The organism is Streptomyces sp. NPDC045778, assembly GCF_056431945.1.
Map to the genome: position 1 here is coordinate 1 of NZ_JBWKJZ010000013.1, position 226,370 is coordinate 226,370.

Annotated in this window: 198 protein-coding genes and 8 pseudogenes (1 of these 206 running past the window's edge); 79 read left to right on the forward strand and 127 right to left on the reverse strand. The window is 71.6% G+C overall.

Going from position 1 to position 226,370, the window contains the following annotated elements:
• The first annotated feature begins 162 nt into the window (after positions 1–162).
• Entirely contained in the window at positions 163–342 is a 180-nt protein-coding gene (locus AC07GB_RS18200; RefSeq protein ID WP_478846515.1) for a hypothetical protein, read from the forward strand.
• A 222-nt stretch (positions 343–564) separates the two neighbouring features.
• Here the strand turns inward: AC07GB_RS18200 and AC07GB_RS18205 are convergent, their stop codons facing one another.
• Complete coding sequence (locus AC07GB_RS18205) at positions 565–969, reverse strand: SgcJ/EcaC family oxidoreductase (RefSeq protein ID WP_478846517.1); 405 nt, start codon at positions 967–969, stop codon at positions 565–567.
• A 206-nt stretch (positions 970–1,175) separates the two neighbouring features.
• Between AC07GB_RS18205 and AC07GB_RS18210 the strand changes: the two genes are divergently transcribed.
• Positions 1,176–1,370: a hypothetical protein gene (locus AC07GB_RS18210; protein ID WP_478846519.1), complete on the forward strand. Its 195-nt coding sequence runs from the start codon at positions 1,176–1,178 to the stop codon at positions 1,368–1,370.
• An 87-nt stretch (positions 1,371–1,457) separates the two neighbouring features.
• Here the strand turns inward: AC07GB_RS18210 and AC07GB_RS18215 are convergent, their stop codons facing one another.
• Both AC07GB_RS18215 and AC07GB_RS18220 read right to left on the reverse strand, forming a co-directional pair.
• Positions 1,458–2,144 carry an HNH endonuclease family protein gene (locus tag AC07GB_RS18215; protein ID WP_478846521.1) on the reverse strand — a complete coding sequence of 229 codons (687 nt, stop codon included), beginning with the start codon at positions 2,142–2,144 and terminating at the stop codon, positions 1,458–1,460.
• A gap of 174 nt (positions 2,145–2,318) precedes the next feature.
• A complete protein-coding gene (locus AC07GB_RS18220) occupies positions 2,319–3,866 on the reverse strand; it encodes an alpha/beta hydrolase (RefSeq protein ID WP_478846524.1) in 1,548 nt (515 codons plus the stop codon).
• Positions 3,867–4,216: 350 nt separating this feature from the next.
• On the opposite strand from AC07GB_RS18220, the gene AC07GB_RS18225 reads away from it, so the two are divergent.
• Complete coding sequence (locus AC07GB_RS18225) at positions 4,217–4,621, forward strand: hypothetical protein (protein ID WP_478846526.1); 405 nt, start codon at positions 4,217–4,219, stop codon at positions 4,619–4,621.
• A 71-nt stretch (positions 4,622–4,692) separates the two neighbouring features.
• Here AC07GB_RS18225 and AC07GB_RS18230 read toward each other — a convergent pair whose 3' ends face one another.
• From AC07GB_RS18230 to AC07GB_RS18270, 9 genes are all read right to left on the reverse strand, one after another.
• Positions 4,693–5,361 carry a response regulator transcription factor gene (locus AC07GB_RS18230; RefSeq protein WP_478846528.1) on the reverse strand — a complete coding sequence of 223 codons (669 nt, stop codon included), beginning with the start codon at positions 5,359–5,361 and terminating at the stop codon, positions 4,693–4,695.
• A gap of 19 nt (positions 5,362–5,380) precedes the next feature.
• Positions 5,381–6,598 carry a sensor histidine kinase gene (locus tag AC07GB_RS18235; RefSeq protein WP_478846530.1) on the reverse strand — a complete coding sequence of 406 codons (1,218 nt, stop codon included), beginning with the start codon at positions 6,596–6,598 and terminating at the stop codon, positions 5,381–5,383.
• A gap of 286 nt (positions 6,599–6,884) precedes the next feature.
• Entirely contained in the window at positions 6,885–9,128 is a 2,244-nt protein-coding gene (locus AC07GB_RS18240; protein WP_478846532.1) for an FUSC family protein, read from the reverse strand.
• A gap of 39 nt (positions 9,129–9,167) precedes the next feature.
• Entirely contained in the window at positions 9,168–9,797 is a 630-nt protein-coding gene (locus AC07GB_RS18245; protein ID WP_478846534.1) for a cysteine hydrolase family protein, read from the reverse strand.
• Between the two features lie 72 nt (positions 9,798–9,869).
• Positions 9,870–11,201, reverse strand: coding sequence for a hypothetical protein (locus AC07GB_RS18250; protein WP_478846536.1), 1,332 nt, complete (start codon positions 11,199–11,201; stop codon positions 9,870–9,872).
• Positions 11,194–11,733 (reverse strand): OsmC family protein, encoded by a 540-nt coding sequence (locus tag AC07GB_RS18255; RefSeq protein ID WP_478846538.1) that lies wholly within the window; start codon positions 11,731–11,733, stop codon positions 11,194–11,196. Before AC07GB_RS18255 ends, AC07GB_RS18250 begins: the two co-directional genes overlap by 8 nt.
• Before the next feature lie 35 nt (positions 11,734–11,768).
• Positions 11,769–12,344 carry an NADPH-dependent FMN reductase gene (locus tag AC07GB_RS18260; RefSeq protein WP_478846540.1) on the reverse strand — a complete coding sequence of 192 codons (576 nt, stop codon included), beginning with the start codon at positions 12,342–12,344 and terminating at the stop codon, positions 11,769–11,771.
• 176 nt (positions 12,345–12,520) lie between these two features.
• Positions 12,521–13,978, reverse strand: coding sequence for a benzaldehyde dehydrogenase (locus AC07GB_RS18265; RefSeq protein ID WP_478846542.1), 1,458 nt, complete (start codon positions 13,976–13,978; stop codon positions 12,521–12,523).
• Positions 13,979–14,190: 212 nt separating this feature from the next.
• A complete protein-coding gene (locus AC07GB_RS18270) occupies positions 14,191–15,021 on the reverse strand; it encodes an alpha/beta fold hydrolase (RefSeq protein ID WP_478846544.1) in 831 nt (276 codons plus the stop codon).
• A gap of 227 nt (positions 15,022–15,248) precedes the next feature.
• On the opposite strand from AC07GB_RS18270, the gene AC07GB_RS18275 reads away from it, so the two are divergent.
• The 3 genes from AC07GB_RS18275 to AC07GB_RS18285 all read left to right on the forward strand — a co-directional run bounded on the left by AC07GB_RS18275 (position 15,249) and on the right by AC07GB_RS18285 (position 18,863).
• The gene (locus AC07GB_RS18275; protein WP_478846546.1) at positions 15,249–16,004 is read left to right on the forward strand and encodes a TetR/AcrR family transcriptional regulator; all 756 of its coding nucleotides are present in this window, start codon (positions 15,249–15,251) and stop codon (positions 16,002–16,004) included.
• A 745-nt stretch (positions 16,005–16,749) separates the two neighbouring features.
• Positions 16,750–17,412: an HAD-IA family hydrolase gene (locus AC07GB_RS18280; RefSeq protein WP_478846548.1), complete on the forward strand. Its 663-nt coding sequence runs from the start codon at positions 16,750–16,752 to the stop codon at positions 17,410–17,412.
• A gap of 896 nt (positions 17,413–18,308) precedes the next feature.
• Positions 18,309–18,863: a peptide deformylase gene (locus tag AC07GB_RS18285; RefSeq protein ID WP_478846550.1), complete on the forward strand. Its 555-nt coding sequence runs from the start codon at positions 18,309–18,311 to the stop codon at positions 18,861–18,863.
• 24 nt (positions 18,864–18,887) lie between these two features.
• Here AC07GB_RS18285 and AC07GB_RS18290 read toward each other — a convergent pair whose 3' ends face one another.
• Entirely contained in the window at positions 18,888–19,046 is a 159-nt protein-coding gene (locus AC07GB_RS18290) for a hypothetical protein (RefSeq protein ID WP_478846551.1), read from the reverse strand.
• A 352-nt stretch (positions 19,047–19,398) separates the two neighbouring features.
• Between AC07GB_RS18290 and AC07GB_RS18295 the strand changes: the two genes are divergently transcribed.
• Positions 19,399–20,034: a hypothetical protein gene (locus tag AC07GB_RS18295; protein ID WP_478846553.1), complete on the forward strand. Its 636-nt coding sequence runs from the start codon at positions 19,399–19,401 to the stop codon at positions 20,032–20,034.
• 220 nt (positions 20,035–20,254) lie between these two features.
• Here AC07GB_RS18295 and AC07GB_RS18300 read toward each other — a convergent pair whose 3' ends face one another.
• Positions 20,255–21,184 carry a glycoside hydrolase family 16 protein gene (locus tag AC07GB_RS18300; RefSeq protein ID WP_478846555.1) on the reverse strand — a complete coding sequence of 310 codons (930 nt, stop codon included), beginning with the start codon at positions 21,182–21,184 and terminating at the stop codon, positions 20,255–20,257.
• 491 nt (positions 21,185–21,675) lie between these two features.
• Between AC07GB_RS18300 and AC07GB_RS18305 the strand changes: the two genes are divergently transcribed.
• From AC07GB_RS18305 to AC07GB_RS18330, 6 genes are all read left to right on the forward strand, one after another.
• The gene (locus AC07GB_RS18305; RefSeq protein ID WP_478846896.1) at positions 21,676–22,644 is read left to right on the forward strand and encodes an ABC transporter permease; all 969 of its coding nucleotides are present in this window, start codon (positions 21,676–21,678) and stop codon (positions 22,642–22,644) included.
• 1 nt (position 22,645) lies between these two features.
• A complete protein-coding gene (locus AC07GB_RS18310) occupies positions 22,646–23,545 on the forward strand; it encodes an ABC transporter permease (RefSeq protein ID WP_478846556.1) in 900 nt (299 codons plus the stop codon).
• Positions 23,542–25,665 carry a dipeptide ABC transporter ATP-binding protein gene (locus tag AC07GB_RS18315; protein WP_478846558.1) on the forward strand — a complete coding sequence of 708 codons (2,124 nt, stop codon included), beginning with the start codon at positions 23,542–23,544 and terminating at the stop codon, positions 25,663–25,665. The genes AC07GB_RS18310 and AC07GB_RS18315 overlap by 4 nt, the downstream gene beginning before the upstream one ends.
• 81 nt (positions 25,666–25,746) lie before the next feature.
• Positions 25,747–27,420, forward strand: a complete 1,674-nt coding sequence (locus AC07GB_RS18320) for an ABC transporter family substrate-binding protein (RefSeq protein WP_478846560.1) — start codon at positions 25,747–25,749, stop codon at positions 27,418–27,420.
• Between the two features lie 196 nt (positions 27,421–27,616).
• On the forward strand, positions 27,617–28,363 hold the full coding sequence (locus tag AC07GB_RS18325; RefSeq protein WP_478846561.1) for a hypothetical protein: 747 nt from the start codon (positions 27,617–27,619) through the stop codon (positions 28,361–28,363).
• Positions 28,329–28,775: an N-acetyltransferase family protein gene (locus AC07GB_RS18330; protein ID WP_478846563.1), complete on the forward strand. Its 447-nt coding sequence runs from the start codon at positions 28,329–28,331 to the stop codon at positions 28,773–28,775. Before AC07GB_RS18325 ends, AC07GB_RS18330 begins: the two co-directional genes overlap by 35 nt.
• Before the next feature lie 104 nt (positions 28,776–28,879).
• Here the strand turns inward: AC07GB_RS18330 and AC07GB_RS18335 are convergent, their stop codons facing one another.
• The 25 genes from AC07GB_RS18335 to AC07GB_RS18455 all read right to left on the reverse strand — a co-directional run bounded on the left by AC07GB_RS18335 (position 28,880) and on the right by AC07GB_RS18455 (position 53,065).
• Positions 28,880–29,056 (reverse strand): DoxX family protein, encoded by a 177-nt coding sequence (locus AC07GB_RS18335; RefSeq protein ID WP_478846565.1) that lies wholly within the window; start codon positions 29,054–29,056, stop codon positions 28,880–28,882.
• A gap of 20 nt (positions 29,057–29,076) precedes the next feature.
• Complete coding sequence (locus AC07GB_RS18340) at positions 29,077–29,253, reverse strand: hypothetical protein (protein WP_478846567.1); 177 nt, start codon at positions 29,251–29,253, stop codon at positions 29,077–29,079.
• A 90-nt stretch (positions 29,254–29,343) separates the two neighbouring features.
• Complete coding sequence (locus AC07GB_RS18345; RefSeq protein ID WP_478846569.1) at positions 29,344–30,276, reverse strand: helix-turn-helix transcriptional regulator; 933 nt, start codon at positions 30,274–30,276, stop codon at positions 29,344–29,346.
• A 229-nt stretch (positions 30,277–30,505) separates the two neighbouring features.
• A complete protein-coding gene (locus AC07GB_RS18350; protein WP_478846571.1) occupies positions 30,506–30,760 on the reverse strand; it encodes an acyl carrier protein in 255 nt (84 codons plus the stop codon).
• Positions 30,761–30,826: 66 nt separating this feature from the next.
• Positions 30,827–31,735 carry an FAD-dependent oxidoreductase gene (locus tag AC07GB_RS18355; protein WP_478846573.1) on the reverse strand — a complete coding sequence of 303 codons (909 nt, stop codon included), beginning with the start codon at positions 31,733–31,735 and terminating at the stop codon, positions 30,827–30,829.
• A 22-nt stretch (positions 31,736–31,757) separates the two neighbouring features.
• Entirely contained in the window at positions 31,758–33,455 is a 1,698-nt protein-coding gene (locus AC07GB_RS18360) for an amino acid adenylation domain-containing protein (RefSeq protein WP_478846575.1), read from the reverse strand.
• A gap of 36 nt (positions 33,456–33,491) precedes the next feature.
• Entirely contained in the window at positions 33,492–34,349 is an 858-nt protein-coding gene (locus AC07GB_RS18365; protein WP_478846576.1) for a class I SAM-dependent methyltransferase, read from the reverse strand.
• Between the two features lie 61 nt (positions 34,350–34,410).
• Positions 34,411–35,445, reverse strand: coding sequence for a S66 family peptidase (locus AC07GB_RS18370; protein ID WP_478846578.1), 1,035 nt, complete (start codon positions 35,443–35,445; stop codon positions 34,411–34,413).
• Complete coding sequence (locus AC07GB_RS18375; protein ID WP_478846898.1) at positions 35,442–36,452, reverse strand: amino acid--tRNA ligase-related protein; 1,011 nt, start codon at positions 36,450–36,452, stop codon at positions 35,442–35,444. Before AC07GB_RS18375 ends, AC07GB_RS18370 begins: the two co-directional genes overlap by 4 nt.
• A gap of 73 nt (positions 36,453–36,525) precedes the next feature.
• Entirely contained in the window at positions 36,526–36,672 is a 147-nt protein-coding gene (locus AC07GB_RS18380) for a hypothetical protein (protein WP_478846580.1), read from the reverse strand.
• Between the two features lie 177 nt (positions 36,673–36,849).
• Positions 36,850–37,176, reverse strand: a complete 327-nt coding sequence (locus AC07GB_RS18385) for a hypothetical protein (RefSeq protein ID WP_478846582.1) — start codon at positions 37,174–37,176, stop codon at positions 36,850–36,852.
• A gap of 17 nt (positions 37,177–37,193) precedes the next feature.
• Positions 37,194–38,525, reverse strand: a complete 1,332-nt coding sequence (gene aspS, locus AC07GB_RS18390; protein WP_478846584.1) for an aspartate--tRNA(Asn) ligase — start codon at positions 38,523–38,525, stop codon at positions 37,194–37,196.
• 354 nt (positions 38,526–38,879) lie between these two features.
• A complete protein-coding gene (locus AC07GB_RS18395; RefSeq protein WP_478846586.1) occupies positions 38,880–40,169 on the reverse strand; it encodes an MFS transporter in 1,290 nt (429 codons plus the stop codon).
• Between the two features lie 48 nt (positions 40,170–40,217).
• On the reverse strand, positions 40,218–42,317 hold the full coding sequence (locus tag AC07GB_RS18400) for a hypothetical protein (protein WP_478846588.1): 2,100 nt from the start codon (positions 42,315–42,317) through the stop codon (positions 40,218–40,220).
• Between the two features lie 52 nt (positions 42,318–42,369).
• Positions 42,370–43,608 (reverse strand): amino acid--tRNA ligase-related protein, encoded by a 1,239-nt coding sequence (locus AC07GB_RS18405; protein WP_478846590.1) that lies wholly within the window; start codon positions 43,606–43,608, stop codon positions 42,370–42,372.
• Between the two features lie 9 nt (positions 43,609–43,617).
• Positions 43,618–44,595 (reverse strand): radical SAM protein, encoded by a 978-nt coding sequence (locus AC07GB_RS18410; RefSeq protein WP_478846592.1) that lies wholly within the window; start codon positions 44,593–44,595, stop codon positions 43,618–43,620.
• A 224-nt stretch (positions 44,596–44,819) separates the two neighbouring features.
• Positions 44,820–46,484, reverse strand: a complete 1,665-nt coding sequence (locus tag AC07GB_RS18415; protein ID WP_478846594.1) for a class I adenylate-forming enzyme family protein — start codon at positions 46,482–46,484, stop codon at positions 44,820–44,822.
• Positions 46,481–46,909 (reverse strand): hotdog domain-containing protein, encoded by a 429-nt coding sequence (locus AC07GB_RS18420; protein ID WP_478846596.1) that lies wholly within the window; start codon positions 46,907–46,909, stop codon positions 46,481–46,483. The genes AC07GB_RS18415 and AC07GB_RS18420 overlap by 4 nt, the downstream gene beginning before the upstream one ends.
• Positions 46,910–46,920: 11 nt before the next feature.
• The gene (acpS, locus tag AC07GB_RS18425; protein WP_478846598.1) at positions 46,921–47,328 is read right to left on the reverse strand and encodes a holo-ACP synthase; all 408 of its coding nucleotides are present in this window, start codon (positions 47,326–47,328) and stop codon (positions 46,921–46,923) included.
• A 3-nt stretch (positions 47,329–47,331) separates the two neighbouring features.
• The gene (locus tag AC07GB_RS18430) at positions 47,332–48,609 is read right to left on the reverse strand and encodes a type III PLP-dependent enzyme (RefSeq protein WP_478846599.1); all 1,278 of its coding nucleotides are present in this window, start codon (positions 48,607–48,609) and stop codon (positions 47,332–47,334) included.
• Entirely contained in the window at positions 48,606–49,481 is an 876-nt protein-coding gene (locus AC07GB_RS18435; RefSeq protein ID WP_478846601.1) for a hypothetical protein, read from the reverse strand. The genes AC07GB_RS18430 and AC07GB_RS18435 overlap by 4 nt, the downstream gene beginning before the upstream one ends.
• Positions 49,478–49,753, reverse strand: coding sequence for an acyl carrier protein (locus AC07GB_RS18440; protein ID WP_478846603.1), 276 nt, complete (start codon positions 49,751–49,753; stop codon positions 49,478–49,480). The genes AC07GB_RS18435 and AC07GB_RS18440 overlap by 4 nt, the downstream gene beginning before the upstream one ends.
• Entirely contained in the window at positions 49,750–50,475 is a 726-nt protein-coding gene (locus AC07GB_RS18445; protein ID WP_478846605.1) for a 3-oxoacyl-[acyl-carrier-protein] synthase III C-terminal domain-containing protein, read from the reverse strand. Before AC07GB_RS18445 ends, AC07GB_RS18440 begins: the two co-directional genes overlap by 4 nt.
• A gap of 492 nt (positions 50,476–50,967) precedes the next feature.
• Complete coding sequence (locus AC07GB_RS18450; RefSeq protein ID WP_478846607.1) at positions 50,968–51,705, reverse strand: thioesterase II family protein; 738 nt, start codon at positions 51,703–51,705, stop codon at positions 50,968–50,970.
• Positions 51,695–53,065, reverse strand: a complete 1,371-nt coding sequence (locus tag AC07GB_RS18455; protein WP_478846609.1) for an MATE family efflux transporter — start codon at positions 53,063–53,065, stop codon at positions 51,695–51,697. The genes AC07GB_RS18450 and AC07GB_RS18455 overlap by 11 nt, the downstream gene beginning before the upstream one ends.
• 148 nt (positions 53,066–53,213) lie before the next feature.
• Here AC07GB_RS18455 and fabD point away from each other — a divergent pair, with 148 nt between their 5' ends.
• Entirely contained in the window at positions 53,214–54,167 is a 954-nt protein-coding gene (fabD, locus tag AC07GB_RS18460) for an ACP S-malonyltransferase (protein ID WP_478846611.1), read from the forward strand.
• A 32-nt stretch (positions 54,168–54,199) separates the two neighbouring features.
• On the opposite strand, the gene AC07GB_RS18465 is transcribed toward fabD, so the two are convergent.
• The 6 genes from AC07GB_RS18465 to AC07GB_RS18490 are packed head-to-tail and all read right to left on the reverse strand — an operon-like array spanning position 54,200 to position 72,578.
• Positions 54,200–55,231, reverse strand: coding sequence for a MupA/Atu3671 family FMN-dependent luciferase-like monooxygenase (locus tag AC07GB_RS18465; RefSeq protein WP_478846613.1), 1,032 nt, complete (start codon positions 55,229–55,231; stop codon positions 54,200–54,202).
• Positions 55,228–62,427, reverse strand: coding sequence for an amino acid adenylation domain-containing protein (locus tag AC07GB_RS18470; protein ID WP_478846615.1), 7,200 nt, complete (start codon positions 62,425–62,427; stop codon positions 55,228–55,230). The genes AC07GB_RS18465 and AC07GB_RS18470 overlap by 4 nt, the downstream gene beginning before the upstream one ends.
• Positions 62,424–65,921 carry a non-ribosomal peptide synthetase gene (locus AC07GB_RS18475; RefSeq protein ID WP_478846617.1) on the reverse strand — a complete coding sequence of 1,166 codons (3,498 nt, stop codon included), beginning with the start codon at positions 65,919–65,921 and terminating at the stop codon, positions 62,424–62,426. Before AC07GB_RS18475 ends, AC07GB_RS18470 begins: the two co-directional genes overlap by 4 nt.
• Complete coding sequence (locus AC07GB_RS18480) at positions 65,918–68,461, reverse strand: beta-ketoacyl synthase N-terminal-like domain-containing protein (RefSeq protein ID WP_478846619.1); 2,544 nt, start codon at positions 68,459–68,461, stop codon at positions 65,918–65,920. The genes AC07GB_RS18475 and AC07GB_RS18480 overlap by 4 nt, the downstream gene beginning before the upstream one ends.
• Before the next feature lie 8 nt (positions 68,462–68,469).
• Positions 68,470–71,724 (reverse strand): non-ribosomal peptide synthetase, encoded by a 3,255-nt coding sequence (locus tag AC07GB_RS18485; protein ID WP_478846621.1) that lies wholly within the window; start codon positions 71,722–71,724, stop codon positions 68,470–68,472.
• Positions 71,721–72,578: a phytanoyl-CoA dioxygenase family protein gene (locus AC07GB_RS18490; protein WP_478846623.1), complete on the reverse strand. Its 858-nt coding sequence runs from the start codon at positions 72,576–72,578 to the stop codon at positions 71,721–71,723. Before AC07GB_RS18490 ends, AC07GB_RS18485 begins: the two co-directional genes overlap by 4 nt.
• A gap of 317 nt (positions 72,579–72,895) precedes the next feature.
• On the opposite strand from AC07GB_RS18490, the gene AC07GB_RS18495 reads away from it, so the two are divergent.
• Both AC07GB_RS18495 and AC07GB_RS18500 read left to right on the forward strand, forming a co-directional pair.
• Positions 72,896–73,060 carry a hypothetical protein gene (locus AC07GB_RS18495; protein WP_478846625.1) on the forward strand — a complete coding sequence of 55 codons (165 nt, stop codon included), beginning with the start codon at positions 72,896–72,898 and terminating at the stop codon, positions 73,058–73,060.
• Positions 73,061–73,073: 13 nt separating this feature from the next.
• Entirely contained in the window at positions 73,074–73,949 is an 876-nt protein-coding gene (locus AC07GB_RS18500; protein WP_478846627.1) for a methyltransferase domain-containing protein, read from the forward strand.
• A gap of 100 nt (positions 73,950–74,049) precedes the next feature.
• On the opposite strand, the pseudogene AC07GB_RS18505 reads toward AC07GB_RS18500, so the two are convergent.
• Both AC07GB_RS18505 and AC07GB_RS18510 read right to left on the reverse strand, forming a co-directional pair.
• Positions 74,050–74,289, reverse strand: a pseudogene (locus tag AC07GB_RS18505) (CPBP family intramembrane glutamate endopeptidase); the annotation flags it as partial.
• A gap of 477 nt (positions 74,290–74,766) precedes the next feature.
• A complete protein-coding gene (locus AC07GB_RS18510) occupies positions 74,767–75,840 on the reverse strand; it encodes an LUD domain-containing protein (protein WP_478846629.1) in 1,074 nt (357 codons plus the stop codon).
• A 315-nt stretch (positions 75,841–76,155) separates the two neighbouring features.
• On the opposite strand from AC07GB_RS18510, the gene sigJ reads away from it, so the two are divergent.
• From sigJ to AC07GB_RS18525, 3 genes and pseudogenes are all read left to right on the forward strand, one after another.
• Positions 76,156–77,094, forward strand: coding sequence for an RNA polymerase sigma factor SigJ (gene sigJ, locus AC07GB_RS18515; protein WP_478846900.1), 939 nt, complete (start codon positions 76,156–76,158; stop codon positions 77,092–77,094).
• A 171-nt stretch (positions 77,095–77,265) separates the two neighbouring features.
• Positions 77,266–80,379 (forward strand): annotated as a pseudogene (locus tag AC07GB_RS18520) (WD40 repeat domain-containing protein); the annotation flags it as partial.
• A gap of 425 nt (positions 80,380–80,804) precedes the next feature.
• Positions 80,805–81,011, forward strand: a complete 207-nt coding sequence (locus AC07GB_RS18525) for a hypothetical protein (protein WP_478846902.1) — start codon at positions 80,805–80,807, stop codon at positions 81,009–81,011.
• A 49-nt stretch (positions 81,012–81,060) separates the two neighbouring features.
• Here AC07GB_RS18525 and AC07GB_RS18530 read toward each other — a convergent pair whose 3' ends face one another.
• Positions 81,061–81,423: a hypothetical protein gene (locus AC07GB_RS18530; protein ID WP_478846631.1), complete on the reverse strand. Its 363-nt coding sequence runs from the start codon at positions 81,421–81,423 to the stop codon at positions 81,061–81,063.
• A gap of 104 nt (positions 81,424–81,527) precedes the next feature.
• Positions 81,528–81,902 carry a hypothetical protein gene (locus AC07GB_RS18535; RefSeq protein WP_478846633.1) on the reverse strand — a complete coding sequence of 125 codons (375 nt, stop codon included), beginning with the start codon at positions 81,900–81,902 and terminating at the stop codon, positions 81,528–81,530.
• A 515-nt stretch (positions 81,903–82,417) separates the two neighbouring features.
• On the opposite strand from AC07GB_RS18535, the gene AC07GB_RS18540 reads away from it, so the two are divergent.
• Complete coding sequence (locus AC07GB_RS18540; protein WP_478846635.1) at positions 82,418–85,495, forward strand: NACHT domain-containing protein; 3,078 nt, start codon at positions 82,418–82,420, stop codon at positions 85,493–85,495.
• Between the two features lie 145 nt (positions 85,496–85,640).
• The gene (locus AC07GB_RS18545; protein ID WP_478846637.1) at positions 85,641–87,017 is read left to right on the forward strand and encodes an MFS transporter; all 1,377 of its coding nucleotides are present in this window, start codon (positions 85,641–85,643) and stop codon (positions 87,015–87,017) included.
• 32 nt (positions 87,018–87,049) lie between these two features.
• Here AC07GB_RS18545 and AC07GB_RS18550 read toward each other — a convergent pair whose 3' ends face one another.
• From AC07GB_RS18550 to AC07GB_RS18570, 5 genes are all read right to left on the reverse strand, one after another.
• The gene (locus AC07GB_RS18550; RefSeq protein WP_478846639.1) at positions 87,050–87,355 is read right to left on the reverse strand and encodes a transcriptional regulator; all 306 of its coding nucleotides are present in this window, start codon (positions 87,353–87,355) and stop codon (positions 87,050–87,052) included.
• A complete protein-coding gene (locus AC07GB_RS18555) occupies positions 87,352–87,849 on the reverse strand; it encodes a hypothetical protein (protein WP_478846641.1) in 498 nt (165 codons plus the stop codon). The genes AC07GB_RS18550 and AC07GB_RS18555 overlap by 4 nt, the downstream gene beginning before the upstream one ends.
• 82 nt (positions 87,850–87,931) lie before the next feature.
• Complete coding sequence (locus tag AC07GB_RS18560) at positions 87,932–88,429, reverse strand: nucleoside deaminase (protein ID WP_478846643.1); 498 nt, start codon at positions 88,427–88,429, stop codon at positions 87,932–87,934.
• Positions 88,430–88,541: 112 nt separating this feature from the next.
• On the reverse strand, positions 88,542–89,012 hold the full coding sequence (gene cynS, locus AC07GB_RS18565) for a cyanase (RefSeq protein WP_478846645.1): 471 nt from the start codon (positions 89,010–89,012) through the stop codon (positions 88,542–88,544).
• 81 nt (positions 89,013–89,093) lie between these two features.
• The gene (locus AC07GB_RS18570) at positions 89,094–89,696 is read right to left on the reverse strand and encodes a carbonic anhydrase (protein WP_478846647.1); all 603 of its coding nucleotides are present in this window, start codon (positions 89,694–89,696) and stop codon (positions 89,094–89,096) included.
• A gap of 201 nt (positions 89,697–89,897) precedes the next feature.
• Between AC07GB_RS18570 and cynR the strand changes: the two genes are divergently transcribed.
• Together cynR and AC07GB_RS18580 are read left to right on the forward strand one after the other, a co-directional pair.
• Positions 89,898–90,791 carry a transcriptional regulator CynR gene (gene cynR / locus AC07GB_RS18575; protein WP_478846649.1) on the forward strand — a complete coding sequence of 298 codons (894 nt, stop codon included), beginning with the start codon at positions 89,898–89,900 and terminating at the stop codon, positions 90,789–90,791.
• A gap of 135 nt (positions 90,792–90,926) precedes the next feature.
• Positions 90,927–92,057 carry an FAD-dependent monooxygenase gene (locus AC07GB_RS18580; RefSeq protein ID WP_478846651.1) on the forward strand — a complete coding sequence of 377 codons (1,131 nt, stop codon included), beginning with the start codon at positions 90,927–90,929 and terminating at the stop codon, positions 92,055–92,057.
• A 97-nt stretch (positions 92,058–92,154) separates the two neighbouring features.
• Here AC07GB_RS18580 and AC07GB_RS18585 read toward each other — a convergent pair whose 3' ends face one another.
• Positions 92,155–93,108: a sigma-70 family RNA polymerase sigma factor gene (locus tag AC07GB_RS18585; RefSeq protein WP_478846653.1), complete on the reverse strand. Its 954-nt coding sequence runs from the start codon at positions 93,106–93,108 to the stop codon at positions 92,155–92,157.
• Between the two features lie 228 nt (positions 93,109–93,336).
• Between AC07GB_RS18585 and AC07GB_RS18590 the strand changes: the two genes are divergently transcribed.
• Positions 93,337–94,512 (forward strand): amidohydrolase family protein, encoded by a 1,176-nt coding sequence (locus AC07GB_RS18590; RefSeq protein ID WP_478846655.1) that lies wholly within the window; start codon positions 93,337–93,339, stop codon positions 94,510–94,512.
• 13 nt (positions 94,513–94,525) lie between these two features.
• Here AC07GB_RS18590 and AC07GB_RS18595 read toward each other — a convergent pair whose 3' ends face one another.
• Positions 94,526–95,194: a flavin reductase family protein gene (locus tag AC07GB_RS18595; protein ID WP_478846657.1), complete on the reverse strand. Its 669-nt coding sequence runs from the start codon at positions 95,192–95,194 to the stop codon at positions 94,526–94,528.
• 71 nt (positions 95,195–95,265) lie between these two features.
• Between AC07GB_RS18595 and AC07GB_RS18600 the strand changes: the two genes are divergently transcribed.
• Positions 95,266–95,967: an ArsR/SmtB family transcription factor gene (locus AC07GB_RS18600; protein ID WP_478846904.1), complete on the forward strand. Its 702-nt coding sequence runs from the start codon at positions 95,266–95,268 to the stop codon at positions 95,965–95,967.
• A 94-nt stretch (positions 95,968–96,061) separates the two neighbouring features.
• Here the strand turns inward: AC07GB_RS18600 and AC07GB_RS18605 are convergent, their stop codons facing one another.
• Positions 96,062–97,153, reverse strand: a complete 1,092-nt coding sequence (locus AC07GB_RS18605; RefSeq protein WP_478846906.1) for a hypothetical protein — start codon at positions 97,151–97,153, stop codon at positions 96,062–96,064.
• Between the two features lie 227 nt (positions 97,154–97,380).
• Here AC07GB_RS18605 and AC07GB_RS18610 point away from each other — a divergent pair, with 227 nt between their 5' ends.
• Positions 97,381–97,617: a hypothetical protein gene (locus tag AC07GB_RS18610; RefSeq protein ID WP_478846659.1), complete on the forward strand. Its 237-nt coding sequence runs from the start codon at positions 97,381–97,383 to the stop codon at positions 97,615–97,617.
• Between the two features lie 152 nt (positions 97,618–97,769).
• On the opposite strand, the gene AC07GB_RS18615 is transcribed toward AC07GB_RS18610, so the two are convergent.
• Together AC07GB_RS18615 and AC07GB_RS18620 are read right to left on the reverse strand one after the other, a co-directional pair.
• A complete protein-coding gene (locus AC07GB_RS18615; protein ID WP_478846661.1) occupies positions 97,770–98,543 on the reverse strand; it encodes a barstar family protein in 774 nt (257 codons plus the stop codon).
• A 410-nt stretch (positions 98,544–98,953) separates the two neighbouring features.
• Entirely contained in the window at positions 98,954–99,514 is a 561-nt protein-coding gene (locus AC07GB_RS18620) for a hypothetical protein (protein ID WP_478846663.1), read from the reverse strand.
• Between the two features lie 564 nt (positions 99,515–100,078).
• Here AC07GB_RS18620 and AC07GB_RS18625 point away from each other — a divergent pair.
• On the forward strand, positions 100,079–100,849 hold the full coding sequence (locus AC07GB_RS18625; protein WP_478846665.1) for a methyltransferase domain-containing protein: 771 nt from the start codon (positions 100,079–100,081) through the stop codon (positions 100,847–100,849).
• Positions 100,850–100,895: 46 nt separating this feature from the next.
• On the opposite strand, the gene AC07GB_RS18630 is transcribed toward AC07GB_RS18625, so the two are convergent.
• The 3 genes from AC07GB_RS18630 to AC07GB_RS18640 form a co-directional block, all read right to left on the reverse strand.
• Complete coding sequence (locus AC07GB_RS18630) at positions 100,896–101,873, reverse strand: GNAT family N-acetyltransferase (RefSeq protein WP_478846667.1); 978 nt, start codon at positions 101,871–101,873, stop codon at positions 100,896–100,898.
• A 262-nt stretch (positions 101,874–102,135) separates the two neighbouring features.
• Positions 102,136–102,549: a hypothetical protein gene (locus tag AC07GB_RS18635; RefSeq protein WP_478846669.1), complete on the reverse strand. Its 414-nt coding sequence runs from the start codon at positions 102,547–102,549 to the stop codon at positions 102,136–102,138.
• Positions 102,550–102,818: 269 nt separating this feature from the next.
• Positions 102,819–103,187 (reverse strand): VOC family protein, encoded by a 369-nt coding sequence (locus AC07GB_RS18640; protein WP_478846671.1) that lies wholly within the window; start codon positions 103,185–103,187, stop codon positions 102,819–102,821.
• Between the two features lie 62 nt (positions 103,188–103,249).
• On the opposite strand from AC07GB_RS18640, the gene AC07GB_RS18645 reads away from it, so the two are divergent.
• Together AC07GB_RS18645 and AC07GB_RS18650 are read left to right on the forward strand one after the other, a co-directional pair.
• Positions 103,250–103,708, forward strand: coding sequence for a MarR family winged helix-turn-helix transcriptional regulator (locus AC07GB_RS18645; RefSeq protein WP_478846673.1), 459 nt, complete (start codon positions 103,250–103,252; stop codon positions 103,706–103,708).
• 183 nt (positions 103,709–103,891) lie between these two features.
• On the forward strand, positions 103,892–105,361 hold the full coding sequence (locus tag AC07GB_RS18650; RefSeq protein ID WP_478846675.1) for an FG-GAP repeat protein: 1,470 nt from the start codon (positions 103,892–103,894) through the stop codon (positions 105,359–105,361).
• Between the two features lie 67 nt (positions 105,362–105,428).
• On the opposite strand, the gene AC07GB_RS18655 is transcribed toward AC07GB_RS18650, so the two are convergent.
• On the reverse strand, positions 105,429–105,662 hold the full coding sequence (locus AC07GB_RS18655) for a 4-oxalocrotonate tautomerase family protein (protein WP_478846677.1): 234 nt from the start codon (positions 105,660–105,662) through the stop codon (positions 105,429–105,431).
• Positions 105,663–105,823: 161 nt separating this feature from the next.
• Here AC07GB_RS18655 and AC07GB_RS18660 point away from each other — a divergent pair, with 161 nt between their 5' ends.
• Positions 105,824–106,687, forward strand: a complete 864-nt coding sequence (locus AC07GB_RS18660) for a helix-turn-helix transcriptional regulator (protein WP_478846679.1) — start codon at positions 105,824–105,826, stop codon at positions 106,685–106,687.
• A gap of 350 nt (positions 106,688–107,037) precedes the next feature.
• Here AC07GB_RS18660 and AC07GB_RS18665 read toward each other — a convergent pair.
• The 3 genes and pseudogenes from AC07GB_RS18665 to AC07GB_RS18675 all read right to left on the reverse strand — a co-directional run.
• Positions 107,038–107,154: pseudogene (locus tag AC07GB_RS18665) on the reverse strand (transcriptional regulator); the annotation flags it as partial.
• Between the two features lie 130 nt (positions 107,155–107,284).
• Complete coding sequence (locus AC07GB_RS18670; RefSeq protein WP_478846681.1) at positions 107,285–108,178, reverse strand: NADP-dependent oxidoreductase; 894 nt, start codon at positions 108,176–108,178, stop codon at positions 107,285–107,287.
• A gap of 337 nt (positions 108,179–108,515) precedes the next feature.
• The gene (locus tag AC07GB_RS18675; protein WP_478846683.1) at positions 108,516–109,568 is read right to left on the reverse strand and encodes a helix-turn-helix transcriptional regulator; all 1,053 of its coding nucleotides are present in this window, start codon (positions 109,566–109,568) and stop codon (positions 108,516–108,518) included.
• Between the two features lie 209 nt (positions 109,569–109,777).
• Between AC07GB_RS18675 and AC07GB_RS18680 the strand changes: the two genes are divergently transcribed.
• Positions 109,778–110,263 (forward strand): hypothetical protein, encoded by a 486-nt coding sequence (locus tag AC07GB_RS18680; protein WP_478846685.1) that lies wholly within the window; start codon positions 109,778–109,780, stop codon positions 110,261–110,263.
• 5 nt (positions 110,264–110,268) lie between these two features.
• Here the strand turns inward: AC07GB_RS18680 and AC07GB_RS18685 are convergent, their stop codons facing one another.
• The 3 genes from AC07GB_RS18685 to AC07GB_RS18695 all read right to left on the reverse strand — a co-directional run bounded on the left by AC07GB_RS18685 (position 110,269) and on the right by AC07GB_RS18695 (position 112,541).
• Entirely contained in the window at positions 110,269–110,529 is a 261-nt protein-coding gene (locus AC07GB_RS18685; RefSeq protein ID WP_478846687.1) for a hypothetical protein, read from the reverse strand.
• On the reverse strand, positions 110,526–110,831 hold the full coding sequence (locus tag AC07GB_RS18690; protein ID WP_478846689.1) for a hypothetical protein: 306 nt from the start codon (positions 110,829–110,831) through the stop codon (positions 110,526–110,528). Before AC07GB_RS18690 ends, AC07GB_RS18685 begins: the two co-directional genes overlap by 4 nt.
• A gap of 312 nt (positions 110,832–111,143) precedes the next feature.
• A complete protein-coding gene (locus tag AC07GB_RS18695; RefSeq protein WP_478846691.1) occupies positions 111,144–112,541 on the reverse strand; it encodes an MFS transporter in 1,398 nt (465 codons plus the stop codon).
• Positions 112,542–112,695: 154 nt separating this feature from the next.
• Between AC07GB_RS18695 and AC07GB_RS18700 the strand changes: the two genes are divergently transcribed.
• Positions 112,696–113,568 carry a helix-turn-helix transcriptional regulator gene (locus tag AC07GB_RS18700; RefSeq protein WP_478846693.1) on the forward strand — a complete coding sequence of 291 codons (873 nt, stop codon included), beginning with the start codon at positions 112,696–112,698 and terminating at the stop codon, positions 113,566–113,568.
• Positions 113,569–113,650: 82 nt separating this feature from the next.
• Here the strand turns inward: AC07GB_RS18700 and AC07GB_RS18705 are convergent, their stop codons facing one another.
• From AC07GB_RS18705 to AC07GB_RS18725, 5 genes are all read right to left on the reverse strand, one after another.
• Positions 113,651–113,962, reverse strand: a complete 312-nt coding sequence (locus AC07GB_RS18705; protein ID WP_478846695.1) for a cold-shock protein — start codon at positions 113,960–113,962, stop codon at positions 113,651–113,653.
• Positions 113,963–114,040: 78 nt separating this feature from the next.
• Positions 114,041–114,811 carry a phosphotransferase enzyme family protein gene (locus tag AC07GB_RS18710; RefSeq protein ID WP_478846697.1) on the reverse strand — a complete coding sequence of 257 codons (771 nt, stop codon included), beginning with the start codon at positions 114,809–114,811 and terminating at the stop codon, positions 114,041–114,043.
• Positions 114,812–114,877: 66 nt separating this feature from the next.
• Positions 114,878–115,648, reverse strand: coding sequence for a GbsR/MarR family transcriptional regulator (locus tag AC07GB_RS18715; protein ID WP_478846699.1), 771 nt, complete (start codon positions 115,646–115,648; stop codon positions 114,878–114,880).
• Positions 115,649–115,736: 88 nt separating this feature from the next.
• Complete coding sequence (locus tag AC07GB_RS18720; protein WP_478846701.1) at positions 115,737–116,813, reverse strand: TolB family protein; 1,077 nt, start codon at positions 116,811–116,813, stop codon at positions 115,737–115,739.
• Positions 116,814–117,216: 403 nt separating this feature from the next.
• Positions 117,217–117,408, reverse strand: coding sequence for a hypothetical protein (locus tag AC07GB_RS18725; protein WP_478846703.1), 192 nt, complete (start codon positions 117,406–117,408; stop codon positions 117,217–117,219).
• 232 nt (positions 117,409–117,640) lie between these two features.
• On the opposite strand from AC07GB_RS18725, the gene AC07GB_RS18730 reads away from it, so the two are divergent.
• On the forward strand, positions 117,641–118,231 hold the full coding sequence (locus tag AC07GB_RS18730; protein WP_478846908.1) for a transposase: 591 nt from the start codon (positions 117,641–117,643) through the stop codon (positions 118,229–118,231).
• 36 nt (positions 118,232–118,267) lie between these two features.
• Here the strand turns inward: AC07GB_RS18730 and AC07GB_RS18735 are convergent, their stop codons facing one another.
• Positions 118,268–119,137, reverse strand: a complete 870-nt coding sequence (locus tag AC07GB_RS18735; protein ID WP_478846705.1) for a sigma-70 family RNA polymerase sigma factor — start codon at positions 119,135–119,137, stop codon at positions 118,268–118,270.
• Positions 119,138–119,231: 94 nt separating this feature from the next.
• Here AC07GB_RS18735 and AC07GB_RS18740 point away from each other — a divergent pair, with 94 nt between their 5' ends.
• The gene (locus AC07GB_RS18740) at positions 119,232–119,435 is read left to right on the forward strand and encodes a hypothetical protein (protein ID WP_478846707.1); all 204 of its coding nucleotides are present in this window, start codon (positions 119,232–119,234) and stop codon (positions 119,433–119,435) included.
• On the forward strand, positions 119,432–119,785 hold the full coding sequence (locus tag AC07GB_RS18745) for a DoxX family protein (protein ID WP_478846709.1): 354 nt from the start codon (positions 119,432–119,434) through the stop codon (positions 119,783–119,785). The genes AC07GB_RS18740 and AC07GB_RS18745 overlap by 4 nt, the downstream gene beginning before the upstream one ends.
• A 28-nt stretch (positions 119,786–119,813) precedes the next feature.
• Here AC07GB_RS18745 and AC07GB_RS18750 read toward each other — a convergent pair whose 3' ends face one another.
• The gene (locus AC07GB_RS18750) at positions 119,814–120,491 is read right to left on the reverse strand and encodes a DUF4232 domain-containing protein (RefSeq protein WP_478846711.1); all 678 of its coding nucleotides are present in this window, start codon (positions 120,489–120,491) and stop codon (positions 119,814–119,816) included.
• A gap of 236 nt (positions 120,492–120,727) precedes the next feature.
• On the opposite strand from AC07GB_RS18750, the gene AC07GB_RS18755 reads away from it, so the two are divergent.
• A complete protein-coding gene (locus AC07GB_RS18755; protein ID WP_478846713.1) occupies positions 120,728–120,892 on the forward strand; it encodes a hypothetical protein in 165 nt (54 codons plus the stop codon).
• A gap of 217 nt (positions 120,893–121,109) precedes the next feature.
• Here AC07GB_RS18755 and AC07GB_RS18760 read toward each other — a convergent pair whose 3' ends face one another.
• The gene (locus AC07GB_RS18760; RefSeq protein ID WP_478846715.1) at positions 121,110–121,670 is read right to left on the reverse strand and encodes a GNAT family N-acetyltransferase; all 561 of its coding nucleotides are present in this window, start codon (positions 121,668–121,670) and stop codon (positions 121,110–121,112) included.
• Positions 121,671–121,822: 152 nt separating this feature from the next.
• On the opposite strand from AC07GB_RS18760, the gene AC07GB_RS18765 reads away from it, so the two are divergent.
• Entirely contained in the window at positions 121,823–122,767 is a 945-nt protein-coding gene (locus tag AC07GB_RS18765; protein WP_478846717.1) for an aldo/keto reductase, read from the forward strand.
• 31 nt (positions 122,768–122,798) lie between these two features.
• On the opposite strand, the gene AC07GB_RS18770 is transcribed toward AC07GB_RS18765, so the two are convergent.
• The 6 genes from AC07GB_RS18770 to AC07GB_RS18795 are packed head-to-tail and all read right to left on the reverse strand — an operon-like array spanning position 122,799 to position 130,721.
• A complete protein-coding gene (locus AC07GB_RS18770) occupies positions 122,799–124,028 on the reverse strand; it encodes an ABC transporter substrate-binding protein (protein ID WP_478846719.1) in 1,230 nt (409 codons plus the stop codon).
• Complete coding sequence (locus tag AC07GB_RS18775; protein ID WP_478846721.1) at positions 124,025–124,969, reverse strand: hypothetical protein; 945 nt, start codon at positions 124,967–124,969, stop codon at positions 124,025–124,027. Before AC07GB_RS18775 ends, AC07GB_RS18770 begins: the two co-directional genes overlap by 4 nt.
• A complete protein-coding gene (locus AC07GB_RS18780; protein ID WP_478846723.1) occupies positions 124,966–125,268 on the reverse strand; it encodes a hypothetical protein in 303 nt (100 codons plus the stop codon). Before AC07GB_RS18780 ends, AC07GB_RS18775 begins: the two co-directional genes overlap by 4 nt.
• Entirely contained in the window at positions 125,247–126,446 is a 1,200-nt protein-coding gene (locus tag AC07GB_RS18785; RefSeq protein WP_478846725.1) for a VWA domain-containing protein, read from the reverse strand. The genes AC07GB_RS18780 and AC07GB_RS18785 overlap by 22 nt, the downstream gene beginning before the upstream one ends.
• 58 nt (positions 126,447–126,504) lie before the next feature.
• Positions 126,505–128,898 (reverse strand): tetratricopeptide repeat protein, encoded by a 2,394-nt coding sequence (locus AC07GB_RS18790; RefSeq protein ID WP_478846727.1) that lies wholly within the window; start codon positions 128,896–128,898, stop codon positions 126,505–126,507.
• Positions 128,895–130,721, reverse strand: a complete 1,827-nt coding sequence (locus AC07GB_RS18795) for a trypsin-like serine peptidase (RefSeq protein ID WP_478846729.1) — start codon at positions 130,719–130,721, stop codon at positions 128,895–128,897. The genes AC07GB_RS18790 and AC07GB_RS18795 overlap by 4 nt, the downstream gene beginning before the upstream one ends.
• 78 nt (positions 130,722–130,799) lie before the next feature.
• On the opposite strand from AC07GB_RS18795, the gene AC07GB_RS18800 reads away from it, so the two are divergent.
• Both AC07GB_RS18800 and AC07GB_RS18805 read left to right on the forward strand, forming a co-directional pair.
• Positions 130,800–131,096, forward strand: coding sequence for a trypco2 family protein (locus AC07GB_RS18800; protein ID WP_478846731.1), 297 nt, complete (start codon positions 130,800–130,802; stop codon positions 131,094–131,096).
• Positions 131,097–131,197: 101 nt separating this feature from the next.
• On the forward strand, positions 131,198–131,416 hold the full coding sequence (locus AC07GB_RS18805; RefSeq protein ID WP_478846733.1) for a hypothetical protein: 219 nt from the start codon (positions 131,198–131,200) through the stop codon (positions 131,414–131,416).
• Between the two features lie 95 nt (positions 131,417–131,511).
• Here the strand turns inward: AC07GB_RS18805 and AC07GB_RS18810 are convergent, their stop codons facing one another.
• Entirely contained in the window at positions 131,512–132,315 is an 804-nt protein-coding gene (locus AC07GB_RS18810) for an SDR family oxidoreductase (protein ID WP_478846735.1), read from the reverse strand.
• Positions 132,316–132,488: 173 nt separating this feature from the next.
• On the opposite strand from AC07GB_RS18810, the gene AC07GB_RS18815 reads away from it, so the two are divergent.
• Complete coding sequence (locus AC07GB_RS18815) at positions 132,489–133,418, forward strand: NADP-dependent oxidoreductase (RefSeq protein ID WP_478846737.1); 930 nt, start codon at positions 132,489–132,491, stop codon at positions 133,416–133,418.
• Between the two features lie 19 nt (positions 133,419–133,437).
• Here the strand turns inward: AC07GB_RS18815 and AC07GB_RS18820 are convergent, their stop codons facing one another.
• From AC07GB_RS18820 to AC07GB_RS18830, 3 genes are read right to left on the reverse strand one after another with little or no spacing between them, the layout of a single operon-like run.
• Entirely contained in the window at positions 133,438–135,231 is a 1,794-nt protein-coding gene (locus tag AC07GB_RS18820) for an ABC transporter ATP-binding protein (protein ID WP_478846739.1), read from the reverse strand.
• Entirely contained in the window at positions 135,228–136,958 is a 1,731-nt protein-coding gene (locus AC07GB_RS18825) for an ABC transporter ATP-binding protein/permease (protein ID WP_478846741.1), read from the reverse strand. The genes AC07GB_RS18820 and AC07GB_RS18825 overlap by 4 nt, the downstream gene beginning before the upstream one ends.
• Entirely contained in the window at positions 136,958–139,249 is a 2,292-nt protein-coding gene (locus AC07GB_RS18830; protein ID WP_478846743.1) for a YcaO-like family protein, read from the reverse strand. The genes AC07GB_RS18825 and AC07GB_RS18830 overlap by 1 nt, the downstream gene beginning before the upstream one ends.
• Before the next feature lie 830 nt (positions 139,250–140,079).
• Between AC07GB_RS18830 and AC07GB_RS18835 the strand changes: the two genes are divergently transcribed.
• Positions 140,080–141,264 carry an SMI1/KNR4 family protein gene (locus AC07GB_RS18835; protein ID WP_478846745.1) on the forward strand — a complete coding sequence of 395 codons (1,185 nt, stop codon included), beginning with the start codon at positions 140,080–140,082 and terminating at the stop codon, positions 141,262–141,264.
• A 146-nt stretch (positions 141,265–141,410) separates the two neighbouring features.
• Here AC07GB_RS18835 and AC07GB_RS18840 read toward each other — a convergent pair whose 3' ends face one another.
• The 3 genes from AC07GB_RS18840 to AC07GB_RS18850 all read right to left on the reverse strand — a co-directional run bounded on the left by AC07GB_RS18840 (position 141,411) and on the right by AC07GB_RS18850 (position 145,668).
• Positions 141,411–142,946 carry an amino acid permease gene (locus tag AC07GB_RS18840; RefSeq protein WP_478846747.1) on the reverse strand — a complete coding sequence of 512 codons (1,536 nt, stop codon included), beginning with the start codon at positions 142,944–142,946 and terminating at the stop codon, positions 141,411–141,413.
• Between the two features lie 103 nt (positions 142,947–143,049).
• The gene (locus AC07GB_RS18845) at positions 143,050–144,066 is read right to left on the reverse strand and encodes a hypothetical protein (RefSeq protein ID WP_478846749.1); all 1,017 of its coding nucleotides are present in this window, start codon (positions 144,064–144,066) and stop codon (positions 143,050–143,052) included.
• A 1,110-nt stretch (positions 144,067–145,176) separates the two neighbouring features.
• Positions 145,177–145,668, reverse strand: coding sequence for a peptidylprolyl isomerase (locus AC07GB_RS18850; protein ID WP_478846751.1), 492 nt, complete (start codon positions 145,666–145,668; stop codon positions 145,177–145,179).
• A 330-nt stretch (positions 145,669–145,998) separates the two neighbouring features.
• On the opposite strand from AC07GB_RS18850, the gene AC07GB_RS18855 reads away from it, so the two are divergent.
• Complete coding sequence (locus AC07GB_RS18855) at positions 145,999–146,253, forward strand: hypothetical protein (protein WP_478846753.1); 255 nt, start codon at positions 145,999–146,001, stop codon at positions 146,251–146,253.
• A 45-nt stretch (positions 146,254–146,298) separates the two neighbouring features.
• Here the strand turns inward: AC07GB_RS18855 and AC07GB_RS18860 are convergent, their stop codons facing one another.
• The 7 genes from AC07GB_RS18860 to AC07GB_RS18890 all read right to left on the reverse strand — a co-directional run bounded on the left by AC07GB_RS18860 (position 146,299) and on the right by AC07GB_RS18890 (position 152,916).
• On the reverse strand, positions 146,299–147,036 hold the full coding sequence (locus tag AC07GB_RS18860) for a S1 family peptidase (protein WP_478846755.1): 738 nt from the start codon (positions 147,034–147,036) through the stop codon (positions 146,299–146,301).
• Between the two features lie 125 nt (positions 147,037–147,161).
• The gene (locus tag AC07GB_RS18865; protein ID WP_478846757.1) at positions 147,162–147,902 is read right to left on the reverse strand and encodes a Type 1 glutamine amidotransferase-like domain-containing protein; all 741 of its coding nucleotides are present in this window, start codon (positions 147,900–147,902) and stop codon (positions 147,162–147,164) included.
• A 196-nt stretch (positions 147,903–148,098) separates the two neighbouring features.
• Positions 148,099–148,806: a gamma carbonic anhydrase family protein gene (locus tag AC07GB_RS18870; RefSeq protein ID WP_478846759.1), complete on the reverse strand. Its 708-nt coding sequence runs from the start codon at positions 148,804–148,806 to the stop codon at positions 148,099–148,101.
• A gap of 125 nt (positions 148,807–148,931) precedes the next feature.
• Positions 148,932–149,996, reverse strand: a complete 1,065-nt coding sequence (locus AC07GB_RS18875) for a hypothetical protein (RefSeq protein WP_478846761.1) — start codon at positions 149,994–149,996, stop codon at positions 148,932–148,934.
• A 110-nt stretch (positions 149,997–150,106) separates the two neighbouring features.
• Complete coding sequence (locus AC07GB_RS18880; protein ID WP_478846763.1) at positions 150,107–150,691, reverse strand: TerD family protein; 585 nt, start codon at positions 150,689–150,691, stop codon at positions 150,107–150,109.
• Between the two features lie 342 nt (positions 150,692–151,033).
• A complete protein-coding gene (locus AC07GB_RS18885) occupies positions 151,034–151,267 on the reverse strand; it encodes a hypothetical protein (RefSeq protein ID WP_478846765.1) in 234 nt (77 codons plus the stop codon).
• A 1,088-nt stretch (positions 151,268–152,355) separates the two neighbouring features.
• On the reverse strand, positions 152,356–152,916 hold the full coding sequence (locus tag AC07GB_RS18890; RefSeq protein ID WP_478846767.1) for an RNA polymerase sigma factor: 561 nt from the start codon (positions 152,914–152,916) through the stop codon (positions 152,356–152,358).
• Between the two features lie 505 nt (positions 152,917–153,421).
• Here AC07GB_RS18890 and AC07GB_RS18895 point away from each other — a divergent pair.
• Positions 153,422–153,847, forward strand: coding sequence for a peptidoglycan-binding domain-containing protein (locus AC07GB_RS18895; protein ID WP_478846769.1), 426 nt, complete (start codon positions 153,422–153,424; stop codon positions 153,845–153,847).
• Positions 153,848–153,941: 94 nt separating this feature from the next.
• On the opposite strand, the gene AC07GB_RS18900 is transcribed toward AC07GB_RS18895, so the two are convergent.
• Entirely contained in the window at positions 153,942–155,066 is a 1,125-nt protein-coding gene (locus tag AC07GB_RS18900; protein WP_478846771.1) for a chymotrypsin family serine protease, read from the reverse strand.
• Positions 155,067–155,690: 624 nt separating this feature from the next.
• Between AC07GB_RS18900 and AC07GB_RS18905 the strand changes: the two genes are divergently transcribed.
• Complete coding sequence (locus AC07GB_RS18905; RefSeq protein WP_478846773.1) at positions 155,691–156,467, forward strand: pentapeptide repeat-containing protein; 777 nt, start codon at positions 155,691–155,693, stop codon at positions 156,465–156,467.
• A gap of 319 nt (positions 156,468–156,786) precedes the next feature.
• Positions 156,787–158,238, forward strand: a complete 1,452-nt coding sequence (locus AC07GB_RS18910) for an FG-GAP-like repeat-containing protein (RefSeq protein ID WP_478846774.1) — start codon at positions 156,787–156,789, stop codon at positions 158,236–158,238.
• A gap of 21 nt (positions 158,239–158,259) precedes the next feature.
• On the opposite strand, the gene AC07GB_RS18915 is transcribed toward AC07GB_RS18910, so the two are convergent.
• The 3 genes from AC07GB_RS18915 to AC07GB_RS18925 all read right to left on the reverse strand — a co-directional run bounded on the left by AC07GB_RS18915 (position 158,260) and on the right by AC07GB_RS18925 (position 160,676).
• Positions 158,260–158,610 carry a winged helix-turn-helix transcriptional regulator gene (locus AC07GB_RS18915; protein WP_478846776.1) on the reverse strand — a complete coding sequence of 117 codons (351 nt, stop codon included), beginning with the start codon at positions 158,608–158,610 and terminating at the stop codon, positions 158,260–158,262.
• Positions 158,611–158,763: 153 nt separating this feature from the next.
• Positions 158,764–159,750 carry an alpha/beta hydrolase family protein gene (locus AC07GB_RS18920; protein WP_478846910.1) on the reverse strand — a complete coding sequence of 329 codons (987 nt, stop codon included), beginning with the start codon at positions 159,748–159,750 and terminating at the stop codon, positions 158,764–158,766.
• Between the two features lie 5 nt (positions 159,751–159,755).
• The gene (locus AC07GB_RS18925) at positions 159,756–160,676 is read right to left on the reverse strand and encodes a zinc-binding dehydrogenase (protein ID WP_478846778.1); all 921 of its coding nucleotides are present in this window, start codon (positions 160,674–160,676) and stop codon (positions 159,756–159,758) included.
• An 89-nt stretch (positions 160,677–160,765) separates the two neighbouring features.
• Between AC07GB_RS18925 and AC07GB_RS18930 the strand changes: the two genes are divergently transcribed.
• Positions 160,766–161,728, forward strand: coding sequence for a LysR family transcriptional regulator (locus AC07GB_RS18930; protein ID WP_478846780.1), 963 nt, complete (start codon positions 160,766–160,768; stop codon positions 161,726–161,728).
• Between the two features lie 158 nt (positions 161,729–161,886).
• On the forward strand, positions 161,887–164,730 hold the full coding sequence (locus AC07GB_RS18935) for an AfsR/SARP family transcriptional regulator (protein WP_478846782.1): 2,844 nt from the start codon (positions 161,887–161,889) through the stop codon (positions 164,728–164,730).
• Positions 164,731–164,838: 108 nt separating this feature from the next.
• Here the strand turns inward: AC07GB_RS18935 and AC07GB_RS18940 are convergent, their stop codons facing one another.
• The 6 genes from AC07GB_RS18940 to AC07GB_RS18965 form a co-directional block, all read right to left on the reverse strand.
• Positions 164,839–165,240: a hypothetical protein gene (locus AC07GB_RS18940; protein WP_478846784.1), complete on the reverse strand. Its 402-nt coding sequence runs from the start codon at positions 165,238–165,240 to the stop codon at positions 164,839–164,841.
• Between the two features lie 1,600 nt (positions 165,241–166,840).
• Positions 166,841–167,410, reverse strand: a complete 570-nt coding sequence (locus AC07GB_RS18945; RefSeq protein WP_478846786.1) for a DinB family protein — start codon at positions 167,408–167,410, stop codon at positions 166,841–166,843.
• A gap of 214 nt (positions 167,411–167,624) precedes the next feature.
• Positions 167,625–168,227, reverse strand: coding sequence for a YrhB domain-containing protein (locus AC07GB_RS18950; protein WP_478846788.1), 603 nt, complete (start codon positions 168,225–168,227; stop codon positions 167,625–167,627).
• An 816-nt stretch (positions 168,228–169,043) separates the two neighbouring features.
• Positions 169,044–169,283 carry a hypothetical protein gene (locus AC07GB_RS18955; RefSeq protein ID WP_478846790.1) on the reverse strand — a complete coding sequence of 80 codons (240 nt, stop codon included), beginning with the start codon at positions 169,281–169,283 and terminating at the stop codon, positions 169,044–169,046.
• 214 nt (positions 169,284–169,497) lie between these two features.
• A complete protein-coding gene (locus tag AC07GB_RS18960; RefSeq protein WP_478846792.1) occupies positions 169,498–170,232 on the reverse strand; it encodes a dienelactone hydrolase family protein in 735 nt (244 codons plus the stop codon).
• A gap of 270 nt (positions 170,233–170,502) precedes the next feature.
• The gene (locus tag AC07GB_RS18965; protein WP_478846794.1) at positions 170,503–170,664 is read right to left on the reverse strand and encodes a hypothetical protein; all 162 of its coding nucleotides are present in this window, start codon (positions 170,662–170,664) and stop codon (positions 170,503–170,505) included.
• 212 nt (positions 170,665–170,876) lie between these two features.
• Between AC07GB_RS18965 and AC07GB_RS18970 the strand changes: the two genes are divergently transcribed.
• From AC07GB_RS18970 to AC07GB_RS18980, 3 genes are all read left to right on the forward strand, one after another.
• On the forward strand, positions 170,877–171,284 hold the full coding sequence (locus AC07GB_RS18970) for a hypothetical protein (RefSeq protein WP_478846796.1): 408 nt from the start codon (positions 170,877–170,879) through the stop codon (positions 171,282–171,284).
• Positions 171,285–171,615: 331 nt separating this feature from the next.
• Positions 171,616–172,668 carry an RICIN domain-containing protein gene (locus AC07GB_RS18975; protein ID WP_478846798.1) on the forward strand — a complete coding sequence of 351 codons (1,053 nt, stop codon included), beginning with the start codon at positions 171,616–171,618 and terminating at the stop codon, positions 172,666–172,668.
• The gene (locus AC07GB_RS18980) at positions 172,665–173,567 is read left to right on the forward strand and encodes a ribosome-inactivating family protein (protein ID WP_478846800.1); all 903 of its coding nucleotides are present in this window, start codon (positions 172,665–172,667) and stop codon (positions 173,565–173,567) included. Before AC07GB_RS18975 ends, AC07GB_RS18980 begins: the two co-directional genes overlap by 4 nt.
• A 312-nt stretch (positions 173,568–173,879) precedes the next feature.
• Here AC07GB_RS18980 and AC07GB_RS18985 read toward each other — a convergent pair whose 3' ends face one another.
• Positions 173,880–174,008, reverse strand: coding sequence for a hypothetical protein (locus tag AC07GB_RS18985; RefSeq protein WP_478846802.1), 129 nt, complete (start codon positions 174,006–174,008; stop codon positions 173,880–173,882).
• 747 nt (positions 174,009–174,755) lie between these two features.
• Between AC07GB_RS18985 and AC07GB_RS18990 the strand changes: the two genes are divergently transcribed.
• Positions 174,756–176,240: an alpha/beta hydrolase gene (locus tag AC07GB_RS18990; RefSeq protein WP_478846804.1), complete on the forward strand. Its 1,485-nt coding sequence runs from the start codon at positions 174,756–174,758 to the stop codon at positions 176,238–176,240.
• A 334-nt stretch (positions 176,241–176,574) separates the two neighbouring features.
• Here the strand turns inward: AC07GB_RS18990 and AC07GB_RS18995 are convergent, their stop codons facing one another.
• The 3 genes and pseudogenes from AC07GB_RS18995 to AC07GB_RS19005 all read right to left on the reverse strand — a co-directional run bounded on the left by AC07GB_RS18995 (position 176,575) and on the right by AC07GB_RS19005 (position 178,265).
• Positions 176,575–177,063: a hypothetical protein gene (locus tag AC07GB_RS18995; protein ID WP_478846806.1), complete on the reverse strand. Its 489-nt coding sequence runs from the start codon at positions 177,061–177,063 to the stop codon at positions 176,575–176,577.
• A 423-nt stretch (positions 177,064–177,486) separates the two neighbouring features.
• Positions 177,487–177,696, reverse strand: a pseudogene (locus tag AC07GB_RS19000) (metal-dependent transcriptional regulator); the annotation flags it as partial.
• 35 nt (positions 177,697–177,731) lie between these two features.
• The gene (locus tag AC07GB_RS19005) at positions 177,732–178,265 is read right to left on the reverse strand and encodes a YbhB/YbcL family Raf kinase inhibitor-like protein (protein ID WP_478846808.1); all 534 of its coding nucleotides are present in this window, start codon (positions 178,263–178,265) and stop codon (positions 177,732–177,734) included.
• A gap of 164 nt (positions 178,266–178,429) precedes the next feature.
• Between AC07GB_RS19005 and AC07GB_RS19010 the strand changes: the two genes are divergently transcribed.
• From AC07GB_RS19010 to AC07GB_RS19020, 3 genes are all read left to right on the forward strand, one after another.
• The gene (locus AC07GB_RS19010) at positions 178,430–179,134 is read left to right on the forward strand and encodes a GntR family transcriptional regulator (protein ID WP_478846810.1); all 705 of its coding nucleotides are present in this window, start codon (positions 178,430–178,432) and stop codon (positions 179,132–179,134) included.
• Between the two features lie 69 nt (positions 179,135–179,203).
• Entirely contained in the window at positions 179,204–180,013 is an 810-nt protein-coding gene (locus tag AC07GB_RS19015) for an alpha/beta fold hydrolase (protein ID WP_478846812.1), read from the forward strand.
• Positions 180,014–180,036: 23 nt separating this feature from the next.
• Complete coding sequence (locus AC07GB_RS19020; protein ID WP_478846814.1) at positions 180,037–180,927, forward strand: helix-turn-helix domain-containing protein; 891 nt, start codon at positions 180,037–180,039, stop codon at positions 180,925–180,927.
• A gap of 289 nt (positions 180,928–181,216) precedes the next feature.
• Here AC07GB_RS19020 and AC07GB_RS19025 read toward each other — a convergent pair.
• Positions 181,217–181,333 (reverse strand): annotated as a pseudogene (locus AC07GB_RS19025) (DUF6192 family protein); the annotation flags it as partial.
• 131 nt (positions 181,334–181,464) lie between these two features.
• Here AC07GB_RS19025 and AC07GB_RS19030 point away from each other — a divergent pair.
• The gene (locus AC07GB_RS19030) at positions 181,465–182,271 is read left to right on the forward strand and encodes an IS5 family transposase (protein WP_478846912.1); all 807 of its coding nucleotides are present in this window, start codon (positions 181,465–181,467) and stop codon (positions 182,269–182,271) included.
• A gap of 187 nt (positions 182,272–182,458) precedes the next feature.
• Here the strand turns inward: AC07GB_RS19030 and AC07GB_RS19035 are convergent, their stop codons facing one another.
• A complete protein-coding gene (locus AC07GB_RS19035) occupies positions 182,459–183,157 on the reverse strand; it encodes an alpha/beta fold hydrolase (protein WP_478846816.1) in 699 nt (232 codons plus the stop codon).
• A gap of 568 nt (positions 183,158–183,725) precedes the next feature.
• Between AC07GB_RS19035 and AC07GB_RS19040 the strand changes: the two genes are divergently transcribed.
• Positions 183,726–184,019: a hypothetical protein gene (locus AC07GB_RS19040; RefSeq protein WP_478846818.1), complete on the forward strand. Its 294-nt coding sequence runs from the start codon at positions 183,726–183,728 to the stop codon at positions 184,017–184,019.
• 53 nt (positions 184,020–184,072) lie between these two features.
• Here the strand turns inward: AC07GB_RS19040 and AC07GB_RS19045 are convergent, their stop codons facing one another.
• From AC07GB_RS19045 to AC07GB_RS19065, 5 genes are all read right to left on the reverse strand, one after another.
• The gene (locus tag AC07GB_RS19045; RefSeq protein WP_478846820.1) at positions 184,073–184,555 is read right to left on the reverse strand and encodes a hypothetical protein; all 483 of its coding nucleotides are present in this window, start codon (positions 184,553–184,555) and stop codon (positions 184,073–184,075) included.
• Positions 184,556–184,567: 12 nt separating this feature from the next.
• The gene (locus tag AC07GB_RS19050) at positions 184,568–184,807 is read right to left on the reverse strand and encodes a hypothetical protein (protein ID WP_478846822.1); all 240 of its coding nucleotides are present in this window, start codon (positions 184,805–184,807) and stop codon (positions 184,568–184,570) included.
• A gap of 123 nt (positions 184,808–184,930) precedes the next feature.
• Complete coding sequence (locus AC07GB_RS19055) at positions 184,931–185,878, reverse strand: MerR family transcriptional regulator (RefSeq protein ID WP_478846824.1); 948 nt, start codon at positions 185,876–185,878, stop codon at positions 184,931–184,933.
• Between the two features lie 805 nt (positions 185,879–186,683).
• Positions 186,684–187,034 (reverse strand): hypothetical protein, encoded by a 351-nt coding sequence (locus AC07GB_RS19060; RefSeq protein ID WP_478846914.1) that lies wholly within the window; start codon positions 187,032–187,034, stop codon positions 186,684–186,686.
• Between the two features lie 252 nt (positions 187,035–187,286).
• Positions 187,287–187,850, reverse strand: coding sequence for a GNAT family N-acetyltransferase (locus AC07GB_RS19065; protein WP_478846826.1), 564 nt, complete (start codon positions 187,848–187,850; stop codon positions 187,287–187,289).
• 751 nt (positions 187,851–188,601) lie between these two features.
• Here AC07GB_RS19065 and AC07GB_RS19070 point away from each other — a divergent pair.
• Complete coding sequence (locus AC07GB_RS19070; protein ID WP_478846828.1) at positions 188,602–189,597, forward strand: ParA family protein; 996 nt, start codon at positions 188,602–188,604, stop codon at positions 189,595–189,597.
• A complete protein-coding gene (locus AC07GB_RS19075; protein WP_478846830.1) occupies positions 189,594–190,544 on the forward strand; it encodes a hypothetical protein in 951 nt (316 codons plus the stop codon). The genes AC07GB_RS19070 and AC07GB_RS19075 overlap by 4 nt, the downstream gene beginning before the upstream one ends.
• 177 nt (positions 190,545–190,721) lie before the next feature.
• Here AC07GB_RS19075 and AC07GB_RS19080 read toward each other — a convergent pair whose 3' ends face one another.
• Together AC07GB_RS19080 and AC07GB_RS19085 are read right to left on the reverse strand one after the other, a co-directional pair.
• Positions 190,722–191,954: a ParB/RepB/Spo0J family partition protein gene (locus tag AC07GB_RS19080; RefSeq protein WP_478846832.1), complete on the reverse strand. Its 1,233-nt coding sequence runs from the start codon at positions 191,952–191,954 to the stop codon at positions 190,722–190,724.
• Positions 191,951–193,198, reverse strand: a complete 1,248-nt coding sequence (locus tag AC07GB_RS19085; protein WP_478846833.1) for a ParA family protein — start codon at positions 193,196–193,198, stop codon at positions 191,951–191,953. The genes AC07GB_RS19080 and AC07GB_RS19085 overlap by 4 nt, the downstream gene beginning before the upstream one ends.
• 607 nt (positions 193,199–193,805) lie before the next feature.
• On the opposite strand from AC07GB_RS19085, the gene AC07GB_RS19090 reads away from it, so the two are divergent.
• A complete protein-coding gene (locus tag AC07GB_RS19090) occupies positions 193,806–194,153 on the forward strand; it encodes a hypothetical protein (RefSeq protein ID WP_478846835.1) in 348 nt (115 codons plus the stop codon).
• 706 nt (positions 194,154–194,859) lie between these two features.
• Here AC07GB_RS19090 and AC07GB_RS19095 read toward each other — a convergent pair.
• Both AC07GB_RS19095 and AC07GB_RS19100 read right to left on the reverse strand, forming a co-directional pair.
• On the reverse strand, positions 194,860–195,357 hold the full coding sequence (locus AC07GB_RS19095) for a hypothetical protein (RefSeq protein WP_478846837.1): 498 nt from the start codon (positions 195,355–195,357) through the stop codon (positions 194,860–194,862).
• 427 nt (positions 195,358–195,784) lie between these two features.
• Entirely contained in the window at positions 195,785–196,069 is a 285-nt protein-coding gene (locus tag AC07GB_RS19100; protein WP_478846839.1) for a hypothetical protein, read from the reverse strand.
• Positions 196,070–196,740: 671 nt separating this feature from the next.
• On the opposite strand from AC07GB_RS19100, the gene AC07GB_RS19105 reads away from it, so the two are divergent.
• From AC07GB_RS19105 to AC07GB_RS19125, 5 genes are all read left to right on the forward strand, one after another.
• Positions 196,741–197,853, forward strand: a complete 1,113-nt coding sequence (locus AC07GB_RS19105) for a bifunctional DNA primase/polymerase (protein WP_478846841.1) — start codon at positions 196,741–196,743, stop codon at positions 197,851–197,853.
• Positions 197,850–199,385, forward strand: coding sequence for a DNA primase family protein (locus AC07GB_RS19110; RefSeq protein ID WP_478846843.1), 1,536 nt, complete (start codon positions 197,850–197,852; stop codon positions 199,383–199,385). Before AC07GB_RS19105 ends, AC07GB_RS19110 begins: the two co-directional genes overlap by 4 nt.
• On the forward strand, positions 199,382–199,783 hold the full coding sequence (locus tag AC07GB_RS19115) for a DUF6009 family protein (RefSeq protein WP_478846845.1): 402 nt from the start codon (positions 199,382–199,384) through the stop codon (positions 199,781–199,783). The genes AC07GB_RS19110 and AC07GB_RS19115 overlap by 4 nt, the downstream gene beginning before the upstream one ends.
• Before the next feature lie 360 nt (positions 199,784–200,143).
• Entirely contained in the window at positions 200,144–202,810 is a 2,667-nt protein-coding gene (locus AC07GB_RS19120) for a hypothetical protein (protein WP_478846847.1), read from the forward strand.
• A gap of 1 nt (position 202,811) precedes the next feature.
• On the forward strand, positions 202,812–204,647 hold the full coding sequence (locus AC07GB_RS19125; RefSeq protein WP_478846849.1) for a hypothetical protein: 1,836 nt from the start codon (positions 202,812–202,814) through the stop codon (positions 204,645–204,647).
• A 92-nt stretch (positions 204,648–204,739) separates the two neighbouring features.
• Here the strand turns inward: AC07GB_RS19125 and AC07GB_RS19130 are convergent, their stop codons facing one another.
• Positions 204,740–205,471, reverse strand: coding sequence for a 3-keto-5-aminohexanoate cleavage protein (locus tag AC07GB_RS19130; protein ID WP_478846851.1), 732 nt, complete (start codon positions 205,469–205,471; stop codon positions 204,740–204,742).
• 205 nt (positions 205,472–205,676) lie between these two features.
• Here AC07GB_RS19130 and AC07GB_RS19135 point away from each other — a divergent pair, with 205 nt between their 5' ends.
• From AC07GB_RS19135 to AC07GB_RS19145, 3 genes are read left to right on the forward strand one after another with little or no spacing between them, the layout of a single operon-like run.
• Positions 205,677–206,861: a tyrosine-type recombinase/integrase gene (locus AC07GB_RS19135; protein ID WP_478846852.1), complete on the forward strand. Its 1,185-nt coding sequence runs from the start codon at positions 205,677–205,679 to the stop codon at positions 206,859–206,861.
• Positions 206,858–207,199 carry a helix-turn-helix domain-containing protein gene (locus tag AC07GB_RS19140; protein ID WP_478846854.1) on the forward strand — a complete coding sequence of 114 codons (342 nt, stop codon included), beginning with the start codon at positions 206,858–206,860 and terminating at the stop codon, positions 207,197–207,199. Before AC07GB_RS19135 ends, AC07GB_RS19140 begins: the two co-directional genes overlap by 4 nt.
• A 54-nt stretch (positions 207,200–207,253) precedes the next feature.
• A complete protein-coding gene (locus tag AC07GB_RS19145; RefSeq protein WP_478846856.1) occupies positions 207,254–209,074 on the forward strand; it encodes a hypothetical protein in 1,821 nt (606 codons plus the stop codon).
• Here AC07GB_RS19145 and AC07GB_RS19150 read toward each other — a convergent pair.
• Positions 208,997–209,716, reverse strand: coding sequence for a TetR/AcrR family transcriptional regulator (locus AC07GB_RS19150; RefSeq protein ID WP_478846858.1), 720 nt, complete (start codon positions 209,714–209,716; stop codon positions 208,997–208,999). The two genes, AC07GB_RS19145 and AC07GB_RS19150, sit on opposite strands and share 78 nt — an antisense overlap.
• Positions 209,717–209,886: 170 nt before the next feature.
• On the opposite strand from AC07GB_RS19150, the gene AC07GB_RS19155 reads away from it, so the two are divergent.
• From AC07GB_RS19155 to AC07GB_RS19175, 5 genes and pseudogenes are all read left to right on the forward strand, one after another.
• A complete protein-coding gene (locus tag AC07GB_RS19155; RefSeq protein ID WP_478846860.1) occupies positions 209,887–211,338 on the forward strand; it encodes an aldehyde dehydrogenase in 1,452 nt (483 codons plus the stop codon).
• Between the two features lie 293 nt (positions 211,339–211,631).
• A pseudogene (locus AC07GB_RS19160) lies at positions 211,632–212,706 on the forward strand (aldo/keto reductase).
• Complete coding sequence (locus tag AC07GB_RS19165; RefSeq protein ID WP_478846862.1) at positions 212,706–213,308, forward strand: class I SAM-dependent methyltransferase; 603 nt, start codon at positions 212,706–212,708, stop codon at positions 213,306–213,308. Before AC07GB_RS19160 ends, AC07GB_RS19165 begins: the two are co-directional and overlap by 1 nt.
• Before the next feature lie 183 nt (positions 213,309–213,491).
• Positions 213,492–214,526: an SMP-30/gluconolactonase/LRE family protein gene (locus AC07GB_RS19170; protein ID WP_478846864.1), complete on the forward strand. Its 1,035-nt coding sequence runs from the start codon at positions 213,492–213,494 to the stop codon at positions 214,524–214,526.
• A gap of 1,366 nt (positions 214,527–215,892) precedes the next feature.
• Positions 215,893–216,255 (forward strand): hypothetical protein, encoded by a 363-nt coding sequence (locus AC07GB_RS19175; RefSeq protein WP_478846866.1) that lies wholly within the window; start codon positions 215,893–215,895, stop codon positions 216,253–216,255.
• A gap of 158 nt (positions 216,256–216,413) precedes the next feature.
• On the opposite strand, the gene AC07GB_RS19180 is transcribed toward AC07GB_RS19175, so the two are convergent.
• A complete protein-coding gene (locus AC07GB_RS19180) occupies positions 216,414–216,791 on the reverse strand; it encodes a toxin Doc (RefSeq protein ID WP_478846868.1) in 378 nt (125 codons plus the stop codon).
• The gene (locus AC07GB_RS19185) at positions 216,791–217,030 is read right to left on the reverse strand and encodes a hypothetical protein (RefSeq protein ID WP_478846870.1); all 240 of its coding nucleotides are present in this window, start codon (positions 217,028–217,030) and stop codon (positions 216,791–216,793) included. The genes AC07GB_RS19180 and AC07GB_RS19185 overlap by 1 nt, the downstream gene beginning before the upstream one ends.
• Before the next feature lie 512 nt (positions 217,031–217,542).
• Between AC07GB_RS19185 and AC07GB_RS19190 the strand changes: the two are divergent.
• The 3 genes and pseudogenes from AC07GB_RS19190 to AC07GB_RS19200 all read left to right on the forward strand — a co-directional run.
• Positions 217,543–219,992 (forward strand): annotated as a pseudogene (locus AC07GB_RS19190) (RHS repeat-associated core domain-containing protein); the annotation flags it as partial.
• A gap of 765 nt (positions 219,993–220,757) precedes the next feature.
• Entirely contained in the window at positions 220,758–220,961 is a 204-nt protein-coding gene (locus AC07GB_RS19195) for a hypothetical protein (protein ID WP_478846872.1), read from the forward strand.
• A gap of 526 nt (positions 220,962–221,487) precedes the next feature.
• Positions 221,488–221,748: pseudogene (locus tag AC07GB_RS19200) on the forward strand (transposase); the annotation flags it as partial.
• A 40-nt stretch (positions 221,749–221,788) separates the two neighbouring features.
• On the opposite strand, the gene AC07GB_RS19205 reads toward AC07GB_RS19200, so the two are convergent.
• Positions 221,789–222,691: a phytoene/squalene synthase family protein gene (locus AC07GB_RS19205; protein ID WP_478846874.1), complete on the reverse strand. Its 903-nt coding sequence runs from the start codon at positions 222,689–222,691 to the stop codon at positions 221,789–221,791.
• A 474-nt stretch (positions 222,692–223,165) separates the two neighbouring features.
• Here AC07GB_RS19205 and AC07GB_RS19210 point away from each other — a divergent pair, with 474 nt between their 5' ends.
• From AC07GB_RS19210 to AC07GB_RS19225, 4 genes are all read left to right on the forward strand, one after another.
• Positions 223,166–223,843, forward strand: coding sequence for a ScbR family autoregulator-binding transcription factor (locus AC07GB_RS19210; RefSeq protein ID WP_478846876.1), 678 nt, complete (start codon positions 223,166–223,168; stop codon positions 223,841–223,843).
• Between the two features lie 347 nt (positions 223,844–224,190).
• A complete protein-coding gene (locus AC07GB_RS19215) occupies positions 224,191–224,865 on the forward strand; it encodes a DedA family protein (protein WP_478846878.1) in 675 nt (224 codons plus the stop codon).
• Positions 224,866–226,251: a sensor histidine kinase gene (locus tag AC07GB_RS19220; protein WP_478846880.1), complete on the forward strand. Its 1,386-nt coding sequence runs from the start codon at positions 224,866–224,868 to the stop codon at positions 226,249–226,251.
• On the forward strand, positions 226,242–226,370 hold the 5' end (the start) of the coding sequence (locus tag AC07GB_RS19225; RefSeq protein WP_478846882.1) for a response regulator. It continues 516 nt past the right edge of the window; 129 of the gene's 645 nt are visible here — the first part of the coding sequence; it begins with the start codon at positions 226,242–226,244; the stop codon falls past the right edge of the window. Before AC07GB_RS19220 ends, AC07GB_RS19225 begins: the two co-directional genes overlap by 10 nt.

Here is a 226,370-nt window from a genome sequence, read left to right on the forward strand (position 1 = left end):
GTGCGGTGAAGATTCGACACCTCCACCACACACGGGGGCCTTCGCCATGATCAAGCCCGGCCAGTGTCAACAACGCTCGTGATCAATACACCTAGGGCGTTGCACGGGCGGTGTGCGGCTGCCCCGTAGCGGCTGTCAGTGCCACCGCCTACCCTGACAGGCATGTCCCCCAACCCTGGCCCCCGGGCCGGCGTGCGCCCTGCTGCGGCCGTGAACGAGGACATCCGCGCCCTCTGGCGCGATCCCCGCGTCGGACTCACCAGCGACCAACGTGCCGCGTACGAACGGCTCCTGAGGGAGTGGGCCCCCGCCGTTCGCGCGGAAGTCGTCGCGGCCGCCTGACTCGGAGCATGACGAAGCGGCCCCGTCCTCCCGGAGGTGGGCGGGGCCGCGGGGTCGGATTCCGGTGCCGTTGTATTCGTCGACGCGGTCGGGCGGTGCGGGCGGCTCGACACCGTGGCTGCGCATCTGTTGGGTCAGCTGCGCCACGTACCAGGAGGCTACCTCGGCGCCGCCACTGCGGCAGCCCTCGCGATCTGGCTCCGAACGTGATCGACAGGCAAGTCAGTCGGCGAGGACCCCCGTGTTCTGGCAGGCGGTCAGCAGCCAGCGGCCGTCGGCCTGCTTCGAGATCACGTACAGCGGGGCGCCCTCGCTCTCCTGGCCCGGGGCCAGGTATCGCTGACGGACCTTGACCGCCGCGACGTCGGGGCGGATGAAGAGCACGTGGACCACCTCGTAGGTGACCTTGCCGTCCCAGCTCGCCGCGGGGAGGACCTTGCGGGTGAACTCCGAGATCGCGTCGAGGCCGATGAGGACCTTGCCGTGGGCCGTGGTCCAGATCGCGTCCGGGTGGAAGAGGCTGAGGAATTCTTCGGGGTCCTTGTTCTGCTGGGAGTGCTCGACGGTCGCGACGAGCTGGTCAATCGCTTCGAGGTCTGCCGCGCGGGATGTGGATTCTGTGGTCATGCGGATCAGCGTCACACCTCAAGCGCGATTGAGGTCAAGCGTGTGTTCACACGGCGACCGAGCCCAGGACAACGAACCAGGCGCCAGACAAGGGGTACCGAGGCTTACCCGGCCGCGTAGCGAACACGCTGCGTAGTCCTTCGACATGCGCCCGCCGCCGCCCTGCCTGAACCTGGTCCGGGGGGCCGAACAGAAGGGAGCCCGCTGTGGGCAGCAAGGACCAGTTCCAGGACAAGGCCAACGAGCTCAAGGACAAGGCGCAGAAGGCGCGTGAAGGAGCCCAGGACGAGGCCTCGGAACGTCGCCAGCAGGCGCAGGAGCGAGCCCGTCAGCGGGGCCAGCAGGGCCGGGAGCAGGCTCAGGACGCAGCCGACGACGCGCGGGACCGTTTCCAGTCCTGACGCCGGCGGAGCCCCCGTCCCCCTTGGGGACGGGGGCTCCGCTGTGTCCGGCTCACGAGGGACAGGGCATCCGGTGCCGGTGCCGGGTCAGGGGTGCGTCGCCTGGTCCAGGGCGGGGGTGTAGGTGACGGGGGTGTCCTTGCACTGGCCGGAGGCGAAGACGGCGATGGCGTCCAGCTCGGCCGGGTCCGCGGCCAGGTCCCAGCGCAGCTTGGTGGCCACCCACTCCGCGACGTAGCGGCAGTGCGCGGTGGGCAGCGGCGGCAGCCACTCGGCCGGGTCCTGGTCCGCCTTGGCGCGGTGGGTGCGGGCGGTGACGGCCACCAGCGAGGCCGGGGCGCCCTGGTCGTTGGCGTAGGCCTCACGGCGTCCGGGGCTCCAGGTGGAGGCGCCGGAATCCCAGGCCTCGGCGAGCGGGACCGTGTGGCTGATGTCGAGCTTGCTCGCGTCCTCCACTTCCTGGTTGTCGTAGTACGAGAGCCATTCCCCGTCGGAGAGCGCGCACCGGGCGCCGACGTCGGGCGCCTCGGTGGCTTCGGCGATGAGCACTTCGGCTCGGGTGTTGCAGCCGTCGGATTTCACCGCCCCGGCGTTCCAGTGTTTGAACGCGGTGCGGGTGTACCCCTCCCGGTGTTCGCCGACTGCCGGGAGGCGGTGCACGGCGTCGGCCAGGGTCGTGGTCTCGGCCGGGGTGGCCTGCGCCGACGACGGGACGAGAAGAGGGGTCAGGGACAGGCTGAGCGCGGCCAGGCCGCGGGCGAAGTTCTGCGTCATCCCGCCAGGCTGAGTGGTGTGCGCGCCGGTGCGCCGGGGGCTCGACGAGCGCCTGCGCCGGGTGGAGGAAGAGGTTCACCGCAGTGCACGGGAGCCGACCCTTTCTCGCTCAAGCTCGGCTGACGGCGCGCCCGCACGGCCTCGCGGACGCGGCCCTCCGCCCCTCTCCGACAGCTACGGCCTGCGTGCGCCGGGGCAGGTGCCTTTGACGGAGGAGAGGCTGCCAGTGGTGAGGTAGCGGTTCACCGCGTCGGTGACGCACGTGCCGCCGAGGCTGATGACCGAGTGACCCGTGCCCTCGTACGTGAGCAGGTGGGAGCCGGGCAGTCGCGCGGCGACCCGGGCGGCCCAGGCGTGACTGGTGGCGGGGTCGTTGCGGGCGTTGAGCAGCAGAACGGGCGGGGTCTTCGTGGCGCGCAGCGGGTGCTGGGGGTGGGCGGCCGGGCGGGGCCAGCCCGCGCAGCGCGCCGACCACTCCTGGTACCAGGCGTTGCCGCGGGTGTGCGGTGCCGCCGTGCGGCTGGCCTGCCACAGGGCGGCAGCGTTCTTGTGGCCCTTCGGTCCGAAATTCCAGTCGGCGCAGATGAGGGCTGTGGGGCGGCCCTCGTAGACGGCCGCGCCAGGCTTCTTGGGCAGCTTGGGGCGGGGCGCGGGCTTCACCGGCGTCTTGCGGATGCGGTAGGAGGCCAGCCCCTCGAACCAGGAAGGCCAGTCCTGTTCCGTCTGATTGCCCAGGTAGGTCCGCTTCAGCAGGCTGCTGACGCCGACCGGTTCACCGCCGTCGGTCAGCTTGCCGCGCTCGGCGGCGGTGAAGAGCCGATCGAGGCGGGCGGCGGCGTCGCGGCCGTGCAGCGCGCAGGACTTCGTACGTGCGCACCAGCGTGCCGCCGCGCGGAAGGTCCCTTCCTGGGCGCGGGCGGCACCCGCGAGGAACGCGGGGGCCTTCTGGCTGTGGTCCACGACGCTGTCCAGGACCATCGTGCGCAACCGCTTGGGGTAGTGCTCGGCGTACGTCTGGCCGATGAGCGTGCCGTAGGAGATGCCGTAGTAATTGAGTTTCGGTTCCTTGAGGAAGCCCCGCAGGGCCTCCAGGTCCCGGGCGATGTCGACGGCGCTCACATGGTCGAAGAGGGGCCCGCTGGCCGTCCGGCAGCTCTTGGCGAGCGCCTGGTTGTAGCGCACCCGCTCGTCGTAGGCCGTGCGGCTGTCGAGCACGAGGGGCATCCGGTCGCCGTGGACGACGAGGTTCTCCCCGCACCTGAGCAGGGTGTCGCGGGTGTCGAAGGCGACCAGGTCGAAGCGCTTGCCGAAGCGGGCGAACTTCCCCGCGCCGGAGGCCAGTTCCTGGGCGTGCTGCTCTCCGGGGCCACCGTAGTTCACGACGAGCGTGCCGACGCGCCGCTTCGGATCGGAGGCCGGACGCTTGACGACCGGCAGCTTGACGCGGGGTCCCTTGGGCGCCGTCCAGTCGACGGGCACGGACAGCGAGGCACACCTCAGCTTGCGCTGACCGACGCACGGCCGCCACGTCGTCCCGGCCGCCACCTTGCTGGTCACGCTCACGCCGGTCCGGGCCGCGGCGACCCGCGCGGACGGCGCCGCGTGGGCCAGGGCGCCGCTCTGCGCGGTCACCGCGCTCGACAACATCAGCAGCGACACGACGAGCGCCGAGCGGCGCCACAGGGCGCGCCTCACCGGGCGGCTTCCGAGCACGTCAGACATACAGGGGGCTCCAGAGGGGGACGAACGAGGGGCTGCGCGAACCGCGCCGGAACGGACCTCCGTCGGCGCGTGACCGCGGCCCACGGCTGTGCGCGCTACGGATCCCGGCACCGACAATGCGTCTTTCTACCTCAAAGATCCTTATAAACGTAAATCGGGCATGACGAGTGTTCTTGATCGCTGTGTGGAGGCCCCTGGCCCGGCAAGCTCTCTTGCGTTCGCCCCGCGGGAGCCGCATGGCTGCTCGTCGCCGGTCCCTCTCCCGCAGGCCCTGGCGTGCGGAAAGCCCCGAGGTCACGGAAGGTTGCACCAAGGTCACTGGAGACTCGCAGAGGAGACGCGTTGTGCGGATGAAGAACGCTCTGGCCGTGACCGGCGTGACGACAGTGGTCGTCCTCGGCCTCGCCGCCGCTACGACCGGCAACCTGGTTTCGGCACCGGTTGTCCAGGAGAACCCGCCGGCCCGAGCAGAACCGGATCCTTCTACGCAGCCCTCCGTACCCGGCCTGGCTCCGCTGGAGCCGGTTCCGGTGGCTGATGCCGCGCCGGAGCCGCCTACGCCTGATCCCGTTCCACCGGAGCCGGAACCCCTTGCCGATGCCGCTCCCGTCGCTCCCCTGCCCCAGCTGCCCGAGCCGCCCGCCGTCCTGGAGCCGGACCCGGTGGCCGATGCCGCGCCGGTGCCGCCTACGCTCGATCCCGTATCGCCGGAGCCGGAACCGGAACCAGAACCGGACGCAGCTCCCGATCGATGAGCGCTGTTGCCACAGCGCAGGTCCAGCCCGCAGTCGCGGCCCCCACCACGCGGCTCCGGCGGCGACCGGGCTCACACCAGGCCGTGCTGCCAGGCGCGGGCGGCCACTTCGACGCGGTTGCGAGCGCCGAGTTTGCGCTGGACGCTGCCGAGATGGGTCTTCACCGTGGAGAGGGTGATGTAGAGGGCGGCGGCGACCTCCTCGTTGGTCAGACCTTGGGCGACCATGGCGACGACCTCCCGCTCGCGCGGGGTGAGGGGTTCGGGGAGCGGGGGCGTGTCGTGCCGGGACCGACCGCGGTGCGGTGCCGTCCGGGAGGACATGTGCTCCAGGAGTCTGACGGTGACGGAGGGGGAGATGAGTGAGTCGCCGACGGCGGCGGCACGGACGGCTTCGATGAGGAGGGCGGGAGAGCAGTCCTTGAGGACGAACCCGCAGGCCCCGTGCCGCAGGGCGGTGTAGACGTACTCGTCGAGGTCGAAGGTGGTGGCGATGACCACCTTCAGCGGCTGTTCGGCATCCGGGCCCGCCAGGAGGCGGGTGGCTTCGAGGCCGTCCATGCCGGGCATGCGGATGTCCAGCAGGCAGACGTCCGGGCGCAGCCGCCGCGCGTCGGCCACCGCTGCGGTTCCGTCCGCGGCCTCGGCGACGACCTCGATGTCCGGCTGGGAGTCGAGGATCATCCGGTACGCGGCGCGTACGGTGACCTGGTCGTCGGCGAGAAGGACGCGGATAGTCATGGTGTGATCGTGCCAGGCGTCAGAACGGGCGCCGCGCCGCGGTGCGGTGGACGGGGATCTCGGCGGCGACCTGCCAGCCACCGGCCGGTGAGGGGCCCGCGGTCAGGTGTCCGCCCAGCGCGTGGACTCGCTCGCGCAGCCCCGTGATGCCGAATCCCCCAGGGCCCGGATGTGTTGGCCTGGCGCCAGGGGGCCGGGCGGCGTCGTCGGTGACACAGACCGTGAGCGCGCCCGCGTCCGCGGTCCGGCGTACCTCGATGGTCACGGTCCCGGCCTGAGCGGCGTGCTTGCGGATGTTGGTCAGTGCTTCGCGGACGACGTGGTGCGCGGTGGAGGAGATGTGGTCCGCCGGGGGGACGGCGAGCAGCCGGGGGTCGATGGTGAGGCGGACGTCGGGGCCCGACGCGCGCAGGGAGTCGGCCAGGTCGTGCAGGCTGTGCAGGCCTTGGAGGGCGTGCAGGGGAGCTGAGCGGTCGGGCCGGCGCAGCAGGCCGACCATGGCCCGCATGGAGTCGGTCGCCTGGACGGCGGCGTCCTCGATGTTGGCCAGAGCCTCGTTCAGGGCCTGGGGCGTGGGTGGGTGTCCGGTGGCCGTGGTGAAGCGCACGGCTTTGACCTGGGCGGTGATGGCGGTGACGTGGTGGCCGACGAAGTCGTGCAGTTCGCGGGCGTACTCCAGGCGCTGGGCGTTCAGGCGGGCGTTCTTCTCCCGCTCCCGCGTGGCGTCGAGCAGGCGAAGGTACAGGCCGAGGACGATCACCACGGGTGCGGCGAGCAGGAGGAACGGCACGCCGTACTTCGCCGCTTTGACGTGCTCGGTATCGGGCAGGCGCAGCAGCACCAGCGGGGCGGCGAGCCAGGCGGCGGCGACGAGCGGGATCATCCGTCCCGCGGGTTTGTGGCGCACCGCGCGGGTGACGAGCAGCAGCAGCATGCCTATCTCCGCCATGCCGGGAGAGTGCTCCGGGCGGTGCGTCAACTGGGCGGTGACCAGGGACAGGGCGGCGGAGGCGGTCACTGCGGTCCACCCCGTACGCGCCAGGTGCTGGGGCGGCGCGAGGAGCGCCGCCAGGCACAGCAGGCCGACGGCGATGGTGGCCGCGGTCGTGGGCACGAAGCCGGTGTCCAGCGCCTCGGCGGTGATCGCTGCCAGGGCGAGGGTGGCGACGCCGATGACCAGGCCACGGCGGGCGGGAGCCCAGGAGGCGAGGACGGCACGGGCCGGGAAGGCGGTCATGGCGGCCCACCGTACGCCCGCTCGCGGCTGTCCGGCCTCCGCCTCTTGACCGACGCGTCCGCCCGACCCGCCCGGCAGCCCTCGGTCATCCGGCCGATCCGCACCACCGGCCCGCAGCGCGAGGATCGTCGATGTGGAGATGCGGAGATGCGGAGATGCGGAATCGTCGTCGGTCCACCAGAAGGGTTCGCGTGAACCGCGATCACAAGCTGCCCGGGGCGGGAGCCCGTCCAGCGGGTGTGTACGAGCCGAACACCCCGCACCCGGCGCCCTGCCGACACCTGCGTCATGAGTCGTCGCGAACGGGCAGGTGAAACGTGCGGGCCAGCCCCTGAATGCTCTCGTCCACGTGTTGCAGGTGTCGCAGGACCCGTCGCCTGGCGTAGGCGCCCTCGGTACGTGCCTCGCTCTCGCCCACGTCGAGCCGTGCGGCAATTCCGGGGCCGCACACAAGAGCGGTGTCGTCGCCGCGGCCGGACACCCGGCTGATCAGGGCGCCGAGGTTGCGGTCGATCCGGCGGGCCACGTTCGCCAGGCGCTGATCGGTCGCGAAGTAGGGGCAAGGCGGCACCAGTTCGGCGGTGGCCGCAAGGCTTCGGGTGTGGAACGCGGCCGTCTCCAGCAGCCCGAGCGCGGACAGTGTGGTGCGTCGCCGGGACCGCGACAGGCTGAGCGGGGTGATCAGCGGCCGCACCGAAAGGCGCAGGCTGTCCAGGGAGGCATCCAGCGCACGGGCCGGAGCGAGCAGGTCCCCGCCGGGCTCACCGTCCAGCCGGGCCAGCGACTGCGTGAGTGCCACGCGCAGGTGCTCCAGGGTGTCGCGCAGCAACCGGTCCGTGTGGTCGCGGGTGCGCACCGGCAGCACGAGCACAGCGGCGATCAGCCCGCACGCGACGCCCAGCGCGGTCTCCTCGATCCGCACCAGCAGCACGCCGGGGGTGAGGGCGTGGAGCAGGGCGTACAGCATGCCGATCATGGTCGTGACGAAGAAGGACATCAGCGTGTACGACACCGTGATCGTGTAGTACATCCCGAACACGCTGAGGCCCGCCAGGGCGAAGGCCAGCCATCCGATGTCACCGATCAGGGCGGCGAGGGCGAGCCCGGCCGCGACACCCGCGACCGTGCCGATCAGGCGCCGCCAACCCCGGACAAGTATCTCGCCGGTGGAGGTGGTGCCGATGAACACCACCCAGCAGGTGAACACAGCCCAGTACCAGCGCTGCGGTGACACCAGTTCGCCGCCGACGACGGCCAGGGCCGAGCCGGTGGCCACCTGGATCGCGGTCCTCGTGGTGGGGCGGACGCGGGATTCCTGCCGCTTCGGTACGGCGTCCTTCGCCAGGCCGGAGTGGTGCGCCTGGGCCTGCGCACGCGAGCGTGGCGCCGTGGGGGTGTGCTGGGCCGTCGAGGTCCGCCCGGGCCGGGCCAGGCACAGGTCGAACAGGGCGCGGGCGAAGTCCCCGGCGGAGCGGAAGACATCCCGCATGGCCGGGGATGCGTCGGGCAGGGACTCGTCGCCGCGGTAGCCGAGCAGCCGGGTGCGCACCTCAGCGGGAGGAGTTCCGGTCGGCTGCGGTCGAGCCGGGCCGATCGCCGCACGCAGCGCCCGCAAGTCCGAGGTCAGCACGGGCAGTGCCGCCGCGTCGCGGGAGTCGAGGGCGGGTGGGGCAGCGTGGGTCCGCGCCTGGTGCGGGGTGAGGGTGTCGATGTCGGAGCCGGGCCACAGGGCCCGCAGGACGAGGACGGCCAGTCGCTCGACGGCCGTCTCCGCTGCCGCGACGCGGTGTTGGACCGCGGTGGCGGCGCGTTCGTCGGGCGTGCCGGTGCCGAGGCGGCTCTGAATCATCAACGCGGCCGTGTGCAGGCGGGCGGTGGAGCGGAGCAGATCGCGCACCGGCCGCTCGGCGTGCGGCGCCTTCGGGCTGCCCTCGGCGACGTCGATCAGCGCGTCGAGCACCAGCGCGAGACGCAGCCCGAAGGCACGCTGCAACCGTTCCAGCGTCCGCTCCGGCGACGAGGGCAGGACGGCGAACCGGACCAGCGCCGAGCTGCCGAAGGCCACAAGGACGGCCAGGGAGAGCTGCGGCACCTGCTCCACGCGGGTCTCGGCGAACTGGGTCACGAAGAAGAGCTGGAAGGCGAAGACGCCCAGCGTGGTCGCGCGCGGGCCGAGGCGCCGGACGTAGAGGGCCGCGAAGATCAGCAGCACGAACACCACGTCGGCCGCGACCCGGTGCGGTGCCAGCGCGCTGCCAGCGGCCATGACCACCAGGGCGACCGGCACCCCGGTCACGAGGGTCAGCGCCTGGTCGCGCGGCCGGGGTTCGGTGACCGCGGCCGTGCTGACCATCGCGGTGAGGGCCCCCGTCACCAGGACCGGCACCGGGGCGCCCGGCACGGCGAGGACGCCGAGGGTCAGCAGCACCGCCGAGAGCGTGCTGAGCGCGGACCGCAGCCGGAGCAGTCCGGGATCGGATGCCGAGAACCGGTCGTAGGCGTACGCCCACCGTGTTCGTGCCTGGTGCATGCCCCAACCGCTTTCCTCGCCGTGCCAGTGGTGAAGGTGTTACGCCGCCGGTCCGTCGAGTGCGGTCAGGAAGTCGTCCACGCCGGTCACGTGGTGGGAGACCATGGTCAGGCCGCGCATCATCGCCTGGTACGTGACCAGCCCGCCGGGGGCGGCTATCGCGTCGCTGAACGCCGTGACGTGGTAGCCGCGCTCCATCGCGGTGCGGGCCGTCGACTCCACGGCCATGATCCCGGAGACCCCGGCGATCGCCAGGTGGTCGATGTCGCGCCGGCGCAGCTGGAAGTCGAGGTCGGTGTGGTGCAGGACGTCGAGGCCCTGTTGCGGGGCGAGGACCACATCGCCCGGCTGGGGAGCGAACTCCTCGTGGAACTCGGTGTTCCAGGTGCCGGCCTCGAACATCCGCTTGTCGAACATCTGCCGGTGGATGCCGGAGACGTGCCGCCACGCCGAGTAGTCCTCATCGGTGAAGGCGGTCGTCGAGTAGAAGACGGGGATCTCCTGATGCCGTCGCACCCCGGCGATGAGCTTCTTCAAGCTGCCGATCGTGTCCAGCCGTTCGTACTCCGGCGCGTAGATGGGGTAGGCCTTGCCGTCCTGCGAGAAGTTCTCGTTGACGAGGTCGACGAGCAGCAAGCCCACGCGGCCGCTTTCGTAGTGCGTCTTCATGGTTGTCCTCCGTAAGTTGTCAGGTGGCCCGGGAGGGCTTGATGTGGCTGATGGTTGGGTGCCGTGCGTGGTTCAACCGGTGTGGCCGCCCGGCCCTCCGGGGCGCCCTGGCTGCCCGCCGTGGGAGGCGAATTCCACCGGCTCGCCGTGGACGCGGACGGCGTCCGCGCCGCGGCCCTCGGCGTGGATGCCCCGTCCGACTTTCAGCGTGCCGATCCGGCCGTCGATCTCCACCGCGGCGAGGCCGTCACCTCGGGCCGTGATCCGGCCGCCGATCTCGGCCTGCCCGATCCGGCCGCCCGGCCGGATGCTCAGGGCGCTGGCGCTCAGCGGAGTCTGCACACCCTTCACCAGGCTGGTGCCGGTGCCTCCCGATGTGGCCAGGTCTCCACGGATCCTCAGGTCCGACAGTTCCCTGCTGACCTGGATGCCGACAGCGCCGTCGCCGGTCGTGGTGATGGTGTCGAACAAGGCCTGGCGCAGGCTTCCGTCGTAGAGGTTGAAGCCGCGGGCGCCAGTGCCGTGGGTGGTGAGGGGAGCCTGGATGTCGAGCTTGTCCAGCTCGCCGAAGTTGACGAACCCGACGCCGCTCGGCCCGTACGAGGTGAGGGGCGCGGTGGCCGTCCACGACCGGACGCGGCCCCACGCGTCGAGCACCATGTCGTTGGCTCCATAGGTGGTGACCGCGCCTTCGTTGAGGACCTCGTCGATCACGGTGTTGTGGCCGACGAAGACTCCCCCGCTGATCAGGTCCGGAGTGCCCTCGGGGATGCCGCCGTCGGTGTGGATCGTGCCGGTGCGCAGGTGTGTCACCTGGACCGAGCCGCCGGTGGGGGCGCCGTCCGGGACGCCGCACCCGCTGATGAAGACGCCGCTGCCGCGAACGGCTCGATCCGGTCCGCCCGTGGTGATGTCGAACAGGTCCGCGGTGATGCGGACGGCCGGGTCGGGGTGCTGGTTCCAGAGGGTGAACGCCCCCTGGAGGACGCCGACTCCGAAGCCGTGCGGCCGTTCGTCGCGGGCGCGGACGTCCGCGGTCTCCACGCGCAGGCCCTCGACCCGTACGTGCCCGCAGCGGATGGCGTCGCGGGCGAGCAGCAGGACCTGCCCTCTGGTGCGTACGTCGCGCAGCGCCAGGGTGCCGAAGCCGGGCAGCGCGGTGTCGTTGCGGACAGCTGTCGCGTGCGCGGGGCTGTGGATCGTCACCTCCTCAAGGAGGTTGTCCCGGGTCAGGCACAGGCCGGTGGCGGCGAACTCCAGGGTGCCGCCGCGCAGTCGTGTCCCCGGCGGCAGCGTGAGTTCGGGCAGGCGGGATATCAGGCCGTCCACCTGGATGGCCGGTGCGCGATCGGCGACGGCCGCGAGCAGCTCGCTCGCCGTGGAGACGGTTCGCCAGTCAGTCAAGGTGACCTCCCTCCGTGGGAGCCCCGGCGGCTGCGGGGGCCTGTGTGGTGGTGATGTGGGCGCCCGCGGTGAGGGTGCGGTGTACCGGGCACCTCTCGGCAATCCCCATCAGCCGCTCGCGCTGGGCGGCGTCGAGTACGCCGTCGAGACGGATCTCCCGGGTGATCCGGTCGACGACACCGTGCGATCCCTCGCACTCCGCGCAGTCCGCCGCGTGGACGCGCCGGTGGCGCAGCTGGACGGTGACCTTCTCCAGCGGCCAGCCCTTGCGATCGGCGTACATGCGGACCGTCATCGATGTGCAGCTGCCGAGCGCGGCCAGCAGCAGACCATAGGGGTCCGGGCCGCTGTCCGTGCCCGCGGGTGCGGGCTCGTCGGCCGCCATGACGTGGCGCCCGGCCCGCACCTGCTGGGCGTACGGGCCGGGCCCGCTCTCGCTCACCACGACCAGTCCGGCGTCGGCTTCGGCGGGGTCGGCGAGGGCGGTCGGCTTGGCGTTCGCCGGTTCGGTGGGTTGGTGGGGTGTGGGCATGGTGATCTTCCTTGTGGGCGGGCACAGTTCAGCGGTCAGACCGCGTGGGCCGGGGCGTGGAGGTCGGCCAGGACGGTCAGTTCGGCCAGCAGGGCGTGCAGCAGGCTTTCGGTGATGTCGTCTCCGGTGAAGGTGCCGTCGGCATCGAAGCGCTGGTGGGAGCGGAAGACGGTGACCTCGGGGTGGGCGACGACGGGGGCCTGGATGCGGTGCAGGATCTGGCGCAGGACCAGTTGGCCGCGGGCGGTGCCGAACTGGGAGGGCGAGGCGCCCAGGACGGCGACGGGTTTCCCGAGCAGGGCGTGCGGGCCGGCGGGGCGGGAGAGCCAGTCGAGGGCGTTCATCAGTACGCCGGGGATGGCGGAGTTGTACTCGGGGGTGGCGATGAGGACGCCGTCGGCCTCCCGCACGCGTCGGCGCAGGTCGGCGACGGCGGTGGGCTCGGGGCCGTCCTCGAGGTCCTCGTTGAAGAAGGGAAGCCGGCCAAGATCCTCGTAGAGGTCGATGGTGACGCCGTGGGGCGCGAGGCTCTGCACGGCGCGCAGCAGGCCGGTGTTGTGGGAGGTGCGGCGCAGGCTGCCGGAGATGGCGAGGAAGGTCAGGTCGGACATCGCGGAGGGCCCTTCGAAGGAGGCAGTTGGTGCCGGCCCGGCACCAGAGGCGGCGCCGGGCCGGGCGCGGTGGCGGGCCGGGCGCGGTGGCCGGCCGGGCGCGGTGGCCGGCCGGGCGCGGTGGCGGGCGCCTACAGGGCTGCGGGCGCCCGCGCGCGGACCGAGGTGGACCGTCGTCAGATCGGGTAGACGGGCTGGGATCCGCGGACGGTGATCCAGCGGGTCTCGGTGAAGGCGTCGATGTTGGCCTCGCCGCCGAAGCGGGCGCCGGTGCCGGACCAGCCGACGCCGCCGAAGGGGATGCGGGCGTCGTCGTTGATGGTCTGGTCGTTGATGTGCACCAGGCCGCTGGGGATGCGCTCGGCCAGTTCCAGGCCGGTCATGACGTCCCGGGTGAGGATGCCGAGCGAGAGACCGTACGGGTCGTCGGCGGCCAACTGCGCGGCCTCGTCCAGGGTGGTGAACGTACGCACGGGCACGACGGGGCCGAAGACCTCCTCGGCGTAGGCGGGCGCGTCGTCGGGGACGTCGACAAGGACGGTGGGCCGGTAGAAGAGACGGTCGTAGGTGCCGCCGGTCAGCAGGCGGGCACCTGCGGCGACGCTGGCGGTGACCTGGGCGTGGATGGTGTCCCGCTGGTGGGCGTTGATGAGGGGGCCGAGGTCGACGTCGGAGGTGGCGGGATCGCCGACAGTGAGCTGCTCGGCCTTGGCGGCCAGGCGCGCGGTGAACTCCTCGGCGATGTCGGCGTGGACCAGGATGCGCCCGGTGGCCATGCAGACCTGGCCCTGGTTGAAGAAGGCCCCCCAGGCGACCGTGGAGAGGGCGCGGTCCAGGTCGGCGTCGGCCAGCACGATCATCGGGTTGTTGCCGCCCAGTTCGAGGTGGGCGCGCTTGACGCCGCGGGCCGCCGCCTCGCCGACCTTGCGTCCGGCCCCGGTGGAGCCGGTGAAGGAGATGACGCGCACGCGCGGGTCGTCGACCAGGGCCGCACCGGCCGCGCCGTCGCCGGGGAGCAGGGTGAGTACGCCCTGGGGCAGGCCCGCCTCCTCGAAGATCCGCATGATGGTGACGCCGCCGCTGACCGCGGTGCGCGGGTCCGGCTTGAGGACCACACTGTTGCCCAGCGCCAGGGCCGGGGCGACGGAGCGGATGGCCAGGATCAGCGGCACGTTGAACGGCGAGATGACGCCGACGACTCCGGCGGGCACCCGGCGGGTCATGCTCAGGCGCGGCTGGTCGGAGGGCATGACCTGCCCGGTCGGGTGGGAGCACAGCACGGCCGCCTCATAACACTCCTGCTCGGCCTGGTCCGTCTCGAAGACGGCCCTGGCCCGGGTGCTGCCGCTCTCGCGGATCAGCCAGTCCTGGATCTGCGGAGCGTGGGCGGCGAAGAGTTCCCCGGCGCGGCGCAGTATCGCGGCGCGCTCGGTGTGCGCGGTGGCGGCCCAGGCGCGCTGGACCTCCGCGGCGCGGGCGGCGGCGCGGGCGATGTCGCTCACGTCGGCGGAGCCGATGTGCTCCAGGGTGTCGCCGGTGGAGGGGTTGACGACGGCCGTCTTGCCGCCGGAGGCGTCCTGCCAGCCGTCGATGTTGATCTTTCCGGACCAGATGGCAGGGTCGAACAGGTTCATGACGTCCTCGGATTTTCTTCTGTCCGCCCGAAGGGCGGTACGCGTGGTGCGTGGTGGTGTGAACGGGCTGGGGGTGGAGGCTCGCCCGCCCGGTGGCCCGGGGATGCCGCCGGGCGGCCCGGGGATGCCGCCGGGCGGCCCGGGGGTGTCACCGGGCGGGCGGCCGTCCTCGCGGCGGCCGGAGGGGAGGACGGCTGCCGCGCGTCCTTCGGTCAGCGCGTGGCGCGGTACGCCTGCCGGATGATGTCGGTGACGGCGTCGGGGTGACTGACCATGACGGCGTGGGAGCTGTTGACCTCGGTGATACGGGCCTCGGCGCGCTTGGCCATGAAGCGCTCCAGGCTCGGGGCGATGGCCTTGTCCTTCTTCGCGATCAGGGCCCAGGAGGGGATCTCCTTCCAGGCGGCCTGCTTCGTGGCCTCGCCGAAGGCTTCGGCCGCCACGGGCCGCTGGGAGGCGGCCATGAGCGCGGCCCGCTCGGCCGGGACATCGGCGGCGAACGCGGCGGCGAACTCGGCCGGGTCCAGGGAGACTTCGGTACCGGTGCTGCCGTCGGGCCGGGTGAACTGGAAGGCCTGCTGCGGCAGCGGCGGCACCGAGGGGTCGTGGTGCTGCTCGAGCAGGCCGCCGAGCGACTCGCCCTTGTCGGGGGCGAACGCGGCGACGTAGACCAGCGCCTTGACGTCGGCGATCTCGGCAGCGGCATTGGTGATGACGGCACCGGCGTAGGAGTGGCCGACGAGGATCTTCGGACCCTTGACACCCTTGAGCAGACCCGCGAGGTAGGCGCTGTCGTGGTCCAGGCCGCGCAGGGGATTGGCCACCGCCTGCACGGGGAAGCCCTGGTGCCGCAGCCGGGCGGCGGTCTGCTCCCAGCCCGAGGCATCGGCGAACGCGCCGTGTACCAGCACGATCGTCGGCTTGGGTCTGGCCGACTCCGCGCTCTGCCCGTCCGCGTGTGCCGCCGGCACAAGGCCGGAGATCACGGCCGCGGCCGACCCGACGACTGCGGCGGTGCGACCGTGGTGCTTGAAAGTGCTCATGGGATTCCTTCGTGAAATGCGCGGCACATGCCGCAGATGAGGTACCGGGCGCGGTACGTCGCGCTCCAGGCAGGGGTGGGGGACTCGCCGCCGCACCCGGTGGCGGGCTGTCCGGCGGGACAACCATGCACCACATGTTTCGTTACAGTCAATGATTGAAACTAAACTGGGCTAGAGTGGGCTGCGCACGCCCTCAAGGGCAGCCCCGGGCAAGGGAGGAACACGCCGTGAGCAGCAAGGACTCAGCCGCCACCGGCCGCGCGGACCGACCGCGACGGCATGCGGACCGACCGCGACGGCATGCGGACCGACCACGACGGCATAAGGGATCAGACACCGGCGACCCGGAGCGGTCGAACCCTCCGCATCCCGGCGGCCGCCCCCGCGACCCGGCGATCGAAGAGGCGATCCTGAAGGCCACGCGCGTACGGCTGGCCACCGACGGATACGCGCGGATGACGATCGGCGACGTGGTCGCCGACGCCGGGGTCACACGCCCCACCTTGTACCGCCGCTGGCCGAACAAGTACGACCTGGCGGTGGACGCGCTCCACTACGGCCTGCGCAAGCAGCGCGAGGCCTACCCGCCCCTGGAGTGGGACCGGATGACACCGGTGGAGGCGTTCACGGTGGCCGTACGGCGCCTCGATCCCCGCTACCACAACGAACGGGCCATGGCTGTGCACGGCCATTTCATGGGCGCCGCCGAGAGCGAGCCGGAACTGTTCGAGCAGATGCGCGAGCACGGGAACAAGCCGCGCTGCGAGGAGCTGCTCCAGACCCTGCGCCGCTTGCAGGAGACCGGCGCTGTCCGCGAGGACGCCGACCTCGACACCGTGGTGGTGCTCTGCTTCGGCAGCTACTTCGGCGACTACCTCCAGACCGGCCGGAGCACCCCGGACGATCTCGCCGACCGCGTCGTCGCCGTCCTGTGGCCGACGATCCGAGCAGACGCGCAGTCCAGCGCGCCTGCGGCAGCATGAGCCGAAGGCGCGACGCCGGCCCACCGCACTCCGGGCCCACGCCGGGGCGAGTACGCCGGTAAACCGATGGCCCTGCCCCGGCGAGCCGCGCCGACGGCCCTGTGCGGCCATCCCTTCACCTCCCCTTCTCATGCCTCACACGGCGCCTGCCTCACGGCTCACACGGCGCCTGCCTTACGGCTCACACGGCGCCTGCCTTACGGCTCACACGGCGCCTGCTTTACGGCTCACAGCGACGGTCAGCGCCGGAGCATCCCGACACGCACCGATCCTTCCGGCTCGCGCCCGCTTCACGAATCAGCCGGATGGCCGAAGTCCGCCGCCGCTTCTCGGCCGAACAGAGGAGGGGCCCGGCGCTTCGGCGTGCCTACCGTGACCTTCATGCCCCACCACGGCACGGCACGTGCCCCGCTCGTCAACCGGGGCCCCAGACCGCCCAGTTCCAGCCCCCCTTTCATCGACCCTTTCATCGACCCTTTCATCGGCAAGGACAAGACCATCAAAACGCTGCACGAATCGACCCAACGCTGGATAACCCGCGCCGTCCTTCTCGCCTCCTGCGTGCCGTACTGGCTCGTTCTGCGCCGAGAGGAACGACGAGCGCGCGCAGCGGAATCACGCGTGCCCCGAAGCTGAACCCGACCGGGCCCGCCCGCAGACCGCCATAGGGCGGGGCTTCACATCATCCTGATCGCCCGGCGCGCGGTAGCGTCACTCGTGAGGCCAACGGAGGGGAGCACGCACCATGCCGCAGGCCACGACCAACGCCGATCGCAAGGCCCCGCGCGGTCTCATCCTGGACTTCGCCGGGGTACTGACCGCCGACCCGCGCCCCGTGCACCGCACGTGGTGCGAAGCGGAAGGGCTCCACGCCGAGGCCTGGCGTACCGCTCTCGGTGACAACCCCGAAGGCCGGCGGCTGTACGCGGCGTTGGAGATCGGGCAGATCGGCCAGGCCGAGTGGAACGAGGGCACCGCGGGCCTGCTCGGTGCGCATGTCGAACCGTCGAAACTGATGGGGCGCGCCTGGACCGGAGTGCCCGCGGCACGGCGCATGGCCGCCCTCGCGCGGGCCGCCAAGGAAGCGGGGTACCGGCTCGCGCTCCTGTCGAACAGCTTCGGCCTGGACCCCTTCAACCCGTACGAACACGTGGGCATCTGGGGCCTGTTCGACGTACACGTCATTTCCGAGGCGGTCGGCCTCGCGAAGCCGGACCCGGCGATCTACCAGCTGACGCTGGAGCGCCTGGGCCTTCCCGGCTCGGCCTGCGTGTTCGTCGACGACCATCCGGTGAACCTCCCGCCCGCCGAGGCCCTGGGCATCACCACCGTGCTCGCGACACACGAGGCAGACACGGTCGCCGAGTTGCAGGCCCTTCTCGGGGTGAGCATCGACCTGGCCGCGTAGGAGCCGGGTTGAGCCGAGAGCGGGCTACTGCCGGTCAAGGAGGGCGGCGGCCCGCCCGTCCAGGGCCCTGACTCCCACCGCCGCCTTGTGGCGGGCGAGCCGGACGCGCATATCCAGAGCGGCATCGCGAACGCAGACGGACCGTACGCCGTCCGCACAGTCGAGGAACTCGCTCCAACTTCTCCGCCGTGGCGAGGGAGGCTGGCATCGGCAGCTTCCCGTAGCCCTGGGTGAACCTTCTGCGCGAAGACTTGGAGCGGGCCGTGGCCGCGGTCGGCGTGAGTTGGACGCGGGCGCTCTGGTCGCGCGCATGCGGTCGGCCTGCCTGCTGTTGACGGCGGCTGTCAGCGGAATAGGAGCCAGCGAGTCTCGCTTAGCTCCTGGTGGGGTGCCGCCGTCCACCGCAGGAGTCCGACCGGGGACTACGACGCTTCCGGATCGGCGGCAAACTGATCAAGGGCCAAGGGCTCGGCGGCACTGACGACGAATGGGTGGTGACCGAGGAGGTCTACGAGGCGATCGCACTGACCGAGCGCCTGCACGACTCCTCCAGCCCGTACCTGTTCACCGTGTCGGGGTTCCCCTCCGCCTACAAGCACTTCCGCAGCTGGGTGAACAGGCCGGCCGGCCCAGTGGCTCGGACTCGCGCCGATCCCCGACGAACCGGTGAATCTGCGCACCCGTCCAGACGGTACCGAGCGTGCAGGGCGGGTGTGGTCGCGATCCACGTGAACTGCCGTAGCGCACCGTCGTCGCTGCGGACAGGCGGGGTCCGCAGCGGGGACGCTTCGGCGGTCATGGACGTCTCGGTGCCCCACACGACCGGGTCGAGCGCAGTGGCGGTTCCGGGCACGGCCCGAACGCAACATGAACCAAGAGGAGTTCAGGTGATTGACGTGCGGCCCAGTCAGCGGATGCGAGACCTCGGCGTCGTCCAGCATGGCGCTGGCATCCTCGTCGAACCGGCCCGCTCCTTCGACCTGCCCGCCGAACGCGACGAGGCCGAGCGCATCACCGACAAGCTCTTCGCTGCCATGGAACGGATCCGCCAGGTCCACCCGTTCGCCAAGGGCATGGGCATCGCGGCCCCGCAGCTCGGCATCGGTCGTACCTCGGCCGTCGTCCAGCCGGCCGGCGACGCGCCCGCCATCATCCTGCTCAACCCGCGGATCATCGACCTCTCCGACGAGATGGACGAGCAGTACGAAGGCTGCCTGAGCTTCTTCGACGTCCGCGGACTCGTCCCCCGCCCCCTGAGAATCACCGTTGAGACCACGGCCCTGACCGGCGAGATCGTGACCACCGTGTACAAACGCGGCCTTGCCCGCCTCATCCACCACGAGATCGACCACCTTGATGGCCTGCTGTACACCACTCGCATGCGAACCGGCGTCGACCCGATCCCGGTGGAGGAGTACCGGCAGACCGGCCGGGCCTGGGCCTACGAGTAGGCCGCACTGGGCGGCGCTCCGCCCTCACCCTGCCAGGCGGATGCCGATCACGACCGCGACGCCGAGCCTCGGATCTGGATAGCGCCGCCCAGGGGCGTGGTGCGGACGATCGACGAACTCGCCCAGGCCATGGCCGACACCTTCGCTCCGTAGGAGCCGCTGCGCAGAGATGTACATGATCAAGCCACCCTCCTTACACTGATTCGCGGCTGCCGTAACGGTCAGCGCGGCTACTACGGGCGGCTGGCCAGCACTCATAACGGTTCGGCAAGCTCGGCAGTCCGTGTTTTACCGTTCCGGTCGACGCGTCGCGTCAAGCGATCCCGCTCAGCCGATTCGGCTGCGGTCAGCCCGCAAGCCTTCCAGGACCCGAAGGGCTGCCCGAGCGCTTCTCGTGCCGCGGGAAGCACGAGGCGTGCTTGTCGGCCATCGCTGACCGCCTCCGACCGACGCTTCGGGGCGGTCGCAACTACGTTGTCAGCACCGGATGGCAGGCTGGTCGCTACCCGCCGCGAACCATCCTCAGGAGAACAACATGAACACCGCCGGCCTTGGCCCGCTGCCCATGACGCGTCACAGCGGCAATGAGCCGATCCGAGCCAGCGGGGAAACAGTGGGCAGACTCGGCGACTTCTGGAGCTGGGCGTGCTCCGACCTGGCCAACAACACCATGCGCGGCATCTTGGCCGAGTACCTCGTTGCCACAGCGCTCGGCGCCGCCGCCGGCACCCGAACAGAGTGGGACACCGTCGACATCCGTACGCCCGAGAAGTGGCGTGTGGAGGTGAAGTCGTCGGCGTACCTGCAGTCGTGGGCGCAAAGCCAGTTGTCGGAGATCTCGTTCTCCATCGCGCCGGCCTCCGGCTGGGACGCCCGGACCGGCTCCACCTCGCCCGAAATACAGCGACGCTCCGACATGTACGTCTTCTGCCTGCTGCACCACCAAGACAAGCAGACCCTCGATCCCCTGGCTCTCGACCAATGGACCTTCTACGTCCTGCCCACGGCAGTCCTGAACGATCGGTGCCTGAACCAGAAAACGATCAGACTGTCCAGCCTGGAGCGCCTCAGCCCGCTGAAGACCGACTTCACCGGCCTGCCGAAGGCCGCCGCTGCGTGTGCCGAAGGCACGCGACAGCCGCCGGGCTACAGGGATCAGCCCCCACTGTGAGCTTTGCCCCCCTCCACTAATGTCCGCGGAGCCCCTCGAATCGGCGCCCTACCACTCCCCCGCCGACCTTCGCTGGGGAGAGTCCGCCCCCGGCGGCAGCGCGGGAGTTGAACGGCACCCCGTCGTGCCCCTTCACCCCACCGAAGCGACGGACCGCCACCCGGTCGGCGCGGGCCCCGGCCCCAGCCAGGCCGAAGACCAAGCCCGCATCGGCGGCCCCTCACGGACTCCGGCTCGCCGTGCCCCCGTACGCATACGTCACCACCCAAGTAATCTCCAGCTGCGCCCACGACCCCGGCTCCGCCTCCGGTCCGTACAGGGCGCTCTCGTTCTGGAGGATCCAGCTCAGGGGGCATGACGGTACGCCGCGGGTGTCCTCGCCGATCTTCCTGCCGTCCATGAGGAAGCGCACGCGGCCGGGGGTCCACTCGGTGCTCACGGTGTGCCACTCGGTCCACTTCTCGTCGGTCGGGAAGGTGCCCTGGGGCTCGCCCGTGCAGGGGTGGTGGAAGGCGGTGATCGTGTCGGTCCAGTTCTGTTCCGGGTAGTCGATCTCGCAGCCGCCGCCGTAGTGCAGCCATGCCGACTTGTAGCCGGGTGCCGCTCGCGTGACCTTGATGCGGGCGGAGAACTTCCCGTAGCGCTGCTCCATGGCCTGGCGCGGCACGACCGCCGCGGAGTGGATGTCACCTCCGCGGGAGGGGCGCCACATGCGGATCCTCATGCGGCCGTCGCCGTCGGCGGCAGGACCGACGCTGACGGTGTCCTCGGGGCGGTAGGTCCCTCCGACGGCCCGGCCCGTATTGCCATCGGCTCCGCTCTTCGCGGTGTCCGGCCAACCCGAGGGATACGCCCACCAGTTGGCCCGGTACTCCCCCGTCAGCCCGCCGCAGTAGGCCCGCCTGGTGTCGGCGTGGTGGTCGCAGTCGCTGAAGGACCCGAGGGGTACGCGATCGCCGGTGAAGTCCTCGGCGAAGACCTGGCGGAAGGCGCCGCAGTCACCGCGCGGCATGGACGTCTTCGTCGTACGGCACGCGTCGTCGAGCGTCGCCGCCGACACCTTGCCGGGAGCGCAGAGCAGCGCCGCCGTCAGGGCGGCGACCGAGGCTGTGGTGGTCAGAAGCTGACGTCGTCGTTCGGGCCTGGACATCGTCCTCCTCTGGTCGCGCGTGCGGCTGGGGGCTCCATGGGTGCCCTGGGGCAGGCATGCCGCTCCCTTCGCGAGACGGGATACGACACCCCCCGCAAGATCAACACGCCCCCGCGGGCGGCGCTCGACGAAGGTGTCCAAGCGGGTGACCGTGGCCCCACGTGACCGTGGCCCCACGGCCCGCAGCGCCAGGCGGTCGGGGCCGTGCCGCCAGCAGCCCGCTCCCCTCCCCACCCAAGATCGTTTTGCTACGGCGACATTGCAGTCCCTACCGCAGCATTGCGGCCTCGTGGCGAAACCCGCCGAAAGCTGGCCTGGACACCCACCGCGCGAACAAGCTGGCGTTCGCCCCTTCGTGGCACATCAACCCCACATCGATCCGCACGCCCAGAGAAAGCTCCGCCGCACATGTACTCGACCTGTCTCCCCGGCGCCGTTCCGGCGCGTCCCGCGCGTGTGGTGAGGGGGCGGTCCGCACCGTGCGCTATGTGATGCGCAAGGCGGGCGGCTGGTTCCTGATGATCGTGGTCGCCACCAACGCCACGTACTTCCTGGCCAGTTGGTTCCTCGACCCGCGGTCGAACTTCAAGGAGCTGCGCCCAGCCCCGAGCCAGGAGCAGATCTCCCGGGCCCTCGCCCCGTACAACCTCGACCCCGGCACACCGCTGGTGCAGCGCTGGTGGCAATGGCTCACCTCGGTGGTCCTCGACTTCGACTGGGGTACGTCACCCACCGGTGTCCCGGTCAACGGCGAAGTGGGCTACCGCGCCCTGGTCAGCGCCGAGCTGGTGCTCACGGCGACCGTCCTGTCCGTCGTCATCGGCGTCGCCCTCGCCGTGTACACCGCCGCTCGCCAGTACGGTGCGGCCGACCGGATCTCGCAGGCCGTCTCCATCGCGGTGTTCAACGTCCCGGCGTCCGTGGCCGCCCTCGCCGTGGTCTTCGTCGCCATCTGGCTCAACCAGCACGCGGGGCTCGACTTCCTCTACGTCGCCGGGGAGAACTCACCCGATGTGGAGGGACTGCTGCCGACGATCGGTGACCGCCTCCTGCATCTGCTCCTGCCGACGCTCACCCTGACGCTGATGGGTTACGTGGGCTACCACCTGACGCAGCGTTCGCTGCTGCTCGACACGATCAACGCCGACTTCGTACGCACGGCACAGGCCACCGGCCTCACCCGCGGCCAGGCCGTCCGCAGGCACGCGCTGCGGGCCTCGCTGATCCCGACGGCGGCCTCCGTGGCGTTCAGCGTGCCCGCCGTCTTCACCGGCGCCGTCATCACCGAGACGATCTTCGGCTGGAACGGCATGGGCCGCTATTTCATCCAGACCATCAGCAAGAACGACGTACACGGAGCGGTCGCGACGGCCGCGTTCGCCGCGGTGCTCACCGCGGTCGGCGCGATCCTCGCGGACATCGCCACGGTCTTCCTCGACCCGAGAGTGCGGGTGAGCTGACATGACGGCAACGCTCCCCACCGTCGAGGCGCGTCGCGACCTCGGCCGCGGCCGGCTCTATCTGCGCCGCTTCCTGCGCAACCGCCTCGCGGTCGCCGGAGTCGTGATCTTCGCGCTGCTCGTGCTCTTCAGCGTCTTCGGCGGCCTGTTCACGTCCTACGCCCACACCGACGCCGACTTCACGGCTCTCACCCAGCCGCCGAGCGACCTGCACTGGTTCGGCACCAACCAGGGCGGCAACGACATCTACGCCTGCGCGGTGCACGGGCTGCGGCGCTCATTGGTGATCGCCGTGAGCGTGTCCGTCCTGACGATCCTCGTCGCCGCGGTCATCGGTTCGAGCGCCGCGTACTTCGGGGGCCGGGTGGAGCGGGTCACGCTCGGCTTCATCCACTTCCTGCTGATCGTGCCCTCGTTCCTCGTCCTCGCCCTGGTGTCCAACCACCTGGCCGGTGACTGGCGCGTCCTCATCCTCGTCCTCACCGTCTTCGGCTGGATGTCCACCGCCCGGGTCATCTGGTCCGTGTCGACCTCGCTGCGCGAACGGGACTATGTGACGGCGGCGGAGTTCATGGGCGTGAGCCCGGCGCGCATCATCCTGCGCCACATCATTCCCCACCTCGGCTCCCTGCTCATCGTCAACCTGACGCTCGGCGTCGTGTCGACCGTGCTCAGCGAGACCGCGCTGTCGTTCCTGGGCTTCGGCGTGCAGACCCCGGACGTCTCCCTCGGCACGATGCTCGCCGACGGGGCGACCACCGTCACCAGTGCCCCCTGGCTGTTCGCCTTTCCCGCGGGCCTCCTCGTCCTGCTCACCGTGTCGATGACCTTCATCGGCGACGGCCTTCGCGACGCCCTCGACCCCACCTCTGTGACCGGCGCGGCGGGAGGCCGACGATGACCCTCACCACTCCCCTGCGCGACGGGGCCTCCACCACCGGCGCCACCCCCGTGCTCTCCGTACGGGACCTGCGGGTCTCCTTCCCCTCCGAGGCGGGGCGCGTCGAAGCGGTACGCGGCGTCAGCTTCGACGTGCTGCCCGGCCGGACCCTCGGCATCGTCGGCGAGTCCGGCTCGGGCAAGTCGGCCACCGCGATGGGCGTCATGGGCCTGCTGCCCCCGACCGCCCGGCTGAGCGGCCAGGTCCTGCTCGGCGGTCAGGACCTGATCGGCCTCGACGACCGAGCCCTTTCGCGGGTACGCGGCAACTCCATCGGCATGGTCTTCCAGGACCCCCTGTCCGCGCTCACCCCCATCTTCTCCGTGGGCAGACTGCTCTCCGACGCGCTGCGGGTCCACCAGGACCTGTCCAAGAAGGCCGCCTGGGAGCAGGCCGTCGAACTGCTCGACCTCGTCGGCATCCCCGACCCGCGCAGCCGGGCATCGGCCTTCCCGCACGAGTTCTCCGGCGGCATGCGCCAGCGCGTGGTCATCGCCCTGGCGATCGCCAACCGGCCGAGCGTCCTCGTGGCCGACGAACCCACCACCGCGCTCGACGTGACCGTGCAGGCGCAGATCCTCGAAGTCCTGCGGCTCGCGCAGCAGGAGACCGGCGCCGGGCTCCTCCTGATCACCCACGACCTCGGCGTCGTGGCCGGCCACGCGGACGACGTCGCCGTCATGTACGCGGGCCGCTTCGTGGAGAAGACGGACGTGAACGCCCTGTTCCGCCGGCCGGCGATGCCGTACACCGCACGCCTCCTGGCCGCGGTGCCGACCGTGGACGACGGGGTCCGCCGGCCCCTCGTACCGATCGGCGGCGAGCCGCCCGCCCTCTCGGGTCTGCCGGACGGCTGCCCCTTCGCGGACCGGTGCGCCGTCGCGCTCGACGCGTGCCGCACCGCGGAACCGGAGCTGCGCCACGTCACAGGCCACGGAGACGTGGCCTGCCTGCGCGCGGCCGAGATCGCCGCGGGCACCCTTGACCCCGCCGGGGGTGTCACCCCCGTCGACCAGCGGGCGGACACGGGGCGCGCCCCAGGGAGCGGTGACGTGGTGCTGCGCGTCGAGGACCTCGTCAAGACGTTTCCCGTCACCAAGGGCGCGTTCGTCAAACGCCGGGTCGGCACGCTGCACGCGGTCAACCAGGTCAGCTTCGAGCTGCGTACCGGCGAGACGCTGGGCCTGGTCGGCGAGTCCGGCAGCGGCAAGACGACCACGCTGATGGAGATCCTGCGGCTCAGGCGGCCCGAGGGCGGCCGCATCGAGATCGCGGGGAGGGAGGTCGGAATGACGACGGGCGCGGACGCCCGTCCCGGTGCTGGTGCTGAAGCGGGTGACGGGCGCGCACGCACCCTGCGGCACGACGTGCAGATCGTCATGCAGGACCCGCTGGGCGCCCTGGACCCGCGCCTGCCCGTCCACCAGCTGCTCGCCGAACCCCTGCGGGCCGTCGGCAGCGACCGCGCGGCGATCCGCTCCCGCGTCCACGAACTGCTGACCCTCGTCGGCCTCGACGCGACGGTGAGCGACCGCTTCCCCGCCGCGCTCTCGGGAGGCCAGCGCCAGCGCGTCGGCATCGCCCGCGCCCTGGCCACCGGCCCGAAGCTGCTCGCGCTCGACGAACCGCTCTCCGCCCTGGACGTATCCGTACAGGCCGGTGTCATCAACCTGCTGGCCCGGCTCAAGCGCGAGCTGGGACTCGCCTACCTCATGGTCGCGCACGACCTCGCCGTGGTCCGCTACGTCTGCGACCGCGTCGCGGTGATGTACCTGGGCCACATCGTCGAGACCGGCGATACGGAGACCCTCTTCTCCGACCCCAGGCACCCCTACACCCAGGCACTCCTCTCGGCGGTCCCCGTACCCGACCCGCAGCGCGAACGCACCCGCGAACGCGTCGTCCTGAACGGCGAGCAGCCGAGCGCCACGGACCTGCCGCGCGGCTGCGTGTTCATCGACCGCTGCCCCCTGTACCGCCTCGCCGGCGACGACGTCCGCGAGCGCTGCCGCACGGAGCGCCCCGCGCCCAGGCCGGTGCCGGGGCAACCGGGCCACGAGTACGCCTGCCACGCGGCGTGAGCCACCCCGCGGATCCGGCCCCCACGGCCGACCGCCGCCTTCCACCCCCGAGCGACACCCTCAACTCAAGGATCCACTCCCATGCGCGCCAGACTGGCCCTGCCCACCGCTCTCCTAGCCGCCCTCTCCGTCACCGCCACCGCGTGCCAGTCGTCATCCGACGACGGCGCGGACGCGCGGAACACCCCGGCCTCCGCCTCGGGGGCCGCCGACTACAACCCGACGCCGTACGACAAGCTCAAGGACGGCGGGACGTACACGACGGCGGGGACCTTCGACGACCAGGGCAACCCGTTCAACGTCAACTCCACGCTGGCCGCCACCCGGGTGTGGAGCTGGTACAACGCGAACGCGATCACCTTCTCGCCGACCGGTGAAGTGCAGTACAACCCGGACTACTTCAGCGATGTGAAGGTGTCCGTCAAGGGCGGCACCCAGAAGGTCACGCTCACCCTCAACAAGAAGGCCGCCTTCAACGACGGCACACCGATCGACTGGACCGCGATCAAGGCCACGTGGAAGGCCAACAACGGCTCCGACAAGGCCTACGCGGCCTCCACCACGGAGGGCTACGACCGGATCACCAGCGTCACGCGGGGCAAGGACAGCAAGCAGGCCGTCATCACCTTCAAGGGCGTGTACGCCTCCTGGCCGAGCCTCTTCCACACGTTCCTGCACCCGAAGGCCGCAAAGGTCGACACCTTCAACAAGGCGTACGTCAAGAAGGCACACCCCGAGTGGGGCGCGGGCCCGTACACCGTCGGCAAGTGGGACACCCACTCGGGCGACATCACCTTCGTCCGCAACGCGAAGTGGTGGGGCAAGAGGGGCAAGCTCGACAAGCGTGTGTACGTGAACCTGGAGTCGACGGCCGCCCTCAACGCCTTCAAGAACGGTCAGCTCGACTACGTCACCCCCGGCGACGCCGAGGGCCTCAAGCAGCTGAAGGGGCTGAAGGGCACCGAGATCCGCAGCGGCGGCAGCCCGTTCGAGTACTCGCTCCGCTTCAACACCAAGTCGCCGGTCCTCGGGGACAAGGCCGTACGCAAGGCGATCCAGGAGAGCATCGACCGCACGCAGATAGCGAAGATCCGGTTCCAGGGCCTTGACTACAAGGAGCCGCTGCCCGGCTCTGCCCTGTTCTACAGCTTCCAGAAGAGCTACGAGGACAACGTGTCGGCCGTCCTGAAGTACGGCCCCGACCAGGCGAAGAAGGAACTCGACGCGGCGGGCTGGAAGCCCGGCAGCGACGGGGTCCGGGAGAAGGGCGGCGAGAAGCTGGAGATCGGCTACACCCTTCTCGGCGATGACCCGCTGGACAAGGCCACCGCCGGCGCCCTCACCGCGATGCTGAAGCCGGTCGGCGTACGCCTCACCATCAAGAAGGCCGCCGACGCGGACTTCGCCGGCGTCCTCAACGAGCGGAAGTTCGACCTGATCATCTCGGGCAACCGCTCCGGGGACCCCTTCGGGGCCCGCGCCCTGTGCGAGTTCTACTGCTCGGACCGCGACTCGAACCTCACCGGGGCCGGGTCCCCCGCCCTGGACAAGGAGATCCGCGCCACGGCGGACATCCCCGACCCGGCCGAGCAGGCCGCGGCGGCGAACAAGGTCGAGCGCAAGGCCCTGCGGAACTACGCCCTGCTCCCGCTCTTCAGCGGCCCGTCGACGTACAGCGTCAAGAAGGGCCTGGCGAACGTGGGCGCGACCATGTTCTACAGCCCGCTGCCGGAGACGGTGGGCTGGGAGAAGTAACGCTCCGCTGCGGCCGGGGAACGCGCTGGGCTCGCCGCCCGACTTCCCGTGCCGGCGCCTGCGGGCCGATGGCCGGACATATGGCGGTATCCGTTCCACGGCAGGACGTTCGACGGGACACTGTTCCCACAGCGACAACGTGCCCCGGCCCTCTCCTCAAGGGGCCGGGGCCGAACGGAAGGAGGAGGTGGGCGCGATGGCGCAGAGGCAGCGGGACGAGCGGCTCGCGCGGGCCTTTCTGGACCTGGCGGACACTCTGGTCGACGGCTTCCATCTGATCGACTTCCTGCACGTGCTGACCGATCACCTGACCACCCTGCTGGACGTGACGGCAGCCGGTGTGATCATGGCGGACACCCAGGGGCGGCTGGTGGGGGTGACCGCCTCCACCCATACGACGCACCAACTGGAGGAGGCCCAGGTCGGGTTCGACGAGGGCGCGCACGCACGACTGGGAATCCGCGAGGCCACGATGCGGGCCCTGGCGGCCGCGGAGACCGCGCTCGAACGGCTCCCTGAGGCCGAGCAGATCGGGTCCGCGTTCGGGTACGGGGAGTCCCAGCTGCGGTTCCATGCGGGCGATGCGCTCACCCATCTCGGAGAGACCGCTCGCGCCCGCGAGGAACTGGCTCGGGCCGCCGAGCTGTATCCGGCGTCCGAGCTGCTGGACCGCTCGCTGGTGGCGCTCGACACGGCGATGTGCACGGCCCTGGATGGTGATCCGGCCGCCGCTGCGGACCAAGAGGCGCGCACCGTCGTCGGGTTGGAGCCCGACCACCGCACCTCGCTGGTCCTCTACCGTGCGCGCAACGTCATAACTAGGGTGCCGCCTGGTGCACGGGAGGTGCACGAGGTGCGGGCGCTGCGGAAGATCCTGGCACTGCCCCCTACGGAGACGGAGCGCGGGCGTGGAGATCAGCACGGCGACGGAGACCGACGCTGAGGTCATCTCGGTGATCCTCGGTGAAATCGAGGAGTACTACGGCGGCGACCCTGTGCCCGGAGATCTCGAACAGATCCGGGCCGCACTGTTTGCCGAGCAGCCCGTAGCTCATGTGCTCCTGGCCCGCGCCGAAGGCGAGATGCTCGGCTTCGCCTCGTACACCCGGCTGTGGCCGGCCGCGGGAGCGACCTCCAGCCTGTACCTGAGGGAGCTGTACGTCAGGGCATCGGCGCGTCGCCGAGGCGTGGCCCGTGCGTTGATGGCCGCGCTGCGGGACGAGGCGGCGGCCCTCGGCTGCTCCCGGATCGAGTGGACCGCAGATGCCGACAACCCGCCCGCGCTGGCGCTGTACAAGGCGCTGGGGGTGCAGCCGCACAGCGGCAAGGTCTTCTACCGGACGACTGCCGGATAGCCAGGGTACAAGGCGGCAAACCCGCTTCCTGAAGGGACACGGACCGGCACCAGGCCGGGCACGGCCTGCCCAGTTCGTGGGTCGGAGCGCGTGGTGACGGGGGGTCAGGAGCCCCCGTCGTCTCCGCCCAGGCTCTGGCTCCCGTCGCCGCGGTTGTTCCTCCGGGCTTCCCGTAGCAGTGCGCCAGGGTGCGCGGACGACGGGTCGCCCACCCGCAGATGGGCATAGAGCGCGCCGAGGAAGTAAAGCACCAGACCTGTGGCTGCCACCGTTCCCAGCACCGGTACGGCGATGCCGGCGATCAGGCCCAGCGGCCCCCCGATGCCAACAGGGTGCCCAGCGGACGTATCCAGGAATGGGACAGGCGCAACCGGTCGGCCTGGCTCTTGGGATAGTCGTGGCCGATGAGGTTGGCGATGGCGGCCGAGCCGTTGGCAGCCGCAGCGACGAAGGTGATCGCGAGGTGGGCGGGAAGCATGAGGTGCTTCTTACCTCGAGCAGGACGTCGGCACCACAGTGGATGAAGTGCCGCTTCGATCGGCAAACAGCGCTCCCCGTTCGCGGGCGGTCACTCGGCGGGGAGCCAGCCCTGTTGGACCGCTCGGACGCCCGCTGCGAAGCGGCTTGCCGCGCCGAGGCGTTCCATGAGGTCGGCCGTGATGCGGCGGGCGGTGCGTGAGGAGACGCCCAGGCGCTTGCCCACGGCCTCGTCGGTGAAGCCGTTCGCCAGGAGCCGCAGCACTTCGGCCTCCTGGGCGGCGAGGCCACCGGCATCGCCGCCGGGCCCCGCAGCCAGGGGGCTCGCGGTGGCCCAGACGGCCTCGAAGAGGGCCACTCCGGCGGCCACGACCCCTTCGCCCCGGGTCACGATCGCTCCGGCCCGGGCGTCCGACATCCGCACCGGGAGTACGGCGAGGCGGCGGTCGAACACGATCATCCGGATGGGCAGTCCCGCCGCGGTGCGCACCTCCGCGCCCTGCGCGTGCAGCCAGCCGATGTGGTCCAGCGTGGGCTGGTGCTTCAGGCCGCTCTCGACATAGACCGTGCGCACCCGCACGCCGCGGCCGAGCAGAGCCGCGTTGGGTTCCCTGCTGGCGGCCAGGTCCTCCGCGGAGTGCGCCCCGCCCGGCGCGAAGGTCATGATTTCTTGCCCGGTCTCGGACGCCAGCGCGGCAAGCCGTTGCTGGATTTCCGTCGCGTCGTGCAGCCGCTCGAATTCAGGGTCGTCCACGGCGGGAATGAGATCGGAGCATTCGGCGATCAGCCGCGTCGCCGCCACTCGGGATTCTTCCAGTTTCTGCTGGGCGGCGGCCAGTTCCGCCTTTCGCCGGGCCAGGATCATTCCCATGGCCACCTGGGGGCTCAGCGCCCTGAAGCCCTCCCCGTCCCCCTGGGTGAGGGCGAGGGCGCTCAGGGTGCACAGGGCCGTCTCCACCTCGGCCTCTTCGGCGCCGATCAGTGCAGCGAGACCGGCGATCGGCTCTCCCGGATGGGCCACCATGGCTCTGTACAGAGATTCCGCGAGAGGATCCATCCCCAAGGTGTTCAGCATGTCGGGCCTTTCAAGTTCACTGCAGGCGCCCCCGCGCGCTGTTATCGCGCCTCGCCCCGTTTTTGATCTTGTGGGGGACCCAAGCATTGAAGTTGATCACCTGACCGGCGTCAACGCGTCACGAATCGACTTCACGACGCGTTAAAAGTGCCGACACACTGAGCCCCGGCGGCGGGGACTACCGCGTCACAATCTGGACCAAATGATCCCTGAACTGGCGCAGCGTCGGATGGTTCGTGAGCGCCGTGAGCGGGATGCGCTGCCCGAAGTCGCGGCCCAGTTGCAGGATGAGCTGGCTGGCCGCGATGGAGGTGCCGCCCAGCTCGAAGAAGGTGTAGTCCTCCAGTTCCTCGTCCTGTTGGAGGACGGCCATCCAGCGGTCGGTCACGGTCTGTGCGACGTCGGGGAGGGCGGGCGAGGGGACAGCGGTCACGGTGACTCCACGGGCGGTCGGGGGTGGGCAGGGAGAGGGGTGCGGCAGGCAAGGGGAAGCACAGGTTCAGCCGAAGGCCAGGTCCTCGGAGATCTTTCGTGCCGCGTTGAGGCCACTGGCCGCAGCCCCCGTCCACGCGAAGTACGGCGAAGAGGGATTGCTCTTTCCCGTGTTGTAGACGCGGGGGTGCGAGGTCTGGCCGAACAGGGTGGTCCGCGGGAACCCGTGCGGGTTCAGCTCAAGGCCCAGCGCGAGCGGCAAGGTCTGATTGGGCCGCTGGATCGCGGTGTCCAGGACCACGGCACCCGCGGTGACCTCCCGGCCCGCGTCGGTGACGAGCAGCAGCTCACCGGACGGCAGCCGGTCGGCGGTGCGTACCGTGCCGACGACCAGTTCCCCGCCGACCGCCGCCAGGCGCTCCGCGAGCGGGTGGCCCGCGGCGGCCGGGTCGGACACCACGGCGGTGAGCCGGCGCGCGTACTGGCGGCAGAGCAGGGCGTGCTGGAGGGTCTCCTCCCCGGTGCCCACGGCCACGAAGGCGGCGCCGTCGTGTTCGAGGGTGTGGCAGTAGGGGCAGTCGAAGACCGTCTTGCCCCACTGGCCTTCGGGGAGCCACCGGGGCAGTTCGGTGACGGGGCCGGTGGCGAGCAGCAGCCGCCCGGCGGTGTGCGACCCGGAGGCCTTGGTGTCGACGGTCACCGACTCCTGCGTGGCACGGGCGGTGATGGCTTCGTCCCAGACGAACTCGACGCCGTACGCGGCGGCGTCGGACTCCATCTTGCGGTACAGCTCCGCGGGTGACGCGCCGTGCGCGTAGGGGATGTTGTTGACGCGGTCGGCGGGTGAGTTGCGCCGGTCCTTGCGTGACACGACGAGGACACGCCGCTTCTGCCGTCCGAGCATGACCGCGGCGGAGAGTCCGGCGGCTCCGGCGCCCGCCACGAGCACGTCGTACGGGGTGTCCTGATGGGACATGGCTTCCTCCAGAAGATAAGGGTCAGGGCCGGGGTGCAGGGGCCCGTTCGAAGAGCCGGGCGAGAGACTTGCGGTCGACCTTCCCGGTCGGGCCCACGGGCAGCGTCGTCGCCGCGTGGATCCTGCCCGGCAGCATGTACTCGGGGAGTTCGTCGGCGAGGAGCCGCAGGATGTCCCTGCCGCTCTCGGGCCCGGCCATGCGCAGGGCCAGGGCGAGAACCGGGTCCCGGGGGTCGCCGCAGGTCACCGCGACGGCCTCGGCCACGCCCGGCAGCCGCCGCGCGGCCTGCTCCACCTCGCCCAGCTCGACGCGGAAGCCGCGCACCTTGACCTGCGAGTCGAGCCGCCCGAGGAACTCCACCCAGCCGGCCTCGGTCCACCGGGCCCGGTCACCGGTGCGGTACATCCGCTCGTCCGCCCCGGCCGCCCACGGGTCGGGCAGGAAGCGGGCCTCGGTCAGGGCCGGGTCGTTGACGTAGCCCGCGGTGACGCAGTCCCCCGCGATGAACAGCTCGCCCGCCTCGCCCACTTGGCAGGGGGCCAGGTCGGGCCCGAGCACGTAGTAGCGGGAGTTCTGCATGGGGTGCCCGTAGGGGATGCTGCTCCAGGCGGGGTCGACGCGGCCCACGACGAAGTCGTTCGACCAGACGCACGCCTCCGTGGCGCCGCCGAGCGCCACGAGCACGGCGCCGGGGAACTCGCGCTTCAGCGCCGGTGCCGTGTCGAGGGGCACCCAGTCACCGCTCAGGAAGACGCGGCGCAGCTTGCCCCGGTCGCCCCGGTCGGACTCCGCGGCGAAGAGCAGGGCCAGGGTGAACGCGGCCGGAGCGGAGTTCCACAGGGTCACGCCGTGGTCGAGGAGCGCGTCGCTGACGGCGTACGGGTCGGCGAGTTCGGCGGCGGGGAGCATGAGCAGGCTGCCGCCGGCGGCGGGCACCCCGAAGACGTCGTACACGGAGAGGTCGAAACTGAACGCGGCGACCTGGAGGAGCACGTCGTCGGGCACCACGCCGTTGCGGCGGTTGAACCAGTCGACCAGGTTCACCACGCTTTGGTGGCGCACCGCGACGCCCTTGGGGTCCCCGGTCGAGCCCGAGGTGAAGATGACGTACGCGAGGTCGTCCGCCGCGGGCGGGGTGGGCGCTGCCGGGTCCCGCGGGAGGTGCTGGGCGCTCCAGGTGCGCTCGCCCTCCTCGCCGTCGGCGGGGCGGGTCAGCCACCGCGCGGCCGGGGCCGGGGGGCCGTCGGCCGCGGCGGACAGGAGCAGGAGCGAGGTGACGTCCCCGGCCTGCCCGGTGATCTCGTACGCCGCGTCCCGGAGGGAGTCGGACGCGACGAGGTGTCGCACGCCGAGCGAGCGGACGATCCGCGCGACGCGGGCCGCCGGCCAGCGGGGGTCGAGCGGCACGTAGTGGGCGCCCGCGCGGACCACGGCGTGAAGGGCGAGGACCGTCTCCGGGAGGTGGTCCATGAGCACCGCGACGGGGGTGCGGGGCTCGACCCCGGTGCCGTGCAGGGTCACGGCCAACTCGGCGCTTTCCGAGGCGAGTTGCCCGTGGGTGAGGGCGGTGCCCGCGGTGGTGCGGACAGCGGGGAGGTCGCGGTGGGCGGTGGCCGCGCGGTCCAGCAGGTCCACCAGGGTCTCGTGGCGCGGATAGCCGCGGGCGGTGTCGTTCCACTCGGTCACGGCAGGGGGGTGTGGGGGCGGCCAGGTGCTCATGGGTCCTCCTTCGCTCCGCTTCCCGGGCACGGTGGGTCAGCGGGCGGGGCGCGAGGCCAGGACGAAGAGGTTGTTGCCGCGCCCCACCGCGTCGGCGGTGCCGAGCAGGCCCCGCTCCAGGGCGAACACCTCCTCGAAGGCGGCGCGGTCGCCCAGGAGTTCGGCGAGCGACCGGGTCGAGCCGCTGATCTGGGTCTCCTGGTAGCCGGGGTAGAGCAGTACGGGGAAGCCGGTGGTGAGGTCGACCCGCAGGCCCGCGTCCTCGTTCATGGCCCGCAGCTGCTCGGGGGTGAACAGATGCATGTCCGGCATGGTGTCGGTGAAGCGCCCCCGGCCTTCGAGGTTGCGCCCGGCCTCCGCCGTCTGGCCGAGGGTGAGGTTGAACCACGCGGCGTGCCAGCGGCTCGGGACGAAGGACACCAGGAGTCCGCCCGGCTTGAGCAGGCCGGCGAGCTGCTTGACGACGTCGGCCGGGGAGTCCACGAAGCCGAGGACGTTGTGGAAGTTGAAGATGAGGTCGAAGCCCTCCCCTCCCAGTTCCTCGCCCACGCGGCCCAGGTCGCCCTCGCGGCAGACCAGGCGGTCGGCGTAGCCGTGCCGCTCGGCCTTGGCGCGGGCGTGGCCGAACATGGCGGGCGTGAGGTCGTACAGCACGCCGGTGGCGTCGGGGCGGGCCGTGGCGAAGCGGTGGGACCAGCGTCCGGTGCCGCCGCCCGCGTCGAGGAAGCGGAAGCCCTCGGGCAGCCGGGGCAGGACGTACTCCGTGAGCGCGGACCACAGCAGTTCGTCGGAGAGCACCCAGTACGGCTGGGCGTCGACGTCGTCGTAGGCGTCGGCCTTTCCGTTGAAGTACGAGCGGATCTCGTCCAGGGTCGCGACAGGGCCGTCAGTCATCAGTACACAGCTTTCGGTCTCGGAAGGGGTGGGGCGGGTGCGGGGCCCGCGACGGGGCCGTTCAGGCTCCGGGGGCCGGTGGGGCGGTGACGGGCGGGCGCAGTGCGAGGCGCGTGCCCGACAGGACGCAGTCGGCTCCCAGAGGCAGGGTCGCCATCGGGTCGGTGTGCCCGCATTCGATGTTGGCGAGGACCGGGTAGTCGTAGTCGCGGACGGCGCGCAGCACGGCCTCGTGCACCCTGCGGTCCTCCTCCTCGGAGGACAGCCGCAGCCGGCCGACGGCCAGTCCGCCGAGCCGCGCGAGCAGGCCCGCGTTGCGCAGCTGGGTCAGGTCGCGGTCGGCGTCGGCCACGCCGTAGCCGCCGTCCGGCACATCGAGCACGAGTACGTGTCCCCGGTAGTCGGGCTGCCAGGGGGTGCCCAGGAGCTGGAGCGCGCTGGGCAGGCAGCCGGCGAGCAGCGGCCCGCCGCCCGTGCCGGGCCGCAGTGCGCGGCGCGGCGGGGCGGGCCTGCGCTCGCGGGGCCGCGTCTCCTCGGCCGCCCAGTCCAGGTACTCCTCGACCACGTCAGGGGAGACGGGCACCGGGCCCGCCGGGCCGTCGCCGTCGCCCATCACCACGCGGCGGAAGTGCTCCACCGTGTACGGGTCGGGCGCGGGGTACTCGCCGAACTGGGGCAGCAGCGCGGGCCCGTAGAAGCTGCTGAGGCCCGCCGCGTACAGCGCGTGGTTGAGGACGGTGGTGTCCGAGTAACCGATGAGGGGTTTCGGGTCGGCGCGCAGGGCGTCGAGGTCGAGCAGCGGCAGCACCTGAGCCGCGTGGTCGCCGCCGATCGCGCAGATCACGCCCCGGATCGCGGGGTCGGTGAAGGCCGCTGTCAGGTCGGCCGCGCGGTCCTCGGCGCTCGCCGACCGCCAGTCCAGGCTGTCGCGTGCGTGCGGCATCACGACGGGGACGAGCCCGGTGGCCGTCCGCAGCGCGGTCAGCGCGCGCTCGAAGCGGCGGGGGAAGAGGCCGGCGCCGCCCCAGGAGGGGCTCACCACGGCGACGCGGTCCCCGGGCCGCAGCGGCGGGGGCATCAGGAGGGGGCCCGTCACGGGGCGATGGCCACGCCGTTGAGGCGCGGGGCGAGTTGCAGTTCGCGGATGTCCCAGCGGTTGAGGACCCACAGCAGCCAGCGCTCCACGCCGAGGCCGAATCCCGCGGTGCGCATGGGGCGGGCGTCCTTCATGTCGACGTACCACTGGTAGTCGGCCTCGGCGACGCCGTGCTGGGACAGCGCGGTGCGCACCTGCTCGCCGGTGGTGTGCCGTTCGCCGGCGCCGACCACCTCGCCGACGCCGAAGAGCAGGTCGGCGCTGAGCGAGGTGCGCCGGTCGGCGTCGCCGTAGCCCTGGTAGAAGGGCACCGAGAGGTGGTCGAAGTGGGTGACCCACAGGACCGGGCTGACCTCGGCCATCAGGCGGCGCTCCCCGTGGCGTGTCAACGTGCGCCAGCCGTCGGCCACTTCGACCGCGAGGGGGTCGGGGCCGAGGTGGCGTATCGCTTCGTCGAGGGTCATGCGGGGGAAGGTGGTGAGATCCGCCATGCGGGCCAGGTGGCCGGTGCCGCCGGCGTGGGCGGCGACCTCGTCGCCGAGTGCGTCCAGGACGGCACGGGCCAGGGTTCGCAGATAGTCCTCGACGACCGCGACGACGTCGTCCAGGCCGCCCTCGATCTCGGCCTCGCTGTGGAAGAACTGGTTGAGGTGCGTCTCGTCCGCGTCCTCGCCGCGGAAGCTCGGCATGAGGTACCAGGCGCCGCGCGGGTTGAAGCGGCAGCCGTACTCCAGCATGAACTGCATGGAGTCGGCCAGGTAGGTGTGCTGGCCGAAGAGGTCGACGGCCACCGGCGACGAGTCGCTGCCCAGGCCCATGGGGCTGGACACGCTGCCGGTGGTGATGGGCAGGTGGAGGGCCTTCACCTGCCGCTGGTGCCAGAAGGACGCGGTGCGGACGGTCAGCAGGTCCTGGAGGTCGATGAGGGTGCGGTAGAACGGATCGTCCATGATCTTGATGAATCTGTCCGTCGCGGGACGCCATCCACCGTGCGAGAACTTCTCCATGACGGGCACGGGTGTGTCTCCTGACTCTCTTCTCGAATGCCGATGCGCGAATGCCCTGGGGGCGGTGTTCCGGTCAGCTGCCCCACGTCACGTCGGAGGCGGCCGCCGTCACGGCCGTCCGGGACGTGATGTCACCGGATTCGGCGGTGTACGCCGCGAACAGAAGGGCGACGAGCGCGGTGAGGGCACACGCGGCGAGGGCGGTCTGAATTCTTTTCACGACAGGCATGTGTCAATTCCCGTTCAAGGTCAGGGGATCGAGAGCGCGAAGAATCCCTGGAATGCGTGGGACTTCTTCCTGCCCGACCCACTGTGCCCGCACCTGCGCATCGGGAAAAGGCTTTCCCGTCGGACTGATTCGGTCGTGACCTGATGCGTCCACGCCCTGTGCGCGGCACTAGGGGGACGGTTCGCCCGAGTCCTCGAAGAGTTTCTCGAAATAGGCCATCGGCATGGCGACGGCGCACGAGAGCAGGGCGAATCCGTGGAAGGCCGGGAAGCGGGTCAGGGCGCGCAGGCAGACGCGTTCGGCGGCGCTCTCGGCGAGTTCCAGGGTCGGGGCGAGGAGGAAGAGGCCGACGACGGGCCCACCCCGCGCCTCGGGGTGGGCCACGACGAACTCCACGCCGTCCCTGGGCTGGGCACACCGGCGCACCAACGCCGCCGCTTCGGGGGGCAGGCCGGTGTCGCGGGCGGGACCCAGTCGGGCGTGGACTAGGTACATGCGGCGGGGCCCCGGGGTCAGGGAGTCAGTCGGTGCAGGTCACGCGGGAAGAGCGTGGTGCGGCGGATGTTGTCCGCGCCGGTGAGGCGGGCGGTCCAGCGTTCCAGGCCGAGGGCGAAGCCGCCGTGAGGGGGCATGCCGTGGCGGAAGGCGGCCAGATAGCCGGCGTACGGCTCGGGTGACTCGCCGCGCCGCTGAAGCGCGTCCAGATAGTCCTCGTAGCGGTGCAGCCGCTGTCCGCCGGTGACGAGTTCGAGGCCGCGGAAGAGCAGGTCGAAGCTGTTCGAGTACTCTTCGCGCCCCGGCTCGGGGTGGGTGTAGAAGGGCCGCTTGGCCATCGGGTAGCCGGTCACGAACAGGAACTCGCTGCCGTGCTCGCGCAGCGCCCACGCGGACAGGAAGCGTTCGTGGGCGGGCGCGAGGTCGGGTTCGCCGCGCGGGTCCTTGTCGGTGTGCCGCGCGATCAGCTCCTGGGCGTCGGCGAAGTGGATCTCCGGTATGCGCTCCGGCACGCGGGGGACGTCGACGTCGAGCAGGGCGCACTCGGCGGCGGCGCGCCCCGTGACCGCGTCGGCCATCGCGGCCAGGACGTCCCGCAGGACCGCCATGACCTCGCGGTGGTCGGTGACGAAGCCGAGTTCCACGTCGAGCGATGTGTACTGGGCGAGGTGACGCGCGGTGTCGTGGGGTTCGGCGCGGAAGACCGGCCCGGTCTCGTAGACCCGCTCGAACACGCCGACCATGGCCTGCTTGAAGAACTGCGGGGACTGGGCCAGATAGGCCTCGCTCCCGAACCAGTCGATGGCGAAGACGTCGGCGCCCGACTCCGTGGCGGAGGCCACCACCTTCGGCGTGTGGATCTCGGTGAAGCCGCGGGCGTCGAGGGCCGAGCGGAAGCCCGCGACCGACGCGGCGGCGATGGCGTGCGGGGCGCGCAGGCGCGGGTGGCGCAGGGCCACCGGGGCGTGGTCCAGGACGGTCGGCAAGGTGGCGGGCACCGCGGGCCGGTAGAGGTCGAAGGGCGGGGCCGCGGCGGGTCCCGACAGGGCGGTGACCTCAGGGGAGGTCACTTCGCAGCCGCCGGGCGCCTGCGGGTTCTCGGTCACGGTGCCGCGGACCCGCAGGACCGTCTCCTCGGTGAGGCCGTCGGCCCCGGCCATGGCGGGCGGGTCGGTGAGCACCACCTGGGACAGCCCGGAGCGGTCCCTCAGGACCAGGAAGACCACGGACTTCAGGGCGCGCTTGCGGTGCAGCCAGCCCTCGACGACCACGTCATGTCCGGCGTACCGGGAGAGGTCTGCGGCGAGGACTCGGCTCGGGCCGGGGCCCGTCGTCTGCTGGGAGATCATCATCAACCCCTGGTGAGTGAATGCTGATCCCTTGGGAGTGTGGGCGATAAGGGAACTCGCGGTGCCACCACACTTTCGCCGACACCGGAAAGGAATCGGCCTCGATGGGCCCGATAACGGGGGCCGTCCGGCGAGGCATTGGGTGGGAACACCTTTTCTCCTCGCGCTCGGGAGGGTCTTCGCCGCCCGGGGGTGAGTCCGCCTTCTCAGCTGCCGGCGGCTCTCTCGCTCTCACCCGTGTCCGGTGACTACTCGTCTCCGTCATCGCTTTGCCCTCACCCTACACGCGCGTTTCGACGGCCTCAACAGCCTTCTGGGCGGCGCCTGGTCGGGGTCGGAGAATTAAAACTCCGTTCACACGGAGCGCGTCGGTTCCTCCGTGACACGGGGTGCGCGGTCCCTTTCGGGAAATGCGCGGGAACCCGTACGGAGCCACAGGCCGGACGCGGTGTGGGCGAGGGCGGTCGCCGCGCAGATCACGGCGAGGCCGACGAGGTACGCGGTGCCGAGGCCCCGGTCCAGGAAGGCGCCCGCGGTGAGCGGGCCGGCCATGAAGCCGATCGACTTGGCCATGCTCCAAGCGGCGTTGTAGCGCCCGCGGGCCCCCGGCGGCGCCAGCTGGTTCACGAGTGTCGGCATCCCCGCCACGAAGCACGTGGAGGCGGTGCCGAAGACGACGACGGCCACCCCGACCGCGGCGAGCCGCGCCATGTCACCGTCGAGCCGCGCCGCCAGGGCCACCAGCGTCCAGGAGAGGGCCCACAGTCCGCCCGCGCAGGCGATCAGCGGGCTGGGCCGGGTCCGTTTGAGCAGGTCGTGCAGAAAGAGCTGGGAGACGATGATCGCGGCGGTGTCGAGGGCGAAGACCAGCCCCAACTGCCGTGGTGTGACGCCTGCTTCCTGGGTGAGGTAGGCGGGGAGGCCGGACTCCAGCTGCGCGAAGCTGGAGGCAAGGAGAAGCCCGCCGATGAGCAGCACGGCCATGAACCCGGCGCTGCGGTAGACCACGGCGTACGAGGCCGTCGCCGGGACACGACCGGTCCCGGCGGGGGCGGGTGCCTCCCGTACCGGGGTGCGGAGCCGGAGCAGCAGGACGGCCACCAGGAGGCAGGTCGCGGCGTCGGCGACGTACAGGACCTGGAAGGACGCGGGGCGGGTCACCGAGACGACGGCGGCAGCGGCGAGGCCGCCGAGCCCCATCGCCGCGTTCCCGACGCTGTAGCTGAGGCCGAAGACGACGGAGGTCATGCCCTCGGGAGCGGCCTCCGCGAGGAGGGTGTACCAGGCGGCGAGGCCGCCCACGCCCAGGCCCGCGGCGGACGCGGTGGCGGCGAAGCCGACGGCGTCGGTGGCCCACGCGTAACCGGCGTAGCCGACCGCCTGGACCAGCATCGCGAGGGCGGCCACGGGCCGGGCGCCGCTGCGGTCCGCCAGCCAGCCCGCCACGGGGGCGCCCAGGACGGCGGCGCCGGAGAAGCACGCGAGCGCGGTGGTCGCGACGGTGACATCAAGGCCCCGCACCTCGTGGACGTAGACGACGAGGAACGGCATGACCAGGCCGGTCCCGAGGTTGTTCACCAGGCTGAGCAGCAGGAGCCCGCGGCAGGGCCCTGGCAGCTTCCGTACGTCGGTCAGCAGCGACATGTGTATCCGTGATCTCCTCTGTGTCCCGGGCCCGCGGGCCCGGACTTTTCAAGCGCGCAGCCACAGGCCCCTGGTCAAGCAGCGGACCGCGCCGTCGGCGGCGACCACGACCTTGAGCGGATGCTGGTCGGGCCGGGTCTCCACGGCGTCACTGCGGCCGGTGAACTCGACGACCTTCCGCTCCCCCGCCCGCAGTTCGACCTCCGAGCGGGCGTTGAGCCGGCAGTGCACCAGGGGCTCGTTCGAGACGGCGGCCCCCACCGCGACCGTGACGGGCCGGTCGGCGGGCGCCGACAGGGCGACGCCGAGCGCGAAGTCCGTTCCGCGCCGCACCTCGGACGGCAGCAGCACTTCGATGCCGACACCGATCTCCGGGCTGCCCGCGGCGACTTCGCCGCAGCGCGCGCAGATGAGGTAGAGCAGCTCCCCGGCCGCTCCGGCCGCTGGCCGCACCAGGTGGGCGGTCGCGGTCCGGCCGCCGCACTGCGGGCAGTTCCGCGGAGCGTCGTCCGCCCGGACCAGCCAGGGGCGGCGCCAGCCGTCCACGTAGCTGGAGAAGTTCCCGGCGATCCAGTCGGTCTCGGCGCGCACGAGCCGGGACTGGAACGCGGTGAGGTCGCGCACCGCCTGCTCGAAGGCGTCGAGCGCCGCCAGCGCCTCGGCGGCGCGGGTGGCCGTGGCACGAGCGTGCAGTGCCTGCGCGGCCGTACGGCGGACCTCGTCGAGCGCGGTGAAATCCGCCTGCACACCGACGTCTTGAAGGCCGCGCAGCCGGTCGAGCCAGGGCGAGACGCGCCGCGCCCACCGGCGGTCGATGCCGGCCCGTACCGGAAGGACACGCCCCGCGCCGCGGCCCGCCGCGCCCGTGAGCGCCCAGCTCGACACCCCGTCGAGGCGGGCCAGGGCCACCGGGCCCGCGGCGTCGTCGGCGAGGACCGGGCCGCCCTCGACCAGGACGGCCGCGGGCCCGGCCGCCAGGTGCGCGCCGCCCGGACCTGGCGGGCAGGTCACCGTGGCGACCGTGCCGTCCGGGACGGGGGCGAGGCCCGCGTCGCCGAAGAGCACAAGCCGGCCCATCGCGTCCGGCTCGGCCTCGATGACGCCGTTGACCTCGGCCAGGGCACGCCCGAGCGGCAGGCCGCCGCGCATCAGGCCCTGGAAGAGCTGCCCGGCGTGCCCCGCGCCCTTGCGGATCCCGGTGCCGGTGGCGACGGCTACGGCGGTGCCTTCGAGCATGGACAGCGGCACGGACACATCGGCCATGACCGGGCCCTCGCCCGCGACGGCCAGACGGCATCCGTCCAGGACTGCGAACGCGGCCCGCACCTCGGCCGCGCGCACGTGCTGCTCGACCTCCACGTCGGCGCGCCAGCAGCCCGCACCCTGCTGGCAGGACGTCGGGTGCCCGCGGAAGGCGCCGGCGGCCGGCAGCGGCAGGGGCCCCAGCGGGTCGGGCTCCGCGCGCCCGCAGATCCCCCCGCCGTTGAGGTGCATCACGCAGTCCCGCGCGTGGCTTCGGCCCGCCAGCATCGCCACGCCCGGGCCGATCGCCTCCCGCAGCGTGACCGGGGTCGCGGCCACGCCCACGAGCCGCCGGGGCGTGGGTGCGTCGACGGTCACCGCGTCGAAGGACAGGTCGTCCCAGTCGGCCGCGGCGGCCGGGCCGTGCAGGACGGTGCGCACGGCGAGGGCGGAGGCCACGTCGGCGCTGCGGGTCACGAACAGCCCGAGTCGCGCGTCGTGCGGGATCGAGGCGAACTGCTCGGGGGTGACGGCCGCGGCCCCCGCCACCAGGGTCGCCGGCTCCCGGAGGCTGTGCGCGAGCGCGGCCTCGAAGCCGCCGCGCAGCAGCGGGCGCCCGGTGACCCCGGCGAGGAGTTCGCCGACCGCCGCGTACGCCGCGCCCTCGGCGCCGGACGCGCCGTCCTGGACGAACACGGCGCCGTGCCAGGGCCTGCGGGAGACCTCGGACACCGTCGGCAGGGTGGCGAGCGTGGTCCGCAGCCGCTCCCAGTGCCCGGCGAGGACGGGCAGCGCGGCGCCCGGCCGCCCGGCCTCGCGGGCGTACCGGAGGTAGGTCTCCAGGTCGTCGACCGGGACGAGCGTGCGGTCCGCGATGCGGAGCGCCTCCTGGGCCTGGGCTTGCATGATGTTCCTTCCGTACGGGACGTGCGGGCGGGGGCGCGGACGCGCGGGGTCGCTACGGCTCGAGGTGGTCGATGAACCGGGGGAAGGGGACCAGCTGGCGCGTGTTGCCCAGGCCCAGGCACTTGGCCAGGAGCCGGTCGATCCCCATGCCGAAGCCGGTGAACGGCGGCAGGCCGCTCCTGAGGACGTGGACGTAGTAGGCGAAGTGCTCCGGGTCGAGGTTCTGCTCCGCCATGCGCTCCAGCAGGCGCCGCGGGGAGGTGACCCGCTCGCCGCCGTCGATGATGTCGACCTCGTCCCAGTAGAGCCGGAAGTCGTCGGCCACTTCGGCTCCGGCGAGCGGCTCGTGGCGGGTGGAGGAGAAGAACGCCTTGTGGCGGGCGGGCATGTCGACGACCCAGAACAGGGTGCGGCCCAGGTGCCGGGAGACGGATCGCGCGTGGTACCGCTTGATGCGGTGCCCCGGCCGCAGGTCCTGGCAGTCCTCGTCCTTCTCCGTGATGGCGAGCACGTCCTGGTAGGTGACGACGGGGATGTCGTCCAGGTGTCCCTCGGGCAGCGGCGCGCCGGTGTGCTCGCAGACCCGGCGCACGATCCGGTTCGACAGGCCGATCATGTCGTCCCTTCCCCGGTGGGCCGCGGTCACCTCCAGGATGAGGAACTCGCTCAGGTGCTGGGAGCTGTGGTTGATGTCGGCGCGGAAGAGCGGGGAGATCTCGAAGACCGACGTGAAGTCGCCCGCCACGAAGGCGGTGTGGTAGAGCAGGTTGCTCAGCGTCAGGTAGGCCTCGCGGCCGAAGAAGTCCACCTTGAACTTCAGGGTCGGGCCGTCCGCCATGCTGCCGACGATCCGGGGCGACTGGACCTCGACGTACCGCTCCTCCTCCATCAGGTCGCGGACGGACTTGATGGCCGTCCACTTCTTCAGGAGCCGGTCGCGGACCTCCGGCAGGCGCATGTAGACGTGCTGTTCGGCGAGGATCTCCCTGGTGTACGGCAGCTGCCGCATCCGGGCGGAGGTGCCGACCGTGTTCGCCGCGAGCACCTCGAAGCCGTCGACGTGGATCTCCTCGGCGAACTTGTGTGACCTCTCGGCCGGCCGGAGCGTGCCGGTGACGCGGACGACGCTCTCCTCCGTGACGTCGGGGCGGCCGGGGAACACACAGAGGTACGTCCGGTCCGGGCAGCGCAGCTCGGCGAAGGCCAGCCGCTTGCCCAGGGGTCTGATGGCGTAGAGCCGGCCGGTGAGGCTGGTCGGGTACGTCGGGTACGTCGGGTACGTCGGGGACACGAGGGCTCCTCAGACGAGGGGAAGCATGGCCTTGTGGGAGCGGGCGACGCGGTGTTCCTTGGCCGCCTCGGTGAGCATCTGGCCGCAGCCGCCGTCGATGTCCTGGGCCTTGCTGGGCATGATGTAGGTGGGCAGGCCGCCGGCGAGCAGGCGCTCGCGGAAGCGCAGGATGACGTCCTCGTCGACGCGGCTGAAGGGCAGTCCGGGGACCTCGTTCCACAGCAGCAGCTGGACGCGGAAGCAGCGCGGGTCCAGGAGCGCGATGAGCCGGTCGGCGTCCGCGTCGCTGTCGTTGACGCCGTTGAACAGCAGGTAGCTGACGTCGGTGACGCGGCCGTGGGTCCGGGCGAAGTTCTCCGCCGAGCGCAGGATGTCCGCGATGGGGGTGGCCTTGTTCAGCGGGACGAGGCGGTCGCGCACCTCGTCCGTCGTGGCGTGCAGGGACAGGAACAGGTCGACGGACGGCGCCTCTTCGGCCAGCCGGTCGAGGGCGGGCAGGACGCCCATGGTCGACACCGAGATGTGCGCGACGCCGGGCTCCGCCTCCAGCAGGGACACCGCGCGCAGCACCTCGTCGAGGTTGAGCAGCGGCTCGCCCATGCCCGCGAAGATGACCCGCGAGGGTACGTCCCGCTCCTCCAGGAGCCGGGTCTGGCGCACCTGGTCCACGATCTCCTCGGCCGTCAGGTTCCGGCGCATCGGCATGAGCCCTGTGGCGCAGAAGGTGCAGGCCACGTTGCAGCCGGCCTGGCTCGACACGCAGACGACGTGGCCCCGCGACTCCTGCACCGGAGTGGCGACGCGGCCGTCGGGGGTGGCGTGCGAACCCGCGTCGCCCAGCGTGAAGGACAGGCTCTCCACCTGGTTGCCGTCGGAGAGGCGCCACACCGTCTTGATGCTGCCGTCGCCGCTGGTCGCTCGGCGGGCGGGCACGACCAGGGGGGTCCCGGAGCCGGGGTCGGACTGCGGGGACAGGGTGGTCTGCATGGTGGTGCTTTCCTTCCGTTGGTGTGCGCGCCGCCTCACCGGCACGGGGGTCCGGGGGCACGGCGGGAGGGGAGACATGGGGGGCGTTTCGCCGGACGGGCCGCTGCCCTCGCTCCGCCTTCCACTGTGCCGTCGCGGGCGGGTGGGCGACAGGGGCCTCCCGCGGACTGATCCGGCCTTGGCAGGATGTGTCCGCGCGGCCCGCAAAGCGCCGCGGTACGCCCTCAGTCGCGGTCGGCCGGGTCCGTCCGGCGGCCGATCCGGTCGGCGAGGGCCCGGCGGTCGACCTTGCCGTTGGCGTTCAGGGGGAGGTCCGCGACCACGGTGCAGCGTGGCGGGATCTTCGCCGGTTCGATCTGCTTCCGCAGCAGGCCGATGACCTCGGGCGGCTCCAGGGCCGTGACCACGACGAGTTCGGCGGCGTGGCAGTCGGTGGGCGGCAGCACGGCGGCTCCCGTGACTCCTGGCACCCGCCGGGCGGCCGCCTCCACCTCCGTGGCGCTGACGCGGAACCCGCGCTGCTTGTAGACGTCGTCGCGGCGGCCGTCGAAGTACACGTAGCCGTCGGGGTCGGTCCAGCCGTAGTCGCCGGTGCGCAGTTCGGGGAAGAGGCCGTGGCGGCGGGGGAAGCGCCGGGCGGTGAGTTCGGGGCGGCGCCAGTACCCGGCCATGACGTTCGGGCCGCGCACGGCCAGCTCGCCGACGGAGCCCGGCGGCAGTTCGCCGCCGTCCTCGTCCAGGGCGACGACCTCGGTGCCGGGCAGGGGCAGGCCGCAGGAGCCCGGGCGTTCGAGGTCGCCGTCGGCGGGCATGATGGTGGCCCGCTTGCACTCGGTCAGGCCGAACATCAGGTGGATCCGTGCCGCGGGCAGGGTCGCGCGCAGCCGGGCCAGGGTGGCGGCGGACAGGGCCGCTCCGGTGTTGGTGAGCAGCCGCAGCGGTGGGCGCCGGCCGGAGGCGCGGCCGAGGAGCCAGGCGAGGTTGTCGCCGAGCGAGGGCACCAGGGGCAGCACCGTGGCCTCGCACTCCAGGAGCCGTTTCAGCAGGCCGGGACCGGAGTCGGCGGCGTCGCCGAGCCGGACGTGGGCGCCCGAGAGGACGCCGAGGAACACCTGGTAGAGGCCGTAGTCGAAGGAGAGCGGCAGGGGGCAGTACACGGTGTCGTCCGGCCGGTAGTGCAGGACGGACTGGATGGCGTCGAGCGCGAAGAGGGCCTGGGCGTGCGTGCTGACGACAGCCTTGGGCGCCGAGGTGGTGCCGGAGGTGTAGATGAGGCACAGGGCGTCGACGGCCAGCGGGCCGGTACGGCTGGGGGGCGAGGCGGGCGGCCCGGGCGGGCTGGGGGCCGGTGCGGCGAACCCGGTCGGGGCGGGGGCTGGTGCGGGGGCCGGCCCCGGCGCCGAGGTGGGGACCGGCCCGGGGGCCGACGCGGAGGCCAAGGCACGGGCTGGTGTGGGCAGGGGCGCCCCGTCCGGCCCCGGGCCCGCCGGCCCGCCGGTCTCCAGCGTCTCCGGCGCCACGGCGCCAAGGCCCCGTTCCCTGGCGGCGCCCAGCGCCGTGGGGTCGTCGGAGATCACCAGGGCGGGACGGCAGTCGTCCAGTACGTGGTCCAGGGGGACGCCCCGGACCTGTTCGTGGACGATGGAGAAGGCCGCGCCGAGCCGGGACGCGGCGAAGGCGAGGGCGGGTACGAGCACCCCGGTGGGCAGGGCGATGACCACGCGGTCGCCGCGCCGCAGCCCGGCGGCGTACAGAAGGTCGGCCAACTCCCGTGTCCAGGACGAGAGTTCGGCATGGGTCACGACGCACCGGCTGTCGGAGAGGGCGGGCTTCGCGGGCCAGGCGCGGGCCCCGGCGTCGACCAGGTCGTGCAGGAGCGTGGAGGTCACCGTGCGTCTCCCGTCGGCGCGGTCCGTGTGGACGCCACGGCGGCCCACGGCAGGACGAGGGTGGCCTCCGCCTGGCAGACCGCGACCGGCGGATCGAGGACCTCGGCGGTGGTGGGGCCCCGGTCGTAGCGGGCGGCGATCACCTTATGCGCCTCGAACTCGATGAGGCAGCGCAACCGGGAGCGGCGCTTCAGCCGGGCCGTCGCCTCGAGGTAGTCGCCCGGCCGCACGGGTGCGGTGAACCGCAGCGAGGAGTACTCGGCGAGGAGGCCCTCGTCGCCGCAGGAGCGGATGCCTATCTCGGTGGCCAGGTCACCGAAGACCCGCAGCACGCGCGCCCCGTCGATGAGGTCGCCGCCGTAGTGGGCGTCCGCCTGGCTCAGCCGGACGCGGATCCGGGCGGTGATGTCGGTGGGTGTGTGCACGGGGGTGTTCCTCACTCCGGGCGGGGGTGGGCGAGCGCGACGGCGACGGCGACGCCGTTCTTGTGGGAGATCGACACGGTGATCGCGCCGACGCGGGCCGCGTGGGCGGTGGCCGGGCCGATGAGCCGTACCTCGGGGCGGCCGTCGTCCCGGCGGTCGATCTCGATGTGCCGGGGTGCCAGACCCCGGCCGAAGCCGCGGCCGAGCGCCTTGGCCACGGCTTCCTTGGCGGCGAAGCGGGCGGCGAGGAACTCGCGCCTGCGGGCCTGGCCGAGGGTCCCGGCGAGGCCGAGTTCGCGGTCGCTGTAGGCGTAGCGGAGGAACCAGGGCCGGGTGGTGAGGCGGTCCAGTTCGTCCAGGCACAGGACGTCCACGCCGGGCCGGACCAGGAGTTCCGGCCCGGGTGCGCTCTGCGGCACGGCCTACGGCTCCACGAGCCGCTGCGGCGACAGCAGGTCGTCGGGGGTGTCGCGGCGGCGGACCAGATGGGCGCGCCCTTGGTGGACGAGCACTTCGGCCGGGTAGCCGTGGCTGAGGAAGCGACCGGGTGAAGCGCTGGGCCCGTAGGCGCCGGAGCGTCCGACGCCGAGGAGGTCGCCCGGCCGGACGGCGGGCAGCGCGACCTTCCTGCCCAGGACGTCGGTCGGGGTGCACAACGGCCCGGTGACGGTGTACTGGCCGGCCGCGGGCTCGCCCTGCCGGTCCAGGGAGGTGAGGGGGAAGTTGCGGCGCACGAAGCTGCCGACGCCGACGGCCGCCATATGGTGGTTGGTGCCGCCGTCGGTGACGGCGAACGCCTCCCCCATGGACTCCTTCACGTCGAGCACCCTGACCACGTAGGTGCCGGACGCGGCCGTGAGGTAGCGCCCGGCCTCCAGGATGTAGCGGCAGTCGGGGTGGTCGCGGGCGAAGTCGTCCACGGCGTCGTTGATGCCGTCGACGAGCCGCCCGATGTCGGGGTCCTTCTCGTTGTCGAAGTAGGCGACGCCGATGCCGCCGCCGAAGTCGACGGTGTACAGAGGGAGTTGGAGGTCTTCGGCGAGGTCTGCGGCCTCGGCGAGGATGCCCTTGGTGTTCTGCGTGACGTCCTCGGGGTCGAGGAAGCGCGTGCCCACGTAGGCGTGGATGCCCTCGACGCGCAGGTGCCGCAGGGCGCTCAGCTCGGCGCGTGAGCCGCGCAGCAGCTCGGCGTCGATGCCGAACTGGCGCGGCCGGCCCCCCATGGCCAGGCCCGAACCGGGCGAGGGGAACGAGGGGTTGATCCTGAGCATCACGGGCAGCGGGCCGCTCATGGCGGTCCGGGCGGCGATGCCGTCGAGGAGGCGCAGCTCGCCGAGGGACTCGCAGACCACGGCGCGGATGCCGGCGCGGACGCACGCCGCCAGTTCGCGCGGTTTCTTCCCCGGCCCGAGGAAGATGATGTCCTCGGGGGCGAACCCGGCGCGCAGCGCGGTGATCAGCTCGGTCTCCGAGGAGACCTCCGCCCCGGCGCCCAGCGCCCGGAGGCAGGCGCTGACGCTGACGTTCGGGTTGGCCTTGAGCGAGTAGTAGATGTCCACCGAGGGACTCAGCCCGTCCCGGAGCCTGCTGTAGTCGGCTCGTACGGTGTCCGCGTCGTACACGAAGAACGGCGTGCCGAACTCCTCCGCGAGGGCGGACACCGGCAGTCCCTGGATGCGCACGTGGGGGTCGGTCGTCATGCGTGGGCCTCGCTTCCGCTGGGACAGGGCACCGCGGACGGGCGGGGCGCGCCGCCGAGCGCCAGGAGGTGGCTGCGCTCCGGCGAGAGCGCGTCGGTCTCGCAGAGCACGATCCGGTCGTACGTCGCCGACCACGCGCGGTGGTGTTCGGCGAGTTCGCGCCATACGCCGACGCCGTAGGCGGCCCGTGCGACCCGGTGCACGGCGGCTCCGGCGGGCGCCCGTACGGACGGGGCGACGTGCGGCCCCAGGACGATCAGGGGGTGGTGGGCGCCGTCGGCGGCCCGGGCGAGGGCGGCGGTGACGGGGCCGGGGTCGGGGTCCCGCACCTCGGTGACGCGGGTGACGTCCGGGCCTTCGCCCGCGCCCAGGACGAGGAGCGCCGCCGCGTCGGCCGGGGTGGCCGCGGCCAGGCGCTCGTCGCGTGTGGCGTGGGTGCTCTGTTCGGCGATCATGACGACCGTCGTGCGGGCCCGGCCCGCGCGGTGTCCGGCGGCGGCGATCCGCAGCGCGGTGAAGGGCGCCGCGCTGCCCTGCTCGGTGACCGCGAAGCGGCGGCCGGTGCCGCCCAGGCGCTCCTGGAGGTGGGGCGAGACCGGTGTGAAGGGATGGAGGTCGGGGAGGGTGGTGGCGACGACGATCAGGTCGGCGCCGCGGGCCGCCGCGGCGACCTGGTCGTCGGCGAGCAGCCGCTCGGCCAGGTCCAGATGGCTGACCCCGGCGCCGGAGCGCAGCTGCGCCTCGTCGACGTGGGCGCCGTAGGGGCGGTGCAGGTCCTGGAGGTAGAGCAGCTCCAGCGGGCCCCACTGCCAGCCGCTGCCCCGCTCGGCGGTCACCGCGGCCGCCGCGCGCAGGGCCGGCCGGGCGGTCAAGGACGCACCTCGTGGCCCTGCTGCGCGGCGATCTCGCGGAGCACGAACGCGGCGAAGGTGCCCACGGTCCTGAAGTCGTCCATGTCGAGGGCCTCGGGGTCGACGAGGAGGCCGAACGTGTCCTCCATGGCAATGAGGAGTTCCAGGCTGGTGGTGGAGTCGAGGTGCAGGTCCTCGAAGAGGCGGGTGTCGTCGGTGAGGCCGGTCACCGGTTGGTGCAGGGCCTCGGACACACCGGCCTCGATGGCGGTGACGACGGTGCTGTGATTCATGGCTTACTGCCTTCGGATGGTCGGTCGTCCGCCTCGGCGAGCGGCCGCGGCGGGCGGGTGAGAACGGTGGCGGCGTAGCTGCCCCCCACTCCGACCGCCGCCATCAGGTAGTTCCCTCCGGGCCGCAGCCGGTCACCGTCGTCGAGCGTCTTGTAGTTGATGAGGGGGTCGGCCGAGAAGCAGTGGCTGTAGCGGGGGATGTTCTCCAGGAACACCTGGTCGGTGGGGATGCCGAGCGCCTTCGCGGCCTGGCGCCAGAACGTCCTGTTCACGTTGTGCGGGAGCACGAGGTCGATGTCGTCAAGGACGAGCCCCGCGTCGGCGACCGCGCGCCGCATGGTGGCGACGAGGTGACGCACCCCGGCCTCGCCGGCCTGCTCCCCCTCGCCCGCCGGCCGGGGGTCGCTGTGCACCGCGTGGGAGCGGATCACATCGCCGGAGCCGCCCAGGGTGAGCAGGCAGGCGGCCGCGCCGTCGGCGAGCAACTGGCCGAGTCCGTAGTCCAGTTGGATCAGCGGGGTGAACACGCGCTCCCCGGAGATGATCAGCGCGCTGTCACCCTCGGCCCCCTCGGCGCGCAGCAGGTCCGCGGCGAGGTCCAGGGCGACCAGCGCCTGGGCGCAGTTGTGGTGGACCACGGCGAACGCGTCAGCGTGCGCGAGGCCGAGGGCGTCGGCCAGGAGCCGGGCGGTGTCGGTGCCAACCGGTGCCACCTGGGGCACGGCGTGCGCGTAGAGGACGTGGCGGACGCGCTCGGGCCCGCCCGCGGCGGCCAGGGCGGTGCGGGCGGCGGGCAGGAGCAGGTCGAGCAGGGCGAGGCCGGGGTCCAGGCGCATCCGGTCCAGGCCGTGGATGCGGCGGAAGACGCGGAGCTGGGCGGCGGACAGGCCGTGGTCGTCCAGGACGTCGTCGACGGTGACTTCCCTGTCCGGGAAGTACGCGTCGACGGCCGACAAGGTGACCGGTGGGGCCGGGGGGCTCATCCGGCACCGCCGAAGTGGTGGTGCCGAAGCCGAGGCGCGCGTTCTGTCACGGTGTCTCCCCTGTTCGTGCGTACGGCCCTCGGCAGACGGTCCGGTGCGCCGTGCGGCGCCGCGGCTTGCTTTCCGGGGCTCGTCCACTGTGCCCCGTCCCCCACCGTTGGAAAAGATCTTTTCTGTGGCCAGAACCGGACTTGGCATATTGAGGCCCTGAGCGGCGCCCGGGCGTCTCCTTCACCCCAGCTGCCGGACAATGCGGGCGACGATTTCCCGCTCTTCGGGCACCAGATAGAAATGGCCACCAGGAAATGTGTGCACCCCCGACCATCGCTCTGTGCAGTCGCGCCAGGCGTCCAGCTCCGCCGCGGAGCAGACCGGGTCGTCCGCGCCGCCGAAGGCGGATATCGGGGTCCGCAGACGTTCCGGCCCCGGCACCCGGTAGCGGTTCAGGAGGTGGTGGTCGGCGAGGAGCGGCGACAGCAGCACGCCACGCAGATCCGGGTCGTCGTACGCCGCGCGGCCGGGCCCGCCGAGTGCGCGTACGGACGCGATGATCTCGGCGTCGGTGAGACCGGGCACGTTCAGGTGCTGGATCACGTGCTGGGCGCCGCGGCCCGACACGAAGAGGCGGAGCGGCCGGGCCCCGCCACGGCGCTCCAGGAGCCGGGCCGCCTCGTGGGCCACGGCGGCGCCCATGCTGTGCCCGAACAGCGCGAAGGGCAGGCCGAGTTCGGGCGCCAGGGCGTCGAGGGCCGCCTCGGCCAGCTCCTCCACGGTCTCGGCGCACGGCTCGTGGAGCCGGTCCTGGCGGCCCGGATACTGCACGGCGAGCAGCTCGACGTGATCGGGGAGCCGGGCGCGCCAGCCGTGGAAGAGGCTCGCGGTGCCGCCGGCATGGGCGAAGCACACCAGGCGGACGGACGGGGCGCGCCCGGTGTACCTGCGGAACCAGGGGTCGCGCTCAGCTCGCATCGAAGGCCGCCCGCGCGCTGTGCCGGTGGAAGAAGAAGGCCTGCCCGGCAAGGAGCAGCAGGTTGGCGCAGGCCAGCGCTGTCCAGAGCGCGGTGAGGCCGCCGCCGTACGCCGTGATGAGCAGGACCGCGAGGACGAGCGCGCCGTAGCCGGCGGCGAAGACGGCGAGGCTGGGCATCGTCCGCTTCAGACCGATGAGGCCGAACCCGCAGACCGCCTGGAGCGCGTCGGCCGCCACCACGAGCACGACCAGCGGGAGGAGCGCCACCACGCGGTCGCGCAGGGCCGCGTCGTCGGTGTAGACGGACACCACCGGGTCGCGCAGCACGAGGAGCGCCGTGGCCAGGACGGCCATCGCGCCGAGCGCCACGCCCGCGCCCGCGAGCAGCACCCGGCGGATCCGGCGGGTCTCCCCGGCCCGTACGTGGTCGGTCATGAGCGGCACGGTGGCCTGCCCGATCGCGACGGCCGCGGTGAACGTGAGGTTGACCAGGGAGATCGCGACACTGTGCACGGCTGCGCTGCGGGTGCCCGCGCGGGCCGCGGCGAACGCGATGACGCCGAGCACGGCGAACTTGATGAGCACGGTGGCGGCCAGCGGCACGCCCACCCGGGCGATCCGCAGGATCTCGCGGGGGTGCGGGCGGCCGAAGGCGAGCGGGCCGCCGCCGAGGCCCTGCGAGGTGCGCAGCGCGCGGTGGGCCCAGGAGGCGCTGATGGTGCTGGACGCCAGCATGGCCAGGCCCGCGCCGGGCAGGCCGAGTCCCGTGAAGCCGCCGGCCCCGCCCACCAGGAGCAGGGAGAGGACGACAGCGGCGGCGGTGCCCGCGAGTCCGGCCCGCATGACCTGCTTGCCCCGGCCGAGGCCCACCAGGGTGGAGGTGGACGCGGACCCGAGCGAGGTCATGACGAGGCTGAGCGCGAGCAGGGCGGGGAAGACGCCCAGGTGGTCCAGGGTGCTCGCGGGCACGCCTGCGGCCCGGCCGATCAGCGGGACCGCGGCGACCGCCGCCGCTCCGGTCAGGCCGACGCACAGGCCCAGCCACTTCGCGTGCCGGACCATCGACAGGAGTTCGCCGGGGCTGTCCTTGTGGGCGGCGACGAACGGCATGACGCCGCGCATGGCGCCGGAGACGGCCGCGGCGGCGGGCCCGTACACGGCCATGGTGACGGCGAAGGCCGCGAGCGAGACGGTGCCGTGCCGGCCGAGCACGGCGGTGTCCACCAGGGCCCCGGCGGACGCGGCCACCATCGTCACGTAGAGCGGGAGCGCGACCGAGGCGATCTTCCACGCCTCTCCCCCGGTGAGCCGCGCGAAGCCGGACGCATTACTTCGGCTTGCGGCTTTCATCTCGGTCATCAATACACCATTCTCAGACCTTGTCGATTTCGCGGAGAAAATCGGGAGCGGCGTCGGACAGCTGAAATTCAAGGGTGTTTACAACAGATCGAATTCCGGTACTGTTGCGGCACCGATCAACCCTTTTCGAGCAAGAATTGAGGGGCATATGAGCAGGCACGCCTTCGTTTTCCCGGGACAGGGTTCCCAGACCTCCAAAATGGGCGCGGACCTCGCCCGCCTTGAGGACTCCGCGGCCCGCTCCTACTTCCGGGAGGCCGATGACGTCCTCGGATTCCCGCTGAGCCGCCTGTGCTTCGAGGGCACCGCGGACGAGCTGCTCGACACGGCGGTGACCCAGCCCGCGGTGTTCGTCACGAGCCTGGCCTTCGGCGCGGCACTGCGTGAGCGCGGCCTGACCGCCGACGTGGTGGCCGGCCACAGCCTCGGCGAGTACACCGCCCTGGTGTGGGCCGGGGTGCTCGACTGGAAGAGCGCCCTGCGCCTGGTACGCACCCGCGGGGAGTTGATGGCCGGGGTCAACACGCGTACCCCGGGCGGCATGGCGGCGGTCCTGGGCCTGCCGTCCGCCCGGGTGGCGGAGCTGTGCGCGCGGACCGCCCGCGAGAGCGGGGAGCCGGTGGAGATGGCCAACTACAACTCGGCCCGGCAGACGGTGGTTTCGGGCAGCGGGCCCGGCCTCGCGGAGTTCGCGCGGCGGGCGGCGGAGGCGGGCGCGGAGCGGGTGGTGCCGCTGCGCACCGGTGCCCCCTTCCACTGCTCGCTGATGGCGGACATCGAGGACGAGTTCGGCGCCCACCTCGACGCGGTGGACTTCGGCGAGCCCCGGCTGCCGGTGATCTCCAACGTCACGGCGCAGTACGTCGACTCGGGCGCGCAGGCCCGCCAGCTGCTGCGGCGCCAGCTCGCCGCCCCGGTGCGCTGGCAGCAGACGGTGGAGCTGCTCGCGGCCGAGGAGGTGAGTGCCCTCGTGGAGGTCGGACCGGGCCGGGTCCTGACCAACCTCAACCGGGTGACCGCCCCGGCGATCCCGGCGGCGGCGGTCGGGACGGTCGGGCAGCTCACCAAGGCGGTGGACCGCTTCGCCCCCGCGGTGGCCTGAGGAGCGGGGTGCGGCGGCCCCGGGGCACACGCTCACAGGTCGGCGCACCTCTCCCGCAGCCGGTCCAGGTGCACCAGGGACGCGAGGACCTCGTCCGTGCCCACCCCGAAGTCGATCAGGCAGGCGATCTCGTCCACGCCGAGGTCGGCGAGCGCGGAGACCAGCGGCACACAGCTGTCGACGGACCCGATGAGGCAGCGGCTCGCGGCGTACTCGGCGTAGCGGTGCGCGAGGAGTTCCTCGACGGCCTCCTCGGACACCGACCCCTCGGCCAGCTGCGCCGCGTTGAGTCCGAACAGCGTCATCGAGGAGCGCATGTACGCGGTCATCGGCCTCCGGGCCGCGGCGAGCGCGGAGTCCCGGTCGGCCCCGACGTACGTGTGCAGCATGACGGCGACCCGCTCCTCGTCCGGGCCGTGCCCGGCGTCGACCAGCGCGTCCCCGTAGCGCACCAGGTTGTCCTCCAGGGTCTGCCGGTCCTGTCCGAGCAGATGGGTCAGGACGCCGTGCCCCTGCTCCCCCGCCCAGGCGAAGGTGTCGCCGGAGCCGGCCGCGGTGATCCAGGTGGGGAGCGCGCCGCGCGCGGGGCGGGGGTGGGTGCGCACCTCGTGCCGGGTGCCGTCGGGCGCCTTGCGCGACACCGGGCGCCCCGCCCACAGCTCCCGTACCTCGCGCAGGCCGTCCCGGAGCGCGGCCCTGCGCTCGGCGAAGGCGTCCGGGGCCAGGGTGAAGTCGTGCGGGTTCCAGCCGGAGGCGACGGCGAGTCCGGCCCGCCCGCCCGAGAGCCGGTCCACGACCGCCCACTCCTCGGCGACCCGCAGCGGGTCGTGCAGGGGCAGCACCACGCTGCCCGCCCGTACGTCGATGCGGCGGGTCACGGCCGCGACGGCGGCGCCGGTGACCGCCGGGTTGGGGAAGGGCGCCCCGAAGTCGTGGAAGTGCCGCTCCGGCGTCCACACCGCGGTGAACCCGGCACGGTCGGCGAACCGCGCCGCTTCGAGCAGCAGCCGGTACTGCTCGCCCGCGTCCGAGCCATTGGCGAAGAAGAACAGGCTGAACTTCATATCCGCTCCATGATTTCCGCGTGCCAGGAGTCCGCGGGGGCCGCCTGCGCGCCTTGGGGCGCATCGTCGCCCGGGGCGAACACCAGCGCGTACAAAGCCTTCTGATAAAGGGTCAGCAGCCGGGCGTCCTGCCCCTCCAGGGCGCTGTGCGCGAAGGTGAGGGACGCCCGGAACGAGGTGGGGGTGTCCACGACCGAGAAGCGCACCCGCCGACCGGGGGTGAGCGGGTCGGGAGCGACGCCGCGCATGCGGCCCGTGCCGAGCAGCGGCCGGTCCCCTTCGTCGCGGGCGTAGTTGAAGACGACGGGCAGGTCGGTGAACGGCCGCAGGGCCGGGTCGGCCGCGGCGAGGTCGGCGTACGGGACGGTCCGCAGCTCCCGGATCCGGTCGAACACCTCGCGCACGGCGGCCAGCGCGGAGCGTGCCGACTGCCCTTCGGGGAGCCGCAGCGGCACCGGGACCACGTTGGCGAAGGCGCCGACCGACCGGTCCAGGTCGGGGTGGCAGCGCCCGTCGAGGGGCACCGCCGGGCAGACGTCGGCGCGGCCCTGGGCCCACGCCATGGCCGTGGCGAACGCCGTCAGGTGCAGCGTGAAGGGCGTCACCCGCAGCTCCGCGGCGAGGGAGCGCAGCACCTCGTGCAGCCGGCGGCCCGGCTCCCAGGTGCGCCGGCCGGCGAGCGCGCCGATGTCGGGGCGCGCCGGTCCGCTGCCGCCGGTGCCGGACGTGAGGAGGTCGCGCCACCGGGCGCCCGCCGCCACCGCCCTTTCCGCGCCGAGGAGTTGGTCGCGCCAGGTCAGGTACCGCAGGAAGCCGTCGTCGGCAGCAGGGGCGTCCTGGCCGCCGGGCTCCGCCGCGCAGGCGTCGGCGACGGCCCGGCACAGGGTGAGCAGCCCTCGCCCGTCGAGCACCGTCAGATGGACCGTCACCGCGAGGAGCGGGCCGGCCAGGGTCAGCCGGAGCAGCGGTTCGCGGGCGGGGTCGATCGGGCGGCCCTGGGCCAGTGCGTGGAGTGCGGCCGCCGCGTCGGGCACGTCGGGCTTCTGATCAAGTGGTGGTACGACGTCCACGGGTGCCGCGGCGCCGGGCGTGCCGGGCACGATCCGTCCGCCGCCGGGGAAGGTCAGGCGCAGCGCGGGGTGGCGCGCCAGGACCGTGCGGGCCGCCGCCCGTACCCGCTCGGGGTCCAGGGGGCTGACGGTGTCGAAGACGAACGTCTTCTGGAGCGTCGCGGACGCCGCCGCCAGCGGGCGCAGGCCCGGCGGCAGTGCGGCGGGCGGCCCCGGCCTGGTGAGGTCCTCCTCGGGCCCCGGGGCGTCCGCGTCCGCCGCGGGGCCGCGTTCCGTGAGCGCCCTGGCGAGGGCAGCGGCGCTCCCGTGCCGGTACAGCTCGTCGATGCCGGGGCGGACGCCGGTTGCTTCGTGGAGGGCGTGGATCAGCCGGGTCGCCAGGAGCGAGTGGCCGCCCGCGTCGAAGAAGTCGGTGTCCGCGTCCAGCTCCGGGGCGCCCAGGACCTGGCGGAAGGCGGTGAGGACCGCCCCGGTGACCGGGTCGTGGCCCACGGGGGCCACGGGCGGCGCGGTAGGGGTGCCGGGGGCGGGCAGCCGGGCCGGGTCCACCTTGCCGTTGCCGTTGACCGGCATGCGCTCGACGAGGGTGAACGACGAGGGCACCAGGGCCGCGGGCAGTTCCTCGCGCAGCCGTCGGCGCAGCCGCTCGACGAGGTCCCGGGCCCCGGGCGCGGCGACGAGGTAGGCGTCCAGGCGCCGGTCGCCGTCCGGGCCCCGGGCCACCAGGGCGACGTCCCGTACGTCGGGCTCCCGGCGGATGGCGACCTCCACCTCACCGGGCTCCACCCGATGGCCGCGGATCTTGAGCTGCTGGTCGGCGCGGCCCTTGAACTCGACGAGGCCCGCGCGGGTGAGGCGTACGCGGTCGCCGCTGCGGTAGCCGCGCGGGGCGCCGGTGCCGGTGCCGGTATCAGTGCCAGTACCGGCGCCCGTATCAGTGCCGGTGCCGGTGAATCGTTCGGCGGTCAGCTCGGGGCGGCCCAGGTAACCGGTGGCCACGCAGACGCCGCTGATCAGCAGTTCCCCCACCGAGCCCAGGGGCACGGTCCGGCCCGTGCGGTCCTGGATGTCGAGGACCACGTTGGGCAGAGGTGTGCCGATCGGGGCGTGCCGGGGCCAGTCCCGAGGCGCTCCGGTGAAGCGGTAGGACGTCACGACGTGGGTCTCGGCGGGCCCGTAGTTGTTGATCAGCCGGCAGCCGTCGAGGCGCTCGAAGAAGGCGACGAGGCTCTCGCTGATCCTCAACTGCTCGCCGGTGGAGGCGATCTCGCGGAGCGAGGCGAAAGCCCCGGGATCTTCCGCGTGGCGCGCGGCGAGCGCGTGGAGCAGCGAGACCGGCAGGATGGCCTTCTCGATCCGGTGGGCCCGCGTGAACTCCGCGAACAGGTCGTGGTCGTGCTTGGTCCGCTCGTCGGCGACGAAGAGCGCGCCGCCGGAGCACAGGGCGGCGAACGTCTCGTGGAAGGCCGCGTCGAAGCCGAAGGACGCCAGCTGGAGCCAGCGCAGACCGCTGGCGTACCCGGCGGTCTCCCAGTGGATGAGATTGGTGAGCGCCCGGTGCGGGAAGTGGATGCCCTTCGGGTGGCCGGTGGTGCCGCTCGTGTACGTGACGTACGCGCCGACCTCGGGGCCGGCGGCGTCGCCGGGCACCGGACCGTCCGGCCCCTCGGCGGCCAGCACGGCGAGGCCGGGCAGCGGGACCGCCCGCGCGCCGGGCGCGAACTCCGCGTCGGCCACGTCGGCGCACAGGACGAACCGCGGGGCGCAGTCCTCCGCGAGGGCCGCGAGCCGCCGCTGGGGCAGCGCCGGGTCGAACGGCACCGGGGTCGCACCGGCCCGCAACACCCCGAGCAGCGCGGCCACCAGGGGCACGCCGCGGGGCATCGCGAGGCCGACGCTCTCGCCGCTGGTGACGCCCAGGCCGGTCAGCCGGGCCGCGACAGCCGCCGAGGCCCGGCCGAGTTCGCCGTAGGTCAGGGCGCTGTGGCCGTCCCGCACGGCGAGTCGGCCCGGAGCCTCGGCCGCGCGCCGGGCGAACACCGCGTGGACGGGTTCCTCAGGGACGGCGACGACGGGCCCGGTGAGGAGGGCGGCGACGCGCGCGGCGGTGGCGGGCGGCTCGGGGACGCGGGTCAGGGGCGCCTCGGGTGTGCGGGTCAACTGGTCGAGCGCGTACGAGAAGAGTTCCTGCCAGCCCTGGACCGTGGCACGGTCGAAGCGCCCGGTGTCGTACACGAAGCGTCCGGCGAGGAGCCCGGCGCGGTCGAACCACCAGTCCAGGGAGAGTTCGTACGGGCTCGTACGGCGCTCGAAGGGGACAGGCACCGCGCGCAGGCCCGCGGGGGGTTCGACGACGCTGGCCTCGGGGCTCAGCATGTTGAAGAGCACGTCGAACAGCGGGGTGCCGGCGGTGCCCAGCTTCTCCGTCAGGACCTCGTACGGCAGGTCCTGGTGGTCGAGGGCGGCGGTGACCCGCCGGGCGAGCGGGCCGAGCAGTTCGGTGAGGGAGCGCTCGGGGTCGACGGCGAGCCGCAGCGGCAGGGTGTTGACGAAGTTGCCGATCAGGTCCTGGGTGTGCGGGCGGTGGCGCCCGGACACGGGGACGCCCACCAGGAAGTCGTCCCGTCCCGCGACCCGGGCGACGACGGTGGCGAAGCAGGCGAGGACGACGGTGAACGGGGTGGTGCCGGTGCGCGCCGCGAGCCGGGTGACCCGGGTGGAGACCTCGGCGGTCAAGGTGAACTCCACCTTGTCACCGCGGTGGCCGGCCCGGGCCGTGCGCGGCCGGTCCCCCGGCAGTTCGACGCGCTCCGGCAGGTCGTTCAGCTCCTCGTGCCAAAAGTCGAGCTGGCGCGCGGCCTCTGCGGAGTCGAGCCACTGGGTCTCCGCCCGCAGCTGGGCGGAGAACAGTCCGTCGAGGGGGCGCTGCTGCTCGGCGGCGGTGCCGGTGCGGCGCGCGTAGGCGGCGTACAGGTCGCGCAGCAGCACCCCGGTGGAGGCGGCGTCCGCCAGGATGTGGTGCAGCACGACGACCAGGACATGCCGCTCGGGTGCCGTCCGCAGCAGCGCGGCACGGAACAGCGGAGCCCGGTCCACGGGCAGGGTGGCGTCGAGCAGGTCCGTGATCCGGTCCCGCAGCGCGGCGCCGTCGGCCACCTCGGTGACCGCGAGCCCGGTGGGGACCTCGGCCGCGACCTCCTGGGCAGCACCCTCGGCACTGACGCGGAAGGACACCCGCAGGCTCTCGTGCCGCGCGACCACGTCGCGCCAGGCGGCGTCGAGCGCCCGGGTGTCGAGGGGGCCGCGCAGATCCGCGAGGACGGGCACGTTGTAGGACTCGGCGGCGCCCTTGATGCCGCTGAGGTACAAGAACCGTTCCTGGAGGGGGGTGACGGGCAGCGCTCCAGCGGCGGCGCGCGGCGACGCGGCCCGCGCCCCCTGCCCCGTGGCCTCCCCCGCGGCCTCCCCGGCGAGCCGGGCGAGGGTCGCGGGGGACGGGGCGCGCAGGAACGAGCCGACGGGCACGGCCAGGCCCCAGCGGGCCCGCGCCTCGGCGACGACGCGGGTGGCGAGGAGGGAGTCGCCGCCCAGGTCGTACAGGCTGTCCTCGGCCGCTACGTCCGCGACGCCGAGGGCCTCGGCGACGATCCGCCGGGCGGCGCAGGCCAGGTCCCGCGGCGGCTCCTCGTCCGGCGGGGCCGCCACGGGCAGGGCCGGGGACGCGGGTCGCAGCCAGTGGCGGCGGCGCTCGAAGGGGTAGCCGGGCAGGTCCACGACGGGGCCGGGGCCCACGGGGGTGACCCGGTCGGCGCGCACGCCGAGGCCGAGCACCCAGGCCTGTCCGAGTGCGGCCGCCAGGCCCTCCGCCGGGGGCAGGCCGGGGAAGGCGACGGGTGCGGCGTCGGCGAAGGCGGGCGGGAGCCAGTCCTCGGGAAGGGGACCCGGCAGGACGGCCACGGCGGCGGTCACCTTCGGCGGCAGCCGGCGCCGCCCGGGGACGGCCGGGGTGCCGGCGGCGGCTGCCGCGAGGTCGGGGCTCGTACCACGCGCGCACCACTCCGAGCCGTCCGCGTCGTACCAGGGAATCAGGGCGGGGCGGCAGGCCTCGCGCAGCTCCTGCCCGGACACGGTTCCTGCGGCCAACTGAGCGAGCATTCGCGGTAGTTCGGGCTCCGGCAGGCAGCCGGCCAGCGCGGCGGCGGCGAGCCAAGTGCGTGGCTCGGCGACGACGGCCGCCGGGGTGACCCCCTGGTCGGTCCACACGGCGGCGCAGGCGAGTGCCACGACGGTGTCGGTGACCAGCGCGGGCGCGTCCTCCAGGAGGCCGTCGAGGGCGTGCTCGACGCTCCGCCCGGCGCTCGCGGCCCAGGGGGCGGCGAGGCGACGGGCCCTCTCGCGGAAGGCGGGCCGCTCGGCGAGCAGCGCCTGGAGGGCGGCCCGTTCCAGGGGCGGGCGGCCCGGTGCGTAGCGGAGCACGAAGGCGGGTGGACGCCCGTCCCGCTCCCCGGGCCCGCCGGACAGCGTGACGGGCTCGCCCGAGGCGCGCCACAGCAGGGCGCGCCGCCGGGGGTGCCCGCTCCGGGACCGCGTCAACGTGCGGGCCAGGTCCGGCAGTTCAGCGGCGCCGGTGGCCTCTGCGTGTTGCCGGACCAGGGCTTCGAGGTCATCCAGGGAGGCGAGGGAGCGGGCCGAGAAGGGCAGCAGCGTCGCGCCCGGCGCGTCCGCCCCGGGGCTCTGTGGTGGGGCGGCCGGGGGCTCCTCGACCAGGACGTGCACATTGGTGCCGCCCACCCCGAAGGAGCTGACCCCCGCGAGCAGCGGCCCGCCGGGGGCCGTCCACGGCCTGGCCGAGCGGTCCACGCGGAACGGCGAGGAGGCGAAGTCGATGTGCGGGTTCAGCTCTCCGCCGCCCGGCGTCGCGGGCAGGGTGCGGTGCTTGAGCGCGAGGACGACCTTGATGAGGCCCGCGATGCCGGAGGCCGAGTCGAGGTGCCCGACGTTGGCCTTCGCCGAGCCGATGGAGCAGTAGCCCGTCGCGCCGGTGCTCTGCCGGAACGCCGCGGTCAGCGCGGCCACTTCGATGGGGTCGCCCAGCGGGGTGCCGGTGCCGTGCGCCTCGACGTAGGAGACCCGGTCGGCGGTGATGCCCGCCAGGCGGTGCGTGGAGGCGATGACCGCCTCCTGGCCGCGGGCGCTCGGCGCGGTGTAACTGCTCTTGGCGGCGCCGTCGTTGTTCATGTCGCTGGCGCGGACGACGGCCAGGACGCGGTCGCCGTCGGCGAGCGCGTCCTCCAGGCGGCGCAGGACGACGAGTCCTGCCCCGTTGGCGAAGACGGTGCCGTTGGCGTCGGCGGAGAAGGGGCGGCAGCTGCCGTCGGGCGCGGCGATGCCTCCCGCCACGTGGAGGTGGCCCACGTCCTGGGGCCGGATGGCCGAGCCGCCGGCCAGGGCCACGTCCGTGTCGTAGGCGAGCAGGGCGCGGCACGCCTGGTGGACGGCGGCCAGGCTGGAGGAGCAGGCGCAGTCCACGGCGATGCTCGGGCCGGTGAGGCCGAGCCGGTGGGACAGGGTCGTCGCGGTGAAGCCGCGGTCGTTGCCCATCAGGACGCGGTGCCAGCCGAGCCGCTGGATCACCTCGGGGTGGCCGAGGACGTTGCGCAGCAGGTAGTCGGAGTGGTTCATGCCGAGGTACACGCCGACGCCGCCGGGCGGGTCCGCCGGGTCGAGCCCGGCGTCCTCCAGGGCGTGCACGGCGGTCTCCAGGAGGAACCGCTGCTGCGGGTCGGTGGCGGCGGCCTCGGCGGGGGTGAGGCCGAAGAACTCGGCGTCGAACAGCGCCTGGTCGGCGAACGGCTTGCGGAACGGCACGTACGCGGGGTCGTCGATGACCTCGGCGGCCCGGCCCGCCCGGAGCATCTCCTCGCGGGAGACCCGCTCCAGCGGGGAGCGCCCCTCGCGCAGGAGGTCCCAGTAGGCGGCGCTGGAGTCGGCGCCGGGGAACCGGCAGGCCGTGCCGATGACGGCGACGAGGCCCAGGTCGTCGGCCGGGTCACCATCAGGCTCGGTGCCGTCAGGCTGGTCACCGTACGGCTGCTCGTCGTACGGCACGGGGATCTCGCCGCTCATGGCTGCTTGTGCTCCGATCGTTCGCGCCGCTTGCGGGCCACCTGCTGTCGGCGCCGCGCCTGGGCGGCGCGACGGTCCTCGGTCGCGGGGTCCGGTCCCGCGGGCGGCGTGGCCGGGTCCGCGGAGCCGGTGAGGTGGGCGGCGTAGCCACGCGCGGTGGGATGGCGGAAGAGGTCGACGATCACGGCGTCGGGCCGTATCTCCTCGCGTACGTCCTGGAGCAGCCGGGCCATCAGGATGGAGGTGCCGCCGGCCTGGAAGAAGTCGTCGTCCGGGCCCACCGCGTCGTTCCCGAGCACCGTGCGCCACACCGCGAGCAGCCGCCGCTCCAGGTCCGTCGTCACCGGTACGGGCTCCGCCGCGGGCTCGGCGAACCGCACGGGGGCGAGGGCGCGCCGGTCCGTCTTGCCGCCGGGCGTCGTGGGCAGCGCGGCGAGCGTCACGAAGGCGGCGGGCAGCATCTGCTCCGGCAGCAGGGCGGCGAGGGCGGCGCGCAGCTCCGTGTCGTCCGGGGCCGCCCGCCCGGCCCGGGGCACGTAGTGCGCCACGAAGACGTCGCGGTCGCCCCGGCGCTGCACGGTCACCGCCGAGGCGGCCACCGCGTCCAGGGAGTCGACGGCGTGCTCGACCTCCTGGAGTTCGATGCGGTAGCCGTTGACCTTCACCTGGTGGTCGACGCGCCCGGCCAGTTCGAGCGCCCCGCCGGGAAGCAGTCGGGCGATGTCCCCGGTGCGGTAGACGCGGCTTTCTGCGCCGGCTTCCGGCAGCGTCACGAAGCGTTCGCGGGTGAGGTCGGGCCGCCCCGCGTAGCCGCGCGTGACCCCGGCGCCGCCGATGAGCAGTTCGCCGTACATGCCGAGGGGCACCGGCCGCAGCGCGGCGTCGACGACGTGTACGGAGGTGTTGGCCAGGGGCCGCCCCACCAGGACACGGTCCGGTTCCGCCGGGACTTCCCAGCACGTCGACCAGACCGTGGTCTCCGTGGGCCCGTACATGTTCAGGACGCGCGGGACGCCCAGCGCCTTGAGGCGGGCCGCGAGCGCCGGGTCGAGGGCCTCGCCGCCGACGAGCAGCAGCTCCAGGGCGCCGAGGCCCCGTTCGGCGTCGGGCAGGCGCAGCACCTCGCGTACGAACGTGGGGGTGGCCTGGAGCGCGGTGACGCCGTGGCGCAGGATCAGCTCCGGTGCGCCGGCCGGTTCCCGCCCCGCCCCGGTGGCGGGCAGCAGGCGCAGGGTCTCCGCGGTCTCCGCGAGGACGACGTGGACACCGCGGGTGAGCGTCCACAGGAGTTCGACCACCGCGATGTCGAAGGTGAGGTCGGTGACGGAGAGCCACACCGTGTCGCCGTCCACCGGGACCGCCTCGTCGAGCGCGGCGACCAGGTTCGTCAGGTTGGCGTGGGTGACTTCGACGCCCTTGGGGTGGCCCGTGGAGCCGGAGGTGAAGATCGTGTACGCGGTGTCCTGGGCGGTCGCCGTCCCGGGCGTGCCGGGACCGGCCCCGGTGAACAGTTCGGCGGCGCGCAGCCGCCGCCCGGAGAAGCAGGGCACGCGGTCCTCGTGGGGCGCGCCGAGCACGAGGGCCGAGCAGTCGGCGGCGGCGAGCATGGCGTCGGTGCGCGCGGGGGGCAGGGCGCCGCTCAGGGGGACGTAGGAGAGTCCGGCCTGAAGGACGCCGAGCACCACCGCGACCAGGTCGGGGGTGCGGGGCAGGAGCAGTCCGACGCGCTCGCCGGGCCGCAGGCCCGCCGCGCGCAGGGACGCGGCGACGGCGCCGGCGCGGCGGGCGAGTTCGCCCCGGGAGACGGTCACGTCCCGGAAGGTGAGGGCGGGGGCGTCGGGGGCGGCCGCGAGCCGACGGCGCACCAGGGCGTCGATCGTGGCGTCGGGCACGGGGAGCCGGCGTTCCGCGTTCCCTCGCGCCACGTCGCGGGCGCCGTCCGGGTCGGGCAGGGCGAGGCGGCCGAGCGGGGTGTCGAGGGACTCGGCGAACAGCTCGACGACGTCCTCGAACCAGGTGGTGAAGCGCCGGGCGTCGGCCTCGTCGAGCAGGGTCCTGTTGTAGATCATGATCCCGGCGAACCCGTCGTCCACCGCGCGGAGCTTGAACATCACGTCGTACTGGGCCGAGTAGATGGGCGGCACCACGGTCGTGGTCTCGACGCCCGCCAGGTCCAGTTCGACCGCCGGATAGCTCTGGAGGATGAAGATGGACTGGAAGAGCGGCGCGTGGGACAGCGTCCGCTCCGGGGCCACCGCCTGCACCACCTGGTCGAAGGGCAGGTCCTGGTGGGCGAAGGCGTCGAAAGCGGCCTGCCGGGTGCGGGCGAGGAACTCCCGCACGGTCAGGTCCGGTTCGACGCGGCTGCGCAGGGTGATCGAGTTGAAGAAGAGCCCGAAGGTGTTCTCCAGGACCGGGTAGGGCCGGTTGGCCAGCGGGCTGCCGACCGCCACGTCGGTCTGCCGGGTCATGCGGGACAGCAGGAAGGAGTACGCCGCCATGAGGGTGCTGTAGAGCGTGGCGCCGGTCTCCTCGCACAGGGCCCGCACCCGGGCGAGCGTCCGGGGCCCGTAGTGGAAGTCGAAACCCTCGCCCCGGTAGCTCTGCACGGCGTCGCGCCGCCGCCCCGGGACCAGGTCGAGCGCGGGCGGCAGGCCGGCCAGCGTCGTGCGCCAGAACGCGCGCTGTTCCTCGGCGAGTTCGCTGCCGAGCCAGCCGCGCTCCCAGACCGCGTAGTCCGCGTACTGGACGGGCAGCTCGGGCAGCCGGGGGGCGCGTCCCTCGCGGCGGGCGGCGTACAGCTCGGAGATCTCGCGCTTGAGCAGGTTCGCTGACCAGCCGTCGGACATGACGTGGTGCTGGGTGACCACGAAGGTCCACCGCTCGGGTCCCGTGCGGATCAGGTCGAAGCGGGCCAGCGGCGCCCTCGACAGGTCGAAGCGCGTGGTGACCAGCGAGAACACCAGCCGGTCCAGCGCGTCGCCGCCGGTCGCCTCGTGGGTGGTGAAGGCCGCGCCGCAGTCCGCGTCGATGCGCTGTTCCAGGCCCCCGTCCCCGGTCTCGGCCAGGGACGTGCGGAGCACCTCATGGCGCCGTACGACGTCCTCGACGGCCCCGCGCAGCGCCGCCACGTCCACGGGTCCGCGCAGCTCGCTGACGAAGTACATGTTGTAGACGGGCAGGTCGGTGCCGGTCTGCTCGATGAGCCACAGCCGGTGCTGCGCGTAGGAGGCGGGGATCGGCCGGGTGCGGTCGACCCGCTCCATGCGGACGCCGCGGCGGGCCTCCTCCTGCTCGTGTGCGCGCAGGAACCGCAGCACCTCCTCCCGGTGCGCGCGGATGGTGGCGGCCAGTTCGGGGGTGAGCACCCCTTCGGGCGCGGACACGGCGAGCTTGTCGTCCTTGCGCCGGATGCGCACGCCGCGCCCGGCGAGGTCTTCCAGGAAGCGGGTCACGTTCAGGGGGGCGGCGGAGCCGGGGGTGGCCGTGTTCACAGTTCGACCGTCCCGACCGTGTCGTCGCCCGCCGGTGCCAGCGAGGTGAAGAGCCGTTCCGCCGCGAGGCGCTCGGCCACCAGGCCCGCCATGCCCTCCAGTGTCTCGGCCTCCAGGAGGTCGCCCAGGGAGATCCGGACCTCCAGGCGTTCCCAGATCCTGGCCATGACCTGGGAGGCGAGCAGCGAGTGCCCGCCGAGCAGGAAGAAGCTGTCGTCGGGACGTACGTCGTCGACGCCGAGGACTTCCCGCCAGATGGCGGCGAGGTGTTCCTGCGGCTCGCGGCGGGCGTCCGCCGCCGTGGGCCGCGCGGGGGCAGACACGGCGACCTCCGGGGCGGGTGGCGCCTCGGCGGGCCAGTGGCGGGTCTCCTCGAAGGGGTAGGGCGGAAGCGGGGCCACGCGCCCCTCGCCGGACCCCTCGACGAGGTGCCAGGGCACGTCCGTACCCCGCTCCCAGCAGTGGGCGACCAGCGCGAGCCACCGGTCCCAGGCGCCGAGCGCGGCGAACAGGTCCGGTCCTTCGCAGGGCGCCGCGGGCGGCTCGGCGCCCATCACCGCGCCGCGCGTCATGTCCAGGAGGCGGTCCACCGCGGGAAGCCCGCCCGGGGCCACGCGGACACCGGCGCCCGCCAGCCTGACCTCGCGCGCGGCGGGAGCCCAGGCGGCCGCCCTCAACTCCGTTTCCAGCGCGTCCAGGTGGCGTTCGCACGCGCTCAGGTCGGCGCCGGGGAGCGCGGCGGCCACCGTCCGGTCGTGCCGGTCCGCGCAGCGCAGCGCCACCTCGGGAGCGAGCACGCCCGCCGCGGCGAGCGCGAGGTACTCCCCCGCGCCCGCGCCCGCCAGGACCGGGACGCCGGCCAGGGCACCGAGCGCCCACAGCGCGGCGCGCGGCACCTCGGCACCGTCCTCGCCGGGCCTTCCAAGCTCCGCCCGCAGCCCCGGGAGGAACTCGGGCAACCGGGGATCCAGACCGTGCGGGGCGAGGTTGCGGGGGTCGAGGCCGAGGACGACAGGCCCGGCCGCGACCGGTGCGGCGGGCTCCCTCAGCGCGGCCGCGAACCCGGCCGCCGAGGAGGCGAGCCACGCCCGGCGCAGCGGGCGGGCGGTGCGCCGGTGTTGGAGGGTGTGGGCGACGTCGGCCGCCGTGAGCCCGGCGACCCGCTCGGCGAGCAGCCCGCGCCAGCGCTCGAAGGAGCGGGGGCTGTGGGCCGAGACGGGGAAGATCCGGGCGGGGCCCGCCTCCGCGGACCGCGCGGCGGCGGGTGCGGCCGGTGGTTCCTCCAGGACGACGTGGGCGTTGGTGCCGCCGATGCCGAGCGCGGTGACGGCGGCCCGCCGGGGGCCGTCGGCCTGTGGCCAGGGCTCGGCGCACTTGTTGACGCGAAGTCCCGTGCCGTGCAGGCGTATGCGCGGGTTCAGCTCCTCGTGGCCGGCGGTCGGCGGGACCGTACCCTCGCGGACGGCAAGGACGGCCTTGATGAACCCGGCCATGCCGGCCGCGCTGTCCAGGTGGCCGACGGACGACTTCACGGCACCGATCACGCAGTCCGTCGTCACCCCGAGCCGCTCCCTGGCCTCCAGGAGCGCGGCGATCTCCACCGGGTCGCCGAGCGGCGTGCCGGTGCCGTGCGCCTCGACGTAGGCGATGCTGCCGGGGTCGACCCCGGCGTCGGCGAGCGCGGCCAGGACGACGTCGCGCTGTCCCCGGACGCTGGGGGCGGCGAAGCTCTGCCGGTCCGCGCCGTCGTTGTTCAGGGCCGAACCCCGTACGACCGCGTGCACGGTGTCCCCGTCGCGCAGGGCCGCGTCGAGGCGCTTCAGGACGACCACGCCGACGCCGCTGCCGGGCACGGTGCCCGAGGCCCGGCCGTCGAAGGGGTACAGGGCCCCGTCCGGCGAGGCCACGCCGCCCGGCCGGGCGAGGTAGCCGTGGTGGTCGGGCAGGCGCAGGTTCACGGCGCCCGCGAGGGCGAGGTCGCAGTCCCCGGCGAGCAGGCTCCGCCGGGCCAGGTGGACCGCGGTGAGCGAGGTCGAGCACAGGCTGCTCACGAAGACGCTCGGGCCGCGCAGGTCGAGGTGGTAGGAGACGCGCAGGGGCAGGGTGGCCGGGCTGTCGGGCAGCACCAGGCCGTCCTGGTCGAGGAGTTGGGCGTACGTGTTCTCCCCGCTGCCGCAGAAGACGCCGACGCGCCTGCCGTCGGCGCCGGTCCACCCGGCGTGTTCGAGGGCGTGCACGGCCTCCTGGAGGAACAGCCGCTGCTGGGGGTCGGTCGCGGTGGCTTCGGCGGGGGAGAGCCCGAAGTACTCCGCGTCGAAGAGGTCGAAGTCCTCGATCCGGCCGGACACCGGCACGTACTCCGGCCGCCGGCGCAGCGACTCGGGCACTCCGGCCGCCGCAAGGTCCGGCTCGGTCGCGGGGGTGAGCGCGCCGGCGCTGTCCAGGAGACCGGCCCAGTACCGGTCCAGGTCGGGGGCCCCGGGGAAGCGACAGCTCATCCCGACGACCGCGACGGCCTGCCCGTCCTCAGCAGCAATCATGTTCATCCTTAGCGTGTGACCGGGCCGGTGCCGGAGCCGTCCAGGGCGTCGGCGAACGCCTCGACGGTGGGGTACTTGAAGAGGTCGGTGACGGCCGCGCCGGGCGAGAGCGCGGCTCGTATCCGCTGGTGCAGGCGGATCAAGGTCAGTGAGGTGCCGCCCAGTTCGAACAGGCTGGCGTTCCTGGGCACCCGCTCCGGGCCCACGCCGAGGACCTCGGCCCACAGCGCGGTGAGCCGGTGCTCCAGGGCGGAGCGGGGTGCCCCGCCCGCGTCCGGCGCATGTCCGGCCTCCGGCACCGGAAGGGCCCGTACGTCGGTCTTGCCGGATGCCGTGACGGGCAGCGCGTCGAGCCGCACCACGGCCGCGGGCACCAGTTCCCGGGGCAGTCGGTCGGCGAGGTGGGCGCGCAGGGCCGCGTCGGGGACGCCGGGGTCGGCGACGACGTAGGCGGCCAGCGCGTCGTCCCGCCCTGGCATCACGGTGACGACCGCGTCGCGCACCCCCGCCAGCTCGCCGAGCAGCGCGCCGATCCCGGCGAGGTCGACGCGCATGCCGCGCACCTTCGCCTCGGCGTCCTCCCTGCCGTGGAACTCCAGCACTCCGTCCTCGCGGAAGCGGGCGAGGTCACCCGTGCGGTAGAGGGCCTGGCCGGGCGCGGCGGCGAAGGGGTGCGGGGCGAAGCGCTCCTCGGTGAGCTGCTCGCGGTGGGCGTACCCGGTGGCGAGCGGCAGCCCGCCGAGGTGCAGCTGCCCGGTGAGGCCGGGCGGCAGCGGCTGGCCGCCCTCGCCGAGCACGTACGCCTGGCCGCCGCCGACGGGCCGCCCGATCGGTACGAAGCCGTCCCGGTCCTGCTCGTCCGGGCCGCAGACGTGGAACGTGGCGTCGATGGTCGCCTCCGTCGGCCCGTACAGGTTGACGAGGCGGGCCCCGGTCGCGGCGCGGACCCGCGCGGCGACCGACGTCTCCAGCGGCTCGCCGCCGGAGAAGATCCAGCGCAGGGCGGTGCACCGGGACAGGCCCGGCACGGTCGTCGCGGGCCTCTCAGAGGGCCCGGCCTCCTCGCTCGGCACGGCCTTCTCGCTCGGCACGGCCTTCTCGGCCAGGACGGCCTTGAGGACGGTCGGTACGAACTGGACGACGCTCACCCGGTACCGGCGCATCTCGGCGAGCAGCAGTGCCGGATCGCGGTGGCCGCCCTGCGGCGCGACGACGGCCCTCGCCCCGATGGTCAGGGGAAGGAGGTACTCCCACAGGGAGGCGTCGAACACCGGCGGCGTCTTGAAGTAGAAGCGGTCGTCGGCGCCGAAGCCGAACTCGGCGGCCTTCCAGCGCACGTGGTTGGCGATGGCCCGGTGCGGGACGACGACGGTCTTGGGCAGGCCCGTGCTGCCGGAGGTGGTGATGAGGTAGGCGGGGTGGTCGGGGGCGGGCTCGGCGTCGGCGTACCCGGGAAGCGGGTCCGCGGGTGCGCTGAGATCGACGACGGGGAGCGGGCTGCCCGTCGCCGCGTCGGTGCCTTTGAGTCCCTCGGGGCCTGCGGGGCCCGCCGGGCCTTCGGGGCCTGCGGGGCCTGCGGGGCCCGCCACGATCGCCGCGGCCGCCCCCGCGTCGGCGAGCAGGAACGCCCGGCGCGGCGGCGGCTGCTCGATGTCCACGGGAAGAAAGGCGAGACCGCTGCGGAGCACCGCGAGGGCCGCCGTCACGAACGCCGCCGACCTGGGCAGGCAGAGCGCGACGACACTCCCGGCGGGCAGGCCGAGCGCGGCGAGCCGGGCGGCGAGCAGCCGGCTGTCCGCATCGAGCCGCCCGTAGGTGATCTCCTGGCCCCGCGCCACGAGCGCCACCGCGTCGGGCGTACGGGCCGCGCGGGCCACGAACCGGCCGGGCACGGTCCACTCCGGGGCCGCGGGGACCGGCGGATTCCAGGTGTCCAGGACCAGCGAACGGTCGGCCGCGCCCGCGAGTTCCACGGCCGCCGCCGGGCCGTCCCAGCCGGCCACGGCCTGGTCGAGCACCTGCTCGAAGGCGGTGGCGAAGCGCCGTGCCACTGCCTCGTCGTGGTGCCCGGGGTCGACGTCGAGGCGGGCCTCCACGCCGGTGTCGCGGAAGAACACGCTGAGCGCCAGGCCGGTCTTGGGCCGCGCCGGGCGCAGCCCCAGCCACTCCTCGGTGAGCCCCGGCAGGTGGAGCCCGGTGCCGGGGACGTTGTTGACCGAGAGCATGACGGGAGGCGTGCCGTCACCCCGCGGGTCGACCGCGCGGAGCCGGGCGCGGAGCTTCGCGAGGGGCGCCCCCTGGTGACCCAGGCACTCCAGGAGGTCGGTGTGCACCGTGCGCACGTACTCCTGGAGGCTCGTCCTGTCGTGCGGCGGGCACCGGAAGGCCGGCATGTCGGTGAAGAGGCCGACGACCGGCTCGTACTCCATGCGCCGCCAGTCCACGGCCGGGTAGGAGATCACCGAGTCGGTCACCCGGAAGCACAGCTGGGTGGTGAGCGACAGGGCGGCCATCAGGAGGGCGGCGGGGGTGACGCCCGCCCGCTCGGCCGCCACGGTGAGCCCGCCGGCCACCCGCACCGGCAGCGAGGCGGTGCGCCCGGCACCGGACACGCGGCCCGGGAGGGCCGGTGCCGCCAGGCCGCTGAGGTATCCGTCCCAGAAGTCGCCGAGCCGCGCGGCCTCGGCGCCGGCGAAGAACTCCTCCTGGTCGCGGGCGTAGTCGAAGTAGCCGGACTCCGGGGCGGCCGGGCCGGGCTCCACGCCCGCCTGGAACTCGGCGTACGCACGCGCCAGTTCGTCGGCGATGACAGCGACGGACGGGGCGTCCACCACGAGGTGGTCGAAGACGAGAACGAGGATCGACTCCCCGGGGGCGAGCCGGAACAGGTCGGCCCGCAGCCGGCAGGTCGCCCCCGCGGCGAACGGAGCGGCCACGGCCGCGGCGATCCGTGCGTCCGTTTCGCCGGCCGTGACGGCATGCGTGGCGAGCACCCGGTCGGGCACGCCGTTCACCCGCTGCCGCAGGAGCCCGTCGGCCCCGTCGTGGAGCGCCACCCGCAGGACCGGGTGGCGCTCCAGCACGCGCCGCAGCGCCCGCTCCAGCGCCGCCTCGTCGAGCGGACCGGTGAGCCGGTAGCCGATGGGCACGTGGTACGCGTCGCTGTCCGGGTGCAGCCGCTGAGAGGTCAGGACCGCCCACTGCTGCTGGGTGAGCGGGAACTCCCGCGAGGCCTCGGGGGCGCCGGGACCCGCTGCGGTCACCGGGTCACCTGGAGCGGGGAGTGGTCGCGGGCGGCCAGGAAGTCGGGCCGCGGCGCGGCGACGGCGCCGGGGGCGTTGTCGACGCTGTTGTACGTGAAGATGGCCATGCGCCGGTCGGCCGGGGACATGTTGCTGCCCGAACCGTGCACGATCCGGGAATCGAAGAAGAGCAGCGACCCGGCGCCGCCGAGCGCCGAGACGATGTCGGCGCTCGCGTTGAGCCGGGCGAGGCTTTCCCGGCTGACGGTGTATTCCAGATCCGCGGCGAGATGCGTCTGCCACGATTCCGCGTCCGCCTTCTTTCCGGACTCCTTACCGGGCTCCTTACCGGACTCCTTACCGGACTCCTTACCGGGCTTCTTCCCGGGCCGTACGGTCTCCGTACCGGCGACGAGATGAGAACCAGCAATAAGAAGGAGAGGGCCGTTGTGATCCGTGGCCGCGTCGAGGAAGAGGGCGACGTTCACCACACGCGGCTCGGCCATGCCGTCCTCGCGGTTCCAGAAGGTGAAGTCCTGGTGCCAGGGCCAGATGTCGCCGGAGAGGGCCCGCTTGGCGTTGATCTTCGACTGGTGCACGTAGACGTCGCCGCCGACGATCTGGCGGGCGGGCACGAGCAGCCGCGCGTCCGTGACCAGGTCGGCGAAGCCTCCGGGGATCTGGTGACACCCGTGTACGGCACGCACGGTGCGCCCGTCGGCCTCGAAGGTGCGCCGCGGCGAGTCCGTGCCGTAGAGCGCCTCCGCCTCCGCCCCGAGCGCGGCCACCTCGGCGGCCCCGAGGACATCGGGGACGACCAGGAAGCCGTTCTCTTCGAATTCGGCCAACTGGCCCTCGCTCAGGCGGTTCACCATCAATCGGACCCTTCATGGCCAAGGAAGAAGACAGTCGGAGAACGGGCCTGCCGACGAAGTCGGAGTACGGGCCCGCTGACCCAGCGATTTCATCCTTGGCGACCTGGTGCGACGGGACAATGGCTGCCTGCTGGACACAAGGGGCCGTGGCAGGAAGAGGCCACTTCGCGGTAACGGATGGAGAAGGCCGCCACCATCCCGGGGCCTTGAAGCGGCGCGCACGGCACCCCACACGCCCACGCGCACCTGGACGCGGTGTGGCGATCACGGCGCGGGCGCGCGCAGACTCGCAGCACCAGCAGTGTGGAGGAGGGGCCATGGCGCACCGGCAGCAGGGCAACGGTCAGGTGGGTGGCGAGTACTCGTCCCCGGGAGATCCGGGCAACCCCATGCCGGAGGAGACGCTGCTGCGCGAGGACCCCACCATCGAGGAGCCTCCCGAGGAGGAGGAACCACCGGACGGGCCCGGAAGCCACGGCTGACCCGGCGTCAGGGGTGAGCACGGTGGCGGCCGCGGAGCGGGCGCGGGCGCAATGCGCCGACGAGATCGATCGGTACGACTACGGCCACTTCCACGACCGGCCCTGGCTGCGCGAGGCCTTCCTGGCCATACCCCGTGAGGCCTTTGTTCCCGAGCGTGTGTGGTGGCCCCACCGCGGCCCCGAGGACGGGCTGTTCCCCCTCCTGGACCGGCGGAAGAAGCCCGGCCAGTGGCTGCGAGCCGTCTACCGCGCCCGCAGCCCGCTGATCACGCAGATCGCCGACGGGGCCGTACCTCCCGACGGGCCGACCGGCTGCGACGCCTTCACCGGATCCATCTCCTGCCCGGCCGTCGTCGTCGAGATGCTGCACCACCTGGACCCGCAACCGGGCGAGCGCGTCCTGGAGATCGGCACCGGCACCGGGTACAACACCGTGCTCCTGGCCGAGCGCGTCGGCGCGGCCGCCGTCACCTCCATCGAGATCGACAAGGGCCTCGCCGAGCACGCCACCACCACGCTGCGCACCGCAGGCTGCGCGCCGCACCTCGTCGTGGGGGACGGCGAGGAAGGTCACCCGCCAGGCGCTCCGTACGACCGTCTCATCTCCACCGTCGCCGTACGCCGGCTCCCGCAGGCCTGGGTCGACCAGGTCCGCCCCGGCGGTGTGATCCTGACCCCGCTCGACAGCCCCTTCCAGTGCGACGGCCTGGCCCGCCTCACCGTCGACGGGCAGGGCCGGGCGAGCGGTTGCTTCGTCGGCGCGGTGGACTTCATGAAGGCCCGGGGGCAACGCGAGTCCCGCAGCTACGCGGAGCTGGGGTGGCCGACCTGGAGTGGCTACCGCCTCACCGTGGAGTCGGGACAGCAACGCGTCCGGACGGCCCCCTGAACGTCTTCCTGTGTGCCCCAGGGGTACGTGTGGCCTTGTCGCCGCCGACAGCCTTCTCCCACCGCGCGTACGCGGTGGCGACGTGCTGGCTATGCGGCAGTCATGGGATCCGGGGATTGAGCGCGTGGCGGACGGCGAGCCGTGCCACGGTCAGGCAGTACAGCGGACTGAAGACCACCTCGAGTACGAGGGCCTGCCAAGGGGCGTCGGCCGCGGTGCCGTTGTCGGCCAGCTCACCGAAGGCAGCGGCCAGGCCTATGGCCAAGGCATTGTTGGCGGTATGCAGGGCGATCACGGCCTCCAGACCACCGGTACGAATCATCAGCCAGCCCCAGCGCAGACGACCGGTGACGGAAGACACGGCGCCCCCCGGCGGCGACCGAAGCGGCGCACACCCACTGGAATGGCGGGGATGGCAGCTCCCAGCGAGGCCAGTTCCACTCCCGCCTGGTCAACTGCATTCTTTGACGAGCGGAACGCCGACGACAGCCAGCCGATCGGCTGGAAAGTGCCTTCCCCTTGGCTGTTGTCGGACGGACAGTGTGAGGTCAGTGAGGCGCCACCAGGGCGTCCGGCCTTGCCCGCTCCCGGCATACGGACATTCCTGCTGGAGGTGCTGGGCCCGCTGCCGCCCCAGGGCCAGGGTCGTGCACGTATCCCCCGCGGTGCCGATGCCCCTTGGTCGTGCTGGACCTGCGTGGGCTGAGGCAGCGACGACGGGGCCCGCAGTGAGGGCGTCGGCGCGCCGCCTGCCCCCGCGGCACGGGCACCTACGCGTACAGCCGCCGCACCCGCCTCCCAACCGACCCAGCCCAAGTCAGTACCCAACAGCCTCACGAAGCAACAACACCGTCCCCCGCCCCGGACGGGGCTCCGCGTTGAGGATGAGCAGGCGGTTGACGGCGCTGGGCATGCCGTACGCCACCTGGGCGCGGGCGCTCTCCAAAGGGAGGGCGTGTTCCTCGACGCGGCGCAGGGCTGTGCTCAGGTCGGGCACGACCTTCTGGGCGCCGACGATCCAGACCGCGTGGGCGGCGCCGCCCGCGTTGGCGGGGAGTTGGCTGCCGCTGCCCGAGGCGAGGACGAGGGCGCCGGTCTCGGTGACCGCGGCGACGCTGTTGACGACGTACTGGGGGCTGGCGACCAGCCGTCGGATCTCGTCGGCTCCGGTGGCGCGGTCGATGGCCAGGACGCGCGGCCTGATGGCGTCGTACCGGCCGCTGGCGTTGAGGTCCTCGTCGATCCCGGACAGCCGGAGGGTCTCGCTGGCTCCGGTGAGCACGCTGGTGCCCTCGGGGATCAGGTCCTTGACGCGGGCGCGCGCCGCCGCGGCGTCGTCGAGGATCTCGGCGGCGAAGCCGCCCGCACGCAGCGCGGCGGCCACCCGCTCCAGACGTTCGCCCGATGCCGGGTCGGTGAAGGACGCGGCCGGGGCGGCACCAGAGCCCCGCCCCCCGCGGGGAGCCGTGCCCGCCAGCGGGGAAGTGTCGAGGTACCTGACCTCGTACACCCGCTCGGCGAACTTCCAGCCCTCCGCGGTGCGCTGGTAACGGTCGTGGTAGACGGCGTAGTTCAGGCCCTGGCGGCCGTCCAGGGCGCGGCCCAGTTCCTGGATGTAGGCGCGGCCGGTCGCGGTGTCGCCGTCGAGCTGGATCGTGCCGGGGTGGGTGGTCTGAACGAAGAAGTCCCACTGGCTCTGCAACAGTTCACCCCCGGCACGGATCTCCTCGCGGCCGACCTGTTCGACGGGGATGTTGGGCATGCGCAGGGCACCGTCCGGCGTGAACAGCGACGCGAGGCGGGGCCGGTCGCGCATCATCGCCGCGTCGGTGAACTCGCCGCGCAGCGCCTCGATCTCGACGCGGTCCGCGATGGCCTGGAAGTCGTTCATCGAAATCCTCTTCTGATCTCGTGTTCCGGTCTCGTGCTCTGGTCTCGTGTTCCGGTCTCGTGTTCCGGTCTCGTGTTCCGGTCTCGTGTTCCGGTCTCGTGCTCTGGTCTCGTGCTCTGGTCTCGTGTTCCGGTCTCGTGCTCTGGTCTCGTGTTCCGGTCTCGTGTTCCGGTCTCGTCAGTACGACAACGCGGCCCTCGGGAATGTGAGGTGAGACGGCGGCCTCACATTCCGGTGCGCTGTCTTGTCATCACGGGTAGAGGTGCGGGAGCGAGCGAGGGAGACGGCCGGACCATGACCACCAGTGCCGAGACCATGACCACCACGGCCGAGACCGGCCAGGACCAGGTCGACCCGGGCCTCACCGTGATCACGAACGAGCGGCGCCGGCTCATCAACCTGGCCTACCGCCTCCTGGGATCCCTCACCGACGCCGAGGACGTCGTACAGGAAACGTGCGCCCGCTGGTACGCCATGTCCCCGCGGCAGCAGCGAGCCATCGAGTCGCCCGGCGCCTGGCTGGTGACGGTCGCCAGCCGCATCTGCCTGAACCTGCTCGGTTCGGCGCGGGTGAGGCGGGAGACGTACGTCGGCGACTGGATCCCCGAGCCGCTGCCCGAGCCCACGGAGTGGATCGCGGGGCACGCCGGCGCGGGCGGGGTCGATCCGGCCGAGCGGATCACCCTCGACGAATCGGTGACGATGGCCTTCCTGGTCGTCCTGGACGCGATGACCCCGGCCGAGCGCGTGGCGTTCGTCCTGCACGACGTCTTCCGCTACCCCTTCGGCGAGGTCGCCGAGATCGTCGGCCGTACTCCGGCGGCGTGCCGCCAACTGGCCTCGTCCGCCCGGCGGCGCCTCCGCACCGCGCAGGCCCCGGCGGGCCCGAGCGCCGGGCAGGCGGACGTCGTCCGGCGGTTCAGGTCGGCGTGGCAGGCCAAGGACATCGAGGGCCTGATCGGTCTGCTCGACCCCGAGGCCATCGCGACCGCCGACGGCGGTGGCCTCGCCGTCACCCACCGGCGCCCGCTCGTGGGCGGTGAACGGGTCGCACGCGCCTACGCCAGGATCGCCCGTGTCTCGGGCGATCGCACCACGTTCCGGGAGCGCACGGTCAACGGCCTGCCCGGCTTGGTGGCGTGGCAGGACGGCAAGCTGGCGACGGTGTACGCGTTCGAGTTCGCGGGGGACCGGATCAGGCGCATCTGGGCGGTGAGGAATCCCGAGAAGTTGGGTCCCTGGCACGTCAGTTGAGGAGCGGACCGGGCAGCTGGACACCCCGGGGCCCGGCCCGCCGGTCCGTCCCCGCTGGCTCAATCTCTGCTGCCGATCCCCCGCCACCCTTGCTTGTATGAACGCTGGACCGACGCGCCCGCGAGAAGCACTCCCGTCCCCCGCGGGCCCGCGGCACCGGGGAGGGCTTCGATGGACGAACCTCGGCGCGGCTCGCCCCACGACGAGGCGCGACAGACCCCCGCGCACCCCCCGGGGCAGGCGGCGCGGGCGGGCAGCCCCGGCGTCGGGCGCCCGCAGCGGCCCGTCGACCCCGCCACCGGCCCGGCGGCCAAGCTGGCCTGGGAGCTGCGCCGGCTCCGCGAACAGGCGGGCACACCGGCCTACCGCACCCTGGCGAAGAAGGCCCACTTCGCGGCCAGCACGCTGGCCGAGGCGGCCAAGGGCCACCGGCTGCCGACGCTGGAAGTGACGCTCGCCTACGCGGGAGCGTGCGGCGGCGACCTCGTGGCCTGGGAGAACCGCTGGCGCGCGGCCGCACGTGAACTCGCCGACGAGGCGGTGGCCACGACCGAGGCGCCCTGCCCGTACCCGGGGCTCGCCGTCTACGACACCAAGGACGCGCGGCACTTCCACGGCCGGGACGAACTCGTCGACCAGGTCTGTGCCGCGGTGAGCGAGCCGGGGCCCAGCCGTCTGACGGCCGTCTTCGGGGCCTCGGGCATCGGCAAGTCGTCCCTGCTGAACGCCGGTGTGCTGCCGGTGCTACGACCTCGGTGGCGCAGCTGCCGGATCACGCCCGGCGCCCGGCCGCTGGCCGAGCTGGAGAGGGCCTTGGCAACGCTCCCCCGCCCGGATCCGGAAGCGGCCGAGCCGCCTCCCGCCCCACCTCCGCAAGTCGCCACCCCAGCACCGGCAACAGCCCCAGCCCCAGCCCCAGCCCCAGCCGCCACCCCCGGAGCCCCCGCCCTGCTGGCCATCGACCAGTTCGAAGAGGCCTTCACCCTCTGCCAGGACCCCGAGGAGCGGCACGCCTTCCTCACCCGGGTCGCGGACCTGGCCCGCGCCCCTCACCAGGAGCTGCGCGTCCTGATCGCCGTACGCTCCGACTTCTACGCCCACTGCTCCGCGCACCCGGACCTGGCCGCCGTCCTGCGCACCAGTCGGCAGCTGCCCATCGGCCCGCCGAGCGAGGCCGAACTGCGGCAGATCGTGGCGGTCCCGGCCCGGCAGCTGGGCGTGGAACTCGACCCGGGGCTCCTGAGCACCTTGGTGCGCGAGGCAGCGGGGCGTCCCGGGGCGCTGCCGCTGCTCTCGCACGTGCTGCGGCAGATCTGGCTGCGCCACCGGGGGCGGCGACTGCGCCTGGACGACTACGAGGCCAGTGGCGGGCTGCACGACGCGGTCGCCCAGACGGCCGAGGCGCTGTACGCGGCGGCGGAGCCGGTACGGCAGCAGACCATGCGCCGGCTCTTCGTACGCCTGACGGCACTCGGGGAGGGCACGGGCGACACGCGACGCCGCATCAGCCGCGCGGAGCTGGCCGGGCTCGCGGATGCGGACGAGATCAGCGCGCTCCTCGACGACCTGGCCGCCGCGCGGCTGATCACCTTGGGTCAGCACGCCCCGGACAGCGTGGAGGTCGCCCATGAGGCCGTCATCGCCGCCTGGCCGCGCCTTCGCGGCTGGCTGACGGAGGACCGCGAAGACCTGCGGATCCACCGCCGGTTGACGGAGGCCGCCCTGGCCTGGGAGGAAGCCGGCCGCGACCGCGAGATGCTCTACCGGGGCGCCCGGCTCGCCACGGCCCGCGGCTGGTCCGAGCGCCGCCCCGACGGCCTCAACGCCCAGGAGCACGCCTTCCTCACCGCCTGCGTCACCGCCGACCGGCGGCGCAGCCGTCGTTCGCGGCAGGTCATCGCCGCCATGGCCGCGCTCCTGGCCCTGGCCGTCGCCGCGGCGGTGCTCGCGGTGGAAGCGGAGCGGGCGGCAGGTGACCAGCGGGACCGGGCCCTGGCCGAGAAGGTCGCCGCGCAGGCCGCCGACCTGCGCCGCGTGGACCCCGCGCTCGCCGCGCAGCTGAGCCTCGCCGCCTATCGCCTGCATCCCGCGGCGGCCTCCCGCAGCTCCCTGCTCAGCTCCTTCTCCGCCCCGTTCGCGACCCGCCTGCGCCAGGAGGTGAACACGGTCGCCTTCACACGGGACGGCGAGCGGATGGCCACCGGCGGCGAGGACCGCCGCATCCGGATCTGGGACGTCCGCCGCCCCCACCGCCCGCGCGTCGTCGCCTCCGCCCCCGGCACCCAGCCCGAGGACGTCGAATCGCTGACCTACAGCGGTGACGGACGCCTGCTCGTCAGCGCGACGTACGACGGTTCCGTCCGGATCTTCGACACGTCGGCCCGGCGGCCGACCCTGCTCATCGGCTTCGCCGCGCACCGCGGGGCCGTATGGCGCGCGGTGCTCGCCCCCGGCGGACACACCCTGGCCACGGCCGGGGCCGACGGCAGCGTGCGGCTGTGGGACATCTCCCGGCCGCGCTCACCCCGTCGTACGGCACAACTCGCCCCGGGCAGGGCCTCGGTCGGCGCCCTGGCGGTCAGCACGGACAGCCGCGTCCTCGTGACCGGCTCGGACGACGGCACCACCTCTGTGTGGACGGCGGCCGACCCCCGCCGCCCGCGCCTCGCGGCACGCCTTCCGGCACGTGAGGGCGCGGTCCACGCGGTCGCGCTCAGCGCCGACGGACACACGCTCGCGGCGGTCGGCGAGGACCACCACGTGCAGCTGTGGGACGTCACCAGGCCCGCGAAGCCCAGGCCGCTGCGCACTCTGCGCGGGCACACCGCGCCGGTGCTCGCCGTGGCCTTCAGCCCCGACGGCCGGGCCCTGGCCACGAGCGGCTGGGACTTCGCCGTACGGCTGTGGGACGTCACCGACCGGCGCCGGCCCCACGCCATGGAGACGGTCTCCGTCCACACCAACGCCGTACTGGCCCTCGCCTTCAGCCCCGACAGCGGTGTCCTGGCCTCGGCGAGCATGGATCACACGGCGGCCCTGACCAGTGTCCCCGGCCCCGTCCTGGCCGGTCACGGCGGAGCCCTGTCCACCGTGGCCGCGAGCCGGGACGGGCGGCTCGCCCTGGTCGGCAGCGAGGACTTCACCGCACGGCTGTGGCGGGCCGGCGGGCAGACGCGCCGGCCGCGCCCGCTGGCCACGCTGACCGGCCACAAGGGACAGGTCAAAGCCGTCGCGTTCCACCCCGCCGAGCGCGCCGCGGCCACCGGCGGCATCGACGGCACGGTCGGCCTGTGGGATGTCACCGACCCGCGCCGCCCCACCCGGACGGCGACACTCCGCACCAGGTCGAACATCCGCACCCTCGCCTTCCACACCAACGGCCGCCTTCTCGCCGCCGCCGGTGGCGGCACCCCCAGGGTCCACCTGTGGGACGTCCGCGACCCCGGGCGCCCCCGTCCGGCCGGAGCACTGGACGCCGCCTGGCCACGGCCGGGCTCGACGGCACGGCCCGGCTGTGGGATGTCCGTGACCCCTCCCGGCCCCGCCAACTGCACGTGCTGCGCGGCCATGTGGGGCCCGTACAAGGGGTGGCGTTCTCGCCGGACGGGCGCACGCTGGCCACCGCGGGCCAGGACGGCACCGCCCGCCTGTGGCGCCTCACCGACGGGCGCCCCGAGCCGTACGCGACGCTCCTCGGACACGATGACCGCGTGCACGCCCTCGTGTTCTCCCCCGATGGAACGACCGTACTGACCGCGAGCGAGGACCGCACCGCCCGCCTGTGGCCCACCAGCCCCGAACGAACCGCACAACGCGTCTGCGCCCTGGCCACCCCCCGGATCACCCTCTCCGAATGGCGCCGCTACTTCCCCGGCATCGACTACCGCCCACCGTGCCCGGACCCCGGCCGGCCGTGACCCCGCGGAGGCCCGCGGACATCCCTGCCGGCCGGGGCGCGGCGACGTGTCACGCGCAGTTCTTCTCCACGCTGACCCCCGAGAGCTGGTCGTTGCCGATCGGGCCGTAGGGGAAGTTGCCCGTCGAGTTCTTCGAGTAGGAATACCAGGGGGTGGTTCCGGCCGCGTGCAGATAGAAGTTGCCGCACACGCCGAACGATCCCCACGAGCTGACCTTGTCGTTGTACCGGGCGGGCAGCGTGTGCAGGCCCTGCTGCTCGACGCTCGGCGGCCGCCTCGCCGTCGCGGTCTGCGATCGCTGCGCGGCCTGCGCCGACTGGGCGATCTGCGAGCAGAGACCGCCCGTGGCGACGAACAAGGCGGCCACAGCGCCGCCGACCGCGGCGGTGCGCATCGAGGGGTGCAAGTGCATGACTCTCCGCTCGCGGTCCGTACGTGCGTGGTCCGTACGTGCGTGGTCCGTACGTGCGCGGCTCGTTGGAAGCCGAGGAGGGCTGCCAGGCGTCGGTGGCCGGCTCAGCACTGGCGCAGGCCTGGGACCGGGTGGCGAGACGCCCATACGTCCGCGGCCGCCACGTTGCCCCACTGGCCGCTGTCGAGCTGCGTCCAGTACCAGACCCTGTTGCCCCCGGCGTGGGTGTTGCCCTCGCCCCAGCACGCGAACCAACTGAACTCGGAGAACAACTGTCCCCGCGGCGTCGACTCGTACGCACGGTGCGCGTACCCCGTGGCGCCGTAGTTGTTGCCGCACCACAGTTTGCCGTCCGGCCGTACTCCGCACTCGGCGGCCGCCCTGTCGGGCTGGGCCGACGCCGGCCCGGCAGCCGTGATCAGCCCCATGGCCAGCGCGGCGGCGGCCACAACGACGGAAGCCCTCTTGCGTAAGAACATGATTCCTCTTCCTCCCGGCCCTGCCGGGCAGCGCGTTTCGACGGTGGACCCGCCTCAGTCCTGAGGGGTCGCTCACACCGTGATGTCACCGCGCGTACGGACCCGGCGGCGAGCGCACAGGACGCCTGCCCACCAGGGCCAGGAACGAGCGGCACGCCCCACCCTGGGAGACCCGGGAATTGTCCAGTAGGGCCCGGTCGCACCCCCGGACAATCGTTCAACTCACCGACCTCGTGAGCAGCCGTGCGGCGAGGGCCTGACGCGCGAAGCCGCCTTGCCCCCCGCGCGCCCAAGCCGCGCGGACGGTGTGAGGGCCACCGCATCCGAGTGCGGGAAGGCCGTGCGCCCCCCGGTGCGCCGCCCAGTCACATGACCTCGAACGAGCACGCTGCGCAGAGAAGATACGACCTCGCGAACCAGCCACACAGCGCTCATGACCGGCCACACTGTGCGTGCGGCTCCTTCATGCCGCACGCATACTCCACGAACCGTCTCCTGTACGGGGGTTGTGGCCCATGCCAGGCAGGGTGGCCGGTCTGATCGTGGCGGCCGTGCTGCCGCCCTCGGTCGCCGCTGCCCTGTGGCGGACGTTGGTGGTGGAACACCCCCTCCTCGCCGCCGTACTCCTGGTGGCCTATCAGGGCGTTCTCGCCCTCGTGGTGATCGCCTGGAGGATCCTCAGCGATCTCGCCAAGCGATGGCAGCAGCGCATCGTCGACAGCCTCGACCGGTCACTGACCCTCCGCTTCTCGCGCTTCCCCGATCGCTACCGGGCCGCGCTGCTGGGCAGCCTGCGCTTTGTCGAGATCAAGGACCTGGAGACCCGCGGCCTCTACACCCCCGAGCTGGACGAGGTGTACATCGATGTGAGCCTCGTCCACCAGACGCCGGACGCCGCCGGGAGGGATCTGCTCGCCCACCTGCCGGGGAGGGTGACAGGGCGGCACGCGCTGGAGGACTTCCTCGACCGCCGCCGGCCCGCGCTCCTGGCGATCGTGGGCGCCCCGGGCAGCGGCAAGACGACACTCCTGCGACGCACCGCCCGGCAGATCTGCCTCGCGCGCTCCCGGCGTCGCCGCGCCACGCCCCTCCTGCTGTTCCTGCGCGACCACGTGGCCACGGTGCTGGCCGTACCCGACGTGACGATCGCCGATCTCGTACGGGACACCCTGGAGCGCGGCATCGCCGAGCCCGCCGACTGGTTCGACCAACGGCTGCGGGACGGCGCCTGCGTGGTGCTGCTCGACGGACTCGACGAGGTGGCGCGCCAGGAGGACCGCAAGGCCGTGGCCGCCTGGGTGGAGAGCCAGGTCGCGCGCTACCCGCTCAACGACTACGTCATCACGTCGCGCCCCCAGGGGTATCTGGCCGCGCCCGTCAACGGCGCCGCGACCCTCCAGGTGCGCAGCCTCACCGACGACCAAGTGACGTCCTTCGTCCGCAGCTGGTACCTCGCGGTCGAGCGGCACGTCGCCCGCGTCGAGAACGCGGAGGTCCGCCGCAAGGCCGACGCGGCCGCCGCGGACCTCCTCGACCGGCTTCACAACGCTCCGGCGCTGCTCGACCTCACGGTCAACCCCCTCCTGTTGACGATGATCGCCAACGTCCACCGGTACCAGGGCGCGCTGCCCGGCAGCCGGACGCGCCTGTACAGAGAGATCTGCCAGGTGGTTCTGGGGCGCAGACAGGAGGAGAAGGGCCTGGCACGCCAACTGAACGGCGACGACAAGGCGGTGCTGCTCGGCGGTCTGGCGTTCTCCATGATGGAGCGGCACGTACGTGACCTGCCCCGCTCTGAGGTGCTGGCCGAGCTGGAACCCCTGCTGCGGCGGACGTCCGCGCACCTCACCGCGGCGGAGTTCCTGGAGGAGACCGGGTCCAACGGTCTGCTGGTGGAGCGCGAGAGCGGTCTGTACTCCTTCACCCATCACACCTTCCAGGAGTATCTCGCCGCCGCGCACGTGCGGCACACGGAACGGGCCGGGCTGCTCGCCGAAACCGTCGACGACGTGTGGTGGCGCGAGACCACACTGCTGTACGTCGTCGGGGCGGACGCCGACGCCGTCGTCGGCGCCTGCCTCGCCTCGGGCAGCGTCACCGCCCTGTCCCTCGCGTTCGACTGCGCCGAACACGGCGGCCACCTCGATCCGCGGCTGCGGGGCCGTCTGGACGCCCTGCTCGACTCGACTGCCGGTGCGCACCCCGACCCCGAGCGCCTGCGTCTCATGGTCCATGTCATGGCCACACGCCAGCTGCGCCACCTCCTGCGTACCCAGGACGGTGGGCGCCTCTGCTCGCGCCCGGTCTCCCGTGGCCTCTACCGGCTGTTCCGCCAGGAGACCGGCGCCCCGCCCCCCGACGGCCCGGCGTCGCCACCCGCTCCCGGAAGCGAACCCGGCCCGGACCGGTCCGCCGCGGCGCTTCCGGTCACCGGCGTACGCGCGCGGGAGGCCGCGGCCTTCGCCGGCTGGCTCAACGCCGTCACGGGCAACAGTCCGGGCTACCGGCTGCCCAGCCGCCCCGAGATCGAGGACCCCGCCGCCAGGCGCGTGCTCAACTCCGTTCGCAGCCACCTCCCTTCCCCCGGCGTCTGGACACAGCCGTACGGCGAGAGGGAACGGCCCCACCTGTGGACGCCCCCGACCGACCCCCACCCCTACGAAGTCGACGCGACCGACCTCATCCGCCACGTCCACCACGACCTGGAGCACGCCCGGCCGACCCTGACGCGCCTGCTGCTGCTCAGGAGCCTCATCTGCGTGCGGCTCCTGCCGCGGAGCCTGGAGCTGCTGTCCACGCTTCACGCGGCCGTGGACCAGGCCCTCGACCACGTGCACGACATGACCCGGACGCTCCGGCACGCCGACGCGCTGCACCAGGACGATGCCCTTGAGGTGCGAGTCCCGCTCGCCCTGGCCCGCGTCCTCGGCGAGGAGATCCGCGACCCCGGGAGGCGCCCACGCGCCCATGACACCCTCGGCGCACTGCGGACTTCCCTGGTCACCGCGCTGTCGCCGCCGCCAGTCACCCGCGAGACCGTCGGTCTCGTGCTCGCGCCCTGTGCCGTGCTCGACCAGGAGTCCGCGCCGACGCACGCCTTCGACCACGCCCTGGAGCAGTCGATGGGCACCGTGCTCGCGTCCACCGTGACCGACGTGGTGCGCATGAACCTCGAACCGGGCGCCTGGACCGAGGAGTTCTCGCGCCGGTTCACCGAGCGGACCTGTGTCCGGGGCGACTCGTACCACGTACCACCGGACGCTCTGGCGGACCTGGTGCACGCGTGCTGCACGGCTCTCACCTCCCTGCTCGAACCGCCGTACGGCGACGTCGCGCCCACCTGGGCCCGCCAGGTCAACGAGGGCCTCCGGCAGTCCATGAGGTCGGTGCTGGAGGGCCGGTCCCAGGTCACGGAGGGCACCGCGGCCGAGCTGAGGCTCGCGGCCCTGTGTCTGGCCGCGGAGGCCGAGGTCCGGGGCAGGCAGGACGTCTCGGCGGACTTCCGCCGCGTCGCCGCGGGTGTCACGTTGCTCCAGGACCGCACGAGCGGCGAGCGTCCACCCGGGGAGCTGATCCTGCTGGCGACGCTGTGACGGCTTCAGCGTAACGCCCCGCACACACGTTTCACGGACGAACGCCCGCACCCCGCGCGGAAACTGACTTTCCGCCAAAGAATCGATACCGCACATTCCAGAACGATAAAAGGTATCGAGATCAGGAGGTACGGGACACCGTCACGTGGCATCCTCCTACGTATTCGAGTCAGCTTTGGGCGGCCTTGAGAACGATCAAATTCCGGGAGGTCATGTGCCGCTCCCCGAAGGATCCACAGGATTCCACCCCGCTCACGACCATCACAGCCAGCCGCTGTCCCGCCGCGGCCTGACAGCTGCTTCCATCGGACATTCACTGGAATGGTTCGACTGGAACTCCTACGCGGTATTCTCCATCTTCTTCGCTCCTCATTTCTTTCCCGCCGGAAACTCTGACACCGCGCACCTCGACACACTGGCGATCTTCGCGATCGGCTTCCTGTTCCGGCCGCTCGGCGGGATCATGCTGGGCGCCTTCGCCGACCGGCACGGCCGCCGCAACGGCCTCACGCTGTCCATGCTGCTCATGGCGGGCGGCAGCCTGCTCATCTCCGTATGTCCGACATACGAGCAGGTCGGAATGGCGGCCCCGGCACTTCTGCTCGAGGGACGCATGGCCCAAGGCCTTTCGACCGGAGGGGAGATGGCCGCCTCCGCGGCCTACCTCGCCGAGGTCGCGCCCGCGGGCCGCCGCGGCTTCTACTCCAGTTTCGCGTATGTGACCGGAACGCTGGGAACCTTGGCCGCCACTCTTCTCGGACAGCTGATTCTCTGGCAGTTCGGCGAAGCGAGCATGCGGGACTGGGGATGGCGCATACCATTCGCGATCGGAACAGTCATCGGCCTCTACGCCATGTATCTGCGCCGCTCGCTGCGCGAGACCGGCCCCTACCTCACGGGCCGCGATCTGCGGGTGCGCCGGCCCGCCTGGGAGGTGCTCCGCAGGCACCCCTCGAGCGGTTTGCGCGTCGTCGGTTTCACCGTCGGTGCCACCGCCGTCTATTACACCTTCCTCGTCTACCTCCCCGGCTACGCACAAAAGACCCACGGCGTCTCCGCCGACGCCGCCCTGTGGGCCTCCATCGCCGCGCAAGCCGCGATGATCGCGACGCTCCCCCTCCTGGGAAGCCTCTCGGACCGCATCGGCCGCAAGCCCCTCCTGAGCGTCTTCGCCGGCGGATACCTGGTGCTGGTCGTCCCCCTGTTCTCCCTCCTCTCCTCGTCCGCCTGGTCGCTGCTGACCGTCATGACCGCCGGGCTGCTGCTGTTCGGCTGCTACGCGGCGATCGCTCCGATCGCCATGGCCGAACTCTTCCCCACCCAGGTGCGTTCGGTCGGCTTGGGCATGCCGTACTCCCTGGTCGTCGCGCTCTTCGGCGGGACCGCCCCGTACCTGGTGCAGGAGTTGACCGCACGCGGCCAGGCCCACTGGTTCCCCTGGTACGTGGCCGTACTCTGCCTGGTGTCGCTGCTGGTGTACGCCACGACCCCGGAGACCCGGACGGTGGACCTGGAGCGGTGAGGCGGGCGCGCCGCCGTGGGGTGCCTGACCGCTCAGGGCGTGATGATCGCGCGCAGCGCGGCGTGGTGGGCGCGGTACGCCTTGCTCCCCTGCCGGGTCAGCTTCAGCCACACCCGCTGCCGGGTGTCACGGACCGCCTTGCGCTGCTGGACGTACCCGGCGTCCATGAGCACGGTGACGTGTTTGCTGAGCACGGACGCCGACACCCCGAGTTGTTCCTGTACTACGCCGAACTCCGCCTCCCCCGCGGTGTCCAGCAGGGCGCAGATGCGCAGCCGGTTGGGGGCGTGGATGGTGGTGTTGAAGCCGTCCATCGGGTCGGAGGGGGCGGCGCTCATGACGTCTTGCGGTGCAGGCGGGCGAACCAGAGGTGGAAGCCGACGGACACGGCGGCACCTACGGCACCGGCACCGAACAGCCACAGGGACTGTCCCGTGTGCCGGAACGCGTACCCCGAGCCCAGGACGAGCAGCGGGAAGCCGATGAACAGCGGCACGGTGGCCTTCTTGGGCAGGACGTCCATGCGCAGCGCCACCCCCGTCCTGGCCCGCCAGCTCCTGGCAGCGACGGCGAGACAGACCAGGTACACCGCCTGGATGGCGAGCAGCGTGACACCCCAGGCGCCCCGTGACATCAGCCAGGCGGGTTCGGCCGTCATGCCGCCGATGACGACCGGCAGCAGGGCGATGTCCGCGGTGAGTACCGCGGCGAACCAGGTCGGCCACGGTGTGGCGGACAGCGCCGCGGTGGACGCGCGGACCTGCTCGGTGTCGGCCAGGGCGGCGCGGGCCTGCTCCGGCGTCAGGTGGAGGGTTCCCCCGTTGGTTTCCATGTCGGAAACTCTAGCCACCGAGTTTCCAACTTGGCAAGAGTCGGGTTTCCGGTGCGGAAAGAGCCACCGTGCGGCCCGCGCGTCAGGCGGTGGGAGCCCCCGGCACCCGGCGCTCGCCGCCGTTGCGCTCCTGCCAGAGGCGGTACACCTCGGTGGCGTCCTCGCGCGCGTCGTGGCGCATCGGCAGGCGGCGCTCGGTGTAGTCCTTGGCGAACTCGCCGTAGAAGGTGTCGAGTTCGAAGTACTTCCGGTCGTCCACGTAGTACGGCTCGTAGGCGTCACGGGTGGTGAGGAAGACGACCTCGTCCGGCGAGCAGTAGTACAGGGAGCCCAGGCACATCGGGCAGGGGTGGGCCAGGACGTAGATGGTGGTGCCGGTCAGGTGCTCGGTGCCGAGCTTCGTGCACGCCTCGCGGATGGCGAGGATCTCGGCGTGGGCGGTGGGGTCGCTGGTCTGGGCGACCAGATTCGGGGACTCGGCGAGGATCTCGCCGTCCTTGACGATGACGGTCGCGAAGGGCCGGCCACCCTCGGCGACGTTCTGCCGGGCGAGGTCGATGGTGCGCTGTGCGAAGTCCATGGGGGTCCTCCGGAACGGGGTGGTGGCCGCCGGGGCGGGCCGGGCAGGCCGGGCGGGGTGCCGCGGGCCGGCCTGCCCCGGGGCGCGTGCTGGGCCAGAAGGGCTGGGTGTGTCAGAAGGGCTTGGTCGGGAGGTACTTGCCGTCCAGGGTGATGACCGCGCGCTCGCCGCCCTCGGGGTCGGCGACCTTCTTCACGTCCAGCTTGAAGTTGATGGCGGAGATGATGCCGTCGCCGAACTGCTCGTGGACCAGGGCCTTGAGGGTGGTGCCGTACACCTGGAGCATCTCGTAGAAGCGATAGATCGTCGGGTCGGTCGGGATGCCGCCGGGGAGGGAGCCGCGGGTGGGGATGGTCCGCAGCAGCAGCACCGCATCGTCGTCCAGGCCGAGCAGCTCGGCGACGGCCTTGGCGGCGGGCTCGGGCAGGGCGTGCTGGCCGAGTACGGCGGCGGTGACGAACGCGACGGACAGGCCCGCGGCGTCGGCGAGTTGCTGCCAGGTCAGGTCGCGGCGGGTCTTGGCCTCGACCGCGGCGATCGCGAGCTGCTGACGGGCGCTGTTGTCGAACTGGGCGTGCACCATGGGAGGGGTTCCTTTCGTACGGTCCGTCCCCTTGAGGTCGCGGGGATCGGAAGGGCAGGGCCGGTGAACCGGTCGGGCGGGTCAGGCCGCGAGGGCCTGGCGCGGGTCGGCGGTGAGTTCCTCGACGGAGCCGGTGCGGATGTCGAAGACCCAGCCGTGCAGCCGCACGCTGCCCTCGGCCAGGGCGCGGGCCACCGAGGGGTGGGTGGCCAGGTTCGCCAGCTGGGCGGCGACGTTCTCCCGGATCAGCGCGGCGAGGTCGTACGACCCGTCACCGGTGACCTCGGCACGGGCCCGGGCGGCGTCCGCGTGGCGCAGCCAGTCGGCGACGGCCGGGGTGCCGCTGAGGTCGTGGCCTTCGGCCAGGGCGGTCATGGCGCCGCAGGCGGAGTGCCCGCAGACGACGATGTCCCGCACGCCGAGGACCGTGACCGCGTACTCGACGCCCGCGGCGACACCGTCGGCGCCGGGGGCGTGGGCGGGGACGAGGTTGCCCGCGGTGCGCAGGACGAACAGTTCACCGGGGTCGCTCCGGGTGATCACCTCGGGCACGACGCGGGCGTCGGAGCAGCCGATGAACAGCGTGCCCGGCTGGTGGGTGGTGGCCAGGCGGGCGAAGAGCCCGGCCTTGGCGGGGAAGGTCTCCCGCTGGAAGCGGTCGACTCCCTGGGCGAGATGACGCATGGCCTCTCACTCCCTTCGCTGGGGGGTCGGTGGGGCCGACCCACTGGGGTGGCCGGTGGGGCCGACCCACTGGGGTGGTCGGTGGGGCCGACCCACTGGGGTGGTCGGTGGGGCCGACGTCATTCACTGTGCATGACCTGCACCTATAGCGTCCAAGACGCGCTACGACTCACAGCTATAGACCACACCTATACTTGGGGCATGAAGCCGGAACTGCGTCATCTGCGCTACTTGCTCGCGGTCGCCGAGCACGCCAACTTCACCCGCGCCGCCGAGGAGCTGCGCATCGCACAGCCCACCCTGTCCCAGCAGATCAAGCAGCTGGAGAAGGCCGTGGGCGCCCAGCTCCTCGAGCGCACCGGCCGAACCGTGCGCCTCACCGACGCCGGTTCCGCCTACGCCCACCACGCCCGGCTCGCGCTGCGGAACCTCGCCGCCGGTGAGCGCGCGGTCCTCGACGTGCGGGACCTCTCGCGCGGACACCTCCGCCTGGCCGTCACCCCCACCTTCACCGCCTACCTCACCGGCCCCCTCATCGCCGGCTTCCACACCCGCCACCCCGGCATCACCCTGGACGTGCGCGAGATGACCCAGGACCGCATCGAGGCCGACCTCCTGGCCGACCGGCTCGACCTCGGCATCGCCTTCAGCGGCAACCACCTGCCGGGCGTCGAGGCCACCGCCCTGTTCACCGAGACCCTCAGCCTGGTCGTCGGCCCCCACCACCCCGACCGCGGCGCACCCGGGCCACTGCCGGTCACCGGCCTCGGCGAACGTCACTTCGCGCTGCTCAGCGAGGACTTCGCCACTCGCAGGCACATCGACCAGCACTTCGCCGACCACCACGTACGGCTGCGGATCGCCCTGGAGGCCAACTCCATCAACGCCCTCACCGAGATCGTGCGCCGCGCCCCGCTGGCCACCGTCCTGCCCGACGCCATCGCCCACGACCACCCCCACCTCACCCCCATCCCCCTCACCCCCGCGCTCCCCTCCCGCACCGTCACCCTCCTGCGCCGCGAAAGCACGTACCACAGCGCGGCGGCCCACGCCTTCGCCGACCAGACCACGCGGTGGGCACAGGCCCTGACGTGAGACTCCTTGCCGACAGCGGATGACCACCGCTCGATCCGGACAAGGCGGGCTGCCGACGCGTCCTACGGTGACGAGGAAATCGGCGCTCTGGAGGCATACATGACGTACACGGCGGACGCGGCAGACGCAGCAGACATGGCAGACGGCTATCGCGGTGCGCGGACGGCCGTGATCGTGGGAGCGGGCGTGGCCGGTCTGACAGCGGCTGTCGCCCTGGCACGCGGCGGATGGCAGGTGGAGATCGCCGAGGCCGGTCCGGCGGCGGCCCCTTCCGGGTGGGGGTTGTGCCTGACCGGCCCTTCGCTGCGCGCGCTTGCCGAGTTGGGTCTCGCGGACGCGTGTCTCGCCGAGGGCTACGGCATGAACACGGTCACGCACGTGGACGTGCGTGGCGAGCCCGCGGGCGAGACCCCGTTGCCGCGCCTGCTCGGCGCACGGCGACCGGCGATGGCCGGCATCGCGCGCCCCGTACTGCACCGCGTCCTGCACGCGGAAGCCGTACGTCGCGGCGTCGCGATACGCCACGAACTGACCGTCTCGGCGGTGGATCAGGAGACGGATCTGGTCCGCGTGCGCCTTTCGGACGGTACGGTCCGCAGGGTCGCGCTGCTGGTGGGCGCGGACGGCATCCGTTCGTCCACGCGGGGCCTGCTGGGGCTGGACACCTCGCTCGCCTTTCACGGGCAGATGGTCTGGCGGGCCCTGGTGCCCCGTCCGCGGTGGGCCACGGGGATCCACCAGTTCGCCGGGACGGTCCACTCGGCGGGCCTCGTACCGATCTCGTACCGTCAGGCGTACGTGTTCCTGACGGAGAACGGAGCGGAGCGGAGCACCCTGCCCGACGCCCAACTCCCCCCGCGCCTGCGGCAACTGCTGGCGGACTTCCCCGGCCGGGTTGAGGAGGTCCGTTCCCTGGTGTCCGCGTCCGCGTCGGTGGTACGGCGCCCGGTCCTCACGGCGTTCCTGGACGGTGCCTGGAACCGGGGCAACGGCGTGGTCATCGGGGACGCCGCGCACGCGCCCGCACCACAGATGGCCAGCGGCGCGGCCCTGGCCATCGAGGACGGCCTGATCCTCGCCCAGGAACTCGGGCGGCACGACACCGTCCGCGCGGGGCTCCGGACGTTCGTACGCCGACGGGCGCGGCGATGCCGCACGCTCGTGGAGACCTCGGTACGGATCGCGGGCCTGGAGCAGGCGCGACGCCACCGCGAGGCGTATCCGCTGACCGACTCCTGCCACCGCCTCATGGCGGAGCCCGCGTGACCGCCGTCCCGGCGGCCTGGCCCAGCCCCATCCCTACGCGCGCGGGTCGCCCTCCTGCGCGTCGGCATGCCCAGGTCCCGAGTACCGAGTACACCGGCTACGCGGGACCAGGACCGGTCCCTACCCCACGGCGCGACCGGATGCCGGACAATTTGTCCGGGTTGGTGACCGAGAAGACCCCGGCGATCCGGTCCTCGCCGGGTACGAGGTCCACGACCAGGACCGCGAGCGGGCTGGCGCCGGAGAAGACCAGGGCGCAAGGGTCCGCCGCCACCAGGCGGTAGCGGACGTCCAGGCCCTCGGTGAGCACGGCGCGGGCGACCGCCATGAACACCGCGGCGACCTCGTCCCGGCCCTGGACAGGGCGCAGGCTGACCGCGGGACCCTTGCCGCCGCTGTCGGTCCACAGGGTCACGTCGGGTGCCAGCACCTCCAGCAGACCCCGGAGGTCGCCCCCGAGCGCCGCCGCGGCGAACCGCTCGGTGACCTGGGCGTGCAGGTCCGGCTCCGGCTCGTGGCGGGGGCGGCGCGCGTGGACGTGGCGGCGCGCGCGGGTGGCGAGTTGACGGACCGCGGCCGGTGAGCGGTCCAGCATGCGCGCTATCTCGGGATGGGTGAACCCGAACACCTCGTACAGCACGAACACCGCGCGCTCCAGGGGCGACAGGGTCTCCAGGACCACCAGCACCGCCATCGACAGCGCCTCGGCGCGCTCGGCACCGTCCGTGACGGCGCCCTCGTCCGTCACCAGGGGCTCCGGCAGCCACGGGCCGAGGTAGGCCTCGCGTCGGCGGCTCAACTCCGCGCGGCGGGCCAGTGCGTGGTTCACCGCGACGCGTACGAGGTAGGCGCGGGCGTTCGCCACGGGCTCGGCGTCCGGCCTGCGGTGCCGGGCGGACCAGGCCAGCCACACCTCCTGGAGCGCGTCCTCGGTGTCGGCGACGCTGCCGAGCATGTTGTAGACCACCGAGAACAGCAGCTCGCGGTAGCCGAGGAACTGGTCGGTGACGGCGTCGGCGGCTGAGCGCGGGGGCGGGGGCGGGGTGGGCATGATGTGCTCCTCCTCTGCTCCTCTGTCAGGTGCTCCTCTGTCAGGTGCTCCTCTGTCAGACCGAAGAGGGCCCTCGCGCCGCGAGTGTGACATGAGGGCCGGAATGTGAGCCACGCCACGGGAGCGTCCGCCGATGTCACAGTGGCGCCCGGCCTCCGCTCTGTGGGGGATGTCCGGGGCGCAGGAAGCTCCCCGGCCCCAGCCCCGGCCCCTATGGAGAGGACTTCGATGCGTACGACGATTCGCGGCGCCCATGTGTTCGACGGTGAGCGCAGCCTCGGCGCCACCGACGTGGTGCTGGAGGACGGCCTCATCACCGCGGTCGGCGCCACCGCAGGTGGCACGGCCCCAGGCAGCACCACCCCCGGTGACACCGCCGACATCGAGATCGACGGTCGCGGCAGCACCCTGCTGCCCGGCCTGATCGACGCCCACACGCACGTGTTCGACGGCAGCCTGAAGGAGGCGCTGCGGTACGGAGTGACCACCGAGCTGGACATGTTCTGCCTGCCCCGGCCACTCGCCCGGCACCGGCGCCTCGCCGACCACCGTGACGACGTGGCCGACCTGCGCAGCGCGGGCACCGTCGCCACCGCGCCCGGCGGACACCCCACGCAACTCCTCGCGGCCCTGAGCGGTACCGTCCTCGACCCGAGCGACGTGACGGAGATCGACCACGTCACCGATCCCGCGCGGTCCCCGGAGTTCGTCAAGGCCCGGCTGGCCGAAGGCTCCGACTACCTCAAGATCGTCATCGACGACGGCACCGTGCACGGCACCGAACTGCCGCTCCTGACCCCGGCCGTCGCCACCGCCCTCACCGAGGCGGCGCACGAAGCCGGGCTGCTGGTCATCGCCCACGCGATCACCTCGGCCGAGGTGGACATCGCGCTCGACGCCGGTGTGGACGGCCTCGCCCACGTCTGGGCCGACCTTCCTCCGGGGGACCCGGGCTCGCAGCGGCTGGCCGAGCGGATCCGCGCCCAGGGCGTCTTCGTCGTGACCACCCTCGCCTACTTCGAAGCGCTCTCCGAACAGCGGCCCGGCACCACCCTCTGCTCCCACCCCGGCTACTACGCACACGCCGTCGACGCGCTTCGGGCCTTGCACCAGGCGGGCGTCCCCCTCCTGGCCGGAACCGACGCCACCCCGTTCGCCCCCGCCCACGGCGCGGGCATGCACCGTGAACTGCGGCTGCTCACCGAGGCCGGCCTCGGGGCCGAGCAGGCGCTCGCCGCGGCGACCGGCGTCCCGGCCCGCCACTTCGGCCTGACCGACCGGGGCCTCATCGCCCCCGGCCTCCGCGCGGACCTGCTCCTGGTCGACGGCGACCCCACCCAGGACGTCACCGCCCTCGACGCGCTCACCAGCGTCTGGCGACGGGGAGTACGCCACTACCACTGACAACGGTCATCGGTCATCGGTCATCGGTCAGGGGCGTGTCGCGGGGCGTCTGGGTGCGGTAGGAGTGCCCGAGTTCGGGGCCGAGTCCGAAGTAGTGGCGGAAGTTGTAGATGAGCGGGCTCCAGGCGGCGGGGTCGATGTGGTCGGTACCCGGAACGACGATGCGGGGATCGGCGTGCACCTTGCGTACGACGGCCTCGACGATGACGAAGGCTCCGGAGCCGTCCGGTCGTACCTGTCCGGCGCGCGCCTCCAGTTGGATCGGGCATCCCGCGACCCGAGGCGGCCGGACCGTCCGGGAGGGCTCGCCGGTCAGGCCCGCCGCGGCGAACTTGTCCGGCTCGAAGCGGCAGCCATCGGGTTTGCCGGCGGGTACGGGATCGCGGCCGGTCAGCGGCGCCAGCCGCTCCACGGACGGCCACTGGGAGGGAGCGGGCAGACTGATGACCAGGTCGGGTCGGCTGCGGAGGTTGTGTGCGGTCTGCCCGTCACGGCCCAGTCCGATCACCACCGTCCGGCCGAGGGCCCAGGCGGACGACATCGGGGCGAGGTTGAACGAGCCGTCCTGGTTCTCCGTCGACAGGAGCACCACCGGCGTACCGAAGTACAGGATGCTCGGCTCGATCTCCAGGTGAGGGGGGACCGGCTCGGGGGGCAGGGTGCTTGCAGGTGCCGTGTACATGGCCGGAAGCCTAGGGTCCGGTCGCTTCGGCCCCGGCCGAAGCGTCACCGGGTGACAATGGCCGCATGGACATGCGGCGCGTACCCGCGGAGGGCCCCGACCTGGCCGCCGTGGCGAAGCTTCTGGCCGACGGTACGCGGGCCGGCTTCTGTCTGGCCCTGCTCGACGGCCGGGCCTGGACGGCGAAGGAACTGGCACGTCACATGGGCGTGGCGCCCTCCACCGCGACCGAGCACCTGCACGTGCTCGTCCGCGGAGGCCTGCTGGCCGAGGAGCGCCAGGGCCGCCATCGCTATGTGCGTCTCGCCGGTCCGCAGGTCGCCGAGCTGATCGAGAGCCTCGCCGCGATGGCGCCCCAGCGCGCCCCGGCACCCCGTTCCCTGTCGGCGGCGGGCCGCCGGCAAGCGCTCGCCCACGCCCGCACCTGCTACGACCACCTCGCCGGAACCCTCGGGGTCGCCGTCACCGACGCGATGCTGGAGCGACGGCTGCTCGACCGGGGACACGGACTCGGGCTCACCCCCGCGGGAACGAGCTGGCTGGAGGATCTCGGCATCACCGTACCGACGGGGACTCGCCGCCCGTCGGTACGGTCATGCCTGGACTGGACCGAACGCCGCCCCCACCTGGCGGGCGCCGTCGGCGCCGCCCTGTGCCGGCATGCGTTCGACGCGGGCTGGATCACGCCCGTCGGCACCACGCGCGCCGTCACCGTCACCGCTCTGGGGCGTCAGGCACTCCACGACCACCTCGGCCTGCCCGACGCGCTCTGAGGCATCACACGGCGCTACACGGCCGGGCCGCCGACCGGGCCCGGCCGCCCGGCCGAGCACCGCCCGCACGGCCGCGACGCAGGACCCGCACCGATCACGACCGGGTGGCGGTCCCGCACCCGGCCCCCGCGCCCTCGCACATGCGGGCGTCCATGGAGGTGCTCCGGTCGTACGGGTCGACCTCGGGGCCGTCCCCCGAGCCGGGCGCGGCACGCTCGGAACCGAACGCGGGGGTGAAGTAGCCGGAGAAGTTGTCACAGCCTCCGTTGGTGAAGTCCGTCTTGTACGACACCAGGGAGAACGTGCCCGGCTTGGTGATGACCTTCGCCGGATCGTCCCAGCTCATCACCACCTCCCGGCGCACGATGGTGCGAGCGACCTCGTCACTTCCCCCCGCGGCCCGTACGACCGGATACACGTACGTGACGTCGCTGACCACTTCGAGCGCGCCGCGCTTGCCCTCCCGGAAGGTGATCCGCCCCCGCGTCTTGACGACGTCACCGGCGGGCCGCACCTCGTCCTTCGGGAAGCGGCTGAAGAGCAGCAGGGGGTCGTTCTTGCGGCTGGGCGTGTCGAAAGCGGTGGCCAGATAGTCCTGTACGTCCTGCTGGCGCGGGTTGATCAGCGCGATCGCCTTCGTGGGCCGCTGCCCCCGCAGCACCCCCTTGTCCAGGCTGGACGCGGCGAGGAAGTCCCGGCTCCGCGTGAGCGCCCGCGCGACCTCCGCCTTGCTCATCCACCCTGTCGCTTTTGCCGACGGCAGGTGGATGCCCGCTGCCCCGTCGCCCCACCGCGCCGCGGGCGACCCCTTGAACGGCCGCTCCAGCGTGGGCAGTTGCTCCGCCTCCCGGGCCGGTGGCTTCGTCGGCCTCTCCGACTCCGCGGCAAGCGGCGCGGAGTCGTCGCCTCCGAACCAGTCGGTCACCTGCCCCGGAGCCAGCGCCACCGCCAGCAGGGCGGCCGCCGCCACCAGCCCGACCGCGTACCAGGCCTTCCTGCCCCGTCGCCGCGGGGCGGGCTGATGCGTCCGCCACCCCTCCGGCGGGCCGGGCTCGTCGCGCAGCCGCCGCCCCACCATCCTGGCGCGCGCCGAGGGCTCCTCCGGCGCACCCGGAGTCCCGGCCTCGGCGTCGCGCAGGAAGCGCTCCCACTCCTGGTCCGATATTTCCCTGTCCCCACTCACGATGCGCTCCGCGCCCTCCCGCCCAATCGCCCCACAGGACCTTCGTTCCCGTACTCCATCACACGGCTTCACCACATCGCCACAGATGCGAAGTACCCGTGGCTTGAACGACAGTGGGCTGCGACCAGGCGGGCGGGCCGTCGGGACACCAGACCGCGAGCTGCCGTGATCGCCCGATCACAGGAGGTCACGTTTGCGCTGGAATTCGAACATGAGATCTAATCCCGTGCATGGACCGGCACACCTTCCCCACTGATCTCCTGGAGGCCCAGGAAGCCTGGTACGTCACGTACCGACAGCTCGCCGACGTACCGATGCACGGCGCGGCCGCGCACCGGCGCCGCCTGCTGCGGCTGTCGCGACTGATCGCCGGACATCCGTTCTGGCAGACGGCGGCAGGTACGCCCGCGGCCCGCGTCGCACTGAAGGAGCGGGCTCGCGTGCAGACCGCGGAGGCATGTCCGTGACGCTCGCAGCGCCCGTCGGAAGCTCGTAGGCCTCGCACACCGGAAGTCGCGGCCCGGGCGCCGCGTCGCGAGGCGGTGAGGCAGAGGGCGGCATCCGCCCTACCGCGGGCGCTGCCCGGGGCGGCTGGCCCGACCAGCACGGGTCCTTCCGGTCACCGCAGGAGGACGTTGATGTCGTGCTCGGCGAAGATCTCAAGGAGGACCTGGAAATCGGCGGCGGCGCCGCTGCCAGCGGCTGGCCGGCCGGCCAGCACTGACCTGGCGACGTTCGCGTCGAGCCACTCCAGAGTGAACGGGGGCGAGGCACCAAAGCGGCCCCGCAGGCAGTCGTCCACGGCGGCGAGATTCCGTCCGAAGTACCCGCCGGGGCCGTTGATGGCCTCCCCCAACGCGCAGTAGAAGCTGTCGATATCGCTGACCTGGCGGCCGTCCAGGGTGAACACTTGCCCCGGTGAGGCGTCCGCGGGGTGTCCACGCCGCTGGTACTCACGGGACCACAGCGCAACGGACAACCACGCCTTCCGGCCTGCCGCGTCAAGGCCACCCCACATACCCTTGCGGTTCAGCTTCCCTGCGCGGAGCAGGTCCCAGACGTCCTCCGCCCCGGGAAGCAGCTGGTCGCACCACAAACGCACCGTGACATCGAACAGCCCGCCTCCGTGCACCGACGGCGCCACAGCCGTCGCGGCCAGGCCGCTGACGAAGTAGGAACCCATCACGATGCCTTCGGCGTCCAGGAACGCCAGGTGTCCCCCGCCTGCCACCGCACGACGGCCGCCGAGGTGATCGAGACAGGTCCGGAACGTTCCCCGGGGCGAACACCCCAGGAGTTCGACACGCCGAAGGCCGTCTTCGTGAGGGTCGAACAACCCCTTGGCGTCCCGCACGAACCCCCAAGGCTCGGCGTCGCCCTCATCGCTGGTCAAAGCGTACTTAAACCCTCTGCCGGCCCCACCCACTGCTTCCACGACACCTCCTGCGCAGAAGAGCCTACAGAGGGCTCGCTCAAGGGTTCGGAGGGACGGCGAGCGTGCAGGTGCGGCAGGTGGCATGGAAGGCTCGGAAAGCGGTGTACGATTTCCAGGTAACTCCGGTGCAGGGCACGGGAGTCACGCGTCTGTGGTCCAAGGAAAGACGCCCATCATCCGATGGGAAATGCAGGTGCAAGGCCTGCCGGGCGCTCCATATGAAGGTCCCCTCCACGCGGAGGGGGCCTTCGCTGTTTCTACGGCTTCTACGGCTTCTACGGCTTCTGCGGCGCCGGTGGGGCGGAAGCGTGCAGAAGCCGGCGCCTGGCCCCGCCGGCGGGCGGGGCCAGGCGCCGGAGGGTGTGGCTCTACAGGAAGGCGATGGACGACGCCCGGTCGTTCATCGCGTCCCCGACGTAGGAGGTCGACTGCTGGTACTCCTGGCGGGTCCCGCCCGTTCCGGGGGAGTCCCACAGCTCCAGCCAGCAGGACACCGTGGTCAGGGAGCTGGTGGCGTTGTTCATGCCGCCCGAGATGTCGGTCGAGTAGTCCCGGCCGTTGCCGCTCTGGCAGCCGCTGCCGGCACTGTAGGTGACTGAGGTGCCTCCGTAGTTCGAGTGCTCGTAGATGATGCCGAGCTGTACGTCCTGCGCCCCACGGGTGCTGGCGGACCCTCTGAGCTTTTCGACCAGGGCCTGGTCGATGTCCTTGGCGGATAAGGGGGCGTTGGTGACGCGCCCGTGCGTGGTCGCGGCGATGGCCTGCCGGAACGTGGTGAAGCACTGGGACTTTCCGGTCTCGACGTTCACCACGCAGTTGTCCGCGGGCTGGGCCTGAGGCTGGGCGGCGTTCGCCGTAGCGGTGCCGACGGTGACCGACAGCAGGGCGGTCGAACAGGCGAGAGCTATACGTGAGGTGCGTGACAACATGGTTCACTCCGATCGTGAGGGACAGCGTGTCTGACGCTTGCGATGCTCGCGCTCACTCCGGCCCGTACGTACGGCCGGAGGCGTTTCACGGATCGTCCACAGCCCACATCGGCTCACTCGCAGCCTTGTCGCGACCGAGAGGTTCACCAACTCGGGCTGCGCGGACCTTTCTACACCGGGCCGAGGCGACTAGGTGTGCCCGCCACTGCAAAGAAACTGACCGAGCATGTCCGCTCGCCCCCTCCTCACCCTGCGTGCCGACATGCCCAAACGGCGCCGCACGCCTCCCCTGCGACGCCCGTTCGACTACCTGACGAGCCCGATTCCTGCCCGGGTGAGGCCTGGAGCCTGACCGGCGGGGCGAGGTCGCCGAGACCCGGGGGTGAGTCGTTCACCAAAGGTGCAAACTCAGGCCTCCTGGCGTCCACCTACGGTGGTGGTCCCAGCACCGGGAACGGCCCCCGCACCAGCCGCAGGGCAAATTCCCCGTCCCACTGCGCGTCCGCGCCGACAGTTCTATGCTCTCGGGCACCGAGAGCACAGACGGCCTGGGGGGCGTGCCTGATGGGAGCGGCGGACGCGGGAAAGTCAGTACTCAAGGCAGGGGTCAAGCGGCTTCTAGGGCGTGCAGGTTTCGACCTCGTGCGCAGCACCAACAACCGGGGCGGAGTGGACGACTTCCTCCCGTTCGAGGCGACGATGCGGGCGGCACGGGCGGCTGGACTGTCGGTCGGTGACTACCTCGACGACGTCATGAACGGGACGCCCGGCGCCACCCAGTCCACCGTCGACGAACTGAGCGCCCTCGGCGTCTTCGCCGCCGACCCGAGCACGGTGCTGGAGATCGGCCCCGGGTCGGGGCGGTACTTGGAGAAGACACTCAAAGCGTGTTCACCGGACCGCTACGAGATATACGAGACGGCAGCGCCCTGGGCCGACCACCTGGTGAACACGTTCAACGTGATCGCACAGCCCACCGCTGGAACCAGCCTGGCCCCGACACCCGACGGCAGCATCGACCTCGTTCAGGCCCACAAGGTCTTCAACACTCTGACCTTCCTCCGCTCCTGCCGCTACTTCTTCGAAATGGCACGTGTCACGCGCTCCGGCGGCAGGATCGTGTTCGACGTCATGACGGAAACCTGCTTGGGCCCGGCAGCGATGCGCACTTGGGCGACAGAGGGCGGCGCGGGGCACGACTCCTACCCGGCGGCCATGCCCCGCCGGACGTGCGTGGACCTCTTCGCTGCCCTCGGCTGCGGGCTGGAGGCCAGCTTCCAGGCGCCCATGGGCGTGGCCACGACTGAGGTGCTCGTCTTCACCAAGGGGACGTGACGTCCAGGCGGGTTGTGCGAGCAGGGTCAGGCTCCCCGCCCTCCGGTCAGCACCCTCGCACCTTGCCGACGACCTTGAGGGCCCCCACCGCCGCCCGCTTCAACAGGGGACTGCTGCGCACCACCCGGTGCGCGGCGTGTGCCGGCTCACGGCGGAGCCAGTGGAGAGCGGCACCAGGGCTTGTCCTCCTCACCGTCCCCTCGTGCACCGCGAGGTCTCCCGTCTTGAAGGCGTTCTTGTACGCGGCCTCGCCTCGTCCGAAGTCGAAGACGTGGATACCGGAGGCTGCGGCTGCCTCGATCATCCGCAGGTACAAGACGCGGCCGGGCGAGAACGTCGCGTAGGCCGGGTCGTACGCGGGGAACCAGCAGGAGAAGACCGTACGTGAACGAATGCCGAAGTGGGCGGCCACCGGCTTGTCGGCCGCGTAGAGAACCGACAGGGTCCCGGTGCAGTCCGGCGAGCCTGCCTCGGCGAGCCGGCGCACAAGGCCGGTCACCCACGGCCGGGCAAAAGGATCACGGCGGCCTGTCCTGCGGTACTGGGCGGACTTCCACTCGATGAGCACGCGCAAGGGTTCGGAGTTCCGTTCGGAGTAGACGAAGCGCAAGGGGCCGACCCTGCGGGCCAGGCGGCGCTCCTGGGCCCGCGCCGCCTTCAGGAAGCCGGGCGACTGCGCACGCAGGTGCGTCTCGTACCGCTCGAAACCCCCGGTGAGATCGATGATGGGGGAAGCGAACCGGCCGCTCGCGAAGGGGAGGAAGAGTTCCTGGTCGTCCTCCAGGTGGTTGAACTCCCATGTGCTCAGGGAGCAGGCCCGCATCAGTTGCTCCGGGTCCAGGCGCACGCCAGGCTGAAGGACGGCGCCCTGGCAGTCGGAGACGCCCAGACCGACCGCGCGCCCGCAACCCCACCGCCCCTGCTGGTAGGGGAAGTAGCCTTGAACCTCCCCGCGCCGGCGCACGATCGCCACCCGGGCATCCGGCCGGACTCGGCCGACCGCCTGTGTGAAGTGAGCGCTCATGAACGCGTTGGTCGTCCTCCCTCTTCCCAACTGGCTCCACAGCTCCAGGTCTTGTGGTGTCAGATCGTCAGGGCGGACGACTTCGATGCGAGGTGCGGTCACGTGAACTCCCGGTTCGGTAAGGGTGTGCTTTCCCCTGCGCTGCTGGTCCTGGCCACGCTCCGCCGGCCGGTCGCGCGACCCGAGGCTCCCTGGCAGCAGCCATGACCGGCTCCCCGCGCGGACGCGTTGTCGACGTTCGTCAGGCCAGGGCCGCTCGCGATCAGCAGCGCAGGACGAGGCCCGGAGCCGCCACGGAAGCGCCCGCGCCCTCAGGATGACGAGCCGCCGCCGGGCAGCCCCATGGCATGCGCGGGCCAACCTGCTCCTGCCAGGCGATGCCCGGCCCACCGGCCGCCGGCGGCGCGAGCCGCATCTGGCCGACGGCGGCTGGTCCCGTACGCCACCCGTGGGTCCCGGTGTGATGGCCGCCCCGCGATTCCGCAGATGCCGCCGCGACGGCCGCGCCGCTGTCCTCGGTGGCGGGAGTACCGGATACGGAGACGACACTCGCGGGCGAGAGCCCCGGCAGCGCCACGGCTGGCGCATGCGCCACGGTGATGGCCAGCGCCGTCAGGACGATCGCGTACATGGTTCGGCAGAACAGGCACACCAAGCCGCCGCTCTTGAGCGTCATCCACACACCTCCCCGGGTACGACCCTGCGATCGGACAACAGCGCCGAGCTGTTCAGGACACCCCGAAGGCATCGCGCGAGAGCTACCTTCACCTGATCCGGCGAATCACCGAGCCCGTCCGTCGACCGCCTCAGCCAATACCGGGAGCACGGCGTGCACCGGGGCGGTGAGAGCGTGCCGGCGTGCGCGGCGGCGGTCCGCCGGCTGGTGCTGGTCACGCGCCAGGCCGCCCCGGCCGGCGCGGCGGTGCTCCGGCGGTGCTCCGGCGGTCAGGTGCGGTCGTGGAGAGTGACGTGATAGCCGTCGGGGTCGGCGAAGGTGAACGTCCGGCCGAAGGGGCCGTCGACCGGCGCGGAGACGATGGTGTGGCCGTCGGCGACGAGCGCGTCGTGGATGGCCTGGACATCGGTGGCATGGAGCCAGATCGCCGCGCCTATGCCGGGCCGGGCGGCGGACGCGAGATCGGTGCCGGGAACGACCTCGCGGAGGGCGAACGCGATCGGCTCGGTCTCGAAGACGACGGCGTGCGGAGGCCCGGCCTGCGAGCGGACGAGGCCGAGGTACTGCTCGTAGAACGCCTGCGACACGGCGAGGTCGCGGGCCTGGAGCGAGATGAAGTCGGGGCCGGTGGCGGGCATGGTGATGCTCCTTCTCTCCGTGTCAGGTTTCTGACACGTGAACGGTATGTCAGAATCCTGACATGAGTCAAAGAGGTACCGGCATCGACCTGGACAAGTCACTGGGCTACCTGCTGAAGGAGGCTTCGAGTGCCCTGCGCGCAGCCATGGAGGAGGTGCTGCGGCCGCTCGGGATGACCGTGACGCACTACTCCTGTCTCGAACTGCTGGCCCAGCGGCCGGGCCTGTCGAACTCCGAGCTGGCGCGTGGCGCGTTCGTGACACGGCAATCGATGAATGTGCTGCTCCAGAACCTGGAACGAGACGGCTACGTCACCAGGCCCGCGGAAGCGCCCGTCGGAAAGGCCCTTCCGGCGCGACTCACGCCTCGCGGCCGACGGAGCCTGGAGAAGGCGTCCGCGGCGGTCCGGTCCGTCGAGGTCAGGATGCTGGACGGCATGACCGAGTCCGAGCAGTCGGACGCGTTCCGGATCCTGCAAGGCATGATCCGTTCCCTGCGGGATGACAACGGCGGCGCGTAGAGCGAGCCTCGGTGCCGCGGCTTCGTCCCGGCGAGGCCCAGGCCCGCTGCACGGGTGGCCACCCGCCCCCGGATCGCGCCCATGAACGCGCCCCCAACCCCCGGCGAACTCCGTACAACCCACCCCGCCCGCCGACGGTCACACCAGACAAACTCTCACCCCGTCGACCGAGTGGGGGCCTCCGTGCCGCACAGCCGCCGCATCCTGACGTACGCCATCGCTGCCGCCGCCGCGGCCACCGCCGGGCTCGCGCTCCCGCCCGGTGCCGCCGCTGCCGCACCCCGTCCCGCCATGAACGACTTCAACGGCGACGGCTACGCGGACCTCGCCGTCGGGGTCCCGGAAGGGACCGTCGACGGCCGGGCCGAGGCCGGGTACGTGAACGTCGTCTGGGGCGGCCCCAGGGGCGTCGGCGCCCACGGAAGCATCCGGGTCACCCAGGCCACCCGCGAGGTACCCGGCACCCCGGAGGCGGGCGACCGCTTCGGCGCGTCCGTGGCCCTGACCGACCTCAACGGCGACGGCATCGCGGAACTCCTCGCCGGGGTCCCCGGCGAGGACGTCACCGATCGCGGTACGGACGCGGGCATGGTCATCGTCGTAGGCGGCTCGGAGAACGGCCCGGGCCCGGCGTCGGTGGTCCTCACCGGGCCGTCACCGTCCGCCGCGTACGGCAGATCGGTCGCGGCGGCCGACATGACCGGCGGCGCCAACAAGGCGATCGTGGCCGGCGGCACGGACAAGGTCGTCGCCCGGGTCATCCAGGGCGAGGACAGCATGGTCACCACCGTCGTCGCCGCCCCCATGGGCGGCCGCGCCCCCGTCCTGGCCACCGGCGACTTCGACAGCGACGGCAGGGCGGACCTGGCCGTCGCGTACTGGACCGCGGGCCGGCCCAGCACACAGTCCCACGTACGTCTGTGGAAGTGGGACGCCGACCGGTCCGAGATGGCCAACTTCTGGAACACGGACAACGCCGGCGTGACCGCCCTGGCCAGAGGCGACTTCGACGGCGACGGCCACGACGACCTCGCGCTCGGCGAGTGCCGGGAGATCGCCGACGAGAACATCGACGACCCGTGCGGCCCCGAGCGACGCGCCAAGGGCGGCGGCGTCCACATCCACTACGGGAGCCGCGCGGGCGGCCCGTTCGGCAGCCGCGCCCAGACCCTCAACCAGGACACGGCGGGCGTCCCGGGCGTGGCCGAGGACGGCGACCGCTTCGGCGCCGCCCTCGCCGTCGCCGACGTCAACCGCGACGGCCGCGACGACCTGATCGCGGGCGCTCCCGGCGAGGCCGTCGGCAGCAGGGCGGGGGCGGGCGCCGCCTGGCTGATGCGCGGCGGCGCCCAGGGCCTGCTCGACGCGGGCGGCGCCGCCAGGTCCGTCGCCTGGAACCAGGACACCGCGGGCGTCCCGGGCGTGGCCGAGGCGCGTGACGCCTTCGGCGCGGCGGTCGCCACGGGTGACCACGACGCCGACGGCGTACCGGACGTCACGGTCGGCTCGCCCGGCGAGAACGCCTCCCTGGGCGCCGCCTGGCTCCTCCCCGGCGCCTCGGCCGCCCGCTCGACCGCCTTCTCGCCCCGCACGCTCGGCCTCCCCTACCTCTCCACACCCCAGAAGTACGGCAAGCCACTGACCAGCCGCTGAGCACCGGTAGAGCCAGGGCGGCGCCCTGCCGCTCCGCTTCGCGGGGGCGTCCACTCCTGTCGACACTTCACTGTCGATCTCCCTGGCTGTCGGTGGGCGCCTGCTGGATCTCGGCGGCGGTCAGGACGTGGCCGCCGATGCCCCAACCACCGTCGGGCACCTCTTCGACGAGCACCAGGGTGGTGGCGCGGGCGCGTTCGCCGTAGATCTCGGCGTACAACTCGGTGGTGCGAGTGATGATCCGTGCCCTCTGTTGCTCGGTGAGGGTGCCTGCGGGGACCTTGAAGTTGGCGTACGGCATGCGGATAGCTCTCCTGTCCGGGTTCGGGTGCGCCGACCGTGGCGTCACAAGTGCGCGGCCCCCCTCACCATCAACTGGTCCGTTGCCGGCGGCCAGGCTGTGCGCACCCTGGGGTTGCCGTCCCCTGGTTCAGCACATGTCGTACGCGACACGATGCAGGCATGGACCTTTGTGAACTCGCCGCGTTCCTCAAGTCCCGGCGTGCGCGGATCCGGCCGTCCGACGTCGGCCTGCCTACCGGGCCTCGGCGCCGGGTCCCCGGGCTGCGGCGGGAGGAGGTGGCTCAGCTCGCGGGCCTGTCGGTGGACTACTACACCGAGCTGGAACACGGGCGCGGCGCCCAGCCGTCGGCGCAGGTCGTGGCGGCCCTCGCACGGGCGCTGCGGCTTGGCGGCGACGAGCGCGACCACCTGTTCCATCTCGCCGAGCGTCCCGTGCCTCCGGCCGCGGGCGGCGTGACCGCGCACATCAGACCCGGACTGCTGGCGCTGCTCGACCGGCTGGCGGCGACTCCCGCGCAGATCATCACTGACCTGCACGAGACCCTCGTACAGAACGAGGCGGCTGTCGCGCTCGTAGGCCGGCAGCCGACGGGGCAGGGGACCGAGGCGAGCTTCATCCGCCGCTGGTTCACCGATCCCGCCTCCCGCGCGCTCTACCCGCCGGACGAGCACGCGCACCATTCACGGGTGTTCGTCGCCGATCTGCGGGCCGTGGCCGCCCGGCGCGGCCGTGATGCCGAAGTGGATGGTCTTGTGGGCCTGTTGCGGCGGAGCAGTGAGGAGTTCGCCGTGCTGTGGGACACCCATGACGTCGGCCTGCGCCGGTCGGACCACAAGCGCCTCGTCCATCCGGTCCTCGGTGTCATGGCGGTGGACTGCAACAGCCTGTTCAGTGAGGACGGGCGACAGCGCCTGTTGTGGTTCACGGCCCCGCCCGGCACCGAAGCCGCCGCCCAGCTGGAACTGCTCTCTGTCGTCGGTACACAGGACATGACCCCGGGGCCCGCGGCAGCGCAACGCTGATCAGGGCGGGCGGGATGTGGGCGCGCCACGCCCGCATCCGGGCACGCGTGCCATCGCGTACTTCGGCGATACCGCCCGCAAGAGGAAAATACGGGCACATCCAAACCCTGTACGGGCCCGCACGCCACCACAGCGGGCTGGTGGAACGCAGTGGCCACACACAAACGGGGCAGGAACGTCGAGCATGCCGACTGCGGCGACGACCTGGTCCGCCTCAAGGGCGTCGCCAGCGGCCGCTGCGTAGACGTCTCGCGGCCCGGCGGCGGTGGTCGATCGGCCCGGCCCCGCTCCTGATCCTCGGTGTAGACGACGAGGGTGTTCTCCGGCTGTTCGGCCAGGTGGAACGCGGTGTAGGCGAACTCCACCACCCCACGGCCCGGGAGCCGCAGCCGTTTGCGTCCGCCGCGCCGCGCCTGCACGTCGTACCGGGGCCGCCAGGCCCGCACTTCCGGGCCGCCCGCCCGCAACTCATCGGCCAGTCGGGCATAGCGGGTGCGCCTGGGACTCCTTGCGTGGCGCGCGTCCGCCCGGTGGGCCCCGGGTGGACGCGCTGAAGGAATGTGCCTGCCAGGTCGTGTGGCCGCGCGGGGAAGCGGCTCAGATGACGATGACCCGGCGTCCGCGTGTGTGCCCGGCCTGGCTGTCGATGTGCGCCGCGGCGGCCTCGGCGAGGGCGTACGTCTTCTCGACGGGGATGTGGAGTCGTCCCCGGGCGATGAGGTGGGCGGCCTCGGTGAGGGCTCGCGGCACGTTCCCGGTCACGCCGGAGAAGTGGACGCCGTGTTCCGGTGCGCTGCGGTCGGCGATGGAGACCACCTTGCGCGGGTCCCCGGTCAACTCGACGAGTTGCCGGAGCACGCCCGAGCCCGCCAGGTCGAGCGCCGCGTCGACCGGGCCGATCCGGCGGACCCGCTCGGTCCAGCCCTCGTCGTACGTCGTCGCGTGGGCGCCCAGGCCGCGCAGATAGGCCTGGTTCGCGGCTCCGGCCGTGCCGATCACGGTGATGCCGCGCTCGCGGGCGATCTGGAGCACCGCCGAACCGACTCCCCCGGAGGCGCCGCTGACCAGCAGCGTCTGCCCCGCCCGCACACCGACCTCGCCGATGACGCGCAGCGCGGTCTCCACCACCGAGGGGTACCCGGCCGCCTCCTCGAACGTCAGGTTCGCGGGCATCGGGGCCCAGGCCGCGAGCACGGCGAACTCGGCGTAGGCGCTGGATCCGCGCCCGAACACGCGGTCGCCGACCCGGATCCCGTGGACGCCCTCGCCGACCTCGTCCACCACCCCGGCGGCGTCCTGCCCGATCCCGGCAGGCAGCTCGACCGGGCGCACCTTCTGGAACTGGCCTTCCCTGATCCTCCAGTCGACGGGGTTCACTCCCGCCGCCCGCACGGCTACGCGTATCCGGCCGGGGCCCGCGTGGGGCTCCTCGGCGTCTTCCAGGCGCAGCACGTCGGGGCCGCCGAATGCGGCGAAGCTCACTCTCTTCATGCCGCCGACCGTAACACTATCGGTTAGGGTTTTGGAACCGTTGCTTCTTCGCACCTGGTAGCGCTAAATCCGGCGTCAGCGGGCCTGCCGCGAGCAGGCGCGGACACAGACACGCCACTGCGGGCCGGACTTACCGGCCGCAGTGGCGTGTGTTCCCCCGTGATTCCCCCGTCGGCCGATCGGTCGTCGGCCGCCTACCGCTGTCGCGGTGTTCACCGGAAATCTACGACGCGTGACACGGACCCCTGTATCCCCAACATTGGGGATGGCGTACGCCCTTGAACCGGTACCGCGAGACGGACGAGAGCGACTGGAGCGACCGAAGCGACCGAAGGACTCAGGAGTGGAGCGCCGCGTACAAGGCGTCACGGCCGGAGGTGCCGGTCTTGCGGAACACCGTCTTCAGATGGGTGTTGACAGTGTGTACGGACACGTCCATCAGCCGGGCGATCTGTTTGGGTGCCGCGCCCGTGCAGAGGCGCTCGACGACCTCGCACTCGCGGGCGGTCAGCCGGTGCCAGGCCGCGAAAGCGGGCAACAGCAGGGCGCCCGTCGCCTCTTGGAGGACGACCGCGACCTCGCCCCGGCCGTCCGGGTCCATGCACTGGGCGTGCACCGCGATCCGCCGGCCCAGGAACGCGGCGGGACTACAGGCCAGTGCGGGCGGGGCACCCGGGTCGACGGCGTGGCGGCGGGCGGCGAGGGAGATCTCGCGCATCGACGCGCTCGGCATCCAGCGCGGGGCCAGGCCCCGCTCGGGGTGGATCTCCTCCAGCCACGCGTGCGCCTGCGGGCTGACCGAGCGCACCTCGTCGTCGGGGCCGACGAGGACGACGCCCGGCGGCAGGAACCGGTGGCCCGTGCCGGGGCCTTTGGCGGTGGCGTACCCCCGCAGGAGGGCGATCAGCGGCTCGGAGAGCGCCGTGAGCCGGCGCGCGTCGTCCTGGTCGAAGGGCCTGCGGCCGGACTCCCGTACGAGCGCGAGCAGTCCCCACAGCCGCCGGGGGCCCTCGCGCAGCAGCAACCGCAGTTCGCTGCCGACGCCGTGCGCCGCGAGCGTGCGCGAAGCGCGCCGGTGCCCCGGCGTCGCGGGGGCGTCCCCGCCGAGCAGGCCCGCGGGCTCCGGCAGCCGGGCGACGTCCGCCGGGCCGAACGGGTCAGCGCCGAGATACGAGTCCTGTAGCTGCGCATGGAGCAAGGACGGCGGGAAGCCGTGCAGAAAGCCGTAGGAGACGGTCCCCGTGGCGGGGTTCATCCCGAACAGGCGCAGCGCGTCGTGCGCGATCCACGGCCCGAGCACCTGTGAGACCAGCTCGGCCAGCTCGTCCCGCACGAACCGTTCCCCCACGGCACCTCTCAGCGCGCCGGCCCATCGGCTCACATCGCCCATGTCCGCAGTATCGGTGCCCCCGCGACGGGACCGGCCCGAACGAGCCAGGGCTTCAGGGCAGGTCCTGAGCGGAAAGACGCCTCCGGATGTGGAGGAGGCGGCCTGACGCCCCACGGCACGCGCCGTCCGGGTGTTCGTCTTGCGTACTGGCCGCCGCCTCGCCACGGTAGGACCATGCTGTCCCAAGAGGCGGCGCAGGGAGGGAAGTCGTGAAGCACGACTTGATCGAGCTGGGGCGCGTGGGCCGCACACTGAATGAGACCCTCGCGATGCTGGAGGGGGAGCGGCGGCGCCTGGAGCAGCGGTACGGGCAGGACCCGGGCGGGGAGCACTCCGCGGGCAGCCCCATGCAGACGATGCACGGGATCAGGGATCTCTGCCACGGCGTACGCGAGACGCTGAAGAGCGTCGCCCTGGGCGTCGGGTACATCTCGCTCGGCCTGGACGGGGAAGCCGACCGCGCCGTGCGGTCGGCACGCCTGGGCCTGATCACCGTTCCGTCGGGCGTGGACCGCATGGCGCGCCCGCTCGGCGAGGCCACCGTGTGCGCCCTGGAGAGGATCCGTGATCTCGACGGTTTCTTCGACAAGAACCTCGGGCTGGAGGTCGATGTGGCCCTCGCCGCGCCGCAGGCGACGTACCCCCCGGAGGACTGGGCGGAGTACGACCGGCAGCGGCGTACGCGACCGGAGTGACCCGGTCAGTGGGTGAGGGGGTCGGCGAGTTCGACCACGGTGATCCGCCGGGTGGTGTCGTTGACGACGAGGAGGACGATGAGGCGGCCGAGACCGGCGGAGCGCATGCGGACGGGGCCGGGGACGTCTTGCCCGTACACGCCGGTGACCTGGTCGTGTTCGGTGGGCAGACGGTCGAAGAAGGCGATGAGTTCGGCTTGGTCGCCCAGGGGTAAGCCCGCGATCCGGCGGCGGATGCCGGGCGGGACGACGAGCGCGTAGGTCACACGGCGTTAGTTTGCCGCTTTCCCGTGTTGGTGCGCAGCTCGTCGAGGAAATCGCCGGTGGCGCCGTCGTCGGCGTACTGGGGCGGGAGTTGGCCGTCGTGCTGCCGCGCGTACTCGATCAGGGCGTCCGTGCGCGGTGCGACCTCGTCACGCCAGTGTTCGACGAAACGCTGCCAGCGGGCGAGGGCCTCGGGCAGTTCCGGGAGGGGCGTGAGGTTCACCTCGCGGAGGAAGGTCTGGCGGGTTTCCGCGACGGGGATGGCGTGGGCGAGGGAGTCGATGGTCCACGGCTGCTCGCTCATGGTGCCCTCCGAAGTCTCGCCGCGTCTCGTCCGAATTCGCGGATGTCCATGCGGATAGCGGTCCGGATCTCCATGCGGATCTCGATGCTGACAGCGATCCGGATCTCAACGCGGATCTCAACGCGGATAGCGATCCGGGTCTCGATCCGGATGAGTTCACGGATTAGCTTCGTACCCACCGTAGCGTACTGAACAGTGCGGGGGAGGAGCTTCCGCGCTGCCGCTGTGACCTGCGGGTTTACGTGGACCGGCCCGTCGCGGCCTGCTGGGAGGCCGTGGTGGTGACCGGTGGGCGCGCCACCCCGGCCGCCCTCAGCGCCGCGGCAGCAGCGCCCCCGCACCGACGGCCATGACCACCAGGAGGCAGGCGGCGCTCAGCAGGCTCTCCCGCATCCCCGGTGTGAAGTCCCCGGCGAGGAGCGCGCCGAAGGCGGCGATGCTCACTGCTCCGCCCGTCTGACGGCTGGTGTTGAGCAGCGCCGCGGCCGTCCCGGCCCGCTCGGCTGCGACGCTGTCGAGCATCAGGGAGGTCAGCGCCGGCATGGCGAGGGAGCCGCCGACGCCCAGCGGGATCATCAGCAGGGCGGTCGCCCACGGGGGCGTGCCGGGGCCGACGGGGAGCAGCACCCCGCAGCCCAGCGCGACGATCAGCAGCCCGGCGACGACGACCGGCCGCCGGCCGAAGCGGGTGACGGCCCGCGGCGAGAGGTAGTTGACGTGGGCGGTGACCAGCGCCATGGGCACGAACGTCAGCCCGGCCGAGAGCGCCGACTGCCCCCGCTGCTCCTGGAAGTACAGGCTCAGTACGAACACCCCGCCGTAGAAGGCGGCGTTGAGGGCGAAGCCCGAGATGACGGGCACCGTGACGCCACGCAGGCGGAACAGTCCCAACGGCAGCATCGGGTCGCGCCGCCGTGCCTCGACGGCCACGAAGGCGGCCGCGGAAAGCACCGCGACCAGGGTCGCGGCGAGGACGGTACCGGTGAGTCCGTGGTGCCCGCCCTCGATCACGGCGAAGGTCAGCGCGGCCAGCGCCAGGACCGCCGTGAGCTGTCCCGGCACGTCGAACGCGACCGGGTGGCGCGGGGAGCGCGTGGCCCGCGCGAGGGCCAGGAACCCGACGATCCCGGTGGGCGCGTTGAGGCAGAACACGGCGCGCCAGCTCCACTCCGTGGTGAGCAGCCCGCCCAGGACGGGCCCTGCGGCGATGGCCACCGCCCCGCCGACCGTCCACAGGGCGATGCCGCGTGCCCGTTGCTCCGGATCGGGGAACGCCTGCCGGATCAGCGCCAGCGAGGAGGGCACCATCACCGCCGCCGCGCTCCCCTGCACCACGCGGGCCGCGATCAGCACGCCGAGTGTCGGCGCGGCCCCGCAGGCCAGCGAGGCGAGCGTGAAGACGCCGAGCCCCCAGCCGTACGCGCGCCGCGCGCCGACCGCGTCGGAGAGCGCCCCGGCGGACAGCATCAGGGCCGCGAACATCAACGTATAGCTGTCGACGACCCATTGCGGGCCGGACGTCGAGCCGCCGAGGTCGTCCCGCAGGGCGGGCAGGGCGACGTTGACGCCGGAGACATCGATCGTGATCACGAAGAAGCCGAGGACAGCGGCGAACAGGGCCGCGCGGGCGGAGCCCGGCCGTCCCGGCTCGTCCCCGGCGGACATGCCCGCCTCTGCTGCCGTGTCCGCGCCGGACCGCGTCGTACTCATGGCGCCTGCTCCTCCCCGCGCTGTCGCTGTGCATCCGGCAGGCAGCGTGCCCCGCCCGCGTCCCTCCGTGGCAGGCCGAGGTGAGCGGGGGAGCTGCGAGCCTGGCCCTGATACGGCCCCCCCTGCGTACGGGATTCTTTGCGAGGATGAACGGATGAGCGAAGGTACGGAACTGGGCCGCTTCCTGCGCGCCCGGCGCGGGCAGGTCCGCCCGCAGGACGTGGGTTTGCGGGCGGGCACGGGGGTCCGCCGCACTCCGGGGCTGCGCCGCGAGGAGCTGGCGACCCTCGCCGGAGTCAGCGTCGACTACTACACGCGACTTGAGCGCGGACGCGAGACCCGGCCGTCACCCGGCGTCGTCGCCGCGCTCGGTGAGGTGCTCCGGCTCTCCGACGAGGCGCTGCACCGGCTGCACGAGCTGGTGGCGCTCGCCGGGGGCCGGCAGCCCGCGCAATCCCCCGGCCCCGCGCGCACGGTGCGGGAGTCGCTGCGCCTGCTCCTGGAGACGGTGCGCCCCGCGCCGGCGTACGTCGTCAGCCGCACCAACGACCTGCTGGCCGCCAACCGGCCCGGCCTGCGCCTCTTCTCCGGCATCACGGACTGGCCGTGGGAGCAGCGCAACCTCACGCGCTACATGTTCCTGCACCCCATGGGCCGCACGCTGTACCGCGACTGGGAGGAGATGGCGGCGCACAGCGCGGGCCATCTGCGCGCGGTGGCGGGCGCCGCGCCGGACACGCCGGAGCTGGCCCGGCTCGTCGGCGAACTCATGCTGAAGAGCCCGGAGTTCGCCCGCCTGTGGGAGCGTTACGACGTACGGGAACGCGGCGGCGGCAAGAAGCACTTCCGGCACCCGGAGGTCGGCTCGTTCTGCCTCTCCTTCGAGGTGATGGCGATCTCCCGCACGGACGGCCAGCGCCTCGTCACCTACCAGGCTCCGCCCGGCACCCCGGACCACGACGCGATGCTGCTGCTCGACATGGCGAGCCCCGGGGAGGCGACGCTGCCGGAGGGAGCCGGACGGTAGCTCGGCTCGGCACGCGGACACGGGGGGCCTCTCCCCCGCCCCCGCCCCCGCCGACGGCGGGCTCAGCTCTTGGCCGCCGGAGCTACTCAAAGGTGATGCTCACCCAGGACGTGTAGCCAGAACCATCGCCCTCCCCACCCTCACGCCCCGGCTCCTCTCCCCCGGCCCGGACGTACACGGCTCGCCGGCGACAGCCGTCCTGCTCCTCCTCTTCCACGGAGAAGGACACAGCTTCGCCCACGCTCAGTTCGCGAAACCCTTCAGCGTCGATGCTGGAGAAGTGAGCCCACACGGGATCCGAAAGATCCGGGGAGGTCAGCACGCCCCAGCCCTCTTCGGAGTTCCACTCGCTGACCACTCCCACAAACATCCTGTCGGCGTCCGCGTCAGGCATGATTCCCCCCTTGCCTGCCCTCGCGAGGGCCTCTGGCGGATGGAGTCCACCGGGGCGGCGACATCATGTGCGCCACAGTCACCCCGCTGCGAAAGCGGCGCGCAAGGTGTCGCGGTGGGCGCGCACGTAACGGATGTCCGCCTCGTACAGGTCGGTGTGGCCCTCCGCGATGTGCTGCTGGAACGCCTCGTTGCCCCGCGCGGCCTGGTCACGCATGAAGTCGACGAGGGCCTGCAAACGTTCGGGCACGGCGTCGATGACCTCCGCGCCCACCTCCGGGCCATAGGCCCGGCAGAAGGCGGCGACCCGGCGCCCCTGCTCCTGCGGCGTGCCGAAGCTCTCGGGGTTGCCCGGGCCTTGCAGCGGAGCGAACCGGTAGACGGAGTAGGCGAGGTCCCAGACCCGTGGCCCCGGGTGCACCGTGTCGAAGTCGATGAAACCGACCACCACACCGTCCTCCACCACACAGTTGTACGGGGCGGCATCACCATGGCACATGACCTCCGCGGGCCGGCGGGCCGGGAGCAGCCAGCGGTCGCCGGGCAGCGGCTCGAAGGTGACGGTGGCGTCGTGGAAGCGCCGCAGCAGTGAAGCCGCGGAGGTGAGGAGTTCGGGCGTACGCAACTGAGGCGTGAGCGCGTTGTGCACTTCGCCGTCGAGGAAGGTGAGCACTTCGTTGCCCTCGTCGTCAAAGCCCCGTGGCTCGGGCGCGCCGTGAAATCCCTGGTCGTGGATGTGGTCCAGGAGTCGGTGGATCGCCGGCGCCGCGGGGGACGCCGGCCGGTGGACGACGTCCCCATGACGGCGCACGACGTTCACGCCGCCGTTGAATTCCTGACGTTCAGCCACCCACGCCTCGCTCTCCAAGATCCATGACCTGTCTCGACCGACCGTACAGGGGTGGGATCATCCGGGCTATCGGGAGCAGGCGTGCTCGCCGTCGTCGCCAGTGCGTGCTGCCTCCTGGGCGGAGCGGACTTGGGGCCATATCTCCACCCACTCCAGCAGGTAGCTGCCGAGGTGGTCCAAGAACTGGCCCAGTACGTTGAGCCGGGCGCCCGCGGGGGTTTCGGGGCCGAGGATGCCGACGCAGTCAAAAGCCGTCTCGGCGAGTGTCGCGCTGTGCCGGAAGCTGGCCAGGACGGCCTGGTACAGCACGTCTTCCCCGACGACGTAGCGGTCGTTGCGCTGCCCGGCCACGCGTTCCCTCCCGATCATCTGCTGACGCTCCAGCAGCGCCACGGCCTTGGAGACCGACGCAGGGCTGACGGCAAGGTGCTGGGCCAGTTCCGCCGCCGTCGCGGTGCCGGAGTCGGTGACGCACATGAAGGCCAGCACGCGGGACATCGTTTGTTGCAGGCCCAACGCTACGAACATCTGCACGAGCCGTTCCTCGCAGTCACGCACCGCGCCCTCGCTCCTGCCGTAGCCGTCGTCGAGTACGGCAGGAGCAGGGGGCTTCGACGTGACGCTTCCCGCGGTTCGAGGCCGTCGCGCGCGCCGCCGTGCCGCGTGGTGCGCCCGGTCCGCCCGGTACTCACGCGGGCCGCCGTTGCGCATCACCTCCCGCGTGACGGTCGACGTCGGCCGCTCCAGACGCTTGGCGATCTCGGAGTACGACAGCCCCGCGGACAGCCCCGCGGCGATACTCCGACGCTCCTGCTGCGTCAGCCTGCTGCCCGGCATAAAGGGCCCCTCCTGCCAGGCGTCGACGGGAGGGGCTGCCGTAATTCAGGAGTCACGCTGCGTCCTTTTGTTCTGAAGCGGAGCCCCGTCAGTGGAAGTGGCGGACGAACACGTCCGCCTTGCCGTTGGTGTCGCCGGGCACCACGTCGTCGGCCGTGGACTGGAAGACCACATCGCGCCCGTCGGCGCTGACCGCGTCGGTCCCCGCCGATGCGGGCTGGTCGGACACGGTCTCGTCGGTGCCCGTCCGCAGGTCGCGCAGCACGAGCGACGGCCCGCTCGTGTCGCGCGGGGCGTACAGCAGATAGCGGCCGGTGGGGTCGATGGCCACGCCCCGGGCGTCCGGCACCGGTTGGGCGGTGCCCGTACCCACGTCGTGGACGTACGTGTCGGAGCCCGAGAGGTACACGACCTTGCTGCCGTCCTCGCTGAGCTGGACGAGCGTCGCCGCCTTGGACGGGCCCTCGACCGGGCCGGAGGTGGTGCCGCCGGACCGGTCCCGTACGAAGACGTCCCCCGCCTCGCCGTCCTGGTAGGCGACGTAACGGCCGTCGCCGCTGAGGGAGGGCAAGGACGACTGCGTGTGATCGAACTCGGCGACCGTCTCCTTGGCGCCGGTGTTCCAGTCCTGGACCTCGACGCGCTGGCCGGTCGAGGGCTGCCTGACCACGAGGGCGATGTAGCGGCCGTCCGCGCTCAGCGACGGCTGACTACAGCTGTAGGCGGAGCAGTTGGCGGAAGCCGTCGCTCCCGTGCTCACCTGGTACTGGCGGATCCGTACGTTGTTCACCCACTGCACCGGATAGGCGACGTACGCCCCGTCGCCGCTGATCACCGCGGGCTGGAGCGGGGACAAGCCCCCCATCCGCTTGAGCTGCCCCGCCCGCTGGTCGCGGACGTACACCCGGTCGTCGCCCGTCGCGTCGCCGGGCGTGAGGTTCTTCGCCGACGACGAGAAGACGATGTGGCGGCCGTCGGGCGTGATCGAGGCTCCGGTCGAGTTGTCGTCGGCCTGGGTGCCGTCGGCCGCGACGCTGACCCTCTCGACACCGGCTCCGCGGTCGCCCGTGACGCCGGCCCCGGACGCCGGCCCGGCCGAGGCGACTCCTGGAAGCGCCACCGTGACCGCGCAGGCCACGACGCCCGCGCTCAGAGCGGCCCGCACACGTCTGGTGGTACTCCGGTTCGTACTTCCCCTCATTTTCCCCCCAGCTGGAACACGGCGTCTCCCCCAGCTCCCCACTGGAGGCTCACGGCCATGGAACCGTGACGGCACTGTGGGGTCAATGCGGCGCACGGCGTGCCGAGAGGCGTGGTTTCGGTCATGTGCAAGGAGCCCCGCCCGCGGACCCAGGCACTCCGAATCCCATGTACGATCTACTCGTAACTCCGGCGCTGGGCGCGGGAGTCACGCGTCTGTGGTCCAAGGAAAGACGCCCATCATCCGATGGGAAATGCAGGTGCAAGGCCTGCCGGGCGCTCCACACGAAGGCCCCCTCCGCGGAGGGGGCCTTCACTGCTTCCAGCCGTCGTCGGCCGCGTGCCGGGTCGGGGGCCCAGGGCCATGGTCAGGCCGCTCGGGTGTAACGGTCGGCCCGGCGGGCGGTGCGCCCGGCCGTCAGGCGGGCCTCGGCCCCCTCCCGGCCGAGCACCCGGCGCCGCGGCTTCGCGGCCTTGAGGGCTTCTCGTACGAGCCGGTGGCGGGCGGCCTGCTGGGCCAACTCGGCGGCGCGGAACTGGTGGAGTTCGTAGTCGAACATTCTCGTGTCCCCCTGTGGTGCTCGGTGTCTCGTCTCGCTCTGTGCGATGACTCCACTTTCGCTTCCCAGGGGGGTACGGCACATCGGGAAGGTTCCGCATCTTGCGGGGGGCGGGGGCCTTAGGTGTGAGGGGGTGCCTTAGACACCGCTTCTGCCGCCGGTGTTCAGGCCGGCCTGGCCCACCGTCTAGAGGGTGCCGACGACGTCCGGCCCTCCTGGCCTCCACCAGCACATGGACTGCCCACTCTCCTGGGACGCCCTTGCCTACTGGGTGCGAGCCGGTTGCTGCCGCACGACTTCCCGCCGTACCGGACCGTCGATCACTAGTGGCGGCTGTGGCGGATCTAGCGCCGTTGGGAGGAGATCCCCGCGGCCCTCAGTGCCCGGGAACGTACAGGTCAGGGCCGTGAACCGACACCGAGTGCGGGAGTGCGACAGCCAGAGCGTCAAGGCCACCGAGCGCGGCGGCTGGCCCGGTGTGCCGGCAGGTTTCCGCGGCTGCGGCATCTGTCGGCCGAACAAAGCTATCGCGGCCGTGACTTCCTGGCCTGGGTCCGCGACCAGACCGGGATCAGCATCCAGACCGTGCAGCGCAGGGACGGTGGCTTCGTGCACCTGGGCCAAGGCCGACGCCCCTGCGCGCGGGGTGCCGACGTTCCCTGTGGTTCCCCGCCACTGGGTGATCGAGCGGAGTTTCGCCTGGCTGGGCCGGTGCCGGAGGCTCTCCGAGGACTACGAAGATCTGGCCGCCAGCCAAGAGAACGCGATCTACCTGGCCACGGTCATGCTCCTGCCGCACCGGGCCGAAAGGACCCTGCCCTGACAGGGCCCTTCTCAGACACCCTCTAGTTGTTGCGGGTCAGGAGGTTGTCGGCGGTGGGGCGGGGGCGAAGTGGTCGTCGGGGTGGGACGGGCGCAGTGTGATGCGCGTGACCTTTTGGTCGGCTGTGCTGATCTCGATCGTGGCCAGAGGGTGTCCTCCTGGGGCGATGAGGTACACCGGCCTGTTGTTGACAGTGAGTCTGCAAGCGGCCTGAATGCGATCACGGAAGTGCACGGTCTCGGTGGCGATGTCGACAGCGCCGATGACGGTGGTGCGGCCTCCGCGAGGCAGGAGGGCCGCGTCGGCGTCGCGGATGCTGTCGGGGGCGAGCAGCTGGATCATCGTGCGTGTGTCCCCGGTCCGGGCTGCTGTGAGGAAGGCTTCGACGATCTGCTGGTCTGGGCTGCTGTTCGGCTCCGAGGCGTGCTGAGCGGCGGTTTCGAGGCGCTGTCGGGCCCTGCTGGCATGCTTCTTGGCACTGGACACCGTCCCGCCCAGCACGTGTGCGATCTGGTCGAACGGCACGGAGAACAGGTCGTGCAGGACATGCGCGACCCGTTGAGGCGGGGTCAACTGGTTCAGCAGGACCATGAGCGCCCGGGAGACGTCCTCTGTACGCAGGATTGCTTCGTCCGCGGCCAGTTCCGCGGCCGGGACGGCGTCCGCGAGCAGCGGCGTCTCGTTGCGCCGACGCCGGGCGCGCAGCTCGTCCAAGCAGACTCTGGCGGTGATCGTGGTGAGCCAGGCTGACGGGTTCTCGATCGGTGACGAGGCTCCGGCGTTCATGGCCCGCAGCCATGCCGTCTGGACAGCGTCCTGGGCGTCATGAGCCGAGCCGAGCATGCGGTGGGCGGCCGACAGCAGATGCGGTCGTGCGGTCTCGAATTCTTCGACTGTGATCGGCATGGGTGTCACCTTTTCGGGCCGGCGAACGTCGGGACTGTTGGTTCAACCCATTCCTGTTCGCATCCCGTTCGCATCCCGAGGAGATGACCACGTCATGAGCCTACAGATGGTGCGGTTCCGCACCGACAGCGGCACAGCTGCCGAGGTCCGGCCGCAACTTGCGGAGGTGTTCGCCGCCCTCCGGACGGCGTCTGCTGCACCCCAGGGCCTGGTCCGCACGCGTGACCTGATCAGCCGAGCCGCGGGGGCGCCGGTGCCGCCAGAGCCGTTCGTCGTCGTGGGGTCGTGCGTCTCGTGAGCACCGTACTGATCATCGCCACTGTCGGGTGCGTCGTCGCGAACGGGTTCATGGCGATCGCGGACTACGCGCGAGCGCCGTTCGTGCTGGCGAACTCCGCAGAGGTCCGGCTTGAGCCAGCCGCGTTGCCGTATCTGGCAACCCTGAAACTCGCGGGAGCTGCCGGCCTTCTCGCCGGCCTCCTCGGGATCCACTGGCTGGGCCTGGCGGCCGGAGTCGGCTTGACCGCGTTCTTCATCGGCGCGGTCCTGTTCCACGTCCGCGCACGCGTCTTCTACAACATCGCCTTCCCCGGCGCCTACCTGCTCCTCGCAGTCGCCAGCACCAGCTTCTTCATGGGCAAACTATGACCCACGCCAACGCGCCCTCAGAATAAACCTAGTTGGTCGTGTGGGTGGGGAAGACCTGGACGTCGGTGTAGGCCCCCTTGATGTCCCCGGCGCCCGCGGGCCACTTCAGGTTCACGCTGTGGGTTTCGTTCGGGGGCGTCACCAGGATGTGGGTCGGGGACGCGAGGCTGTGGCCGCTGGTGTCGATGTCGTAGGCGAGGTTGAAGACAGCGGCGTCGCCGGGCTTCAGGACGGTGATACGCGGTTGGGCCCGGCCGCGCTCGATGGGGCTTGTCGTGTGGTCGGCGTCCTTGATGTCGACGCCCGCGAAACCCGTTGCCGAGCAGGTGGTCGAACCCCGGTTGGTCATGGTGATGTCGATCCTGCCGGACTCCTCGTCGGGCGCGGCGTCCGCGGCCTCGATGGTCAGGTCGGCCGTCTTGCAGAACGTGGCCTTCCCGCCGGTCTTCGCCGTGCCCCTCGTGTCCGTCCTGTCCGTCCCTTCCTCGGCCTCCCCGCCGGTACCCGTCTTCGTGTCACCGGCCTCCGAGCCCGAGCCGCCATCGGACTTCGAGCCACCGCCCGCACCGGAACCGGACGAAGACGACGAGGACGAGGAGCCCTTGGCGGAGGAGTCCTTCCCGGCGTCGTCGCCGCCACAGGCGGTGACCGAGAGGGTCGCGGCGAGGCCGACGGCGGTGAGCGCGGTGAGCCGGGTGTGCTTCACGGTTTCCCCTAGCAGTGGCGCGGTACATGTCAGGTGGTCGCGGTATTTGTATCTCGCACCGAGTCACAGGCGTTCCTCCGCGGCGTCCTCGTTCTGTCACAGGCGTACAACTGCGCCTGGGACAGCGGGAGAAGAACAGGCTTCCCAGATGCAAAGGTGACAGGCGAGAATGGATCACTGAGGAACCACACGGTTCCGCCTACCGAACGGGGGGCTTCATGCTCTTCATTGTGTCGATGCTGGTTGTACTCGCGGCCGCGGCAGCGGCGTGCTTCGTCGTCCTGCGGCGCCGGGGCGGCTCGGGAGACCGCGGCGCGCTGGAGCGCGGCGCGGCGAGTCAGGGGTTCTCGGAGGCGCTCGGCTCGTCGAACGCCACGCGGCAGAATTCTTTCGGTCCCTGAGTACGGGGGCTCCGCTCCCGGTCCCTTAGTACGGGGCTCCGCTCGTAGACGGGCGCGGCGCGCGCGGGCGGCCGTCGCCGCGAGGACAGGGGCCCCCGCGGCACCCACCCGGCGCGGCCTGCCCGGCCCGCGCTCCGCACCCGTACACCACCGGTCGCCGCTGCGGTAGCGCGACGAGGGCTTGAGGCTGCGGCTCAGTTCGTCGTGGCCGCGTAGGTCAGTTCGTGATCTGTGCTGCTGTTCGTGCCATCTCCGCGGTGATGGCCCATCGCTCGTGGTCCCTCCACTCGCCGTTGATGTACTGGAAGGCGGTCGAGTAGCCCTCACGCTGGAAGCCCAGGCGTTTGACGAGGTTCAGCGACGGCGTGTTGTCCGGTTGGATGTTCGCCTCCAGCCGGTGCAGACCCAGTTCGCCGAAGGCGAGTCGGAGCACCAGGCCCAGGCCTTCGGTCATATAGCCGCGGCCGGTGGTGGAAGCGTACGAGGTGTAGCCCAGGGTTCCGCTCTGGAGGGTGCCCCGGACGATGTCGTTGATGTTGATGCCGCCCACGATCGCGCCGGTGTCGCGCAGGCAGATCACGAAGCCCTCATGGGTGGGCAGCCCGAACCGCTCAAGGCGGCTCTCAAAGGCTTCCGCCGAGGTCTCGCGGGCGCCCAGCCAGCGGCGCAGCATCGCGGCGCTCTCCCGGGCCAAGGCCGTCAGCTCGTCGTAGTCCTGGCGGTGGACGTGGCGTACGGCCACCCGCGGTCCTCGCAGGAGGTAGCTGCTGCTTGCCATTCGGGGAGCCTACGCGGCCTGGAGAAGGCCAAGAACATCGGGCGGCGCAGATCATCGCGGCTGCTGGTGGGCAGGATCTGTGGAGAGGGCCGCGGTAGGGGCGTGCGGCACGGGCACATCTCGCGGGGGCACCACGAGAGGGAGGGCAACGCATGGCAGGGCAGAGCGACTTGCGTACCGGGCAGCCGGTGTACGGGTGCATGGGGCTCGGCGGCACCTGGGACAGCGTGCCGTACACCGCTGCGGACATCGCGCACGCCGAGGCTGCCGTCGAGGCGGCCCTGGACATCGGCATCACGGTGTTCGACCACGCCGACATCTACCGGCGCGGCAAGGCCGAGGCGGTCTTCGGGGAGCTGCTCGACAGAGCGCCCGGGCTACGGGAGCGCGTCGTCGTGCAGACGAAGTGCGGCATCCGGCAGGCCGACGGCGTGCACCCCGGCATGTACGACCTGCGCGGCTCGCACATCGTCCGGAGCGTGGAGGAGAGCCTCACCCGGCTGCGCACCGACGTCATCGACGTCCTGCTGCTGCACCGGCCCGACCCGCTGGCCGACCCGCAGGACATCGCGAAGGCCCTCACCTCCTTGCACGGGCAGGGCCTGGTACGCCGCTTCGGTGTGTCGAACATGAGCGCCGCGCAGATCACGCACCTCCAGGGCCACCTCGACCTCCCGCTGGTGGCCAACCAGCTGGAGATGAGCCTGGGCAGCCGGGACTGGGTCGAGGCGGGCGTCCTGGTGAACACCCCGGCCGCGGCGGAGAACGGCTTCCCGCACGGGACCGTCGAGTACTGCCACGCCCGCGAGATCGAACTCCAGGCCTGGGGCGCCCTCGCCCAGGGCCGCTACACCGGGGCCGCCGACTCGCCCACAGCCCGGCTCGTCGCCGACCTCGCCGCACGCAAGGGCACGACTCCGGAGACGATCCTGCTGTGGTGGCTGCAACGCCACCCGGCCCGTATCGCCCCGGTCATCGGCACCAGCCGGCCCGACCGCATCCGCGCCTGCCGCGACGCCGCCAGCCGCGAGCCCGAGCTGACCCACGAGGAGTGGTACGACCTGTGGGTCACCGCCCGTGGCGGCCCGCTGCCCTGACCGGCGGGCCGCGTCCCGGCCCTTCAAAGGGTCACCCGCCACCGCACACCGGCAGGTCCTGCTCGACGCGTACCGCCTCCAATTCCTCCAGGCGGGCCTCCAGTTGCTTCGGGGCCACGAGGAAGCGCAGCACCGCCTGGTGGAAGGCGTCGCGGGTGGTGCGGGGCATGGCGTCGGAGGCGTCCCAGCAGAGAGGCTCCCCCGGTGCGCGCAGGCTCGCGGCGATCCGGCGTGCCGTGCTGTCCTGGCCGCCCTCCGGCGCGGCCTCCTTGTTGGCGGTGTACTCCGGCAGCGCCGTGTCGGGGTCGGCCAGGTAGCGGATGAGCTTTTCGGCCTCCGGTGAGGAGTTGAGCAGGGTGGCGAGGTCGCCGGAGACCTCCCAGGCCCCGGCGTGCGGGCCGGCGTCGGGGACGACCTCGGCGGAGTGGACGTAGGCGCCGCCCGCCCGCTGCCAGTGGGCGGCGCGGAAGGAGCCCTGGTGCTCCAGGCGGCCGGGGGCGCAGGCCGCGCCGAAACCGGTGGTCAGGGCCTGCTCGACGCGGTGGTTGCGGCCGGCGCCGACCAGGTCGCCGAAGGTGGTCCAGGCCTTGCGTACGGCGTTGTCGGTCCAGGGGAGTTCGCCGTTCGCCCAGTCCTCGTACAGCCGGGGTCCGGCCTGCTGGAGCAGGATGTCCTCCACCCAGTCGGTGCCCGGCCAGCCGGAGGTCGCGCCGGACTCCATGCCCAGGCACCACCGCCCGGGCGTGCCCGCCGCGCGCACGTCGGGCCGGGCGCCCGCGTACCACACCATGCTCTTGAGACCGGTCTTGACGGGGAGCCAGTAGGTGTGGCTGCCCAGGCCGGGGATCGTCACCTCGGGTGCCCAGATGTCGTCGTACTGCCGGGGGTCGAAAAGGCCGTCCAAGGGCTTGAGCCTGCCCTCGGCCGCGTAGGACAGCGGTTCGCCCGGCCCCGGCAGGATCGCCACGTCGGGCGGGTCCCCGGCCGCCATGTCGGCGGCAAGGACCTGGCTCAGCGCGGAACTGCCCTGGTAGACGACGTCGATGCGGTACTTCTCCTCGAAGGGCTCGATGACGTCGTCCTCGAACTGCTCGCGCTCCGCGCCGCTCCAGTTGGCGAGCAGGGTGACCGAGCCCGTCACGTCCCGAGCCCAGCGCACCCCGGCGACCACGCCCGCGCCGAGCAGGACCAGGCAGACGACGATGACCGCGAGGGTGCGGGGGCGGGGCCGGCGGGGCGCGGTGCGCGTGCCGGTCCTCATCGTGGTGCCCTGAACCGGTACTCGGCGATCCGGGGCCACAGCCCCCACGCCGTCAACGCCATCACCACGGCCCCTCCCAGCAGTATCCAGTCGGACAGCGACGCCCAGAGGCCGGCGTGCGCCAGGGCGTCCTGCACCTGCTCCGCGACCCGGGGGATGTCGCCCGGGTCGTCCTTCGGCACGCGGATCCCGGCGACGGATTCGGTCATCGCGTCATGTGCCTCGAAGGTGACCCACGCAAGGAGCGGTACGCCGACCGCGCACAGCACGGTCGCGGCGAGCAGCCGCACCTGGACCGGCCGCCGGAAGCGGCGCCGTACGTACCGCTGGGTCTCGACCAGCGCGGCACACAGGGCGACGTACAGCACGGCGACCGTGCTCCAGCCGAGCCACAGCTGCCACGGGAAGGCTGCCTGCTCTCCGGCCTCGTCGAGCTGCCGGCCGCGCAGGGCGTCGAGGCGGCCCAGGATGTCTCCGCCGGACCCGGCGCCGGGTCCGGCCTGGAGGCCGAGGACCTGTTCGGCGTAGAACAGGTAGGCCGCGCGCAGCGGGGAGTCGTCCGGCTCCTGGCCCCAGCGCTCGACCCAGCCGGAGTAGACGGCGATCAGGCCGGTGGTGGTCTGGAGGTCCTGGCGGCCTTCCAGGCCGGTGACGTTCTCCGACGCGGCGAGCGCGAGGCTCTGGTGGGCGACCGAGACCTGGGTGTGGAACTCGCCGCTCTTGTCGGCCTCCGGGCCGCCGTGGCGGACCACGTCGTGGGCCTCGCGCATCGCGCTCTGCGCGGTGTCGACGGCCAGGATCCCGGGGGTGCTCGACGACGACAGCGGCACGGTGTCGTCGTGCACGCCCCGGTAGGCGAGGAAGAGGACGAGGGTGATGGCGGCCCCGAGGGCGAGGAGCAGCCTGAGTCTTCGGGTCAGGTCCCGGCCGGTGGTGCTCACGGCCGGGTCTCGAAGCGGTGGCCGCAGGAGGGGCAGAAGCGGGCCGCCGCCGGTGCCTTGTGGGAGCAGGCCGGGCAGGGCACGGTGGCACCGCCCGGGCCCCCGGCGGCCGTGCCTCCGGCCGCGCCGCCGCTGCTGTCGGTGCCGGACGCCGGGCCGTAGCTGCTGTGGCTGCTGGCGGCGATCAGGTGCTCGAAGTCCACGGCCGTGACGTCGGGGCGCAGGGTGACCCGGCCCGCGCCCGCGTCGTCGATCCGCGCCAGCTGGGCGAGGCGGGTCAGCTGCTCGTCGGCGCCCATCGCCCGGGCGAGCTGTGCCGCCCGGCCCAGCTGGTACTCGGCGAGGTCGCGTTCGCCGCGGCGGTGGGCGTCGGTCGCGGCGGCGATGGCCTCGCCGAGCCGCTGGTGCTGCTCGAAGTGCTCGACCTGGGCGTCGGTGTGCCGGGACAGGGCCGGGTTGTCGGTCCAGTGCACCAGGCAGGGCTGCGGCGCCGGAAGGCGTGCCCCCTGGTCGCCGGGTACGTCGACGGCGACCACGGCGAGCTGGAGGTCCTCGCGGCGCGGGCGGCCTGCCGGGTCGGCGAGCAGGCACAGCTGGTAGCGGCGGGTCTCGTCGCCCCAGGCGCGGGTGACGAACCGTCCGGCCCGCCTTCGGAGGACAGCTCCGCCTCGGTCGGGAAGACCTGCTTGAGGTAGCGCACCTCGGCCCCGGGCATCGGGGTCACCGAGATCGCCAGCTCGGGGACGGTCTTGGTGAGGAGGCGGTGCACCAGCTTCTCGTACTCCGCGGGCAGGTCCTCCTCCTGCCGCACCGAGGAGGCGGAGCCGTGCAGCCTGCGGGTGACGCCGAGCAGTTCGCGGGCGTCCCAGCCGTCGCCGATCCCCCACGCGTCGCAGACGAACCGGCCCGCGCACGCCTCCAGGACGCCCGCCAGCGGCATCTCCTCGTCGTGCTCGTTCTTCCCGTCGGTGAGCAGCAGGACGTGCCCGACGGGGGCGTTCTGCTCGGTCAGCAGCCGCCGGGCGAGGTCCAGCCAGGCGCCGACGCAGGTGCCGCCGCCCGCGACGAGGCCGTGCACCGCCCGCTCCGCGCGCTCCCGGGTCGCGTCCGACGCGCGGGCCATGCTCGGGGTGCCGGGGTACGCCATGGTGGCCTGTTCGTTGCCCCGCACCACCGCGAACGGCGTGCCGTCAGGCAGTCGGCGGATCGCGGCGACGGCCGCTTCCTGGGCGGCGTGCAGCTTCTCCGGTGGCCAGGTCATCGAGCCGGAGCAGTCCAGGGCGAGGACCTGTGCGAGGACCGGGCCGCCGCCCTCGGTGCCGTCCACGCGCACGCTGAGGACGGCGTGCATCCGCGGGTCGCTCGCCTCGGCGGAGAGGTACTTCCACTGGCTGACCTCCAGGCCGACGGTGACCTGCCCGGCCGCCCCGGCCGTCCGGCCTGCCCCGCCCGCTTCCGGCGCTCCTGTCTCCGCCATGTCCGTGCGCCTCCCTCGACCTCGTCCCTCGTCGTCGGTCGCCTTCGCCGCCGCTCGCTCACGCCGTACGCCGTCGTCGGCCGCGCAGCAGCTCGCGGACCGTGGCCGGCTCGGGGAGCACCGCGTACGCCCGGTCCAGCAGGTCGCCGCGCTCGCCGACGCTGCCCGCCTGGTCCGCGAGCCGTTTCAACGACCGGGAGAGCAGGCCGGCGAGGGCCGGCTCGGTGTCCGCCGGGCCGAACAACTCGCCGGTGGGGAAGCCGTTCCCCCAGCCGCCGGGCGGACGGCAGCCCAGCGCGTGCTCCCTCAGCTCGGTGACCAGGCGGTCCCAGGAGCCGCCGCCGTCCAGGTGCAGGTCCGCGAGCCGGCCGTCGGCCTCGCGCAACTCGGCGGCGCCGGGCGCGGATCCGCCGGGCAGCCGGCCGGCGAGGGCCCGCACCGCGGCCACGCGTGCGGCGTCGTAATGCCGGGAGGTGCTCGGCACCTCGTCCAGGACGGCGACGGCCCGGTGCCGGTCGCCGCGGCGCAGCTGGACGCGGGCAAGGCCGAAGGCGGCGCTGCCCTGGGTGCGGTCCCGGCGCCGTACGGCTTCGTAGTACTCCTCGGCCTGCCGCTCGCGGGCCTCGGCTCGCCGGGCCCGGGCCTGGGCTTGGGCCTGGGCCGCCCCGGTCTCCCGCCCGGCCAGGTACTCGGCGCAGTACCCGAGCGCCAGCTTGGGCGCGGCCTCGCCCGGCAGGGCGGCGTAGGCGGCCATGAACTCGCCCTCCGCGGCCTCCACCTGACCGCGGGTCAGCTGGACGAGGCCCTGGTGCCAGAAGATCCGCCAGTCGTGGTCGCCGACGCGTTCCTCGGCCGTCCGCACCCACGCCGCGGCCTTGTCGGCGTCCCCCGCCTCCAGATAGGCGCGGCACAGCCACAGCGCGGCCTCCGCGGTGCGCAGCGCCGGGTCGCTCGCCGCGCGCTCGGCGATGCGGTCGGGGGTGTCGGCGGCGAGCCCGCCGAGCAGTACGGCGGCGGCGTCGCCCGCGTCGGGCAGGGGCACGGGCAGGGCACGGGCGGTCTCCCGGGGGTCCGGGGCGCCGACGGGCAGTTCGGGGACGGCGGAGCACCGGCCCGTCCCGGCGGGGCGGTGGGTGAAGTGGCCGAGGGCGGGGACCGTGCCGAGGGCGGCGCCGAACAGCGCGGCGGTCGGCTCGAACCGGGTGGACCGCTCCGGATACGGCTCGTGGCCGCTCAGCGCCTGGTGCTCGCGCAGCACTTCCCACAGCTGGCGGGACATCTCGGCGGCCGAGCGGAAGCGGGCGGCGGGTTCGGGGCGGGTGGCGCGCCGGATCAGCGCGTCGAAGGAGCGGGCGGCGAGGCCCGCGGGCGGTCCCGCCCGCTCGGCGAGGACCTTCAGGGTGCGGCCGACGGTGTAGAGGTCGCTGTCGACGTCGAGGCCGCGTTCGTCGCGTTCCTTCTTCGGCGGGCCGTAGCCGAGGGTGTACACCAGGCCGGAGGAGCGGTCGTCGATCCGGCGGATCGCGCCGAGATCGATGACCTTGATCTCGCGGCCGTAGTGGATGACGTTCTCCGGCTTCATGTCGCAGTAGAGCAGGCCCTGGTCGTGCAGATACTCCAGAGCGCCGAGGATCTTGCAGCCGTACGTGATGACGTGCCCGAACTCGAAGCCGCCGGGCCCGAAGAGCCGGTCCAGCTCCTCTTCGGGGGCGAACCGGATCCAGGCGAGCGAGCGGCCGCCGACGTACTCCATCACGATGTAGCCGGTCGGTTCGGTGTCGCCGGGCGCCTGGTGCTGTACGTACGTCACGATCCGGACGATGTCCCGGTGGTGCAGCGTGGTGAGCGAGCGGCGTTCCTCGACGGCGGCCCGCCGGGCCACGGCGTCCCCGGTGTTGATCAGGCCTTTGAGGACGACGTGCAGGCCGGGCACGCGGGTGTCCTCGGCGAGGTAGACCCAGCCGTGGCCGCCGACCGCGAGGTAGCCGAGCACCCCGTAGTGTCCGGCGACCCGGTCGCCGGGGCGCAGTTTCGGGCGGAAGGAGTACTCCGTGCCGCAGCCCGGGCAGTAACCGTGGTCCGGTGCCGGGCCGTCGTCGTAGGAGACTCCGATCGTGCCCGGGCAGTTGTCGACCCCGCAGCGCCGGCCCCCGGTGGGCGGCCGGGCCGTGGTGTCGGCGGCTTCCGAGGACTCCGGCGACGGCAGGTGGGGCAGCACGAGGAGCCCGTCGCGGTCGAGTTCGCCGGCGGCCGGGCCGGAGGGGCGCTTCGCGCGGTCGGCGGCGTCGCCCGGGCCGGCGGCCGGTGTGTCCCTCCCTCGCGCGTCCGGGCCCGGTCCGTCGGGCGTCGGCGAGCCGGGGGCGACGGCTCGCCTCAGGCAGGTGTCGCAGAAGCCGGTCACCATGATCGTGCCGCCCTGGCAGTCGGCTCTGACGCAGGCGGCGCCGCTCATGCCGGGCCTCTGGGCCGGTCGGGGCGGGCGCCGGTGTGGTGGGTGTCCACGTGGTGGGTGTAGGCGTCGACCGCCGCCTCGGCCGCCTGGACGTCGCAGGGGCGGGTCTGGAGCAGGTCGTGCGCCCGGAGGTAGAGAGCGTCCACGGCCGGGTCCTCCTCGCCTTGGGTGGAGTGCTGGTGCAGGACGTGGTAGCCGCGCAGGCGGCCGCCGAGTTCCTCGCGGCGGTCGCTCAGGCGGTCGAGCCGGGCGATGTGGCGGGTGAGGCGGGCGGCGACGCGTTCCGCGAGGCGCTCGTAGCGGGCCAGGTCCGGGCCGTGACCGCGGGCGCGGTCGCCGTCACGGTCGCGGTCGCCGTCACGGTCGCGCCCGCCGTCGCGTCCGCCGTCGCGCTCGCGGTCGCGGCCGCCGTCGCACCCACCGTCGCGGCCGCCGTCGCGCTCGCGGTCGCGGCCCTCCGCCCGGAGCAGGTCGGCAAGGGCGGCGTGGGCGGCCACGAGGTCCGAGTCGACGGGCCGGACGCCGTGCGGCACCACGGCCGCCAGGCGTTCCCGCAGGGCCTCGGCGAGCGGCCCGGTGATCTCTCTGAGCCGTGCGACGAGCCGTTCCCCGCGCTCGCGCGCGGGCCGCGTGAGGAGTCCGCCGCGGGCGCGGTCGTAGCAGCCGCCCGTCGTGCGGAAGACCAGCAGCAGCCTGCTGCCCCCCGCGCGCAGCACTTCAAGGAGGTCGAGCAGGGCGGGCGGGTCGAGCGCCTCGTCGACGCCGACGACGACCAGGTTGAGAGTGACCTTCGCGGCCCGGATCCGGTCGAGGGCGGAGTCCCCGTGCCGGGGCCACAGGCCCGTGCGCTCGGCGATCCGCTCGGCGATCTCCGCGGCGGTGAGCCCGCCCGCGTGCACGGCGAGGTCGTGGCCGCCGGCCGACGGGACGGTGCCCGGCGGGTCGAGGGATGCCCGGCCGACGGAGGCCGCGGTGCGCAACTCCCGGTCGGCGAGGGTGATGGCGCGGCGCAGCGTGGCGCCGCGGGCGGCGTCGCCGTGCCGGACGACGCTGATCTTCACCTGTCGGCCGTCGTCCCGGAGCCAGGCCGCGAGGCGCTGGGCGAACGGCTCGTCGAGCAGCGCCTCCGCGGCGTCGTCCTCGGTGGAGCGCAGCCGGTCGTCGACGGCGGTGGGCCCCTCCAGGAACGGCTCGACCTGGGGCAGGTGCCGGACGACGGTCTCGGCGGGGCTCATGAAGGAGAACCGGTTGCCGTGCTGGTCCTTCTGCCCGGTGAGCACCATGCCGATGACGTCACCGGTGCCGCTGTCGGCGACGCCCGCGCCGCTGCAACCGGGGCCGGCCAGCTCGCCGGGGCTGGTGGGGCTGAGCTGCACCTGTCCGTCGCGTCCGCAGCCGCCCACGACGGTGGCGCGGAACCAGATGCCGCCGTTGTGGTCGTACGGGAAGCCGTACATCCGCACCGCGCGGCCCGGCGCGGAAAGGCGATGCAGCCGGGCCGCCTCCTCGGCGGGCCGGGGCCGCTCCAGTCGTAACAGGGCGACGTCCCCGCTGGGGTCGCCGTCCGCGTCCTGTGTCTCCGGTACGTACGCGTCCCCGTCCACCCAGGCGGCGACCGCGGGCACGCTGCGGTCGGCGGCGCCCACGAACTCCGCGGTGACCCGGGCCGCCGCCCGGTCCACCACATGGGCACAGGTCAGGACCTGGTCGGGGCTCAGCAGAATGCCTGCCCCCGCGATCTGCCCGTCAGCGCCCCGGATCCGCACGGCCCAGCTCGGCGTCTCCGTCGACGAGGCGGCTTGGACTCCCCCGCCAGCAGCCATACTTCGCAACTATACGACCGTCAGGTCCTGGCGCATACTGACGCCAAACGAGATCAACGGGCTTGCTGGGGAGGCGAGTTGTCGAACGAACCGGGGTTCGTGGGGCTGGCCGAGGTGATCCGTCAGATCAGGAGCGAGCTGGAGGCGGCCCGCCTGGAGAGCCAGGGTCAGGACCTGAGCTTCGCCGTGGAGAACGTGAGCCTCACCTTCACCGTCCAGGTCCACCACTCCGGAGGGGGCCGCGGCGGCATCCGGATCGGCGTGGTGACGGCCGAGCTGAGCGGCAGCGTCGACCGCCAGGCCACGCACCAGGTCCAGGTCGACCTGACACCGGAGCTGACGAGCGGCGGGCGGGTGAACGTGAGCCGGGGGTGAACCACTTAGCACCGCGGTTCAACATCGCGGTGTTGAGCGCTTGTTGATCAGCGGTCGGTTCACTGCGTGCGTTGACCCCTTCGGAGCCTTGGAGGCTTTTCGTGATCAAGCAGGTGGCAGTGGGTGTGGCGACGGTCGCCCTGTGCGCGTTCGGCAGCGGCGTGGCGCTTGCCGCTACGGGCGGGGACGGTGCCGCCCCGGCGTCGGCGGCCGCGCCGGGCAAGGGCACCACGACCGGCTTCGCCCTCACTCCGGACGCGTGGGAGCACGGCGTGACCGCGTCGAGCTGGCTCGACAAGCCCCGCCCGGGCGAGATGTAGTTCAGCGGATTCGCCCCGTCGGCGAAGTGCCGCCGAGGGGGCGGGTCCGTACGCCGATCGGACGGCTCAGCGAGCGGCAGCCGCCGATGTGCTGCCTACGCGAGGCCGCCGTTGCTCATCAGAAGCTGGCCGTTGATCCACTCGCCTTCCTTGGAGCACAGGAAGTCCACGAGGTGAGCGGTGTCCTGGGGAGTGCCCAGGCGGCCCAGGGGGCTGCTGCGGACACAGGCCTCCCGGACGTCCTCGGGCATCCAGCCGGTGTCGATCGGCCCGGGGTTGATCACGTTGGCGGTCACGCCGAGGTGGCCGAGTTCGTGGGCGGCGGCCAGGGTGATGCGGTCGAGGGCGCCCTTGCTCGCCCCGTAGGGAAGGTTGCCGACGGTGTGGTCGCTCGTGAGGCTGATGATCCGGCCCGTCCCCGGGGCCGCGGCGAAGCGGCGCCCGAACTCCCGGATGAGGAGCCAGGTCGCCCGCGCGTTGACGGCGAAGTGCCGGTCGAAACTCTCGACGGTGGTGTCGAGCAGGCCCGAGTCGACGGACTCGCAGTGGCACATCACCAGCGCGGTGACCGGCCCCAGCCGCTGTTCGGCCTCGTCGAAGATACGCGCGGGGGCGTCCTGGTCGGCGAGATCCGCCTCGATCGCCGCGGTGGACGCGCCGTGGTCCGCCAGGGCCCGGCTGATCGACTCCCTCGCGCCGGGCTCCCTGCCCCAGGTCATGCGGTCGTCGTACGGGGTCCAGTAGGTGAAGGCGATGTCCCAGCCCGACGCGGCGAGGCGGCGGGCGATGCCCGCGCCGATCCCCACGGTGCGGCCCACACCGGTGATCAGGGCGAGCGGCCGGTCGGCCGGCGGCACCTGTCCGTGAGCGGGCTGGTCCTGGTCGGTGTTGGTTGCCACGGTCCGGCATCCTTCACGAACGGCGTCGGAGCATCAATCGCTTTTACGGCGGCGACGCGCCCCTGGCAGCCACGCCTGGCCTGTGCCGGGGCGTGGTCCGCCTGGGGCACCTGCTGGTTCCCGTCGGAAACCTAGCCTGGTCTCTCCCCTCGAACCGCGAAGCCAGGAGTGTCATGCGAGTCATCACCCAGCACACGCTCGGCGGCCCCGAGGTGCTCACCGTCGAGAACGCGCCCGAGCCCCGGCCCCTGCCGACGGAGGTTCTCGTCCGTGTCAGGGCGATCGGGCTGAACCCGCTGGAGGCGCGCCTGCGTGCGGGCGAGTTCCCGTTGATCGGGCCGCCGCCGTTCGTCCTCGGCTGGGACATCAGCGGCGTGGTCGAGGGGAGCCCGCGGACGTGGCGGTTCAGGCCCGGTGACGAGGTGTTCGGGATGCCGCTGTTCCCGCGGGCGGCCGGCGCGTACGCCGAGGTCGTGGCGGCGCCGGCGTTGCACCTGGTGCGCAAGCCGGTGGCCCTCTCGCACGTGGAGGCGGCGGCGCTGCCGATCGTCGGGCTGACGGCGTGGCAGGGTCTCGTCGACCTCGGGGGCGTGAGCGAGGGCGACCGCGTCCTGGTCCACGGCGGTGGTGGCGGCGTCGGCCACGTGGCGATCCAGATCGCGAAGGCGCTCGGCGCGCAGGTGATCACGACCGTCAGTGGGCACAAGCGGGCCTTCGTCGAAGGGCTGGGCGCCGACGAGGTGATCGACTACACGGCGGTGGACTTCACCGAGGTGGCCCGCGACGTCGACGTCGTACTCGACACCATCGGCGGCGACACCGTCGAGCGGTCCGTGGCGGTGCTCCGCCCGGGCGGTCACCTGGTGACGGCGGTCGCGGAGGACGATCCGGAGCTGATTGCCGCGTGCGAGGCGGCCGGGATGCGCTTCAGCGGCATCGCGGTCGACCCCGACCCGGTCGCCCTGCGGGGTCTCGTCGCACTCGTCGAACAGGGCAGGCTCCGGATCCACGTACAGGAGACGTTCCCGTTCGAGCGGGTCGCCGAAGCGCACCGGCTGCTCGACGGCGGTCACCTCCAGGGCAAGGTCGTCCTCACCCTCTGATGAGCGAAGCCCGTGCGGTTCAGTGTCCGCCCTCATGGGGAGAGCCTCCGGGCCGCCGTGGGGTGTCGACGACGCCGTCGTGCTGGGAGGCGACGAGCCGGGCGTAGACGCCGTCGCGGGCGAGCAGGTGGTCGTGGGTGCCCGATTCGGCGACCCGGCCGCCGCTGAGGACGACGATCCGGTCGGCGGAGCGGATCGTCGACAGGCGGTGGGCGACCAGGAGCGTCGTGCGCCCGGCCTGGAGGCGCTTCATCGCGGCTTGCAGCAGCGCCGTGTTCTCGGCATCGAGGCTGGAGACCGCCTCGTCCATCACCAGGACGGGCGCGTCCCGCAGGAACGCCCGGGCGATGGCGACGCGCTGGCGCTGGCCGCCGGAGAGCTGGGCGCCGCGTTCACCGATGACGGTGTCGTAGCCGTGCGGGAGTTCGCGTACGAAGTCGTCGGCGACGGCCCGTCGAGCCGCCGCCACGACCTGGGCGGGGGTGGCGTCCTGGCGGCCGATCCGGATGTTCTCGGCCACGGAGGTGTTGAACAGGTACACCTCCTGAGGCACCAGCGTGACGATCCTGCGCAGTGCGGCCTGGGGGAAGGCGCGGACGTCGTGGCCGCCGACGGAGACCGAGCCGAGCCGGGTGTCCCAGAACCGCATGAGCAGGTGGGCGCAGGTGGACTTGCCCGCGCCCGAGTGGCCGACCAGGGCCACGGTCTCGCCCGGTGCCACGGCGAAGCTGACGTCGTGCAGGACGTCGGGGCCGCCCGTGCCGTAGCCGAAGCTGACGTGCCGGAACCGTACATGGGGCTCGACGGGCGCGGGAGGCGGCCGCGAGGCCAGGTCGGTGACGGTCGGCGGAGTGTCGAGCACGGTGAAGATGCGGTCCGTCGCAGCCCGTACCGCGCCGAAGTTGCGGGCGGTGGCGAGGATGTCGTTGAGCGGGGCGAAGCAGTACACGGCGAGGATCACGGCGACCGGCAAGGTGGTGGCGGGCAGCCGGTTGTCGGTGACCAGCAGGGAGCCGGTGACGAGGACGGTGGCCATGCCGAGGGTGACGAGGGCGTCCGCCGCGGAGTGCTCGGCGCCGGACCTGCGGCCGTGGGCGAGCTGGGCGCGGTAGAGGGCGGCCCCGCCCCGGCCGATGCGGTCCAGCCAGGCCGTGCCGCGGCCGAAGGCCACGAGTTCCCGAAGCCCCTGCACGCCGTCCACGACGTCGGCGTTGACCTCGCCGAGGCGTGCGCGCAGCTCCCTTCCCTGGGCGCCGGACCGCGCGGCCAGCCAGACCGGGACGGTGGCGATCGCCGCGAGGAAGGGCAGCACGGCCGCGAGGAGCAGGGGATGCAGCGTGCCGAGCACCGCGAGCGCGCCGAACGGGACGACGACGGCGACGAGGAAGCTGATCACGGTGTGGGCGAAGAACTCCTCGGTCAGTTCGACGTCGGCCATCACCGTGGAGGCGAGGTCCCCGGTGCGGCGGCCGAGGAGGTAGCCCGGTGCGAGGCGCTCCAGCGCTTCGTAGACGCGGACCCGCAGGACGGCGAGGATGCGGTACGCGATGGCGTGGACCATCCACATCTCGGCCCACGCGGTGGCGGCCCGCGCGAGCACGAGCACGCCGAGCAGCACGACACCGAGGCCGACGGCCCGCGCCGAGTGGCCGGTGGCGGCCAGGCCGACCAGCCAGACCGCGGTCACCGCCGCGGCGATCCCGCACACCTGGTCGGCGATCCCCACCAGCAGCGCGAGGGCCAGCCTGCGGCGGAACCCCTTCATGAAGGGCAGCAGGCCGGTCAGTGCCCGGCCGTGCGGGGCAGGGGTCATGGCCCCGCCTGCGCGGCGACCATGCGGGCGTAGTCCCCACGGCGGACCAGCAGGCTCCGGTGGTCGCCGACCTCGGTGACACGGCCGTGTGCCAGGACGGCGATGCGAGCGGCGTCGCGGACCGTGGACAGGCGGTGGGCGACCACCAGGGTCGTACGCCCCCGGCTCAGCCGCCCCAGCGCCCGCTGGATGTCGGCCTCCGCGGCGGCGTCGACGCTGGAGGTGGCCTCGTCCAGGATCAGTACGGGCGCGTCCTTCAACAGGGCCCGGGCGATCGCGATGCGCTGCCGTTCGCCGCCGGAGAGCGTGAGGCCCCGTTCGCCGACCGGCGTGTCGTATCCGGCGGGGAGTGCCTCGACGAAGGCGTGGGCTCCGGCCGCGCGGGCGGCTTCGCGCATCTCGGCCGCGGTGGCGCCGGGCCGGGCGAGCCGGAGGTTGTCCGCGATGGTGCCGTGGAAGAGGTACGTGTCCTGGGAGACCACGGCGATCGTCTCCCGGAGCGTGGCGAGGGGCAGTTCGCGGATGTCGGTGCCGTCGACGAGGACCCGCCCGCCGACGGGGTCGAAGAAGCGCAGGAGCAGCGAGACCAGCGTGGTCTTCCCGGCACCCGAGGGGCCTACGACGGCGAGTGTCCCGCCCGCTTCGAGCCGGAGGCTCACCTGGTCGAGGGCGGGGGCCGCGCGGTCGGCGTAGGTGAAGGTGACGCGCTCGAACTCGACGGCGGGGGGCCGCACGATCCGCCCGGGCCGCAGGGGGGCCGGCGGCTCGGGTGTCCGTGGAACCGCGTCGAGGAGGGCGTGGATGCCCGCGGCGGCCGAGACCGCGGTGTGACCGGCGTGCCAGAACCGGGACAGCTCGACGAACGGGCGGAAGCATTCGAACGCCAGGAACAGGACGACGTAGAGCCCGGCGAGGTCCAGCGCCCCCTGGGCGAGGCGCAGCGCGCCGACGCCCACGCTGAGCGAGGTGCCCGCGGCGACGCCGAAGGCGGTCAGACCGGTGTCGACCAGGGACACGCGCATCTGGGCCATGGTGGAGCGGTACAACACCTCGGCCCGCTCGCCGAGTTCGGCCCGGCGGCGCTCCCCGGCGTTGAACGCCTTGAGCGTCGTCAGGCCCTGCATGGTGTCGAGGTACTCGGCGTCGAGCGCGGCGTAGGCGTCCCAGTGGGCCTGTCCGCGCTCGCCGAGCAGCCGGTCCCACCAGCGTGGCGCCAGCGGGACGAACACCACGAGGGCCGCGACCAGGGCCCCCACCACCCAGTCGATCGACGTCAGGTAGGCGACGAGCCCGACCGGCGCGACGAGACAGACGGCCAGGTGCGGCAGATAGCGCGCGTAGTAGCTCTCGACCGCCTCCACGCCGTCCACCAGGGCCGACTGCACGGTGCCCGTCCTGGTCCTGGTCAGGTGGCCGGGTCCCAGGGCGAGCAGATGCGCGTACAGGCGGCGGCGGAGCCGCAGTTTGGTCGCGGCCGCCGTCCGGCTGACGCACAGCTCGCGCAGCTGGAGCAGTGCGGCCCGTACGGCGACGAGCGCGAGGACTCCGGCGACCTGCGGAACGCTGGCGGTCCACGGCCTGTGGTCGCTCACCTGCTCCAGTACGGCGGCGACCAGCAGCCCCTGGCCGACGTAGGTGACGGTGACGCCGAGCCCCACGGCCACCGCTGCGGCGATGTGCCAGCGGACAGCGGTGGCCAGTTCGAGGAGTCGGCGGTGGAGCAGCATCAGGCGTGCGGCAGCGGGAAGTAGTTCAGCTCCTCCTCCGCCAGCGGCCGCCGGCGCCAGCCGAGGGTGACGGCCATGTCCTGGATGCGCCGCTTGCCGAGGAACGGGAAGGCGGCGGGGAAGTTGGGGACCAGGCCGGGGATGAGCACCCGGACCACTCGGAAGCCCGTCTTGGCGACGTCGTGGGTGGTCACGTCCACGTAGATGATCTCGTAGCCGCGTTTCTCGACCACGTCCCGGTACGTCGCCAGGGCCCGGTCGGGCAGCCGCGGCAGATCGTCGACGGACCGGCTCGCCGGGGTGTCCACCCAGGGCCGCACCACCTCGGTGGCGCGTGGGTCGAGGAACAGCTGCTGCTGGCACAGCAGATCGTTGACGTCGTGGAAGTCCTTCGCGTAGTCGTCGAGGTAGGCGCGGTCCTCGCGCCAGGGCTTGACCATGGCGTTCGTCCAGCCGGCCGCGACCGCCTCGCGGAACAGGCCGGCCGGGTCGTCGAAGTCCCGGGTGCCGTCCTGGAGGGTGAGGGCCTCGCCCCAGGCCTTGCGGGCGGCGTCCACCGGGTCGGGGCGGGCGCCGAAGCCGATGGTGAAGAGCTTCTCGATGTGGTTCTCGACGACTCCCGCGATGACCGGTACGTCGAACTCGTTGTCCAGGTGGATGAGCCAGGCGCGCTGGCCGAGTTCGGCGGGCTTGCCGGCCCACAGCGCGGCGAGTTCGGGGGGTTGTTCCACCTTGGGGAGCGGGTGGCGGTTCATCCACCAGATCATGGTGGCGTCCCGCTCGATGACCTCTTCGATGCCGGAGACCAGCGCGGCGTCCAGGGTGTGCCCCGCGGCGAGCCCCGGGTAGTAGAGGAAGTTGGTGGGCGGCACGTTCGCGTACTGGTCCATGTACCAGTTGACGTACACGAGACTGGCCGGCACCCACACGGGCCGGTCGGCGGTGAGCGAGCGGCCCCGCACCCAGTGGGTGGTCCGGTCGTGGGTGAACCGCACGAAGGGGAAGCCGGGGCTGTCGTACAGGCGGTCCGAGTAGAGCACGAGGCGGTTCGGGTCGAGCGCGGTCTCGCCCGCCTGCTCCAGGTCCTGGTACGAGGCCTCGCGGACGTCGACGGTCTCGGTGATGCAGTTCCCGCAGTACCGCTCGACGGCCTCGCCGATCGCGGCGCTGCGGGCCGCCCGGAAGTTGCGGAAGGCCGTGCCGCCGCAGACCACGTTGTTGGCCCAGGTGTACAAGCGGCGCATGTCGGCGACGTTGGTCTGCACCGTGACCAGGCGGTCGGGGACGGACTTGTCGTGCTCGAAGATCTGGTGGGAGGCGATCAGGCCGGTGCGGTGGTCGAGCAGGAGGCGTTCGTTGAAGGGCGGGGTGTCGTCGTCCAGGGGCCGGTCGGGCAGCGGAAGCACCGGGTGGCGCGCGATGGTCAGCTCGACCGGGTCGAGTTCGATCTCCGCCCACAGCGACCACGCGGTGACCCCGGCGACCCAGCGCTCGATGTCGATCAGCAAGTACGAGAGCATCCACAGCAGTTCGGATGGCGTCGGGCCGCCCCCCGCGCCGAAGACGGCGTCGCTGGTCAGCGCGGCGTGCACGTCGGGCCGTTCGGCCGCCGTGAGCCGTCGGCCCAGGAGGTCGCGGTAGTCGGGAGTGCGGCCGGGCGCGACGGTCGGCCCGGCGAAGCCGCGGCCTTCGCTGAGGTGGAACGACGACCACAGGACCCGGTGCTCGGCGCAGAAGTCGTTCAGGGACTCCAGATAGCCGAGGTCGAAGCGGTCGCGCAGGGCCAGCACCACGGGCTTCCCGGCCGGGTGCGCCGCCAGGGCGTCCGCGAGGCCGTCCCTGGAGGTCACCTCGACCGAGGCGAAGTTGCTCGTCGCCGGGCAGAGGCGGGCGGCGTCGGTCAGCTCCGCGTCGCCCGTGAGGATCAGCGGGGTGGCGGTCACCCGCTCGGGGTCGGGCCGTGCTCCCTGCTCGAACCGGAGCCAGTTGGCCTCACCCGCGATGGGTTCCGCCGTGCTGAGCCCGCCGAGTTCCGTGAGCTTGTCCAGGACCTCGCGGTAGCCCGCGGGGTCGGAGGTGGTGCGGACGATCTCCTCTGCGGAGGTCGCGCCGTCGCAGCGGGCCAGGACCGCCGCGACGTCCTCGGGCGCCGCTTTGATCTCGAAAAGGCCGCCTCTCGGGGCGATGGCGAGCGTGTGCCGCGGCGCGCCGGGGCGGGGCCAGACGAGGGGCCGTAATTCGACGCGCACAAGGCGGGGACAGTCGATTCCGATGGATTCATTGACCGTCAACGATTCCTCCAACCCATGAAGATCCGGGAATCACCGGACGGCGATTCCCGGAACCCGGCACTTACTTCTCAGTCGTTCCAGGTGAACACAGGAGCGATACTCGAGTGGTTGTGACTCGGGGCCAACATCCTCCGAGTGCGGTGGAAATCAATGTGCACGATCATTCGGTCCTCCTCACAGACATGCGGCTTCCCTCGCGGATGTCGCCGCATGGGGGAGAGCGTGGTCGGCGCGAGGGGGCGTCGCACATACGCATTTGAGCGTAGAAGCCCGGAGCGCGTCCGATTCCCGACTGCTGCACGAGGCTCGCTCCTGCGTGAGTGACGCAATAGCCGAACAGCCGCCGACAGGCGACGTAACGGCTGCATGGAACCAATGACGTCCAACCTGGAAATACACGGACCGACCCCACCACATTACCGCCCGACTTCAGCCACCCCGACCGAATCCCACCGCCGCGACCCAAGTGCAGGCATGTACGGGAAAAGTGAGTGGGACTCAGCAGGTTGGTGAGGTTGCTTCGCTCCCCGTATGGAGTTGGCCGATTCGCGGCAGGGAGCGGCGATCGGCGTCAAAGGGCGGCTGCGACGGGCGCCCCACTGCGGCGGCTTCGCGCTCGCCCACCTGGTGGAGGCGGCGTCGGCCCGGCCGACACCACGCCCACCGGCTGACAGCCGCGCCCGCGCCGCCCATCCGTTCCGAAGCGGCCAACGGCTCCCCCCCTCAGCCGACCTCAGTCGACGTCCGAGCGCACCGAGGCCATAGTCGGACCTCAGCGATCCGTACGTCCCTGCGCAGAAGGCCCTTCACCGAGCGGAAGAGGTGGGCACGTGTCCGTTGAGGATTCCTGGGAGAAGATAGAGCGCTGGCTGGCCCGGCACGCCCCCGAGGAGGCCCCCCTTCCGGGGCCCTGCACCCGCGAAGACCTGGAACGCCTGTATGAACGCCTCGGTGTGCGCCTGCCTGAGGACATCGAGCGCTCATGGCTACGGCACAACGGCTCCGGGCGCACCGCCGTCACCCCGCCAGGTTTCGTCCTGTACGACCTTGAGCAGATCGCGCAGGAGTACAGCAACTCACTCGACCGCAGGTTCGGGAGAGACCGATACGGGTGGTTCGACGGCAGCGTAATTGTCCCTGTCGGCGGGCAGGGTGACACGCAACTCGTGGTCAACACCCGGACCCATGGCATGGGCGATTGGCAAAGTGGCAGCCCGTACTACGGTCCCTTCGAGGAGCCGCCGCCCCGGTGGAGAGCTTCCTTCGCCGGCCTGCTGGAAATCGCCGGTGACGCGCTGGCCTCGTCGCCGCCCTGGATCGCGCACGATTACGGCAGATGGGAGGCCACGCATGTGTGGCCCCATATCCCTGGACGACTGATATGGACGTGCAACTTCCCACAAGGCCTTGCCGAATGGGGACCTCGGGGTGACGAGACGCCCGTGGAGAAGTCGTGGGAGAGGATCGAACGCTGGATAACCCAGCACGCCCCCGAAGAAGATCCGCTGCCGGGACCGTGTACGCGTGCCACCCTGGAGGGCCTGTATGAGCGTATCGGCGTACGGCTGCCGGACGATATCGAGCAGTCGTTGCTGCGCCATGACGGCTCGGGTCTTACCGACATCATCCCGCCCGGATTCGTACTGTACGGAGCCGAGGAGATCGCCGAGAAGCACACCGGCTCCCTTGAGTACCGGCTGAGGGATGACCTGTACGGCCCGTACGACAGCTGCCGGATCGTCCCCGTCGGAGAACTGAATGTGACGAAGCTCGTCGTCAACACACGGACGGGCCGCATCGGTGAATGGGATATCGAGGACGCTGGTTATCGCTGGCCCGAAGGGCCGCTGTGGAGATGCCTTGCCGCCGTGCTGGAGGTGGTCGGTGACGCTCTGGCCTCACCACCCCCGTGGATCGCGAGGTCGCTCGACGACCAGGAATGGGAGGCCACGGACGCGGACCCGGACTTCCCGGGAACACTCGTATGGAGAGACGCGGATGATCTGGAGGAGTAGGAGCCGAATCAACAGCACCCGGCCCCTCCCCCGGATCATCAGGTCGCGGCGGCGCCGGAGCCGGCAGCGAGCGGCTCCGGCGCCTCTGGGCCACGGGCCACGGGCCACGTGGAACCACCCGCGCGGAACGCGGGAGTACCAGCGCGTTAGATGATGCCTTCGAACTGCTTGTCCTCGGTCTGGGAACTGGAGCGGGGCACATGGTAGGAACTGCGCCCGAAGCGCCGCCACAGGGCGGCGATGAGGAAGGCCACCACCACGGCGACGGGCGTGTAGTTGAAGGTGGTGGCGGTGATCGGGCTGCTCTGCGGCAGCAGGAACAGCACCGTCACCGCGCCCGCCCACAGCACCGCCACCCAGCCGATCGGCCGGCTCCAGCGGCCCAGGTGCCAGGGCCCCGGGGTGAACCGGTCGCGGTGGAGCAGGCGTAGCAGCACGGGGATGGCGTAGGCCGAGGTGAAGCCCACGACCGAGATGGCGGTCACCGCGGAGAACGCCGTGGAGGAGTACAGGGACGGCAGCGCGAGCACGAACGCCACGGCGACCGCGAGCCAGACCGCGTTGGCGGGGATGGCGGTGCGGCGGCTGACCTTCTTCCAGTGGGCGGATCCGGGCAGGGCACCGTCCCGGGCGAAGGCGTAGATCATCCGGCTGGCGCTCGCGGTCACGGTGTAGCCGCACAGGAACTGGGCCACGATGATCACAAGCAGCAGGGCCTTGGCCGCCGCCATGCCCAGCGCGTCAAGGAGGATCTGCGCCACCGGCACACCGGTCGAGCTGTCCAGGGTCGCGGCGTAGTCCTGGATGGCGAACAGCAGCGTGATCAGCAGGACGCCGCCGGCGATCCAGGACACCGTCACCGAGCGGAAGATCCCCCGGGCCGCGGCGACGGACGCGTGGTTGGTCTCCTCGCTCAGGTGGGCCGAGGTGTCGTAGCCCGCCAGGGCGAACACCGGCAGCAGCATGCCCAGCAGGATCACGTACGCCGGGGCGCTCCAGCCGGTGTTGTTGGTGAACTCGGTGAAGACGAAGTCGGCCGACTGGTGGTGGGAGGGCGTGAACGCCAGCGCGCCGATGATGACGACGGCCCCCACCAGGTGCCACCACGCGCTCAGGGACGTCAAGATGTTCATCAGCCGGGTGCCGAAGAGGTTCAGGACCGCGTGCAGCGCGAGGATGACCGCGTACAGGGCGAGCAGGGAGCCCGGGGACGGCGTGTAGTCGAACTGCAGGTTCATCCACGCGGCGGTGAACGTGGCTATGCCGTAGTCCTGGGCGGCGATCCCGCCGAGCAGGCCCAGGAGGTTGAGCCAGCCGGTGTACCAGCTCCACCGCTCGCCGCCGAGCTGGCGGGCCATGTAGTACAGGCCGCCGCTGGTGGGGTAGCGGGAGGTGATCTCGGCCAGGGCCGCGGCCAGGCACAGCACCAGCGGCCCGACGGCGAGCCACCCCCACATGATCACCGCGGGGCCGCCCGAGTTCAGGCCGTAGCCGAACAGGAGCAAGGTCCCCGACATGATCGAGATGACCGACAGGGAGGCGGAGAAATTGCCGAAGGCCCCCATCCGGCGGTGCAGTTGCTGGGTGTAGCCCAGCGATTGGAGGATGCGCGCGTCCTCGCCGTCGTCGCCGTCGTCGTGGACCTGGTCCGGCCGCTGGCGCCAAGCTCTTACCGAAGTCATTGGTTCTCCGCACAGGAAAGCTGAATGAGCTGAAGGAGGGCGTGCAGGCGGGGCGCCACGGGGCCGCCCGCGGGACGTGGCGGCGCCCGCCGCGGGGCCGGGGTCACGGGTGCCTTCCCGTGGGCCGTGGGCGGGCCCTCCGGCAGGCGTCGCGGTCCTCCTCGAAGGCCTTCCGCCACTGGGCCCTGGGGTGCCGGGCGTCGTCCTGCCACGGGGCGGGCGTGGCGAAGTCGCCGACGGCGTCGAACACTTCGGTCGCCCACTGCGCGAAACCACCCCTCGCCAGGGCGTAGGCGAGGTAGTTGAGGTCCAGCTGGGAACTGGTGGCCGGATCGCACTTCCGGAACCAGCCCTCGAACGCCTGCGTGACGGCCCGGGTGGTGTCCTCCCTGGTCCACAGCAGGTTCAGCGTGGCCTCCGCGCCCTTGTCCCGTCGCTCCCGGTGTTCCTGCACACGGGCGTAGAGCGGCAGCAGGAGCAGGGGCGAGTCGGGTGGCGCGAAGGAGACCGCCCAGCGGGCGAAGTCCGTCGCGACGGCCTGACGGCCCGCCGGGCCCGGGCGGGCCTGGAGGGCCTGGGACATGCGGTGCCACGCCTCGCGGTTGAACGGATCTCGCCGGTGCACTTCCCCCAGGAGTCCCCACGGCCCGCGAGGCAGCAGGTACTCATGGGGTGGCGGGGCCATGTGATGCTCCGGGTGCCGCCCGTACGTATCCGTTTCGGCCAGGGCAAGGCGGCAGATCCAGGGCACCGAGTCGTCGGGGTTCCCCTCGGCCGCCTTGTGGCACGCCTGCCGGGCCCGGTCCGCCAGGGTCTCCAGGTCGCGCGCCTGCCGGGAGTCGTGCGCCCCGCGCCTGCGGTGGGCTTGCAGGACCCGCTCGGTGGCGACTCGGGCGTACATCACCCGGGCGGCGAGGCTCTCCGGCTCCTCTTCCAGCCACAGCTCAACGACGTTGGTCTGAGCCGCCACGACTCCCAGTACCTGCGTACGGGATGTCCACTGCGGCCAGTTGCCCGTCCGGGCCAGCGCCTGCCGCATCTGGAGCCAGTAGCCCGCCTGGATGTCCTGCACGGCCGCGTAGAGGTCGGTGTCGCGTCCGGCCGGGTTCGAACTCGCCATCAGCGCCCCTCTCGGCCGGCCCGGCACGGGGCGGGCCGCGGGGATACGGGTGCCTTCACGCGGCGACCGGCCGGTTGGCGCTGCGGCTCGCCGTGTGGTGTGTGCACGACACCGCACGGTGTGCGCTGGCGGCCATAGGCAGTGGACCCCTCGGGCTGTTGGGACGGGGTGGGACGCGTGGGACGGGGTGGGACGGTCATGCGGAAGAAGGCGGCGGGTGGCGTACGGCGTGGGCTGACGTGCGAGGCGGGGATAGCCGCTGACGCATCACCGGCCGGCGGCCGTCGCCCTGGCTGGTAGCGAATGCCTGACAGGTACTTAAGTGCACTGGAGAGGCGCAAGGCCAGAGAATCCCAAAACTGTTCGGTTCTTTAGGTACGTGTTTCAGCCATGCCGTAAGCGGGCGTCACCCTCCGTGACCGGGCCCGTCGGCCGCAGCGCCGGGCCGGTGCGCTGCCGCGGCTCGGAGACTCCCGGCCACGCGCGCACGGACCGTACGGCACCGGGTCGCCGCCCCGAGCGGATGCGGGCGAGCCCCGTCCGACCTGGTCGTACGGTCGGCTCAGCGCGGCTACGAGGGCCGGGGGCGACGCCACTCGGCTCGCGCCGCGCACGCTCGGCCGAACACGGACCGAACCGGCCCGCACGATCCGCCGACGCGAGCCTCGCCCTCCCCCGCGAGCGCGCCTGGGCGTCTCGAGCCCGCTGAGAGTGGCTGAACAGCGACTGCTCGTCACCGAGAGGAGTCGGGCGACCACTGAGGCAGCGATAGCGGCGCAAAAACCTCAGAAATGGCAGTACGTTCCGAAACGGAAGCGCGCCATCCACAGCAGAGGGAGACCGGTCCGGAGCCCCTGTGTCCGCTCCTCCCCTGGGAAGTTCCGCATCAGGCGATTCAACGCTTCGGCGGGCAAGGCCGATGCTCCACTCGATGACCGCTTGGAGTTTCTGATATGGGGATCGGGGAAAGCATCTCACCGCTTCCTCCCCCGCGAATTCGAGGGCGGCGAACCAAAGGGAACGGCCTCGTTTCAGACGAAACGAGGCCGTAAACCGGGCATTCACCCTAAAAGCTATGAACTATCTGTAAACAGAAGCCCCAAAGGGACTTCAGGCGACGGTGCCGCTCTCCTTGATGACGACGTCGGAGCTGAGGTCACCGGCGCGGGAGCCGAGGGCCTCGATCTGCTTGACCAGGTCCTGGCCCTCGACGACCTCGCCGAAGACGACGTGCTTGCCGTCGAGCCACGGCGTGACGACGGTCGTCACGAAGAACTGGGAGCCGTTGGTGTTCGGGCCACGGTTGGCCATGGACAGCAGGAACGGCCGGTCGTGCTTGAGGGAGAAGTTCTCGTCGGCGAAGGTCGCGCCGAAGATGCTCTTGCCGCCGGTGCCGTTGCCGTGCGTGAAGTCGCCGCCCTGGAGCATGAACTCCGGGATGACGCGGTGGAAGGCCGAGCCGGCGTAGCCGTAGCCGTTCTGGCCCGTGGCAAGCTCGCGGAAGTTGCGCGCGGTCTCCGGCACGACGTCGTCGAAGAGCCGGAAGACGATGCGGCCGGCGTCCTTGCCGTCAATGGTGATGTCGAAATAAACGTTCTGCATGGGGTTCATCTTGACATCACCCGCGCCCCACCGGGCACGCCCCCTGCCGTTGGCCCGACAGCCGTGGCCGCAGGGCACGGCGGTGTGCGCGGCGATCCGCCGTAGGGCATACGACGTCGTCGGCGCGTACCCGGTACGGTGCCCGAGGCAGGACGGCATGAGGAGTGGGTGGGGCGTGACGGCGGGGCCGGTTCGACGGGACGGCGAGGTCCCCTGTCGCGCTCCGGCGTACCGCCTGGGCCGCGCGCTCCGGTCCACCGGCGACCGGACGGTACGTACGCACGGCGGGAGCAGCGAGCGCCCGAGGGCCGCCGCCGCGGGCGCACCGCGGTGAACACCGCGGCAGCCACCGCGATGCTGCATCTGATCGCGGCCGAGCCGACGCTCCTCGCCGCGGCGCCCGACGACGTGTCCCGGCCGGAGCTGGCCCGCCGGGCCCGCGACGGCGGCCATCCGTGCCTGGGATGCGGTCGGCCGGCCACCGCCGCGGTCATCGTCAACTCGGCCGCGGCGGGGCCGCGGTGGCTCGACCTGTGTTCCGACTGCTGGTACGTCGTCCGGCAGGCCAATGAGCCCCCGCAGTGACCCGCGCGAGCCCCTCGGCGGGCGGCGACGCGGGTCACGCGGAGGCTATCGCCGGATGACGGAGCGGATCCAGGAGAGCTGCTGGGAGACCTCCCCGGCCTGGGCGCTCTTCTCCCGGTCGGAGCCGTTGAAGACGCCGATGAGGGTTTCGGTGCCACGCGGACCGACGGTCATCACCGGGCCTCCGGAGTCACCCCCGGCGGGGATCCCGGACACCTTCTTCATGCAGAAGTCGGGGCCGCCCGGCGCGGTGTGGCCCGCGCACAGGGGGTCGTTCGCCCGCACGACCTTCAGGTCCGACTGCTTGAGGACGCGGGACTGGCAGGCGCTCTCGTCCGTGGTGCAGGTGGCACCCCAGCCGTACTGCCGCACGACCTGGCCCCGGTGGACGCCGACCGTGGACAGGCGTGCCACGCGGACCTTCTTCATCGGCGCGACCTTGATGAGCATCATGTCGGCGTGCGCGCTGCCCACCCGCTTGCGGGGGATGGGGCGGACCGTGGTGCCCTTGCGCACGTCGAGGTCGCCCACCCGGAACGAGATCCGCTTGTCGGCGACCGGCTGAGCCTGCTCGTAGAAGCAGTGCGAGGCGGTGAGGATCCACTGGCGGGAGACCGCGGTGCCGGTGCACGCCGGTTTGCCGTCCACGAGCATGCGTACCGCCCACGGGCCGTACGTGCTCTTCTTGCCGCCGATGACGGCGAAGGCGGGAGGCGATGACATCACCGCACCCGCGACCAGCGCCAAGGCGGCCACCAGCAGGACACGGAAGCGACGCACCATGCAGAACAACTCCTTCAGAGGGGTACAGCCGTACAGATAGGGAGAGACCCCGCTGAGCAAAAGCGTTCCGCACAATCTCTACGACATGGCCAGGACAACAGAATGCCGGCCACTGCCCCGCCGTTTCACCCAGGCGAAGTGACATCCTGAGCCGCGCCGAGCAGGCGACACCGCAGCGCTCGCTCCTGGGCTCCGCCACCCCCGTCCGGCTCCACCCGGTGCAGACAGGCCTGAGGCGTGCGGGTCACCGATTCCGTGAGTCGGCCGTCCGTGAAGAGGGCGCCTACGCCGTCCTCCACTGCCCAGCCGGCCGGCAGCGCGCGGTTCGCCACCGCTTCCTGGTAGGACGTCCGGCGGCCCGGCTCACTGTCGTAGTGCGGGCAGACCGAGCCGGGCAGCAGGCCCAACCCGTCGGGGAGGTGAGTCAGCGTCCCGAAGGAGTCGGTGTGCGAGCCCTCGGCCCAGCAGTTGGCACCGGCGCTGATGCCGCACAGCAAGGTGCCGCGGTCGTAGGCCTCGCGCAGCAGTCGGTCCACGCCGTGTGCGCGCCAGACGGCCAGCATGTTCGCGGTGTTTCCCCCACCCACGTAGATGACGTCTTGAGAGAGCAGGAATGCCCGGAGGGCGGCGTCGTCGAACTCTCGCCGGAACAGCCGCAGGATGTTGGGTTCGCAGGAACGCTTCTGGTACGCCGCGAGGAACTGTTCGATGTACGCGGGGGCGTCCCCACTGGCCGTCGGGACGAAGCACACCTTGGGCCGGGCGGCCTGCACCTGGCCGAGCAACCAGTCATCCAGCAGACCGTCGCCGTCAGTGGAGAAGCCACCTCCGAGCAGAGCCAGACGACGGGCGGGTACGACAGCCACGAGGGTGCCTCCTCTGTTCAAGCTCCAGACGCGGACATGTCCCGAACCGTGCCGAGCCGTCGGCACGTCCGCAACCGAATATGCCCTCCGCCGGCGATCGTCTGCCCACTGAGGGGCGACAGGCTCGCCGCTCTGGCTCCGGGCAGGGAACCGCAGGTTCCTCAAGCAGTGGCGAGGCATCGCCCCCCTCAAGGGCCTACTCGCCGGACTCCGCGTCGCAGGCACTTCGTTCCGGTCCGCCTGACGATCCAGACGAAACCGCCTGGCCACGGTTCACCACCTGGTCGTCCGCGTGTGCGCCGAACTCGACGACGCGTACCTCCGCGACCTGCTCGTACCGGCTGATCCGGTCGGTCCACTCCGCGTCGACGCCGAACGCCACCTGCGCGAAGCCCACCCGGCCGACGGCCTCGGCCAAGCCCGGGTCACCCGGGGCCAGCAGCCGCACCGGCGTGTCGAGCGCCACGGTGTGCGGCGGCACGAAGTACTCGTCCGGCACGACGGTGCGCGCATGGACGAGCGCGCCGACAGCGACGACCGACCCGGCCCCCAACCGCGCGCCCTGGAGGACCGTCGTCGAGGTCGCCACGTAGACGCACCTGCCGACCTCGCAGCCCAGCAGCGCGGCATGCGGCCCCACGAAGACGTGGTCGCCGACGAGCACCGGCTGGTCGCCGGCGGCCGCGGACCCGCGCAGCACCGCGTTCTCGCAGATCACCGCCGCCTCCCCGACCTCGATCCGGGCCCCCTCGGCGTCGAGCACCGCGCCGTACATCACCCGCGCCCTCGGCCCCACGCGGACATCACCGACCAGCGTGGCCGTCGGGGCGACGTAGGCGGTGGGATGGACCTGCGGTTCATGCCCGCGATGCCGGATGCGGATTCCCTGCGTTTCAGCGATCATCGGCGGATTCTCGCCCGAGCGACCGCGAGCGCGCTGGCGGATTTCGGACGTCGCGTTCGTCGGGATCGGGGCCTGTGTCGTCCGCGATCTGAGGCACTACCGGGCGAACGCCGCCTGAGGCGGCGCTAGTCGCCCCCTCCGCCATCGCCACCCCCACCATCACCCCCGCCGTCGCTCCCCCCGCTGTCCCCGCCGTCCCCGCCGTCCGAGCCCCAGCCGTCGCCACCGCCGGGTTCGTTGTCGTCGCTGCCCTTGCCGAGGTTGCTGAACCAGGGGCGGTCCCAGCCTTCGTCGAGGGCGATCGGCTCGGACCCGTCCGACGGGCGGCGCTCCGACCGGAACCGCGCCAGGCCCGTCGTGTCGCCGAGCCCGAAGGCGACGGCGAAGGCGTGCGCCATGACGGCGTCCAGCGGGTCAGCGGTCTCGTACCGTACGGGGGCCAGCGGCAGCAGCACCGTGTCCGGTTCGGGGACCGGCCTGCGCGGGGGCCGCGCCAGCAGGGCGACTCGCTGCTCGTCGCGCAGCAGCCACGAACTCGTCGCGTTCTCCCGCCGCAGCACCCACTGCCGGTCGGGCAGCCGTGCCTCCACCCAGCTCTTGGACTTGCGCAGCTTCTTCTTCAGGGTCAGCTCCGCCGTGACGTCACCGACCGTCAGGAGCAGGCCCTTGGACGGCTCGGGCGCGTCGCGGGAGAAGCCGTGCGGCGCTCGTATCCGTACGACGGGAGCCTGCGGCCCCCACACGTCCACGCGGACCAGACGACGGTCCACGGCGACGGTCACCGGCCCGGCGGGCCCCGGCGCGGACCGCCGCGCCAGCCACAGCGGTACGCCCTCGGCGCGAGCGGCGGCCGCCAGAGCGGCCACCTGGTCGGGGCCGCCGCACCGGGCCACCGCCAGTTCCCCGAGCGCGCGGGCGAACTCGGCCGCCTGCCGCACCTTCAGCGGCTTGGCCGTACCCGTCACGCGCGTCACCGGCACGACCCCGGGGCCTTCCGCCAGCTGCTCCCACGGCCGCTCGGCCCCGCCACCCCCGAGCCAGCGCCCGCGCAGATACGCCTCGGCCATCGCCCCGAGATTCAGCTCGCTCAGCGGCGTGACCCTGACCCCTCGCCGCAGCGAGCCCTCGGACAGTGTCACCGTCCGCGCCAGCGGATTCCTCGAACGCTCGCCATAGTGCACCTGACTCACCGCTCCCCCTCCCCAAACGCCCTGCTCAACGGGCTCACACCCCGGGCCCGGCCCCTGGTCCGGCGCCGGGCCCCGCAGACGTACTACTGGTTACTGGTTACTCGCCACCGCTACTTGCTGACCGCGAAGCGCATCAGGGCGTGCTCGTCACCCTGCTTGATCTTGCCCGTCGTGTTGATCACTTCGAGCTTCCACGTGCCGCCGGCCCGGACGGCCTTGGCGACGGCGCAGCCGTTGTCCTGGGTGAGCAGGCTCGGCCAGATGTCGGCGACCTGCTGAGAGCTGCCCCCGGTCGCATCGTAGACCTTGAAACTGATGTTGCGGGCCTTCTGGAAGGAGCTGCCCTTCTTGTACGCGGCGGCGACGAACACGATCGACGTGATGTTGGACGGGATCCGGGCGAACTCGACCGTCACCGTCTCGTCGTCCCCGTCCCCGCGGCCGGTCTGGTTGTCGCCGCTGTGGACCAGCGAGCCGTTCCCCATCGGGTCGAGCGAGTCGAGTCCCGCGAGGCGCACCGGGTCCCCGCCCTGCATGGCGATGGCTATCAGGTCGAGGTCCGTGCCGGTCTTGCGGCGCAGCTTGCCCATCACCCCGCCGCTGCTGCCGGCGGTGGGGTCCCAGGACACTCCGATCGACAGGTGGGTCACCCCGTCGAGGTCCGCCGGGCCGTCTTCCTTGGTAAGCGTGATCACGTGCGTGTCATCCTTCGATCAAAACGGACTACTACACGCAGAGTGTGCCTGGCGCCCGGTTGGTTCCATGGGGCGGGCCCCCGTCTGACGTGCGGGGTCTCCGGGGCACGGTCCGGGCGGGGCGGCCGGAGGGCGCGGCGGCCGCGAGCCCACACGCTCGGGCCGCCCCTCCCCCGGCGCCACCACCAGTTGACCGCACGCCCCAAGTGAAACGGCCCGCCACCGAGCCGCGTCGCCGTAACGGCGCAGCGGCTCGGTGGCGGGCCGAAGCCCTGGGGTGCGGGGCGAGGGCGCGGTGCACGGAGCGCACCGACCGGCTCCCGGCCCCGCCCCACCAGGGTGTTAGCCGAGGTCGAAGTACCGGTTGTGGTGGTACGTGGACCCGGCCTTGTACCCGCTCTCCGTGGCGCCGCTCTCGGTGACCCCGAGCGGACCGCCCACGTTGAGGTGGCCCTGGGCCGCGTGGGTGCCCTCGTGGTGGAGGACACCGGGGCCGTCGTCGGCGGACGCCGGGGCGGCTGCCAGGAATCCGGCCATGGTGGCGACCGTGAGAGCCGTTGCGATGCGATGCAGCACGAGTATCTCCTCTGAGGCTGATCAGGCTGACGAAGCGATCACTGCGAACCCCATCGCGCCCGGTGCCCGAGTCGCCCCGAGACCCGCCGATCGGCCTCCACATGGAGTACCTCCATCCACACTCCACGGAGCGCGCCCCCAGGCAGGCTCCGGCCTGGCCTGCGCCCCGCTCGCCGTCCGCGCCTTGCCGTCACACCCCTCCTGCGAATCGCCCCGCTCGGCCGACCGGCGCTGTGCGTCCACGGCCTGGACGGCGGTTGCGGCGTCCACGCTGCCGTCGTTCTCATGGGAGTCGGGCGGCACGGGGGCCGGAGCGATACCGGCCCAGGGACAGCCTTGCGAGGTCACCGGGCCCGCGGCTTCCGCCACCGCGCGCGGGGCCGAGCCCGCGTGGACCGACACACCCGCGGCGAACACACGCGCGGGCCAGGCCCTGCACCGTGCACGCAGGCACCCCGCGGACCAGATATGATCTTCACGTAACTCCGGTGCACGGCACGGGAGTCACGCGTCTGTGGTCCAAGGAAAGACGCCCGTCATCCGATGGGAAATGCAGGTGCAAGGCCTGCCGGGCGCTCCACCTGTTGGCCCCTGTCCCGCTGGGACAGGGGCCGACGTCATTCCTGCACACCCGCCTGCCGGCCCTTCTGGCCGGGGCGAGAAGGGCCGGCAGGCGCCGGAAGAACTCCGGACGTGTGGCGCTGCGTAGGGGCCGGTCGGTCTGCCGCTATCGGCTCAGCGCATCGTATGCGTGGCGTGGGGCACTGTCCGGCTGAGGCTGCGGCTGCGGCCGTGGTGCTCGGGGCTGACTGGCAGCGCCTTCGTACGGCCGGGTCCGTCCGGCGACGGCCAGCTCGCAGCGGCCGTCCACGCACGAACGCCGCAGCCGCCCGTTCGAGATGGTCTGGAGCAGCCCGATGGTCCAACACATGGGGCACCCGCGCAACGCGAGCAGCCCCAGGGGCGCCAGCAGGAGGCTGCCCAGCCCCACCACCGGGATGAGCAGGACCGCACCGGCCAAGGCGCCGAATCCCAGCGCGCCGCGCGCCAGGTGCCGGGGCAGCGACGTACTGGCGAAGCTCTGTCGGTCAGCCATGGCCGGCTCCCGGACGAGGGACAGGTGCTCCTTGCAACGCCTGACGCACCGCCGCGCGGGCCCGATGCAGCCTCGACTTCATCGCGGCGGTGCTGAGGCCGAGCGCGTCGGCGACCATCCGCCCGCTGTAGCCCTGGATGTCGCGCAGGATCAGCACACGGCGCTGGTCGGCGGGCAGGCCGGCGATCGCCTCGGCCACCCGGCCCGCCTCCAGGCGTTGCAGGACCTCGTCCTCGAACGACGGCACGACGGTGTCCGGCACCGGCCCGTGGCTGCGCAGCGTCAACCGGGCCCGCCGCAAGCACTCGTTGCGGACGATGCGGAACATCCACGACGCCAGCGCACCGGAGGCCCGCAGCATGCCGATCTTGCGATACAGGATGATCAGCGCTTCCTGCGCGGCGTCCTCGGCGTCCTGGGGAGTGGCGCACAACGAATGGGCGAACCGCTGGACGTGCGGGTGCGAGCCGGACACCAGAGCGGCCGTGGCCTCGACGTCACCCTCCTGTGCCGCGGCGATCAACTGATCGCCGGGCCATGTGTGGTCAGCCACGGGAGCGCCCCCGCTGACGCCGCACGAAGACAGTGCACGCGCAGATGAGCACAGCCGCGACGACGACGGCACCAATGATCACGACAAACCTCCGGTTCCTGTGCCGACGCTGGTGTCCGCACGTACAAGAGAGGCACGAGTGCCGCCGAAGGATTCATCCCAACACGTTTTCGCGGCGCGTGCCGGGCCCCGGCGGTGTCGATGAGTACGCCGGGCGGGAAGCACCGCGCCGCGAGGTACTCGGCCGGGCGCCGCCCGGCACCCCGGGCGGTGGTCCCTCACGCACCGCCCACGATCGTGTCACCGGGCGGCCCGTCCCAGCAGGTCAGCGCGTGGGACATCCCTGGGAAGCCCAACTCGGCCATGGTTTCTGGCCGTCGCTCCTCCCGCCCCGGCAGGGTGTGGTGTGCACCGGGCCTCGCCGCCCGGTACGCATCGCACCGCGGGCCGTCGGGGGGACCCAACGGGGGACCCGGCCCGCTCATCGAGAAAGGACCGTGCGTCCATGACCACGATGACCACGCGCCAGCGCATCACCACCGGCCTCGTCTCCGCCGCGTTCCTCGGCGGGACCCTGGTCGCCGTCGCACCGGCGGCGACCGCCGCACCGGCCAAGGCTCCGGTCTCCTCGCCGGCGGGCGTCAGCGCCGCCCCCAACTGCCCGATGACCACGGGAGTGGGCTACTACTGCGGCTACTACAAGGGCACCGCGTACACCGACTTCGGCGACCGGGGCAACAAGGTGAAGGAGATCCAGGCCCTCATCAAGGCGTCGCACTACTCGGGCCGTCTCGCGATCGACGGCGCCTTCGGCAACGACACCCTGAAGGCCGTCAAGTGGTACCAGAAGCGGTGGATGGGCGACAGCACGCCCGACGGCATCGTCGGCCCCAAGACCTGGAAGTCCCTGCGCTGGGACTGCGCCTGCTGAACCCGACGGTGGCCCCGCCCTCCTGGGGGCGGGGCCACCACTGCCGGTAGGCCAAGCCGCGTGCGCTCGTAGGTCCCGCGCGGCGGTGGAGGACCTACTCGGTGACCAGTTCCAGGCCGTGCTTCTCGAGGTAGATGTCGAGGGGGGCGTACCAGCCGACGGAGGCGCACCTGCGGCTCGTGTCCCCCTGGCAGTTGGCGGGGAATCCAGCCTTGTCCGAGGACGAGACGATGCCGTTGGCGTAGACGTCGGAGCCGTTGGGCTGGGAGATGGGGCCTCCGCTGTCGCCCGGCCCCCAGATCGCCTGACCTGCGGGCTTGCTGACCCTGATGGTGCGGTAGGTCGTGCCGGAGTTGGTGTCGACGGTCTGTTCGGTGGCGTCGATCGTGATGTCGCAGATGTTCCCCGAGGACGCTCCGGAGGAGCACACCTTCTGGCCCACGTGGTTCTGGTGCAGCCCCTTGACGGGCCACGTCTGCTGGTTTCCGCCGCCGTGCGTCCAGGGGCCCCACCACATGCGGGGCTGGAAGAAGCCCGGGTTGGAAGCCTGCTCCGGGTAGAGGAGGTTGATGTCCCGTTCCGTGTCCCGCTGGCCTATCCAGCCGAACGGCCGGCTGCCGGGGTACTCCGGGCTGTGCGCCTTGGTGTTCTGGTCACCGCAGTGCGCGGCGCTCGTCATCAGCCGTGCCGTGTTCGCCGGGTACCGGACGGCGAACCCCGTGGAGCAGTTGTACGTGCCGCCCGCCGCCTGGTAGACCCACCGGGCACCGCCGAAGGCCTGGGCCTCGTATCTGCCCGCCGCGTGCACCGCTCCCCTTGAGGACTTCCCGGCTGCGGCCTGCGGGTTCTCGGTCCGTACGCGGGTGACGGCGACGCCGCCGGTGATGTCCCTGACGCTGCGGTCGAGCGAGTCGGTCTCCCGGCCGGACAGGGCGTTGTCGCGGGCACTGTCGCGGGCGCTGTCGCGGTCCGCCTCGGCGACGCCGATGAGGAGCCCTTTGCCGTCCGCGCTGGGGCCGACGGAGGTGAGCTTCTCCGGGAGGTGCTTGCGCTGGGCGAAGACTCGGTCCCGGGCGGTCCGGAGCTGGTGCTGGGTGTACCGCGCCCGTTCGACGGTCACCTTCACCCGTCGGTCACTGTCCGCGGCCTCGCGCACGCCCGCCGGGACCCGGCCCTTCCAGTACACGGTGATACGGGATTTCTCCGGAGCGGTGACCAAACCCCCGTAGCCTCCTTGCCGCGGCAGCCTCCGCGACGCGTCGACAATCGCGTCGGCCACGCCACCGACCACCTTCTGCCGGGCCCAGAAGGCGGGGCCGGGGTTGTCGACCCCGGCGGTGCTCGGGCGGGTACTGGCTCTTGCCTCCGACCGCTCGCTCCCCGTGGCCCCGGGCGACGCAGAGGCCGGAGAAGCGAGCGCAGTGCCCGCCGTCAACGTGAGTAGTACGACAGACGCGGCAGTGATTCGACGCACGAGATCCCTCGCTTCGCTTCGGCGGAACTGATGGCGAAGCGACGTTAGGAACTACTGCTCAACACTTGGTCAACAGCGCTTGCGCACGCGGCCGACGCCCCGGGTGGGGGCGGTCAGGTCGGCGCGGCCCGGCTGCCGCCGGCCCTGTCACCCTCGGCGAGGGTGCGCACTCGGGTCGTACGCGCCCAAGGACAAAACGCAGCGCCAGTATGGTAGTTGAGGTCAAATACTGGCATGCCCCCTACGCCTGCCCGCCGCCGGATACGCCGTACCACGCGCCTCACTGCCCGGATCCCCGGCCGGCCGCCGAACGCCCCTCCTCCCCCAGGCCCCGGGCCGGCCCCCGCTCCGGGCGGGCGCCGGGAGGGCATGGACTGGGCGCGCCGGATCGAGCTGGTCACCGTCGTGGTCGCCGCCCTCGTGGCGATAGCGGGACTCTGGTACTCGAACGTGCAGGCCCAGCAGACCAACAGCCAGGCGCGCGATGACCGGGCGCTGGCCAAGGAGGGGCAGATCACCGACCGGTACACGGCAGCGGTGGGGAACCTCGGTGAGGACAAGACGGACGTGCGCCTCGGCGGTATCTACGCCTTGCAGCGGATCATGCAGGACTCCCGCCGTGACCAGCCCACCATCGCCAACGTCCTCGCCACCTACGTGCGCACACATGCCGCCGAGCCACCGGCGAAGGGCAAGGACGTTCCGGCCGACGTCCAGGCCGCCCTCACCGTCCTCGTCACGCGCGACACGAACCGGGACGGCACCTTCCGCCTCGACCTCCATGACGCCCAGCTCCCGAGGATCGACCTCAGCCTCGCCGGCGCCAAGGCCGGTCTGCGGAACGCGGACCTGAGCGGAGCGAACCTGTACGGCGCGAGCCTGGTCGACGTGGACCTGCGCGGCGCGGACCTGGGCGCCGCAGACCTGCGCCACGCGAAGCTGCACAACGCGAACCTGAGCGGCGCGAGCCTGAGCGCTGCGAACTTGAGCGACGCGATCCTGGTCGAGGCGAACCTGCGCAACGCGTACCTGGGCGACGCGTACGTGGGCGACGAGGACCTGAGCGACGGGGACCTGCTCGGCGCGAAGGCGACGAAGCGGCAGATCGGCTTGGTCATCACTGCGGCGTCCCGGGTTGGCCACTGATCAGGTGACCGTCCACGACGCGAAACCAGCGGGGGCCCATCCCGCCGCCTGCCGGGGCGGCGGCTCCTGGCTGACCACGGGCATCAAACGCAGGCCCCCCACCGGGAACTCCCACGGTCAGGCACTGGCTGCGGCACACGCGACCAACCCCTACGGCACGCCCCCTTCGGCCGATTTGAAGGGCCGGGCTTGTTCCGATCGCCCCCGGCCGGCCGCGCCCGCCGACTGTTGACGGCCCCTTGCCCCATGACGACAATCCTCTCGCTGGACGGCGCAGCTTTCACAGGTTCGTGGTGATCACGCCCGGAGGGGGCCGCTCATGCGCAATCGGGGCTTGGCTGTCGTGTTGTCTCTCGTCGCGTCGGCCACCGTCGCCGTCGGCAGCGGAGGTCCGGTACGCGCCGCGCCCCCGCCCCCGCCCCAGTCGCACGCTCCGGCGAAACCGTACGACTTCAACGGGGACAGCTACCAGGATCTCGTCGCCGGAGCCCCGCACGGCATCGTCAATGGTGTGCAGCACGCGGGTTACACGGCGGTGATCTACGGGTCGAGTTCGGGGCTGAAGACCACGACCCGGCAAATCATCACTCAGGACAGTCCAGGGGTGCCCGGCGGCCCGGAACCGGAGCTGTTCGGCTACTCATTGACTTCCGGGGACTTCGACGGCGACGCCTACGCCGACCTGGCCGTATCCGCCCCGTGGGAGAAGTACGACGTCGAAGGCACCGGAATGGTCGCGGTCCTCTTCGGCAGCCCGAGCGGCCTTTCGGGGAGAGTGGTGGGCCTGTCCATACCCTCCGGCCAGCAGACCCCGGACGAGAGATTCGGCGAATTCATGGCCGCCGGTGACTTCAACGGCGACGGACGCTCCGACCTGGCCGTCAGCTCCGAAGGGAAACGGGAGCACTTCACTTACACGTTCAGCGCGAGCGGAAGCGCATCGAACGGCCCCGTCATCAACGCACCGCAGAACAGGTTCATGGAGATAGCGGCCGGCGATGTGGACGGAGACGGCTTCGCGGACCTGGCGACCGACAGCAACGACTACAACAGCGCCTCAAGGACCAACATCCGCGTGTACCGAGGAGGGGCGGGCGGTCTCGCCACCTCGCCCGTCGCCACGGTGGACACCGGACCCTTCGTCGGAACCGCCTCGCTCGCGGTGGGCGACCTGAACGGGGACGGAAAGTCCGACGTGGTGCATGGAGACCCGTACGTGAACCTGCCCGGGGCCGGGTCGGCCGGCGCCGTGGTCGCGTACTACGGAGGTGCCGACGGAATCTCTGGTTCCCGGCGAACGGTGATCCACCAGGACTCGACCGGTGTGCCTGGGGGTGCCGAAGCCGACGATTTCTTCGGGCAGGACGTAGCAGTCGGCGACATCAACAACGACGGTCTCGGCGATGTAGCGGCAGGAGCCGCGAACGAGGACATCGGAACAGTGTCCAACGCGGGGTCGGCGACCGTCCTCTATGGCTCCCCTTCGGGGCTCTCCGGTACTGGCGCGCAGGCGTTCTCCCAGGAAGACACCGTAGGCAGCCCGGAAAAGGACGACTACATGGGGTCCGCCGTCAGCCTGCTGGACTTCAACAACGACGGCCTGGACGACTTGGGCGTGGGCGTCTCCGGCGAGGACACGAACGACGGCGGAGGACAGGCGCTGCCCGCCGCCGGCGGAAGGATCAGCACCGCCAATGTCGTCGCGTTCCTCGGCTCCACTCTTGGGGCCGACCCCAAGGACGCCCAGCTGGGCGCTTCCCTGGGACACTGACCGGGGCTTCTCCGCGGCGCATCAGCCCGCTGCGGACTCCTGGAATTCCGCCACGGCCGCGCCGTGATCGTGAGCCCACTCCGTCAGCACAGCGATCGGCTCCACCAGCGTCCGGCCCAAGTCGGTCAGCGCGTACTCGACCTTTCCGGTCCCGGCACGGCGGTCGACCAGGCCGTATCCCTGCAACCTGCGCAGCGTCTGGGTCAGCACCTTCCGCGAGATTCCGCCGATCAGGCCGACCAACTCACCGTGTCTGCACGGCTTCCGGCTCAACCCGAACAGCACGACCACCGACCATTTATCAGCGATGATCTCGATCGCCAGCCGTGCGGGGCAGTCGGCGAGGAAGACGCTGCCGGAGTACTCACGCATGCCCCGACCGTAGCCCGCCGCCAGGAACCTGGAGGTACCTGGCACCTCCATAGCGTGCACGGTGACAACCACCGAAGTCATCGGCAGGGGAACGTATGCGGGCAGAGACCGACTGGCCAGGGCACCCCGAGACCGTCATGGCCGCGTAGCGGCTCACCCCGCCGCCAAGCCGTGGGCGAGGTGGTCGCCGACGCGGGACAGCCAGTCAGGGCGTGCGTTGCCGAGGAGGTGGTCGCCGTGCGGGACGGACAGGTAACTGCCGCGCGGCGCCAGGCGGGCCAGGGGCTCGCCGTTGGTCACGCCGGGGATCACGTCCTGGCCGCCGTCCACGACCAGCAGCGGCGCCGCGATGCGGGGCGCCAGCTCGGCGAGGTCCACATGGCGTACGAACGCGCGGGCGGCGTCGGCCCCTCCGGCGCGCCCGGCCATGATGTCCCGTACAGGCGGCGGCAGTTCGCGCCAGTCGAGGCGGAAGGGACCGCTGACGGTGGCGGCGGCCGCCACGCGTGGCTCCAGTGCCGCGGTCCGGGCCGCGAAGTAGCCGCCCAGGCTGAGACCGACCAGACCGATGCGGGCGACGCCGAGGGCGTCGATGACCCGGCCCACGACCCGCTCGTAGTCCGTCACGAACGTCGAGGTGGCCGCGAGTACGCCCTGCCCCGGGCCGTCCATCGCGAACACCGCGAGCCCCCTGGCCAGCAGCGCCGAGACCAGGTCCAGGAACTCCTCCTTGGCCGAGTCCAGGCCGGGCACGACCACCGCGGTCCCCGGCGCGTCGGCGGGGCCGCGCAGCCAGCCGGTGAAGCCCTCACCGCTCACTCGCCGCGCGCCGGGCTCCAGCACGGTGAGTGCCCTGCCCAGGGCGCGATCCGCCTCGGCGGCCGCCCGGTGCGCGTCCGCGTACGGTGCCAGGGTGGCCAGGTGGAACCACCGGGCCGCGGTCAGCAGGTACTCCCCCGCCGAGAGGGACGACCCGGCGCCGTCCGCACGCCGGAGGTAGGTGTGCCCGGTGCGCAGGAAGGAGGTATCCCAGTCGGCGACGGAGGTGAGGCCCTCGGTGACGCGCCGGTACTCATGGGGGTCCACCCCCGCCCCGAGAGCGCGGGTCCACTGGGCCGCGGCGAACTCAGCCGCGCTCATCGTGCTCATCGTGCTCCTCCGATCAGCAGGACGGCCTTGCCGCGTATCCGGCGCTCTCGCAGGTCGACGAGGGTGTCGGCGGTGTGCGCCCAGTCGGTGACGCGGCCGATCTCCGGGCGCAGCGCGCCCTGTTCCACGAGGCGCACCAGCGTGGCGAGGTCGGAGTCGTACGGGGCGCCGGCGTAGTGGAAGTGCTGGATCGTGACGCGCTCGGGCCCGCCGAGGAGCTGGAAGAAGTCGAGGGTCACCGGGGTGCGGCTCGCCTGGCCGAACCAGACGAGCGTGCCGCCCGGGCGCGTCTTCGACAGGGCCAGGGGCAGGGCCTGCCCGCCCGTGGACTCCAGCACGACGTCGAACGGCCCCTTCGCCGCGGCGACCTCGTGCACCACCTCCGCGCCGGTCTCCGCGAGCCTCTCGCCACGCGACGGCGTGGCGGTCACCGCGGTCAGCTCGGCTCCGGCCCGGACGGCCAGCTCGGTGACGTAGTGGCCGACGCCACCGGAGGCGCCGGTCAGCAGCACCCTGCGCCCGGCCAGGGATCCGGCCGTACGCAGCAGCCGCAGGGCCGTGATCCCGGCCAGGGGAAGGGCCGCCGCCCGTGCGGTGTCGACGCTGTCCGGGAGCACCGCGAGCGAGTGCGTGGGCACGGCGGCGTACTCGGCCCAGCCGCCCTGCGCCGGGTGTCCGACCACGCGGGTGCCGATGCCGGGTCCGGAGCCGTCGGCCGCCGCCTGCACGACGAGCCCCGCGACGTCCTTGCCGGGCAGCAGCCCCGGCCGGGGGCGTTCGAGGAGGAAGGTCTCGCCCCGGTTCGGCGCGAACGCCTCGACCTTGACCAGTGCCTCACCAGGCTCCGGTACGGCCTTGGGGACCTCGGCGAAGGCGACCGGACGCGCCGCCTCCGCCGTGGGAATCAGTCTTCGCATGCCGACGATGCAACATCCGCGGTCGTGCCGTGAGCCAACAACGAACGAGCGCAGCTGACAACCATCGGTTGTCACCTATGGTGAGAGCCATGGATCTCGACGTGGCGCAGGTACGTGCCTTCGTGCGCACCGCCGACGAACTGCACTTCGGCAGGGCGGCCGGGACGCTCGCCATCTCCCAGCAGGCCCTGTCCAAGCGGATCGCGCGCCTCGAATCCCTGCTCGGCACCGAACTGTTCCGGCGCGGCGGCAACGGCGTACGCCTCACCGAGGCCGGACAGCGCTTCCTCGCCCCGGCCCGGCAGGCCGTGGCCGCGGCCGACGCCGCCGTCACAGCGGTGCTCGGCGAGGACCGTCCGCTGCGCGTGGACGTGTGGGGGCACCTCTACGCGCCGATGCGGACGCTGGCCCAGGTCGCCGGGCGAGCCGGGGAACTGGTGTCGGGGCACGGGCGTGACCTGCCGTCGGTGACGGCGGCACTGCTGCGCGGCGACACCGACGCCGCCTTCGGCCGCGTCCACCCCCCGCTGCCCGCGGGACTCGCCCACCGCCTCGTACGCCTCGAACCGGTGGACGCCGTCCTGAGCGCGGACCACCCCCTCGCGGCCGAACCGGCGCTGCGGCCCGACCAGTTGCGTGACAGCGTGCTGTGGGCCCCCGGTGCGCTGGAGCGACTCGACTTCCTCCGCGAGTTCGCCGACCGGTTCGGCATCCGGGAGACGGCCGCGAGCGTCAACCTGGGGCTCGCCCACTTCCTCGCCGAAGTGGCGCGAGAGCCACGGCGCTTCTCCCTGATCCCCGCCGACGTGCCCCTGCCGGAGGTCCCCGGACTGCGCTCCGTCCCCCTCGTCGCTCCCACGCCGCTGTACGCCTGGTCGCTCCTGTGGCGCACCGGCAACGGCCACCCCGGCCTGGACAGGCTCGCCACGGCCTGCGCGGAGGAGGCGAACCGGAGCCGGTGGCTGGAGTACGACCCGACCCGCGACTGGCTGCCCGAACCACCCACCCACGCCTCCGCCGCCAACTCCCTGCCCTCAGGAAGCCACTCGTAACGCCACGGCGATCCCGGCACAGCGCGAGCCCAGGAACGGGCCCCCTCGCGGGATGTGGCCGAATGGCAACTGGACGGGGATTCGAAACGCCTGCTTCGTTTCTGTCCGTGCACATCTGGTCCTCTGCGGCGGGAGCCGCCTGGGCGGAGGTGGGGCGGATGCACGTGCAAATCCTGGGGCGGGTCCGCGCATGGCGGGACGGTACGGAGATCGACCTCGGCCGCGCGCGGCAGCGCGGCTTCCTGGGGCTCCTCGCCCTGACGGCCGGACAGCCGTGGTCACGGGCCGACCTGGTGGACGCGCTGTGGCGGGACAGTCCCCCGGCCACGGCCGTGAACGTCATCCAGGGTTACGTCAAACACCTGCGCCGGCTGCTGGAGCCGGACCGCGTGCGGCGTACCCCGAGCGTGATCCTTCCCGCGGTCGGCGACGGGTACGCGCTCCAGCTCGCGGACGGCAGCGTGGACCTGGCGCGGTTCCGCGGCCTGGTCGCCGTGGCCGACGAGGCGGTGCGCGATGGCGAACACCCCCGGGTGCCCCAGTTGCTCGGGGAGGCGCTGCGGTGCTGGCAGGGGCCGCCCCTGGCCGACGTACCGGTCCTCGCCGACCACCCGAAGGTGGTCCGCCTGCTCGGCGAGCGCCGGACCGTGGTGGCGCGGTACGTCGACGCGCTGCTGGCCGCGGGCGCCGCGGCGGAAGCACTGCCGCCCCTGGAGGAGGAGGCGTCCTTCCACCCTTTCGACGAGGCCACGCAGGCGCGGCTGATCCGGGCGTACCAACTCGCGGGCCACCGCCGGAAGGCGTTCGCCGTCTACGAGAGCGTCCGTCGCCGGCTCACCGCCGAACTCGGCGTCGACCCCGGGCCCGAACTGACCGCGGCACACGCCGCGCTACTGAGCGGGCGCGACGACGTCGAAGGGACGGCGGCCCCGGTCGAGCGGTTCGAGCCGGAGGCCGCCGGGGCCGGGGCCCGGCCTCCCGCCGTGCCCGATGTCCCCGCCCAGCTCCCCCCTGACCTGCCCGTCTTCGTAGGACGCGGCGACGAGCTGGGGCGACTCGACGACCTGCTCGGCCACCTGCCACCACGCGCCGACGCGATGACGATCGCGGTGATCACCGGTGCCGCGGGCGTGGGAAAGACCGCCCTCGCGGTGCACTGGGCCCACCGCCTGGCCGATCGGTTCCCGGACGGGCAGTTGTTCGTCGACCTCAGGGGGTTCGCCCCGGGTGGGCCCGCGGTGACGACGGCGGAGGCGGTGCGGGGCTTCCTGGACGCGTTCGCGGTGCCGCCGCAGCGCGTTCCGGTCAGCGTCGAGGCGCAGAGCGCGCTGTACCGCAGCCTGCTGTCCGGCCGTCGCGTCCTTGTGGTGCTGGACAACGCCGCGCACGCCGAGCAGATCCGGCCGCTGCTGCCCGGCGCGCCCGGCTGCCTGGTGCTTGTGACCAGCCGCAACCGGATGCCTGGCCTGGTCGCGGCGGAGGGGGCCGCGCCGACCGTCCTCGATGTGCTGCCCGTCGCCGAGGCCAGGAAGCTGCTGGCCAGCCGCATCGGCCGACAGCGGGTGGCGGCGGAACCGCAGGCGACCGACGCGCTCATCACCCGGTGCGCGGGACTGCCGCTGGCCCTGGCCGTCGTCGCCGCCCGGGCGGCCACCCACCCCGACTTCTCCCTCGGTGCGCTCGCCGGCGAACTGAGCGCCGCCCGCACCGCCCTCGACCTCTTCGCCGGCGACGACCAGGCCACCGACGTACGGGCGGTGTTCTCCTGCTCCCACCGCACCCTCGACACCGCCGCGGCCAGGCTCTTCCAACTCCTCGGCCTGCACCCCGGGCCGGACGTCACGCTGCCCGCGGCAGCCAGCCTGGCGGCCGTGCCGCAGTCCCAGGCGCGCCGGCTGCTCGCCGACCTCGCCCGGGTGAACCTGGTCACCGAGCACCTGCCCGGCCGCTTCGCCTGCCACGACCTGCTCCGTGCCTACGCCGTCGAGCTGGCGGAGGCCCACGAGCACCCGGCGGAGCGCGGCGCGGCGACCCGGCGGATCCTCGACCACTACCTGCACACGGCGTACCAGGCCGCACGCATGACGGACCCGCACCGGGACCCGGTACTGCTGACCCGGGAGCGGATCGCGCCCGGAAGCACCCCGGAGCACCTGACCGACCAGGACCACGCGGTGGCCTGGGTCGCCACCGAGCAACGGGTCCTCGTCGCCGCCGTACGGCTGGCCGCCGACACCGGCTTCGACGCCCACGCCTGGCGGATCGCCTGGTGCCTGACCGACTTCCTCGACCTACGAGGACACTGGCAGCAGCAACTCGCCACGCAGACCAGTGCGTTGGCGGCGGCACACCGCCTCGACGACCCGGTAGGACTGGCCCACACCCACCGGACCCTCGGCCGGTGCTGCGCCCGACTGGGCCGGAACGCGGACTCGCGCCGCCACTTCGAGGCGGCACTCGCCCTCTTCCACGACGTCGGCGACCTCGTCGGCCAGGCCCACACGCACCGCAACCTGACCCTGCTCTACAGCGGCCTGCACCGCCACCAGGAGTGCCTGAACCACGCCCTGCTGGCCTACGAGATGCTGCGGGCAGCGGACCACCGCGACGGACAGGCCAGGGCCCTCAACATGATCGGCTGCGCCTACGCGCACCTGGGTGACCAGCAACAGGCCGTGACCTACTGCCGGCACTCGCTCGCCCTGGCCCAGAAGCTCGGCGACCGCTACTGCACGGCCAACGCGCTGGACAGCCTCGGATTCGCGTACGCCTGCCTCGGACAGCACCGACGGGCGGTGGACCATTACGGCCGCGCCCTGGTACTGCACCGGGACAACGGGAACCGCTACTACGAGGCAGAGACCCTGACCCGCCTCGGCGACAGCCACCAGGCCCTGGGCGGCCTCCCCCGAGCCCACGACGCCTGGCACCGCGCACTCGCCATCCTCGACGACCTCGGCCACGACGACGCGGCAGCGGTACGGGCCCGGCTGCGCCGGTAGCTTACGCGGGCCGGGGGACGAGCCGGGCCCCTGGAAGAACCCGGCTCGCCCCTCCCCCCCTGACGCGGCGCGTCGGCCGGAGAACGCCTGACCTGACCTGACCTCACCTCACCTCACCGAGCGGTGGCCTTCGCTCAGCCGACGGCCCTGGGGGCACTGGGCCCGCACGAAGTAACTGCCCGGCCCGTGCTCGGGGCTGGTGTACGTGCCGCCGATCGAGCACTCGATCCAGAACACGATGGCACCACTGTGCACCGTGCAGTTCCACGTCGCCGCGTTGTAGTAGCGGGACGGCGGGAAGCAGTTGTACCGCGCCAGCGCGCCGGTGGGTGCCCGGCCCGACGCGGGGGCCGCAGCCACCCCTTCGACACCGGTTCGCTGCGCCTGCCACACGTTGCTCTTCTTCGGCGTGGGCTCCGCCTGCGCTGAAGTCATCGTCGCGATACCGACGATCAGGGCGGCCAGGATGACCAGGCCTGTCCTCAGCGTCATGTGTAGCTGTCTCACCATGAGGAACACTCCTTCGAAACCATCGAGCCCTTCGCCCCTTGGGGGCTTCGATCCCTTCGGAACCCTCGAAACCCTCGGAACCCTCGGAACCCTCGGAACCCTCGGAACCACCGGGATCGTCGGAACCCTCGGAACCGTCCAGATCGTCGGAACCGTCGGGGTCGTGTACGCGGACCGATCCGCGTGGGACGACGATGGCAGTGCCGACTGGCCCGCCACTGACCGCCGACTGACCCGGCACTGAAACGACCCACCGACTGAACGATGACCGCCGATCTGTGTCCCGGAAAGCAGCGCCGATGCCCTGAGGCCTTCGCCGCAGCTGGCCCCGCGACCGACTGGCCGTGATCACCGGCGACCCGGCACTGGACGCTGCCGCAGAGGCCGCGTCCCGGTCGGCGATCGAACTGAGCTACATCGACGTCGGCCAGGTAGCGTACGGCCGTTTCGCTCCTGAGGTCGAGGCTTCCTTGGCGGCCCCGCGCTGCGTGAAGCAGGCACCGCCAACATTTACCGGCGGTGAGGAACCCTCAGGCCTGCCCCGGGCCCAGCTGCGGGCCCCTGCTCCTGTGTCCGTGGGTTTCTGGGGGCTTCTAGCCAAGGCCGCTCGACCGCAGCCGCCGCTGGTGGTGGTGCGAATGGAGGTGCTGGGAGGCTCAGCACGGCACTGTCCGGGCGACGCTGAGCTTCTCGGGGCCCGATGAGGGCGGACGCCACCATGCACGAGGGCAGCCATGTCACCGGCACGGCCACGACCATCGACGTCCTGCTCCTCGCACCTGAACCGGCTCGACGATCAGCGAGGTCGAGCGCTGCCGGTCAGCCTTGCCGGGCCGGCGGACACACTCGCCCCTGCACGGGGAATCACCGCCCGAGTCCATCGGACCAGGCCGTCCAGGAACTCAAGGACGATCCTCTGGCGCCGAGACGGGAGAAAAGGCCACGTCAACCACGCAGGCGCGGACAACACCACAACTACCAGGAGAGGCAGCAGGAACAGCACAACGAGCAACGGACGCGACAACCACACCGGCATGCGACGACCTCCAGGCTCTTCCCCCGCGAGGGAACTGGGCTGGATGGCGACGCAAACTGGGCATCCCAAGCGCACGAACGCATGGAACCTCCGGCCAGAGCCGACATCCAGAGACTAGCCGGACCATACCCTCAACTTCGCTTCGTCAAGCGCGAGTTCAGTGCCGACCGCGCCATTCTGAAGCAGCTGTGGCTGATCAGGATGGTGGAGTATCAGCGCGGCCCGGCTGCCGTGCGGGCGGCCCAGCAGCCCGGTCCCCGCTTTCCGGCAGATCGGCGGGACGCTGGTCGTCGGCACCGGGACGCGGGACCCGCCGGAGCCGCGGGAGCCGCCGCGCGGCAAGCTGACGGAGCGGGATGACTGCGGCCGGCTGCACAAACGGTCCGACCGGATATCCACCACCCGCCCGTGAGCGGCCCGCACGGACGGCAGGGCGTAACCAAGGTGCCCCGGGCGGTTACTGGAGCTGTGCCGAAAACCCGAAAACCAACAAGCACACACCTTGAAAAAGATCGCCCCGCGGAGCAGCGGGCCTCCGAAGCCCGAACGCCACCTACCGGAACGTCATATTCGGCGCGGCGCAGCTCCGTCCCGCCGGCGGTAGAGGTCGCGCAGCAGGGAAATCTCGGCCCCGTGATGGATCAGCTCCCGATTGACGTGCAGGACGATGCCCTCCATGGGACGCCGCTCAAGACCCGCCGCGGGCGGATTGTCCAGGTCAGCGTCCGAAAGCTCTCGGACCCCCGCGTTCCATCGACCGTACATCTCGTCGAGCTGTGAGAGCGCCTCGTCAGCGGTCCCCGCGTAGGGGAAGGTCTCGGAATCGATGTCCTGGCCGCCGAAGTGCCATCCGACCCGATAGCCCAGGCAGGAGACGGTGATGTGCGCCAACCGCCAGGCGATCGTGGTCACCGGCGCCGGCGACGGAACCAGGTCAGGGGTCGCGGTGTCCATCGCCCACTCCCCCGAGCCTTCGGACATCGGCGCGGCCGACGTGCCCCGGGGGCGGATGCTCCAGCAACCGCGCACCGGCTCCCAGAAGTACTCCTCGTCGGTAAGACCCTCCAACCGTGGCCGCAGGTTCTTGCGCCAGTACCAGTCCAACTGCTCCGCGAGACGCTCACTTCTTGTCATTTCCGCACACTACCTACAGCGGAGACCTGGCTGCGCCCCTCACCGACGCGGTCGCTGGCCGCTGTCATGACGGCTGGTCAAAGCCGTCTCGTGGACGCAGGGAGTACGGCAGCCGCTGTTCGTAGGAGAGCGCCCCAAGGGCGGCTCCGTGCCGTGCGCGAACGCCCCGCCAAGCTCCGTCGTCGGCTGCGCGCACGCTCTCCGCCCCTGCTGACTACGGAGGGCGACCCTGCTCACCACCGCTCTCAGCGGCCTGGGCCGGCAGAGCAGTCGGGCTCCGGTCCGGCAGGGGGTGGGTCGCGGTGATCGTCTCGACAGAGAGGACGGGATCAAGAGGTGGAACAAGGGCCTCGGTTGTGATGGCGACGAGGTGTTCTGGCACGGGGCCGGCCTGAAGGGCGGTCACGTACGAGATGACCTCGGCATGGGTCAGGCCCGGGACGCGTTGCCGCAGCAGATGCATGGCGTAGATCCGGCCCTGGCCGGCCGTCGCTCGGCGGAGTTCGTCGTGCAGGTCGTCCACAGCCGTGCGGAGGGGCTCTTTCCGGACGCGTCGGCGGTAGTCGGCCTCCCACTCGCCGGTGACGTAGGAGACGGGGCCGATCCGGTGCAGGCCGCCGTCGACTCGGTCGACCAGGTAGGGGCCGTTCCCGCCCAGAAGCCCTCCCGGCTCCCGGGTCCGTAGGTACTCCTCGGTCTGATAGGAGACGATCCAGACCAGCTCGTGTTCCTCCACCCCGGACACCACCAGCCACCCCGAATACCTGCGATCCAGGTCCTCCTGAGCCATACGCCTGGCGTACTCCCGGTCGATCATGCCCGGCAGCATCCCGCAAGGCTTCTCGTACGACCAGCGATTTTCGTGCCGTGCCCGGTGGTCATGAGAACGGTCGCGCGCCTACGGGCATCCCGAGGCCAGTAGCGCCGGGGCTGTCGCCCCTGGCTCTGGTCAGGCGGCCTGGAGGCCTTAGGCCGTGCCATCCCGGCCGTTCACGCGGGCCCCGGCGACGCGGTCGCAGAGGTTCTCCCGACGCTGACCCACCACAGGGATCCGCAGTCCGCCAAGGCCCGCCGCACGCGGGCCCCAGCCGTCCCGTCCGGCCGACGAAGTTCCGTACGGCGGCGGCCAGGCGAGGCGCGAGGCGGACGGCGCAGTCGGCGTCCTCGGAGGTGAACGGCCGAGCCCCTTCCTCGGCCAGATCGCGCAGCTCCGCGTACGTGGCGGGTCACTCCCCCGATGTTCCAGGCCACGTCGCCAGTACGCGCCCGAGCCGGAGCGGCGTCCGGCGTTCCACCACGCCGGGGCAGCACCCTCTCGCTGTTCGCACCGCCGGACCGGGGCGGAGGCCCACGCGCCCGCACTGTCGGCGACCAAGGAGGAGTCGCGACCGCCTCAACCTCGCGAGAGGCCCCCGCACGGCCACGGGAGGCCGCTTCGCCGAGCCGCCGCGGCTCGTCGTCCCGCTCCTCGCCGTGGCCCACCTGACCGTGCTCTTCAGCCCGGCCACGCATCCACCGCCACAGGCACCTGGACCTACCAGCCCGCCTTCAGCGGCAGCACCAGCGCAAACCCGGCACTCACCCCCTACGGCAATCGCCCGTACGCGGCAGGGGCAGGCTTCGTCGGGCGCAGCTATCCGGCTGGGTCCTCGTCAGCATGCCGGACGGCCTTCTTCGCGGCCTGCTCCACCTCATGCCGGGCCTGCCCGGTCTGCTCGGCGTACACCGTGACGGCCGCCTGGAACGCGACCGAAGCCTCGTACCAACGGCGCCACTGCGCCGCGTGCTCCTCGCCGTCGAGGCCCGCCAGCTTGGCGCGCTCTTCCTCGGCGGAACGTTCCAGCATGATCAGGTCATCGGAGATATCTGCCACGAACGACGATATTAAGCCGACCCGAACAAGCCACTGAGCACCCGACCCACCACCCAAGCAGGTGATCCGCTCACCGACGCGGAACCGGACTCAGGACCGGAACGCGTTGGTCCACCAGGCCCGGGAGAAGCGGGCGCGGTGCGGTGGGCGGTGTGGAGGACGAGAACCCGCCGGCCGTCCTCGATACGACGCGGCGGCACGTCCGTGCGGAGCCTCAGCTCTTGAGCAACGTACGGTCAAGGAGAAGGAGCAGTCGGTCCCAGTGGCGCTTCAGCCCTGCGGGGTCGAAGGCGTCGGTGTCGGACATGGTGAAGCCGTGGATGGTGCCGGGGTAGATCTCGGAGGTGTGGCTGACACCTGCGGCGTCCAGCGACTGGTTGAGTTCGCTGAGGGTCTCGGGCGTCAGGTCGCCTTCGGCGTGACCGAGGTGGACCTGGGCGGTGACCTTGGAGAAGAGATCGGGCCCGTCGGCGCCCACAGGGCCGTGGAAGGCGGCGACGGCGGCCACCTGGCCGGGGTGTGCCGCGGCGGTCCGCATCGCCAGAAGGCCACCTATGCAGTAGCCGGTCACCGCTACCGGGCCGGCGCCGACCTCGGGCTGGGTGGTGAGGAACCGGAGGTAGGCGTCGGCGTCACTCAGGACGCGTTCAGCGGTGTGCGCCTCGATCAACGGCATCAGCTGGGCGAAGATCGCGGTCCGCGCCTCCTCCCCGATGTGCTCGGGAAGTTCGATCACCGGTGCCGGGCCGTGCCGGTAGAAGGGGTTGGGGACGAGCACGTAGTACCCGTGCCCGGCCAGTTCGCGGGCCATCTCCCGCAGCACGGGCCGGAGACCGAAGCCGTCCGCGTACATCAGCACCCCCGGGTGCCGCCCGCCGCCGTCGGGAAAGGCGGCGAAGGCGTCGGCCTGGCCGTCCGCGGTGGAAATCTGCAACATCTTGGTGGGCATGGATGCTCCTGTCGTGGTTGATGTGTCGAGCCTGTGATCAACACGACGGAGGCGGAGCCCGCGCGGCAGCGCGAGTTCCTCGATCCAACAGCGGACCGGCCCCGGCCCGTACGGCGCTCAGCGGAGCACCGGGTCACCAATCCGTGTGTGGCGCGATGCCGTCCCGGTAGTCATAGCTGTACAACCTAGTCCACACCTCTGATCTCATGCACGCGCCTTCAGAGGGCGGGTGCGCGGGGGCCGGAAGCGGGGCGGACGCTGGAGGTGTCATCAGCAGGTGGCGCCGGGGCGGATCTTCAGCAGGCCGATGAGGCGGTCCTCGACCTTCGATTCCAGCAGGCGGGGCTTCGCGTCGACCCGGTGCGGCTTCCCCTTGTCCGACGGCAGGTCCTTGCAGGCGAGTACGACGGTGACGTCCGAAGTGCCGTACACGCCTGGGGCCTTGTCGGCGGCCGGGAGGGTGTCCCCGTACGACTGCGTGTCGCAAGGGTGCGGGGTGTCGGGGCTGTTGACGCCACGATGATCACGGTGAACACCATCGGGGCGTCGAGCCCGTACCCGTCCCACAGGACCGGCAGCGGCTCACGCTGCGTCGCCTCGTCCCGTACACCCCGTCGATCGGGGCGCGTAACCCTGGAGCCGCCTTGCCCACCTCCGAAGCGACCGAAGCGACCGACGGTGTGAAGGCAGCCGCCCAGATTGTCGACGCCTCGCTCGTCGACGTCGAGCCCACCCGCCCGCCGGTCAACGTCACCGTCGAGGCCGCCCCTTTCCCCAGCCGGACCACCCGGGACACCAACCTGAAGCTGAGTCAGATTCAGGCCCCGAGTCCAGTGGTCGTAAAGGCTGCGCTGGTAGCCCGCGCGCTGTTCGTCGGCGACAGGCCGCTGGTCGATCGCCGCGAACAGCGGCAGCACAACCGGCTCCGCCAACGAAGAGGTGGGCGTGGCGCGGGCGTGCGCGGTGGGCGCGGTGGCAAGCGGGGGAAGGGCAGCGAAGGCGAGCGCGGGAAGCCCGCGGCACAGGTTCTTGATCCCATGAAGGGGTGGTAGCGGTCCTCGGCCAGGACGGGGAGGGATACCGCACCCCGCTCACCCGCGCGGATGCTTGTAGTCACGTCCCGAGTGCGCACCCGGCGGCCGGGAGGGGTATTCGGGGCGGGCAGATTTCAGCCACAACATGCCTGTGTTGAGCGGTTGTTGATCGGCCTGGGCCAAGTTGTGGCCGCAGGTCGCGGGGCCCACGCTGCACCGCGAACGTTCAGCCCTGCGTGGGCCGGGCCGAACTTGCCGTGGGCCACTGAGCTTTCGGCGAGGACCGCGTGTCCCCACGGCCGGCCCGTATCCCCTGGCGCCTTCGCTCCCCCTCACAAGGAAAGACATGATGAGTCCGAATAGCCGGCGTGCGTTCACTACCGGCGCCGCTGTCACCATCGCGGTCGCGGCGACCGTCTCTCTTGGCCTCGGTTCCTCCGCGGCGCAGCCCGCGGGCAAACCCGATGCCCCCAAGGCGGCCGCCCGGGCCGCCGTCGAGTCCGCGGACGAGATCGCTCAGGGGGGCCGGTACCGGATCGTCTCCGAGCGGTACGAGGCCCTCGACCTCGACCACAGCCAGACCGCCGACGGCTCGAAGGTCCAGACGTGGGAGCGCAACGAGTCGCCCGCCCAGATCTGGCGGTTCTGGGACGCCGGGGACGGCGGCCACCTCCTCGAAACCACCGTGCCCGACGGCGATGACAAGGTCCTCAACGCCGACACGAACGACAACACGGCCAACCTGTGGAAGATGAACGGGGCCAATGGCGAGGGCAAGCAGCGCTGGCGCTTCGATGCGGTCGGCGGCGGCTGGTTCCAGCTCCGCAACGGCGCGGGCGGCTGCCTCACCGCCGGGGCCGCCGAAGGCGACCAGGTGACGGTCAAGGAATGCGGCGACGACCGCGCCCAGCTGTGGTGCCTGGAGTCCGCCGAGCCCAAGAGCGGCCCCACCGCCGAGAAGGGGATCCGGGGCGAGGTGGCCCGAAGCCTCGAGGCGGGCCAGAGCCCGGCGCGGGCCCGCACGGACAAGCGCAAACCCGCCGCGGCGGGAGCCAAGCGCGTACGCGCCGCGGCGGACTCGGTCAACACCGACTACCTCATCGTCGACGCCGCGCCCGCCCAGGCGAGCGGAAAGACCGGCGTGAGCGTCCACTGGGTGGGCGATTCCAAGCGCAACCCGTACAAGACATGGGACTTGATCGAGATCCTCGACGGCGACTCCCGGGTGGCGTGGGAATGGGTGTGCCCCCAGACGTCGACCCGGTGCGATGGCGGCAACGGGGCCACCTTCGTCAACTCCGGCGCCCTGACGCCCGGCAAGAAGTACACCATCAAGTACCGCATCGACGCCGGCAAAATCAGCTGGGGCACGGTGGGCGCCCAGGTGGAGTTCGTCGCATGAGCGCCCTGGCGAAGAAGGCCGGCCGGCGGAGGCACACTGCCGCCAGGATCACCGTTCTGGCGCTTGCCGCCTCACTGGTGTACTCCACCCCCGCCGTGGCCACAGGTGAACAGCCCGCTTCGAGGACCGTGCAGGACGGGCGCGTTTCGAAGGCCGGTAATCAGCTGCCGACGGACTTCGCCAACGAGGTCATGAGGCTGATCGGCCGGATCCGCTACGAGATCACCGAACGGACTCCGATCGGTCACGGCCGCATGACCCACCGAGTTCTCGGCCAAGGAGATGCGACTACCGGGCCCACCCGGAACTGGAGACTCATCGGCATCGGCAGGCTCATCGACGAACCCGAAGACGCTGTACAGCTGATCATTGACCCCGAAGACGTGTACATCCAGGGCTTCTACCGGCCTGAGAACAATACGATCTACATCTTCCCACGCGTTGAACTGCCCCCAGGCCTGCTCCCCGGCACGCCTAACACGGTGAGACTCGGCTTCACGCAGAACTACCGCGACCTGCCTGGCATCACCGTCAACCGGGAGAACATCGTCGAAGCGGTCGACGCCCTGAGGGCGGAAGATCACGTGGGCGCGGGCGGCCGTCTTCACCGTGCGATGGAACTCATGGCGGTCACGTTCGCCGAAACCGCCCGCAACCGGCTCATCCTCGAAGAGGTGTTCAACGCACTGCGCGCCAACGGCGAGTGGCAGGTGGGGGCCCACGCCGATGCCATAAAAAAGTGGAACCAGATGGGTGCCGACATCAGGGCCGCCATGGCCGACGGCGACTGGGACAGGGAGCGCCGAAGCTACCACCTCGACGGCCAGCACGGCGGGCAGCTCCGGCCCTACAGCGCCTCGTTCCTGATGGGAGTCATCTTCATGATCAAGAGACGATAAGCCCCGGCCCGAACGCGTGAAACGTGCCGCGGGGCCGCGCCCGCTGACCACAACCGGCGCGGCATCAGGCCCAGCCCCGACACGGGCGTGCTGCGGCGTGGGTGCGGGCCGAAGGAAGGTGTGGGAAGCGGCCGTTCCAGATCGCGTGCGGCTGGTGGGAGCCCGGCATCGGCGGCCGCCTCGCGGCCATCACCGCGGGGACCTTCTTGGACCGCGCCTCCGTCCGTCCGGCAGGAGCGCGACCCGGTGGGCCAGGTACACGGCCCACCGGTGGAGCCCAGCACCGCGGCGTCGACGGGCTCGACGCGGCGTCTACTCGGCCGGGTCCTCGTCGCCGTGCAGGGCGGCCTTCTTCGCGGCCTGCTCCACCTCATGCCGGGCCTGTCCGCTTATCCTCGGCGTACGCCGTGACGGCCGCGTCGGGTCAGCAGCGGCGGGCATCGGTCCGGACCGGGCCGTGGCGCTCGACCCAGGGCGCCGGCTCGACGGCTGTCGCGGAGATCGTGTGCGCGACGGCAGCGTGGAGGTCAGGACTGACGACAGCCGGGCAGAGGCCGCTCGCCACGAGCGCCATGCCGAGAAACTCCCAGAGCGCGCTCCTGCGCACGCTCTGCCATGCCACCAGCCTGGAAGCCCAGGCCTTCCGGCGGCCATCCGACGATGGTCGGCCACACCCCCGTCAAGTGGCTGGAACCCCCACCGAACACCTCCGGGCAGCCGCGCTGGACTGCTGCCGCCCAGCGCCCGGTGGAACCGCCGTACCGGGTTCTTCGCCTCAGCTGCGGAGATCCTGCGAAGGATGTCCCCGGGACGCCCGCCCGAGCGGGTCCAACGCCTCCCCGGTGAGGCTCTCCCGGCGGCCCGGGACGAAGCCCCCGGCCCGCCAACGATGCGGGTGCCAGGTGCTTTCGTTGATTCGGATCAGCGCAGGCCTGGTACGAGGAGAACGGCCCGGCGGCCTGGCCTGGTACGAGGAGAACGGCCCGGCGGCCTGGCCTGGTACGAGGAGAACGGCCCGGCGGCCTGGCCTGGAACCACGGGCCCTGATCGCCCCTGAGTTGTCCCCCACTTGACCCGGATATGCCCCCGACAGACGCGCCACACGGGCAGTACGGCACCTAACGTGAAGGCAGAGCCCCGGCCGGGCCCGCATGCCTGACGTACCCGTTCTCTTCACGAGGAGGATCCATGCCGTCGAGGGGCAGATCCGCATTACGGCGCATCGCCGCGCGGGGCACGGCCATGGCCCTGGGAGCCGCCATGACTGTCATCACCGGCCTCGCCGCCGCTCCCGCGGTGCACGCGTCCCCATCCGCCGTCGGCGCCCTGCGATGGGCACCGTGTGCCGACCAAGCGCAGCCGGGAGCGGAGTGCGCCACTCTTTCGGTGCCGGTCGACTGGAGCCGGCCGGACGGGCCGAGACTTGGCCTGGCCGTGGCCCGCCGCACGGCCACCGACCCCGGAGCACGCGTCGGCTCGATGGTGTTCGGCCCGGGCGGGCCGGGTGACTCGGGTGTGGAGAGGGTGGTGCGCGGTATCAGCCGGTTCAGCCCCGAGGTCCGCCGCAGGTTCGACATCGTCAGCTTCGACCCGCGCGGCGTGGGCGGCAGCAACCCCGTGACCTGCTCCGGCGACCTGCTTGCCGAGCGGCCGTCGCCGGAGCTGAAGAGCCAGGCGGACTTCGACGCCACGATGGCGTACAACAAGCGGCTGCGTGCCGACTGCCGGGCCCGTACCGGCCCGGTGTTCGACCACCTCGACACCGCGCAGACCGTCCGCGACCTGGACGCCCTCCGGACCGCCCTCGGCGAGCGGAAACTGACCTTCCACGGCAGCTCGTACGGCACGCTGCTCGGCGCGCAGTACGCCGAGACCTACCCGCGCCGCGTGCGGGCGATGGTGCTGGAGAGCGTCATCGACCACAGCGTTCCGACCGCACGAGGCTTCCTGCGGGCGGCGGCAGCCGCGGGGCAGGACTCCTTCCAGGAGTTCGTGAAGTGGTGCGACGGCGCCACGGACTGCGCGCTGCACGGCCACGACGTCCGTGCGATCTGGCAGGGCCTGCTGGCCCGCGCCGGGCGCGGCGAGTTGGAGGACCCGGCGAAGCCAGGCACCGCGCTGTCTTCTCCGGACCTGGTCAACAAGGTCGCGTTCCGGAAGTTCTACAAAGCCGACTACGCGGGCCTGGCCACAGCGATCGCGGAATTGGACGCGAGCAAGCCGCTGCCTTCGTCCCCCACCTCGACCACACCGCTCCCTCCGGCGACCCCGGTCTTCTGCTCGGACTGGCATCTACCGATACGTGGATACAAGGAGTACGCCTCACTCATCGCCATGACGAACAGGACCGCGCCTGACCTGCCATCCCTGCTGCCCACCCACGTGCTGGCGGCGTGTCTGGGCGCGCCGACCACCAACCCGCAGCACCGCCTGGACCCACGCGGTGCCCCGCCGATCCTGCTCTCCAACGCCCTGCACGACCCCGCCACCGGCTACCCATGGGCGGTCTCGGTGGCCCGGCAGCTCGGCCGCAGCGGCGTACTTCTCACCTACGAGGGCCACGGCCACGGCAGCGTCACCAGCGGCCCGTGCATGCGGGACGCCGTGGACAGCTACCTCACCGACCGGGCAGTCCCGCCACGGGGCACCCGCTGCCCCGCCGCACCGTCCTGACAGCTTGCGGATCCGGATCCGTCTGGGAGGCGGGCCGCCGCACGCTGGTGTCCGACCGCCACCGGCCGGGTCGTCAGGCCCGCCCCCTCGACGGCCAGGTCCACGTGTACGCCGGACTGCCGCTCGCCGACGCCTCCGCCCCGCCCAACAGCGCGATACCGACCCGACCTTCCCCCTTCGGACCTGCTAGTCCCGCCCTCCGGATTCCGGCCTGTTGATCAGCGGAACCGGCGTGAACGGCCCCAACTGAGGCCGCTCCTGCCTCGGGCTGGCGCAGTACCCGGCTCACCAACCGGGACGAGTGGCTCCTGAAGGAGGGCGGGCCCGCCCCCGGTCACTCCGGGCGGGTGCGCCGCTGTCGGTCGTACTCCGCCCAGTCGTCCGGCGGATACGTCGCCTGCGGTGCGGCCAGAGCCACATCGATTTCGAGCCCGAGGTGCCCGTCGAAGAAGCCGTCCAGATCGCGGAGGCGCTCCAGGGCACGCACGACATCCTCACCGAGCGGCCGTGCCATCCGGTCGGCACCCGAGGGCACAGCGAGCATGCCCCTGCGCGCCATCCGCACCGCGTGGTCAGCCTCCCTGTCCAGCCCGAGCGAGATGTACCCGAGCCCCAGAGCGATGTCGCCCAGCGTCGTGCGTACGCCCTCGCACAGATCCCTGATCCCATGCACCGTTTGCATCGGGCTACCCGCGGAATGGTCCCCGCCCGGAGCCGACCCGTACCGCTCCTCCAGAAGCCGCCGCTCACCCTCCAACAAGCCGAGCGCCGCGCTCAACAACCGCCCTACATCGCCCAGTTCACCGAGATCGTGCTTCACCATGCTCCTCCCCTCCCCGATAGCGCCCCACCCAGACAGCGTGGCCCCACCGTCGCCACCCCACAGCCGATACACAAGACCCGGTACCCGAACGAGGCACCGCCAGCGGACACCAGCCCGCCGTACACGTCACTCTGTGCGAAGCCATCCGGAGCATCGGACACGAACATGGGCACGGGCACGGGCACGGGCATGGGCAACCGGGCAGCCTCACGTATATCCGTTCCGCTGATCAACAAGGAGGGCCGTCGACCACGATCGTGGTCGACGGCCCTCCTGCTGCCGCACGGCTCACGGCACGGGCCGACGCCCGGCCTGACTCAGCCCTCAGCCCTCAGCCCTCAGCCACGAAGACGTGCGCTGCGGCCTGCGAGGGGAGTTCGGCGGGCCGCGCCCCGGCGTGCCGCAACGTGTACATCAGTTGCACTTGGTCGGGTGCCGCAACAGGTCAAGGATGCGGCGTTCGACGGCCTCACCCATCACGTGCTCCCAGCGGCACGCTTCGGCGAGGGCCTGTTCCCACTCCAGCCCGATCACGTCGACGAGCAGACACTCAGCGAGCCGGTGCTTACGCATCACACGCGTCGCCAGCCGACGGCCCTCCCCCGTCAGCTCCAGAGGCCGGTCGCCCGCGATTCGTCAGCTCGTCAACTCGTCAACTCATCAACTCGTCAGGCGGGGGTCTCGGCGGTGGCGGTCAGGACCGCGCGGCCGAGGATGTGGCCGGCCATGGTGAAGCCGAGGACAGCCGGGGTGGCGTCGGCCGGGACGCCGATGGAAGCGACGTCGAGGGCGTGCACCACGACGAAGTAGCGGTGCGGGCCGTGCCCCGCGGGCGGTGCGGCGCCGATGAAGCGGGCCGCGCGAGCGTCGTTGGGCAGCTGGTAGGCGCCGTCGGGCAGGCCCGAGCCGGTCTCGTCGCCTGCGCCCTCGGGCAGCTCGGTGACGGTGGCGGGGATGTCGGCAACCGCCCAGTGCCAGAACCCGGACCCGGTGGGGGCGTCGGGGTCGTAGACGGTCACGGCGTAGCTCTTGGTGCCTTCCGGGGCTCCGCTCCAGGACAGCTGCGGGGAGACGTCCTTCCCGCCGGGGACGCCGGAGGAGCACTGCTCGGGCGACCAGGCGGCGCCGTCAGTGACGGACGTGCTGGTAACGGTGAAGGAGGCCGCCTCGGGGAGGCGGGCAAAGGGGTCGTTGCCATTCATCGTGTCGTTCCTTTCAAGGCGTGCTGCGGGGTGGCGGTGATGCGGCCGACGGCGTCCACGGCGTCACGGGGACGCACCGCCGCCCTCAGCGACCGCTCGATCGGCCGGTAGATCGACCATAACACCAATAATCGATTATCTGCTGGATCGTCTATGCTGACGGCATGACGCAGACGGTTCACACCTCGCCCTCGCCGGGCAAGCAGATGCTCTCCGAGCAGGTCTACGCACACCTGCGGGACGCGATCATGCGCGGGGAACACGCCCCCGGCGAGGCCCTCAAACCGCAGGGCCTCGCCAAGGAACAGGGCGTGAGTCTGGCTGTCGTACGTGAAGCGCTCGTACGGCTGGTCGGCGAGGGCCTCGCCGACCGGCTGCCCAACCGCGGCTTCGCCGTCCCGGCTTTCTCCGACCGCCGCTGGCAGGAGATCGCGGAGGCCCGGCGGGCCATCGAACCGGTCGTACTGCGACTGTCCATCGAGCGCGGCGACGTCGACTGGGAGGCCCGCGTCCGAGCCGCCCACCACCGCATGTCCCGGACACCGGTGTACCTACCGGAGGAGGGCGCGTACTACAGCGCCGCATGGGCCGAGGCCCACCGGGTCTTCCACCGCACCCTGCTGGAGGGGTGCGGCAACCCTGTCCTGCTGGACACCTTCGACCGGATGTGGACCGCGAGCGAGCTGGCCCGCCGCTTGTCGACACACCGTCACCCCGACCGGGACGGCGCCGGCGAGCACCGCCGCCTGGAGGAAGCAGCGCTGGCCCGGGACGCCGACACCGCGGCGGAAGTACTGGCTCAGCACCTCACCCAGACCGCGGCCGGACTGACCGGTCACGCACACCAGGAACCCGCCACGGAAGCCTGACACGATCGTCGGCCCCGCGACGACATTTGTACAAGACCGAGGGCCGGCAGCCCCGGCATCCTCCCCTGTATGGGTATCTACGACGGCAAGCATGTGCACGGGATGCACGTGGTCCACGACGGCCCGCGGGAGGCGCCGCCGATAGTGCTCATCCACGGATCGGGGGCCTCGGGCAGCTCCTGGGGCCCGGTAGTGCCGGCGCTGGCCAGCCGGTACCACGTCATCCGGATCGACCTCCCGGGCCACGGTCAGTCCCCGCCCGCGCCGTCGTACGACGTGCCTGAGCAGGCAGCCAGGCTGGCCGAGGCCCTCGATGCGCTCGGCCTTCGTCCGGTCACCGTGGCCGGGCACTCCAGCGGCGGGTACATCGCCACCGCCCTCGCCGAACAGCGCCCGGACCTGGTGGGTTCGCTCGCACTGATCAGCAGTGGCCCGAGTCCCGACGCGCTCCTTCCGCAGCCCCTCCTCCTTCGAGTCCTGATCGACCCGCCGCTCGGCCCGCTTCTATGGAGAGTCCGTTCCGACGCGGTGCTCCGACGGGGGGTGACCGCGGTGTGCAACCGACCGGTGGACGTCCCGGACGACCTGGTGGCCGGGGCACGGGGCATCGGTTACCGCACGTTCAGGACCGTGCTGCGCCAAAACGGCGCGTACATCGCAGAGCGGAGCGTACCCGCGCGCCTGAGCGCACTCGACGTCCCGGTTCTGGTGATCTTCGGCGCTGCCGACCCCCGCTGGGATCCGTCTTCGGCGCACCGATACGACACGGTGCCGAACGCGCGAGTCGAGCAGTTGCCCGACGTCGGGCACTTCCCCATGCTCGAAGCGCCGGAGGCGACCGGCGAGTTGCTGCTGCGCTTCGCAGCGTCGGGCCGCTGACACCCATCGCCTAGCCTGGTGCTGTGAAGTCCACCGAATCACCACCTGACTGGGCGTCGGTGGAGGTCGCCGTGCCCCGGCAGCCGGGTCGGCTGCGGGGAGTCAGCATGGCCGGGTTCCGCCAGCGTGCTCCGGCGCGCGTGGATATCGCCATGGTCGCGCACCCCTCGGTCACTCTGTTCGTGGACCTGAGCGACGGAGACAGCCTTGTCCACGACGCCCACGGCCGGCGCGAACGCGGCAGCACGGTCGTTGGACTGGTACCGGGCGACCTTCGGCTCGGGGGCCGGGCGGCCGGGCGGATCGAGTGCCTCCAGATCCGGTTGTCGCCGGTCCTGGCGGGTGCGGTGCTCGGCGCATCGACCGACCTCAGCGGGACGGTGGTCACCCTGGAGGACGTCTGGGGCCGCGACGCCGGGCGAGCCGAGGAAAGGCTGCGGGGCGCCACGTCATGGGACGAACGGTTCACGATCGCAGCGGATGCCCTTGGCCGACGGATGAGCGCCCGCCCGTCGCTTGATCCAGAGGTCGCCGCTGCCTGGTGGCTGATGCGCACCAGCCGGGGACGGGTGCGCGTCGACAGCCTGGCGAACGAGGTGGGATGGAGCCGTAAGCGCCTGTGGTCCCGCTTCCGGTCCCAGATCGGCCTCACCCCCAAGCACGCCGCCCGGCTGGTGCGCTTCGACCACGCCGCCCATCTCCTCGCGGCGGGTAACGCCGCCGCCCAGGTGGCGGCTGAAAGCGGCTACGTCGACCAGGCCCACCTCCACCGCGAGGTCAAAGCGTTCACCGGGGTGACGCCCACCGCCGTAGCCGCTGCGCCGTGGCTCGCCATCGATGACATCGCGTGGCCGACCTCGTTCGCGGACCTGACCCCGTCGACGTCTCCGATCCATCAGGTTCCGGCGAATTGAGCTGAGGCCCCACGACAGACGAGGCATCGTCTCTCAGCACGTGTTTCCGGCCGGGCGTCCGGACCTGATCACGCCGCCGGGGCTGCGGCGCCGCCCGCGCTATTGAGATTCCACCTGCCCGAGCCACTGGGCTACGAGTTCCAGGCACTTGCCAAGGGTGAGGGGCGCGGGCCGCGTCGTAGCAGCCACCGGCGGGACCTCCCTTGACCGCCGGGGGTCGCCGTAGCGCTCGGGGCCGACGGCCGTGCCGACCGGCTCCGTCGCATGGCCACTCCTGGCCCTTGAGCAGCCGGGCCAGCTGCCCGTCCAGGGTGAATTCGCCGTTGTCGAGGCCGCCTTGGAGCCATTCCGCAGCGGCACGGACGCGACCGATCTGTCGGCGGACGCACAGCGCTGACCTTACCAACAGCGATCACCGCCCGGCGATGTGGAAGCTCCCGCACGGCCATGGCGGCCCGCGACGGCTTTGCCCACACCGCCAAGCCACCCGTTGCCTGAACTCGGCCTTGGCGGCCACCAGGGCCCCCCTTCACCCCCATCTCCCCGAGGCCCAAGCCATCACGGCGAGTACCGTACGACGCTCACCGTCACAGGCAGGGAGATCTCACGGACGAGCAGTGGGCGGCGCTGGAGCCGTTGTTGCCGAAGGGTGCCAGGGCGGGGCGGCCGCTCGTCTGGCCTCGGCGGCAGTTGATCGACGGCATACGGTTCGGTGTCCGGACCGGTGTTCCATGGCGGGACCTCCCCGTCGAGTACGGACCGTGGAGCCGGTTCTACGACTTGTTCCGCCGATGGCAGCGGAACGGCACCTGGCAGCGGATCCTCACCCAGCTCCAGTCCCTGGCCGAAGCGAGGGGTGCGATCACGTGGGACCTGAGCGTCGACTCCGCGGCCTGCCGCGCCCATCAGCATGCGGCCGGGGCCCGCAAGCAGGGCGACCCGCAACGACGCTCCAGGAAGAAGGAACCACCGGGCGGCATCTTCACCGAGCCCCGTGATCACGGGCTGGGACGTTCACGCGGCGGGTTCACCACCAAGCTGCACCTGGCCGTCGAGCAGGGCCAAAAGCCCAGGTCGATCGTGATCACGGCCGGGCAGCACGGCGACTCGCCGCGGTTCGACCCCATACTCAAGAAGGTCCGCGTGCCCTGCATCGGGACGGGCCGCCCAGGCGTCCGCCCCGATCGGGTCCGAGCGGACAAGGCGTACGCCTCCCGCAAAAGCCGCGCCTACCTGCGTCGGCACGGGATCCGCTGCACCATCCCGGACAGGGGCCGATCAGGCGCGCAACCGCAGAAAGCGTGGCTCCAGCGGCAGACGGCCACCGCATTTCGACCTGGCTGACTACCGCGAGCGCCACGCGGTCGAGTGCGTGATCAACCGCCAATGAGGCATCGGGCCGTGGCCATACGGCACGACAAACTCGTGGTCCGCTACGAGGGGACCGTCCTCGTAGCGGCCATCAACAAGTGGCTTTGATCAGCGCAGTTAATGCGAGGCCGGCAAGGAATCCGTAAGCATTGAACTGCGGTCACACCCCGGCTATGTCGAGAAGGATCTGCGCCAGTTCGCGTGGCTGGGAGAACATCGGCCAGTGGCCGGTGCCCATCTCGATCAGCCGCCATCGCCCGCTGGCCAACAGCTTGGCTACGTCGTCGCTCGGCTCGGGGTCACCGAGCGTGCACTTGATGTAAGTCGCCGGGAAATCGTCGAGCGGCCTTTCCAGCACGGCGGGTTCGGTCAGCGTGGCACCCGGGTGTGGCGTCGAACCGCCCACGATCCGTGCGATCTGCTCATCGGTGAGACCGTGGCCCTCGAAGTAGGTCGCGGGCGCGACCGGCCAGAATCCGCCGTTCTCGGCGACCGATGCCCTCATCATCGCCCCGCCGTCCGGCCAGGCGGAGACGAACGGTTCACCATCGGCCGGAACACTGGAGTCAAGGAAGACCACGTGCGCCAGCCGGTCGCCGAGGCGCCCGGCGGCCTGACCGCTCGGGATACCCGAGTAGCTGTGACCTACCAGGACGACTTCACGCAGATCCTGGCGCTCGACCTCATCAACGATGTCCTGGACGTGGGTCTGCTGCCCGGCCGGCACGCCTTGCTTCTCAGCGAGACCGGACAGCGTCAGCGGATGGATGCCATGGCCGGCCCCACGCAGGTGCCGCACCACATCGTCCCACGCCCACGATCCGAGTCGCGCACCTGCAATTAGCACGAAGTTCGCCATGGCCGCCCCGTAGCGGAGCGGCTCGACGACCGCTCCGGAAATATCTTCAGTACACGCCCTAGCCCCAGGAACTGCCGAATGGACCACCATGGCTGTCGAGAAGGGCGACCAGCGCGGCGGTGGCCCGCGGGCCCATCCCTCCACCCTCACCCTCGCCCTCAGCTCGAAACGCCAGTCGAGCACGGTCCTCCAGCCCTTACGCCCCCGCGCGCGACGCGGCATACGTGCAGCGTCACTGTTGCCGTTGGCGATACCGGCGACGAAGGTGAGTACGGCCATGAGAGGCAGCCCCACCCACCACACGCCCCCCCAAAAAAAACACGGCCTCCCCTTGTGCCCGGTGCCGTCGCGACGGGAAGGCTACAACCCGCCCCTGGAGTAGCAACGACATTACCCGTTGCGGCTGCTACGAATCGTGGCTGTCTGGGCCCAGGGCATGGATAAAGCCAACTTCGCGAAAGCAACAGCAGCCCAGGCCCGCGCGCAGGCACGCACTGCTCTCTCCGACGGCCCCGTCCCACTCACTGCCCCAGAGTGGGAACGTGTCCGCTACCTGCTCACCTGTTTCATGGACGACCTGATCGACACCCCCGCGGCCGATCGCTACGAGCAACTCGCCCTGGCTGACCACACGCTGCGTGAGGCGGCCCACATCCTGTCCGCGTACCACGGCGCTTGGACGGGGATCGGCAAGTGGCTGCCCCGCCGACTCCTCAGCGCGGATCCGGCCCTGGGCAAGGCACTCCTGGACGGCCATCAGGTCGTGGCCGAAGGGTGCGACTCAACGCCTTTGGCAGCCGCGGCGAAGGAGGTGCTCGACCTGGCCGGGGGCCCTCTGAGAGAGGGTTACGTACAGCGATAGCCGGTGCGGGCTCCTCCTCAAGGCTCAGCTGCCGGGCCAGTCCCGGCCGGCGGTCACCTCGAGCGCGATGCGCTCCCACTCCCCCACTCCCCCACTCCCCCAGGCAAGGGCCACGCCCAAGTGACGTGTCTCGCGGTGTGGAGGTCGTGGAGGCGGCGTACGAGCTGGGGGCCCGCCGTGGCGGTGCCGTCCGGGACGGTGGGGCCGTGCACTGCGCGGAGTTCGGCGAAGCGGGCCAATTCGTCCTCGTAGCAGACCACGGCCTCATCGATGCGCGCGGCCAGGTCATCACGCGGAACCGTGCGATGCAGCTCACGGGCCTGCTTGCGGTAGGCCTTGACCTGGCCGTCGTCGGCCTCAGGCATCGGCCGCAGCGGGAGAACCTCACGCGAAGAGGAATGGACGAACCAGTCGACGTACCCGTCCGGATGGCCGTCGATGAGCATCGAGCGCCAGTACTCCGCGTGCGAAGTGTCAGCGTGACGCCAGCGCAGGAGCGAACTCCCGCCCGCGAGCAGCCATCGGCCCTCGTGCAAGGGGCTGTCCGGTCAGTCGATGAGGTACTGCGCGAAGCGATGGGCCCACCGTCGCGGGCTGCCTGCCAGGGCCCACGCCACACCGGCACGCAACGGCGGGACGCACGAGCGGTATGCGTCGGTGCGCCAGAACTCCACTTCCTGAAGCCGCTCATCGATGGCAGCGAGCAGTAAGGGCCGCCCCTGCTGGGCAATCAGCAGGCGCTGCTCGGCACTGAACACGCACAACCCCGGCTGATGACGGGCCTGCATGTCCAGACTCAGGCCCGACCAACTGCCGCCGTCCCGGGACCGGGCGGGCCGAGTGGCGGAGAGGCGGAGAGGCGGAAGCGATTGTGCTGGCGGGGGCTCGCCGCTCGGTGTGCGGTCTGCTCGTCACCGCGGCACCCGGCTACGCAGAGCCGCGGTGAGCCACGTAAGCGCGGGAGCCAAAAGCTGTGGCGGAGGCCAACCGTTGACGACGGCCAGCAGGCAGAGGTACTGGTCCCGGCGCGGGTCGTTCATCTGATCCAGTCGGGCGGCAAGACCCAGGTAGAGATCACAGCGGTCGAACGAGGACAGGCAGCCGCTGATGTGCGCGTAGCGGGCCGTCAGCGCTGCGACGATCGGCTCTGCCTCGGGCGAGTCCGGCGCAACACCGGCTTCGAGCGCCGGCGCCACCTCCGCCCGGACGGCTTCGGCGAGGATCCGAGGCAGACCCATGGCGTCGTCCAGGGTCCAGGCGGTCGCCAGATCCTGAGCCATGCCGTGCAAATTGGCGCGGAATTCAGCGTCCTGGAGCAGCCCGGCCAGCTCCACCCACGCTTCGATCTGCTCGGGATCGGGGTCGTCAGGCAACTCAGGAGTCAGCGAGCGGATGACCGCTGCGAAGGCGGGATGATCGTGCAAGCCGTCGAACACGGCGCCGAGGAAGTCGTCGATCAGAGACTGCCGTTCGGCCTCGGACAGTCTTGCCAGCTTATGCATGAGATCCATCTCCCGAGGAGTCGAGCCGAGTCTGGCCACCGCCGTCAGTACGGCGCGACGCTGCCGCAGCACCCGGATCTGCACATCCAGTGCCTCGGCATGCCTCTCGGCGACATCCGCAAGCGAGACCTCCTGGTCCATGACCTTGCGGATGGTGGCCAGGTCGACTCCCAGCTCGCGCAGGGTGCGTACGAGGTCGAGGCGGGCGACGGCGTCACCGCCGTAGCGGCGGTAGCCAGCCGGGGTGCGGTCGGCGGGTGGCACGATCCCGATATCTGCGTAGTACCTGATGGCCTTCACCGTCAGCCCCGACTGCCGGGCCAGCTCACCGATCGAGTAGTGCGTCTCGCCGTTCATGCCCTCACCTTCGCGTCTCCCCTTACGGGAGACTCAAGCACCAGGGGGCATCCGACTCCCCTCTCGGAGAGCAGTGGGCTTTACCGCGGTAAAGCCTCCACCCCGGGCAGGCCTCGGTACACGAGGGGTACGACGCTCCCGGACGCCCCCGGCCAGCCGCGCCATCGCCATCGCCAACGCCAACGCCAACGCCAACGGCGGCCTTTACCGCGGTAAAGCTACGTCGTGGGCACACGAGTGGCCGTCGTACCGGACCTAGCCCACCCGAGCGAGCAGACCCGAAAACGGGCATAGCTCCCTTTTCCTTTAAATCAACCGAAAAGCGACCGACAGAATGGGGGCATGGAGGGCCGTACGCGACCTTGCTGGTGTGATGGGACCTGCCGGGCCGAGATCGGCCGTCAGCGGGCCGTACACGGCTTTCAGCCTCTCCCGCTCCCCCATTCGAGGTGTGCTGCCCGGGCGTTGGCCGGTGGTGATCAGTTGGTTGCGGGGCGAGCGAGGGCGAGTTCGGTGCTCGTCCGTCGCGCCGGACCACAGGGTGCGGCTCTGGCCGGCGCTGATGGTGATGGTGCCGTCGGCTCACAAGGTGACGTCCTCGACCTCGGCGTAGGCGAACACATCGGCCTTCGATCCGGCGCCCGGCTGCTGCCTGCCTTCTCTGTCGCCCCGCTCGTACGACGCGGATTCACAGCGTGCGATCCCGTGAAGGCAGGATGAGACAAGGCCGCGCGGGCCCATTCCCTCTGCCACGAGAGTTCCATCCTCGCGGAGACGAAGGCGGTTCAGGCAAAGGGCTGGGTTTTCACAGCCACCGCTTGGCTGCCTCGACGCTGTCGTCAACGCCGGTGTTGAACGCGATCGCGGCTCCTGGTGCGTGCTGCCGGACCAGGTTCACGACCTGCTCGAAGAACGTCAGGACAGGCTCGGGTTTGCGTATCCCTCCCCCGATGACGACGACGTCCCAGTCTCGTTCAGACAGGGCCGCGACCACCGTGGACTCGGCCGATTCATCCGGCGCGATCAGCGCCATGGAGGCGTCGATGGCGTGTTCGCCAAAACGGGTCAGCTCCTTGTCCAGGACCGCGCGCATGGCGTCCCCGTCCATACCAGGCACTGCATGAGGGTCGAAACCAAGGATGAGAACGGAAGGCATGCCCTGTATGACGATCAACAGACCGTTGTCCGTTCCCGCTGCACGTAGGCACCGTCCGGTTGGGAACGTCGCCACAGACGCCCAGCCCAGCCCATCCCATCCCAGCCCAGTCGACGGCGACAGCACTGCTTAAGGCAGAACGGCTTCGCTCATAACCTCGTCAGCGCCCACGCCGAGGGTTGAGCTGCGCGCTCCTGGGCTCACTTGCGAGCAATGGGCACCCTCCAGGCAGCACGGCCGCTCGCGCCGCAGCTACTGCTGCTCCCACTGCTCCTTGGTGATCTCGTACCGTACGCCTCCATGCTCGGCGCCCTCGATCATCTCCATGTCGGAGGGAGTGGGAATGGTGGCCGTCAGCGTCATTGCGAGCTTCTTCAGTACGTTGCGCGAACCGTGGTTCATGGACATCGTCGCGGCCCAGACCATACGTATCCCAAGGTCTGTGAACGCCTTACTCAGCAAGGCCCGGGAGCCCTCGGTCGCATAGCCCTTGCCCCAAGCCGCCTGTCTCAGCCGGTAACCGAGTTCGGCCTCGCTCAGCGGGCCTTCCGGCTCGGGGCGCAGGTGGAACCAGCCGATGAACGCACCGCCGTACTTCTCGTACGCGGCAAACAGTCCGAGGTCGCCGCCCCACTTTTCGTAGCCGGCGAGAATTCTCGGCAGATGGCACTCCCGGACCACCTCCGGCGGAGTCGGATGGCCGCCGCTCAGGTAGCGCATCACGGCCGGGTCGCTGTCCAGCCCGATCAGCAGATCGGCGTCATCCGCAGTGAAGTGGCGCAGGGCTAGGCGCTCGGTCTCCAGGTAGGTGCTCACGGCTTGATCATGCCTGAAGCAAGCCGGGTAGCCCCATCGGTTTTCTCGGCAGCTCGGAGCGTTGCCATGAGGTCGCTGGCGCAGAGGCGGGTGCGGTCCTGGGGAGGCGTTAATCCGCCTCACTACATGAGGCAGCGCCGAAGCCTGCATGCGAGCGGCCGGGCTTTACCGCGGTAAAGCCCGGCGGGAGACTTCGCCAGTGATGCAGAGCCCGGCAAGGCCTGACGCCGTCGTCGGCACCGACAGGGCGGCCCACGAACGGACGCCCCCTCCCCCGTGGACGGGCTGTGGCTTTACCGCGGTAAAGCCACAGCCCCAGCAAGGTGCCTTGCCGGCCTGGCGGCAGGCCGGTCACGGGCCCTCGTAGATCCCGGAAGCCTTGAGCGTCACCGCAGTGACAGGGACGCGATGCCACTCCCCCGGGCTCGCAACCCGTGCTGTCCTTCTGGTGCGGATCGCACTCGGGCTAGCGGTGAAGAGCGCGGCCGTCAGGTTCCTCGGGACCTTGTTGAGCACCATGGTCACACCGCCTAGCGCGCTAGCTGCTGTGCGAGAGGTCGGGCTAGGGGCGGTGCTAGGGCCTGGGTCAGCCCTCGGGTACGCCTTCATGCCCTGCTCCTCCTCACCCGCTGCGTCCAGCTAGGTGAACGTAGGCCGGCAACACGCAGCGGTGCCGTGTGTCGTGCTGGACGCGGCCACAGTGAGGCATAGTTTCGATCATCACATGATGTCCAAAATGTGACGGGATGTGATGTCAGTGGCCCTGCGTACCGTGAAGCTCGGCGTCGTCGATCTCAAGCAGGTGAAAGCCGTGCTGCGCCGCCGACTGCAACTGATGAGTGAAGGCGTCCACGACCGCAAGGTCATCGTCATCGTGAACGGCAAGGGCGGCGTCGGGAAGAGCAGTCTGGCCGCGGCCCTCTCCGCGGCGCTGTCCAAGACCGGGCTGAAGGTCCTCCTCGTCGAGATAGACGAACAGGGCAACCAGGACGAGGACCTCGGCACCGCCGCCAGCGGGCTCGCCGACGACGGTCACGCCCAGGCCGCGGCCCTCCTCGAAGGCAAGCCCTTCGAGCCGGTCGGAGAAGCGCGCCCCAACCTCTCCGTGATCCCCGGCGGCCCCGCCCTGCAAGACGTGATCGAGGAGCTGTACTGCCAGCGGCGTGCCGCCGCGAACAGCAGTGACCCTGAGGACCAGTTCGCCTGGATGGGCATGTACGCCGCCGCCATCGACCCCGTCCGGCACCTCTACGACGTGATCATCCTCGATGTCGCGCCCGGCTCCGAACCCCTGCAACTACAGGCGCTCGTGGCCGGGGACATGACCCTGGTTCCCACCCGCTCCGACCCCTCCTCACGCAAGGGACTGCGTACCGTGGCCCGGCGCTTCGCCCAAGCCCGGCAACTCAACCCCCTGTTGCGGCTGCTAGGAGTCGTGATCTTCGCGACCGCTTCCTCTGCCACCCGTGTCCAGAAGAAGATCAAGAATCAGCTGGCCGATGACCTCAACGGCGCGGCCCCGGTCATGGACCAGACGATCCGCCACGTCGAAGCCGCAGCGGTCGCCTGCCGCACCCACGGTGCCGTGCCGCAGGAGCTGGCCGTCGACACCGCCGCCGACCTCGACCCCGCCGTCCGGCGCTCCCTGCGCGCGTTGGCCGGTGACTACCGCTCCCTGGCCCTGGAAGTTCTCCAGGCCAAGGCAGCTCTGGACCAGGAGACCACCCGGAAGAAGGGCGCGGCATGACCAAGCGGACCGCAGCCACCAAGACAACAGCGGCCAAGGCCGGCACAGCGGGCGCCGGCAAGTCCGCCACCGGCAAGTCCACCGTCGGCAAGAAGACGAAGGCCGACGAGCGCACCCGGAACGGTGGCCTGGAGAAGGATGCCGCCCTCGACGCCTTCAGCCTCGACAGCGGCGCCGCCCTGGCGGCGTTCGGGTCTCGCGCACAGCGGCCCGCCGCAGCCGAGCCAGATCCTGCGGAGCAGGCCGCGGAGACGGAAGACGACGTAGAGAGGGACGGCGGGGGAGTGGAGGTATCAGCTCCGCTATCGCCACCCACTGTCGTAGCGGATCCCGCACCACCACCCACGGCCGTAGCAGCTCCCGTGCCGCCGCCCGCCGCCGAGGCCACGCCACTCGCCCCTCCCGTACCGCAGCACCCCACGACAGCAGCGGCACAACCAGCAACCCCAGCAACCCCAGCGACCCCGGCCGGACCGCATGAGGTCGTAATGCCGCAGTTGCCCGAGCTGCACGCGGCGAACTCTCCGGGCCAGTGCACAGTCATGGTGCACAGCGAGGTACGCAAACGCTTCCTGCACTACCAGACCACGACGAAGGTCCAGACCGGCGTGGAGCCCACCAACGCCGTCGTCGTGAAGCGGGCTTTCCTCCATGCCAGGAAGTACGACCTCTGGACCTCACTGCGCGAACAAGTCCGCCATCGTCAGCACCCGGTCAGCCCGGAGGACGAGGACCCGGACGGCCTGTTCGAGGAGGTACCGACACGACGTGTGGACCGCTGTGGCACCAAGCACGGGGTCCAGCAGAGCTTCCGGCCCACACCCCGCGAGCTGGCGGTCTACGACACCTACGCCAGCACATACGGATTCGACAACCGCAGCGAGTTTCTGGACGCCGTCCTGGACGGTTTCCTGCCCCCGCTTCCCGCCAAGCGCCCACCACGGTAGGGCTGCCGGGGGACGGTGGGCTTTACCGCGGTAAAGCCCACCAGAGGGAGACGGCCATCCGTCGGCGTACTCCTGAGACGCGAGCACGCCAGGCCAAGCACCTTGAAAGGGCCCGGCTCCCGCAACGGAGAACCGTTGGGGGAGCCGGGCCCTTGCACGTGTCGCAGAGGTGACGAGCTATTCCTTGTCGTCCTCCGCCGCCTGGAGAAGCCACACCAGTCGGTCGCGGTTCTCCTTGGACATGTGCTTGCGGAGGTGATGGTCGAACCACAGCGGATCGCCCCACGGCAGTTGCGGAACATCGGCGGACTGTGTCGCCGTCCTGAGGCTGGGGGAGGAGGGAGCCGCCGTGGCGGCATCCGCGGGCTTCTCCTGTGCCACCGAAGCCGGGGCCTGGGCCGGAGCCGGAGTCTGGGCCGAGGCCGGAGCCTGGGCCGAAGCCGGTTGCGAGGCCTGCGCCTGAGCCGGAACCGAGGCTTCGGCGATCGGCTCGGCCTCGGCACTCTCCCCGACCGGCTTTACCGCGGTAAAGCTCTCGGTCTCCGTACGCCGCGAGACATCCGCGGGCGGCTGCTCCTTTACCGCGGTAAAGCCCGCCTCCGGCTGCGCAGGCCCCGCCGACGGCCGGGGCTCACTGCTCGGTTCGGGCTTGGCCGCACGTGGGGGCCGGGGCTGCGCCTTCTCCTCCTGGCGCTGTGTGTCCCGCTCTTCCCAGGCAGGGAGCTGCTGGTCGGCGGGCAGCTTCGCCAGGGTCCGGGTCTCCCGGACCGGCAGCTCGCCGGAGCTGACCAGCGCCTGGAGTTCGGGCACCAGGTCCAGCAGGTAGATCTGCTGGGTGACCCAGCCCGCCGACTTGCCGTAGTACTCGGCGACCTTCGCCTTGCCTCCCAGCTCCTCGACCATGGTCTGGATACCGAGAGCCCGCTCGATCGGGTCGAGGTTCTCCCGGTCGTCGTTCTCGGAGAAGACCGCGTCGAGGAAGTGGGCGCGGGACTTGGCCACCTCGTCGTCGACCACGACGTCGAGGGTCTGCAACCCCGCGGCCTTGGAGCCGCGGTAGCGGCGCTCGCCGTTGGCCAGGACGTAGTGGGCGGCTCCGACGTTGTCCGCTTCCTCCGGCCAGAGGGCGAGATAGGCCTCGCTCGTGACGGCGACAGCGGGCTGCAACTGCTTCTTGCCGAGCCGCTGCCCGAACTCCCTCAGGTCCTGCTCACTGCCGAAGTTGCGGCGCGGGTTGAACCGGGTGGGTACCAGCTGGCCGAGCGGCAGCGTGCGCAGGCGGCTGTCCGGCGCGCCGGTCGTCGGGGCCCCGGTGGTGGCGGCGACGGCCTGGCGGCGGGCGCTGACGCCCCCACGCGTCCTGCCGAAGGACGCCCCGGTCCCCAGCTGATCGGCTACACGGCCGCTCATGAAATCTCCCTCGCCAGTGCGCGCATGCTGGCTGCCTGCTCGCCGCGGGGGGCGAAGGACAGCAGGGGCTGCTTGAGCCGGACGGCCTTGCGCTGGTCTGTCAGGTCACCGATGACGGCGACCACCTTCGGATCCTTTATGTCGATCCAGGCCTCGAGCGACGAGGTGGCGATGAAACCGCGGCGCGGGTCGTACAGGTTGACGACGATGCCGAGGTAGTCGATCTCCACGCCCATGTCGTTGCGGAGGTCCTCGATCTGGGTGATGAGGAGGTCGTAGGCGTCGGCGCTGCTGTCCTCGGCCTGCACCACGATGAGCGGGCCTGAACTGCCCGCGGACTCCTCCTCACGGCGGCGGCCGTAGTAGATCGCGGCGTCCATGCTGAGCCCGAGGCTCGGCGGGCAGTCCACGATGATCTCGTCGTAGAGCGGCTCGATCGAGGCCAGGGCCCGCTCGAGCGCGGCCTCCCGGAAGCGGACCTTGGACAGGGCGACGTCGAGCAGGAAGCCGTCCTGGCAGCCGGGGAGGAGGTCAAGGCGGTTGCCGTACCGGTCGTCGGCGATCGGCACGATCAGGTCGCGGATGTCACCCTTGGCCTCGCCCGACATGTGTTTGCTCAGGCTGTCGACCTCCGGGTCCATGGGGATCTCGTCCTTCCCCAGCTGCTTGGTGAGGTGGCGTTGCGGGTCGAAGTCGACCAGCAGGGTGCGCCGCCCCAGACCGGGGAGGTCCTCCACCTCCAGCGGGTCCTCGTGCTCGCTCCCTTCGAGCTGGGCGGCGAAGTGCCGGGAGATCCGCACCGGGTGGAGTGCCTCGGGGTCCTCGGCGAGCGCCTCTCCCACGCCGGCGGTGACGGCGGTCTTGCCCACCCCGCCCTTCTGGTTGCAGACGATGCGCCGCCTCGGGTGCTTGGCACGCTGGACACTGGGAGCCGGATTCCTCTCCAGCCACAGCTGCACCGACTGTGCCAGGCCTTGGGTCAAGGAGACCCGGCGGTCGGCGGTGCTCTGCCGGAACTGGTCCCACTGGCCGTGGGGGAGGAAGGTGGAGAAGGAGTCGGCCCCGGCGGTGTCGACCGTGCTGGGGCTGGCCGCGAGGGCCATCCAGTGGTTGATCCCCTGTTCGACGGCGGCCTGGATCTCGATCCCGTGCTGGGCGGCTCGGACCTTCAGGTTCTGCCGGAGCCATCCCGGCAGTTTGGACACGACCTTCTCGCGGTCGCTCGCTGTGGCTGGAGAACTCATGGGGCTACCTTACTAACGTCCAACATCAACTTCCGACACGACACGTTAGAAAGCCTCTCACGGGGGTGAGTTCGTGGGGTTCCTGCGGTTGGAGAGGCGCATCAGCGACAGGCCGTGCGTCCCGTTCCATGATGAGGGGGTTTGCCTGGCGTTTCGTCAGAACGGGGTTGTTCCCGGTGGTCGGGAGCGTGTTGTACGAGTTGACGGGGCGGCCGCGTCCACCGCACCGAGCGGCCTGGGTCGGGGACGTGCCGTGAACGACCTCTCGTACCGACCCCGCGCGGGGCGTCAACCTCGGCAGGGGAGCGGGGAGTGGACAAGGCGTCAGCATCGCCCTGGCGGCTGCGGCCGACGTCGACCGCGACAGCTGCGCGAACGTCGGACACGCGCTCGTTCACACCACTGGCGACGCTTCAAAAAGGCAGAGCACAAATTCCGCTCAAGTCCTCTCAAAACCGACGCCCAGAATGGGGCCGCAGAGGGCCGAACCGCGAGGCGCCGGTATGGCACGACCTTCCGCGCGGAGTTCGGCGCTCAGAGGGCCGCTCAGGCGGTTTTGCCTCTCGCAGCGGGTACATTTCGTTCGCTGGCACCGGGAGTTGAAGACATGGAAACCATCGCGCTGCGCCACGTGGATGCCCTGTGGGCGGGTGCCCGGTCGGTCGAGGTCGCGCCACGGCGAGCGGGAGGGCGGTCGGTCATGGTGGGCCGCGCCGATGAGATCGCCGAACTGGCCCACCTCCTGGAAGTCGACCCGACGGCCGCGCCCTTCCTCTGCATGTGTCTGGGAGACCTCACCTTCACCGTGCGCGGTGAGCTGGGGGCAGTGCTCGGCGTACTGACGTATCACGCGGACGACGGATTGGACTGGCACCGGTGGCCCGGCCAGCTCCCGCTCCTGCGCCCTGAGTCACTGGTTGCCTGGCTGGCTCGGCGGGGCGTGGCGCGGGACTGACCTGCCGGGGGCGGAACCTGCTGGGGCGTCTCCGCGTGGTGCGCTCAACGCTATGTCTACTCAGCTACAAAGCGAGGGGGGAGTCGTCCAGAAGGTGGCCGTCGGCAGGTGGCTCGGGCACGGACGGTTCCCTCTGCCTCGCGGGGCCTCGGCACGCGTCCCTCAGGGCGGCTTCTCACGGTGGCCGGTGGGGTTTGCCGGTGTGCCGAGCGCTTCCCCAGGGCACGTTCTGCGCCGTGGCGTCACGCGTCCTCCGGGGTTGGCAACGACGGCCAGCAAGGCGTACAGGACCACCGGGATGATGCCCGTCGCGGTGCGCCCGGGTGTAGCCGTGGGCGCCCACGAGGTACGTCACCAGCTGGCTCCCGGCGCGATCGAGACGCTGCGCCGGGCCTACGGTTCCTGCCGGCCAGGGGGCTCGGCCTGGTCCTTGGCTCAGAGCTGAGGAAAGACCCGCTGCGAAGGGCGGGAGCGCCGCTCGGCAGCTGCCGTAGCTCCAGCCGTTGGCGCGGCACGGGTCCGGCCGGGCGCGGAAGCCTGATCGCCCATACGCCAGAGGCCCTCTGGCGGGTCTCAGCCGTCGCCTCCAGTCACGCCAGCGCTGCCATCAGGGGCCTCGCATCCGCGCGGTGCCGTCCCGAAGGGGCCGCCCGCCAGATCCCGCCGACCACAGGAGAACCGGCTCCTCCGCCGCTTCGGCGACCGTTCAGGTCAGAGAACGTGGTCCGGAAGGCGTCCACGATGGCTGCCAGCCAGGCGAGTTGGTCGGTATCCGACCCCGTCGACCAGTCCCGGCGCCGGCCCGTAAGCCCGTACGGCACGTCAGCTCGCGCCAGGTTCCCAGGCGAGGAATCCTCTGAGGAACCGGCACCAGATACTCGTACACGAAAGACATCGGCGCGATCACCCGGTGCTGGGCGTCTGGGCCGCCGACGTCAATCACCGGCTCCCAGCCCGTCGGCAAGGCATCGTCCAGGCGGGCCCGCCAGGTGCCTCCGTACGTCTCCAGCAGCACCACCGTGACGTACCCGGACAGGTCTGCGTGCAAGGTAATCCAGTCATCCACCTCGAACTCGTCGAGTGGCAGCCTCTGCACGTAGCTGTCCAGGGCGCCGACTGCGCTCAGCGGGTCGGCGTCGAACTCGAGCGCGGCCTCCGCGCCGTCGAACTCGAGCGCGGCCTCCGCGCCGTCGAACAGCTCCACCAGCCCCCGGGCAGCCGGCCGACAGCCGCCCACGAACTCGTGCTCACCCCGAAGGGGGACAAGCGACGACCACACCCCGCGCGCAGAGGACGCGGGGCCCCTCGCAGACGACGGCTGGGCCGCACCAGCGCGAGGCCGACTCGTACGCGGACTGTGCCAGGAACGCGGAGGCCCGCCGCCCCTCCAGATGCGCGCGCCAGGCTACGAACCGGTGCATCCACGGCCAGACGGTCTCCGACCAGACTCAGGGCCCCACCGCCCCGAGCGTCGAAGAGGCGGTCCAGCAGCGGGCGGGTCTTCTCCGGGCCCGACGCGACGGCAGGGCATCCGGCTGTTCCGAGCACCGAGGCAAGCACCCGGCCCAGGGCGGGCACAGACCGTCGTACGACCACCTCGTCAACCTGGAGCACGCCCGGCCCAGCACCGATCACGGCAGCCCGGTCAGCGGGCTACGCAGCCTGTCGGCCAGCTCTTCCAGGCGCCTCTCGCGGGTGGCGTCGCCCGGACTCTCGACGCTGCTGCCACCGTCAACGCGGAGCACAAGCTTCGCGGCGTCACCCACAGGCGGCGCCCCGCGCGAGGCCAGCAGCGCGGGCACTCCGGTGACCAAGGCGGAGACCGCGGCCTCCCCGCCGACGACATGGAAAGCCAGCCCGGCCTTGCGGGCGGGGGGTGGCAGGTGGCCGCCGACTACCTCGATGGTGGAACTCACGGACCGTCTCTCTTCGCTGAGCTGTCGGCCCCAGTCTTCCGTGCGCCGCGCGCTCTGTCAGGGATTCTCAGAATCTGCTCGCCCGACTCTGCCTGCCGTCGGGTGCCGGTGGCTCCGACGCCGCGCACCGGACAGGGCCTGACCCGCTGCCGGGGGAGTGGCCGAGGTCCCCTGGGAGCTGGAGCTGAACCGAGCCAGCCGGACAGTGTGCTCAAAGTTCAGTCGCTTCGGTCGCTTCAGTCGCTGGCCGCTTCCGGACCAGCGACTGAAGCCCGAGCGACCCAGCGACTGAACAGTCGCTGCCATCTCGGCCAGAAAACCGCAGGTCAGAGCTGTCCCCGTCAAGAAACAGCGACTGAAGCGACTCAGCTTCCGTATATATGAAGTGCCAGCGTGTGCGCGTGTGCGTCATATATAGAAGACTTCAGTCGCTTCAGTCGCTGTTTTGGGTTTTGCAACGCTCTGACCTGCATCGTTGAGACGAGCCAAAAAAAGCGACTGAAGGGCCTTCAGTCGCTGGGCTTCTCGTTCAGTCGCTGGACCCCCCGGTCGCCGGGCTCCATCAGCGACATGGATCCGCAACCTTCCGCACGTGCTCCACGACCTCAGGCGTAACATTCGCTAATCTGTGTCCGTCGTTGAGTCGCTTCGGTCGCTGATAGGGGATGGAGATGCCTGCTGAGCTGCGGTTTCCTCGTAGCGACTCAAAGCGGCCTGCCCTGAAGCCGTCAGTCGCTGAGCCGCTCGCCGCCGCCCTGTGGTGCGCCCGGCAGGGCTGGCCCGTTCACCCGCTGGCCCCGGGGCGCAAGACACCGGCCGGGAACTGCCGTGAATGCCGGGACACCAAGCACGATCCGCGCAGTTGCCCCTGCCTCCCGGCAGGCCGCTGGTGCCACGGTTTCCACGCGGCCACCCTCGACCAGGAGCGCATCAAGCAGTGGTGGGGCGCGCAGCCGGGGTCAGGCGTCGGTGTCGCCTGCGGGCCCGCCGGGCTCGTCGTCCTGGACATCGACGCCCACCCCGCGCCGCTCCCGGCCAGGGACCGGCTCCTGCCGGGCATCCCCATCGCCGACCAGGTCGACCTGGCGGGCCTCTCGAACGGCTTTCACACCCTCGCCGTCCTGGCCGCCCTGAGGAACCAGCCGAGCCCCGCCGAGGACACCGCCACCCTGCGGGTGCGGACCCCCTCAGGGGGCCTGCACGTGTGGTACCGCGCCGAGGACGCCCGGCGCTGGCAGTCCTCCGTCGGCTCGACCCCGGGGCGCGCGCTGGCCTGGCAGGTCGACATCCGCGCTCACGGCAGCTACATCATCGCCCCCGGCACCACCACGACCTCCGGCGCGTACACGCCCGTCGGGGACGTACGGCAGCCCGCCGCGCTGCCGCAGTGGCTGGCGCAGGAACTGGAGCGCACCGGCCATCTGCCGGCCCCGCACATCCCCGCGCCCCGTCCGGTGCCGCCACGGGCGCAGCAGGCCGTCCTCGCCGCGGGTGGCGGCCACGAGGGCACCACACGGCTCCTGGAGAGCGTCCTGGCGCCCGTGGAGGCCTGCGGGCAGGTCGCCGAGGGCGCGGGCTTCTCCGACGCCCTCAACCGGGCCGCCTACACCCTCGGCGGCCTCGTCGCCTCAGGGCGCCTCACCCAGGACGACGCGGAGCGGGCCTTGCGCGAGACCGCGGCGGCGGCCCGCCCCGGCCAGGAGCGCCGGGCCGAGCAGATCATCCGCAGTGGCCTGTCCGCAGGACTCAAACGCCCCCTTCACACAAGCGGGGGACGCTCGTGACCTCACCCAGCAACGAGACGCTCTTCGACTACGCGTCCTTCGACCCCAAGGCCGTGGCCGCCCAGATCCGCGAACAGAAACCCCAGGGCGCCCTCCCGGCACAGGCCGACTCCTCGCGCGCCCCGGCCCCGGGAGAGGCGACCCCGGCCGGTCTGCTGCCCGACACCCTGACCGACCGCGGCAACGCCAAGCTGTTCGTCAAGCTCTACGCCAACGACTACCGGCACGTGCCCGGCATCGGCTGGTACCGCTGGGACACCACCCGCTGGCAGATCGACGAGGACGACACGGTCCTGTGGGCCGCGGGTGACCTCGCAGAGAACATCGCGGCCCAGGACCACCGCGGCCTGTACACCGCTCACGCGCTCACCAAGCACCGCCGCCGCGCCCTGTCCACGGCCGGCATCAACGCCATGCTCATGCAGGCCAAGTCCGCCCCCGGCATGGTCCTGAACGCGGCCCTCCTGGACGCCGACCCGTACGTCCTGTGCACCCCCGACGGCATCGTCGACCTGCGCACCGGCCTGGTGAGCACCCCGGACCCGAACAAGGACTTCCACTCCCGCTCCACCGCCGTCGGACCGGCCCACATGCCGACGCCGCGCTGGGACCGCTTCTTGACCGACACCTTCGGTGAGGACACCGAAGGCCGCGAGATGATCGGCTTCCTGCAACTGCTGCTGGGGTACTCCGTCACCGGTGACGTGGGCGGCCAGGTGTTGCCGTTCCTGTTCGGCGCGGGCAAGAACGGCAAGTCCGTCCTGCTGGACGTCCTGATGAAACTCCTCGGCGACTACGCGGACGCGGGCCCGCCGGGCTTCCTGATGGCCCGGCCCTACGAAGGTCACCCCACCGATCTCGCCGAACTCCACGGCCGCCGCGTCATCGTGTGCTCCGAGATCAAGCCCGGCGACAAGTTCGACGAGGCCCGGGTCAAGCTGCTCACCGGTGGTGACCGGATCAAGGCGCGCCGCATGCGGCAGGACTTCTTCAGCTTCCAGCCGACGCACAAGTTGTGGCTGCTGGGCAACCACCGGCCCGAAGTGGGCACCGGTGGCTTCGCGTTCTGGCGCCGTATGCGGCTCATCCCGTTCGAACGCGTCGTCTCCGACAGCCGAAAGATCGACAACCTGGCCGACATCCTCGTCACCGAGGAAGGGCCCGGCATCCTTGGCTGGCTCATCGACGGCGCCCGCCGCTACCTCGGCGGTGAGAAGGACCTCACAGGACCCGAGCGCGTCCGCATCGCCACCACCGCGTACGCCGAGACCGAGGACCACACCGGACGCTTCTACGACGAGTGCTGCGCCCTCGCGCCCGAGCTGCGCGCGGAGCAGACTCAGCTGTATGCCGTGTACAAGGCGTGGTGTCAGAATGAAGGGGCGCCGGCGATGTCTTCGAGGGCCTTCGCTGCCCGTACCCGCGAGCTGGTCGGCCTGACGTCGCCGAAGCAGATGATGACGTCCAACCAGCGCAAGTACTACCCAGGCATCGGACTGCTCGCCAACCAGGAGGCTGAGGCACCGGCATGAGCTCCTTGATCACCGAGGATGAGATCAGCCACGAAGCCGACCTCGTCTGGCTGGAAGACATCGCCAGTCTCGACTACGTACGTCAGAGCCTGGACCGGCTGCCCACCCGCCGCGGCAAGCCCGCCTACCACCGCGACGGCCGCATGGTCGGCTACGCCCTCCTGGCGCCCACCGCGAAGCCCTCGCGCTCCTCCGGGACCTTCCGCCGCCGGGTCTTCTGGCTGCTGCCGCACGACCGCGACTCGGCCCCCGACGGCCTGTACGCCATCGGCGCCCCGGCCGAGGCCGTGGACCCCCGCACCCTGGCCGCCGGCGTCAAGGGCTACAAGACCGAGCGCTCCGAGGGCGGCCCGCCCTCCACGGCCATGCAGGAACTCGGCATAGAACGGCCGCTCTAGCCGTCCCGCAGAGGCCCCGGCGCAGGGCACCTGCCCCGCGCCCGCCGCCCGGCCCGGCTCTTCCCCTTCCCACGCCTCACCGTCCGCCCCAGGCCCCCCTCCGGTCCACTGAGCGGAACAGAAGTAGCCCACGCCTCACGCGCCTGGGCACAGTGAGCGCCTCGCCGGGCCGAGCGGCCCGGCCTCGTGGAAGGAGAGCGAGCACATGCGAAGGCGCCCCGCATCAGCCGGTCCCGTGACCGCCCCGACCCTCTTACGTACCGACAGCGGCTGGCGGTCAGGCCTGGAGCCACGGCCCCCGGCGGGCCGTCGGTCCTCCCGCCGCGCGGGCACGGCCACGCGCGCCGCAGGAGGGCCCGCGTGATCGTCAACCTCGCCAAATTCAACGGCGCCCTGCCCTACGCCTCCGAGCTGTACGGCGTCTACCAGCCCCTCCTCGGCTGGCGCTCCACACGTGCCGCCGACCGCTTCGGCGCCAAGGGAGCCGCCGTGCAGCGCTCCCTGGCCGCCGCGCTCACCGAGAAGATGCGGCCCTCCTACTCCCTTCCGTCCGGCGGCGCGTCGGCGGACGAGGCCCTGGTGACCATCGAGCCGGGCCAGCCGGGGCCCACCGTCGTCTCCGCCCCGCCGCCCGTGCTCGACACCGTCGTCTCCCGCGAACTGATCGCCCGGCTGCGGCAGGAGGACCTCACCGACCCGGCCGTCTGGGACCGCCTCGTGGGCCCCGAAGGCCTCGCCGAACTCCTCCGCCTCGCCGCGTCGAAGATCTCCCAGGGCGGCCCCATCTCCCGCACGGCCGACACCGGCACCGCTGCCGCGGGCACCGCCGCCCAGGCCGCCCGCGAGTCCCAGATCGCGGGCACCCTCAAGCAGCTCCAGGCCACCGGCCGCTACGACGTACTGCACGCCATGTACGCCGCCGGGGGCCGCCAGGTCGACGTGTCCGCCATCGACGCCCTCACCCGGCTCCTGCGCGGCGCGGTGTCCGATCAGCGGGCCGCGGCCGCGCCGGGCCCCGCCGACGCCTCCCTCTCGCCCCTGGGCGTCGTGCACCTCTTCCGCCAGTACTTCTTCGAGTTCGACTCGTTCCTCGGCCCGCCCGTGCAGCACATCTGGCTCAGCCCCGGCGCCAGCGTCGAGCTGATCGAGACCAGTACCCGGCGCACCCTCACCGAGCGCACCACCGAGTCCACCACCGAGACCACCGACCGCACCGAGCGGGAGAACACCGTCGCGGACGAACTCTCGGCCTCCGTACGCGACGAGAACGAGAGCAGCAGCAAGTTCGGCGTCAGCCTCGCCGCGAACACCAGCGGCAGCATCGGCGTGTTCAACACGGAGGCGGCCGCCTCCACGAGCTACGAGTCCGAGAACACCCGCAAGGCCGCCAAGGAGAAGACCCACAAGCAGCTCCGCCAGCAGACCGTCAAGCTCGCCACCGAGATCAAGCGAAGCTTCAAGTCGACGTTCAAGACCGTCGTGGAGACCACGGACACCTCCAGCAAGCGCTACCTGCTCCAGAACACCACCGACGAGCTGGTGAACTACGAACTGCGCCGCAAGATGCGCCAGGTCGGCGTGCAGGTCCAGGACATCGGCACCCAGATGTGCTGGCAGACCTACGTCGACCGGCCCGGCGACCAGCTCGGCACCGCCAAGCTCGTCCACATCGCCCAGCCCCCCGAGGCCCAGGTCCAGCCCGCCCAGCTGATCCCCGTGCCGGAGGAGTACGAGGAGACCGTCGAGGGCTCCTGGAAGGGCCCCGACGACGACGAGTTCGACACCCGCCTGGCCGACCGGACGCTGTACCCCAAGCACGGCTACACCTACCAGCGTCACGGCGAAGTGCAGTGGATGAACAACAACACCGCCGCCCTCGAGATCAAGGAGACTGCCAAGGACAGCAACGTCCTCGCGCTGCGGATCGTCGGCCACAGCGAGGACGAGGACGTCTTCACCTACCGCTTCACTGTCACCTACGCCCCCTCCGCGGCGTACCGCAAGGAGATCGAGGACCAGAACAAGGAACGCCTGAAGCAGGTCGACCAGGAGAAGGAACGCCTCGCCAAGGAAGCCTTCTACAAGGCCGCCCAGGAACGCGTGAAGATCGCGTCCGGGATCGCCCCGCGCGCCTTCGCCGACCTGCGCGAGGAGGAGCGCATCGTCGTCTACCGCGACCTGGTGCGGCAGCTGTTCACCGGCGCCGGGCTCTCCGCCACCGTCGGCAACCAGGCACACCACGTCATGGCGGAACTCGTACAGAGCCTCTTCGACGTCGAGAAGATGCTGTACTTCGTGGCTCCCGAGTGGTGGGTGCCCCAGAAGGTGGCGGGCAAGCAGAACATCGGCATCGGCCAGGCCGCCACGGGAGAGTTCGAGAAGAGCACCGTCGTCGACTGGGGCGACGGCGTCCGCGACCCGGCCGACTACTACATCACCGCCGACTCCGCCCCCGCCCGCCTGGGCAGCTCCCTGGGCTGGCTGCTCCAGCTCGACGGCGACAACCTGCGCAACGCTTTCCTCAACGCCCCCTGGGTCAAGGCCATCGTGCCCATCCGGCAGGGCCGGGAGTTCGAGGCCCTGGACTGGCTGACCAACGCGGGCGTGGAAGGCACCGACGGCCTCGACAGCCTGTACGCGGAGTCCGTCGACGGCGAGCGCTCCCGCATGCTGGGCGTACTCAAGCAGTACGTGTGGAAGGACCCGAACCTCGCCGCCCGCTACCGCACCCTCCCCGCGGACCGGCTCACCGTCCACGACGCCGTCCGCTACCTGGCGGTCGTCATCTCGGCCGAGTGGCAGAAGTCGCGGCAGAAGGTCAGCGACCGGCTGCCGGACGGCACCCCCGTCAACTACCTGCCCACCGACAAGGTGTACGAGCGCGGCTTCGACCCGCTGGAGAAGGGCTTCGAAGTCGGCGGCGCCGAGCCGTTCAAGGTCTTCGACACCTGGATCGAGGTCCTCCCCACCGACCAGATCGTGGCGTCCGAGGTGCGCTACGACCCCAAGACCGGGATGCAGATCTGACATGCCGCACACGACCACCCGCGCCGCCGGGACCACCCGCGCCGCCAGGGCCACCCGCGCCGTCGGGACCGCCCGAGCCGCCAGGACCGCCCAGGCGGCCGGGCCCGGCAGGCTCACGGTCCACTGGCGGCAACCGGGCGAGAAGCGGCACTTCTTGCTGCATCGCCGCTCCTTCGGCGGCTCCGCCGACGGCTCGGTGGAGCTGGACCTCACCGCCCTCACCGCGGAGGAACGGGCCCGCTGGAGCGAGACAGGCACCGGCCGCCCCTGCCCGCCCACCGCGGCGTCGGACACCGCCGTCACCTTCTCCGTACCCGCGGACGCCGACGCCGTCCGGCTCACCTTCACCGTGCTCCTGCGCGTCGACGGCAAAGAGGCGGAGACCCTCACCGTGCGCCAGTGCCTCACCTTCACCGGCCTCGAACGCCGCCTGGCGCCCGACGCCTACGAAGTGCCGGGCTACCGCCTGACCACCCACCTGCGCGGCGGCGGCGACGAGGTCGACCAGACCGTGCCGGAGTGGACATCGGACGCCCCAGCGCGCCGCTTCCTGGGCCGCCACCCGCTGCTCACCATCACCCGTGACGGCGCGCTCAGCGTCGCCACGGACTTCCTTGACATCACCAACCTGTGGTGGGCCCTGCACGTCAAGCCCTGCCCCCGCGGCGTCGAGAAGGACTTCAACCCCTGGTACCTGGAACCGCACTGCAACAACCGCCCGCACCGCCTGCGGATCCTGCTCAACACCCGGGTCGAGCCGATGCTGTGGTTCGCCACCCTGCCCAGGGCCGCCGACGACGGCCCTGGCCTGCCCGAGAACACCAGCGTCGGCGCGTACGTCTTCTACCGGCCGGTCGGCAGCTCCTACCCGTACTCCTCGACCAGCCTGAGCGGGCTTACGACATCCCGGCACGCCACGCAGGGGATGCGCAACCTGTGCCGCTACCTCCTGAGCGGGCACGACCACACCAGCGCCAAGGACATCGCCCATGTGCCCGACTGGGACAGGCTCCTTGACCACAGCCCGCAGGCGGCCAAGCCCCTGGAGGGCCGCCGCTCCCTGCCGTGCGGGATGGAGCACGCCCTCGACCGCACCGCCCCCGCCCTCCTGAGGGAAGCCCGCGAGCTGCGCGTCCTGCTCCTTCCGACCGCCAGCGCCGGCGGCTACGGCGCCATCACCGGGCCCCGCCACTACGAAAGGCTCACCGCGGCGATCCGTCTCCTGTGGACCCGGGGCGCCTTCGGAGGCGCAGGGCAGCAACTCCTGGCCGCACGGGACCTGACCCTGCCCGTCCCTCCGCAGCCGGGCCTGGCCGCACCGCCCGCCGGCACCCTCCGCATCGCCGAGGACGCGTGGGTGGGCGCGTACAGCGGGGGCGGGTACGCCCTGTGGAACGTCTTGAGCGACCCCGGCAACCGCGAGCGGACCAGCCGGGTGCTGGCCTTCGACACCAGCGGGTTCGCCGGCACCGGCACGGCCCGGCTGCTGCACACCGCACGGGCCCGCGGTTCCCGCCTCCAGGTCCACCTGGTGTGGACCCCCGCCGACATGCGCAGGCCCACCGCCCAGTTCCTCGGCAAGCTGCGCGCGACCGGAGCCGACGTCCACGTCCTGCCGACGAAAGCGGCGTATTACCGCAGCCCGCCCAACCCCGACAACCCGTGGGCGGAGTACGTCTTCGCCGACGCCGAGCCCTGGGAGGCGGCGAAGTTCGAGCCCCCGGTGGAACTGCTGAACTGGTGGCACCAGTTCGCCGTCTTCGCGGGGGAGGAGTTCCGCACGTCCCCGCGCCACATCGCATCGACGAGCTTCATGGCGGCGACGATGGGGCCGTGAAGGGGCCGGTGGCGGGTGCGCGGCGGACCCGGCCGCCGGCCAGGCCAGGTCCGGCGACCTGACCGGCCGCTTTGATGGTGTCGCGGCGGGCTTCAGAACTCCCGGCCCGCCCGCCGGATGATTTCCTGCGCCGCGTGGACGAGGTCGGCGTTCGTCCCGGCCGGTGTGCCGTCGGGCAGTAGGAGCACGTCCTCCAGGCCGATCCGTGTGTCCAGTCGGCGGGCCGCGGCCAGCCGGAGGACGGGCCAGGCGGCGGTGTCCTCGCCGTGCAGCAGGATCGGCGAGGCCGTGGCCGGTCGGAGTTCCTCCAGCAGTTCGGCTGCGGCACGGACGGCGGCCCGCGGGTCGGCCTCGGTGATCTCGACCAGGACGCGCAGGGTGCGGTGGGACTGCGACCAGCCGAGGAACCGCTGTGCGGCGGGGGTCCCGGAGTAGAGACCCGCTTCGATACCGACACCCCGGTCCAGCAGGGCGGTGGCGACGTCGGCGGCGCCGTCCTCGTGCCAGTTCACGGAGGCGTGATCAGGCAGCACGGTCCAGGACCGGATCTGAGCGGCACGCGTCCCGGGGTCCGGCGTGGCCCAGGCACCGGTGGTCACCCCGACCGGGGTGCCGGGTACGGCGGCCCGCACGGCCGTGACGGCCGCGGCGACGGTGGCGGGGTCCAGCGTGTCCTCGCCCTCGCGGTCCTTGGGGTGGAGATGGATGTCCCGCGCGCCGACGGCGACGGCCGCGCGGGCTGCCGCCGCCAACTGGCGCGGGGTCACGGGCAGGTGAGCGCATTCGGCACGGCTCCTGGCGCCGTTCAGACAGACTTGCAGCATGGTGTGAGCTTTCCAGGGGGGTCTGACAGATGGGGCCCGTGGCGTGTGCCCGGCGCTCTAGTGGAGGACGCGCAGGTTCCCGCGTAACCCCCAAGAGGGGTGAAGGGGCCGGTTAGCAGGTCAGAGCCATGCCGAGTCCTCGATTCTCGATCTCCAGGAATTTGCGAGTAACTGGAAGAAGCTCGCATGAACTCCAGTACTCTCGATGTTTCTGTCAGATTTCGAAGGTCGCACCCTCACCCTCGTGCCGCCGCTCACAGCCGTGAGCGAGGACTCAGGTCCGATCGAGACCGGCTTGGCTGATGTCGTCACCCTTCAGCGACGCCAGCAAGCGCGGATGTCAGCCCAGGACGAGGAGAGCTTTTTCGTCGATGCGCTCACGGAGTATCAGCGGGCCCGGGACGCGGCGGGGCTGGCCCCTTCATCGATCGACAAGCTGATCAAACCGGTCATCGAGGTCTGCGACTTCTACGGCACTGTTCCCTGGCACCTGACCCCGCGCGAGGTCGACAGGTACTTCGCTGGCCCGGGCAAGCGCGCTCGCCACACCAATCGGCAGAAGCTCAACCACATCGATGCGTTCTTCGCGTTCCTCGAGCAGCGCTACGCGCACGAGATCATGATGCGGTTCGGGGCAGCGGTGGAGTCGCCGGTCGACCCGTTCAACAGGCCTGTGCACCGTGGTGATTTCGGGCTTCGGATCCCACCGTCGCAAACAGCGATGAAGGAGTTCTTCGCTCGCTGGCGGGAGCATCTGCCTCACTCCAGGAAGTTCGCGGTGGCCTGCCGCGACTACGTCATGTCCAAGGTCGGGTACATCTCCGGGGTCCGGGCTGCGGAACTGTGCCCGGTGACGATGGGCGACATCCACTGGGAGCATGGGCAGTGGGGCCGGTTCGTCGTCCAGGGCAAGGGCGCTCGGGGCTCGGGGCCAAGACCCCGCGAGGCCTACATGTTCCGCGAGGGCCGTGAGCTGCTGTGGTGGTCCATCGAAGAGGTTCGAGCGGAGTTCGGCGACGACGTCGAGCATCCCTCGGCACCGTTGTGGCCGTCCGAGCGGAAGCCGAAGGCGGTGTCGGCGCTCAATCTGCCGATCGCGCCCGCGATCACGCCGTCGACGTTCCGCCGGCAGCTGCACGCCGCGGCCGCGAACTTCCTGACCGGGCCCGTCACCGACCCGTACCCGCACCTCCTGCGGCACGCCTGTGCGACCCACAACTACGAGCGTGGCATGACGCTGTGGGAAGCCCAGCGCGTCCTCGGTCACGAGTGGGCCACCACGACTCTTCGGTACATGGCGACCGCCCAAGCCGACCCCGAGCATGCGAATGTTGCTGCGAGCTCGCGGGCGGCCCAGCGCCTGGTGATGGACAAGGGGAACCTTCGGTGAAGTGGAATCTGAGGATGGTGGCCGCCCAGCGGGACCTGTGGCGCCCCACGGAGCTGCTGGAGGCGTTCAAGACGGTCGGGTTCACGCCGTCGCTGAGCAAGGTCGCCGCGATGTGGAGCGGCACTCCGGTGACGGTCCGCCTGGACGATCTGGACAAGATCTGCGCGGTGCTGCACTGCACCGTCGGCGATCTGCTGCAGGCCGAGCCGCTGGAGTTGGCGGCCGGGGAGAGCGAGGAACTGCCCAAGGCCGTGGGCGCTGAGGAGGACGGAGGCGGCGGCCCGGTTCGTCCGAAGCCGCGCCGGCAGAGCGGGCCGCGCTCGCTGCCGCCCAACTGACCCGTGGGGAAGCGATCTACTCCTGCACAGTGCCCGGAGTACAGGGGCTGGGGCATGCTCGGCTCGGCAGTGTGCTCGGGGTGCGCGGAGTGGCGCAAGAAGCACCCTGAGCAGGGCAAGTGCCGACGGTGCCGCCACACCGGCCACCTGAACTCCGATGTCCTGTGCCGGGGGTGTCTGCATGCGGTTCGGCTCGATTCCGATGTCGAGTGGGCCACCGATCCCGACGGGAGCGCTCCGCGCAGCCGTCAGCTGATGCTGCTCTACTACGGGCTGGCGCCTACCTACGCTCAGCCGCTGAAGAAGTACGGCAGGCGCACGGTCGGCGGCCGCGAGCGGCTTACCTGGGTGGAGCACATACGCGCGGCCGCGGCAGCTCCGACGCGGGACGATCCAGCGGTCCTTCCGCCGGCGGTCCCCGGGCAGCTGCCGCTGTTTCCCGTCCGCCGGATGCTGTCCATCGACATCTGCCGGCGCATCCTGCAAAGGCCGCTTGCCGGATACGCCGACGTCGTCGATCACACGGCGGCGTTCGCGGCCGAGACCGGTTTCAGCAAGCCCATGCAGCGCAAGCTGGACGAGATGTTGCGCCTGGCGCTCGCCGTGCGCGACGCTGACGGCGACGACCTCGTCGACGAGATGGTGCTCAACGACATCCCCAACTACGTCCGGTCCGTCCGCGCCATCCTCCTGCGCGCGGGGATGCTGCGGATCTGGGAGGAGCCTCCGAAGCTTCCAAGGCGAATGCAGCCGCTGCCCGCGCGGCCGCCGCGTCGCCCGCCGCGTCCGCGACGCAGGTCAACTCCGCGGTCCTGCGAACACTGCGGCTGCTGGTTCTCGGCCCAGCCCCTGGTCGTCTGCATGCCCTGCGCCGCGTTCGCCCGCCTGGAGCGGACGACACTCAAGACGACCACGGGCCGGTGCGAACGGTGCAGCCGTGCCGGCCTGCCACTGGCCGACGGACACTGCCGCAGGTGTCGCGTGACGACCCACGGCCACGGGGCCGAACCCCAGTCGTCGACGCAGCTCTGGCTCGGCCCACCGCTCCACGTACGTGGGCACGGACGACGGCGTACGGACGATGACCGGCCTGCTTGCGCACCCCCCGTTTCCGAGAACCTGGTCGTTCCCGGCCAGCAGACGCTGTTCGAGATGCGACGGGACTGGCGGGCGGTCGCCAAGCTCGCTGTGCAGGAATTGCCAGCGCTGACCGAGTCGGCTGAGAAGCTGCTCGCTGATTTGGACAGGGAGATCACGGAGCAGAGGTGGACCGCGCCGCCGGCCACCAAGACCAGGCGCGCGTTGCGGATCCTGGTGTCCTGGCTCGGCGCCGACGCCCCGGTGCTGGAGTCTGACATCCAGGCCCTGGTGGAGACCAGGTCCAAGGTGGTCAGCGGGCGGCGCGTCACGCAGTTCCTCGAAGCCCGAGGACTGCTGACGCCGGATCCGGAGTTCCGGCGCGACACGTACCAGATGAGGCTGGAAGAGGAGCTCGCCGCTCTGCCCGAGCCGATCGCGCAGGAGCTGAGAGCCTGGGTCAAGGTCTCGCTGCCCATACCGCCATGCGGTACATCACCGCGGCCCACCCGGAGCGCACCGCGAAGCTCCCTCGGTGACCTTGAACGGCTGGGCTCAGGCCGAGGTGGAAGCCGTGAACAGAGATCCCGGCCGCTGACCGGGGCCCGTGCTGTGAGTGTGATGGCTGATGGGGTGCTGAGCCGTCTCACCGCTAGCGGCGGCTCCGGTTTCGGTTCCGGCCAGATGCCCGCCCTTGTCGGCGGGCTGGTCGCGGGTGGTTCACTCCCTGTGTTCTTGACCGGGGGATGCCCGCACGGGACCGGCTCCCAGCGGCACGTTCTCCGCACGGGCCAGTAGTCCGGAGATGGCCACTTCCACGGACTGTCGCACGAGATCAGTGAAGTCCGCTTGCAGTGACGCGAGCGCCGGACTGGAGGCGAACGCGGCCAGCAGCGCATCGGGAGGGCTGCTGTAGGGCCAGGCTGCGCTGATCGCCAGAATGCCCAAGCCCACGAGCCGGAACACGTCCTGGTCGCCGAGCTCCGGCAGGTACCGCAGGAACAAGTACGCAAGGGCCTGATAGGTGCGCAGGCTGGCGTTCTTGTGCTCGATGGCCACCTGGACGGAGACGTTGTGCTCGAGTACGGCTGCCTGGGCACTGATCAGGTCGCACAGTACCGGCCGGTGGGCCAGGGACTCGGCCAGCACCCTGGCCAACCGGTCGCCGCGCTCGCGCGGCGTTCCCCCGACGGGCGTGAGCGCGTCCTCCAGCTCGGCGAGCCAGTCCTGCAGCTCGGCGTCCAGCAGCTGCAGCAGGATCGCCTCCCGCGATTCGAAGTACCGCAGCACGTTCGCCTTCGCCAGGCCCACGCGCCGGCTCAGCTCGTTCAGGCTCAGCTGCGCGACCGGCATCTCCGTCAGCATCCCTGCCGTGGTCTCAAGGATGTGCCGCCGCCTCTGCTCACGCTGTTCGTCGTTACGAGCACGTTGAAAGTCCACTCGAGCATCGTACATACCGCCGGTCTGTTGTTAAGTGACCGGCGGTCCGTTATGGTGGAGCCAGGAAAGATACCGGCAGTACCTTAAGAGGGTGGGATGCCCGCCGGTGGCTCTCCTTCGCCCTCCTCATCCCAACTCCCGCCCTATGGGCACCCGACGAAAGAACCGACATGTACGAGTACGAGTACTTCTTCATCGACGGCCAGTGGCAGAAGCCGGCCAGCGCATCGATGGCCGACGTGGTTTCTCCCTCCACCCAGGAGGTAGTCGGCCGGGCGCCGCTGGGCGTCGCCGATGACATCGACCTGGCCGTCGGCGCCGCGCGCCGCGCGTTCGACGAGGGCCCGTGGCCGCGGATGTCGCCGAGCGAGCGCGGGGTGATTCTGCGCAGGCTGGCGGAGAACCTGACGGCGGCCGGGGAGAAGATCGCCGACGTGATGACCGACGAGGTCGGCACCACGCGCGCCAACAACCTGTGGATCGGCCAGGCCGGCGCCGGCCTGCTCCACTACTACGTCGACATGGCCGAGACCGACGGCGTGGAGGAGGTGCGGACCGGCCTGACCGGCACTGCGTTCACCGTGCGTCACGAGCCGGTCGGAGTCGTCGCCGCGATCGTGCCGTGGAACAGCCCGCTTTTCCTGCTCATGGCCAAGGTCGCACCCGCGCTGGCCGCCGGCTGCACGGTCGTCGCCAAGGCGCCTGAGGAGACCCCGCTGGAGTTCTACTTCCTGGCCGAAGCGGCGCAAGCTGCCGGCCTCCCGGCCGGCGTGCTCAACATCGTCGCCGCGGACCGCAAGGTCAGCGAGTACCTGGTACGCCACTCCGGCATCGACAAGGTGTCCTTCACCGGCAGCACCGTCGCCGGCCGTACGATCGGCTCGATCACCGGCAACGACCTCAAGCGAGTGAGCCTGGAGCTGGGCGGAAAATCCGCGGCCGTCGTCCTGGACGACGCCGACCTGGACACGGTCGTCCAGTACGCCCTGGCCGGCGGCATCGTGCCCAACAACGGCCAGGCGTGCATGGCGCTCACCCGCATCCTGCTGCCGCGCGCCCGCTACGACGAGTTCGCCCAGGCCATCACCGCCGCCGTCAAGGCGCTCAAGGTCGGCGACCCGTGGGATGAGGACACCCAGATCGGTCCGCTGATCTCCCAGCGGCAGCGGGACCGCGTCGAGGGCTACATCGCGTCCGGTCTGGCCGAGGGCGCGCACGTCACCACCGGCGGCGGCCGGCCCAAGGGGATCACGCGCGGCTGGTACGTGGAGCCGACCGTCTTCACCGGCGTCGACAACAGCATGAAGATCGCGCAGGAAGAGATCTTCGGTCCCGTCCTGGTACTGATCCCGCACGATGGCGACGACGACGCCGTCCGCCTCGCCAACGACTCGGCCTACGGCCTGGGCGGAGCGGTCTTCAGCGAAGACGCGGACCGCGCCTTCAAGGTCGCCCGGGCGGTGCGCACCGGCACGATGGGCGTCAACGGCTACATGCCGGACTTCGGTGCGCCGGGCGGCGGCTTCAAGGCATCGGGCATCGGCCGGGAGATGGGCGCAGAGGGCTTCGGGGCCTACCGCGAGACCAAGACCGTCTTCGGCGTCGACCCTCAGCGCGCCTGAGGCCACGGGCCGCCGGCCTGGAGCCAGGCCAGCGACCCGTGTGCCGGCATGCCGCACCTACAGCCCACCACTTGGTGCTGCCCCCCGTCAGGGCTGTCCGGGGGCACACCGGGTGTGGCCGACCGAGTAAGCGCTGCGCACGGGTGAACGCCGCCACAAGCTCAAGCGATCCGCCGGAGCCGACGCCCTCATTCGTCGAAACGCCCCCGTTTCCCCCCGTCGCGCCATGCACACCGTCAGTCACATGAACCTCATCGGTCACCGACATCGGAGGAACCACCATGGGTGATCAGATGTCCCTCGACACCTACCGCTTCCTGGGCCGCTCCGGCCTCAGGGTCTCCCCGCTCGCTCTGGGAACCATGACGTTCGGCAGGGAATGGGGCTTCGGCTCCGAGACCGACGAGGCGCGCCGCATCCTGGACACCTACCTGGAGCGGGGCGGCAACTTCACCGACACCGCCAACACCTACACCGAGGGAAGTGCCGAGCGGCTGCTCGGTCAGTTCCTCGGCGAGCGCCGGGGGAGCAGGTGGTGCTGGCCACCAAGTACGCCAATTCCACCCGCGACGGTGACCCCAACGCCGGTGGGAACCACCGCAAGAGCATGGTCCGCTCGGTGGAAGCCAGCCTGCGCCGGCTGAACACCGACTACATCGACCTGCCTACCTGCACGTCTGGGACGGCACCACACCGGTGGAAGAAGTGCTGCGCGCCATGGACGACCTGGTGTGCTCCGGCAAGGTGCTCTACACCGGACTGTCGAACACTCCGGCCTGGCAGACATCACGGATGCAGGCCGTCGCCGACCTGCGGGGCTGGGCACAGCCGGTCGCGCTGCAGATCGAGTACAGCCTGATCCAGCGCACTGGCGAGCGGGACCTGATCCCCATGGCGGCAGAACTCGGGATGGGCGTGATCCCGTGGTCGCCGCTGGCCAACGGCGTGCTGACCGGCAAGTACAGCCGCGCGGACCTGGAAGGGAACAAGGACCTCACCAGCGCCGTCGCTTCCCGGCGGACCGTGGCCGCCGGCATGGGGTCGCTGACCGAACGCGGTCTCGACATCGCCGATGCTGTGCGGCAGGTCGCTGCCGAGGCGGGGGCCACCCCCGCCCAGGTGGCGCTCGCCTGGACGCTGCGCAACCCGGCCGTCACGGCGCCGATCATCGGTGCCCGGACCCTGGCTCAGTTGGAAGACAACCTCCAGGCCCTGAACGTGGAGTTCACCGACGACCACGTGGCCACCCTGGACAAGGCCAGCGCCGTCGAACTCGGCTTCCCGCACGACTTCCTCGCCGGGCCGGGCCACGCCGTCGTCCACCGCGGAGCCGTCGTGCATCCACGAGCCCTGAGGACCACCACCTGATGACCAGCACCTGCACCCTGGCACCGTACGGGCAGTTCCTCTCCGCCACCCGGCGGGCACCGAGGAAGGTCGGTGCCGTGGCCCCCAGCTCGGCCTCCCTCGCCCAGATGCTGGCCTCCGTAGTCCCCACGACCGGCTCCCCGGTGGTGGTCGAGCTCGGCGCGGGCACCGGGCCGGTCACCCGGGCCATCCAGCACCGTCTGCCGGCCTCCGGCCGACACCTGGCCCTGGAACGGGACGCCCGACTGGCCGCCTACCTGGCCGCCGGCGGCTTTGGCGCCGAAGTCGTCCACGGCGACGCCCTCAACCTCGAGGAGCTGCTGGCCGACCGCGGCGTACGCCGCGCCGACGCCGTGGTCGGCGGCCTGCCCTGGTCCCTGTTCCCCGCCGCGCAGCAGCACGCGATCCTGCAGCAGATCGGACGGCTCCTGGACCCCGGCGGCACCTTCATCACCTTCGGTTACCTGCACGCGGCTCCCATGAACGGTGCCCGACGCTTCCACGCCACACTGCACGAGGCGTTCGACGAGGTGGGGGTGAGCAAGGTGGTGTGGGCGAACCTGCCACCAGCCCGCTGCTACACCGGCCGCAGACCGCTGTGATGACCGCCAGGCAGCCCGACCATCCGGAACGTGAAGGGCAGTGGCCCAGGCGCTGGCCCCATGCCAAGCCACGCGACCTCATCGGAGCTGCCCTGTGACGCCCTCGCCCGCCGCCGTGTGGACGGCTTCTTGAAACGCACCTTCAAGCGCCCGCCCGTCCAGAGAACCCGCAGGGAGCCTGCCATGCCCCGACGCCGCCGCCTGATCTCACCCCGGCGCTGGACTCCACCACTGCACCCGGCCGACTCCAGCGCGAAAGCGGGCCGCATCACCATCGCCCACCGTCTCGCGACCGGCGGCCACGGCCCCGAAGACGTGATCCACGACCACGAAGGGCGCCTGCTGGCCGGCCTCGCGGACGGCAGCATCATCCGCCTCGACCCCATCACCGCCGAGCGCACCGTGATCGCCAACACCGCCGGCCGCCCCCTCGGGCTCCAGCCCTGCCCAGACGGCAGCACGCTGGTATGTGACCACGACCGAGGACTGCTACGTGTAAGCGAGGACGGGACGATACAGGTCCTGGTCGACACCATCGCAGGCCGCCCGCTCCGCTTCGCCAGCAACGTGGTGCGAAGCACCGACGGAACCATCTGGTTCACCGTCTCCACCCAGCGCTGGACCCTCGAGCACTACCTGGGCGACATCGTCGAGCATTCCTGCACCGGCATGCTCGTCCGCTACGACACCGACGGCACCCTCACCGTGCTCCTGGACGATCTGAAGTTCGCCAACGGCCTCGTCCTGGCCCCCGACGCCACACACCTGCTCCTCGCCGAATCCGCCGGCTACCGGATCAGGCGCTACTGGCTGTCCGGCCCCAAGCAAGGCTCCGCCGAGCCCTGGGCCGACAACCTTCCCGGCACGCCGGACAACATGAGCCTGGGCAGCGACCACCTCGTGTGGGTGGCCATGGCCGCTCCCCGCCACGCACTGCTGGACAAGCTGCTGCCCCTGCCCGGCGTCTGGCGGCTCCTCGTGTGGAACCTGCCCGAGGCCATACGCCCCAAAGCCACCCCCCTCGCGTGGGTGATGGCCTTCGACCTCGACGGCCGCCTCGTCCACGACCTGCGCACCAGCGACGGCTCCTACGCCTTCGTCACCAGCGTCACCGAACACCACGGCACCGTGGCGGCAGGCAGCCTCCACGAGGACGACATCGTCCTGCTCACCCGCCCCAAACCTCTAAGCATTGACCGTCTCGTGTCTAGAGGCTAGGGCGGGCGAGCCGATGCCGCCGTCGACGTCGAAGGCGTGGCCGCGCTGGTGACAGGTGCGGCGGGCGGGGCGGGCTGCCGCGCGGTCGTGTCCGGCGGGGACCGTACGGCGCGGGTGCTCGACTCGCACGGCGGGTGACCCCACGGCCCTGAGCGCCGTTAAGACGTCCGACGCGTGCACTGGATTCGGACGCCCCACGTCGGGCCGGTGCGGTCCGAGGGCCCGATTCCGCGCCCGGCGTCGGGGGCCGCGTCAGCTTCCCGGCGAAGCGAGGTCCCGATCTCCCCGAGCGGTCGGGGTCTTCGTGCTGCCGAGCGCCGTCACGAACCTCCGGCCGGTTGGTGGTGGACTGATGGGGCTTCCGGACCGGTGGGCCCAGCCAGGGTGTGCCGGTCCGGCAGCCCGCCGAGCCCGGCGCCCTACGGCGCCGACGGGCTCCTTAGGGGTGCGGTGCGGGTATCTGAGGGCCCGCGCCCGCACCGCGCGGTCAAGGTACGGGCAAGGAGGGAGCAGCAGACGAGAACCGTCCACTCCTGATCCGTCCGCCGGCACGGCTCGGCCGTTGTTTTCCCGCTGCTCGGCGAGTTCGGTGAAGATCGGCTACAGGTTGGAGCGCGAAACTGCCTCGCAGCCGCGGCGCTTGACGCCGATGACGGGCGTGAGCGGCATCGTCATCACGCCTCCTTCAACGCTGCCTGATCTCCCAGACTGCCCACGTGGGGCGGCCGACTTTGCGTAGGGCGTGGAGTTCCGTGACCAAAATTCGAGGACCGCCTGCCAAGTTTCCGGCTGTCGCCTCGCACACCCAGCCAGCCAGCGTACGGGCTTCGGGCCGTGCCCCGTTCGCCCGGATGCCCTTGGTGACGTTTGCCCCGCAGCCGTCAACCCGTATGCCAGGCCCTATGATTCGGATACTCGCATACGGGTTCCGGTGTCCCGGCGTCCAGGATTCCTGGAACCTGCGCGCCTGTCCGTGCTCCCTGCTCAAGGTGCCTTTTGTGGTCACCGCGCTCCCGCCGGGCAAGTGCGCCGTGGCCCTCCCGAGAGGCGGTGCGGGACGCGGTCCCGCGCCACCTGCGTGGCCCAGGGCCGCGTGCCGGAGCCAGGTGTCGGTCGTAGCGTGAGCTTGTCGCCTCGACAGGACGGGCGGCGTGGGGCCGGTCCCGTGCCCACTTCGCACGCTGCACGGGACCGATCCCCCCTCGGGGGAGGGGAGAAGCCGGTGCCGGTCCAGGCCCTCTTGGCCTCGCCATGGCCGACCTGCGACCGCGCTGAGGCCGACGTTCGTACCACCGGGAAGCGTGCATCGTGCTTGCTCCGGCGGCTGAGCTGTGGGTGACTGGCAGTGGCGCCGGGGGGTGAGCGGATGGGCAGCTGGGTCGTGATCGCGGAGTATGACAGCGACGTGCACAGGACCGAGTTCCTCTGCCGTGGCCTGAAGACAAAGGACCAGGCGTTGAAGGCCCTGCGTGCGGCCCTTCTCACGTACGTACCGAGTAAGAAGATCGTCGAGAAGCGGCGTCATGTGTACCGCCTCACCGACCAGGAGACCTACCTGGTGGTGATCAAAGGCAAGCTGTCGAAGTGGGAGTGCATCCTGCGCGTCGCGGAGCTGATCTCGGACTCGGCCGAACCGGCTCTCGCCGAGGGGGCGCAGAGGGACGAGGAGGCCGAGGGCGCGGCAGAGGCGGCTGACGGGCCCCAGGACCGGATCCCGCCCGGCTACTGACGCGGTGGCTTTCCAGCCCCGACAAGACCTCCCGCCGGCACCTGGCGGAGCCGCCCGGCCGAAGCGGGCAACGGCGCCCGGGCCGGGGGCTGTCGGAAGGGCCCCGGCAGGTGAGCCGGCCGGGGGCGAGGCCCCCGGAAGCCCCCTGGCCCGTCGGGTCAGATCTTCCAGGACCTCAGCGCGTCCGCGACCGCGTTGATCTTCAAGCGTTCGTCCCGCACTTTCCGCACCACGTCCGACAGGGCCCCGTAGGGCGGGTCGATGCCCTCGCCCGACTGGGCCATGTACTGGGCGGCGACGAAGGCCGCGAAGAGGCTGTTGCGGTGCGGCAGCGGCTCCAGGCGCACGATGGTGTGCAGCAGCGCGGCGGCCCGCCAGGCGGTGTCCGGGTCGGCGGTGTGCAGGGTGGGCAGCCGTGTCTTGTGCCGGGCGACGGCCGCCACCAGCGCCGAGTAGTCGGAGACGGTCACGTCCTCGTGCTCAAGGGCGGCCTCCTGGACGTCGAGGAGCCAGGAGACGTCGATGTACGTCACCATCAGGCGGCCGCGGCCCCGCCCCTTTTGTCGCCGCGCGGTTTCTCCTCGGGGAACGCCTCGTCGAACTCGTCCCGCAGCCGGTCCGCCCACGCACCGCAGCCGGCGACGAACTGCCTGCGGTGCAGCTCGCGTACGCCCAGGTCATGGAGGTACTGCTTGAGGCTCTTGCCCTCCGCGGCGGCGGCCGCGCGGACGGCTTCCATCTCCTCGTCCGTGAAGGACACATTCAGTGACGGCATAGTTCGATGGTACCTAACAGGTACCAAGGCTGCGCCAGCCCTGAGACAGTGCTGGACAGTTCCTCCGCACACGAGGCCGGGGCGCTCCGGGAGGCATCAATTCATGGAAGATCCCCTCGTACGGTCGTGTCAGGAGATCAGCAAGACCGTCACGGCATACATCGAAGACGACGACGATCTCTCGTCCTGGCTCCACACGCGGTGCGCGAAGTGGGAAGTGGAGCCAGACGCATTCCTGAGGCGCCTTTCCGCGCTGCTCTTCGCTTCTTGCCACTCGCGCTCGGCCAGTCACTTCGATGACGCGCCCGACGGGCCGGGAATCCCTCTGGCCTCCGTGAAGGAAACCCTGGAGAACAGCTCGCCGACACAAATCTTCGCCGCGCTACGCAGCAAGCCGGCTTTCGATGATCTCCCAGACGCTCAGGAACTCTGGATCATCTCCACGGGGGTGACCAACGTCCGCGCCCTCTACTGGAGCCGGCTCCGCCACGCGGCGACTGAGATCTTGACGCCTGGCCAAGACCACCGACACCGAGGGCAAGACGACCCACTTCGGCTACGACTCCTCCCACCGCCTGACGAAGGTCACCACACCCGAGGGCCGGGTCACCATCTTCACCTACGACGCCGAGAACCGCGTCACCTCCATGCTGCGCGCCACCGAGACGGGCGGCGACGGGCACACCGGCCCGACCTACACCTACGCCTACTCCGCCAAGGACGCTGCCTCCGCGGGGACGACGACGGTCACCGACCCCGAGCAGCACGCCACGAAGTACGAGCACAACGGGGACGGCGGGGTCACGAAGGTCACGGATGCGCTGAACCACTCGCGGTCGCGGACGTTCGACGCGAACCACAACGTCGACACGGCGACGGACGCGATGGGTGTGGGCGGTGGTGCCGGGAACGTGACCGCCTACGGGTGGGACGCCCGCAACAACCCGACCTCCGCCAAGCTGCCCACCGGCGCCACGGCCTCGCTCACCGGCTATCAGACGATCGCGGGCACGGACCTGCCGAAGTCCTACACCAGCGCGGACGACGAAAAGACCGACTTCACCTACGACACGGCAGGCAACACCAAATCCGTCGCGGTCACCGGTACCGGCGGTGGCAAGCGCACCTACGACTACAACGACGCCACCCCCGACTGCGGCGGCTTCCAGGGCCAGCGCTGCAAGGCCACCACCACGATGAGCGACACCAAGTCGGTCTCCACGTCGTTCCGCTACGACGGGAAGGGCAACCTCGCCACGGCCACCCCGCCGGCCCCGATGAAGCCCACCACGTACACCTACGACGCACTCGGCCGCCCGGAGGCGGTCACCGACGGCCGCGGCGTCAAGACGGAGTACACGTACGACGAGCGCGACCGCGTCACCAAGGTGACCTCGGCGCCGAAGGCCACGGTCACGTACTCCTACGACGGCGACGGCAACCTGACCCAGCGCTCGGACGGCACCGGCGTGATCAAGTACGCCTTCGACCCGCTCTCGCGCGAGACGGTCCGCACCCTGCAGAACGGTTCGCAGACCAAGCTCACCTACACCCCCGCCGGGAACGTGGAAACGTATGAGGACCCGGCCGGTGTCACCGACTACATCTGGAACAAGGTCAACAAGCTCGACAAACTGAAGGACCCGGCAGGCCGGACCACCACCTACGAGTACAACAACAACGACATCCGCACCAAGACCACCTACCCCGGCGGCACGGAGCACACGGTCACGCCGGACAAGTCCAGCCGCCCGGAGAAGATCAGGGCGACGTCGGGGGTAGACACGCTCGTCGACCTGACCTACGACTACAAGAACGCGGGTAGGGACACCACGAAGATCCGCGCCCGCACGGACGCGGTGACGGGCCTGAGGACCAGCTACACCTACGACAGCGCGGGCCGCTTCTCCTACGCCAAGGAGGAGAAGGGCGCCACCCTCAACTCCTCCTGGCAGTACTGCTACGACCAGGCGGGCAACCTCACCTCGCAGGGCACGGAGCAGGGCTGTCCGCGCGGCACCACGTACACGGTCAACGACGCCCAGCAGATCACCGCGAAGAACGGCGACGGCGCCAACTGGTCCTACGACGCGGCCGGGAACGAGACGGCGGGCGCCTCGACCCCCGAGGGCACCCGCACCGGCGAGACATGGTCCGACTTCAGCCAGCTCACCTCACTGACCGTCGGCGACAGGACCTACGAGGGCCAGTACGGCTCCACCGACCAGAGCGAGCGGGTCCGCCTCGGGGACACCTTCTTCCACAACGGACCCCTGGGCCTCTCGGCCAAGAGCACAAACGGCGTGGACATGGGATTCAACCGGGAACCCGGGGGCACCCTGAACTCCATGACGACCGGGGGCAAGGCGTACTACTACCTCACCGACGCGCTCGGCTCCGTCATCGCGCTCACCGACGAAGCAGGCGTGAAGGCCAACACCTACAGCTACAGCCCGCGCGGCGTGGAGCGGTCGACGACCACGGAGAAGGTCCCCAGCCCTACCGCTTCGCCGGCGGCTACCAGGACCCGACGGGCCTGTACCACTTCGCGGCGCGCTACTACGACCCGAACATCGGCCGCTTCACGCAGCCCGACCCTTCAGGGCAGGAGAAGAACCCCTACCTCTACGCCGAAGGCGACCCGGTCAACCGCATCGACCCCAGTGGACTCCTGTCCATCGATGTCGATGGAGCCCTCAAGGGTTCACTTAAGTGGGCGGGAAGGGCCACTGGTCTGAAAGCAGCCAAAGACGCAGGCAGCGCCTTGCTGGCTGGCGACTACCAAAAATTCGGAGCGGTAGTGGCTGGTGAAGTGGCGTCCATGGCGTCCGGGGTCGGCTGCGGAGCCACCGCAGGTGCAGCGGGTGCACCTACGGGTGGAGCCGGTGGATTCGTCGTGGGCGCGGCGTGCTTCACTGCCGCCGAAGGCGTCGGAAACGCGGTGCAGAACAAGCTTTCCTGAGCTTTCGGAGGAGGGAGGTGCGTCGACCTACCACCTCACATATCCCAGGAGGGAATGAAGATGGATGCAGTCGCTGCGGGTCGCTGGTACCCCGACGGGACAGCAGGGCTTGTCATTTTCCTCATCGCTATTGCCGTAATCGTCGCCATGGTTTTCTACGGGCGCTCGAAGAAGAGGCGTTGAGGGCAACGACGTTCGTCTGAAGGCAGACGGCGAGTTCTCGGCTCTTCGCAGTCGGCACGGTGCTCCTCGCGTCTGGCAGGCATCGGTCTCGCCTTGACCATCGCCGAAGGACCGGCAGGTCTGGTGCTGGTAGCGCTCTGTTCAGGCACCTGGCCAGTCAGCTACCTGGCCCGGTGGAGGATGACGCGCAGCGAACTGTGAGAGCCGCCCGCCAGCATGTGGCCCCGACCGGATGCCTGGTCGGGGCCGTTTCTCTCAACCTCGCAGTCCTCGGCTGCCCGGGTCCGAGGACTGCCCGGGCAGCGGCCGTGCCTGCTGACGTGGTGCACGGACCTGCCGAAGTCCTGTGGGGCGACGTCGCCGGCTTCGTGGTCGGCACCGGTTTCGGTCTGACATGCGAGGCCGTCATGCTGGGCGGCACGATACCGACGGCTGGAGCCTCCACTGTCGGCGGCCAGGCTGCGTGCTTCGCCGGAGCGTGGGCCGCGGGGACTGTCACTTCCGAAGCAGTCAACTCCGCCTTGCAGTAATCAAGGGACGCGGTGCCGGGCGGCGAACTCACCAAGCGGAGGCCCAAACGATATGCAGAATAACTATTTCAGGAGGAAGAAGGCGGCCTCCCAGCTCTTCGCGGTCGGCACGGTGCTCCTCGTGTGTGGCGCAGGCGTCGGCCTTGCCTTGACCATTGCCGGAAAACCGACAGGCTTGGTGCTGGTAGTGCTCTGTTCGGCCATCTGGACAGTCGGTTACCTGGCCCGGCGGAGGATGACTCGCGACGAACTGTGAGTGCTGCCCGGCGGCGACGCTGCTCCGACTGGATTGGGGCAGGGGCGGATGCGGCAGCACCCTCGGCGTCTCATCGAAGTATGACCGTTCTTCGCCTCATCCTGTACAGCCAGCTGACACCGCGGCTGCCCGGCCGACGAGGACCACGCCACTCGGCGAGCAGCAGCGGCAGCCGCTCACCTCACAGCTGAAGCGGCTGCCGCAGAGGCGCGCACAGAAGCCCCGGCCCGCACGGCCCGGGGCTTCGCCTCAAGGTACTGGCCACCGCGCCAGTTTGACCTTCACCGGCGCGTTCGGGCTGGTATCCGCCAAGAGCATCCCGGTGCTCCGGTGCTGAACGACTGGACACTGACCGCGGCCCGCCACCCAGGACCAGGCCGCCGACGCCTTTCCGCCGTTTCCAAAGCGTGAGTCGGCGGCTGAGGGCCTGCTGTCTCTCCTCCAGTACGTGCTCAGCTTGTCCTGCGGGCCCGGTCGAGGATCGCCAGCAGGGCCGCACCAGTACCCTGCTCAACTCGCCAAATCAAACGCTCAGTCACACCACGGCGCCCGCCTGGGCATCGACGTCCAACCCGTCGCCCGCCCACCGGGACGCCGCGGCTTCGTGATCATTCCCCGGCGCTGGACCATCGAACGCAGCATCGGCTGGCTCCTGCACCACCGCCGCCTCGCCCGCGACTACGAAACCCACCTCCACCGCAGCGAAGCCCTCATCCACCTCGCAATGATCGACCTCATGACCCGCCGCCTCACCGGCGAAACCACCCAAAACTGGCGCGGAACCTGACCCCCAGAACCAGACACCCACTACAGGGCCAAACGCTCAGTCAGTTCCGCCGCCGGTACTCACGGACCAGTAGACGCAGGGCCGCCGGGACGGAGGCCTGGGCCGGGGAACTCAGCAGCCGTGCTCCCTTGAGCCCGGCGGCGTCGGCCGTCAGCTCCTCCATCCCGATGAGCGCCCTGCCCATCGGGCGGTGGGCCTCGGGCAGATACGTCACCAGTGCGTAGCTCTCGACGAGAGCGGCCCGTGCCTGCCGTACCAACTCCTCCAGGAGGGCACGGACGGCAGGGGAGTCCTTACGCGCTTCGAGGTCGGCTCGGGTCACCCGGTACTCCTCCAGCGTCCGCGCGGGGATGTTCAGCCGCCCCGCGCTCAGGTCCTCGGCCACGTCGGTGACGAAGTCCAGGCGCTGGCTGCCGTCGATGAACCGGCGGCAGGCTCCGCGGTAGCCGGCCTCGTCCGCGTCGGGCGCCAGCAGGCAGGCCACGACCATGAACGCGGGCAGGGAGTAGGCGTCGACGTAACGCTGGTAGTCCTCTTCCCCGGTGAATCCGGAGAACTCCAGGTCCACCCGCCCGGCGTCGAGGAAGCCTTCGACGTGACGCTCCATCGACGGAAACGCCGCGCCGGTGTGCAGGAGCGGGCGCAGCACGGGGTGATCGCTCCGCCGGTCGCCCAGCGCCGCGCGCACCAGCCTCTCCCACCGCGCGTAGGCGGCGGCACGCTCCTCCAGGGGCCCTTGCCGGTCCAGGACGGTGTCGGTGTGGTGCATGAAGACGGTCGCGGCGACCACGTGCGGGACGATGGCCGGGGGCAGCAGCAGGCGCACCGCCAGGTACTGGTGGCGCCGGTACCTGGAGACCACACGGCGCAGCCGGGTGTAGTCCGCGCGCAACGCGGGATCGTCGATGCCCGCCGCGCTCAGCGTGGCCTGCCACGGACTCATCGCTCTCCTCGTTCTCGGGCGGCGCCCGCCCGCACACGACCTGTCCCTGGAGCGGCAACGGACGCTGCGCGCCGCGTCGTCGGCGGAACCAGGCCGGGCCGCGGCCGTACCGCCCGGGCGGACAGGGTGATCGTATGCGCACCCGGACCCCCGCCTCCCGCGGCTGCGGCCGGCGATCGCTTCAGGGGTGCCTCGGCGGGGCCGCCCCTGGCGTAGAGACCGGTGGCAGCGATCCGCGGCAGCGACTGAAGCGACGCAAGGTTGGGGACAGGACATGGTTTTGGATACAGGTCGGCGCCCGCCCGTCTGCGTGACCCGCCCATGCGCGTGGCCCCGTGCGTAGGCCCCCCGTGCGTGGCCCCCATGTGCGTGACGAGCCAGCTCGCGGTGCCGACCGAGAGGCAGGCAGCTCGCGATAAAATACGAACCTTTCGGTTTGGTTTCATGGCAGTTCGCCCGGAGTGGAGGTGTGCGATGGCCCGGCAGGAGCGAGCTGTCAGGACGCGGCAGAAGATCCTGGTCGCCGCGGCCGAAGTGTTCGACCAGGTCGGGTACGACGCGGCCACGATCTCCGAGATCCTCAAGCGCTCCGGTGTGACCAAGGGCGCCTTGTACTTCCACTTCACGTCCAAGGAAGAGCTGGCCCAGGCGGTCCTCGCCCATCAGATGACCGCGCTGCCCCGCGTGCCGGAACAGGACCTGATCATGCAGGAGGGGCTCGACGGCTCCCTGGTCCTGGCTCATCTGCTGTATCTGCACGAGCCGATGGTCCGCGGCAGCGTGCGCCTCACCGTCGAGCAGGGCGGCCCGCACCACGTCCTGGACCGCCGGGTCCCCATGCAGGCGTGGCTCGACCACAACGCCGCCCTGCTGGCCCGGGCCAAGGCTGCTGGTGAACTGCTGCCGCACGTCGACGTCGATGCCGCCGCGCGGATGTTCATCGGAGCGTTCACCGGCGCCCAGGTCCTTTCGAAGATCATGACCGACCACGCAGACATGGTCGAATGCGCGAGGGAGGTGCTTCAGCACCTCCTGGCGTCGATCATGGTTCCGGGGGCCCTCGTCCGCATGGACTTCTCCCGGGACCGGGCGGCGCGTGTGTACGAGGCCGCCGTGGCACTCCCTCAGGAACAGGGATCTGCTGACCTCTGAGCCGCGATCAGTTCACGATGCGCGCGCCTGGTCGCGCACGCGGGGCCTGTCCCATCGGCACGGACGCAAGGAAACAGACTTAACGGTATGGTTTTCTCGTGAGGGTGATCGGGGGGATCCACGCCGCGCTCGACGGCCTGAGCGCTGCCGCCCACGGCGGTGGCGCGTGCGCGGTCCGGTCTTCCGCCCCGCGAGGGTGTGGTTTTCTTCGGGGTCCGGCTGCGGTCGGCTCGAAGAAGGTCGGTGGTTTCCCTCGTAGTCGCGCTGATCTGCACTTTCTACGGTTGGGAGCAGTCAGCGGGGCGGCTCGCCCGCCCCTTCCGCTTCCTGCCGACCCGAGGTGCTCCATGCCGTACGCGACCGCGACCCTAGCCCTGTCCCAAGAGCCCGCCGGCGGCATCGCCGGGTGGGCCGCCGACCTCGTCGACAAGATGGGCGGCGTGGGAGCCGGAGCCGCCATCGCTCTGGAGAACCTGTTCCCGCCCCTGCCCAGCGAGGTGATCCTGCCGCTGACCGGCTTCGCCGCCGGGCAGGGCGTGCTCAGCCTCGCCTCCGCCCTGTTCTGGACCACGCTCGGCTCCGTGGTCGGCGCGGTCGCGCTGTACTGGATCGGCGCGCTGATCGGCCGGGAGCGCATGTACGCGATCTGGGCCAAGCTGCCGCTGGTGAAGGTCACCGACCTGGAGCGGACGGAGGCCTGGTTCGCCCGGCACGGCACCAAGGCGGTGTTCTTCGGCCGCATGGTGCCGATCTTCCGCAGCCTGATCTCGGTGCCCGCCGGCATCGAGCGGATGCGGATGCCGATGTTCCTCGCGCTGACCGCCGCGGGCAGCTTCATCTGGAACGCGATCCTCGTGATGGCCGGCTACTGGCTCGGCGACCAGTGGGAACTGGTCGAGGACTACGTGGGCGTGCTCTCGAAGGTCGTCCTGCTGCTCGTCGTGCTCGCCGTGATCACGTTCGCCGTACGGCGCATGAACAAGGCGCGGGCCGGCCGCGCCCCCCAACACCGGAGGCCGTGAATGACCGTCGAACCCGTCACGACGCCTGACGCGCCGCCCCCGACCGACGCGTCAGGCGGGTTCGCCGCGCGGGAGGCACCCGCCGCGTACGACGTGCCCGCCGGGCGTCGGGACACCGCCCCCGCCAGACCCGCCGCCGTACCGGGTGATGTCGTCAGGGCGAGCGCGGCGCCCTTAGGGCCGGGCACCGTACCGGCGGACGCCTCCTACGCCGAGGCCCTCGCCCGGGCCATGAATCCGCAAGGCGTGCGGCCCGAGCCGCAGGCCGCCGCACCCTTCGGCCGCAGGGCGGCCGGGCTGCTCCTCGGCATCGCCACCAGCTTCCTCGCCCTCCTGTACTTCCTGACCGCGGGCCTCGGGCTCGGCGTGGCCCTGTTGTGGCCGCGCACCCGCCCCGGCGCCCTGCGGCTGCTGCGGGCCGGGGCCGGGCGCCTGACCGCGATCGAGCGGTGGCGGCGCTCGGCGTTCTTCGCCGACACCTACCCCTCCGCGCACGACGCCCGCAAGGACCTGCCCTACCTCGCGTCCCGCATCGCGATGGGACCGGTCAACGCCGTCGTGGTCGGACTGCTCGGCGTCGGCGTGGTGCTCGCGTCGCTGCTCGCGTACGGCGCGGTGCGCGGCACCACGAGCGCGGGCGAACTCCTCGGGCAGGTGCTGCTCGGCAGCGTCCTGCTCTTCCTCGACATCCAGGGCCTCGTCTCCCTGGCCCGGCTCGACGAGCGGCTCGCCCGGCAGTGCTTCGGCCCCTCCGACCGCGAACTCCTCGAGCGGCGCGTACTGGAACTCGCCGCGAGCCGCGCCGGCATCGTCCAGGTCGTCGACGTCGAGCGCCGCCGCATCGAGCGCGACCTGCACGACGGCGTCCAGCAGCGCCTGGTGGCGCTCGCCATGCTGCTCGGCCGCGCCACCCGCAACCCCGACAAGGCCGCCGAACTGCTCCAGCAGGCCCACACCGCATCCCGGGAAGTCCTCGGCGAACTGCGCGAAGTGGCCTGGCGCGCCTACCCGTCGGCGCTGGACAGCCTCGGCCTCGAAGAAGCGCTCGCCGGAGTGGCCGAGCGGTGCGGCATCCCGCTGCACATCGACTTCCGGCTCACCGAGAAGCTGCCCCAGAGCACCGAGACGGCCACCTACTTCGTCGTCTCCGAAGCCGTGACGAACGCCGCGAAGCACTCCGGGGCCGACCGCATCGACGTCAGCGTCGGCCGGGACCGCGGCAAGGTCGTCATCCAGATCCGCGACACCGGCCGCGGCGGTGCGGACCCGGAGGGCAGCGGCCTGTCCGGGCTGCGCCGCCGGGCCGCCGCGCTCGACGGCCACCTGCACGTCCACAGCCCTCCGGGCGGACCCACCACGATCACCGCGGAGCTGCCGTGCGCATAGTCCTCGCCGAAGACTCGACCCTGCTGCGCGAAGGCCTCGTGCGGCTGCTGACCGAGGAGGGCCATGAGGTCGTGGCGGCCGTCGGCGACGGCGTCTCGCTGATCGAGGCCACGGAGGAA

Excerpts from the sequence above, each read along its gene's own strand:
- AC07GB_RS19070 (WP_478846828.1), top strand. The coding sequence starts at position 188,602 with ATGTCAGTGGCCCTGCGTACCGTGAAGCTCGGCGTCGTCGATCTCAAG.
- AC07GB_RS19170 (WP_478846864.1), top strand. The coding sequence starts at position 213,492 with ATGCCCCGACGCCGCCGCCTGATCTCACCCCGGCGCTGGACTCCACCA.
- AC07GB_RS18790 (WP_478846727.1), bottom strand. The coding sequence starts at position 128,898 with ATGAGCGGCGCCGCCTGCGTCAGAGCCGACTGCCAGGGCGGCACGATC.
- cynR (WP_478846649.1), top strand. The coding sequence starts at position 89,898 with ATGAAGCCGGAACTGCGTCATCTGCGCTACTTGCTCGCGGTCGCCGAG.
- AC07GB_RS18480 (WP_478846619.1), bottom strand. The coding sequence starts at position 68,461 with ATGATTGCTGCTGAGGACGGGCAGGCCGTCGCGGTCGTCGGGATGAGC.
- AC07GB_RS18240 (WP_478846532.1), bottom strand. The coding sequence starts at position 9,128 with ATGCACCAGGCACGAACACGGTGGGCGTACGCCTACGACCGGTTCTCG.
- AC07GB_RS18860 (WP_478846755.1), bottom strand. The coding sequence starts at position 147,036 with ATGGTGCGTCGCTTCCGTGTCCTGCTGGTGGCCGCCTTGGCGCTGGTC.
- AC07GB_RS18840 (WP_478846747.1), bottom strand. The coding sequence starts at position 142,946 with ATGACTTCGGTAAGAGCTTGGCGCCAGCGGCCGGACCAGGTCCACGAC.
- AC07GB_RS18660 (WP_478846679.1), top strand. The coding sequence starts at position 105,824 with ATGGACCTTTGTGAACTCGCCGCGTTCCTCAAGTCCCGGCGTGCGCGG.
- AC07GB_RS19090 (WP_478846835.1), top strand. The coding sequence starts at position 193,806 with ATGGAAACCATCGCGCTGCGCCACGTGGATGCCCTGTGGGCGGGTGCC.
- AC07GB_RS18700 (WP_478846693.1), top strand. The coding sequence starts at position 112,696 with ATGAGCGAAGGTACGGAACTGGGCCGCTTCCTGCGCGCCCGGCGCGGG.
- AC07GB_RS19015 (WP_478846812.1), top strand. The coding sequence starts at position 179,204 with ATGGGTATCTACGACGGCAAGCATGTGCACGGGATGCACGTGGTCCAC.
- AC07GB_RS19035 (WP_478846816.1), bottom strand. The coding sequence starts at position 183,157 with ATGGCGAACTTCGTGCTAATTGCAGGTGCGCGACTCGGATCGTGGGCG.
- AC07GB_RS19205 (WP_478846874.1), bottom strand. The coding sequence starts at position 222,691 with ATGAGTCCGTGGCAGGCCACGCTGAGCGCGGCGGGCATCGACGATCCC.
- AC07GB_RS18610 (WP_478846659.1), top strand. The coding sequence starts at position 97,381 with ATGGACCGGCACACCTTCCCCACTGATCTCCTGGAGGCCCAGGAAGCC.
- AC07GB_RS18570 (WP_478846647.1), bottom strand. The coding sequence starts at position 89,696 with ATGCGTCATCTCGCCCAGGGAGTCGACCGCTTCCAGCGGGAGACCTTC.
- AC07GB_RS19215 (WP_478846878.1), top strand. The coding sequence starts at position 224,191 with ATGCCGTACGCGACCGCGACCCTAGCCCTGTCCCAAGAGCCCGCCGGC.
- AC07GB_RS18760 (WP_478846715.1), bottom strand. The coding sequence starts at position 121,670 with ATGGCAAGCAGCAGCTACCTCCTGCGAGGACCGCGGGTGGCCGTACGC.
- AC07GB_RS18770 (WP_478846719.1), bottom strand. The coding sequence starts at position 124,028 with ATGAGGACCGGCACGCGCACCGCGCCCCGCCGGCCCCGCCCCCGCACC.
- AC07GB_RS19060 (WP_478846914.1), bottom strand. The coding sequence starts at position 187,034 with ATGCCTTCCGTTCTCATCCTTGGTTTCGACCCTCATGCAGTGCCTGGT.
- AC07GB_RS18315 (WP_478846558.1), top strand. The coding sequence starts at position 23,542 with ATGACCCTCACCACTCCCCTGCGCGACGGGGCCTCCACCACCGGCGCC.
- AC07GB_RS18940 (WP_478846784.1), bottom strand. The coding sequence starts at position 165,240 with ATGGTGAGACAGCTACACATGACGCTGAGGACAGGCCTGGTCATCCTG.
- AC07GB_RS18600 (WP_478846904.1), top strand. The coding sequence starts at position 95,266 with ATGCGGCGCGTACCCGCGGAGGGCCCCGACCTGGCCGCCGTGGCGAAG.
- AC07GB_RS18915 (WP_478846776.1), bottom strand. The coding sequence starts at position 158,610 with ATGCGTGAGTACTCCGGCAGCGTCTTCCTCGCCGACTGCCCCGCACGG.
- AC07GB_RS19040 (WP_478846818.1), top strand. The coding sequence starts at position 183,726 with ATGGACGACCTGATCGACACCCCCGCGGCCGATCGCTACGAGCAACTC.
- AC07GB_RS18705 (WP_478846695.1), bottom strand. The coding sequence starts at position 113,962 with ATGCCTGACGCGGACGCCGACAGGATGTTTGTGGGAGTGGTCAGCGAG.
- AC07GB_RS18205 (WP_478846517.1), bottom strand. The coding sequence starts at position 969 with ATGACCACAGAATCCACATCCCGCGCGGCAGACCTCGAAGCGATTGAC.
- AC07GB_RS18325 (WP_478846561.1), top strand. The coding sequence starts at position 27,617 with ATGGCGCAGAGGCAGCGGGACGAGCGGCTCGCGCGGGCCTTTCTGGAC.
- AC07GB_RS19085 (WP_478846833.1), bottom strand. The coding sequence starts at position 193,198 with ATGAGTTCTCCAGCCACAGCGAGCGACCGCGAGAAGGTCGTGTCCAAA.
- AC07GB_RS19115 (WP_478846845.1), top strand. The coding sequence starts at position 199,382 with ATGAGCTCCTTGATCACCGAGGATGAGATCAGCCACGAAGCCGACCTC.
- AC07GB_RS18535 (WP_478846633.1), bottom strand. The coding sequence starts at position 81,902 with ATGTTCTTACGCAAGAGGGCTTCCGTCGTTGTGGCCGCCGCCGCGCTG.
- AC07GB_RS18655 (WP_478846677.1), bottom strand. The coding sequence starts at position 105,662 with ATGCCGTACGCCAACTTCAAGGTCCCCGCAGGCACCCTCACCGAGCAA.
- AC07GB_RS18825 (WP_478846741.1), bottom strand. The coding sequence starts at position 136,958 with ATGCTGCTCCACCGCCGACTCCTCGAACTGGCCACCGCTGTCCGCTGG.
- AC07GB_RS18715 (WP_478846699.1), bottom strand. The coding sequence starts at position 115,648 with ATGCCGGGCAGCAGGCTGACGCAGCAGGAGCGTCGGAGTATCGCCGCG.
- AC07GB_RS18725 (WP_478846703.1), bottom strand. The coding sequence starts at position 117,408 with ATGTTCGACTACGAACTCCACCAGTTCCGCGCCGCCGAGTTGGCCCAG.
- AC07GB_RS18595 (WP_478846657.1), bottom strand. The coding sequence starts at position 95,194 with ATGTACACGGCACCTGCAAGCACCCTGCCCCCCGAGCCGGTCCCCCCT.
- AC07GB_RS19010 (WP_478846810.1), top strand. The coding sequence starts at position 178,430 with ATGACGCAGACGGTTCACACCTCGCCCTCGCCGGGCAAGCAGATGCTC.
- AC07GB_RS18620 (WP_478846663.1), bottom strand. The coding sequence starts at position 99,514 with ATGTTGTCACGCACCTCACGTATAGCTCTCGCCTGTTCGACCGCCCTG.
- AC07GB_RS18945 (WP_478846786.1), bottom strand. The coding sequence starts at position 167,410 with ATGACAAGAAGTGAGCGTCTCGCGGAGCAGTTGGACTGGTACTGGCGC.
- AC07GB_RS18630 (WP_478846667.1), bottom strand. The coding sequence starts at position 101,873 with ATGAGCGCTCACTTCACACAGGCGGTCGGCCGAGTCCGGCCGGATGCC.
- AC07GB_RS18850 (WP_478846751.1), bottom strand. The coding sequence starts at position 145,668 with ATGCAGAACGTTTATTTCGACATCACCATTGACGGCAAGGACGCCGGC.
- AC07GB_RS19180 (WP_478846868.1), bottom strand. The coding sequence starts at position 216,791 with ATGGTGACGTACATCGACGTCTCCTGGCTCCTCGACGTCCAGGAGGCC.
- AC07GB_RS18235 (WP_478846530.1), bottom strand. The coding sequence starts at position 6,598 with ATGACCGCCTTCCCGGCCCGTGCCGTCCTCGCCTCCTGGGCTCCCGCC.
- AC07GB_RS18200 (WP_478846515.1), top strand. The coding sequence starts at position 163 with ATGTCCCCCAACCCTGGCCCCCGGGCCGGCGTGCGCCCTGCTGCGGCC.
- AC07GB_RS18995 (WP_478846806.1), bottom strand. The coding sequence starts at position 177,063 with ATGGTGAAGCACGATCTCGGTGAACTGGGCGATGTAGGGCGGTTGTTG.
- AC07GB_RS18985 (WP_478846802.1), bottom strand. The coding sequence starts at position 174,008 with ATGCCCGCCGCTGCTGACCCGACGCGGCCGTCACGGCGTACGCCGAGG.
- sigJ (WP_478846900.1), top strand. The coding sequence starts at position 76,156 with ATGACCACCACGGCCGAGACCGGCCAGGACCAGGTCGACCCGGGCCTC.
- AC07GB_RS18645 (WP_478846673.1), top strand. The coding sequence starts at position 103,250 with ATGAGTCAAAGAGGTACCGGCATCGACCTGGACAAGTCACTGGGCTAC.
- AC07GB_RS19055 (WP_478846824.1), bottom strand. The coding sequence starts at position 185,878 with ATGAACGGCGAGACGCACTACTCGATCGGTGAGCTGGCCCGGCAGTCG.
- AC07GB_RS18580 (WP_478846651.1), top strand. The coding sequence starts at position 90,927 with ATGGCAGACGGCTATCGCGGTGCGCGGACGGCCGTGATCGTGGGAGCG.
- AC07GB_RS18440 (WP_478846603.1), bottom strand. The coding sequence starts at position 49,753 with ATGAATCACAGCACCGTCGTCACCGCCATCGAGGCCGGTGTGTCCGAG.
- AC07GB_RS18345 (WP_478846569.1), bottom strand. The coding sequence starts at position 30,276 with ATGGTGGCCCATCCGGGAGAGCCGATCGCCGGTCTCGCTGCACTGATC.
- AC07GB_RS18960 (WP_478846792.1), bottom strand. The coding sequence starts at position 170,232 with ATGCCCACCAAGATGTTGCAGATTTCCACCGCGGACGGCCAGGCCGAC.
- AC07GB_RS19005 (WP_478846808.1), bottom strand. The coding sequence starts at position 178,265 with ATGAATGGCAACGACCCCTTTGCCCGCCTCCCCGAGGCGGCCTCCTTC.
- AC07GB_RS18470 (WP_478846615.1), bottom strand. The coding sequence starts at position 62,427 with ATGAGCGGCGAGATCCCCGTGCCGTACGACGAGCAGCCGTACGGTGAC.
- AC07GB_RS18230 (WP_478846528.1), bottom strand. The coding sequence starts at position 5,361 with ATGACTATCCGCGTCCTTCTCGCCGACGACCAGGTCACCGTACGCGCC.
- AC07GB_RS18320 (WP_478846560.1), top strand. The coding sequence starts at position 25,747 with ATGCGCGCCAGACTGGCCCTGCCCACCGCTCTCCTAGCCGCCCTCTCC.
- AC07GB_RS19185 (WP_478846870.1), bottom strand. The coding sequence starts at position 217,030 with ATGCCGTCACTGAATGTGTCCTTCACGGACGAGGAGATGGAAGCCGTC.
- fabD (WP_478846611.1), top strand. The coding sequence starts at position 53,214 with ATGAGCAGGCACGCCTTCGTTTTCCCGGGACAGGGTTCCCAGACCTCC.
- AC07GB_RS18360 (WP_478846575.1), bottom strand. The coding sequence starts at position 33,455 with ATGAGCACCTGGCCGCCCCCACACCCCCCTGCCGTGACCGAGTGGAAC.
- AC07GB_RS18980 (WP_478846800.1), top strand. The coding sequence starts at position 172,665 with ATGAGCGCCCTGGCGAAGAAGGCCGGCCGGCGGAGGCACACTGCCGCC.
- AC07GB_RS18815 (WP_478846737.1), top strand. The coding sequence starts at position 132,489 with ATGCGAGTCATCACCCAGCACACGCTCGGCGGCCCCGAGGTGCTCACC.
- AC07GB_RS18530 (WP_478846631.1), bottom strand. The coding sequence starts at position 81,423 with ATGCACTTGCACCCCTCGATGCGCACCGCCGCGGTCGGCGGCGCTGTG.
- AC07GB_RS18930 (WP_478846780.1), top strand. The coding sequence starts at position 160,766 with ATGGATCTCGACGTGGCGCAGGTACGTGCCTTCGTGCGCACCGCCGAC.
- AC07GB_RS18740 (WP_478846707.1), top strand. The coding sequence starts at position 119,232 with ATGAGCCTACAGATGGTGCGGTTCCGCACCGACAGCGGCACAGCTGCC.
- AC07GB_RS18510 (WP_478846629.1), bottom strand. The coding sequence starts at position 75,840 with ATGAACGACTTCCAGGCCATCGCGGACCGCGTCGAGATCGAGGCGCTG.
- AC07GB_RS18365 (WP_478846576.1), bottom strand. The coding sequence starts at position 34,349 with ATGACTGACGGCCCTGTCGCGACCCTGGACGAGATCCGCTCGTACTTC.
- AC07GB_RS18990 (WP_478846804.1), top strand. The coding sequence starts at position 174,756 with ATGCCGTCGAGGGGCAGATCCGCATTACGGCGCATCGCCGCGCGGGGC.
- AC07GB_RS18845 (WP_478846749.1), bottom strand. The coding sequence starts at position 144,066 with ATGGCGAGTTCGAACCCGGCCGGACGCGACACCGACCTCTACGCGGCC.
- AC07GB_RS18690 (WP_478846689.1), bottom strand. The coding sequence starts at position 110,831 with ATGAGCGAGCAGCCGTGGACCATCGACTCCCTCGCCCACGCCATCCCC.
- AC07GB_RS18225 (WP_478846526.1), top strand. The coding sequence starts at position 4,217 with ATGAAGAACGCTCTGGCCGTGACCGGCGTGACGACAGTGGTCGTCCTC.
- AC07GB_RS18255 (WP_478846538.1), bottom strand. The coding sequence starts at position 11,733 with ATGCCCACACCCCACCAACCCACCGAACCGGCGAACGCCAAGCCGACC.
- AC07GB_RS19125 (WP_478846849.1), top strand. The coding sequence starts at position 202,812 with ATGCCGCACACGACCACCCGCGCCGCCGGGACCACCCGCGCCGCCAGG.
- AC07GB_RS18245 (WP_478846534.1), bottom strand. The coding sequence starts at position 9,797 with ATGAAGACGCACTACGAAAGCGGCCGCGTGGGCTTGCTGCTCGTCGAC.
- AC07GB_RS19220 (WP_478846880.1), top strand. The coding sequence starts at position 224,866 with ATGACCGTCGAACCCGTCACGACGCCTGACGCGCCGCCCCCGACCGAC.
- AC07GB_RS18375 (WP_478846898.1), bottom strand. The coding sequence starts at position 36,452 with ATGGAGAAGTTCTCGCACGGTGGATGGCGTCCCGCGACGGACAGATTC.
- AC07GB_RS18975 (WP_478846798.1), top strand. The coding sequence starts at position 171,616 with ATGAGTCCGAATAGCCGGCGTGCGTTCACTACCGGCGCCGCTGTCACC.
- AC07GB_RS18430 (WP_478846599.1), bottom strand. The coding sequence starts at position 48,609 with ATGACGACCGACCCCCACGTGCGCATCCAGGGACTGCCGGTGTCCGCC.
- AC07GB_RS18220 (WP_478846524.1), bottom strand. The coding sequence starts at position 3,866 with ATGTCTGACGTGCTCGGAAGCCGCCCGGTGAGGCGCGCCCTGTGGCGC.
- AC07GB_RS18895 (WP_478846769.1), top strand. The coding sequence starts at position 153,422 with ATGACCACGATGACCACGCGCCAGCGCATCACCACCGGCCTCGTCTCC.
- AC07GB_RS18395 (WP_478846586.1), bottom strand. The coding sequence starts at position 40,169 with ATGTCGCTGCTGACCGACGTACGGAAGCTGCCAGGGCCCTGCCGCGGG.
- AC07GB_RS18305 (WP_478846896.1), top strand. The coding sequence starts at position 21,676 with ATGCGCAAGGCGGGCGGCTGGTTCCTGATGATCGTGGTCGCCACCAAC.
- AC07GB_RS18310 (WP_478846556.1), top strand. The coding sequence starts at position 22,646 with ATGACGGCAACGCTCCCCACCGTCGAGGCGCGTCGCGACCTCGGCCGC.
- AC07GB_RS18260 (WP_478846540.1), bottom strand. The coding sequence starts at position 12,344 with ATGTCCGACCTGACCTTCCTCGCCATCTCCGGCAGCCTGCGCCGCACC.
- AC07GB_RS18270 (WP_478846544.1), bottom strand. The coding sequence starts at position 15,021 with ATGAGCACTTTCAAGCACCACGGTCGCACCGCCGCAGTCGTCGGGTCG.
- AC07GB_RS18910 (WP_478846774.1), top strand. The coding sequence starts at position 156,787 with ATGCGCAATCGGGGCTTGGCTGTCGTGTTGTCTCTCGTCGCGTCGGCC.
- AC07GB_RS19105 (WP_478846841.1), top strand. The coding sequence starts at position 196,741 with ATGCCTGCTGAGCTGCGGTTTCCTCGTAGCGACTCAAAGCGGCCTGCC.
- AC07GB_RS18495 (WP_478846625.1), top strand. The coding sequence starts at position 72,896 with ATGGCGCACCGGCAGCAGGGCAACGGTCAGGTGGGTGGCGAGTACTCG.
- AC07GB_RS18905 (WP_478846773.1), top strand. The coding sequence starts at position 155,691 with ATGGACTGGGCGCGCCGGATCGAGCTGGTCACCGTCGTGGTCGCCGCC.
- AC07GB_RS18385 (WP_478846582.1), bottom strand. The coding sequence starts at position 37,176 with ATGTACCTAGTCCACGCCCGACTGGGTCCCGCCCGCGACACCGGCCTG.
- AC07GB_RS18340 (WP_478846567.1), bottom strand. The coding sequence starts at position 29,253 with ATGCTTCCCGCCCACCTCGCGATCACCTTCGTCGCTGCGGCTGCCAAC.
- AC07GB_RS18755 (WP_478846713.1), top strand. The coding sequence starts at position 120,728 with ATGCTGGTTGTACTCGCGGCCGCGGCAGCGGCGTGCTTCGTCGTCCTG.
- AC07GB_RS18450 (WP_478846607.1), bottom strand. The coding sequence starts at position 51,705 with ATGCGAGCTGAGCGCGACCCCTGGTTCCGCAGGTACACCGGGCGCGCC.
- AC07GB_RS18265 (WP_478846542.1), bottom strand. The coding sequence starts at position 13,978 with ATGAACCTGTTCGACCCTGCCATCTGGTCCGGAAAGATCAACATCGAC.
- AC07GB_RS18355 (WP_478846573.1), bottom strand. The coding sequence starts at position 31,735 with ATGTCCCATCAGGACACCCCGTACGACGTGCTCGTGGCGGGCGCCGGA.
- AC07GB_RS19050 (WP_478846822.1), bottom strand. The coding sequence starts at position 184,807 with ATGCAGGCCCGTCATCAGCCGGGGTTGTGCGTGTTCAGTGCCGAGCAG.
- AC07GB_RS18625 (WP_478846665.1), top strand. The coding sequence starts at position 100,079 with ATGGGAGCGGCGGACGCGGGAAAGTCAGTACTCAAGGCAGGGGTCAAG.
- AC07GB_RS18455 (WP_478846609.1), bottom strand. The coding sequence starts at position 53,065 with ATGACCGAGATGAAAGCCGCAAGCCGAAGTAATGCGTCCGGCTTCGCG.
- AC07GB_RS18490 (WP_478846623.1), bottom strand. The coding sequence starts at position 72,578 with ATGGTGAACCGCCTGAGCGAGGGCCAGTTGGCCGAATTCGAAGAGAAC.
- AC07GB_RS19155 (WP_478846860.1), top strand. The coding sequence starts at position 209,887 with ATGTACGAGTACGAGTACTTCTTCATCGACGGCCAGTGGCAGAAGCCG.
- AC07GB_RS18295 (WP_478846553.1), top strand. The coding sequence starts at position 19,399 with ATGAACACCGCCGGCCTTGGCCCGCTGCCCATGACGCGTCACAGCGGC.
- AC07GB_RS19175 (WP_478846866.1), top strand. The coding sequence starts at position 215,893 with ATGGGCAGCTGGGTCGTGATCGCGGAGTATGACAGCGACGTGCACAGG.
- AC07GB_RS18400 (WP_478846588.1), bottom strand. The coding sequence starts at position 42,317 with ATGCAAGCCCAGGCCCAGGAGGCGCTCCGCATCGCGGACCGCACGCTC.
- AC07GB_RS18730 (WP_478846908.1), top strand. The coding sequence starts at position 117,641 with ATGGACTGCCCACTCTCCTGGGACGCCCTTGCCTACTGGGTGCGAGCC.
- AC07GB_RS19075 (WP_478846830.1), top strand. The coding sequence starts at position 189,594 with ATGACCAAGCGGACCGCAGCCACCAAGACAACAGCGGCCAAGGCCGGC.
- AC07GB_RS18410 (WP_478846592.1), bottom strand. The coding sequence starts at position 44,595 with ATGCAGACCACCCTGTCCCCGCAGTCCGACCCCGGCTCCGGGACCCCC.
- AC07GB_RS18280 (WP_478846548.1), top strand. The coding sequence starts at position 16,750 with ATGCCGCAGGCCACGACCAACGCCGATCGCAAGGCCCCGCGCGGTCTC.
- AC07GB_RS18215 (WP_478846521.1), bottom strand. The coding sequence starts at position 2,144 with ATGACGCAGAACTTCGCCCGCGGCCTGGCCGCGCTCAGCCTGTCCCTG.
- AC07GB_RS19195 (WP_478846872.1), top strand. The coding sequence starts at position 220,758 with ATGCAGAATAACTATTTCAGGAGGAAGAAGGCGGCCTCCCAGCTCTTC.
- AC07GB_RS18935 (WP_478846782.1), top strand. The coding sequence starts at position 161,887 with ATGCACGTGCAAATCCTGGGGCGGGTCCGCGCATGGCGGGACGGTACG.
- AC07GB_RS19210 (WP_478846876.1), top strand. The coding sequence starts at position 223,166 with ATGGCCCGGCAGGAGCGAGCTGTCAGGACGCGGCAGAAGATCCTGGTC.
- AC07GB_RS18870 (WP_478846759.1), bottom strand. The coding sequence starts at position 148,806 with ATGATCGCTGAAACGCAGGGAATCCGCATCCGGCATCGCGGGCATGAA.
- AC07GB_RS18780 (WP_478846723.1), bottom strand. The coding sequence starts at position 125,268 with ATGGGCGCCGACGAGCAGCTGACCCGCCTCGCCCAGCTGGCGCGGATC.
- AC07GB_RS18785 (WP_478846725.1), bottom strand. The coding sequence starts at position 126,446 with ATGGCGGAGACAGGAGCGCCGGAAGCGGGCGGGGCAGGCCGGACGGCC.
- AC07GB_RS18920 (WP_478846910.1), bottom strand. The coding sequence starts at position 159,750 with ATGAGCGCGGCTGAGTTCGCCGCGGCCCAGTGGACCCGCGCTCTCGGG.
- cynS (WP_478846645.1), bottom strand. The coding sequence starts at position 89,012 with ATGGTGCACGCCCAGTTCGACAACAGCGCCCGTCAGCAGCTCGCGATC.
- AC07GB_RS19135 (WP_478846852.1), top strand. The coding sequence starts at position 205,677 with ATGTTTCTGTCAGATTTCGAAGGTCGCACCCTCACCCTCGTGCCGCCG.
- AC07GB_RS18555 (WP_478846641.1), bottom strand. The coding sequence starts at position 87,849 with ATGGAAACCAACGGGGGAACCCTCCACCTGACGCCGGAGCAGGCCCGC.
- AC07GB_RS18465 (WP_478846613.1), bottom strand. The coding sequence starts at position 55,231 with ATGAAGTTCAGCCTGTTCTTCTTCGCCAATGGCTCGGACGCGGGCGAG.
- AC07GB_RS18300 (WP_478846555.1), bottom strand. The coding sequence starts at position 21,184 with ATGTCCAGGCCCGAACGACGACGTCAGCTTCTGACCACCACAGCCTCG.
- AC07GB_RS18925 (WP_478846778.1), bottom strand. The coding sequence starts at position 160,676 with ATGCGAAGACTGATTCCCACGGCGGAGGCGGCGCGTCCGGTCGCCTTC.
- AC07GB_RS18670 (WP_478846681.1), bottom strand. The coding sequence starts at position 108,178 with ATGAAGAGAGTGAGCTTCGCCGCATTCGGCGGCCCCGACGTGCTGCGC.
- AC07GB_RS18540 (WP_478846635.1), top strand. The coding sequence starts at position 82,418 with ATGCCAGGCAGGGTGGCCGGTCTGATCGTGGCGGCCGTGCTGCCGCCC.
- AC07GB_RS18550 (WP_478846639.1), bottom strand. The coding sequence starts at position 87,355 with ATGAGCGCCGCCCCCTCCGACCCGATGGACGGCTTCAACACCACCATC.
- AC07GB_RS18635 (WP_478846669.1), bottom strand. The coding sequence starts at position 102,549 with ATGACGCTCAAGAGCGGCGGCTTGGTGTGCCTGTTCTGCCGAACCATG.
- AC07GB_RS19145 (WP_478846856.1), top strand. The coding sequence starts at position 207,254 with ATGCTCGGCTCGGCAGTGTGCTCGGGGTGCGCGGAGTGGCGCAAGAAG.
- AC07GB_RS18820 (WP_478846739.1), bottom strand. The coding sequence starts at position 135,231 with ATGACCCCTGCCCCGCACGGCCGGGCACTGACCGGCCTGCTGCCCTTC.
- AC07GB_RS18590 (WP_478846655.1), top strand. The coding sequence starts at position 93,337 with ATGCGTACGACGATTCGCGGCGCCCATGTGTTCGACGGTGAGCGCAGC.
- AC07GB_RS18640 (WP_478846671.1), bottom strand. The coding sequence starts at position 103,187 with ATGCCCGCCACCGGCCCCGACTTCATCTCGCTCCAGGCCCGCGACCTC.
- AC07GB_RS18765 (WP_478846717.1), top strand. The coding sequence starts at position 121,823 with ATGGCAGGGCAGAGCGACTTGCGTACCGGGCAGCCGGTGTACGGGTGC.
- AC07GB_RS18950 (WP_478846788.1), bottom strand. The coding sequence starts at position 168,227 with ATGATCGACCGGGAGTACGCCAGGCGTATGGCTCAGGAGGACCTGGAT.
- AC07GB_RS19080 (WP_478846832.1), bottom strand. The coding sequence starts at position 191,954 with ATGAGCGGCCGTGTAGCCGATCAGCTGGGGACCGGGGCGTCCTTCGGC.
- AC07GB_RS18560 (WP_478846643.1), bottom strand. The coding sequence starts at position 88,429 with ATGGACTTCGCACAGCGCACCATCGACCTCGCCCGGCAGAACGTCGCC.
- AC07GB_RS18695 (WP_478846691.1), bottom strand. The coding sequence starts at position 112,541 with ATGAGTACGACGCGGTCCGGCGCGGACACGGCAGCAGAGGCGGGCATG.
- AC07GB_RS18795 (WP_478846729.1), bottom strand. The coding sequence starts at position 130,721 with ATGGCTGCTGGCGGGGGAGTCCAAGCCGCCTCGTCGACGGAGACGCCG.
- AC07GB_RS18675 (WP_478846683.1), bottom strand. The coding sequence starts at position 109,568 with ATGGGCGATGTGAGCCGATGGGCCGGCGCGCTGAGAGGTGCCGTGGGG.
- AC07GB_RS18735 (WP_478846705.1), bottom strand. The coding sequence starts at position 119,137 with ATGCCGATCACAGTCGAAGAATTCGAGACCGCACGACCGCATCTGCTG.
- AC07GB_RS19130 (WP_478846851.1), bottom strand. The coding sequence starts at position 205,471 with ATGCTGCAAGTCTGTCTGAACGGCGCCAGGAGCCGTGCCGAATGCGCT.
- aspS (WP_478846584.1), bottom strand. The coding sequence starts at position 38,525 with ATGATCTCCCAGCAGACGACGGGCCCCGGCCCGAGCCGAGTCCTCGCC.
- AC07GB_RS19165 (WP_478846862.1), top strand. The coding sequence starts at position 212,706 with ATGACCAGCACCTGCACCCTGGCACCGTACGGGCAGTTCCTCTCCGCC.
- AC07GB_RS18585 (WP_478846653.1), bottom strand. The coding sequence starts at position 93,108 with ATGCCCACCCCGCCCCCGCCCCCGCGCTCAGCCGCCGACGCCGTCACC.